Below are 207,430 nucleotides of genomic sequence, written 5' to 3'. Positions count from 1 at the left end.
TAGTCATCTTTTGCCGTAACCTTTAATACATAACTCATGAAAGTAGTGTATACTATGCAGTATTAATCCAAATTTCTCTGGGCTATCCTGCAGCAAAAGGTAGATTCTATACGCGTTACGCACCCGTGCGCCGGTCGTCATCTGTGCAAGCACAATGTTACCCCTCGACTTGCATGTGTTAGGCCTGCCGCTAGCGTTCATCCTGAGCCAGGATCAAACTCTTCATCGTTAAATTTTTAAGTCTTTCGACTATTACTTTTAACAACTAATTAGAATCTCTAATACTCAAAATGGTCTATTCTCTTTGTTAAATTAATCCGTTTCCAAATTAATTTTACGCTGTCAATTCAATATGTTTATGAACTTTTTCTCTTCTTTTCTTAACAAGCTACCTTGCTAAGCGGGTGCAAATATAAAACCCTTTTTTAACTCCCACAACAATTATTTGATTTTTATTTTGAAAAAATTTGAAACCCTTTCTCAACCAAAACCCAATAACCTTCTTATGAACGTCTCGCTAAATTCGTTGCCGTTTTTAGCGGCTGCAAACTTACAACCTTTTCTGAAACTCACAATGTTTTTTAATCCTTTTTTTAAAAGAAATTTAATCCCTTCAAAATCTAAACTAAGCAACCTCTGTATGAACGTTACCGCTTTAAAAATTTTACCTTTTTTAACGGGGTGCAAATATACATGCCTTTTTAGTTCTGACAACCTTTTTATGAAGGTTTTTTAGATTATTATTTACAAATACTTTAATTAATTGATCTTTAATATTTTACAAAACTTCTTTTTTACTAGGTTTTACTATGACTCATATATTTTGCTAAGCAGCTTGGTATATCTTCTTTGATATAGCCACTTTTGTAGTCATTATTCTTTATAGATTTTATTTTTTTCAATCTTTTAAGCTTAAATATTATTTCGTTTTTTTATGTTTTAACTAGATAAATATTGAAATGCCTCAGAAAAAAGGGGTAACATTATTCTTTTTTATTCTTCTATAATATGCAACACATATAATTTAAAGGAAGAGTACTCTTATATATGCCTGTTCTTTTTTAATAACTCTCCCATTATTTCTACTTTAAAGTTTTTATTTCTTACATGTTTAGGTGTTAAATACTGCCACCTCAACAGATTTTAACTTAACTTTTTTAAAAACAGCCTGTCCTGATCTAGCCCCGCGTTAGGGATTGAACGGTATGTTTAAGCTCTTTTTGTGTGGTTGCGCCTATGCAACACAAAAAAGCGAGTAGTGAAAGCCCGACTCTTGATGCACGACTAAAGGTGCAGCAAGAGTAACGCCTAATTTATTCTAAAAGAAATATACCTATATATAATGACTAGGTTTAATATATTTACCGCATGTTTATGAATTCGACTTTTTTAAAACTTAATAAGCAATCATTACTCCTTGCTATTTTGTCTGTTTTGCTCTATTGGGCTTTTGCTTATAATTTGGTACGTACAGATTACTTGAAACTTATAGGTCTTTATGTTACCCTGTTTGCTTTGTTTTACCGTTTGGTATCTACATTTAAAGATGACCTTAAGCTTTTAACTTATTTGGCTTTTGGGTTTAGGTGTGTTTTTATTTTGGCTATACCGAACTTATCTCAAGATTTTTATCGTTTTATTTGGGATGGCCGGATGATTTTTGCTGGTTTTAACCCCTATCTATTTACGCCTGAATCATTTATAAATTCCGAACAATCCCCTATAGCCCAAGCCGAGGCTTTGTACACTGGAATGGGAGTGCTTAACGGGAGTCATTTTACAAATTACCCACCTATTAATCAGCTTTGTTTTTTTATTGCTTCAGTTTTTGCTGGAAAAAGTATTTTGGGTTCGGTTGTTGTTTTTAAGTTTCTTATTATTGCTGCCGATTTTGGTACGTTTTTCTATGGTAGTAAATTACTTAAAAGATTAGATATTCCTGTTTATAATATTTTCTGGTATATATTGAATCCTTTTATAATTATTGAACTCACGGGTAATTTACATTTTGAAGGTGTAATGATATTCTTTTTAATATGGAGTTTATATTTGCTGCATTGTGGAAAATGGAAATTTGCTGCCGTGATTTTAGCATTATCCATTACTGTTAAACTAATTCCTTTAATATTTTTGGCTTTATTTTTTAAGTGGTTTTTATTTAATAAACACAAGACGAACAATGAAAAACCAAATTTATTAGCAGGCTTATGGAAACTTGTTGGTTTTTACAGTATAACTTTACTAACCACACTCCTATTGTTTGCACCCTTTCTGTCTGCGGAATTCTTTAATAATTACGCTAAAACTGTTGGCTTATGGTTTCAGAATTTTGAATTTAACGCAAGTCTTTATTATATAGCCCGAGAAGTTGGCTATACGTTTAGAGGTTATAATGAAATTGGCATTATAGGAAAGGTGACTCCAATTTTGGTTGTTTTATTTATTTTGATTATTACTTTCTTTAGAAAGAATAAAACAATGGTTGAATTAATTTCTGCAATGTTACTCGTTTTGTCTTTCTACTACTTTACAGCAACTACTATACACCCTTGGTATATTGCAACACTTTTAATTTTGAGTGTTTTTACGAAATATAAGTTTCCGTTGGTTTGGAGCTTTGTAATAATACTTAGTTATTTGGCTTATGTTAATATTGATAAAGCAGATAAATCGGAAAACTTATGGGTAATCGCCTTGGAATACGCTGTGGTTTATGCTGTTTTTATTTGGGAAGTGTTTTTAAAGAAAACAGATAAGCGCTTAAGTGTTTCTTCAAAAAAAATATCGACCACCATATAAATGACGATCGATATTGAATATCAATATAAGCTTTACGCTTAGATTTTCTTTATTACTTAAAGAGTTTTGGCTACTGTATTAACTGCTGCGATGGTAAAATCCAAATCCTCATAACTCAATGCTTCTGTAATAAACCAAGTTTCGAAAGCACTTGGCGCTATATAAACACCAGCATTTAGCAATCCATGAAAAAAGGCTTTAAAAGTATCATTGTTTCCGTTTGCCGCTGTTTTAAAATCTACAACTTTAGCCTCATCAAAATGAATAGAAATCATAGACCCTACTCTATTTATAGTATGTGTAATATTATTTTCGGTTAAAACCTTAGCAATTCCTTTATGTAGGTAAGCTGTTTTTTTGGCTAAGCTTGTAAAAATAGTATCGTTATTATTTAATTCTGTTAACATCGCCAAACCCGCAGCCATAGCTAATGGGTTTCCGCTTAATGTTCCCGCTTGATATACTGGACCAATTGGCGCCAAATAATTCATAATTTCATTTCTAGCAGCAAAAGCACCTACAGGCAAACCGCCACCAATTACTTTTCCGAAGCATACAATATCTGCACTTATATTATATAACTCTTGTGCTCCTCCTTTTGCCAAGCGAAACCCCGTCATAACTTCATCAAAAATTAACAGAATATCATTTTCACTACAAACATTTCTCAAGGCTTGTAAAAAACCTTCGGTTGGAGGAATGCACCCCATATTACCAGCCACAGGTTCAATAATAATACAGGCTATTTCGTTTTTATTCGCTTCAATTAATGACTTAACATTTTCAATGTCATTATAAATAGCCAACAACGTATCTTTCGCTGTTCCTTTTGTAACACCAGGACTATTGGGTGTTCCAAATGTACTTGCCCCACTTCCTGCTTGAATTAAAAAAGAATCTGAATGCCCATGGTAACAACCCGCAAATTTTATTATTTTATCTTTATTTGTAAATCCACGAGCCAAGCGCACAGCACTCATACAAGCTTCTGTTCCCGAGTTTACAAAACGTATTTTATCAATATTTGGCACCATAGAAACCGCTAATTCTGCAATTTGTGTTTCTATTTCTGTAGGCATACCAAAAGATGTTCCTTTTTTCGCTTTTTCAATTACGGCATTTACAACGGGTTCGTGAGCATGCCCCAAAATCATTGGTCCCCAAGAATTAATGTAATCGATTAACCGGTTACCATCTTCATCATATAAATAAGCTCCTTTTGCTTCTTTTACAAAAATTGGAGTTCCACCAACACCATTAAACGCTCTAACCGGTGAATTCACACCACCCGGAATCACTTTTTCTGCCTCGGCAAATAAGGCGCTACTTCGTTTATAAATCATATGTTCTATTTTGGACTCACTTGAAGTTCTTGTCCTATTTTAATGTTATTATCCTCTAAATCGTTTATCGCTTTTAACTCTGGGACACTAATATTATGCATTTTAGCAATGTAATACAAGGTATCACCTTTAACAACAACATGTGTTATTACTTTTGGAACATCACGAACGCTAACCACATTAGTCTTCGCATTAATTACAATTTCATCTCTTTGTTTAAAATCTGAATTTGATTTTGATGATTTTCTTCCTCCATCGTATTGATCCAAATTATAACGCTCAATTAAGCTAATTAATTTAGCAGGATATTTAGGATCGGTAGCATAACCAGCAGCTCTTAATCCTCTGGCCCAACTTTTATAATCGGTCTTTTTTAACTTGAATAATCCAGAATATCGATTGCGTTCGGTTAAGAATAATGAGTGGTCACGAAAAGAATTTTTCGCATCATCGTATTTTCTAAAACATTCTTGCGCGGCATCATCATCATGATAAATTCTATCACCATCCCAATCGTGACATTTAATACCAAAATGATTATTAGCCTCTTTAGAAAGTCGTCCATTACCAGAAGCCGATTCCAAAATACCTTGTGCTAAAGTTATACTCGCGGGTATATTATACCGTTCCATTTCTGCAACCGCCACATCTGCATAATTTGCAATATATTCCTCAGTGGCATTTGTATAAGAACTTTTAGTTGCTGTTTTAACTCCCTCAGTTTTTTTTGTAACACGCTCTGTTTTTGTTTTTCGCTTTTTTGTAACTACCGTTTTTTTAGATTTACAACTAAAACTTACAACCACAACACAAAGCAATATTAAAACTCTATTCATTATTTATTCAATTAATGGTAAATTTTTCTTTTTCAAATTAACATTCATTCCATCGATTCCTTGTAAACCTCCTGTATGAATAGCTAATATTTTTGAACCTTTCGGAAACTGATTTTTTTCAATTAAATCGAAAAGCCCAAACATCATTTTCCCTGTATAAATAGGATCTAACGCAATACTATTTTCAGATTTAAACGTATTTATAAAACTGATTAAATCCGCATTTATTTTAGCATAACCACCAAAATGATACTCGGACGTTAATTTCCAATTCATTTTGGTTGCAAATTTACTAATATCTTGTTGTAAAAAGTCGCCTTTTAGAGCAGGAAAACCTAAAATTTGTTGATTTGGGTTCGATCTATTGATTAGTCCGGAAATTGTTCCTCCGGTTCCCACCGAACAACATATATAATCGAAACTTTCATCTTCAATAGTTAAAATCTCCTCACACCCTTTTACGGCAAGTGTATTTGTACCACCTTCTGGAATGGTATAAAAATCTTGAAATTCTTCACTTAAATAATTCAGAAAATCATCAGAAGTTTTATTTCTATAAGCCTCACGCGATACAAACTTAAACTGCATACCGCAATGCTTGGCATAGCTTAAAGTTGGGTTGCCCTCAATTTTATCAACTAATTCTTCCCCTCTAATAACCCCAATAGTATTAAATCCTAGAATTTGGCCAGCCGCAGCAACTGCGACAATATGGTTAGAATAGGCTCCACCAAAAGTAAGCAAGGTTTTAAACCCTAACTTTTCGGCTTCAATAAGGTTGTATTTAAGTTTTCTGTATTTGTTTCCAGAAACAAAACTATGAATAGCATCTTCACGTTTAATGTAAAGTTCTATATCACTATTATTTGGCAAACTTATTCGTTGATTTACGCTATTTTCTAGTTGAAAAATCATGGTTTCAAAGATACTTTAAAAATCTCCAAAACGAACGTTCATTTAAATATTGTAGGTTCCTTTCGTTTAAATACGCTTCTTTTTCAAATGAAATACTCCTATATGCAACATTCCAGTTTTTATGCTGAAAAAAGCGAAACACAAACTCCAAAACATACCATATATAAAAAGGAATAATAAACAGTTCTATTTGTTGTTTTAAATGAATTTTCTCGTGGTTGAGTAATACAATATCCGTTTTTAGCTTTTTACTTTTCAAAAACACAAAGGGATAAAGGGTTATGCCCGAATATCCTTTTGGAACTAAATATTTTGAAATAAAAATCATACTGTATTCTAAACAAAAACCAATCCAATATATGAAAGTTTCAGAAATAAATAATTCCATTTTACGTTATCTTTGTAATCTATGAAAAAAATTATCCCTATTGAAGAAGGCGATTTTTATTGGACACCCGAAGGTTACCGGTGTTTCACGGCGCAATACTTATTAAAACGAGAATATTGTTGCGAAAGCGGATGTCGACATTGCCCATATGGATTTAACAAGAAAAGTAACTCCATTAAATAATAACAAAAGCAGTAGAATCTAAAACTTATAATATGGTACGATTATTGCAGCATTTAAAAAATACAAACCAACTCAAAATCAATTACATGTTGATTAAAAAGTTGTAAATTGAAAAGAAAAACTTAAAAAACGCTTCCTTATGAAAACATTTTTAAAAACACTACCGCTTTTAGCATTGTTGGTTGTAGTAACTTCGTGTAGCTCAGTTAAAGTTGCTGCCGACTACGACAAAGATGCCAATTTTAACAGCTACAAAACATTTGCCTTTTTTAAAACAGGTATTGATAAAGCTGAAATTAGCGATTTAGATAAACGCCGTATTTTACGCGCTATTGAAGCCGAACTAATGGCAAAAGGTTTTACAAAATCTGAAGATCCAGATTTACTAATAAGCCTATTTACCAAAGCAAATCAACGTGTTGATGTTTACAACAACTCTTGGGGCATGGGCTCTTGGGGATGGGGTGGTTTTGGAGGCTATGGCCCTGGATGGGGATGGGGTTGGAATAGCCAGCCAAGTGTATCTACCTCTACACAAGGTGTTTTATATATTGACTTAATTGATGCCAAGAAAAAAGAACTAGTTTGGCAAGGTATGGGTACCGGTTATTTAACTCAAAAAATGGAAAAGAAAGATGAACGTATTAAAGAGTTTGTTTCAGAAATTATGATGAAGTATCCTCCAGGAGCGAATAAATAAACATAAAAAAAGGCGATTATAAATTTATAATCGCCTTTTTTTTTATCTCACTTTTTAATCCCTATTGCAAACTAAGCTTTAAAGCATCATAAGATTCAGAATTAATACCTACTAAACCGTATTTTACCTCACCTTGCTTTATTGTTGATCCCTTTATATCAAAATTTGCTAATTCAGTTTTAAACTTTTTATTAGCCGAACTTGCTGCTATTAAATTTCCTGCTGCTAAACCAGGTCCTAAAATTAATCCTACAGGTGTTGAACTCGTTGTTTCTTGCAACCCATATTCGCTTGTTTTTGTTGTATAAAAATTAACCGGAGTTAATAATAAATAAAATAAATGCGTTGCAGGGCTTTGTTTTAGAGTTTTAAAAGTTTTCTCTTTATCTAAAACATAAATTTCGTTTTCGTTTGCATAAACCAAGTTTAAATCTCTACCGAAAACTAAATCTCCATCAGAATTATTAGAAATTTTTACAGCTACCAATCGTATACCTTTTTTATCTTCTTTCTTAGAGTATTTTTTATCTAGTAAATCGTATTTATACTCTAATGTCACTCCTTTCGTTTCAGTCTTAGACACGTAGTTTATGTTATTTGGCTCAATCACTCGATAACGCGACGCGCAATTAAAAAAAGATAAAACAAAGATAAAGACACAAAGTAGTTTAATAAATTTCATATGGGTTGATTTTTAAGTTTGAGCGAAAATAAAACTATTATTAGTTCACTACCAACATGAATGACAAAAATAAAAGAAGAACATTATTACACATAATACAATCAAAATAAATGAAACAAAACACCATATCAATGATTAATTCGTATTTTCACCTAAGTAAAACCGTTTATATTTATGGATACATCAATAAAACCAAACGTTATTTTAAATTGCTTACCGAGACATCTAAGGCAATTTATTAAGCCACAAAATTATACCGCCTACTCGGCGATAGACCAAGCCGTTTGGCGTTATGTGATGCGCAAAAATGTTGATTTTTTAAAAAAAGTAGCACACAAATCTTATTTAGATGGTTTAAAACTTACAGGAATTTCAATTGATAGCATCCCCAATATGTATGGCATGAATCGTATTTTAAAAGATATTGGTTGGGCAGCTGTAGCAGTAGATGGCTTTATTCCTCCAAATGCTTTTATGGAATTTCAAGCTTATAATGTATTGGTTATTGCAAGCGATATTCGCCAATTGGAACATATTGAGTATACACCGGCTCCAGATATTATCCACGAAGGTGCAGGCCACGCTCCTATAATTGCAAACCCAGAATACGCTGAGTATTTACGTCGTTTTGGAGAAATTGGTTGTAAAGCTATTTCATCGGCTAAAGATTACGAACTCTATAAAGCTGTTAGACATTTGTCTATTATAAAAGAGGCTTCAGATTCAAATAAAGATGCTATCGCTTCCGCGGAAAAAAAGGTAGACCATTTACAACAAAACATGGGGGAGCCAAGTGAAATGTCTTTAATACGGAATTTACATTGGTGGACAGTAGAATATGGTTTAATTGGAACTATTGAAAATCCAAAAATTTATGGTGCCGGATTACTATCCTCAATTGGAGAAAGTGCTTGGTGCATGACGGACATTGTTAAAAAACACCCCTACAATATAAATGCTACATATCAAGATTTTGATATTACAAAACCCCAACCTCAACTTTTTGTAACGCCAGACTTTGCTCATTTAAGTTTAATTTTAGAAGAATTTGCTAATACAATGTCTGTTAGGAAAGGTGGCCTTTTAGGTATTAAAAAATTAATACAGTCGAATGCTTTAGGAACCGTGGAACTAAGTACAGGTCTTCAAATATCTGGAGTTTTCTATGAAGTAAAAGATAACGACGGACAAGTAATTTACATACATACCAAAGGAAAAACGGCCCTAGCCTATCGTGAAAAAGAATTGGTTGGGCATGGTACCAATCATTATTCCAATGGTTTTAGCTCTCCCATCGGGAAATTAAAAGGAATAAACATTGCTATTGAAGATATGAGTCCGCGTGATTTACGCGCCTATAACATATATGAAGAAAAAGAAACCACTTTAGAATTTGAAGGCGGCATTACTGTTTCGGGAGAAATTATTACAGGAAAACGGAATCTTCAAGGAAAAATAATACTCATAAGTTTTAATAACTGCACGGTAAAACATAACGACACAATTCTTTTTAAACCTGAATTTGGGGTTTACGAAATGGCCGTTGGCAAAACCATTGTTTCAGCTTTCTCTGGCCCAGCCGATTTAAATAGTTTCGATTTAATAACACACAAAACTTCATCTAAAACTATTCAGAATAAAAAATCTAAAAAACAATTAGAGTTAGAAAAACTCTACCAACAAATTCGAGACTATCGCCAAGGAATAAACAAAACTATTTCGAGAACTAAAGTTTTAGAAGAATTGATCGAAAATCACCAAAACGATTGGCTCTTACCTATAGAAATTTTCGAATTAGCTTTTATTGAAAATGAAACCAAACTTTGTAAAAGTATTCTAACTCACTTAGAAATAGTAAAACAAAACCAGCCACAAATTGGGAGATTAATTGATGATGGTTTGGGGATTATAAGGAGAAAACAACATACTATCTAAAACGTTTCAACGTGTTTTTCGTGAACGTACTAAGTACAAGTTTTCCACTAATTTTGGCACGTTCACTTAATAAATCGTCCCAGTTATTGGTGCCTTCCCAAAACACCTTTTTCATTTCTTTTAATGCTTTAGGGTTGTAAGTCGCCAATTTTTCAGCGAGTATTTTTACTGCTTCATCTAGTACTTCTGTGCTTTCAAAAACTTCAGAAAACAATCCTTTCTCCTTAGCAAATTCCGAAGAAAAAAAAGTTTCGGCATCTATCGTCATTTGCGACATCGCATTCTTCCCAATCTTCCTAGAAACAGCAGGTTCGATAACAAAGGGACCAATACCTATGCTAAGTTCGCTTAATTTAATAGAAGCGTATTGGGTTGCTAAACAATAATCTGTAGCTGCCGCTAAACCAACGCCGCCACCAACACTTTTACCTTGTACTCTACCAATAATAAGTTTCTGGCATTTCCGCATAGCGTTTATAACTTTTGCAAAACCTGAGAAAAACTGAAAACCAGTTTCCTCGTCCTCAATTGCACTAATTTCGTTAAAACTAGCACCGGCACAAAACGTTCTATCTCCACCACTTTTTAATACAATTACATTTATATCATCATTTATACCAGCAGCCTTAATAGTTTGTGCTAGTAATTCTAAAATATCACTTGGCATAGAGTTTCTATTGGGATGATGAAACTCAATATATCCAACCTTATTTTCTATGTTTAACGTAACGTATGCTTCCATTTATTCGGATAAATTAAAGGTGAAATATACATAAAATTATTAAGTAACAGTAGTTACATGTTTTTAATAAAATATGAAGATATTTGCAGAAATAAATTTAAAAAAATGGGATTACTAAATTTTCTTTTTGGCAATAAAACAAATACAATCACCGATTTTAAAGACAGGGATGCTATTATTCTTGATGTTCGTACAAAAGGCGAATACCAACAAGGGGCTATTGCTGGATCTAAAAATATACCGTTGCAAACTTTAAACACTAAAATTGATTATATAAAAAAGTTAAATAAACCAGTAATTACTTGTTGTGCAAGTGGTATGCGTTCGGCTAATGCTGCTAGTATTTTAAAAAGAAATAATATAGAAGCTACCAACGGTGGTGGCTGGCAAAGTTTACAGAAAAAACTATAATTTTATATCAAGTAATTCTTCGGTTTTAGTAATTGGCGTATTATTATACTGCAATGTCCAACCCAAAGAACTGGTTAGAATATAGAATTTTGAAAGTTCACTGATTAATCTATTTTGAGCATTACTTTTTAAGTCGGAGGCTTCTAGCTTTTTATCTAAAGATTTTTTTACAATAGTCTTTATGTCATTATAATCTTTGGCTTCAAAGGGGTTTAAAAAATCGGCCTGAATATCGTAATACTCAAAATCTGGACTTATTTTTATTTCTTCCTTAGGGATACTTAAAATAGTTAATGTTTTAGTAGCTTCATCTACATGAAATTCTATTTTACTTAAATCGTATGCAATAGTAACATCGGCATTTACAACCACAAGCGCCTTTTTTTCTGAAGTAAAATAATCGCCAAAAATTTCTTTAGAGTTCTTATAATTAAAAACTTCACTAAAGTGTCCTTCGGTAACAACTAGTTTTCCAACATTTTTTATTTGTTCTTGGATAAGCGCAGAACTTTCTTGAAGTACAATTTTATCTTCCTGCTTTTCACCACAGTATTTAAAGGTGAATAACACAACTAAAGTAATAATAACACCAAATAGAATTTTTCGCATATGGCTAAAATAAAAAAACATCAGTTTACTTCGACATATGAAGCCTAAACTAATGTAATTTATGTTAACAATTACTAACGGTACAAATATACAAGGGTTATGCCTTATAGATGTAACATAAAGGTTATCGTTACTTTAAATTAAGATATTTGACTGTATATGGAAGTAATAAAAAAATTATATTTTTGTTTTTTTTTAAATAACAAGCATAAAAAAACACCAACTGCAAAAAAAAATCTACAAACTTGGTGCTTTAAATGAACTGACTAATAGCAATCTAAAATTAATTGAATCTAATTATTTTGTGGTAATTTTTCGACAAAATGTTGTAAAAACTAGTTTAAGAGTTGCAACAAGGTACTAGAAACGGATATATTTAGGCTATGATGAAAATATATTTTTTTAAAAGTTTAATGTTATTTTTATAGATTTAAAATTAAAAGACCATGTTAGGAAACTGAGATTGAAGCGTCTCTTTTTTATTTTCTAATTGCTGAAGAAACTTGAGATGTGCTTCGGAATTTGGATTGAAAGCCTTATGCTTAATACCCTTTTGAACAACATCAACAGCTTGCATTATGTTTAATGCATCATTAGAAATCCAAACCTGTTGAAATTTCTCCCAAATATAATTAATCGCTGTAGCGTTGGGATGAATCATATCTTCTGTATAAAAGCGATAATCTCGAAGTTCGTCCATCATAATTTCATATGAAGGAAAATAAAAAGATTTTTGTGATATTACCTGATGAATAGCGGTTAATAAATGAGATTTACTTTGAGTATTTTCAACAAAACCATCTTTAATATGGCGCACTGGAGATACCGTAAAAATTACAATCGCACTATTATTTAAACTTCGTATTTGAGATAATATATTTTTTAGTGAAGTCGTAATTTCTTCAACTGAAAGCAAGGTTTTATTAAACTGCTTCTGAGGTATTTTATGGCAATTAGCAACAATACTATTGGTTTCAATTAAATTATAAACCCATGCTGTGCCCAACGTAATTACAATATGGGATGCGTTTTTTAATTGATTTTTAGTGGATTCAGCTTGTAGATTAAGTTTATCAACCAATACATCTTTAAACGAATTACTTAATTTTGAATGCGCATCGAAACAATGCCATTGCTCATTATGAAAAAACACATCATCTCCTGAATATACTTTATCCTGAATAGCATTTTCAATTAAATTCTCGATAGCCTTTGGATGAAAAAGAATTCCAAATGGATTCTGACCATTTTCAAACTTAAAATAATCTAACTTTTTGCCAATATTATCTGAAAAACATGAGCCAAATAAAAGTATTTTAGACTTATAATCTATTTGATTATTTTCTTGAGACAAAAATGGTATTTGCGTTTGCAATTTCATATAAGCGTTCTAATTAAATATTTCAAAAGTAAACATTAATCAATAAACCTTAAATGATAGTTCTTTAAAAAAACCTTACATTTGTTTAACATAAACAAAAATACGTTGAACGAAATTAAGAACAAATTCACAATAAAAGATCTTGAAAATATTTCAGGAATTAAGGCACACACCATTCGAATTTGGGAAAAACGGTATAATTTATTAGCACCAAAACGAACTGATACTAATATTAGATACTATACTACAGAAAGTTTAAAAAAACTTTTAAACATTGTATTGCTGAAAGACAATGGTTATAAGATATCTAAAATAGCCGAAATGCCATATGATGTTATACAAGATACGGCTCGAGAACTAGCAAACCAAAACGCAGTAGACCAGCACTCTATTCAGGCATTTAAACTTGCGATGATTCAATTTGACAGCTCATTATTTAACTCAACCTACGCCAAATTATTACAGACAAACGAGTTTAGCGAAATCATTAAAAATACTTTTATTCCGCTACTAAACTTCATTGGATTATTATGGCAAACCAACACATTAATTCCTGCACACGAGCATTTTATTTCAAATTTAATTACCCAAAAAATATTAGTTGAAACAGAAAGATTAACACATTCTAATTTAAATTCATCTACAACTTATGTGCTTTTCTTACCCGAAAATGAAATTCATGAAATAGGTTTACTCTATCTTAACTACGAGCTACTACTAAAAGGACTCAAAACCATATATTTAGGACCAAGCTTACCGGTAGATAATTTATCTTCTTTTTTTAACAGTGAATCAAAAATGTGTTTTATAACCTCCATAACAGTGAGCCCTACTCTAGATTTAATAGAAAGTTACTTTAAAGATTTAGATATCTTGCTATTACCAAAACAACACAAATTATTAGCCGCAGGCGTAAAACTTCAAGATCTTAAGCAAATGGATTTTAAATCGGACATTAAATTATACCCAACTGTAATACCTCTTTTAAAAGATCTTTAACTATTTTCTTATTTTGTTTAACTTATTTAGTATATTTGTTAAACAAAATGAAAAAACAAATACATATTATCGGATCCGGGTTCTCTGCCTTATCGGCGGCGTGCTATCTTGCACAAGCAGGATACAACGTTGAAGTATTAGAAAAAAACGAATTAATTGGAGGTAGAGCACGCCAGTTAAAAAGAGATGGTTTTACATTCGACATGGGACCGACTTGGTACTGGATGCCTGATGTTTTCGAAAAATTCTTTGCTGATTTTGGCAAAAAACCATCAGATTACTACGAATTAGAAAAGCTAGGCCCAGCTTATAAAGCTTACTTTGAAGATGGAGAAGCTCTAACAATTCCAGGAACTCTAAAGGAAATTTATGTACTTTTTGAGCGTGAAGAAGCAGGAAGCTCGAAACACTTAAAAGCTTTTTTAAAATCGGCTAAGTTTAATTACGATGTTTCGATAAACGATTTGGTTTACAAACCAGGCGTTTCTCCTTTAGAATTAGTGACTCCAACAACCATTAGTAAGATTACTCAGTTCTTCTCGAGTATAAGAACTCAGGTAAGAAAAGATATAAAAAGCCCGAAATTAATCGAAATATTAGAATTTCCTGTATTATTTCTTGGTGCTAAGCCAAGTAATACGCCAGCTTTTTATAACTTTATGAATTATGCCGATTTTGGTTTAGGTACTTGGCACCCAAAAGGTGGCATGCATAAAGTAATTGAAGCTATGGAATTACTAGCAAAAAGCTTAGGCGTTTCATTCAAAACAAATGCTAACGTACAATCTATTGAGGTGGATGCATCTAAAAACATAAAAGGACTTACGGTTAATGGCGAGTTTATTCCTTCGACATTAATTTTAAGCGGTGCAGATTACCACCATACGGAAACATTATTACCGCAATCTTACCGTCAATATTCGGAAAAATATTGGGACAAGAAAGTTTTTGCTCCATCGTCTTTATTGTTTTATGTAGGGTTAGATAAAAAATTAAAGAATGTATGTCATCACACTTTATTTTTTGACACCGATTTTGATACCCATGCTAAAACCATTTACGATAACCCGAGTTGGCCAGAAGAACCTCTATTCTATGCAAGTTTTCCATCTATAACAGATGATACTTTTGCTCCGGAACACCAAGAAGCTGCAACATTTTTAATTCCGTTAGCTCCAGATTTAGAAGATACACCAGAATTAAGAGAAAAATATTTCAACATTATAATAAAAAGGTTAGAAAAATTAACCGGCCAAAACGTTACAGATCATATTCTATTTAAAGAAAGTTTCTGTGTTAACGACTTTAAAAAAGATTACAACTCTTATAAAGGAAACGCTTATGGCTTGGCTAACATTTTGACACAAACCGCATTTTTAAGACCAAAAATAAAAAGTAAAAAAGTTAAGAACCTATATTTTACGGGGCAGTTAACAGTTCCTGGACCAGGAGTTCCTCCTGCATTAATATCTGGAAAAATAGCTTCTGATTTAATTTTGAAAAACGATAACTAGAAACAACAACAACAACTATGAAACAACTGTTTGACGAGGTTTCCTACTCTTGTAGTAAGTTGGTAACCCAAAAGTATAGCACTTCGTTTTCGTTAGCTACAAAAATGCTTTCACCAAAAATACGATCGGCTATTTATAATATTTATGGCTTTGTTCGTTTTGCAGACGAAATAGTAGACTCTTTTCATGAATATGATAAAGAACTTCTATTAAATAAATTTGAGGAAGATTATTATGCTTCCAAAGAACAAGGCATTAGCCTTAACCCTATTTTAAATTCTTTTATCCATACAGTGAATGAATATAAAATACCCGATCATTTAACTCAGGCATTTTTAAAAAGTATGCGTGCCGATTTACATAAAACGGAATACTCAACAGACGAAGAATATAAAGCTTACATTTATGGTTCTGCCGATGTTGTTGGTCTTATGTGTTTAAAGGTTTTTGTTAACGGAAACAACGAACAATATGAAGAGTTAAAGGAAGCAGCAAAACGCTTAGGTTCAGCATTTCAAAAAGTAAATTTTCTAAGAGATTTAAAAGATGATATTAACGTTTTAAACCGTTCATATTTTCCGAATATAAATTTAAAAGAGCTAGATGCCATTTCAAAAAACATCATTATACAAGATATTGAATCTGATTTTGAATTTGCCTATAAAAAGGGTATATTAAACCTACCTGTTGAAGCCAAGTTTGGAGTGTATATGGCCTATAGATATTATAGAAAATTACTAAAGAAACTTAAAAATACGCCATCAGAAAAAATTATAAATACACGGATTAGAGTTTCTAACCCAATGAAAATAAACTTACTAGCACGAAGCTACGTTAAGTATAAGCTAAATTTAATGTAATGTACTACTTCTGTGTTTTACTCTTTTTATTTCAGAACTCGACACCAGAACATATTGTTGAGTATCATGATATTAAAAGTAAAGCTCAAGAAATAGAATACATCACAAAATATAAAAAAAGTGATAGTACAGATATTCAAGCCTATGTTATTTCTTTAGAAATGAAACAAGCAGAATATAAAGTATTACCATGGCAAAAACTGAACACCTTTAGCAAAGGAAAAACTAAGCTAGAGCAATTAATAATGAACGAACCAAAAAATGCCAATTTAAGATATGTGCGTTTGGTTATACAAGAACAATTACCCAAGATGTTAAACTACAATACTGATATTGAAAATGATAAACATTTTTTATCAGAACTTTTAAAAACAAAAGACAACAGCGATTATTTGGATACATACATTTTAAATTACACAACCCTATGATCATTTTAACCTACATACTTACAACACTAATCACTTTCGTTATTATGGAAGGTGTTACTTGGTGTACACACAAATATATTATGCATGGGTTTGGTTGGTTTTTACACGAAGACCATCACCAACCGGGATACCCACACGTTTTCGAAAAAAACGATGCCTTCTTTATCATTTTTGCAACGCCTAGTATTCTGTTATTCGTTTTCGGGATTCGTCCGGAGCTTAATTTTTTATTTTTTATTGGGCTAGGTATTTTATTATACGGCTTAGCTTATTTTTTAATACATGATGTATTAATACACAGACGCTTCAGTTGGTTTAAAAATACGCAAAACTGGTACTTACGTGGTTTAAGAAAAGCACATAAAATACACCACAAACACCTGGACAAACCAGACGGTGAGTGCTTCGGGATGCTTTTTGTTCCTTTAAAATACTTTAAAAAAGTACAATAATGCCATACTTATATCTCATATTAACATTAGGGAGTTTAAGTATTCCCCTGCTGTATAGTGTTTTTGAAAAAAAATTTCACTTTATACAATACGCTAAAAGTGCCTTTTTAAGCATTTTATTAGTGGCAATACCTTTTATAATATGGGATGTTCTTTTTACAAAATTTGGCATTTGGGGATTTAACGATTCTTACCATTTACCCATTGCACTTTTAGGTATGCCAATAGAAGAATGGTTGTTTTTCTTTTGTATTCCCTATGCATGTTTGTTTACACACGAGGTTTTATCATATTATTTGCCAAATTTTAAACTCTCGAAAACAGCAACTATTATAAGTGGTGGTTTAACACTAATTTTAGTATTTGTTTTATTGTTATTTCATTTCGGAAAATGGTACACAACTTTAAATTTTATATTCTTTATAGTGCTATTAATTTATGGTTTAAAATTTCATTTGGAAATATTACAACGTTACTTCCTTAGTTTTTTAATCATTTTACTACCCTTTCTTTTAGTAAATGGGATACTAACCGGAAGTTTTATAGACGAACCCGTTGTATGGTATAACGACAACGAAAACTTAGGTTTTAGAATTTTTACGATACCATTTGAAGATATTTTTTACGCCTTCAACTTATTATTTTCAATACAATTAATTTTTAATTCATTTAAACAAAAAGCACATGGAAAATAACAAACTAGTAAGATTTACTATTTTTTTGTGCATAAACATTTTAGCACTTGGTGTTGGTGTTCTATTGATGGATAACGGACAAACATCACCTTGGTACGCCTCACTAAACAAAGCTCCTTGGACACCAGAAGGATGGGTTTTTGGAGCAGCTTGGACCACCGTTATGGCTGCCTTCGCTGTTTACATGGCTGCATTAAGTCTTAATTTCCCATTTGGTTTTAAACCTTTAATGAAACTCTATGCTTTGCAATGGTTTTTAAATGTATCATGGAATTTTTTATTCTTTAATCAGCAACAAACCCTTATAGCTCTAATCTTCATTATCGCTCTTTGGCTACTTATAGGTTATTTCACCTTCAATTATATAAAAACAGTAAAGTATTACACATTATTTATAGCTCCATACTTAATATGGATGACGATTGCAACAAGTCTAAACGCCTACATTGTATTTAACAATTAAAACAGAAACTCATGGCTAGAAAAAAAAATATTACAGCAGAAAAAATAATAGATTTATACATGTCTACTTTATTAATAGACGATAACATTCCTAAAACAGTATATGCATTTGCGCATACCAACAATTTTGAGGAAAACGATTTCTATAAATATTTCAGCAATTTTGAAGTTTTAGAAAAACACATATTTTCGCTTTTTTGCGAAAACACTTTGGCTCTATTAGCAGAAAATGAAGATTATGGGCACTACGCACCAAAAGATAAGTTACTAAGCTTTTATTTCACCTTTTTTGAAATGCTAAACGCGAACAGATCTTATGTTTATTTAAAATTAGCACAAAACAAAAATAAGTTAGAAGCCTTAAAGCTACTATCTAAACTTAGATCAACATTTCTTAAATATATTGAAAGTGAGATTTACACCAATAACGTAGATCTAAAAAACAAAACACTTAATTCTTTAAATAAAAAAGGCAGCAACGAAACCGCTTGGGCTCAATTATTATTTACCATACAGTTTTGGCTAGAAGACACATCTCTAAATTTTGAAAAAACAGATATTTTCATAGAAAAATCGGTACAAGTTAGTTTCGATTTAAAAGAAATAAAACCGCTAGAAAGCGTGTTAGATTTCGCTAAGTTCTTATGGAAAGAAAAAACTATGTCCACATGAAAACAATAGACAAAATACCTACATCAAAAATACAACGTGCCACTAAACTATTGAGTACAGGCCTGAAGGTTGGCGTAAATTATGCCAAATACTATGGTGAAAAAATGGTGAAAACTGAGGCTGAAGCTAAAGATAATTTAAATGAAGCCAATGCTACCGATATATACGATGGTTTAAAAAACCTGAAAGGTTCCGCATTAAAAGTGGCTCAAATGTTAAGCATGGAGAAAAATATTTTGCCCAATGCTTATGTAGAGAAATTTTCGCTCTCGCAATTTTCTGTCCCGCCTTTATCAGCTCCACTTGTTGCTAAAACCTTTAAAAAATATTTCAAAAAAACACCATCGGAAGTTTTCGACACGTTTACAGCAGAATCTGTAAATGCAGCCAGTATTGGTCAAGTACACAAGGCCACAAAAGGAGATAAAAAACTTGCCGTAAAAATTCAATACCCAGGTGTTGCAGATAGTATTTCGTCAGATTTGGCTCTTGTTAAACCTATCGCTTTACGTATGTTCAACATTAAAGGTGAAGGTACCGACGATTATTTTAAAGAAATCGAGAATAAACTTATAGAAGAAACAAACTATACGCTCGAACTTCAACAAAGTATTGAAATATCTAAAGCTTGTAAACATATTCCGAATTTAAAATTTCCGAAATATTACGAAGAATTTTCATCTAACAAAATCTTAACAATGGATTGGATGGACGGACTTCATATTTCAGAATTCACAAAAAAGAATAATGACCCTGAAGTTTCTAATAAACTTGGTCAGGCTTTATGGGATTTTTACATGTTTCAAATGCATATCTTAAAAAAAGTACATGCCGATCCGCATCCTGGTAACTTTTTAGTATCGCCAGATAATGCGTTAATCGCTATAGATTTTGGTTGTATGAAAGAAGTACCGTTAACTTTTTACACACCTTATTTTGAATTAGCTGAAAAAGAAAACATTGAAGACCCAGCATTTTTTGAAAAGAAATTGTACGAATTAGAAATTTTAAAACCAACAGATACACCAGAAGAAATTGTGTTTTTCAAAACCCTGTTTCACGAAATGTTATCGCTTTTCACAACACCTTTACAGCAAGAGGTTTTCGATTTTTCTAATCCCACCTTTTTTAATAAAATAGCAGAGCTAAGCACTAAATACGCACAAAGCACAGAACTTAAAAAAATGAATGGTAATCGTGGCTCGAAACATTTCATATATATTAATAGAACATTTTTCGGATTGTATAATTTAATGCACAATCTACAACCAAACCATATTGTAATAAACAATTATAAAACCTTATAAATGTATTTTAGCCGTAACGATATAGACCAACTCGATCATATTTATAAAATAAATCTGATTAATAGTGTTACGGGCTATAAACCTGCAAATTTAATAGCCACAAAATCAAAATCAGGAATAACAAATGTAGCTGTTTTTAGTTCTGTAGTTCATTACGGTTCTGCTCCACCTATTTTAGGTTTTGTAATGAGACCAACTACGGTAAGGCGCCATACTTTCGATAATATTATAGAAACAGGTTGTTACACAATTAACCATATTAACGAAACTATAGTTGAAGATGCTCATCATACATCTGCCAAATACCCTAAAGATGTTTCAGAGTTTAATAAAACAGGATTAGAGGAAGAATACAATAACGATTTTTATGCACCTTTTGTAAAGCAATCGACAATAAAAATGGGTATGAAATTTTCACAAAAGATAGATATAGAAGCAAATGGTACTATTTTAATTTTAGGTGAAATAACAGATCTATACATTAATGATGATCTAGTAGAACATGATGGTTTTGCAGACTTAATGAAAGCCAATACGGCTGTTATTAATGGCTTAGACACTTACGCCATACCAACTAAAAATAAAAGATTAACCTACCAAAGACCTAAATAAATAATTATGAAAAAACTAGTCATTATTGGTGGCAGTAAAGGTATCGGCCAAGCCATTATAAACGCTTTAAAAGATACATATAGCATTGTAAACATAAGCCGTACGGCTATAGAAACATCTTCTACGATTACGCAACATAGTTTAGATGTTTTAGAAGATGAGTTACCTGAAATAGATAGCATAGACGCTCTAGTGTATTGCCCAGGAAGCATCAACCTAAAAGCACTATCTCGCTTAGAATTAGACGACTTTAAAAACGATTTCAACATTAACGTTTTAGGTGCTATAAAAACTATAAAACATTACGAAAAAGCTTTAATAGAAGGTCATGGTAGCGTGGTTTTATTCAGTAGTGTAGCCACACAAATGGGTATGCCTTTTCACGCTAGTGTTGCAACAAGTAAAGCAGCCTTAGAAGGATTAACAAAATCGTTGGCAGCAGAATACGCTACAAAAATACGTTTCAACATTATTGCTCCAACCATTACAGATACACCTCTGGCTTCTCGATTATTACGTAACGAAAAACAAAGAGAAACCATGAGCGAACGCCACCCATTAAAATCTATTTTAGATCCTAATGAAGTAGCTGCACTAACCAAATACTTGTTATCTAGCGATGCTAAATCAATTTCCGGACAAACATTCCCAATAGATGCGGGAATAACTAGTCTAAAACTCTAAGTTTTTATTATGATTAATATAAAAAAACATTCTGGAATTTACACCTTAGAGGCTACACAAGAAATCGACATTCCGCTACATGAAGCTTGGTCTTTTTTTAGCTCTCCTAATAATCTAGAAAAAATCACTCCTTCAGAAATGGGTTTTAAAATCACATCTGAAGTTGATAAAAAGGCTTATGCCGGACAAATAATAACTTATAAAGTTGGTATTCTACCAGGTATAAATACAAATTGGGTTACAGAAATAACACAAGTTGAAAACGAATCTTTCTTTATAGACGAGCAGCGTTTTGGTCCATACAGAATGTGGCATCATGAACATTGGTTTTACAGCCAACCTGACGGAAAAACATTAATGAAAGATAAAATCTCATACAAAATACCTTTTGGAATTTTAGGTGATTTAGCTCAAACTCTTTTTATAAAAAAACAATTAAAAGGTATTTTCGAATACCGTTTTAAAACCTTAGAAACCTACTTTAATGGAAAATAAAACAACTCTATTTTGGTTTCGACGCGATTTAAGACTAGAAGATAATACGGCTTTACATTATGCTCTAAAATCGAGTAACAATGTATTACCTGTTTTTATTTTTGATGATGATATTTTAGACTCATTACCTAAAGATGATGCTAGGGTTTCCTTTATTCACAACACTTTAGAAAACATAAACAAAGAACTTACCGAGTTTGGATCGAGCCTTGTTGTAAAAAAAGGCTCGACTTTAGAAATTTGGAAAACTCTAATTGAAGAACATAACATTGAGCGTGTTTTTTTTAATAAAGATTACGAGCCTTACGCCATAAAAAGGGACCTTGAAATCTCAGATTTATTAAGTGCTAACGGCATAGAAACAAAGTCCTTCAAAGATCAAGTGATTTTTGAAGAAAACGATATTCTAAAAAACGATAATACACCTTATACGATATACACACCGTTTAAAAATAAGTGGTTAAAAAAATTCGATGAGAAAGCTGATGTATCAAATCATGAGATTGATAACACTCGATTTCATAAAAGCAATTTGGCTTTCCCTTCTATAGCAGACATAGGGTTTACTAAAAGTAAAATACTCGTAAAACCATATAATTTAACGGCTTTAGATCGCTATGATGAAGTCCGAAATTTTCCTGCACAAGATCAAACATCATACCTTTCACCACATTTAAGATTTGGACTCGTTAGTACTAGGAACATGGTGAAACTAGCTTTAAAAACAAATGCAATATTTTTAAGTGAGCTTATTTGGCGTGAATTTTTCATGCAAATCCTCTTTCATTTCCCCAAAGTTGTTACCGAAAATTTTAAACAAAAATACGACGCGATACCTTGGCGGAATAACGAAGCAGACTTTAAAGCTTGGTGCGAAGGAAAAACGGGCTACCCCATGGTTGATGCCGGTATGCGCGAATTAAACAAAACGGGATATATGCATAATCGTGTACGTATGATTACTGCCGGATTTCTATGCAAACACCTTTTAATAGATTGGCGTTGGGGCGAAGCATATTTCGCTGAAAAACTACTAGATTACGAACTCTCTGCAAATAACGGAAATTGGCAATGGGCTGCTGGCACAGGTTGCGATGCCGCACCTTATTTTAGAGTTTTTAATCCTGCCGAGCAGTTGAAAAAATTTGATAAAGATACCATTTACATACGCCGTTGGGTTGAAGATTATGATGAATTAACCTATCCGCAACCTATGGTCGAACATAAATTTGCACGAGAACGTGCTATTTCTACATACAAAAAAGCGCTAAACCCTTAATTAAGGTTTAGCGCTTTTTCATTATTAACAATGAATTAAAACAATTCTGTTTTATCCAATATAGGCTTTTGCCCCATCTAATGCTTTTGTAATACCATCTGGATTTTTACCACCAGCAGTTGCAAAAAATGGTTGCCCGCCGCCGCCGCCTTGAATATGTTTTCCAAGTTCGCGAACTACTTGCCCAGCATTTAAGCCTTTACTTGCAACTAATTCTTTTGAGATATAGCATGATAATAATGCTTTTCCATTTTGTTCGGTTGCAAATAATAAGAATAAATTATCAAACTGAGACCCTAACTCGAAAGCAACATCTTTTAATCCGCCAGCATCTAAATCTAATTTTTTAGCTAAAAACTGAACGCCATTAATTTCTGTTAATTCACTTCTTAATTCACCTTTTATATTTTTAGCTTTATCTTTCAATAAACCTTCAATTTGCTTTTTAAGGCTTGTGTTTTCATCTTGTAAATTCTGAAGTGCCTTTACCGGCTCTTTAGTGTTGTTAAGCAAATCTTTCATTTCGAAAAACGTCTTGTTATTTTCAGAATAAAAATCTTTTACAGCATCGTTAGTAATAGCTTCAATTCGTCTAATTCCCGCCGCAACCGCACCTTCGGAAACTATTTTAAAATACCAGATATCACCTGTGTTTTTCACATGTGTTCCTCCACAAAGCTCAACAGACTGTCCAAAACGAATAGCTCGAACGGTATCTCCATATTTCTCTCCAAATAAACTCATAGCTCCATCTGCAATAGCTTCTTCTTTTGGAACATTTCTTTTTTCAACTAAAGGAAGTTTGCCTTCAATTCTAGAATTCACAAAATTCTCAACATCTTGTAATTCTTCAGTCGTTAATTTAGAAAAATGAGAAAAATCAAAACGTAAATATTTAGAATTTACAGCAGATCCTTTTTGCTCTACATGAGTTCCTAAAACCTCTCTTAAAGCCTGATGTAATAAGTGTGTTGCTGTATGGTTGCTTTCTGTTCTATTACGTTGTTTAACATCTACTACAGCTTTAAAACTTTTGTTGATGTGCTTTGGTAAGTTTTTAGTAAAATGAATAATAACGTTACTTTCCTTTTTAGTATCTAAAATATAAACCACATCGCCATGCGCATCTTCCAAGTAACCTTTATCTCCTACTTGTCCGCCTCCCTCTGCGTAAAATGGTGTGATATTAAATACCAACTGATACATTTCGCCGTCTTTTTTAGAAACTACTTTTCTATATCGCGTTAATTTTACTTGGGCTTCTAAAGTATCATAACCTACAAATTCCTCTACAGCATCATCGCTCAGAATAGCCCAATCATCCATAGACATTTCACTAGCCGCACGAGAACGATTTTTTTGCTTTTGTAATTCTTCATTAAAGCCTTTTTCATCTAACTTTAATCCTTTTTCAGAAAGAATAAGCGCAGTTAAATCTATTGGAAAACCATAAGTATCGTATAATTCGAATGCTTTTTCTCCCGAAACAGTATCACCTTTTGTTGTTTCTACAATTCTATTTAATAATACTAAACCTTGATCTAATGTTCTTAAAAAGGATTGTTCTTCTTCTTTTATAACATTTTCTATAAGTTGTTTTTGAGCTTTTAATTCTGGGAAAGCATCCCCCATTTTTTCACTTAAAACATCTACTAATCTATAAATAAACGGTTCCTTTTTCTCTAAAAATGTAAATCCGTAACGTACGGCACGTCGTAAAATTCTACGAATTACATAACCTGCACCAGTATTACTAGGCAACTGCCCATCGGCAATTGAAAAGGCTACGGCACGAACATGATCGGAAATAACACGTATAGCAACATCTATCTCCTTATCCTTATTATAAACTTTATTTGTGATGGTTTCTATTTCGCGAATAATTGGAGTAAATACATCGGTATCATAATTAGACTGCACACCCTGTAAAACCATACAAAGACGTTCAAACCCCATACCTGTATCGATATGCTTGTCTGGTAAACCCTCAAGGGTTCCGTTAGCTTTTCGGTTGTATTGCATGAAAACTAAGTTCCAAATTTCAACCACTTGCGGATGATCCATGTTTATCAAATCTTTTCCAGGAATTTTAGCTTTTTCTTCCGCAGAACGAATATCTACATGTATTTCACTACATGGCCCACATGGACCTTGATCGCCCATTTCCCAGAAATTATCTTTCTTATTACCTTTTAAAATACGATCTTCAGATATATATTGTTTCCAAAAATCATAAGCCTCGGTATCCATTCCTAAATTATCAGCATCATCACTTCCTTCAAAAACGGTAACATATAATATATCTTTATCTATACCGTAAACATCTACTAGAAGTTCCCAGGCCCAAGCAATAGCCTCCTTTTTGAAATAATCTCCAAAACTCCAGTTACCAAGCATTTCGAACAAAGTATGGTGATAAGTATCATAACCAACCTCCTCTAAATCGTTATGCTTTCCAGAAACACGTAAACACTTTTGCGAATCGCTAATCCTATTATTTTTCGGCTTGGTATTTCCTAAAAAATACTCTTTAAAAGGAGCCATTCCCGAATTCACAAACATTAGGGTTGGATCATCTTTTAAAACCATGGGAGCAGATGGCACAATACTGTGCTTTTTATCTTCAAAAAAACTTAAAAACTTAGCGCGGATGTCTTGAGACTTCATATATAAATTATTCTCTTTTCAGTTATTCTCTATTAATTGCAAAACAATTTTTATCTTTACTTTTCAATTTAAAAACGCCAAGCCAAGGATTTATTATTCTATTAATAATAAATCAGTAGATTTGTCCGTTCTGCTTTTAAAATATAAAGCACAAACAACAAAAATTGTAAAGCGCAAAAATAGCATAAAAATAATAATGAGTAAGGTAAAATATTATTACGATTCCGATTCACTTTCTTACAGGAAGATTGAACGTAAAAAAAGAACAACGTTTAAGTATGCTTTCATGTTTATTTTAGCGGCGGGATTATTTGGTTTTTTATCTGTTTTTATAACAAGCCAATACGTGGCATCCCCTAAAGAACGTACACTTTCTAGAGAATTACACAACATGCAATTGCAATATGAATTGTTGAATAAAAAAATGAACGAAGCAGAAAACGTTTTAGCGAATGTGGCAGATAGAGACAATAATATTTATCGTGTTTATTTTGAAGCTAACCCTATTCCGGAAGCACAACGAAGAGCTGGCTTTGGCGGAATTAACAGATATAAAAATTTAGAAGGTTTTGATAATTCTAAACTAATTATTGAAAGTAACAAACGTTTGGATATTCTGCAGAAGCAAATTGTAGTACAATCGAAATCGCTAGATGAAATTGCAGTTCTTGCAAAAGAAAAAGAAAAATTACTAGCAGCAATTCCTGCCATTCAACCTGTTGCCAATAAGGACCTAAAGCGTATGGCATCTGGTTACGGCATGCGATCGGATCCTTTCACCAAAGTTAGAAAAATGCATTGGGGTATGGACTTTTCAGCACCACGCGGCACCCCAATTTATGCTTCGGGAGATGGTGTTGTGGTTCGAGCAGATTCGGGATCTACTGGTTACGGAAACCATATTAGAATAGATCACGGTTTTGGATATATTAGCTTATATGCCCATTTATATAAATATAATGTACGTAAAAACCAAAAAGTAAAACGTGGTGATTTAATTGGTTTTGTAGGAAGTACAGGACGCTCGCAGGCACCACATTGTCACTATGAAATTTTTAAAGACGGACAACGTATTAACCCAATGAATTTCTACTACGGAAGTTTAACGGCAGAAGAATATAGTAAGCTACTAGAGCATGCCTCTTTAGAAAATCAATCTTTAGATTAATAGTAATGCATATAGATTTACCAGAAAAACGATATTACGCCATTGGAGAAGTAGCCAAAGCTTTTGGTGTAAACACATCGTTAATACGTTTTTGGGAAAAAGAATTTGATGTCCTTAAACCTAAAAAAAATGCGAAGGGCAACCGAAAATTTACTCCTGAAGATGTTAAAAACCTAAAATTTATTTACCATTTAGTAAAGGAGCGTGGATTTACACTCGAAGGCGCCAAAACACATTTAAAGGAAGAAAAAAAAGAAGCTTTAAGTAACTTTCAAATTATTGATACTTTAGAAAACATAAAAACACAACTGATTAAAATAAAAGAGCATTTGTAAACATTTATTACAGACTCTAAAAGATTAAAACTTCCTTTTCTCTCGTAAAAAAGTAACTTTTTAATAAATAATGAGTCTAATATATTAGGAACTAAAATCAATATTCAAATTAATTTATCATGAAAAAATTTTTACCATTAATTATAATTGCAATTCTTGCTATTGGCGCATACTCTTGGGGTAAAGGATTTAATAATACCGCTGTAACTTTAAAAGAAACAGCAACTAAAACTTGGGCAAACGTAGAAAGTAGTTACCAACGTAGAAACGATTTAATTGGCAACTTAGTAAAAACAGTACAAGGAGCAGCCGATTTTGAAAAAGGGACATTAGAAGCCGTTATAGAAGCAAGAGCTAAAGCAACTTCTATCACTATAGATCCAACCAATATTACACCAGAACAATTGGCGAAATTCAACCAAGCACAAGGTGGATTATCTGGAGCTTTAAAAAGTTTATTAGTAACCGTAGAGCGTTACCCTGATTTAAAAGCAAACCAAAACTTTTTAGAATTACAAAGTCAGTTAGAAGGTACAGAAAACAGAATTAACGTTGCTAGAGATCGCTTTAACGGAACCGTAGAGCCATACAATATGCACATTAAAACTTTTCCAAATTCAATATTAGCAGGTTTATTTAATTTTGAACCATTAAGTTATTTTAAAGCCGAAGCCGGAAGTGAAAAAGCTCCAGATGTAGACTTTGAATTCTAAAAAATACATCTATTATATTTAATATTTCACAAAAGTAAATAATACAAACATGTCTAATAAAGTTGAAACATTTTTAACAAGCAAAGAAGAGCAAGACATTGTTGAAGCTATTCGTTTAGCCGAATTAAATACATCTGGTGAAATAAGAATTCATATTGAAAACACTTCTAATGGCGATGCTACAAATCGTGCTTTAGAAGTGTTTCATTATTTAAAAATGGACAATACCAAACTGCAAAACGGCGTGCTTATTTACGTCGCTATAAACGATAAAGCTTTTGTTATTTATGGTGATGAAGGTATAAATAAAGTAGTTCCAAAAAACTTTTGGGATAGCACTAAAGACGTGATGCAATCGCATTTTAAATTGGGTAAATTCAAAGAAGGTATTATTGAGGGCATTCAAAAAGCCGGCGAACAACTCGAATCTTTTTTCTCTTGGGAACATGATGATACCAACGAATTATCTAACGAAATTTCAAAAGGATAGTAAAAAACATGCAGCACTCAGTATTCAGTATTCGGTCGCAGTTTAAGATGAAAAATATTTTTTTTATTGTTTTACTTACTACGCTTTTATGCACTAACTTTTCATTTGCACAATATGAAATCCCTAAAACTCCAGATTTCCAAACTAGTGTTTACGATTACTACAATCTTTTAAGTGCATCACAAAAAAAGAATTTAGAAGATAAACTTGTAAAATATTCCGATACCACTTCTACACAAATTGTAGTGGCTATCATTGCTTCTACCGAAGGTGAAAACATAAACTATTTAGGAGCTAAATGGGGACAAGCTTGGGGAATTGGACAAGAGAAAGAAGATAACGGTGTACTTATTTTATTAGCACGTGATGATAGACGCATCGCCATTAATACAGGTTATGGCGTTGAACACTTGCTAACCGATGCTATGTCTAACAGAATTATTAATCGAGACATTATTCCATACTTTAAAAAAAATGATTATTACGGTGGACTAAACAAAGGTGCTGATGCTATTTTTGAAGTACTAACTGGCGAATATAAAGGTACAAGACAAGCCTCTAATCAAGAAGGTATTCCTATTGGGTTTATTATCATTCTAGTTTTTATTTTTATTATCATTCTCATTTCAATCTCCAAGAATAAACGCGGTGGAGGCGGGAATAACAGCGGAAATCGATCTACAGGTTCAGATATACTCGAAGCTATTATTTTGAGTAATATGGGCCGTGGTAATTACCGAAGAGGATCATCTGGAGGTTTTGGCGGTGGTTTCGGAGGCGGAAGCTCAGGCGGAGGTGGCTTCGGTGGAGGTTTTGGCGGCGGCGGCTTCGGTGGTGGTGGCGCTTCTGGTGGCTGGTAAATTTAGCTCATAAAAAAAAGGAAGAATTAATAATTCCTCCTTTTCATAATTTATTAAAATATTAGAATTTCTTATTAGAATCCTACATTATTGATATAAGCATCTACTTCCATATCGTGACCAACAAAATCGGTAAAGGCTTTGTTTAAATCAACACTATTACCAACAGATAATATATATTTTCTAAAACGCTCTCCATTTTCACGATTCATACCTCCGTGGGCTTTAATCCAATCGTAAGTATTATAATCTAATGTTTTACTCCAAGTATAAGCATAATAACCAGCAGCATAACCACCTCCCCAAATATGAGCAAAATATGGTGTATGATATCTTGGCGGTACTTCTTTTACCAATAATCCATTTTTAGCAAGCGCTTCTTTTTCGAATTCTAAAACCGATTTAAAATCAGCTTCATTCTCTACAGTATGCCACATCATATCGATTACAGATGCTGCTAACAACTCAGTTACATCATAACCTTTATTAAAGGTTTCAGCCTTCATGATTTTATCAATTAAAGCCTGAGGAATAGCTTCTTTTGTTTTGTAATGTATTGCATAATTTTTTAAAACCGCAGGTTCTAAAGCCGCATGCTCATTTATTTGAGAAGGAAATTCAACATAATCTCTAGGTACGCTTGTTCCCGATAAAGACACATATTGTTGATTTGCAAATAAACCGTGCAACGTATGTCCAAACTCATGAAACATAGTTGTTACGTTATCAAAACTAATTAAAGATGGATTTCCTTCTGTAGGTTTTATATAATTAAATACATTTACGATAACTGGCTTTTGTTTTAAATAATGAGACTGACTCACAAAATTATTCATCCAAGCACCTCCGCTTTTAGTATCACGTGTGTAAAAATCTAAATAATAAAGCGCCATGCTTGATCCATCTTTATCAAAAACCTCATAAGTAACGACATCTGGATTATATACAGGTAAATCGTTACGTTTCTTAAAGGTTATGCCATACATGCGCTCTGCAGCATAAAACACACCATTCTCTAAAACTGAATTTAATTCAAAATAAGGTTCTAGTTCTTTTTGATCTAAATCGTATTTTGCCTTTTTAACTTGCTCTGCATAAAAACTCCAATCCCAAGGTTCTAATTTAAAACCACCATTTTGAGCATCAATAATACTTTGAATGTTAGCCGCTTCTTTATTTGCTTTTGCAACGGATGCTTTCCCTAGTTCAGCCAATAAATTTAAAGCACGCTCTGGTGTTTTAGCCATTTGGTTTTGCAAATTCCATTCCGCATAATTCTTCTTACCCATTAATTGAGCCTTTTGCATGCGTAATAAAGCTATATCTTCTATAATTTTTCGGGTATCGGCATCATTATCCTTTTCAGCTCTACTCCAAGAAGCTTCATATAATTTCTTACGTGTTTCTCTATTTTTTAAAACCGCTAATAAAGGCTGTTGTGTAGTATTTGACAAACCTAAAAGATACTTTCCTTCAGCTCCAGCTTCTTCTGCTTTAGCTTTTGCTCTATCAATATCATCTTTACTTAAACCATCTAATTCGATCTCTGTATCGACTAATAAAGCGCCATCTTTACGAGCTTTCAATAACCGACTACTAAACTCGGTACTTAAAATGGACAGCTTTTTATTAATTTCCATCATCTTCTCCTTGTCTGCGCTAGATAGACTAGCACCGGCCATTTCAAACTTCTTCAAGTAATAATCAACCAATTTAAGGTTTTCACCATGTAGAGTAGAAAGATCTAATGCCTTTATACGATTATAAATTTTTGAATTAAGATAGATTTTATCAGAATGCGCTGAAAATATAGGAGCATACTCTTTTTTTATCTTTTGTAATTCAGGATTAGTATTAGCGCTTGTAAGATTATAAAATACACTTTGTGCCCTACCTAATGTTTCACCACTTAACTCAAGAGCTAAGACTGTGTTTTCAAATGTAGGAGTGGCTGTGTTATTGGTAATAACATCAATTTCAACATCGTGCTGTTTTAAACCTTCTTTAAAAGCAGGAATAAAATCTTCATCTTTTATTTTATCGAATGGAGGTGCTTGATATTGTAATGTACTTTTTTGAACTAAAGGATTATCGATTTCATCCATTTTTTCTTTGGTGTTTGAAGTACATGAAAACAAGACAGCATTAACTAGAACTAAACAAATAGCACTGTTCTTGATAAGGCAATTTTTCATAGTATTAGATTAAATTATTAATATATAAAAATACATAACTTAATCTAAAAACACCATTAAAAAAACAACTTATAATCTACTTTTTACGCATATAAACGCTAATAGGAACTCCTTTAAAATCGAACTTTTCACGAAGTTTATTTTCTAGAAAACGTTTGTAAGGTTCTTTTACGTATTGTGGTAAGTTACAGAAAAATGCAAATTGTGGTTGCGGTGTTGGCAACTGCATGATATATTTGATTTTAACGTATTTTGCTTTGTAAGCGGGTGGCGGGTAATTTTCTATAAGTGGTAAAAACACCTCATTAAGCTTACTTGTTTTAATCTTTTTAGATCTGTTATGATAAACCTCAACGGCTGTTTCAATCGCTTTAAAAATACGCTGTTTAGTTAAGACCGAAATAAAAACTACAGGTACATCCGTAAACGGCTCCATTTGCTGCTTAATAACGCGTTCGTATTCTTTCATAGATTTGTGATCTTTCTCTACTAAATCCCACTTATTTACAAGAATAACGATACCCTTTCTATTTCTTTGTGCTAACCAAAAGATATTTTGTACTTGTCCGTCAAAACCACGAGTAGCATCAAGAACTACTAAACATACATCGGCATGCTCAATAGCACGAACAGATCGCATTACAGAATAAAATTCTAAATCTTCCTTCACTTTAGATTTTCTTCTAATTCCAGCGGTATCCACTAAATTAAATTCAAATCCAAAACGGTTATATTTTGTATCAATAGAATCACGAGTTGTTCCTGCAACATCGGTAACAATGTATCTCTCTTCACCAATTAAGGCGTTTATAAAGGATGATTTTCCTGCATTAGGACGGCCAACTACCGCAAAACGAGGTAATACTTGCTCTTCAACTTCTTCTTTTTCTGGTAATGCTAGAACTAAAGCATCTAATAAATCACCTGTTCCACTACCATTTATACTTGCTATAGTGAAGTATTCACCTAAACCTAAAGAATAAAATTCAACAGCATCCGCAGCACGTTTACCGTTATCCACTTTATTTACAACAAGAAAAACAGGTTTATTTACTTTTCTTAGTAACTCAGCAACATCCTCATCCATTCCTGTAACGCCAGCTTCAACATCTACCATAAAAATAATGGCATCGGCTTCATCTATTGCTAATTCTACTTGTTTATCTATTTCTGCTTCAAAAACATCATCACTACCTAGAACGTATCCACCAGTATCAATTAACGAGAATTCTTTCCCATTCCAATCACTTTTCCCGTAATGACGGTCTCTCGTAACACCACTAACAGCATCGACAATAGCCTCGCGACGTTGTATTAAACGATTAAAAAAAGTTGATTTGCCAACATTTGGTCTTCCTACTATTGCTACTATATTACTCATAATTTTTGTTTTTATGCATTACATATCCTGTAAGCGGCTGCAAAGATAGTGTTTAGTTCGATAGAAATGAGTATTTTACTTTCCTAATGAATTTATTATGAACACACCGCTAAATGAAATTGTACTTAGACCACGATTTAAAATTGAATTACCACAAGCAAATACGGCAGTTTTAAAGAAGTTTGAAGATCACAAAACCTTACAGTCTAATTTTATCGTATCTACAATTGACGATCACGTTTTTATAAAACTCCCCAAAGAGAAACAACATTTTTGGTCTCCTCAATTACATTTAGAGATTAATGAAGTGGGCGAAAACAGCAGTATAGTTCGTGGCTTGTTTGGCCCTAGTCCTGCCGTTTGGACCATGTTTATGTTTTTCCACTTCGCAGTTGCTATGCTATTTATTGTTTTTAGCATTTGGGCATATAGCAATTGGGCATTAAAAACAACTTACCAAGCACAAATTATGGGCCTAGTCCTTTTAACCGGAATATGGTTTACGCTTTACTTTGCTGGTAGAGTAAGTAAGTTTTCTAACCAAAAAGAAATGAACGCTTTATACGTTTTTATGACAGGTGTTTTTAAAGCATAAAAAAAAGCTCTAATTGCTACCAACCAAAGCTTTTAAACTAAACTAACTCAAACTATATCCAAAATGTTCTTTTTTTGAATAGCACAAAGATGCTGTTCAAGTTTAAACTAAACGTTACCTAATTAAAAAGATAACGTTAGTTTTTATTGATTGTAACCAAAACGTTTTAATTGCTTTTGGTTACTTCTCCAATTTTTATTCACTTTTACATATAGTTCTAAGTGAATTTGTTTCCCAAAGAATTTCTCTAAATCTTTTCGAGCCTCTACCCCTACACGTTTTAAAGCAGAACCTTTATGGCCGATTATAATTCCTTTTTGTGTTTCGCGCTCTACCATAATTACAGATCGCATTCTAATAATTTTTTCTTCCTCAAAAAACTCCTCTGTTTCGATTTCTACAGCATAAGGAATTTCTTTTTTATAATGAATAAGGATTTTTTCACGAATAGTTTCGTTTATAAAGAAACGTTCTGGCTTATCCGTTAATTGGTCTTTTGGATAAAAGGCTGGTGATTCTGGTAATAATTCTATTATTCTATGAAACACTTCTTTTACCTGAAACCCTTGCAATGCTGAAATTGGAATAATTTCTGCACTTGGCACTTTCTCTGCCCAAAGTTGTACTTGAGTTTCTAGTTGTTCTTGATCTGATATATCAATCTTATTTAAAAGTAATAACACAGGAATTTTAGAAGATTTTATTTTATTGAAAAACGCTTCATCCTTTAAGGCTTGCTCTCCAATTTCCACCATATAAATTAATACATCTGCATCTTCAAAGGCCGATTTCACAAAACCCATCATAGATTCTTGCAACTCATAAGCCGGCTTAATAATTCCTGGCGTATCACTTAATACCACCTGAAAATCTTCGCCATTTACAATACCTAAAATTCTATGGCGCGTAGTCTGTGCCTTAGAAGTAATAATAGATAATTTTTCACCAATAAAGGCATTCATTAGTGTCGATTTTCCAACGTTTGGATTCCCGATAATATTTACAAAACCTGCTTTATGGTTCATAATCTTCAATTTATTAAGCTGCAAAGTTACAACCTTTATTTTTTTGAATTTACTAAAACAAAAAAGACTGTCATTTTCAGACAGTCTTTTCTATATATTTAAACGTTTCAACTTAATTATTGTTTGAGAAACTCTACACAACAAACGAAACGATTGAATTTTAAATTACTTAACAATTTCTAATAATTCAACATCGAATACTAAAACATCGAAAGGTTTAATTTTTCCACCTCTTGGTGTTGCACCATAACCTAATTCTTGTGGTACAAAGAATTTATATTTAGAACCTACATTCATTAACTGTAAACCTTCTGTCCAACCTGGAATAACTTGAGTTACACCAAAAGTAGCCGGAGTTCCACGATCTACAGAACTATCAAAAATAGTTCCATCGGTTAACGTACCATGGTAATGTACTTTTACTTGAGAAGCTGTTGTTGGCTTTTCACCTGTTCCTTCTTCTTCAACAATATATTGTAATCCGCTTGCTGTTACTTGAACACCATCTTTAGATTTATTTTCTTCTAAAAACTTTTCACCAGCTAATTTAACTTCACCAAACTCAGCTTCTGCTTTTTTAGCAGCTTCTTCTTTTTGTTTAGCTACGTCTGCTTGTTGCTTTTTTTGAAAATAAGCTTGTACTACTTTTTGAGCATCTGCTTGCTCTATTAAAACATCTGTAGAATCAATAGCGTTCATAAACCCTTGAATAAACAATTCGTTATCAAATTCTGTAAAGCTAGTTTTTACATTTCTAGCAACATCCATACCGATAGCGTAGCTTACTGAGTCTAATTCTGTTTTTATAGGCTTTTTTGTAACTCCTGTATTATTACAAGATGCCATTAATGCTGTAAGAGCAACTAGGCTTAAAACTTTAATTGTTTTCATTTTTTTGTGTTAAATTAATTTCGAGCCAAATGTAACAAAATTATAATAGGTATAAAATAGGTTTATGTTCTATTTAACAAAAAACATTAAGCAATTAAGTACATTACACTATTAGAAACCAACCTAAAATAGCAGAAAGAACGAATAAGCATAAACCAATTTATTAATTATATTTGATTATCCTAGACCTTTTTAATTTTTAGAACATGAGCCCAATCAATAAATATTTAATTTTTATATCTATTCTAATCATAGGTTCTAGTTGTAAATCTACCAGAATTACAAAACAGATAAACAGAGATTTAGAAACTAATTTTTACAATAATCAATTTACTGGTTTTTTAGTTTATAACCCCAAAACGAAAGACACCATCTATCAACATAATGCACAGAAATATTTTACACCTGCCAGTAACACTAAAATCTTCACGTTATACACGGCATTACAAATGCTACCCGATAGTATTCCCGCATTAAAATACAACGTTAAAAACGATACCTTAACCATAGTTGGCACAGGTAATCCAGCTTTCCTACATACTTATTTTAAGGATAGCACAGCTTTAAACTTAACCAAGAAGTATAAAATAGTTAACATTATAGAAAACAATTTAGCAGACGAAAAGTTTGGTCCTGGCTGGGCTTGGGAAGATTACGACACTTATTTTAATCCCGAACGAAGCGCCTTTCCCGTTTACGGCAATGTCGTTACAATTAGTAATTTAGATAGCTTAATTTGTACACCAGGCATATTCAAAAAAAATATTAGTGATACAATTAGCAAACATAGAAGAAGCTATAATGAAAACATATTTTATTACAACCCAAAACATACCGATTCTGTTGAAATCCCATTGGTTTTAAATCGATTTACATCGGAAGAAATATGGAAAGACTTACTCCCAACTGTTAATTTTACAACTAAAATCCCGTCCCATTTGGAAACCGTTTATAGTATCCCTTCGGATACATTGTATAAACGAATGATGCATGTAAGCGATAATTTTTTAGCTGAACAAATGCTCATTATGGCATCTTCAACTTTATCGGATACATTAAGCTCTAAAAACGCGAGAGAATTTATTCTTGAGAACCATTTAAAAACATTAACCGAAAAACCCCGTTGGGTTGATGGGTCGGGCTTAAGCCGATACAATCTGTTTTCTCCAAAATCTTTTGTAGATGTTCTTTCCAAACTATACAGCAGTATTCCAAAAGCGCGCTTATTTAATTTATTTCCTGCTGGCGGAACATCTGGAACATTAAAAAAATGGTACGCTGGCACAAACCAACCATATATTTATGCAAAATCGGGAACGTTAGGAAACAACTATTCTTTAAGTGGCTATCTAATTACCAACACTGGAGAAACTCTAATTTTTAGTTTTATGAATAACCATTACACCAAACCAACTACTGAAGTAAAACAAAACATGCAAACCATTTTCGAAGACTTAAGAAACACGTATTAATATATTCGAAAACCTTATAAAACAGAAAAGCCTGCTTAAAAGCAGGCTTTTCAAATTAAAGTGGGGAGAGTAGGATTCGAACCTACGAAGACGTAGTCAGCAGATTTACAGTCTGCCCTCGTTGGCCGCTTGAGTATCTCCCCAAAACTGACCGCAAATATATTATTGTTTATTAATTCTACAAACAAAAATCAAATCTTTTTTATAATTCGTATCGAATTCTAAAAGTTAGAAAACGAGGTTGTATATAATATTCGGTTGCACTTACCGATATAGTGCTAACACTACTCCGGTTTTGCGACCTGGTATTTAACAAGTTACTCGCTTTAATTTCATATTCCCATTTGCTGTTTTCATCTTTTCTATACGCTAAAGAAGCATCCCAAAATTCATAAGAATTTATTGTTTTTTCTTCATCTGAAAAATTATTATAAGTATAATCGGTCTTAAAAGTGAAGCTTTTTAAAATTAAAGCATCAAATTTTACCGATGGAGCCTTGGTATAAAACTTTGTTCTCTGTGTACCTTGATCGTTATCTTGGATACTGTAACGATAGCCTAACTCAAAATTTGGAGCCTCTCTAAAATTAGTTCTCAATTCCCCTCTATAACTTTGCGTGTAATTTTCGTTAGTAAAAGGCAAATTATTTACCAACTGGTTGTACTTTGTATAACTTAAATTCCCTGTACCTGTAGCTCTAAATTTCCCTATCGTTTTTTGAACACGTGCATTAATACTAGCACTTTCATCTGCTAAATTAGAATTATACGGCGAACTTACATTTATTACACTTCCTGCTGGTAATTCCGAGCTCGTTCTAATACGATCTATCGTTTTACTATAATTCAATCTGGCCGAAACATTGGTGTAATTAAACATATTAAAACTGAAATAAGATAGATTTAAATTATGAGATAAGGCACTTTCTAATTCCTGAAAACCAGAAAACACCGAACTATAATTATTTAAAACCAAACCTCTTGCTAATTGATTAACATCGGTAAAATCGGTTTCCATACTATAATTGAATATAATTTTTTCGCTCTTTTTTAACTGAATCAACGTATTGAAATCTGGTAGAAGGCGGAAAAAATTATCGGTATAATTCACATTAAATTGATCATTTTTCGCACTATAAGCATGCGCCGAAAAACCAGGAGTAAAAGTGAAAATTCCAGATTTTAAACGGTAATGCGCACCTAAATACACATCGGAAAAGGTATAAGCAATATCATTTACATCTAAACCATCGTTAATAGTTGGAGCTGAATCAAAATTGGAATTATCATCTAAAGTTTGAAATATATTCGAATCGAAATCTTGCTTACTGTAAATGGTTCCTAAAGTAAAATTAATATCACTTTTTTGATTTAGAATATTCCAATAATCAACTTTAGCATCCATTTGATTAGATTTTACACGCTTATCCTGATTGATATCATATTGAACCTGATCTCTATCAAACCCTAAATTACTCGCTATATCATCATAAGCATCGCTAGGATTAAGCGGATCGTTTAAACCATTATCATTATTAGTTGGGTCGTTTTCTAAAATAGCATTGTAAAAAGGATCTTCATCTTGCCATAAATGCTGAGCCTCTAAGGCAAAAATATTTTTTGAATCTAAAGTATAATAATAATTTAAATTTTGATTGATACTAAATGGTGAAGAGCTTTCTAGCTCACTAACATCACCAACCTGAGAAGATAATACAAATTGATCTTGCGACTCTTTAGAAGTTCTAGCAAGTATATCATAATCTAACTGGTTACTTCCGTTTGGTTTATATTTAGCACTAAACTTCAACATACCCATATCGCTACGCTGGCGCGTATTGCTTTCCTTATTTTCATCCCGAGAAGGATCATCTAAAAACTGTACATCACTAATTTCAGTTAAATCTGTACGGTTACTTAATAGAATAGCAAAACCACTTAAATCCAATTTTTTATTAGGTGAATAGCTAAAGTTAGCCGCACCAAACTTTGTGGTTATACTTTTTGCTTTATCATTCTGTAGTGATAAGAATCCTAAATTATTACTTCCCAAGTCAATATTAGTACCACTACTTCTGCTTGGTGATCTAAAACCGCCAGTAAAATTGAAATAATCACGACGCGTAAAAGCTATTTCGCCAATATTATTTAAATCGCCTATAACATTAATACTGTAATCTGGACTGTAATAAAACAATTTTGGCTGCACAACATACAAAGCATCTTTATCGGATGTTCCCCCTCCTGCGGTAACATTTCCAAACCAGAAATTCTTTTTCCCTTCTTTTAACTTTATATTTATAGCAATATTATCTTGGTTGTTGGTAACTCCACTTAACTGCCCAACTTCGGCATAATTTTTAAGCACCTCAACTTTATCAATAGCATTTGCTGGAATATTCTGAGTTGCTAATTTAGAGTCGCCGTCAAAAAACTCCTTGCCCTCTACCATAACTTTACCAACCTTAACGCCTTCTACCTCAATTTCGCCATCATCATTAATTTCAACACCTGGTAGCTTATCTAAAATATCTCCTAATTTTCTTTCGGTTCCAGATTTAAAAGAATCGGCATTATACACAATAGTATCGCCTTTAACGGTTACAGGCATTTCATAAACCAATTCAACTTCATCTAAAGCATTATCTTCAACCAATATAAAGTTTTGAGTAACCGCAACATCGGTAGTAACAACTTCAGCCTGTCCAGTTTTCATACCTATATAACTCACCTGTATATTGTACTTAGAATTTTTTTCTACAGAAAGTTTAAAACGACCATCAGGGTTTGTTATGCCATAAGCATCTAGTTTCTGGGTTTCTTGGTTTATAGCAATTACATTCGCCAACTCCAACGGCATACCAATACTATCTTTTACAACACCTTCCAGTTTCACTTGGGCAAAGGCTGAGCTTGCCGCTAACAGCAGCATAAAGCATATTATATTTTTCACAGGATAATTTTTCTATTAATTAAAGAATAAACAAGACAACTTAAACTAGCGTCTTCCGCCTCCACCACCTCCGCGGTTACCTTGACCTCTTGAAGCTCTCATTTCCGCCATTTTTTTCTTTACAATAGCATCATATTCACTTTGTGTAACTTCTTTTCCTTTAGAAGGTACTTTCATTTCATCTTTTTCCGAAGGGTTTAAAACAATTTTAGAACATAAAATAGTTGTTTTATCAGCACTAATTTCTAAAATTAATCCTGGTAATCCCCAATATGTATCTGGACCTTGATTTACTGGTATTTGTGGCGTATACCAAGCAGTTACCTCTATTTCTCTTGGCTTATCATCCTTTTTGTTCTCAGTGTCTTCATCAGCCTTACCTTCTGGTGGTCGTTTTCCTAAATCACTAAAATCGAATCCTTCTAATGGTTTTACTACTGTTGCCTTAAAACAGGTGTATTGTCCAATGGTTTTAGTTTCCGAACCTAATTCCCATTTTAATTCTCGTAAACTATCTTTTATTAAAAATTGCTTACCAAAAAACTCTTGTTCTTGTAAAAGCTCTTTATTTCGTACGTTTTTATATTGATTGCCACCTGTAGAGATCATTGCTCCAAATCTAAAACCTCGTCCTCCTTGCCCTGGAGCTTCTAAAGCTTCTTCTTCTTTATATAAAGATTCCGATTGATTAAAAGTTAGAATAAATGTTTTTTCTAACATACTTTTCATTCTGCCTGCAATTTCTTTTTTACGCTCCTCACTTAAATTTCCACCACCAAAATTACTCATATCTACGGTAGTCTTAGATTCGTAGTAAGCTTTACCTTGAAAATCTTTTTGAGCAAAAGAGATTACGGTAACCAAAAGCAATACCGCTGTTATTATAGGTTTTAAAGTATTAAATTTCATTCTATAGATATTTTATTAGTTATTAAAATTAATCTTTAATTTTAAATTAGACTCCTTTCGTTATACTAAGTTTAATTACGAAACGTTAAAATATTCTTAAAAAAATTGATTCAATTTTTGTATTTTTCCAATCCAATGAAGCACGGCACAATTATCCTTTTCCTATTTACACTTTCAATGTTCTCTCAAGAAGCTATTGAAACTACTTTAATAAAAAAAACACCATTACATGCAGAAACCCTTGTTTCGGTTAATAATTTCGGCACCGCTTTTTATATCAATAACAATGTTTTTTACAAAAAACAGAACGATATAATTCTAAATTACAACAACTTACAATTGGGTTATTTGGTTAGCGCGAATACATTTAACCCATTAAAAATCAACCTGTTTTATAAAGATTTTAATACAATAATAATTCTAGACAACCGACTAGCCGAGATTTTTAGAACAGATTTCAACACCATCAAAAACTATAAAAACGTATCATATATTTCCACAGGAAATGATAACACCGTTTGGGTTTTTAACCAAAACAACCAAAAATTAGAACTATTCGATTACAAACTAAACAGCTCTCGAGCGCAAACACAACCCATACAAAGTGATGTTTTGGACTTAAAAAGCAACTATAATTACTGCTGGTTACTCACTAAAAACCACCTATATACATACAACTATTTTGGAAGTCTAATAAAGAAAATAGATAACGACGGCTACACAACTATAGCCGTAAACAACGAAAACTTGGTGCTAAAAAAAGATAACACCCTTTTTTATCTCAATAAAAACGACGAACAGCCTATACCTATTAGTCTGCCAAATTTAATAATAAATCAGTTTTTTGTAATCAATGAAACCTTGTATATTTACAGCCAGAAAACTTTACAAGAATTCCATTTAAAAATAAATTAACACTATGCATATTGCTATTGCCGGAAATATAGGTGCTGGAAAAACCACTCTAACAAAACTACTAGCTAAACATTATAATTGGGAAGCACAGTTAGAAGATGTGGTAGATAACCCTTACCTAGACGACTTTTACAACCAAATGGAACGCTGGAGTTTTAACCTGCAAGTGTATTTTTTAAATAGTCGTTTTCGTCAAGTTTTACAAATTCGCGAAAGCGGAAAAGCAATTATACAAGACCGTACCATTTATGAGGATGCACATATTTTTGCACCCAACTTACATGCTATGGGACTTATGACAAATCGTGATTTCGAGAATTACAAATCACTTTTCGAGCTCATGGAATCTCTTGTACAGGGTCCAGATATTCTAATTTACCTACGTAGCACTATCCCTAATTTAGTATCGCAAATACAAAAACGTGGTCGCGATTACGAAAACTCTATAAGTATCGATTATTTAAGCCGATTAAACGAGCGTTACGAAGCTTGGATACATGGTTATGATAAAGGCAAACTTTTAATTATAGATGTAGATCACTTAGATTTTGTTGACAATCCTGAAGATTTAGGAACTGTTATAAATACTATTGATGCTGAAATAAACGGGCTGTTTTAAAAACCTGTTTTGGGCGCCACCACAAGGGTCGGGCTTTCACTACTCGCTCCCTCCTTTGGTCGGGGAGCTTAAACATGCCGTTCAATCCCTAGCGCATTCTTCTGCTAAATTTCTTATTAAAAGCTACAATTATTAATTACTTGCTTAATTTAGTAAGTGATAAAACTGGTGTATCTATTATTTTTATAAATTAGAATACTATACACAATTGACTTTAAAATGATAAAAAAACGAAAAGAAACTTACAAATTAAATTTATCAGATAAGTCGATTACATCCATTACAGAAGACATTCTTAAATACCCCAATCTAAAAGAGCTAGATTTAAGAAATAACCATATTACCGAAATACCAGAATTCTTAACACGTTTAAAATATTTAGAAGTATTACTTCTTCGGAATAATAAAATTATTGTAGCTCCTGAATTATTATTACAATTTAGAGCATTACGCGTTTTAACTTTACCTGAAAATAAAATAACAAAAATTCCGGAAAGCTATAGCGCTTTAACTCAACTCGAAAAGTTCGACATAGGCTCTAACCCACTAACTGAATTTCCAGAATGGTTATGGCGTTTATACAAGCTAAAAGATTTAGGTATATACGATCTTAACTTAGAACATCTACCACAATCGGTAACAAAAATAAGTAGCCTAGAAACCCTATCACTCGATGGAAATAACCTAACAACTCTACCCGATTCTATAGAAAACTTAAGGCAACTTAAATGGTTATGGGCAGAAGGCAATTGTTTTGAAAAGCTACCCGAAAGTTTTGGTAATTTACGATCGTTAAAGATTTTTAATTTATCAGTAAATAAAATAAAAAATCTCCCAGAATCTGTTGCAAACCTGCGAAACCTCGAAGCCATTCATATCGGAGAAAATAAGCTTCAAGCATTACCAAAAAACATTGGTAATCTAAAAAAACTAACAACTCTAGATGTAAGCTACAACCAATTAAAAGAATTACCAGTTTCGTTTAGTAATTTAATTTTAAGCACCTTAGATTTTTGGGTAGAGGGAAATCAATTTAACGACGAAACTATTGCGCGAATAAAAAAACTAATTCCTGATATAGACGAGTCTGATTTTGAGCCGATCGAAACTAAAAAAGAAGACTCTTTAGACACAAAGATAAACCAACCACAGCACATAAAGCAAGCCGAAAACAACGATGTAAAAACAGAAACTATAGACTCCAATAGCTACAACTGGTTTCAGTTTAAAATCTATTCTATTCTTATTCTAGTACTCGCTGCACCCTTCCTTTTGTCCATTATTTTTAAAAAGCAAGATCCCATTGCAAAAGCAATAGAAAAAGCAAATAACGATTACAGTAAGGTATACAATCTTTATCAAGAAAATGAAAACAAAATATTAAAAGAAACAGAATATCTTTATGTTTTCACTAACGATACTAATAATTTAAAAGCTACTATACGCCCAAATATTGATTATTACGTGAACGAGTATGCGATGTCTTACCAAAACCTGCAATGGAGAGCAAATGAATTAAACGATTTTCTTCAAAATAAAAGCAAAGGTTATGATATCTTGCTAAATAACAATAGAGTTCGCTTTTACCAAGGAAAATTATTCGATTCGATAATTCCCGAGAAAGCTCCAAAAAAATATAAACTAGTTGTAGATTATAAACTTACTCAACAGGAACTCGATGCGAAAAAAAGAGCAGAGAAGAAACGTAAATATAGGCTTTATAGCAAAGATAAAGACTCACTACACGATACATATGGCATTGTAATTACAACCGAAGAACTTAAGAACAAAACACTCGAATCGAGCTTAAAAAAGCTGCTTATGCCAAAAATAGATTTAGAAAATAAAAATTTCTTTTTCTATTTCTCTCCTTATGATGGTAGTTTAACAAAACAAGAGTTTATAGCTGCCATAGAAGATTTTAAAATTATGTTTTTAAAAGACAAAAAATTAAACAAAAATTTCACTATTAAAAAATTGAAAATTGAAAAAACAGAATAACTATAACATAATTTACAATACAAACCCGCTTTTTCGAGCATGCTCAATAGCTTGTTCGCTAGTTTCAACCAATAAAACAGGTGTAGTTTTGTAATCCTTGAACAATCCAGAAACACGAAGCATTTTCTTTTTATGCTTTACACTGCGTAAATAAATGGCTGAAATTCTATCGGGAAAAACCTGAGTAATTTCAATATAGATATCAGGATCGTGTTCACCGCAATCACCAATTAAAATAAATTTTAAATCGGGATAGGACTTTAATAAATTTATGATTTCCCTTTGTTTTTCTGGCTTTTCATCTTTAGATTTTCGTTTAAAAACACTCGGAAATTTCCTTAAAATTATAGGACCAGCAGGAAATTTATTTTGCTTTAAAAAATAATCCAAATATCTATAAAGATTCCAAGGACTATGGCTTACGTAAAAAATAGGATTAGCTTCATGTCCCGCCTTTCCTTTATGTAATAACTTATAAAATTCTGCAGCACCTTCTAAAGGCAATCGTTTTCCTGCCGACTTTAAAAACGTGTTAAAAAGCACTCGCCATTTAAACATAGAAACAATACCGGTATGCAAAATAGTATCATCAATATCGCTTATAACACCAAACCGCGTACTACCAGAAGGAATAAGCATATGTGCAGAAAACTTATTCTCAAACTGAATTTCTCGTTTTACAAGTTTATTTTTAAAAGAAAATTCAAATCGAACCCAACCTTCATCATCTTGATACTTACAAATATCATCAACCGTTTCATCTAATAGAAAATAACCTCTTTCGTCTGTTTTAGTGTAAAATAAGCTATCAACGCCAAGTTTAACAACTAGTTCAGCATGTTTTATTTCATCTGTTTCAAAACGTTTCCATGCATTAATGAGTAGTTTTAAAACACTTTTTTGCTCCAAATCAATACTTTCATCTTCTATAGCTCGACCACGTAAATACACACGGCTGCCAGTGCCATAAGTTTTAAATGCTATAATTTGAACGGGATCTTTTTTGAACATACAGATTACAAAAATACAAAAAACCACGCTTACACGTGGTTTTTAAAAATTACTAAAAAAAGAAGTCTAATCTAATTTAAAACATCTTCTTCAACTTTATTCATATCATTTTGTATTTCGATAATTACATCTTTACCATCTTCATTTAAAGCCGCAAGATTTTTCTTTACCTCAGCTTCTGTACCTTCAAAATTCTCATAGGTTGTAGAACCTTCTCCATTTTTTGTCATTACCGTTTTCACAATGGCTTTTACAGTGCCATCGTCATTTTTATGTATTTGAACATTTACTTCTTTTTTAACTTCAACTTGCTCTATACCATCCGTTTTATTAACATAAGCAGCAACATCATTGGAAGATATTGCAATACTTGGAGCGATAACCAAAGCCACAACCGACATTAATTTCAATAGAATATTTAATGAAGGACCAGACGTATCTTTAAATGGATCTCCAACCGTATCTCCTACAACGGCTGCTTTATGAGCATCGGTTCCTTTTCTACCTTGTTCTTCAATAGTTTTCTTAGCATTATCCCAAGCACCACCAGCATTAGACTGAAAGATAGCCATAAGAACACCACAAGTTGTTACTCCAGCTAAAAGCCCACCTAACATTTCGGCACCACCAATAAAACCAACCGCAACAGGTACAGCAATCGCCAATAACCCTGGCAATACCATTTCTCTAATAGATGCTTTTGTAGAAATATCAACACATTTATCGTATTCAGCATAACCATCGGCCGCATCAAAAATAGCACGATCTTCTTTAGTCGCTTTAGACATATCCGAATCGTATTTACGCATTACAGCCAAAGCTGCTTTTAATTGAGGTATATCTCTAAATTGTCTTCGTACTTCTTCTATCATTGCCATAGCAGCACGCCCTACCGCATTCATTGATAATGCAGAAAAAACAAATGGTAACATACCTCCTACTAATAAACCAGCCATAATCTGTGGTTGAGATACATCAATTGCGGTTACGCCAGCTGTTTTCATAAAAGCAGCAAATAAGGCTAATGCCGTTAACGCTGCCGAAGCAATAGCAAATCCTTTACCAACTGCTGCAGTTGTATTACCAACAGCATCTAATTTATCCGTACGCTCACGTACTTCTTTTGGCAATTCTGCCATTTCTGCAATTCCACCAGCATTGTCACAAATTGGTCCATACGCATCAACTGCTAACTGAATCCCTGTATTAGCTAGCATACCAACGGCTGCAATAGCAATACCATATAATCCAGCAAAATAATGAGACACCATAATTGCTGCAGCAATTAATAAAATAGGAATCATTGTAGACATCATACCTACACCTAAGCCTGCTATAATATTTGTAGCAGCGCCTGTTTCCGACTGCTCGACAATAGACATAACGGGTTTTTTACCTGTAGCCGTATAATATTCTGTTATTTTACCAACACCTAAACCTGCAACCAAGCCTGCTATAGTTGCCCAAAACACACCCATAGCACCAAAAGGTAATCCTTCAACAGATTCTGGAATTAATGCTTTAATAATAAAATAAGAAGCCACAACCATTAATCCGGCTGAGCCAAACTCACCTATATTTAATGCTGTTTGTGGATTCCCTCCATCTTTTACTTTTACAAAAAATGTGCCTAGTATAGACATTACAATTCCAACAGCTCCCAGAACTAAAGGAAGATACACAGCTCCTAAACCATTGAAATCTGGAGTTAAAATAAAAGCTCCTAAAACCATGGTACCTATAATAGAACCAACGTAAGACTCGAATAAATCGGCTCCCATACCAGCGACATCTCCAACATTATCACCAACATTATCAGCAATAGTTGCAGGGTTTAAAGGATGGTCTTCAGGAATTCCTGCTTCAACCTTACCAACCAAATCGGCTCCAACATCGGCAGCTTTGGTATAAATACCTCCACCAACACGGGCAAATAAGGCAATAGATGATGCTCCAAGAGAAAAACCAGAAAGCACATTAAGTACTAAAGATAAATTCTCTGGACCAGACCACATGTTTTGATAAAGCATAAATAATCCGCTTAATCCTAAAATACCTAAACCTACAACACCAAGCCCCATAACGGCACCACCTGCAAAAGCAACTTCTAAGGCTTTCCCTAAAGAAGTACGCGCAGCGTTTGTAGTTCTAACATTAGCTTTCGTGGCTACCTTCATACCAATAAATCCAGCTAATGCTGAACAAATAGCGCCAACAATAAAAGATACGGCTACCATACCATGAGAGCCCATTTCGGCATCTCCTTTAAAATATAATAAGATAGCTACAGCTACCACAAAAATTGATAAGATTTTGTATTCTGCTTTAAGAAAAGACATCGCTCCATCGGCAATATTCTTGGCTATTCTAATCATTTTTTCATCGCCTTGATCTTGCTTAGTAACCCAAGCACTTTTTATAAAGACGAACAATAATGCTCCAATTCCGAAAAGAGGTAAAAATTTTATTATTAATTCCATATTAGTTAGATGGTTTTGGGTTAGTTAATTTTTTCCAAAGCTAAAAATAAGGAAATATAATTAATAAAAAAAGCCACCTTTAGTTAAAGATGACTCATTTATTATACGATATTTTAAGAATCTACTAATTAGATAGTAAAAGTACGTTTTTTCTTGTGCTCGCTTTTATCATAACGATCTACACATTCATGATAAATTTTCACAGCTTCCTCTGCATTTCCCCAACCGCCTGTATCAACTTTTTTCTTCTCTAAATCTTTATATACTTGAAAGAAATGTTCTATTTCTTTTAATCTGTGTGGGTTTAAATCAGCAATATCCATTTTATTACTCCAAATAGGATCTGATACTGGTACGCAAATAATTTTTTCATCCGGACCTTTTTCATCAGTCATATAAAAAACACCAATTGGGCGAACTTCCATTACAACCATTGGGAATGTAGGTTGATGACCTAAAACTAATACATCTAAAGGATCTTTATCTAACGCTAATGTTTCGGGAATAAACCCATAATCACCAGGATACATCATTGAAGAAAATAACATACGGTCAAAACGGATTTTGTGTAATGTAAAATCGTATTCGTATTTATTTCTACTTCCTTTTGGTATTTCAATTAAAACATCAAAAGTTAAGGGTTGTGCTTGCTTTTTACTCATATTAAATCTTATTTTATATTTATCCTTTTAAGAAAGGATTTTATTTCTATATCAGAATACAAATGTACTGAACACGAAAGCAGTAAACAAGATAAAATAACTAGTTTTAATACAAAACAGTAAGCTTAATCCAAATTTCACCTTATCCTAATTCATGATTTAAAAGATAATTCTTCTATAATTTCATGTTTTTTTCTTACCAAAAAAAGATCTGTTTTTACAAAAGTCTTACATTAATTATAAAGCTTATCTATAATTAGTATCTTGTATTTTTTAAAATATCAATATATAACCATCACGATATGCGATTACTCCCTATTATAATTTTCACTTTTCTACTTAACTTTAGTTTAAATGCACAAACTAAACCTTGGCAAGGTAAATTTGAACCTATTGATAATTTAATTGCTGCACCAAATACTTACCGCACAGCAAGTGGTGCTCCCGGTAAAGATTATTGGCAACAGCGCGCTAACTATAAAATAAAAGCAACAATAGATGAAAAAACTAACACCCTTACAGGAGAAGAAACTATAACATATTTTAATAATTCTCCAGATGAGTTAACCTATTTATGGCTTCAGTTAGAACAAAATGTAAACAAAAAAGAGAATGAAGATTTTGGTAGTATCAATAATGAGATTAAAGATTTTATTACTACTAGAAAAATGCAATTTCTTACCCGAACTATTGACTTTCCTGCGGGTTACTCTATAAAGCAGATAAAAGACGCTAATAACCAAAACCTAAAAATCATGATAAATAACACCATGATGAAGGTTAAATTGAATGAACCTCTAAAATCTGGTGAACAAATTAGTTTTTCTATCGCATGGTCTTACCCAATAACAGATAGAAGCATGTACACACTATCTAGAGAAGGTTATGAGTATTTCCCTGAAGATGACAACAGTGCGTATTTAATTGCTCATTGGTTTCCTAGAATGGCCGTATACAGCGATACTGAAGGTTGGCAAAACCAACAATTTCAAAAGCTTGGCGAGTTTGCCTTAGAATTTGGAGATTACGATGTTGAGATTACCGTTCCTGCAGATCATATAATTGCTGCAACTGGCACATTAGAAAATAGTGAATCCGTACTTACAAAAACACAGCTTAAACGCTTGAAGGACGCTAAAACCAGTTTCGAAAAACCGATAATGATAATTACTAAAGAAGAAGCTGACCTCAACAAAAAGAATAAATCCACCAATAAAAAAACATGGAAATTTAACGCAAAAAATGTTCGGGATTTTGCATTTGCATCATCTAGAAAATTTATGTGGGATGCTCAAGCTGTAAAATTACCAACTAATACAGTAATAGCTATGTCGTTTTATCCAAAAGAAGGTTTACCCGTTTGGCAGGAAGAATCTACAAGAGCCATTAAAAATGCACTTGAAGTATATTCAAACGCAACTTTCGACTACCCTTACCCCGTTGCTATTTCCGTTAACACGTCTAATATTGGCATGGAATTCCCAATGATTAGTTTTAATGGTGGCCGCCCAAAAAATGGCAAAATAAGCGAAAAAGCTAAAGCAGGTATGATTGGCACCATCATCCATGAAGTAGGACACAACTGGTTCCCAATGATTGTAAGTTCCGACGAACGTAAATGGATGTGGATGGACGAAGGATTAAATACTTTTTTACACCAACGCACATTAAAAGAACGTTACCCAAATTACAGCCACGTTACACCTAAAAAAATTGTCCCGTTTATGACTGGCGACAAAAACATTTTACGCCCAATAATGACAACATCGGATAATGAATTATTCAATCAATTTGGAGCTAATTTTTATATTAAACCAACCGTTGGCTTACAAATGCTGCGTAATTCAATTATAGGTAAAGACTTATTTGATGAAGCTTTTAGAGAATATGCCAACCGATGGAAATACAAACACCCAAATCCAGCAGATTTATTTAGAACCTTAGAAGATGCTACAGCAACCGATTTAGACTGGTTTTACAAAGGTTGGTTTTTTACAACAGATTATGTTGATTTAGAATTAAGCAATATAAAATGGTTTAAAGTACATGAGGAAAACTCCAATTTAGAAGGCAAAAACACAACCTTGAATGCCAAGATAGAAATGAGTGGTCCTCATGGAGAAACAACAGCTAAAGATTTCTCGAATGGGCCAGAAATTATTAATATGATTTCGACTCCCGATAAAGATTACGGACAATTTACTTCACGTTTAGATGAATCTGAAATGCGCAAACAGCTTTCTGGAAAAAACATTTATGAAATTACAGTTAAAAACATTGGAGGTTTAGTAATGCCCGTTATTGTTGAATGGATTTATTCTGATGGTTCTTCGGAAATTGATAGAATTCCGGCTCAAATATGGAGAAGAAACGAATATGAAATCAAGAAAACCTTTATAAAAAGTAAAGAAGTTGTTAAGGTGAATTTGGATCCTAATTTTGAGCTTGCAGATACCGATATGAATAACAATAGCTTTCCTAAAACAGATTCAAAATCGGAGTTTGATAGGTTTAAATCCAAAAAATAGAACTAAGCTTTTTTAAAATTATAAATAAAAAAACCAACTAAATATTTTAGTTGGTTTTTTTATTTGATTAAGATATCACTATTTTTAAGCTTCTTTTTTCTTCTTCTTAAAACTCATAATCACCAAAATAATCATTCCGGTTGTTACCGATAAATCGGCCATATTAAAAATACCTGTTCTAAAAACACCTCCTAAATCAATAAAGAAAAAATCGGTTACAGAACCATAAACTACACGGTCGTAAACATTAGCAATACCACCACCAATAATACTAGCAAAAGCAAAAAGAGATAAATTATCTAAGCTTGTATCTTTTAAAATATGACGCAAAACAAAAGCTAAAACAATAATAGGCAGAATTAATAATAAAATAATTCTAAGTGTTGGGTTTAGATCGCTTCCCATACCTAAAAAAGCACCTGTGTTTTCAACATTCATTAAAATAAAAGCATCCCCAATTAGCGAAATACGTTCTCCAGGATGAAGATCTGTGCGTCCAACAATATTATTTCGAACTAATATTTTAGAAATTTGATCAACAGCAATAGTTAAAACAATAACTAAAATAATGTAAATCGAGCGTTTTGTAATTTTCATTTACTTATTTGTATCTAACGTTGCAGAAGCCGTTTCCGAAGCTCTATTAATTTTTTTAACTAAACCTTGTAAAACTTTACCGGGACCTACTTCAGTAAATAAAGTAGCACCATCGTTTATCATTTGTTGTACAGATTGCGTCCAACGTACAGGCGCAGTAAGTTGCAAAATTAGATTCGCTTTTATTTCCGATTCATCGGTAACCGCACTTGCCGTTACGTTTTGATAAATTGGACAATTTGGTTTACTAAATTTTGTGTTTTCAATAGCTGCCGCTAATTCTTCTCGAGCAGGCTCCATCATTGGTGAGTGGAATGCACCACCAACAGGTAATACTAAAGCACGACGTGCTCCAGCTTCTTTCAAAGCCTCACAAGCTTTATTTATAGCTTCAATTTCTCCCGAAATCACTAATTGACCTGGACAGTTATAATTTGCAGGAACAACAACACCTTCTATGGTTTTACATATTTTTTCTACTACAGCATCTTCTAAACCTAAAACTGCAGCCATAGTACTTGGCTTTAACTCGCAAGCTTTTTGCATCGCAATAGCACGTTGAGAAACCAGTTTTAAACCGTCTTCAAAAGTTAATGCTCCATTGGCAACTAATGCTGAAAATTCACCTAAAGAATGTCCTGCTACCATATCTGGTTTAAAACTTTCGCCTAAAGTTTTCGCTAAAATTACCGAGTGTAAAAATATAGCTGGTTGTGTAACTTTGGTTTGTTTTAAGTCTTCCGCAGAACCTTCAAACATAATGTCGGTAATGTGAAAACCTAATATATCGTTAGCTTTTTCGAATAAACTTTGTGCTAAAGGAGAGTTTTCATAAAGGTCTAAACCCATTCCTGAAAATTGTGCGCCTTGGCCTGGAAAAATATATGCGTTCATAAGTTGATCTATTTTTAGTGCTGCAAAAATAACAATTATTAACTATTATCTATGGATTTAATCATTTTAGCCGGATTTCCTGCAATAAAAACATCATCTAAAAAAATTCTAGTAACCACCGAACCTACACCAAACACTAAATTATATCCAATAACGACACCTAGACAAATAGTAATATTTCAACCAATCCAAATGTTATTACCTGTTTTTATGTTGTAACCATAATCGCAATAAAAAGCGTTTTTATATAAAGTTTTTCTCCTGCATTAGGCATCAACACTTTAAAAACAGCTTCATATTCTATTTTCTCTGTAACACTAAGTGTGTTTATTTTATCTAAATGAATTCGGGTTTCGAAACGTTCTTAAATAAGCGTTTCATCTTCGGTATTGAATAGATTTCCCGCAATCATTTTTTCTTTTTCAGTCATAAAAATGAAGTATAAAGATCCTGGAGACTATAAGTTTTCCGTTGCCGCTTCTGCACAACGCTCACCATCCATAGCAGCCGAAACAATACCGCCTGCATAACCACCACCTTCACCACAAGGAAATAAATTAGAAATTTGAGGGTGCGCCAAATTTTCTTTTCGAGGAATAGAAACTGGAGACGATGTTCTAGATTCCACACCAACAACATTAGCCTCCTCGGTGTAATACCCTTTCATTTTTTGTCCGAAAGCTTCAAACCCTTTTCTTAATCTGCTTCCTATAAATTTTGGTAAAAGCGAATGTAATGGCGCTGAATTTAATCCCGGTTGGTATGAAGTTGGATTTAAACTTGACGATAGATTACCTTTTACAAAATCGGTTAATCTCTGGGCTGGAGCTACTTGACTTCTTCCGCCTGCGGTAAAAGCTAATCGCTCTAAATTCTTTTGATATTCTAAACCTTTTAATGGGCCGAATTGCTCGTATTTAGGTAAATCTTTGTTCACATCAATTTCAACCACAATACCCGAATTGGCAAATAAATTATTCCGCTTCGACGGCGACATACCATTTACTACAACTTCACCATTTGCAGTCGCTGCCGGAACAATAAATCCGCCTGGACACATACAAAATGAATAAACACCACGTTCGTTAACTTGTTGTACTAACCCGTAAGATGCGGCAGGCAAAAGCTCGTGACGATCTCCAGAACAATGGTATTGAATAGAATCGATAATATGTTGCGGGTGCTCAACACGAACACCCATTGCAAATGATTTTGCTTCTAAGGCTATTTCTTTTTTATGAAGTAAATAAAAGATGTCTCTTGCAGAATGACCAGTTGCTAAGATAACTTGATCTACTGGGATTTCTTCTTTATTAAGAAGTTGAATAGCTTTGATGCTATTATCTTTTATAATGAAATCGGTAACTCGTGTTTCAAAATGCACTTCTCCACCATAATTTAAAATGGTTTCACGAATATTCTGTACCACTTTTGGAAGTTTATTTGTTCCTATATGTGGATGTGCATCAACTAAAATTTGATCGGTTGCTCCATGAAAAACTAAATTTTCAAAAATACGGCGTACATCACCACGTTTTAAACTTCGTGTGTAAAGTTTTCCATCACTATAAGTTCCTGCTCCACCTTCTCCAAAACAATAGTTAGAATCTTCGTTTACAAAATGATCTTGGTTTATAGCTTTTAAATCACGACGACGATCTTTAACATTTTTTCCACGTTCTAAAACAATAGGTTTAAAACCTAGTTCTATACAACGCAACGCCGCATACATGCCTGCAGGTCCGAAACCAATAATATGAATGGGCTTAGCTTTTGAAACATCTTTGTAATCGAAAATATAATCGGATTTTTCCGGTAAAGCTTCGCGAATATAAACAGCTACTTTATAGTTGAGAATTATTTTAGGTTTTCTAGCATCTATAGATTTTCGTAAAACTTTTACGCCCGTAATATCTTCACGATCAATATCTAATTTTAAAGCAGACTTTAAAACGAGAATATCACTGCGTTCTTCTTCTTTTAATGAAATACGAAGTTGAAGTTCTTTTACCATAAATATTGAAATTCTGTATAGAAATTAAATGAGAAAATATACTGATTATTTTCTTTCGTAAGTCTGAAAAGTAAATTCGTAATCATGCTTTCCATCTTTACTATGAAACTTATGTGCCGTTTCTTTCCAAATCGACATATCAATTTTCGGGAAGTACGTATCGGCCTCAAAACTTTCATGCACTCTTGTAATCTCAATTTTATCTGCTATAGCCAGTGCTTGTCTATAAATTTCACCACCACCTATAATGTAAGGTTGTAAATCGCTTTTACAAGCTATAACAGCTTCTTCTAAGCTATTTACTAGAATAACGCCCTCAGGTGCTTTATAATCACTTTGGCGCGTAATTACAACATGTGTACGGTTTGGCAAAGGCTTTGGGAAGCTTTCAAACGTTTTACGCCCCATAATAATATGGTGATTGTTCGTTAAGCTTTTAAATCGTTTTAAATCGTCGCTTAAATGCCATATTAGCTTATTACCTTTCCCTATCGCATCGTTTTCCGCTGCAGCGACAATAATAGTGAGTTCCTGTTTATTAGAACTTAACGGTTCTATTGCATTTTGCTCACTCTTAAAGACTTCACTTTTAACAATATGCTTTTCTTCTTTAGCTAAAGTGGTCTTTAGAGTTTCAATACGAGCTTGTTGTTTGGCTACTAGTTTTTCTAATTGTTGTTTCTCCCATGCTTTACCCATAAATTGATGCGTAATAAACACATTTAATAAATGGTATAAAAAGAAAAATGACCAAGCCAAAATAGCATACAAAAACCATTCTTTTCCAAAAAAAGTAATGTCTTTACCAATACCTAAAACGGTATTAGCGATTATTAAAAAAACTGCGCCAAGCAAAAATATAACAAAATGAATATATAATCCTTTCTTTTGCTTAATGCGTTTTTGAGCATTTTCTATAAGCTCTAATTGGTCTTTATCTATTTGTGGAGTGGGTCTTTTTTTTCCGAACATAATATAAAAATAATAGATGTAAAGTTATAACTTTTTAATGATATGCCGAAGTTTATTTAATTTGTTGTATTTTAGAGAAACACTAAGACTTAAACTCTCAAAACTATTTGAAAATCAAGCAAAAAGGCGTTTTTTTCATTGCTGATTTTATAAAAATTTTGCTGATTTTATTATTTACCGTGAATTAATGGGAATGCATATTAATAAATTGATAATTTTTTGATGTTAAGGCTTCTAAATGATAATGCATTTAATAAACTTTTATAAATTTGTAACATAAACAACATTTTTTACTATGGCTATTAAAAAACAATATTTAAAAAGCAAACCTGTTTGTAAAGTAACTTTTACTTTAGAAGCTGAGGCAGCAAAAAAAGTTTCTATTGTTGGAAGCTTTAATGAATGGAATGAAAAAGCAACACCGCTAAAAAAATTAAAAAACGGAACATTTAAAGGTACTGTTGATTTAGATGCTGAAAATTCTTACGAATTTAAATACCTAGTTGACGGAGCTTACGTTAATGATACTGCTGCCGATTCTTATGTTTGGAGTGATTTTGCTTCTGCTGAGAATAGTGTAGTTAGTGTATAATTACATAACTATATTTTATAAAAAAGGGCTTCTAAAATTTTAGAAGCCCTTTTTTATGTACTTTATATTTTAAATAGCAACTTTCCCTTTAATATGTGGATGCGGATTGTAATCCTCTAAAGTAAAATCACTAAAACCGAAATCGAAAATATCTTTAATTTCTGGATTCATTTTCATTTTTGGCAACGGACGAATATCTCTAGATAATTGCAATTCTAATTGCTCGTAATGGTTACTGTATATATGTGCATCTCCAAAGGTATGTATAAATTCACCAGCCTCGTAACCACAAACCTGAGCCATCATCATGGTGAATAATGCATAGGAAGCAATATTGAATGGCACTCCTAAAAAGATATCGGCACTACGTTGATAAAGCTGACATGATAATTTACCATTAGCTACATAAAACTGAAAAAATGCATGACATGGAGGAAGCGCAGCTTTTCCGTTAGCTACATTTTCACTGAACGATTTAGAATTATCTGGTAAAACCGAAGGATTCCATGCAGAGACGAGCATTCTTCGGCTATTTGGATTAGTCTTTAAGCTATGAATAACTTCCTTAATTTGATCTATTTCATCGCCATTCCAATTGCGCCATTGATATCCGTAAACAGGACCAAGATCGCCATTTTCATCTGCCCATTCGTTCCAAATACGAACACCGTTTTCGTTTAAATACTTAGTATTAGTATCTCCTTTTAAAAACCAAAGCAGTTCGTAAATGATAGATTTAAGGTGAAGTTTTTTGGTTGTCACCATTGGAAAACCTTCGCTTAAATCGAAACGCATTTGATAACCAAAAACACTTTTTGTACCAGTACCAGTACGGTCTCCTTTTTCGTTTCCGTTTTCTAAAACGTGTTTTACTAAGTCGTGATATTGTTTCATAATTTTCGCTCCTGCGGAAACAGGGTTCTATTATTTAGTGATTGTTTATTACCATGAAATAACTATAATATAGTTAGTGACAAAATTAGTAAAAACAATTGTTTATTTAATACTACGGTAAAATATTAAGATGTATTCTAAAATTATTATCTGGGTAGGAATTTTTTATCCAATAATCATTCCAGCAATCGTTGCAGAAATTAATGACGCAATAGTACCGCCAATTAGAGCCTTTATCCCAAATTTAGATAAGGTTTTACGTTGCCCAGGAGCTAGAGATCCAATACCTCCAATTTGAATTCCAATAGATGCAAAGTTAGCAAAACCACAAAGCATATAGGTAGCCATAATTATTGATTTCTCGTAACTTAAATGTGTTGCGCTTGCTACATCTTTTAATTCTCTTAATTGAATATACCCAATAAATTCACTTGCGGCCAATTTAATACCTAATAGCTGCCCCATTAAAGCCATATCTTCTTTAGCTACTCCAATAAGCCACATAAGCGGCGCAAAAGCATAACCTAAAATAAGTTCAATAGATAATTTAGTGTATGATGTATTACTAGCAATCCAACCGTTTACAGATGTTACATCTCCAACCCAGCCAAGAATACCATTAAACATAGCTATAAATGCCACAAACACGAGCAACATGGCACCAACATTAACTGCTAGCTTTAAACCTTCGGTAGTTCCGTTTGCAATGGCATCTAAAAAGTTAGATCCTATTTTTTCTTGAGAAACAGAAACATCGGTATTTACATCTTCCGTTTGCGGGTATAATATTTTTGAAATAACAATAGCTCCTGGCGCCGCCATAACAGACGCAGCCAACAAGTGTTTTGCATAAAACAATCTTAATTCAGGATCATCTCCACCTAAAAAACCAATGTATGCCGCTAATACAGCACCTGCAACGGTTGCCATACCACCAATCATAACCAATAGCATTTCAGATTTATTCATTTTCTCCAAATACGCCTTTATTAAAAGCGGTGCTTCAGTTTGACCTAAAAAGATATTTCCAGCAACACTTAAACTTTCGGCTCCAGATATTTTTAAGGTTTTTGAAAGCAGCCAAGCCATAGCTTTTACAACTCTTTGAATAATGCCTAAATAAAATAAGACAGATGTTAATGCAGAAAAGAATATGATAGTTGGAAGGACTTGAAACGCGAATATGAACCCAAAAGTATCCATATCGACTACCAAGCCTTCGAAAAGAAATTTACTTCCTGCCCTTGTGAAATCTAGTACATTAACAAATAAGCTACCTATAAATTCAAAGATTGTTTTTATAAATTCTACTTTTAAAACACCAATAGCAATTAAAAGTTGAAAGGCTAAACCAATAACAACAATTTTCCAATCGATAGCTTTTCGGTTACTACTAAAAAGAAAGGCTACAAAAATTAAAGTAACCATACCTAAAACACCTCGCCATAAACTAGTGATTGTAAATCCTTCACTAGGGATTATGATTGAGGTAGATGATTCTTGTGGTTTGGTAACCGCAGGTTCGGTAATTTGTTCTACTACCTTCAGCTCTGCCGTAATAACCTCTAAGGAATCTTTAGAGGTACCGCCAACTTTTTCTATAGTTTGAGTAACCTCTGTAGTTATTGTTTCGTTTACATTCTGTGCTGCTATTGTTGTTGTAAGAAACAGAAAAAAAGCAACAGTAATCAAAAACAACTTTTTCATATAAAAAACTTTGATGTGGAATTATTCTCTTTTGGAAATTTCGTCACGAATATGTGCGGCCTTTTCGTAATCTTCATTAGAAACCGCTTCTTCTAACAAATTGTTAAGTTCTTCGAGTGATTTGGCTTTATAATTTTCACCAGACTCTTGAGGCTCTAACTCATTTGCCACCAACTCATCCATTAAAATACTGTCTTCGGTTTCTTCATCCTCTTTTTTCGGATTCACTTTTAAGTAAATACCAGCTTTATCAAGAATGTTTTTAAAGGTAAAAATAGGTGCCTGAAAGCGAAGGGCTAAAGCAATAGCATCACTAGTTCGAGCATCTATAATTTCTTCAATTTTATCGCGTTCGCAAATTAAACTTGAATAAAAAACACCATCAACCAACTTGTGGATGATAACCTGCTTTACAACAATATCAAAACGGTCTGCAAAATTTTTAAATAAATCATGGGTTAAAGGTCTTGGAGGACTAATTTCTTTCTCTAAAGCAATAGCAATAGATTGCGCCTCGAAAGCACCAATGACTATAGGGAGTTTACGATCACCATCTACCTCATTTAAAATTAATGCATACGCACCATTTTGGGTTTGACTATAGGAAATCCCCTTTATGTTTAATCTTACTAAACTCATAATTAATAAAAACGCAAAGAACTGTTTAAATTAGGACTTTACCAACTGCATGATGGATAAATTCTAATTTAATCAGTTCTGAATAACATTACAATTTAAAAAAAATAATTTATTGTTGCGCTTTAAAAGCTTTTAATTTCGTGATTAGCTCCGGAATAACCTGAAAAGCATCTCCAACTACACCGTAATCGGCTGCTTTAAAAAACGGTGCTTCCGGGTCGGTATTAACTACAACTTTTACTTTAGAAGCGTTAATACCAGCTAAATGTTGTATCGCTCCAGAAATACCGATGGCAATATATAAGTTAGATGCCACAGGTTTTCCTGTTTGCCCTACATGCTCGCCGTGTGGTCTCCATCCTAAATCTGACACTGGTTTAGAGCAAGCTGTTGCTGCGCCTAAAACTTCTGCCAATTCTTCTATCATCCCCCAATTTTCAGGACCTTTCAATCCACGACCACCAGATACTACAATTTCAGCATCGGCAATGGTTACTTTATCTGTGGCTTTATCTACAGACTCAACTTTTACAGCAAATCCTGGAATGGTAGGCGAAAAATCTTCCGCGGAAGCGCTACCACTAGTTTCAACTAATCCGAAAGCATTATTAGAAACTCCAATAATTTTTACTTCGGTATTAATTTGAATATTTTCGAAAGCTTTATTTGTAAACGCCGGACGTTTTACCGTAAAAGGACTCGTGCCTGATGGTGCTGCCACTACATTAGAAGCATAACCTGCATTTAAACCCACTGCTAAAAGTGGTGCCAAATATTTACTATCTGCACTAGAACTAACAATAATTACTTTTGCGTTTTCGTTTTCGACAGCTTGCTTAATAACACTTGCATAAGCACTAGCGTTAAAACTATTTAATTGATCACTAGCAACATGTAACACTTTATCTACTCCGTAATTACCTAAAACGGATGTGTCGGTAGCGTTTACACTAACGGCTGTAACTGTTGTGCCTAATTGGTCGGCAACGGCTTTTGCGTAAGAAGCAACTTCTAATGCTGCTTTTTTAAAGTGACCTTGTTCTGATTCTGTATATACTAAAACTGACATAATTTTTTTTTAAATTTTTACTTTACGTTAAAAAGATTCCAAACAAAGTTTGGGATAATTTAATTTCCAACTAAATTACTTTAGCTTCATTATGAAGTAAATTAATTAATTCGTCTAAATTATCTGGAGAAACCAAAGTAACGGCACCTTTTGGAGCGGGTTTTTCAAAAGAAACAGAAATTGTTTCAGGAGACGCATTTACAGGCTCTACAACTGTTAAAGGTTTTTTACGCGCCATCATGATACCACGCATATTCGGGATACGCAAATCGCTTTCTTCCACCAGTCCTTTTTGTCCACCAATTACTAATGGTAGTGAAGTAGAAACTGTTTCTTTACCGCCATCAATTTCTCTTATCGCTGTAGCATTTGCACCGTCTATTTCAAGACTAATACAGCTATTAACAAAATTTGCATTGGTTAACCCAGCAATCATACCTGGAACCATTCCTCCATTATAATCAATAGATTCACGACCAGCCATTACTAAATCGTAACCACCATTACTAAAAACATTAGCAATTTGTTTAGCCACAGAAAAAGCATCGGTTGCAACCGTATTAACTCGTATTGCAGCATCTGCTCCAATAGCTAAGGCTTTACGTAACGTAGGTTCGGTTTCAGGACCTCCAACATTTATAACATCTATACTTGCACCTTGTTTTTCTTTAAACCACATGGCACGTGTTAATCCAAATTCATCGTAAGGATTTATCACAAATTGCACGCCATTGGCATCAAATTTAGTATTATCTTCTGTAAAATTAATCTTGGATGTGGTGTCAGGAACGTGACTAATGCACACTAATATTTTCATAATAATCGCTATTTAGTAAGAATATGTTTGTTTGAATTTACGAAGTTAATTATATTTTTTCACAAAAGTACTATGCATGCATAATAAATTTTAATTTCTTTTTAATTGACTTGACCCAATATTTACTAAAGCACAATTTGAAAGTATGCTTTAAAATCGATTTTTCACTAATAATTTGACAAAAAAACAGTCTACTTAGGTATATCTCGAAAATTAACCTAAATCAAAATGTAAAAAACAATATTTTTCTCGTAGAAAATATTTAATTTAGCAACTTGATTTAAAATAGATAGAATGAAGACAATTCAATTTAGAGAAGCTATTTGTGAAGCCATGAGCGAAGAAATGCGTCGTGACGAAAGCATTTACCTAATGGGAGAAGAAGTAGCAGAATATAATGGTGCTTACAAAGCATCAAAAGGAATGCTAGATGAGTTTGGAGCAAAACGTGTTATTGATACACCAATTGCTGAGCTTGGTTTTGCAGGTATAGCCATTGGTTCTACCATGACAGGTAACCGCCCAATTGTGGAATACATGACATTCAACTTCTCCTTAGTTGGAATTGATCAAATTATAAATAACGCAGCAAAAATCAGACAAATGTCTGGTGGGCAATTTAATTGCCCTATTGTTTTTCGTGGACCAACAGGTTCTGCGGGACAATTAGGAGCAACACACTCACAAGCATTTGAAAACTGGTTTGCAAACACTCCAGGTTTAAAAGTTGTTGTACCATCTAACCCTTATGATGCAAAAGGACTTTTAAAAGCAGCTATTCGCGACGATGATCCTGTTATTTTTATGGAAAGTGAGCAAATGTATGGTGATAAAGGAGAAGTTCCAGAAGGCGAATACATTGTTCCAATAGGTGTTGCAGATATTAAACGTGAAGGTACCGATGTTACTATCGTATCTTTCGGTAAAATTATTAAAGAAGCTTATAAAGCAGCAGACGAGTTAGAGAAAGAAGGTATCTCTTGTGAAATTATCGATTTACGTACTGTTCGTCCGTTGGATAGAAAAGCGATTGTAGATTCTGTTAAGAAAACAAACAGATTAGTGATTTTAGAAGAAGCTTGGCCTTTTGGGAATGTAGCTACGGAAATCACTTATTTAGTGCAAAGCGAAGCATTCGATTATTTAGATGCTCCAATTATAAAAATTAACACTGCTGATACGCCAGCACCTTATTCTCCTGTTCTTTTAGCAGAATGGTTACCTAATAAGGATGAGGTTATCAAGGCAGTAAAAAAAGTATTATACAAATAAAACTGCATATTTTACGTTATTAAAACTTCATTAGCATAATTGTTGATGAAGTTTTTTCGTATAATATAATAACCTATTATTATTTTTTGAAAGGAATGTTAATATATACAGACCATTACTTCTTTTTTGAAAACATTATTTAAATACCCCAAATGAAAATAAAATTAATTATCATATTTTTCTTTTTTGGATTAACTTCAATTGTAGCGCAAACTAAAGTAAGCGGTTATATTTTTGACGAATATAAGGAACCCGTATCTTTTGCAAACGTTTTGTTTAAAGGATCTACACAAGGAACAATAACAGATGAAAACGGAAAATTCTATCTAGAATCTGGTGAAACTTGGAGTAACCTAATTGTATCTTTTATAGGCTACGAAACCTTAGATATCCCTTTAAATAAAAAGGTTAATTACAATTTAAACTTTACGCTAAAAGAAGAAGCCTCTGCCCTAGGCCAAGTATTAATTGTTACAGGTAAACAATCTAAGAAAAACAATCCTGCCATAGATTTACTTCGTAAAATTTGGGAAAACAAGAGAAGTAACGGCCTAAAACAATTTAAACAATACGAATACGATAAATACGAAAAAGTAGAATTCGATATTAATACCATTGATAGTGCGCTTATAAAAAGTAAACTATTTAGAGGTATGGAATTCGTTTTTGACCAAGTGGACACCTCAAGTGTTACTGGTAAAACCTACTTACCTATGTTTATAAACGAAGCCGTATCTACCGTTTATGGCGACAATATTATAAACAAAGAAAAAAACGATTTAAAAGGAAATAAAAACTCTGGATTTAGCGACAACCAAATTATAATAGATTTTGTTGATGATTTATACAACGATTTTAACGTGTATGATAATTACTTAAAATTCTTTGACAAGAGTTTTGTAAGTCCGCTATCTAAAACAGGAATTAGCACCTATAACTATGTGCTATCCGATAGCTCGTTTATTGACAACAAATGGTGTTATAATATTATTTATTATCCACGCCGTAAAAATGAATTGACTTTTAAAGGTGATTTTTGGGTTGCCGACAGCACCTATGCTATTAAAGAAATTAATATGCAAGCTTCAAAAAGCGCCAATATAAACTGGGTAAAAGATATTTATATTGAACAAGAATTCGAAGTATTAAACGACTCTCTATTTTTAGTAAAACGTGATTATATGATGAGTGATTTCTCTTTCAGTAAAAAAGAAAAATCGCGAGGTGTTTACGGCAAACGTACTACTTTGTACAATAATTATATGTTTGATGTTGAAAAGGATAAAAAATTCTACGATGTTGAAGTTTATAATTTTGACAAAGACATCTACGATCGTGATGACACCTTTTGGTCGGAAAACAGATTAGAAAACTTAAATAAAGATGAACAAGGCGTTTATAAAATGCTAGATACTTTAAAAACCGTTAAAAAGTTTAAGCGTCTCTATAATTTAGGAAGTATATTAACCTCTGGGTATATCGAATTTAATTCGCTACCACTAGATTATGGACCTATATTTTCAACCTTTGGTTTTAACGATGTTGAAGGTTTACGTTTGCGAGCTGGAGGTAGAACTTATTTTGGAAAAAATGATTTATGGCGTTTAGAAGGTTTTATGGCTTATGGCTTTAAAGATGATAAATTTAAATATGGCATATCTGGAAAATGGCTGATAGATAAAAAAAGTCGATTAATTGTTTCTGGTGGAAACAGAAGAGATGTCGAGCAAATTGGAGCCAGTTTAACAACAAGTTCTGATGTTTTAGGACGAAGTTTAGCATCTTCATCTTTAGTGGGCACTAGCACAAACGATAAGCTAACCTCGATTAACTTAACTAGTTTAGCTGTTGAAGCTGAGCCTTGGCGTAATGTTATATTTAGAATAGGTGGAAATTACAGAACGTTAGAATCGGCATCGCCAACCTTTAGTTTAGACTATAATACTCCAGATGGACTAGAATCGGAAATTAAACAATTTGAATCTTCTTTATCGATATCATATTTTCCAAAACGTAAAATGACAGGTTTTGGCGTTGAGCGTTTAAATGCTAACGACGATTTCGCACGTTTATTCACCCAAATATCACGTGGAGACAAAGGTATTCTTGATGGTGACTTTAATTATACAAAACTTCAATTCTCGTACATTCAGCCTTGGCAAATTGGAGGTTTTGGTCGCTTAACAACAACCGTAGAAGCAGGTAAAACCTTTGGCGAAGTTCCATTAGGCTTGTTAAGTGTTATTCCTGGAAATCAATCGTATTTCTCAATATACAATACGTTTTCTCAGCTTGATTATTACGAGTTTGTTTCTGATACTTATACATCGGTGCATTTAGAGCATAATTTTAACGGACGCCTATTTTCAAGGATTCCATTTTTACGCAAATTAAATCTGAGAGAAATTGTGAGTTTTCGTGGCGTTATTGGCGGGTTATCTGATGAGAATATAGCTTTAAACAACACAGGATTACCAAACAGTATACCACTAAGCGCACCAAACAAAAATCCATATTACGAGTATGGATTTGGTATTGGAAATATTTTTAAAGTATTTAGAATTGACTTTAACTTTAGAGGAAATTATTTAAATGAAACCACTTATCCTGATGCCAGAAAATTTGGAATTACAGGAAGTTTTGGATTTAACTTCTAAGAAGTTTTTTTCATTAACATAAAAAAAAAACGCACAAAAACAGGAGTTGTCTTTGTGCGTTTTTTTTGTGCGATGGCTAGTATATGTAAATAAAAAGCATAAGCTTAAAGCAACTTTTTATTTGAATTAAACCCAGCTACTGCCTTCCTCTTATCGTTAAAACCTTAATTAATTTTACGTTTTTGAAACCAAATACCTTCTAAGCTTAAATTTATTGAAAACAAATGATAGTTTTCCTTTATCAAACCGTTAGAAATTGTGCCTTTATTACCGTAAGAGTAACTAAAATTTATCATAGAGCTCGAATTATGTTTTAAAGGAACTCCTATTCCGAAGTTTAAAGCAGAATTACTAATTCGAGTATTATCAATCTCAATGTTTCCGTTATCATAATTAAATCCGGCGCGATATTCCAATCTATTAAAAAATTTCGATTGATTACTCCTGCTTTTAAATTGCAAACCTGCTCCAAAGAAATCCTGATCTACAAAAGTTCCTATTTGATCGGATTGATTGGTATTATTCCAAAAACTCTTCTTATAGTCTAAACTTACTGTAAAAGCCTCTTTAATTTTTGTTTGTAAACCAAACCCAAGTTCCAACGGTAGCTTAAAATCATCAAGATCAGAATCTGTTTCAATAACTTCATAAACAGAACTGGTACTAACAGTAGTAGTTCCTTCTGCATCTCCTCCAAGAGTAGTTGGTAAATTTATTATCCCACCAATAGAGGTATCGCTCGTAATATCATATTGAAACCCTGCACCCAAACGCACTCCAGAATAACGATTATCTTCCTCTATTAAAATAGAGTTAATACTATTGGTAAGAATATAATTAGTTTCTGTTTCGGTAATTTTACCAAAAAGAGCAGAAAGCGTTAATCCTAATCTAAATTTATTAGTTAAAGCATAACCATAATTTATTTTTAAATCATTGATTCCGCCTTCACCGTCAATAGTTGTGATAAATAAATCACTACTACCTTCAATATAACTTTCTATTCCAGAAATAGTGTAACCCACACTGGTAAATGGGATTAATGTAACTCCGAAACCCGATTTTTCATTAATAGGAAAAGCAATCCCTATATTAGAAAAATTGGCCGTAATATTAGAGTTAGAGCTTCCCCCTTCCGCAGAAGTATTTGTTTCACCTTTAAAACCAAAATCGTAAAAAAAAGAATTCTTAGGTATTGCTCCAAACGATGCTGGATTGGAATTATTTATAAAAGTACTAGATGGTATAGCGATTCCAGATTTCCCTAAACCGTTTATTTTTCCTGTACCAATATCGTTAGTTAAACCTAAACCATATAATGAGTACGGTGAACTTGACAACGCATTTGATTGCGCGTAAACCTTGCTCGAAACAATAAGCAAAAAGGTATAAAGTGTTATATATTTAATCTTCATAAATAGCATAAGTTAATTCTAGTTTCAGCTTTAAATCATCGCTCGGAGTTTCTTCTCCATTTAAAATATAGCGATCCACAGATTGGTTAAAGTCTTGTCCGTATATGGCTAAATACAAGTTGTCTTTATAAGTTGTATCTAACTTTAAGTTTAAAAAGTAAGTAACAGGGATAGAATATGTTAAGGTTTCGAATTCTTCATCACTATCTTCTAAAACAGCATAAACAGTCTCGCTCGAAGTATCTGTAAGCACACCATAAACATCTCCCTTCCTATCAATTAAATACACACTTAAAGAATCTCTAGTAAAAAGGTTTTCTGTAGATGAATTTTGTTTAATAGATATTTTTAAATTAGCATCTAAAATACTTCCGGTTCCAGCAATATCATTTATTCTTTCAACAAAAGGGATATCAATTCTAGTAGCAAGCCCCGTTCCAGATTGAGTAAAAACGTTATCATCGGTATCTGTACTTGCAATCTGTGTTTCTTCACTTTCAAGTGTATCAAAATAAGTACCAGAATAATCGGTAGCAATATTATGAAAACTGTTAGTAGAATTTAAAGAAAATTCTATAATTTCACTTTCTTCGGCTTCGGTTTCATCATCATACGAATAATATAAACGCAAAGAGCTGGTAGTTGAAAACCCTAAAACACTCGTGTTATTTTCATCCGGACTTACTAAAATCCCTTGGTATTGATTTAAAAACTCATCACTTGTAGTAATCTCGTTATCTCTAATTTTTTCATACAATTCTTCACCAAAAACATCACTAATTCTAACATGAATAGAATCTTCTTTTGTTGGGTAAGGTGTAAAAGTTCGGGAACCTATTGATGTTTCACTTACGTCAAAAGTTGTTGTATTATAAAAGTAACCATCATCCGTTTTAATATCATCTAAAACATTAAACACCTCAATACTCTGCGTTTGTGTAGTATCATTATAATAGTAATTATCATAATTTAAAACTAAAGCAATAGAATCGTAAACAGCATCATCACTAATACTAGAAAACGGATATGCCAATTGCATAAAACTTTTAGCTTTTACTTTCCCAAAAACAGGGTCTGTATAAGAGCCAACTAATAAGCGACTGGTATTTGAAACTGAAATAGAATCGAATTTAAAGGTTGAAGACTCCACCGTCATAGAATCGATAAAATAGATTTTCGTGTCTACCTTAATCCAATCTTCTCCTACTGGAACAAGATCTTCATCTTCTTCACAAGAAATTACAACTCCTATACTTAGGAAAAATAATAGAGCAGAAAACAGCTGTTTAATATTCATATAAATTAAAATTTATGCGAACCTAAATAAACACTTCTATTAAATAAAACATGTTATACAAAGTGCATGTTTTAATATGCCAAATCGGTTATTTTCCAGACCAACACTTATTAAACCGGTTGGTCTAGAAAATAACCGTGTTGGTATAGACTAATTGCTAGAATATCAATTATGTTTTTATATCGCGTTAGTAAGAAATACTTTTGGCGAAAGATTAATAAAAGAAGAGATACCAAATTATGAGAAATAAATTAAAAATCCTTTTAGGTTTAAGCGTTTTTGTAGGTCTATTTGCAAGTTGCAGTAGCGACGATGATGACGATGAAAGAGGAAACTGGATAGAACGCTCTATTTTTGATGGCGTACCAAGAAGTAATGCTGCTAGTTTTGTAATAGACGATTTAGGGTACATGGGTACAGGTTATGATGGTGATGATTATTTAAGTGACTTTTGGCAATTTAATATTGAAGGGAACTACTGGTCTCAAAAAGCAAATTTTCCAGGAACAGAAAGAAGTTCTGCTTCCGGAATGAATATTAGCGGAGATGGTTACATTGGTAGTGGTTATGATGGTGTTGATGAATTAAGTGATTTCTGGAAATACGATGTTGCAGCCAACTCATGGTCGCAAATAGCAGATTTTGGCGGAGGCGTTAGGCGAGCTGCTGTTAGTTTTGGAGTTAACGGAACTGGGTATGTAGGTACCGGTTACGATGGTGATAACGATTTAAAAGATTTCTGGAAATATACACCCGGAAATGATACTTGGAGCGAACTTGTTGGCTTTGGAGGAGACAAAAGAAGAGACGCAACAACCTTTACAATAGATGATAAAGTATATTTAGGTACAGGTATTAGTAATGGTTCTTACAAAACTGATTTCTGGGTTTTTGATCCAACAACAGAAGTTTGGACGAGCTTAACTGATTTGGATGATGACGATGATTATAATGTTGTAAGATCTAATGCTGTTGGTTTTAGCATGAATGGGTTAGGATATATCGCAACAGGATACTACGGTGGTAGTATGACATCAATATGGGAATATGATCCATTTAATGACGATTGGGAAGAAATAACAAATTTAGAGGCTACCGCAAGACAAGATGCTACAGCGTTCTCTACCGGAACTCGTGCTTTTGTAACTTTAGGAAAAACAGGTACCTTATATTTAGATGACACATTCGAAGTGTTCCCTCAGGATGATTATGATGATGAAGATTAATAGCATATTCTATTTCATCCTTTAATTAAAAACCAAAGTGTTTATGCGCATTAATTTGTAGCAATCACTTTGGTTTTTTACTTTTAAAAAAATATAAATAATGCTTAAAAGAAAAGTAGTAATAGTTTTAATGGTAATTTTGGTCGCTGCTAGTGCTTTTTATGTTGCTAATTCGGATATGTTTAACAAATCAAACCCATACGAAACTGAAGTTTTTAGTATTGAAAATGGTTATGGATATCAAATAAAGTACAATGCAAAATTATTGATTAAGCAAAATTATATTCCCGCAATTAATCTAAACAAAACATTTTGTACTGCAAAAGATGCAGATCGAGTAGCACATTTGGTTAGCCAAAAACTATATAATAAAGAAAACCCGCAGATAACGCTAGAAAACTTAAATCAATTAAACGTAAACCTCAACTGCAATAATTAAATGGAAACCATGGCCCAGTCTTCCTTTTTTGGAATAAAGAACAGAAAACAAATTATGCTCCACATCTCTATATGGACCATTTTTATTTTTATGCATTTAATTCAAGCCAGGCCAGGGCAAGATTTAATAAATTTTAGTAATAGTTCGCTTTTTGTAATAAATATTATTTTATTTTATCTCAACTATTTAATATTAGTTCCCAAATTACTACTTCAAAAAAAAACAGGCTTATATGTTTTCTGTGCTATTGTGTTTATTGCATTTTTCACATTTTTGTTTAAAGAATTAAGCTTTGAAGTAAATAAAACATTTAATCTTTTCGATAGAAACCTTGAACTAGATAGAGGCCCAAGACCAAGACATTTTTTTTGGGGACTTAAAGGCGCCATGATAGCAATTAATAGTTTTTTAATATTAGCTATTGGCACCATAATAAGAATGTATACCGAATGGAGTAGCAACGAAATAACAAAAAAACAAATTGAAGCACAAAAATCATCATCCGAACTTCATTTTTTAAAAAATCAAATTAGTCCTCACTTTTTATTTAACTCCTTAAATAGCATTTATTCGCTTACCACAAAAAAATCTAATGATGCACCAGAAGCTGTGATTACACTTTCGGAATTATTGCGCTATATGCTGTATCAAACCAATCAAGATTTTGTGTTATTGAGTAACGAACTAGATTATATTCAGAATTATTTAAAGCTTCAACGTTTACGTATTGCCAATAACGAACATGTCACCATAAACATTCACGGAGGCATAAATAGCCAAAAAAATAAGACCCCTACTACTTATTTCCTTTATTGAAAATGCTTTTAAATATGGCACCGATTTTAAAGGCAACACCAAAATAAAAATTGAAATTTATGTTAAAGATGATGAACTTCAATTTACATGTGTTAACTTGATAGGCAGTAGAAAGAACGATAAAGGCAGTTCTGGAATTGGGTTACAAAACACCCGCGATCGTTTAAATTTATTATACCCAAATAGCCATTGGTTAACGGTTAATGAAGTTGAAAATGAATTTGTTGTAAAATTAACATTGAAACTAGAGTAAAACATAAGTGTATGAAATGTATTATTATAGACGATGAACCTCTAGCTATTGACGTTGTAGAATCATACGTTCAGCAAGTTGGTGGTATAGAAATTGTTGCAAAATGCACAAATCCTCTAGAAGCTATTACACTTTTAAATAAGCATCAAGTAGATTTAGTATTTTTAGATATTGAAATGCCTAACCTTACCGGAATAGATTTGGTAAAAGCTATTGATAACATACCACAATTTATTTTCACGACGGCATATCCAGAATACGCTTTAGATGGTTTTAACTTGAATGCTACCGATTATTTGGTTAAACCTATTCCGTTTCATCGGTTTCTGAAAGCGATTTCTCGTGCTAAAGAAAAATACGAGCTAGAAAACAAAGTGATTATAAGCACACCTTTAAAAGAAGGAATGACACCTGTTAATGTTGATAATTTTATTTTTGTAAAATCGGAATACGAAAATATTAAAATAAATATTGACACTATTATTTATCTTCAAGGCTTAAAAGATTATATAAAAATTTACACATCTAATACGCAAAAGCCCGTATTAACTTTATCGAGCTTTAAAGATATACTAGATAAACTGCCAGCTTCAAAATTTATTCGTGTTCATAAATCTTATGTAGTTAGTATTGAACATATAAAAGCCATACAAAAATCTAAAATTCTAGTTGGCGATATCCGAATTCCCGTAGGCGAAACTTATAAGGAAACCGTTATGAAACGCTTGGGCGTATAATCCCTAATTTCACCCTTCTTATTATATAACAACAGAACCTAAATACATGCGTTTAGAGCTTAAATGCAACACCTATACTATATAGTTTTCCAACTATGGCTAATAAAAGTGAAGTTCGCTTATACGACCTCTTTTACAATACGTTAAAAAATAGAATATTTTAAATTTTGTGCATAAAAAAAAGCCTTATCTAATAAAAGATAAGGCTTTTGTACTGAAGACGGGACTTGAACCCGTACGTCCTAATGGACATTGGATTTTAAGTCCAACGTGTCTACCAATTCCACCACTTCAGCATTGGAATATTTTAATCGAAAAATTCTCAGAGCGAAAGACGGGATTTGAACCCGCGACCCCCACCTTGGCAAGGTGATGCTCTACCCCTGAGCTACTTTCGCAGTCTTTTAATGAACGAGCAATATTGCTATTGCGGTTGCAAATTTAAGCCTTTTATTGGATTACCAAAGCCTTTTTCAAAAAAAAATTAAAAAAATTTTTAAGCTTGCTTTTTCTTAACCAACATGCGCTTAATTTCATTAAGTTTCATAAGTGCTTCTACCGGTGTAAGTGTATCAATATCAATATCTAAAATTTCTTCTTTAATATTTTCGAGTAATGGATCGTCTAAATTAAAAAAACTGAGTTGCATATCGTCTTGCATCAATTTTACCTTATTTGTGAGTTCTTCACTAGAATGCGACTTCTCTAATTTTTGTAGAATTTTGTTGGCGCGGTGCAAAACTTGCTGTGGCATACCCGCCATTTTTGCCACATGTATACCAAAACTATGCGCACTTCCTCCTTCAACTAGCTTTCTTAAGAAAAGTACATTGTCTTTTAATTCTTTCACAGAAACATTAAAGTTTTTAATGCGCCCAAAAGTTTCCGTCATTTCATTCAACTCATGATAATGTGTTGCAAACAAGGTTTTCGGTTTTGCTGGATGCTCGTGTAAATATTCACTAATAGCCCAAGCAATAGAAATGCCATCGTATGTACTTGTTCCACGACCAATTTCATCTAGCAACACCAAACTACGCTCTGAGATGTTATTTAGAATAGAAGCCGTCTCATTCATTTCCACCATAAAAGTAGACTCGCCCATCGAAATATTATCACTAGCTCCTACTCTAGTAAATATTTTATCTACCAAACCTATTCTAGCCTCTTTTGCAGGTACAAAACTTCCCATTTGAGCCAAGAGCACAATAAGTGCTGTTTGACGTAAAATAGCCGACTTACCAGACATGTTAGGCCCAGTAATCATGATAAGTTGTTGTGTAGTTCTATCTAAAAACACATCATTGGCAATATAAGCTTCACCAATAGGTAATTGCTTTTCAATTACTGGGTGGCGCCCTTCCTTAATTTCTAAATCGTGAGACTCATCTATCACAGGATAGATGTAACTATTATCTTTTGCCAATTGCGCAAAACCGCATAAGCAATCTATTTGCCCTATTAAATAAGCGTTTTGTTGCACAGCCTTTATATATTGGTTCATCCAACTCACCAAATCAGCAAACAGTTTTTGCTCAATGGCTTGTATTTTATCTTCGGCCCCTAAAATTTTGGCTTCGTATTCTTTTAATTCTTCAGTAATATAACGTTCGGCATTTACCAAAGTTTGTTTTCTAATCCATTCTTCTGGCACTTTATCTTTATGCGTATTTCGAACTTCTATATAGTAACCAAACACATTGTTGGATGCTATTTTAAGCGATGTAATACCTGTACGCTCACTTTCGCGGGCTAACATACCGTTTAAATAATCTTTCCCGGAAGTTGATAGCGCTCGTAACTCATCTAATTCTTTCGAAAAACCTTCAGCAATACTATTCCCTTTTAAAACATTTACTGGGGCTTCTTCATTTAAAGTTTCTATAATTTTAGCACGAAGCACTTCACAACTTTGCAGTGTGTCTCCAATAATTCTCAGAGATTCATTATCGCAATCGGATGCCAACGTTTTTATTGGCACAATAGCTTCTAATGAATTTTTAAGTTGAATAACCTCACGCGGATTCACTTTAGTGGTAGCCACTTTAGAAATTAAACGCTCTAAATCTCCAATTCCTAATATATGGTTTTGAACAGTTTGCAGCGTAACATCTTCTGTTGTTAAAAATTGAACAACCTCATGGCGCTGTTTTATTTTCGCCACATTTTTCAAAGGCAAAGCCAACCAACGCTTTAATAACCTACCACCCATTGGTGAAATAGTTTTATCGATAACGTTTAAAAGGGTTACGGCATTATTATTTGTAGAATTATAAAGTTCGAGGTTACGAATAGTAAATCGATCCATCCAAACATAATCATCTTCTGCAATACGCGAAATAGATGTAATATGCTGTAATTTATGGTGCTGTGTTTCTCCTAAATAATGCAGGATAGAACCAGAAGCAATAATACCTTCGTACAAATCTTCTATTCCAAAACCTTTTAATGTTTTAGTATCAAAGTGCTTTGTTAAGGTTTCGTAGGCATAATCGGTTTGATACACCCAATCTTCTAAATAAAAGGTATGAAAATCGTCTCCAAAGGTTTCATTAAACTTAGCGCGTTTTTGCTTAGAGACTAAAACTTCACTCGGACTAAAATTTTGAAGTAATTTATCGATATACTCGGCATTACCTTGCGATGTTAAAAACTCACCTGTAGAAATATCTAAAAATGAAATACCGATATATTTTTTATCAAAATAAACCGAACATAAAAAATTGTTCGATTTAGACACTAAAACCTCATCGTTTAATGCTACACCAGGTGTTACAAGTTCTGTTACACCACGCTTTACAATATTTTTAGTTTGTTTCGGGTCTTCGAGTTGATCGCAAATAGCCACACGCTCTCCAGCCTTTACCAATTTAGGTAAATAGGTGTTTAATGAATGATGCGGAAAACCAGCCAATTCAATCTCGCTTTCGCTACCTGCACCACGCTTGGTTAAAATAATACCTAAAATCCCTGCCGTTTTTACTGCATCAGAACCAAAGGTTTCGTAAAAATCGCCCACTCTAAACAGCAACAAAGCATCAGGATATTTAGCCTTGATGGCGTTGTACTGTTTCATTAACGGTGTTACTTTTTTACTTTTTGTTGCCAATGGTTTTCTGTTTTAGTAAGTTTGCTAAAGTAACTATTATTCTATTTTTTTTGAAGTTGAAACCATAGAAGTTATTGCTATTTGTTCACAAATTCACGATTATTATTTATTAAACCGAATATTAGAACGGAGTAAGCACACAACAGTGGCGCGTTAGGGATTAAACGGCCTGTTTGAGCTCTTTTTGTGTGGTTGCACCTATGCAACACAAAAAAGCGAGTAGTGCAAGCCCGACCCTTGGGGAACGCCAAAAGAAATAAACACGTTAAATTAGATAGGTTTTCGCTTTCGCGGAAATAAAAAACATATAATGTACCATGCGTAAATTAAAAAATAACGAGCTAGACAGACTGAGTGTTGATGCTTTTAAGGAGGCAAAAAAAACACCTATTATTATTGTTCTCGATAATATTAGAAGTTTAAATAATATTGGTTCTGTATTTAGAACGAGTGATGCGTTTTTGGTTGAGAAAATTTACCTCTGCGGTATTACGGCAACGCCACCACATAAAGACATTCATAAAACTGCGCTTGGAAGCACGGATACTGTAGCTTGGGAACACGTTGAAAACACCATGGATTTGGTTGAAAAACTTAAAGCTGATAAAGTAAAAATCTGTTCTATTGAGCAAGCTGAAAACGCAACGATGCTTAACAATTTTACTCCAGAGGAGAATACGAAATACGCACTTGTTTTTGGTAACGAAGTTAAGGGTGTGGCACAAAATGTGGTTAGCGCTAGCGATGTGGTTATTGAGATTCCGCAGTACGGTACAAAGCACTCTTTAAATATTTCTGTGAGTTGTGGTGTTGTTGTTTGGGATATATTTAGTAAATTGGTAAACCAATTTAAACAATAATGAAAACTAAACTAAAATTATCCTTTTTAGCAGCACTTCTTTTCTCTGCTGCAGCCGTTTACGCGCAAGAAATCCCTATCAAACACCTTGATATGGAATTGCAAGAAGACCAACAAGAACAAAGTAAAAACATTTTAACCAATGAGATTGACGGTGTTACCACCGACCACATTACCATTAATAGTGATATTACCCAAAAAGTAGATATCGATGCAACGCACAAAACCATTTATTTATTTATAACGGGTAATGCAACATTAACTTCTGGCGGTAAAACTTACGAGATTGTTCCGGAAACTATTATGTTACCTAACAATGTAGATGATATTGAATTTAAAGCTAATGAAGATGAAACGCTACATTACCTAAAAATATCGGTTTTACAAACAGAATTAGACCTTGTAGATATTAAAACGTTCCCGAAAGAAAATGTAGATAATATTTATTTTAAACAATTTACAGATTGCGAATCGTACACGGAACCAATTAAGAGTCCGCAAACTACAAGTAGAACCATATTACCTAACAAATACATACCAAGAGTAGCCATGGGAACAGTTAGAACTATTGGTCCAGATAAAGTTGGTGCGCACGTACATGGTATGCTTGAGCAATTGTTTTTAGGTCTTACAGATAACAACAGCGTTGTTTATGCAGATGAAGCTCAGGTTGATTTCCCAGAATATTCATTACTACACATTCCAAGAGGTTCAAGCCACTCAGTGAGTGTAGAAGCTGATAATGAAATGTATTATGTTTGGATGGATTTCTTTGTTGATAAAGACGGAGAAGAGTGGTTAAAAACACATAACAAAGACGACTAGTAAAACAACCTTATTTTACAATAAATATATATTACAAACGGATAGTTTTTGAAATAACATTTAAAATGTTTCAAAAACTATCCGTTTGTTTTTTTTATAAATTGAAAACCTAAAACAGGTGACTAAAAGAATTAAAAAACCATGGCCAACTAAAGACGCCATGCATCAAATTTACAAATTGAATCTTTGGGGTGGCACCGAATTCGATTTCTATTCTGGATCTGGCTCTCACGATCCGGACATTATAAACCCGTATTTAGATGTTTTAACTGCTTTTTTAGAATCGTATAACAGAACTTTAACAGTCTGCGATTTAGGTTGTGGTGATTTTAATATAGGTAAACAGCTTACTCAATTCACAAAAAAATATATTGCCGCAGATATTGTTGAAAGCCTTATTGAGAGAAATAAACAAATATACCAAGCTGATAATTTAGAATTCCATTGTCTAAATATTGCTAAAGACGAACTCCCAACGGGTGACTGTATTATTCTCCGCCAAGTATTACAGCATTTATCTAATGCTGAAATAGAACGTGTAGTAGAAAAACTAGCTAATTATAAATACATTATACTGACAGAACATTTACCGTTAGGCAACTTTACACCTAATAAAGATATTATTTCTGGACAAGGCATTAGATTGAAACAAAACAGCGGCGTTAACCTACTAGAAGCTCCTTTTAATTTAGAAGTTAAAACAGAAACTATACTTGGAGAATATATTTTAGAACACCATAAAGGACGAATTGTAACGAAGTTATATGAGGTTATTTAATTTGAAAGATTTTAATTACTCTCCGTTAATCTCACAAATAATCACTTCTATTTGCAACAGAATAACGACTGGAAATATCAATAATTTTAACATTGAAAATTCTTCTGACTTTTTAGAAGTTCCAAAAATAATCGGAATTGATTTTTATCAAAACACAGCTTCATCAACAAATCCTGTATTTTTTTAAAAAGAAATCAAAAGAATTGTATTAAAACCGCCAATAAAGAAATACTTACAAATCAAGCAACGACTTACTGAAAAAAGTTTTATTTTTATTCAAAACCTAATAAAAACGAAAAGGCATCAAAAATCAACTTTGATATATGCATGATAAGCGTTCTTAATTTATGGTTTCAACTTTATTAATAATTACACCTAGAACTCATGGCTGATAAAAATCCTGAATCAGAACGTTTAGCAACTCCTAATAATTATAAAAACTGGAAAAACTGGGGACCATATTTAGCAGAAAGGCAATGGGGAACCGTTAGAGAGGATTATAGCGAACATGGAGAATCGTGGGAATTTATAGATCATGAAAAAGCTAGGAGTAACGCCTATAGATGGGGAGAAGAAGGTATAGGAGGCTTTTGTGATGCCAAAGAAATTTTATGTTTGGCACCTGCATTTTGGAATGGAAAAGACACCATTTTAAAAGAGCGATTGTTCGGCCTTACTAACAACCAAGGAAACCACGGGGAAGATGTTAAGGAACTTTATTTTCATCAAGTATCTACACCAACACATTCATACAATAAATACCTATATAAATATCCGCATTGTAAATTTCCTTACGGCGATTTGGTAGAAGGAAACAGAAAAGGTCGGGACGAAGACGAATATGAAATATTAGACACAGGTTGTTTTAAAGACAACGCTTATTTTGATTGCTTTATTGAATACGCGAAAGGAGACATCGAAGATATCTTAATGAAAGTTACTGTTGTAAACAGAGGCTCGAAAGCAGCAGATATTCATGTATTACCACACTTATGGTTTCGAAATGTTTGGAAACACAATGATAAGTTCGAGCGCCCAGTTATAAAATCGACCAAAGAAGGCTGCGCACAATCTAACAGCAGCAGAAATGGCGAGTACTATTTCTATCACGAAAACGGGAAACCTTTATATTGTGAAAACGAAACCAATAACGAACTTATTTATAACGTACCTAATGAAGTTCCTTTTGTTAAAGACGGAATCCATGAGCACGTTGTAAATAAAAAAAACACTGTAAACCCAAAGAACACAGGCTCTAAAATGGCCGTTTGGCATAAGTTTAAGCTAAAAGCAGGAGAAGAGAAAAGTATTAAAATACGCCTTAGCAAAAATCAATTAGATAATCCTTGGGAAGCTTTTGATTCTATTTTTGATCTAAGAAAAGCGGAATGCGAAGATTTCTATGCCGACATCATAAAAAAGGATTTACCAGAGGCACAACAAGATCTTGCTAAAAAAGCCTTTTCTGGCTTATTATGGACTAAGCAGTTTTATTATTTCGATGTTTTTAAATGGCTTTTTGGAGGCCCTGGAGAAAACAAACCAAAAAGAACCAACATGAGAAATTATAGTTGGCAACACCTTACCAATAGACATATTATATCTATGCCCGACAAATGGGAATATCCTTGGTATGCAGCTTGGGATTTAGCTTTCCACATGGCCTCGTTTGTAGAAATCGACCCCTATTTCGCTAAAGACCAATTACTATTGGTCTTGCAGGAAAACTACATGCACCCTAACGGTCAAATCCCTGCTTACGAGTGGAATTTTAGCGATGTTAACCCGCCTGTACACAGTTATGCTGTATGGAAAGTTTACGAAAAAGATAAAGAAAAAACAGGAAAAGGAGACCTTCCATTTTTAGAAAAAGCATTCCAAAAACTTATGATTAACTACACATGGTGGGTTAACCAAAAAGACAAAAACGGAACAGATTTATTTGAGGGCGGCTTTTTGGGTTTAGATAATATTGGTGTTTTCGACAGAAACCACATGCCAGAAGGTATCGCCAGAATGCAACAAGCAGATGCGACTAGCTGGATGGCTATGTTCTCTATTAATATGCTGCGCATGTCTCTTGAGCTTGCCAAAAACAATAAAGTTTACGAAGAGCCTGCTGTTAAGTTTTTCAGGCATTTTTTGAACATCGCTTGGGCTATGCACCATATTGGAAAAAAAGATATTTCGCTTTGGGATGATGATGATAATTTCTATTATGATGTTGTTGAGATGAATGACGGAAGAACCGACCGTTTAAGAGTACGTTCTTTGGTAGGTGTTATCCCAATGTTTGCTGTAGAAATTATTAACAAGGATTTATTTAAAGAATTAAAAGAATTTAGAAGAAGAGCAAACAACATTATAAAAACACGACCAGATTTAGCATCACTAATTTCAAATTTAGAAGAAGCCAACAAAGACGGCAACTTTATGTTCTCTATTATGCGTGGTTTTAGATTAGAACACTTATTAAAACGTTTACTGGATGAAGATGAATTTTTGTCTGATTTCGGGATTCGTTCGCTTTCAAAATATCACGAAAAATATCCTTTTGTGTTTCACCATAACGGTCATCATCAAATTCAATATGAACCTGGAGAAAGTCGTTCTAATATGTTTGGAGGCAACTCAAATTGGCGTGGACCGATTTGGATGCCTTTAAATTACATGATTATCCAATCGTTACGTAAATACTATGAATTTTATGGCGATGAATATACTTATGAATTCCCAACAGGTTCCGGAAATAAACTTAATTTAAAGCAAATTGCTAATGAATTAACCAAAAGACTGATAAAGCTTTTTGAACCAAATAAAGATGGCAGATATCAATACCATTCTGATGATCCTGACAAGGTTTTCACAAAAGACGAACATTTTAAAAAGGAACACTTTTTCTATGAATTTTTTGATGGCAATACTGGCAGAGGGCTTGGAGCATCTCACCAAACAGGATGGACATCGCTTATTGCTAATTTAATTATGGAAATGGACAAGGACTAATTTCTGTTTTCTCAATATAATATTAAATCTACTCCATTAGAATTTCATAAAGAACATGAATTCTAATGGAGTTTTTATTTTAAAGTTGTTCGTCACAAATCTCTCCCAAAACCCACAAATAGTCACTCCTATTCGTAACAAAATCGCGATCGGAAATGTCAATAATTTTCACGTTAAAATCAGTTTGACTTTTTAGAAACGCTAAATACCCCGAGTTAATTTTTTCTAAATAATCGTCCGCTATATTTTGCTCGTAATCACGTCCTCGTTTTTTAATATTTTGCTGTAAGCGCTCTGTGTTTTGGTATAAATAAATATATAATTCTGGTTTCGGAATATCTTTATACATTAAGTAAAACAACTTTCTATACAAACCATATTCATCTGTATTTAAGGTTATTTTTGAAAAAATAAGCGATTTAAACACATCATAATCACTTACAACAAACTGCTTAAACAAATCGAGTTGTGCTAAATCTTCCGAAATTTGCTGATAGCGATCTGCCAAAAAAGACATTTCTAACGTAAAGGCATAACGCTGTGCATCGTTATAAAATTTTGGTAAAAATGGATTATCTGCAAAACGCTCCTTAAGCAGTCTTGCATTAAAATCTTGTGCAATTTTATTTGCCAAACTCGTTTTTCCCGCACCAATATTTCCTTCTATAGCAATGTAATTATATTTTGAAAAATCTAGGTTTTCACTAGGGTTCTTTAACAAAATATTTATAGCTTCTAAATCAGAATCATCTCTACAAGCATCTAATAATTCTGAAACTGTTTTACCTAATTTAGCATGTTTCACCTTAGCAGCAATATCGTTAAGCGGCATCAACACAAATTTTCGCTTTTGCATTTCAGGATGTGGTACCTTTAGCGTTTCGGTACTTATTATTTCTTCTTCAGCAAAAACAATATCTAAGTCTATAATTCGTGCTTCGTAAGCGTCTTTTAATTTTCGAGTTCTACCTAATTCAGTTTCAATAGTTAATAATATGTCGAGCACCGTTTGCGGCTCTAAATCACTTTCTAAAACCAAGCAACAATTCAAGAAATCTTCACTTTCAAACCCGAAAGCAGGCGCCTTATACACATTGGAAATCAACTTAATACTACCAATTTTCAGGTAAATAGCATCCACAGCGTTTTGCAAATTTTTAAATTTATCGCCTTTATTACTTCCTAAAGCAATGTGAAATTTTGTTGTTCTCATCATAAGTAAGTGCAAAATAATGAAAACTAAATGGTTTCATTGTATATTTACCCAAGGTATTTATTCACAACTTTATATGACTTTAAAAGACAAACTAGCTGCCCAACGAATTTATATGCTTTTGGGAGCTTTATTTATTACCTCGTTAGTTGTTTCTAACCTTATTTTTCAGAAATTTTTCTATTGGTATCCTTTTGATGTTGAAATTTTTGGATCAAAACTTTTTGAAGTTTCAGTAGGCATTCTCCCCTATCCCATTACTTTTTTAATAACCGATTTAATAAGTGAAATTTATGGAAAAAAGAGAGCCAACCAAATCGTTACAGCAGGAATTTTCGCTTCGTTTTTTTCTCTTTTAATCGTTTATGTTTCCGATTTAGTACCTGCAACACCATGGTCGCCCGTTCAAAACGGCATGTTTAATACCGTATTTGGCAATACTGTTTTGGCTGTTTTCGCGAGTATGATGGCATATTTATTTGCTCAATTTATTGACATTCAAATTTATCATTTCTGGAAACAACTCACCAAAGGCAAGCATCTATGGCTAAGAAATAATTTTTCAACCTTCTTATCTCAGTTTTTAGACACGTTTACCGTAGTTGGTTTACTCTGTATTTTCGAGATTATTGCCTGGGAACGTTTTTTGGGGTTGTTGCTTAGTGGGTTTATATTTAAAATAATTATTGCCCTTTTCGACACACCTTTTTTATATTTAGGTGTATTTTTATTCCGAAAACGATTCAGGCTAAAAGTAAATGAAGAGATTCACTTACTTTAGCATTCCGTTAAAATTAACTTAAACCCGCTACTATTCTCATCCTTTAGTCCGTTTTTTGCGTAAATATCTTACAAACACCTCCTTATGAAGAAAGTTTTAAAAATCACCGGTTTCACCATACTTACCATACTTATTTTATTAATTGTTATTCCATTTGTTTTCCAAGGGAAAATCCAAGGAATGGTAAAACAATTTATAAACGAAAACGTAAACGCTAACGTAGAGTTTAGCGATGTAAGCCTTAGTTTTCTTCGTCGCTTCCCAGAAGCACATGTTAGTATAAATGATTTTGTTATTACCAACTTTGAACCATTTAAAGGTGACACCCTTGTTGCCGCAAAAACAATTGCTTTCACGGTATCTATTCCAGAATTATTTAAAACAGCCGGCGAAGACCCTATTGTTATTAATAGTATTTCTATAGATGAAGCCTTGGTTACTCTAAAAACCAACACCGAAGGACAAACCAACTACGATATTGCAAAAGCAAGCGAAACCGAAACAACAAGTAGCGAGACAGAAAGCAGCAGTTTTGCATTTAGTATAGACAATTACAGCATTGAAAATAGTGCTTTTAACTATATAGATGAAAGTTCTAAAATGATGATGCAAATCTCAGAATTAAACCACACTGGAAGCGGAACATTCTCGGGAGCAACATCGGAACTTGATACGGAAACAGATGCAAACGTCAGCTTTACTATGGATGGCACCAATTACCTTAACCATAATGCTATAAAACTAGATGCTTTAATAGATTTAGACTTAACGAACAGTAAATATACTTTTAAAGAAAACAAAGGTTATATTAATAAACTACCTATAGAATTTAATGGTTTTGTTCAGTTATTAGACGAAGGCCAGAATATTGATTTAACATTTAAAAATCCAGAATCTGACTTTAAAAACTTCTTGGCCTTAATTCCGGAAACATACTCAGGAAGTCTTGATGGTGTTCAAACTAGTGGTGATTTTACAATTAATGGTATTGTAAAAGGCGTAAACTCAGACAAAACTATACCAACGTTCGATATTAACATTGCATCAAATAACGCATCTTTTAAATACCCCGATTTACCAAAAAGCGTAAAAAACATTGTAATTAACACCACGATAAAAAACACAACAGGATTTTTAGATGATACTTTTGTGGATATAAAAACACTGAATTTTAAAATTGATGATGATGTTTTTAAATCGTCTGCCAGCATAAAAAACATCACGAAGAATATGCTTGTAAAAGCAAATTTAGATGGTGTTTTAAACTTAGCAAACATATCTAAAGCTTACCCTGTGAAGCTTGAAAACGAACTTACCGGAATTTTAAAAGCCAAATTAAATACGGCTTTCGATATGAATGCGATTGAAACAAATGCTTTCGAACGCATCAAAAGTAGCGGAACTGCAAGCCTTAGTAATTTTGTTTACGCTTCAGAAGATATGGCAAACCCTATTAATATTTCCGAAGCCGACTTAACCTTTAACTCACAATCGGTAACTCTAAATCATTTTAAAGCTAAAACCGGTGAAAGTGATATAAACGCTAGCGGAACTATAAACAATTTACTTGGTTTTGTACTTAGTGACACGGAACTTAAAGGTAATTTCGATTTAAATTCAAACCTATTTAAAATGAGTGATTTTATGACGGAAAGCGAAACAGCTACTACCGATAATAAAACCACAACTGATGGTGAATCGTTAAAGATTCCAGCATTTTTAGATTGTACAATAAACGCCAATGCTAAAACGGTAATTTATGATAATTTAAAGTTAACCGATGTTAAGGGCAAACTATTAATTAAAGACCAACAAGCTACGTTAAGCAATGTAACTTCTAGTATTTTTGATGGCGCACTTTCCATTTCTGGCGATGTTTCTACTAAAACAGAAACACCAACTTTTAGTTTTAATTTAGATGCTAATAATTTCGATATTTCTAAATCGTTTCAAGGTTTAGAATTATTGCAAAACCTAGCACCTATAGCTAAATTATTACAAGGTAAATTAAACACAAACATTAATTTAGCTGGTAGTTTAGATAAAGAATTCGCTCCAAACTTAAGTACAGTTTCTGGGAATGCATTAGCCGAATTATTAACGACAAATATAGACGAAAACAAAGATGGGTTAATAAGTAAACTAGAAAGCTCAATCAGTTTTATCGATTTTAGTAAACTAGATTTAAAAGATCTAAAAACAAAACTTGAATTTGCTAACGGACAGGTGAGTGTAAAACCTTTCGATTTAAAATATAAAGATATTGCAATCACCGTTTCTGGTTCGCATGGTTTTGATAAAACGCTAAATTACAATGCCGTTTTTAATGTGCCAGCAAAATATTTAGGTAGCGAGGTTACCCAACTTATTAGTAAAATTGATAGCGACGAAGCTAAAAACATTACAATTCCTGTTACTGCAAATATTGGAGGATCTTACACGAGCCCAACCGTGAAAACCGATTTAACAAATGGTGTTACCAACCTAACGAAACAATTGGTTGAAATAGAAAAACAAAAACTACTTAACAAAGGAAAAGACCAAGTTACCGACTTAATTGGTGGTATTATAAGCGGAAACAAAACCAAAACCGATTCTACCAAAACCGAACAAACAAATGCGGTTAAAGATGTTTTAGGTGGTATTCTGGGGAATAAAACAACACAAACAGATTCTACAAAAACGACATCGAATACAACAACTACCAATGCTGTAAAAAATGTACTTGGTGGTTTATTAAAGAAAAAAACAAAGGATACAATTAAATAATTTTAGGACAACAAAATAAACTTTCAATAATTACTGAAAGTTCAGAAATATTATATATCTTTGCTGTATGGATTACCAAGAAGCGAAGGATAAATTTATTAGCACATGGGGGAGTTTAGGCACATTATGGGGCATAAACAAGGCTATGGCACAAATACAATCTTTACTTTTTATTTCTACCAAAGCATTATCTATGGAAGAAATCATGAGAGAACTTAAAATTTCTCGTGGTAATACTAGCATGAATTTACGCCAGTTAATGGATTGGGGGATTGTTACCAAAGAACTTATTCCGGGTGAACGTAAAGAATATTTTTCTACAGAAAAAGACGTCCAAGAACTTGCCAGACACATTGCAAAAGAACGTAGCCGAAGAGAAATTAAACCGGTTATCAAAATTCTTAAAGATGTGTCTTCTATTGAAGATGATGGTACCGAAAAAACCAAAGAACTTATTAAACAAACCAAAGCACTTCACGATTTAGCTGAAACTGCCGATGCGATGATGAATAAAATTGTAAATCAAGAACAAACCTGGATTACCAAATCTTTATTGAAATTGATTAAATAAAAAAATTTAAATAAAACTTTCAGTAATTCCTGAAAGTTTAAAATATTTAGAAAATGAATACGCAAAATTTATTAACCTATTTCTTTGCATTAGTTTGGATAGCAAACGGCCTCTTTTGCAAAGTACTAAATCTTGTACCAAGGCATCAAGACATTGTGGAACGTATTTTAGGGAATACCAACTCAAGATTTATAACAATATTAATTGGAATCTCAGAAATTATAATGGCAATCTGGATTATAAGCCGATATAAAGCAAAACTAAATGCAAATACCCAAATTATTATCATAGCCATAATGAATTTAATTGAGTTGTTATTGGCTCCAGACCTATTACTTTGGGGCCCATTTAATTCGCTATTTGCGATACTATTTATAAGTATAATCTATTACACGAACTTTAAAATCAACAAAGAACATGCTAACTTTTCTTAAAAACCATCCATTTGCAGTTCAATCATTTTTTGAAAGCTCGCTAGTACTCACGTTTTCAGTCCCGAAAGAAGAACTTCAAAATTTAATTCCAGATTGCTTAGAACTTGATGTTTTTAAAAACAAGTATGCTTTTATTGCTGTTGCCATGGTACAAACAAAAGGATTGCGCCCGAAAAGATTTCCGAAGTTTATGGGAAACGACTTCTTTTTGATTGGCTTTCGCATATTCGTGACTTATACAAACAATAAAGGCAAACGCTTACGTGGACTATACATTATAAAATCTGAAACCAATAAGAAAAAAATGGAGTACTTAGGCAATATATTCACCCATTACAACTACACAACAACCGATATAAACCATTACAATAAACATCATACTAAGGAAATTTCATCTGTAAAATCTAATTTTAAAATAGAACTAGATACTTCGGAAAATGATGATATCCCTTTACCCGAAGGTTCTCCATTTAAAAACTGGAAAGAAGCAAGACGTTTTGCCGGACCACTTCCATTTACATTCACATATAATGATAAAACAAAAGAAGTATTAATTATTGAAGGTGTAAGACAGAACTGGAAACCCAAACCAGTAAAAATCAACACATATCATGTAAATTTTTTAGAAACGCTTAAACTTAACAACCTAGTATTAGCAAATGCTTTTATAATTGAAAACATACCGTATTACTGGAAAAAAGGAAGAAAAGAATTATGGAATTAAAAAGAAGAAAATTTCAAGGAGTTTTAAATATTTTGAGTTTCAATAGACATTTTTATGTTTATGGTTTACTTGTTTTAGCTCTAATAATATCGAGTTATGTCATCTTTCAATGGAACGCTATTTTATTTTGGGTAATTATTATCTCCTTTAGCTACGGATTAATAATGCCACTAATTGTTTCAGCTTATGTGTATGACTATTCTGGATATTACGATTTCAATTGGTTAAAAGACTTAAAATTAAATAATTCAAAAACCACTAAAATAGTTAATATTAATGCAGGCTTTGATGAAACAAGTTATATCATTAAAGATAAATTAGCAAAATCTAATTTAGCAGTATTTGATTTTTATAATGCTGAAAAGCATACAGAACCAGCAATTATAAGAGCAAGAAAAGTGAGTTTAACTTATCCAAATACGCAACAAATAAAAACCAACCACATTCCCCTTCACGACAAAAGTGTCGATGTGGTTTTTCTACTTTCGGCAGCACACGAAATACGGTCTCTTGAAGAAAAAATACAATTTTTAAAAGAATGCCAAAGAATATGCAAACCTAACGGGAATGTAATTATGATAGAGCACCTTCGAGATTTCCCTAATTTTCTAGCATTCTCAATCGGCTTTACTCATTTCTTCTCAAGAAAAACTTGGCAACAAGCATTTAAAAGTGCCGGATTCACATCATTTAACGAGGTAAAATTCACGCCTTTCATGTCTATATTTAATTGTTCACATTAACGTTTAATTTATTCAGCACCATGTATATTCATTTAAAAATAATTGGAACGCTATTAATCTTCTTAGCCCTAATACATGTGTTTTTTCCAAAATATTTTAGTTGGAAAAAAGAATTGTCGTCTTTAAGTTTAATAAACCGACAAATGATGACAACACATACATTTTTCATTGCTTTCACCGTTTTTTTAATGGGGCTTCTATGTTTAACCTCTGCATCAGAAATTATTGAAACCGTTTTAGGTAAAAAAATAGCATTAGGCTTAGGTGTATTTTGGATAGTTCGCTTATTTTTCCAATTCTTCATCTACTCAAAACAACTTTGGACAGGAAAAACATTTGAAACCGCAATGCATATTCTATTTTCGCTTTTATGGGGTTACTTTAGCAGCGTATTTTTAGCAATATCCTTCAATTAATAGTTAACACTTTTAATCATTCATTTTTTTACCCTATTTTTGGTGAAAATTGTAACACTATGCCCAAACACGAAATACATCCCGATAAGTGGATAGATTTATATGCAGATTACTTGTTTAATTACACAGTAACCCGTGTAAGCGACCGTGAAATCGCGCAAGATTTGGTGCAGGATACATTTTTAGCTGGCTTAAAATCAATGAAAAACTTTAAAGGAGAAGCAAGTGAGCGTACTTGGTTGATATCTATTTTAAAACGAAAAATCATTGATCATTACCGGAAAATTAATTCTAACAAAGGTAAAGCAGAAGTTAGAATTCAATATAATGATGCAGAATCTGAAGGTGATTGGCTAGAAGAACGTGTTGCCGACCCATTCGATAAAACAGCCGAAGACAGTATGCAGAACAGCGAGTTAGGCGATGCCATACATAATTGTTTAAGCAAATTACCAAAGAAGCAATCCAATGTTTTTAAGATGAAAACCATTCTTAATTATGAAACAGAGGTAATTTGTAATGAACTAAATATCACTGCGTCTAACCTATGGGTAATTATCCACAGAGCACGAACTGCTATGGCCGATTGCTTAAAAGAAAATTGGTTTTAATTATGAGTAAAAAAATAAACATATTCATGCCTTGCGACGAAGCAAATCTGGTATGCGACAAAGCCCAATATAAAGAAGCTTCTTTATGGGAGAAAATAAAACTTAACTTGCATTTAACTTACTGTAAAGCTTGTAGATGCTATTCTAAAAACAACGCAGAGCTAACAAAAACTATCGACAAATCTAACTTAGAATGTTTAGATCTGCAATGTAAAGAAAAGATGAAAAAAGATTTAGATAAAGCGATAACAGAACAAACTAGCTAAGCAAATAAAAGCATTAAAATAAGCCATAAAATAGGTAAAGCTTCCACCCAAAATGAAGCATAGTAAACATTTTGCTTTTTACTAGACAGCAACACCAATACTCCTGTAAGGATTGACAACATAAGCAGTACTAATATTTTTATTTGGTGAGTTTCATCTTTAAAAAATTCTAATACAAAAAAAACAAACAGTAATATAACACCCATTAACTTGGTTCCCTTTACTCCAATTTTTTGTGGCACGGTAGATAACTTCAAACTATCGTATTGCAAATCACGAATTTCAAAAGGCAACATTAAAACGAGTACATAAACATAGCGTTGCAAAGCCGTTATAATTACATCGGTACCCACAGCATATTCATTTTCTATTATAGGAAGACATACGGTTACACCCATCCAAACTAAGCCAATGAGGTAAATTTTAAGACCACCAATACTTCGTAAATTATTCTGCTGATCTAAAAACAATTCTTTTGGTAAAAATGGAATAGCATATAAAAAAGTAACCACCCCAAATCCTGCAATACACATTAGCGTCATTAAGCTTAGTTGTAACCCATAATAACACATCAAAATAAAAGCGAAAAACGAAAAAACTTGAATCGCTTTTAACCAATTCGCCAAGCGGCGATGGTGAAATTTGGCTACTCCAAAATACTTTACAAAATTATATCCGGTAACCGACGCGTAAAAAACAAAATTTAGCACATTTTCCTCATAAGAAAAACCAAACTCCAAAAGTGTTATATAAGTTAAAGCATATACCGATAAGGCCACGTGAATACTGCTATTCAAATAAAAATTTAAAAGTTGTTTTACTAGCTTCATGCTGTAAAAATAAACAAACTGTTGATAACACTTTTAAATGGTTAAAAACTTTCCCGTTTCTTCCATAAAAAATATCAATTATTATTTATTTTTGCGAAATCTATAACAAATCGTAACTATAATGAATACAAACGCTTTCGCTTTGCGTCATATTGGTCCTCGTGCAGACGATCAAAATAAAATGTTAACAACAATTGGTGTCGATTCTTTAGACCAACTCATATACGAAACCGTACCAAATGATATTCGATTAAAAAAAGACCTTGATTTGGATCAACCGATGACGGAGCATGAGTATTTATTGCATATCCATGAGTTATCGAAAAAAAATAAAGCCTACACAACATATATTGGTTTAGGCTACCATCCAACTATTTTACCTGCGGTTATCCAACGTAACATCTTAGAAAACCCGGGTTGGTACACAGCTTACACCCCTTACCAAGCAGAAATTGCACAAGGTAGACTAGAAGCTCTTTTAAATTTCCAAACCATGGTTATCGATTTAACCGGAATGGAAATTGCAAATGCATCGTTACTTGACGAAAGTACTGCTGCAGCTGAAGCAATGAGTCTATTGTTTGCTGTTAGAGAGCGTGATCAGAAAAAAGCAGGAATCAATAAATTTTTTGTTTCTGAAAACATATTGCCACAAACACTGTCTTTACTAAAAACAAGATCAAACCCTATTGGTATAGAATTAGTTGTTGGAAAAGAAGAAGAGTTTAATTTTTCTGAAGAATTTTTCGGTGCTATTTTACAGTACCCTGGCAAAGACGGACAAATTACCGATATAAAATCATTCATTTCAAAAGCTAATAGCAACAGAATAAAAGTTGCAGTTGCTGCCGATATTCTAAGCTTAGTAAAACTAGAAGCACCAGGTAAATTTGGAGCAGATGTAGTTCTTGGAACTACACAACGTTTTGGAATCCCAATGGGCTACGGAGGTCCTCATGCCGCTTACTTTGCTACAAAAGAAGCTTACAAACGTGATCTTCCAGGTCGTATTATTGGTGTTACCAAAGATGCTAACGGTAATCGTGCCTTACGAATGGCATTACAAACACGCGAGCAGCATATTAAGCGAGACAGAGCAACATCAAACATCTGTACAGCACAAGTACTACTTGCTGTTATGGCCAGTATGTATGCTGTTTATCACGGTCCAAAAGGCTTAAAGCATATTGCTAATAAAGTGCACAACAAAACGGTAACTTTAGCTAATGCATTAGAGAAATTAGGATACAAACAAGTAAACTCTTCTTATTTTGATACGCTTCAAATAAAAACAAAAGCTAAAAAAATCAAGAAAGTAGCTACCGAAAAAAAGGTGAATTTTTATTATCCTGATAAAAAAACGGTGACTATTTCAATAAATGAAACCACATCAATTAGAGATATTAATTATTTAATTTCCGTTTTTGCTAAAGCAGCCGATAAAAAAACAATTACAATTTCTGCTATTGAAGCTTTTAATAATATTGAAGAGACTATTCAACGTCAATCGGATTTCTTAACGAATGCTATTTTTAATTCCCATCATTCAGAAACCGAATTGATGCGTTACATAAAATTACTAGAACGTAAGGATTTATCGTTAAATCACTCTATGATTTCTTTAGGATCTTGTACCATGAAACTTAATGCTGCATCGGAAATGTTACCGTTAAGTATTTTTAAATGGGCAAACATCCACCCTTTTGTTCCTGCTAAACAGGCTAAAGGATATTTAACAGTTATCAAAAAACTAGAAGACCAACTTACCGAAATTACTGGTTTTGCAGCAACATCATTACAACCAAACTCTGGAGCTCAAGGTGAGTTTGCTGGTTTAATGGTAATAAAAGCGTATCACGAATCTCGTAAAGATCATCATAGAAATATTTGTTTAATCCCATCTTCCGCACACGGAACAAATCCCGCAAGTGCTGTTATGGCCGGTATGAAAGTGGTGGTTACAAAATCTACCGCAGAAGGTAATATTGATGTTGATGATTTGCGTGAAAAAGCAGAACTACATAAAGATAATTTAGCATGTTTAATGGTTACTTACCCATCTACACACGGGGTTTATGAGTCGGCTATTAAAGAAATTACACAAATTATTCACGATAACGGCGGACAGGTTTATATGGATGGTGCGAATATGAACGCTCAAGTTGGGTTAACAAATCCAGGAAATATTGGAGCCGATGTTTGTCACCTAAACCTACATAAAACCTTCGCAATTCCTCATGGTGGTGGTGGTCCTGGTGTTGGTCCAATTTGCGTAGCCAAACAACTCGTTCCTTTTTTACCAGGAAACCCTGTTATTAAAACAGGAGGAAAAAAAGCAATTACAGCAATTTCTGCCGCACCTTTTGGTTCAGCTTTAGCTTGTTTAATTTCTTATGGTTACATTAAAATGTTAGGAGCAGAAGGTTTAACCGAATCAACTAAAATCGCCATTTTAAACGCCAATTACATAAAACAACGCCTACAGGGTAGTTTCGATACGCTTTATTCTGGAGAACGCGGACGTGCAGCTCACGAAATGATTGTAGATTGCCGTCCTTTTAAAGCTAACGGCATCGAAGTTACCGATATAGCAAAACGTTTAATGGATTATGGTTTTCATGCTCCAACCGTTTCTTTTCCTGTTGCAGGAACATTAATGATTGAACCAACAGAAAGTGAAAGTAAAGCTGAAATTGATCGTTTTTGTGATGCTTTAATTTCAATAAAAACAGAAATAGACAGTGTATCTAAAGAAGATGATAATAACGTTTTAAAAAACGCACCACATACGCTTGATATGATTACAGCAGACGAATGGGTTTTCCCTTATTCTCGTGAAACAGCAGCTTTTCCGCTAGATTACGTTAGAGAAAACAAATTTTGGCCAAGTGTTCGACGTGTTGATGATGCTTATGGAGATCGAAATTTAGTGTGTTCATGTACACCAATTGAGGCTTACATGGAAGCATAAACAAGCCTTGAACATCGTAAAATAAAATAAAAGCATTTCGCCAATTTTTAAGAAGATTCTATATTGCCGGCACATTAACCATATCGGCAATTTTACATCCTTTTTCTTAATTGAATGAGCTTAAAATTAATCGATGTTTTTGGTTATATAAAGTTTTAAAAAAATAGCCTAGCCTTAACTACGGTATTCTTTTAAAGAAATGTAGAGGTAAAGAGGACTCCAATTGCAGTCCTTTTAAATTAAGAAGTAGTACATATGAATATTAAAATCACCGGAACAGGAAGTTATATTCCTGACAATGTTGAAAAAAATGAAAATTTTCACAGTAACCAATTTTTAAATAGCGACGGCACAGTTATAAACGCGCCTAATGAAGTAATTGTTAGAAAATTTAAGGCCATTACTGGCATTGATGAACGTCGTTATGCTAAAAATCACTTAAACACATCTGATTTAGCATCTTTTGCAGCCGAAAAAGCTATTGAAAACGCTAAAATTGATCGAGAAGATTTAGATTATATTATAGTAGCCCATAATTATGGCGATGTACGCCATGATAGTATCCAGAGTGATACCGTGCCAAGTATGGCATCGCGTGTTAAACATTTATTACGTATTAAAAACCCAAGTTGCGTTGCTTACGACCTCCTTTTTGGATGTCCAGGCTGGATACAAGGCGTAATACAAGCCAATGCTTTTATTAAAGCTGGAATAGCAAAAAAATGTCTCGTTATTGGAGCTGAAACATTATCACGTATTTTAGACCCACACGATCGCGATTCTATGATTTATGCTGATGGAGCTGGAGCAGTAGTTGTTGAATCTACAGATAAAGAAGGCGGAATCCTTAATCACAAATCGGCTACTTACGCTTTAGACGAAGCACATTACATTTATTTCGGGGAAACCAATAATCCAACGGTAAAAGAAGATCGCCGTTATATTAAAATGTATGGTCGTAAGATATACGAATTCGCATTAACAAATGTGCCTCTAGCCATGAAATCTTGTATCGATGAAATCGGAGTAGATATAAAGGATGTGAAAAAAATATTGATACATCAGGCAAACGAAAAAATGGATGAGGCTATTGTAAAACGCTTCTATAAACTTTATAATTTAGAAATGCCTAAAGGTATTATGCCAATGTCTATCGGCAAATTAGGAAACTCTAGCGTTGCTACAATCCCCACTTTGTTAGATATCATTTTAAAAGGAGAACTAGAGAATCAAGAGATTAATAAAGGGGATATTATCATTTTCGCAAGTGTTGGTGCCGGCATGAATATTAATGCTATTGCCTATAAACACTAAAAATGTACGAAAATAGTTTTCCTAATAAACGATTCAAACACACCATTGAATTCTTAAAAAAACATGTTTCAAACTCTGAAACCGTTTTAGATTTAGGTGTTGTAAATCCGTTTACAAAAATCATGAAAGACCATGGTTTTATAGTAGAAAACACAAAAGGTGAAGATTTAGATGAAGATACTTCAACCATAAAAAACGCAAATGCAGAAGTTGTTACAGCCTTCGAGATTTTTGAACATTTACTTTCACCTTATACAGTTTTAAAAGCTATTAAAGGCGATAAACTAGTAGCCAGTGTACCTCTTAAATTATGGTTTTCTTCAGCATATAGAAGCAAAACAGATATGCTAGATCGTCATTATCATGAGTTTGAAGATTGGCAATTCGATTGGCTTTTAGAGAAAGCCGGCTGGAAAATTATAGATCGTAAAAAATGGACGAACCCTCCTAAAAAATTAGGAATTCGTCCCATTTTAAGACATTTTACAGCGCGTTATTATATTGTTTATGCTGAAAGAATTTAGGCTATTCCATTATAAATCGGAATAAATAAGTTTAACTTTGAATCTTAAAATTTAAACGGTTGAACATCCACATAATAATCCCAGCGCACAACGAAGAAAGTTCTATCGGACTCACTTTAGAATCTTTGGTAAAGCAAACCCTTTTACCAAAACGCGTGGTGATTGTTAATGATAACTCAACCGATAACACAGAAAACATTGTTAGCGCTTACGCGGAAAAGTATCCGTTTATCACTTTAATAAACAATCAATCTTCCGAAGCACATTTACCAGGCTCGAAAATTATAAATGCTTTTTATAAAGGTTTTGAAGTTTTAGATGAAGATTACGATATCATTTGTAAATTTGATGCCGATTTAATTTTTCCTGAGAACTATTTAGAACAAATTTCTAATCATTTTAAAGCGAATACCAAACTAGGTATGGCAGCCGGTTTTTGCTACATAGAAAAAAACAACGATTGGGTTTTAGAAAACTTAACTAATAAAGATCATATTCGTGGCGCTTTAAAAGCTTATCGAAAATCTTGCTTCTTACAAATAGGAAAACTAAAACCATCTATGGGTTGGGACACCGTCGATGAGTTGCTTGCAAAATATTACGGCTGGGAACTTTTAACTGATGAATCCCTTCATGTAAAACACCTAAAACCCACAGGAATTAGTTATAACAAAGCTTCAAAATATCTACAAGGCGAAGCCATGTACAAAATGCGTTATGGTTTCTCTATCACTTTAATTTCAGCAATAAAACTTGCCTATAAAAAAGGAAGTTTCAGTTTATTCAAAGACTATATGGCCGGGTATTTTAAAGCCAAAAGAGAAAACATAGAACCTTTGGTTTCTAAAAAAGAAGGTGTATTTATTCGTGATTTACGATGGAAAGGTATCCTTAATAAGTTCAAATAAAAACAACTAATAACCAGTAATTGCCTTAGCCACAATAAAACCACTCGTCCAAGCATTCTGGAAATTAAACCCTCCGGTTACAGCATCAATATTTAAAACTTCGCCAGCGAAATAAAGGTTTTCGTGTTTTTTACTTTCAAAATTTTTAAAGTTAACCTCTTTTAAATTTACACCACCTGCCGTTACAAATTCTTCCTTAAAAGTACTTTTTCCATCTACATGAAACGTAGCTGCAGTAAGTTGACCAGCCAAAGCTTCTAATTGCATTTTATTTAAATCTGCCCAACGGGTATCTTCAGTCATTTGAGATGCTAAAACTAATTTATGCCAAAGGCGTTTTGGTAAATCAAACTGTGTAGATTTAAACACGGTTTTTTTAGCTAAATCGAGTTTTAAGACTTTTAAAGCATTCATACAGGTTTCAAAATCCTGACGAATAAAATTAACTTCAATAGCAAACTTATAATCTCTTTTGGCTAATTCTATAGCCCCAAAGGCCGACAACTTTAAAATTGCAGGCGCACTCATACCCCAATGCGTAATAAGCAACGGACCTTCACTCCATAAATCAGTATCTACAACGATTACCTCAACGTTTAAAGCCACAACACCAGGGATATCTGCAATACGTTCGTCTTTAATATTAAACGTAAACAGCGACGGCACAGGCTGTGCAACCGTATGACCTAGACTTTCTAAAAGTTTCCAAATTTTCGGATTACTTCCTGTTGCAACAACAATTTTTTCAGCTGAAAAACCACCTTGAGTTGTTTCTATTTGATATTGAGAATCTAAGTGTTTAATAGATTTTACAGCATGATTCTTTAAAACCTCAACACCATATTTTTCAGCTTCACCCAAAAAACAATCAATTATGGTTTGCGAAGAATTACTTTCTGGAAACATACGCCCATCATCTTCAATTTTAAGAGGTACACCTCTGTTTTCAAACCACTCAATGGTATCTCCCGTCATAAATTGATGAAAAGGCCCTCGTAATTCTTTTTCGCCACGCGGATAGTTTTTCACTAATTCCTGCGGCATAAACTCAGCATGCGTCACATTACAGCGTCCGCCACCAGAAACCTTAACCTTGGTTAGCACTTCGCTACCACGCTCTAAAACAGCAACTTTTAAATCGGGATTTTGTTCCGCAATATTAATAGCACTAAAAAAACCCGCAGCGCCTCCGCCAATAATTATAACATTGTATTCCTTCATAAGTTTAAAAAACTCAGTAAATTTACCATTTAAATTTTAAAGCTCAGATGAACAAACTTATAATATCATTATTAATTCTTAGTGCAGGTTGCCAAAACAAGAATATTAAATTTCTAGCGGAATTGCCAAAATCTTTAGATGAAGTTTCTGGAGCAGAAACCACGGTTAACTCAGACTATATTTGGATGCTTAACGACGGCGGTAATTCCTCAAAACTTTACGGCGTTTCAGCTAAAGGAAATATTAAAGAAGAAATAAAAATAGATGCTAAAAATCACGATTGGGAAGATTTAACTTCAGATGAAGAAGGCAATCTTTACATTGGTGACTTTGGAAACAACGATAGTAAACGTGAAAATTTAGCTATTTTAAAAGTTAAAAAATCGACACTGAATGATAAAGGAAAAGTTGATATCGATCGTATTTCGTTCTCTTATCCTAACCAAGAAAAATTTCCTCCTAAAAACAAAAACTTATATTTTGATTGCGAAGCTTTTTTCTTCCATAACAACAACTTTTACCTATTTACTAAAAGCCGTGTGAAAAACGATTTTGGAAAAACCTCCCTCTATAAAGTCCCTGCTAAAAAAGGAAAACATGTTGCTGAACTTTTAGGAACATTTAATACTTGCAGCGATATTGATTGCTGGATAACATCGGCAGATATTAGTAACGACGGAAAATCTATCGTGTTATTAAGTCCGAAATCAATATGGATATTTACAGACTTTAAAGGCGACGATTTTTTTAACGGAACGTCCAAAGAAATCCCGCTTGACGGTCGCGTATCTCAAAAAGAGAGCATTTGCTTTAAAGACAATAACACGCTATACATTACCGATGAAAAAGCACACGGAAGCGACGGTAACCTCTATGAATTTAGCTTAAATTAATACTTAGAAACCAAAACCAACTTTAAAAGCAAAACGTAAACCATCGTCACTATTAAAGGCCGATAAATTTAACGTCATAATATCGGCAGCATTAGCAAACACACCACCACCAACAGAGGTGTTCCATCTATTAGAATTAAAGGCGGCATTATTTTCTAAAGCTAAATTATTATCAATCCATACACGACCGTAATCAAAACCTCCGTAAACCCCAATATTCATAGGTAATAAGCCTGTACGAAGTTTTGTTAGATTTAAGCGTAAATCTGTACTTTGATAGAATGCATTTTTACCAGAGAATCTTTCATTCCTGTAACCTCTTAATCCATTATCTCCACCTAAACTTGCTGCTTGATAAAATTCAAAATCATCACCAAAAATAAGATGCGCTTTAACTTGAGTCGCTAAAACCAATTGCCCACTAGGGATTAATTTATAATCGAAACCAAGTCCTGGTATTAAATACCCAAAACCTCTGGAAGCCTCTAAATTTGTTTTATAACCCACCTGTAAACTTGTTTGCATACCCATAGTTGGAAAAGCCTCATTATCTTTATTCTGAAAAGTATACAAGGCTTCTAAACCTGCAAATTGTTTATGGTTATCATCTCCATTTTCTACATAAAATGTATTAATAAATCTATCTGTAGATTCTTCTACTTCTATAGCCTCGTAACTTAAACTTACTTTAAAGTGACCTCCCATTTTACCTCGCCAGTTTAAAGACGGCGCAAAAGATAACGTACTATACTTTACACGGTTATAATCTAAACTATACACGTCCTCATTATCTACATTTAAATTTGGTGTGCTATTTCCAAAACCAAAGAAATTGATAGCATAATTTGGACTTGTAACCTTAGCGTTTAAACCTAAATTCCATTTTCCTATTACGTTAGAAAACTCGCCTGTATATTCTAAATCGAAACCACTCGTTGCAAAATAATATGATGCACCAAAAGTATGTTGAGAACTAAACGGATTACTCTCAAAACCATAATTGGTTAGCGTATTTAAAAAGCCAATTTTAAAACCATCATCTGGATTAGCTCCTAAAACAGGTATAAATTGATTGGTGCTTGTTTTAAGTTTAGCGAAATCGTATACATTAGTATCATAATCATCGGTTAATTTATCTCTACCATTATTAACAACAATGGTGTTTTTCTTAGATTTATAATCGTAAAAAACAACTTTTTTTCCGTTTTCTATATTATAGGAATCGTTGTTTTGCCCACCAATTAAACGTACTTTAATTAAGTGATCACCATCTCCAAAAGCATGAAATTCATCTTCATCATCTAAACCATAAATCCAAATTTCTTTAGTATCGTCTTTGGAGTAGGTTTTATCAAAAAACACAATACCCTTGTCTCCATTTTTTATTCTACTAGCAATCAATCTTGTTTCTCCATTAGGCAACCTTTCAATTTCGAATAAATCATCTTTATCGGTACCTGTTACTACAGCATACTCATTAAGCAACTTATAGTATTCTACTCCAAAAGTTGATAAATTTTTAATGCGCTCTAGTAGTACTCTTTTCATTTCTTTAACAGCGTCTCCTTGAACTTCCTTTGGGAAATGAGTAAAAGCATCATCAATAACAGCTTCTGTTAAATTACTTTGAATAAATTTAATTTGAGATTCCCATTGTGCTTTACTTGTTTGGTTTAAGAAAGTCATATCTAAAGAATACGGACTAAAGTTGAAACCTTTTACATTTCGGATATCATCATTAAAACCTTCCATTAATTTTAATGAAGGAATAATTCTGGTGGCAACTTGCATTAATGCGCCATCTCCCATTATAGAAAATGCTTGATCACGATCTCTCGGAATAGGTTTATAAATGACCTCACCTGTTTCTTCATTTTCAAATTCTGCCCAACGCCATTGATCTCTATGCCTATCCCAATCGCCAATAACCATATCGAACAAACGTGCTCTTAAATACGATTCTTCATCTACTTTATACTTTTCGTCCTTTCGAAGTTTTTTCATTAAATCATCGGTACTTTCAATTTTATTCGAAAAACCAAAACTTGCAACATCGCCATGACCGTCGGATACATGCTCTTCAATCATATATAACTCATCACCAAAATCATCATTAAAACCTATTAAAGCTTTTTGCTTAGGCACATAATAAATAGTTGGATTGGTATGAAATAAATTAATAGCATCAGACAATGTCCCTGTTACAAAAGGCGCATAAGGATGCGAACCTGTGTAAAAATCTAAAAGAACACTCTCGGTTACCGTATCTTCAAACTCATCAGCGATATATTGATCTTTAAAAGCCATGGCTTGTAAATAAACCGTAGCACTTTTTCTAAGCGCTCGCATAACGTAGCGTTTCCCAGTTTTATCTTTTAACTGAAGTGATTTAGATTGATGTCCGCCTCCTTTTCTAGAAGGTGTTAATCCACCAAACATAGTATCTAAGTTTACCACAGGTGCTTCTACTTTTGTACCATAAAACTCACGATAACGATCGCCCCAAATGACTTTATGAAAACCACTTTTATCTACCTCTTCAGCACTGTAAATCGATGCTTTTTTAGTTTTTACAAATGAATCTTCGAAGGCAGACTCGTCTAGTTTTTTATCAGGACCATGAACTTCAGTTTGAAAAATAACTCTATTTTCTTCAGCTGAATAAAATCTAACAAACGACGATCCATCTTTAAAAATATCTAACCTCGCATAACCAGGAACACTAGCCGAAAACGCATCTGCTACATTATGTGTTGGAGTAGATTTAGAGCCTGCTCCACTTACAATTTGAGCTAAATTATACTTTTCGAAATACTGTAAATTATGCTCATGACCGGACACTAAAATTACCTTATCATTCTCTTGCGCTAAGGTTACTACGCGTTTTTGTAACTCGTTATATTTTTTGTTTTGAAGATCTTCTGGAGATACACCTGTAGTTTCGCGTAATACATTTTTTAAAGTTCCTAAAACCGGTAAAGGTTTCATGTGCGATTTAAAATCGTACTCGCCTCCATGCAAACCATTAGTAAACATAGGGTGATGCATGGCAATTATAGTCGATTTTCCGCGAGCCTTTTTTATTAAACTTTCTAACTCTTCAAAAAATCGAGATCGTGTTTTTATTTCGCAATCATCATTTATTGTAGGGTGCTTATCCCAATTAGCCAAATACCATTCGGTATCAATAATAATCATTTCAATCTCATCTGAAATCTCTACTTTTTCAATAGGGCAGCCATCTTCTGGTAAAAACGTATTTTTTCCTAAGGCATCTTCCACGTACTTTTCTTGACGCTTTAAACCTTTTAATCCGTTACTATACCAATCGTGATTTCCAGGAATAAAAATAGTTTCACCCTTAAAATCTTTAACGGCTTCCGTTTGAATTTTTAATTGATACTCAGCAAATTCACGACCTTTATCTCCTTTTTTTGGTAATCCTTTAGGGTAAATATTATCGCCCAAAAAGAATACTGTACTTTGTTCGGGAGCTTTATTAATTTCTTCTCTAAATGCTCTTAATCCAGCGGACTCAGAACCTATTGGCGAATTTCCGGCATCTCCTATTAAGTAAAATGAATAACTAATTTCCTTATTAGGAAATTTAGCATCGCTAACATCATTAATTTGAGTTTTATAAGTTGCGCAAGCATTAATAAAAAACACTATGAGGTATAATGTAATGTAGCGTAAAGTTTTAGTCATAACTAATGATATTAATTTCTGCAAAAATAATTGATTACAAAGAAAATCTTCTTGATATTGCTTAAGAAAACCTCTTTTACTTAATTGTAATTAAAAGTGTAATAATTGATATAGGTTTATGTTTTCTATAAGTACTTAATCTTCGATTAACATGGTATTAAAAACAACACCACCAGCCAAAGTTTTATGAACTGGGCAACGCGACGAAATTTCTTTTAATCGTGCCTTTTGCTTTTCATCTAAATCACCAATTAACTTTATTTTTTTAGTGATATGGTCCAAATACCCAGGTTTTTCTTGCTCTAAACCTAAGTCGTCACTATGTTTTTTAGAATGCGTAACGTAAACAAAAACCTCTTGCAGATCCCATTTTTTACGTTCGGCATACATTTTTAATGTCATCGCCGTACAAGCAATTAAACCAGCATTTAAATACTCGTAAGGTGATGGTCCAAAATTATCCCCACCAACAGAAGCAGGCTCATCGGCAATTAGGCTATGGTTTTTAGATTGTATGGTTGTTGTAAAATTATCTTCAACCAAGTTTAAATGCCCAACAAGTTGATCTCCATTTGTTTCCAACATCACGTTTTCTTGAAGTTCAAAATAACGTTGAACCCAAGTACCGATAACATTTCCAGCGTAATTACTATCTCTAGAATTTGTTAGTAAATGGTCGGCATCATCTAAAGTCACAAAACTTTTTGGGTGTTTCGCTTTATGGTAAAGCTCTTCTGCATTCTTAATTCCAACAACGCCATCTGTTGGTGAATGCATTATTAAGAGTGGTTTACGTAAATTCTCCACTACTGAAGGCAAATCGGTTTTACCAAAATCTTCAACAAATTCATTATCAATTTTAAAAGGTCGCCCTCCAATATTTACTTCAACTTCACCTTTTTCTTTAACATTGTCTAAACCATGAGAAAATAAATGAGTAACATGCCCTACCGTAGATGGCGCCCCAATAGTAGCCACAGCTTTTATATTATCTAATTTAGCTGCTGCAGAAAGCACCGCTGCTCCACCTAACGAATGCCCCACTAATAAAGATGGCGCCTGATAATTAGCTGCCATAAATTCACTTACCGCTATTAAATCTTCTACGTTTGCAGAAAAGTGACTATCGGCAAACTCACCTTCACTTCTTCCTAAACCCGTAAAATCAAAACGAAGGACTCCAAAACCATAATTAGTTAAAGCTCTACTAATGTTTTTTACCGCACTTAATGAACTCGTGCAAGTAAAACAGTGAGCAAAAATAGCGTAACGATTCGGTTTTTGGTTTGCAGGCAACTCTAACTGCGCTTGCAATGCCAAACCTTTTTTATTCTGAATTTTTAGTTTAGTACTTTTCATGAATTTATTTTGAATATCAGTCGTTTGAAAATCAAACTCCTTAATTTTTATTTAAGTATTTTGAAAACTTGTTAACCAGTAGTTCTAATTTAGGATTAATAAATTGTTTACAAAACGGTTTTTCAGGATTCTTTTTATAATAATTTTGAATAGCCTCGCGCGACGCTTTAAATTCCGAAAAGGGTAAAACTTCAGTTATAACCTCCTCTTCAAAAGTCTTTTTAACATTATTTAAAACATCAATAGCTTCCTTTTCTTGTACTTCGGAAAAGTAATAAATAGCCGATCGGTACTTATCGCGCATCGAGTGATTGCTTGTACTTTTGTGTGTATATAAATGAATTTCTATCAACACAGGTAACGCTATAACGTCTTCATTAAAATGAATGATTACAGCTTCGGAAAAAGAGGTATTTGCATCTACAGAAGCCACATAACCTTGTTCAACTTTTACAACACCTTTTAAAGCCTGAAAAACAGCCTCGGTACACCAATGGCAGCCACCTCCTAAAGCTATTTTTGCATGTGTATCCATTTAAACTAGTTCCATTGTAAGGCTTTGCGCTCTGCCCAATATTGAGTAGAGTCTACCTTAAAACTGGAAAGTTCCTCTAATTCTAATTGAGATAAAACAAACCCATTCATTTTTAAATTCTCTTGTATTTGTTCTCTATTGCTTGCTCCACTTAAAACCGTGCTCCCAGGAATAGTTTGCGCAGCATACTGTAAACAAATAGCATCTACTCCAACATGATGAACATTTGCCAAACGCTCTAAAGCCGTATACATCGTATTATAATTTGGATAATTTTCATTTCTAAAAATGCGCCCGTTAGCCAAAGCTTCTTTAATAACAACAGTTTTGTTCTCTTTCAATAAAAGGCTAGATACTTCTTTTAAACTTTGATCCAGCAAATTATAAGTTACTTGAAAAACATCAAACAAATTCTCGCCATCTACTTTTACATCCAGAGCTTTTTTGATAACCTCAACTTGGTTAGCTCCTGTTGTGCTTATCCCCATTTTGATATGATGCGTGTTTTTTAAAAAAGCCAAATATTTTAAAACATCTTCATTTTCCAAAACACCAGTTTCTAGCGTTGCCGAATGAATTTGATACACTTTTAAATATGGTAGTAATTGTTTAGAAACCTGCCATTGTTCTTGTAGTTTTTCTAAACTATGCTCCTTTACTTCATGAATTTTAGCATCGGGATTAAAGTTAGCCGTGTATGTATAACCCCATTTCGTGGCTACTTTTATAGTATCATCATTTTTAGTAGCCAACCAATCTATAAGTAACTGCTCTGCTAAACCATAACCTGGTGCGGTATCAAAATACCGAACACCCGATTGATAAGCTTCTTCTAAAACAGAAAAACTGTCTTTTTTAAAAACTTCTAGATCAGACGTGTTTGTAGCATCTTGACGCACATTAATATATTGTGGCCGTCCTAAAGCCGCTGTTCCTAAACCTAATTGCATTTACTTTTGTTTTAATTATATTATGAACTACAAGACAACATAGAACAACCTGCTTTATGGCGCGCCCATTCCGGCCTTTTAGCAAACCATTTTTCGTTTTCCGGTTGTTCTGCGTATGGTTTTTTTAGAAGATTGAATAATTCATCTATTAATTTATAATTGCCTTTATCTGCATCATCTATAGCTAGCTGCGACATATAATTTCGTAAAACATACTTCGGATTTACAGCATTCATTTTAACTTTTCTTTCTTCGGAAGAAACCGTTTCACCTTTTAAACGTTTGGCATAAGCATCAAACCAAGTCTGCCATTTGGTTTCAATAGCACCTTCAACTTCATTTAAATTATAAAAAGCATCTTTCACTATTGAAATGCCTTCGGAAGGATTTTCTTCTGAAAAGTTACTTAAACTTCTGAAGAAAATCGTCATATCCGTTTCTGTTAAATGAAGATTTTCTTCTAATTGCTGAATTAAAATTTTATCATTTTCATCCTCATTTTCAAATCCTAATTTATTGCGCATCATGGCAAAAGATTGTTCATCAAAACCAGTTTGATATCTATCGAGAATAGCTTGCAACGGCTCTACATCTTCAATTAGAAGATAAACCGCATTAGCGAGTTGGTATAAATTCCAAAGTCCCATGTTGGGTTGATTTCCGTAACGATATCTTTTATGTTGGCTATCCGTAGTGTTTGGTGTCCAGCCATAACTAAAATCTTCTAACCAACCGTAAGGCCCGTAATCTATGGTTAAACCAAGGATAGACATATTATCGGTATTCATTACGCCATGTACAAAACCAACACGTTGCCAATCTACAATCATTTTTAAGGTCCGTTGTGCAACCTCATTAAAAAATTCGATATAAGTTTCTTTTGAAGGTTTACCTAACTCAGGAAAAAAGTTAGAGATGGTATAATCTGTAAGTGTCTTTAAAGTTTCAGTATCGCCTCTAGCAGCTAATATTTGAAAACTTCCGAAGCGTAAAAAACTAGGCGCAACACGAGAAACAATAGCTCCTTTTTCGTAAGCCGGATTACCATCATAAAGCATATCTCGCATAACCTGATCGCCAGATAACGCTAAAGACAATGCTCGCGTAGTTGGAACCTCTAAATGAAACATGGCTTCGCTACACAAATACTCCCGAACAGAAGATCTTAGCACTGCTAAACCATCGGCAGTTCTAGAATATGGAGTTTCGCCAGACCCTTTTAATTGTACGGCCCAATGTTTATTATTGTGTTCTACTTCAAATAAATTAATAGCACGGCCATCACCTAATTGACCTGCCCAATTACCAAATTGATGCCCACCATAGCACATAGCAAAAGGCTTTGTGTTTAGGTAGACTTCGTTACCTGTTATTACTTTTAAAAACGTATCGCTTTTAGCATCCGTATCTGTTAACCCTAAACTATCAAGCATTTCGGGAGATACATGTAACAATTCTGGCTTTGCTGTTTGTTTTGGTGTTACAAACGAAAAGCATGCGTTTTCCACCTGTCGTCTTGTGTTTTCTAACTTCGGGTCGGCAGGTAATTGTTCAGTAAACGTATCTTTTATATTCAGTTTCATGGTGTGCTCATTTTAATGCTTAATATAGAATCTATATTTTTCTTCAGTGTGTACTGAAAAGGCATTATTTTTTTAATTTATCGGCGTGTAGACTTCTTAATTTAGCCAATTTAGGAGTAATTACAAAACTGCAATACCCTTGTGTTTCATTATCTCTATAATAATTCTGATGTTCCTTTTCAGCTTCAAAAAATTTAGGCAACTCTGATAATTCGGTAACTATCGGGTTATCAAAATAAGGTTTCATTTCCTTTAAAACCAATTCGGCCAGTTCCTTTTGCTCGTTGTTATGATAATAAATCACCGAACGATACTGCGTACCTTTATCGGCACCTTGCCTGTTTAAAGTTGTAGGATCGTGAGTGGTCATGAAAATGGCTAACAAATCGACATATGAAATCTCATCAGCATTAAAAGTCAACTGAATCACCTCGGCATGCCCTGTTAAACCAGAACAAATTTCTCGATATGTAGGATGCCCAGGCACATTACCGCCAGCATAACCAGAAACGACTTTCTCGACACCTATCACCTCTTGAAAAACAGCTTCTGTACACCAAAAGCAGCCTCCACCAAAAGTGGCTAATTGTATATTTTTATTTTGCATTTTTTTTATTTAAACCTGCTTAGCCAAAAACTAAACAGGTATTTTGTTTTAATTATGCTTTTTCTAATTGCATAGACTCCGAGTTTACGCAATAACGTAAACCACTAGGCTCTGGCCCATCGGGAAATATATGCCCTAAGTGCGCATCGCAAGTATTACACATAACCTCAACGCGAACCATACCATAAGTGGTATCTCGCTCGTATTTAATAGCGTTTTCTTTTATAGGTTGTGTAAAACTCGGCCATCCTGTTCCTGAACTAAACTTTATAGTAGAATCAAAAAGAGGTGTATCACAACACACACAACTATATTTACCAGCATCGTGAGCTGTACAAAGCGCTCCACTATGTGGACTCTCGGTACCTTTTAATCGTGTTACTCTAAATTGCTCAGGTGTTAATTGAGCTTTCCATTCGGTTTCCGTTTTTTCAACACGCTTATCTGGTGTTGGGTTTCCGTTTACCGAAAAACTAATAATATCTTTCCAAGTTAGCATATTCTATTCCTTTCTTTTGTTTAATTAAACTATGCTTTCACACTAAAATGTAGTCGAAAATTAGTCAAAAACCTTACTATTTCCACACATCACTTTAAGATGAAAGTATTCACTAAATTTACGACAAATAATAGCGTTACTATAGTAATTATATTTTGATCTTTTAAAGTTTCGTACTTTTACTAAATAATCTTTTTACACGTTTTACATATGCTTATAGCTAAAGCTGAAAAATTTGTTATTAATCTTCTCAACGAAAAGTTGAACACAGAGTTTACCTACCATAACATTGCGCATACGCAACTTGTTGTAGACAAAGCTACGAAATTGGCCAAACTCGCAAAAATTGATGACAAACAAAAGGAATTACTAATAATCGCCGCATGGTTTCATGATACTGGCTATACAAAAGGTACAGAAAACCATGAAGAAGCTAGTGTATTAATAGCAAAAGAGTTCCTTAAAGCTCAAAAATGTAGTAATGAAGATATTATTACAATCTCCAATATTATTGCAGCAACAAAAATAGGAGTTGTTCCAAGTACGTTATCAGAAAAAATAATAAAAGATGCCGACTGTTCTCATGTTGGTAGTAAAAATTATGCCGATATTTCTGAATTACTTAGAAAAGAATGGGAGCTTACCTGTAACCGCAAGCTATCTGAAAGTGAATGGCTAGAAGAAAACATTACTTTTTTATCAGAAAAACATCGCTTTTTCACCAGCGAAGCATCGTCAAGTTGGGAAAAACGGAAGGGTAAAAATCTTTCAAACTTATTAAGTAGTAAGAAAAAAATTGACCTAAATAAAAGTAAACTAACTCAGAAAAAAGCAGAGTTAAAATTTAAAAAAGAAAAAATAGAATTACCAGAACGCGGCATTGAAACCATGTTTCGTGTTACCTTAAAAAACCATATTACCTTAAGTAATATAGCCGATACCAAAGCCAATATCTTACTATCTGTAAATGCGATTATAGTATCGTTAGTGTTATCAAATTTAGCATCTAAACTCGATAAACCTTCCAACGACTATTTAATTGCGCCAACAATCATTTTTATACTATTTACAGTAGCTTCCATTATTTTATCGATTATGGCAACACGACCAAATGTTACCAGAGGAAAGTTCACAAAAGAAGATGTTGCCAATAAAAAAGTAAATTTATTATTCTTCGGAAATTTCCATAAAATGAGTCTTCAGGATTTTGAATGGGCCATGGGAGAGATGATGCAAGATCGTGATTATCTATATTCTTCAATGAAAAAAGATTTATACTTTTTGGGATTGGTTTTAGATAAAAAATACAAAATACTTAGACTTACATATAGTGTGTTTATGGTTGGTATTATTGTTAGTGTTATAGCCTTTATTATTTCATTTTACTCCGCAGGAATACTAGTGTAGTCCATTTCTTTAACACATTCAAGTAAAACAATACCTTTTAAAAATCTTATTTAGAATTAATACAAATAGCTTGGTTATATTCAACCTAGCATATATATTTGCACGAAAATCTAACTTATTTATATTAAGTCTAAATAAAAACAAATGAAAACATTATTCACTTTAACAACCTTTTTGTTGCTTAGCATTTTCACTTTTGCGCAATCTGGAACTCTAAAAGGAACAGTAACTAACACCTCTTCATCTCCTATATTTGGAGTAAACACCATTATTAAAAACACCATAAAAGGCGCTCAAACTAATGAAGATGGCGCATTCGAAATTTCGAATATTAGCAACGGCAATTACATACTATCCATATCATACTTAGGTTATAAAACTAAAGAAATAGCATTTTCCATATCCAACAACAACACTTTCGACTTAGGAAATATAGCACTCTATGAAGGAAATGAGCTTTTACAAGAAGTTGTTCTCGATACAAAACGTAAAAATAAATTCTCAAGAAAACAAAGCGCCTATGTGTCTAAAATGCCGCTTAAAAACATTGAAAACTCACAAGTTTACAGCACAGTAACCAATCAGTTACTAGTATCTCAGTCTGTTAATAATTTTGAAGATGCATTAAAAAATGCGGTAGGTGTAAACAAACTTTGGTCGTCTACCGGACGAAGTGGAGATGGCGCCGGCTATTATTCTATTCGTGGTTTTTCAGTACAACCACAGTTAGTTAACGGTGTTGCAGGGATTACAAATGGATTTATAAACCCATCGAATGTAGAACGTGTAGAAGTTATTAAAGGGCCATCTGCAACTTTATTTGGAAGTTCTATAACCTCATACGGTGGACTAATAAATATTGTAACAAAAAAGCCTTATAGCGGTACAGGCGGGAGTATTTCTGTTGCAGGAGGCTCTAATGATTTTAGAAAACTAAATGCCGATGTTAATGTAAGCGCAAGCGACAAAGTATCGTTACGTTTTAATGCTGGTTACCAAAAGGATAATAGTTTTCAGGACTATGGCTTTAAAAAATCGGTTTTTGTAGCTCCTTCAATTTCATATAAAGTAAATAATAAACTGACGTTGAATTTTGCTTATGAAGCTTCGGATAACGAACAAACTAATCAAACTTTTTTATTCTTTAACAGAAGCGCACCTTTACTATTTAATACTGTTGAAGAATTAAATTACGACAGAGACAAGTCGTTAACCAATAACGATGTCGTTATTAAAAACATTACACAAAATTATAGAGGTGAAGCCGTTTATAAAATTTCAGACAACTGGTCTTCTCAATCTATTGTAGCCGGTGGCCTTGCTAAATCTAATGGGTTTTACACCTATTTATTTAATTCTGCCAACACAGCTAATTTTGCTTTGTACGCACAAGACACCGATGCAAAAACGAGAACTATGAACCTACAACAAAATTTCACCGGAGATTTTAAAATAGGCGATTTACAAAACAAAATATTAATTGGCATTGATTATTTAGAATCTACTATAATAGATCAAAGTTCGGGTTGGGGATACATGCACAGTGTAAATGCACAAGGTGATTTAATCTATAATGAACCAGAGGTTAATGCCGATAACTTAGATGCTATTCTATCCGGTTTAGATCGCAATAATATTGAAACGAAACAAAACGTATTTGGCGCTTATATTTCTAATATTTTAAACATAACACCTAGCCTTTCTGCCATGGCAAGTTTACGATACGACAGGTTTGAATATAAAGGTGATATAAACGATCCGTCGGATGATCATCAGGCTTATGATGAATCTACATTTTCACCTAAATTCGGAATTGTATTTCAGCCTATATTAAATCAACTTTCTGTATTTGCGAACTACCAGAATAGTTTTTCTTATATCAATCCAGAATTAACAGCTATAGATGATAATGACCCAACAGCTGGAACTCAATTACAATCTTTCGATTTAGAGCAAGCCAATCAATTAGAATTTGGTGTAAAAACCAACTTATTCAACAATAGATTAGAAGCTACCGTAAACTACTATAATATTACAGTAGACGATAAAGTTATGGGCTTTGGTGCTAGCAAACAACAAGATGGCACCGTAAAAAGTAGCGGTATTGAACTAGAGGTAAACGCAAGCCCGGTAAATGGTTTAAACGTACGTGGTGGTTTTAGTTTTAATGATTCTGAAGTTACAAAATCGGCATCAAGATCAGATTTAATAGGCTTACGCCCTGCTGAAGCTGGGGCAGATATATTATATAACTTTTGGGGTGATTACCAATTTACTCAAGGATTTGCTAAAAACCTCGGTTTTGGAGCAGGCTTTAATGGTTCTAGCGATTACAATACCATGAACGATTACACAACCTCTGGCGGATTTACCTTACCAGCATACACGGTTTTTAACGCTTCTATCTATTATGAAAATGATATCTTCAGAATAAGTGTTAAAGGAAACAACATCACAGATGAAGAATACTACTCTGGTTGGAGTACATTAACTCCTCAACAAAACAGAACATTCTTAGCATCTTTCGATTACAAATTTTAACCATACACAAACAAAGGCAACCCTAAAAAGTTGCCTTTTATTAAATAACCATGGCATTTAAAAAAAACATATTAACGTTACATAAAATATTAGGGTTAGCTACCGGCCTAGTTGTTTTTATAGTTTCCATAACTGGTTGCTGCTGGGCATTTAGAACCGAAATTGAAAACCAGTATAACGATTACAAAAAAGTTATACCGCAGAGTCAGGCTTTTTTAACACCTACCGAAGTTAAACACACTGCCGAAAAAGTATTTCCGAATAATACCATTCACGGGAGTGTATTTGGAAAAGCAGATGATGCTATTGAAGTTATTTTTTACGATGCAGAACCTGAATTTTACCAAAGTATATTTCTAAACCCATATTCAGGCGCCATTATTCAAGTAGATAATCACCTTAGTGGTTTCTTTGCATTTATTCTAAAAGGGCACACACGCGTATGGCTCCCAAAAGCCATTGGAGAACAAGTGGTAGGTGCATCCATTTTAATATTTATTTTCATTATTATTTCCGGATTTATACTTTGGATTCCTAAAAAGCGTAAAAATTTAAAACAGCGATTAAAATTCGACTGGAAATCTACAACTCGATGGAAACGTAAAAACTTCGACTTACATACCGTTGTTGGCTTCTACATCTGTTCTTTAGCTCTAGTTTTAGCTTTTACAGGCTCTGTAATGTCTTATAATTGGTTAAAATATGTAGTTTACGTATCTACAGGAGGCGATAAAGTTCCTGCGTTTATAATACCTGAAAATACAAGTGGAATAGCTCGTAACAATGCTGATATATTACCCATTGATCAATTAATGGTGAAGCTCAGAAAAGAATCGCCAAAAGCAGAAAATTTTGAGTTGCATTACCCAAAATCCGATTCTTCTAGTGTTTACGTTGAAGTATCAAACAGTGACGATTTATTTTACGATTCTGATTTTAGATTTTTCGATCAAAATACTTTGGAAGAAATAGAAACACCAGCCATTTTCGGAAAATACGTTGACGCGAAAGTTCCGGATAAAATACTTCGTATGAATTATGATATCCACATAGGTGCTATTGGAGGTATTGTTGGAAAAATAATTGCTTTTATAATAAGTTTACTAACCGCAAGTTTACCCGTTACCGGTGTTCTTTTATGGTATGGCAGACATTATAAAAAGGCAAAAGTTGGTTAAAGATTTATATTTTTTAGGATTATTTCATATTCTTCAAATCGATGTTCTCTAATTGGACGCACATAAGGTTCTGTATTAAAATACAGCACTAAACATGGAGAAATAGCCTTATAAGCTTCAACATATTCCCAACGAATAAGCTCATTATTTGCAATTCGAGATTTAATCTTGTTATGATAGGGATACATTAATGAAAGAGATTAAGCTTTAATCTCCGTCATTAAATCATCGTAAGTATAGAATGCTTTATCCACTTCATTTTTATGATACAACACGCTTACACGAATGGCTTTTAGTCCTGTTACAGCCTGTAAATCTTCAAGCTCCACAATTTCTACATCGGCATCTACATAATGCTTAGCTTGTAGGAATTTAATATACTGCAAATACTCAATTTCATCTTGTTTCTGAGAATATACAATACTAATTTTCCCTTTTTGGGTAACCCGTTCAGAGGTTCCTTTTATATGAGCCTTATCTACACGTTTTTTAACAATTTCGTATCGTGCGTTATAAGTGCCATCTACATCAAATTGCTTTTCATCCATTCTAAAACTAATGGTTAAAGGTTGATTAAACACCAAAACCATAGAGGCCACATCTAAAGCTACCGGAAACTCGGGTTGCATTTGATAAAAATCGTTTTCCATTTCGCACATCACTTGCAATTGCCACAAACGTAAATTGTATAAATAAATTGGATTAAAAGAGTCTTCTTTAGTTATGGATTCACCAATATACATGTTATGCTCTACCCCATCCGTTTTAAAACGCTCAAAATAATGAGGATACATTTTTTGCGCTTCTACTTGCTTTTTATCTAGCAATGCTGCCATGGATTTATTAATCAAAGCAACCGTATCATCATATTGTTTTCTAAAATTGTAAAGCACATCAACCTTGTCATCAATGGAATTGAAATAAGATTCAATTTCTGGTTTCAAATCTTTTAAAACCTTCATATGCTCAAAAGCAGTTTCCATCTCATTTTTGAAAAACGAAGAAATTTGCTGTTCACTATCTACTTGAAATTGGTTTAAACCACTTAAATAATCATCAATTTGATAAATAAATTGTTCATAAATAGGCAGACTTTCAATTTGTAATGCTTTTTCAAAAATAGATTTGGCTACATTTAATTGTAAGCTTAAATCCTTTTTGGTTGCCAAATTTCGAGCTTCCGAAGAACCTTTGATATCCATTTGACCGTAAAGCGGATATACATTTTCGAAGGCTATCTTTTTAAAAGAAGCTTGTTCTCCAAATATATCAGACTTTATAAAGTTCTTGGCTTCTTTAACAAATCGCCAATGCACACTAGAGTGAATGGAAGTACATTCTTTTTGAATAATAGCTTCAATTAAATTTTCTTCCTCTTTTTTAGAACGCTCAACAGCCGAAACAATATACGGCATCACATCTGCCAATTTATTTGCATTAATACTATTAAGTTCTTGGGCTTTAGTTGAAACTATTTCAATGATTCCCATTAAACCATCATCATTAGCAATAGGCGCAAATATGGCGCTTTTAATCCCCTGTTTTTTTAAACTAGTTATATGCGGTGCTTCTCCCATTGAGCACTTAGAATCGGCATCAATATTAGAGATAGAAAATACTTTATTCTCCTTTAACAGACGGTGATAAGAAAAACTACACAGTGCATCAGCACATTTTTTAGTTTCATCTTCACCTAAAAGGTAACTACTCATGCCTTCTCCATAAATACGCTCAAAAACATCATCTTCTTCATTATAAATTGAAAAACCAACTTTCAAATCTTTAATTCCAAAAAGCGAACTAAAAATTCCGTGAAAACTTTCGATTAGTTCAGATTTCATACTTTTCTCATCACTAATCAAGTTCGATTTTATATTGGAAATCGATTGATCATCTGTAACATCAAAAATATTTGAAATAGCAAACCCTTTGAAGGTATAACTATTTGGTGGAAATTTCTTTTTCCAAAGTTCTATGTTTTCAAAATTATCGAGTAGCTCATTGTAATCTTCATTTGTTATTTCCGGAGCATTCTCATTAGGAGTAATTTCGCAAAAATCGGCATTGTACAATATTTTATAATATCGCATAATTCCATTTGCATCGGGAATTTCGTAATAAAACGGACGCTTAAAATTGATATGAAATCCATGACAAAAACTCAAAATAATGGCACATGCCACAATATAAGTATCATCTTCCGCTATGTTTTTTATTTCAAGCTTAAAATCCTCGCCTGCCGTTTTTATAATGTCTTTAAAACGTTCGGAGGCATTAAAAATTAAATCATGAAAAGGCGCCGCGGCTGTTTTAATTTCGTTATTTGTTAATAACGGACTAAATGTATCTTGAAGAATAAAAGCAATTTCTTTTTCACGTTTTTTGATAGTAGAAACATCACTTACGCCATCGCGTAACTCTGGGTATTGTTTGGCTATATCCAAAATACCTTTTGCCTTATTTGCTATAAAAGCATCTTTACTAGATACCAAAGTTTCATATTGTTGTAACAATTTATTGAAACTTATTTTTATATGTAAAGGGGATTCTATGTTATCGTTTATGTCCATTTAATTATAATACTAGCGCTTGCAAAGTTACGAATTAATTGGATTAGTCGCTTCTTTTAGCTATTACTAACGCTAAATAACGTTGTATGGTTAACTCCGCATTGCATTGCCCAAATTTGGACTACAGGTAATTTTTAATAAGAAACGCTTTAACCTTTTTGAAACTTCATTTAAAATGAAAATTCAAAAAAATTAAAGCGTTCTAATTTATTGATATTAAGCTTTTAAATAAAATCTATTTAAAAGTCTCAATTCATTTCGTCTTTAAGACATCGCGATATACACACCTATAACCATAGCTACAACAATAAAGCCTACTGGTTTTAAATATTTCCAGTTTGCAATATCCACTTGTTTCGTATATTCTTGAACATAATCTGTTTCTCTAGGATAAAAGTAACTAACTACGTACATAATGATAATCGTTAACACAAACAAAATCCCCATTAGGTGTAAGAAACTAAGATCTGGTTTAATAACATACAACGTAATTAAATAAGTTACAACACTAAATAGTATAGCGATGTTTGCAGCTTTTCCAGAAACACGTTTAGAAAACACTCCAATAACAACAATTGCTAAAATTGGCACACTGTGGGTACCATTAAGCTGTTGTAAATAGGTGAAAATACCACCTTCTACACCATACAATAATGGTGCAATTCCAATAGAAAATATGGCCAATACAATACCGAATATTTTACCAGCTTTTACAACTTGTAATTCCGTTGCTTCTTTATTAATGTATTCTTTATAAAAATCTAAACCAAAAAGTGTAACCGAACTATTTAATGCACTATTAAAAGAACTTAAAATAGCGCCAAAAAGTACAGCTGCAAAGAAACCAATATAAGCCACTGGTAATACTTTTTTAACTAGCATTGGGTAGGCCTCATCGGCATTTGCTAAATCGCCATTAAAAATATAATATGCAATAATACCAGGCAAAATCACAATAATTGGACCTAATATTTTGACAAAAGCAGCTAATAAAAGTCCTTTTTGACCTTCTTTTAAACTTTTTGCTCCTAAAGCACGTTGAATAATAGCTTGGTTTGTTCCCCAATAGTAGAAGTTTACAATTATCATACCTGTGAACAGTGTCCAAAATGGCACATCGGAATCTGGGCCTCCAATAACATTAAATTTCTCTGGTAATGCTGTGGTTAAAGTATCTAAACCTGTAAGCACATTTCCGTCTCCAATATACATTAATCCAAAAATTGGTATTAACGAACCTCCAACAATTAATCCAACGGCATTAATAGAATCGGATACTGCAACGGCCTTTAATCCACCAAAAATAGCATAGATACTACCAATAACTCCAATAGAAATTACGGTAACCCAAAGCGTAGCTTCTGGCCCCATACCTATCATTTCCGGAATATTAAACATGGTATTTAACGCTAATGCTCCCGAATATAAAACAGTAGGCAACATAGAAATAGCATAACCTAAGAGGAATAAAAGTGAAACAATAGTTTTAGTCGTTTTTCCATATCGGTTTTCTAAAAACTGCGGAATAGTTGCAATACCACTTTTAAGGTATTTAGGTAACAATACGAACGCTGTAAACACCATGGCAATAGCTGCTAGAACTTCGTATGCCATAATAGGTGCTCCGTCTCTAAACGAGACACCATTCATCCCAACAATTTGCTCTGTTGATAGATTAGTTAGTAATAAAGAACCAGCAATAACTGGTCCTGTTAGGCTTCTTCCTCCTAAAAAGTAACCATCTGAAGATGTTTCGTCCGTTTTACGTGTTGACCACCAAGCGATAAGTGCAACCAGTAAAGTAAACCCTGCAAAAGAGATAATACCCATCATAATAAATTTAGTTTGGTTTAGTTAATATTCTATTTCTAGTTAATGTATTTATTATTTTAATTTCAATAAAACAATAGGTGCTACAATGTCATGAAAAATATTGAAACGACTGCACTGATAATCGTTTTTTTATTTAGCTTACTTACCCAAAAACAGGCATATTACCACGTTTTTTTCTAAAAAAAATCTTATAGAGCATGCTTATCGAAATAGACGCGTTTTAAAACATTTTCAGTGTTAATAAGCTATTCAGACTATTTTTGCATATACTAATATATTTCAAATGAGTGTTTCTTGAACACTTATGAAATTTTCAAAAAAAAATCTGTAACTTAATTATTTTAGAAATAATTAAGTTACAGATTAAAATTTTGTTCTTTTTCAAATAAAGCTTCATCAAAACGATATAAAAAAGCACCTCTTCGGGACTCGGTCATATCTTTTTCTTCTAGCCTTACTAAATAATTCATTTGCGACACCTTTCTACGGAAGTTTCGCTTATCTAATTGTTCATCTAAAATACCTTCGTAAAGTGCTTGCAATTGTGGAAGCGTAAATTTTGAAGGCAATAAGTTGAATGCAATTGGAAAGTTCCTAACTCGGCGACGCATTCTTTTTATAGCAATATCAACCATATCGTTATGGTCGAAAATAAGCTCTGGCACTTCGGTTATAGGAAACCATTGCGCATTATATTTACTAATTTTATCTTCGGTATATCGCGACTTTAAAATCATGGCGCTATAGGTTGAAGATATAATACGATCGAAGGAACAACGATCTACTTTTCCGAAGGTTTTAATTTGCTCCATATAAATATCATGCAAACCTGATAAATCGGATAGAATCCTATTGGCGGCTTCGTCTAAATCTTCATCGAAGCTAACAAAACCGCCAATTAGAGACCATTTTCCTTTTTCGGGATCATCTTTCTTTTTAATCAATAACAGTTCTAATTTGTTATCATTAAATCCGAAAATAATACAATCTACCGACACTTTAATGTGCTGAATATCTTTATTCGCTCTGTTCGATTCAATCATTCAGTTAAAAGTGAAATTCAACAAATTAATATGCAGCTCTTATTTATTCCCTTTGTTGTAATCTTCTAAAAACTTAGCTAAACCACTATCTGTTAAAGGATGTTTTAACAATCCTGTAATTGAAGATAAAGGTCCCGTCATAACATCCGATCCTAATTTTGCACAGTTAATTACATGCATAGTATTACGAATAGAAGCTGCTAATATTTGTGTTGGGAAACCGTAGTTATCATAAATAAGTCTAATTTCTTCGATAAGACCTAAACCATCGGTAGAAATATCGTCTAAACGACCTAAAAACGGAGACACATAAGTTGCTCCAGCTTTTGCTGCTAATAAAGCTTGTCCAGCTGAAAACACTAAAGTTACATTGGTTCTAATTCCTTTATCAGAGAAATATTTACAAGCTTTTACACCATCGGCAATCATAGGTAATTTCACTACAATTTGTGGATGTAAAGCTGCTAATGCTTCACCTTCTTTTACCATACCTTCAAAATTGGTAGAAATAACTTCGGCAGAAACATCGCCATCTACTAAATCACATATTTTTTGGTAGTGTGCTAAAATATTTTCAGAACCAGTGATTCCTTCTTTTGCCATTAATGATGGGTTTGTTGTTACGCCATCTAAAACGCCTAAAGCTTGTGCTTCTGCAATATCACCTAGGTTTGCTGTGTCAATAAAAAATTTCATATTGTTCGTTGTTATTGTTTAGTAATTGGTTTATGTAACACCCAAAACATAATTAATTTATAGTTCTGGGCGTTTCATAATTTTAATCTTTTAAACTGTTTTTAAATATTCTAATACTTGGTTGCTTACTTTTTCGCCTGTAAAACCAAATTTTTCATCGAGTACAGATGCTGGTGCAGAATACCCGAAGTGTTCTAAACCAAATACTTTACCATCAGCACCAACTAAACCTTCTAAGTTTACTGGTAAACCTGCTGTTAAACCAAATAATGGTGTGTTTTTAGGAATTACAGAGTTTTGATATGCTTTAGATTGTAATCTGAAAACACCTTCTGAAATTACCGAAGCAATATTCACTTTTAAGTTATTTTTAGATTCTAAAATTTCGGCTGCTGCAAATAATGTAGCAACTTCAGATCCGTTTGCGATTAAAACCACATCTGGATTTTCAACTTCTTTCACTAAATAACCACCTTTTTCCGCTGCTAATGCCTCTTCGTATCTTGAAGATCCTTGAGCCTCGATATCTTTAATACCTTGTCGAGAAAGGATTAATCCTGTTGGTGTGTTTTTATTTTCTAAAGCCATTTTCCAAGCTACGCTAGTTTCTGCAGAATCTGCAGGACGTAATGCTAAGAAACTTGGGTTTCCGCTATGGTTCTTTAATTTTTCTAATAAACGAATTTGAGCTTCTTGTTCTACTGGTTGGTGTGTTGGTCCATCTTCACCTACTCTAAAAGCATCGTGAGTCCAAACATATTTTACACCTAATTCTTGAATTCCACTTAAACGAATAGCCGGTTTCATATAATCTGAAAACACGAAGAATGTAGCTACAACTGGAATAATCCCACCGTGAAGTGCAATACCATTCGCGATACATGACATAGTTAACTCAGCAACACCTGCTTGTAAAAACGATCCTGTAAAATCACCTTTTTTAAGTGCATGTGTTTTCTTTAAGAATCCGTCTGTTTTATCAGAGTTTGATAAATCTGCAGAAGAAACAATCATGTTTTCTACATGGTCAGCTAAATAGCCTAAAACACCAGAAGATGCTGCTCTAGTTGCTAAACCTGCTTTATGTTCTATTGAAGCGAAATCTAATTCCGGTAATTCGCCAGATAAGAAGAAATCTAGTTTTGTAGCTAAAGCTTCGTTTGCTTTTCTCCAAGTAGAAATTACAGCTTTCTTTTCTGCTGCTTGCGCAGTTTTTTCAGCGATAAGATTTTTATAAAATTCTTGAACGTCATCGAAAATATCGAAAGGACTTTCAGGATTTGCTCCTAAATTGATTAACGTTTTTGTGTAATCTGCTCCAGTTGCTCCAATTGGTTGTCCGTGTAATTCACAGTGACCTTCAAACATGCTACCATCTGCAGTAACACAACCTTTACCCATTATTGTTTTACCAATAATTAACGTTGGTTTTTCGGTTTGGTTATTAGCATTTGCCAAAGCTTTTCTTATCTCATCGTGGTTATGCCCATCGATAGTTACTACGTTCCAACCCCAAGCTTCGTACTTCATGGCAGTATCTTCTGTAGTTACCTCATCTGTTGGTGTAGATAATTGAATATCGTTAGAATCGAAAAACATAATAAAGTTACTCAATCCTAAATGCCCAGCAATACGCCCAGCACCTTGAGAAATTTCTTCTTGAACACCTCCATCAGAAATAAAACCATATATTTTATGATTCATCCAATCACCAAAACGAGCTTCTAAAAACTTCGCTGCAATTGCTGCTCCCACACCCATAGTGTGCCCTTGACCTAATGGTCCAGACGTATTTTCAATACCGCGTTTTACATCAACTTCTGGGTGACCTGGAGTATTAGAACCCCATTGTCTAAAATTAGCAACATCATCCTTTGCATAGTTTCCTAAAAGGTAATACTGTGCATACATTAAGGTTGATAAGTGACCAGCATCCATGAAAAAACGATCTCTAAACGCCCATTCCATATCCGTTGGATCATAATTAAAGAACTCTGAGTATAAGATGTGCATAAAATCGCCACCACCCATTGGACCACCTGGATGACCTGATTTTGCTTTTTCTACCATGGCTACAGCTAATGCTCTGATATTATCTGCCGCTTGTTGATCAATTTGTTTGTTCATTTTTAATTTATGGTTAAATTTTAATAACTATAACTTGAATGGAATTTTAAATTCGGAAACCACCCAAAAGAAAAGCTTCTTAAATTATTTTAAAATTCACTTCTGCAAATATAGTAATATAAAAACAAATTAGTGTCATTGAAACACTTATTTTTAAAATACATAATTTTGCGCCGTAAAAATACATCTAATAAAACGATAGGCACAATAAAAATGTAACGTTTTATACAACAAAACCGAGGTATTTGTTAATAGTATTCTTTTTAATTTGAATAATTAAAACGTATTTTACGTGGCTGTTTTTATTTCACGCACGATCCCTATTTCTTTTTATACATCAAACACTTGCATTAAAAAAACGCAATACTATAGATGAAAGATATGAAACTCTATATTTAGATTAAACGCAATAGCTCTATTAAACCAACTTCACCAACGCAACCCTAAATTGCAATGATATACCTAGCAGTATTTTATCTTGAAAATTTGAATAGATGAAAAAAGAAACTTTTAAACACAAAAAAGCCGACTTAAAATAAGTCGGCTTTTTTTGTTACTGTGCGGGCGGGGAGACTCGAACTCCCACACCGTGAGGCACTAGATCCTAAGTCTAGCGTGTCTACCAATTCCACCACGCCCGCTTAAGGATTGCAAATATAAACAACATTTTCAAATTGCAAACTTCTTTCGTCAAAAAAACATTCTTTTTTTAATACTTTTGATAAAATAAAGAAAAACAACCTCATGAATAACATTCAAAATTACATATCCGAACACAAAAACAGGTTCTTGGACGAACTTATTGAGCTACTTAAAATACCATCTATAAGTGCAGACTCTGCATATAAAAACGATGTGTTAAAAACAGCCAAAGCCGTAAAAACCAGATTAGAACAAGCAGGATGCGATACGGTAGAGATTTGCGAAACCGACGGCTACCCTATTGTTTACGGACAAAAAACAATCGATAAAAATTTACCAACCATACTTGTTTACGGTCATTATGATGTGCAACCGCCAGATCCAATAAATCTTTGGGACTCGCCACCATTCGAGCCTGTAATAAAAACAACTGAAAAACATCCCGATGGTGCTATTTTTGCCCGTGGAGCCTGCGATGATAAAGGTCAAATGTACATGCATGTTAAAGCCATGGAATTAATGACGGCAACAAACCAACTACCATGTAACGTGAAATTCATGATAGAAGGTGAGGAAGAAGTTGGCAGTGCCAACCTAGCTACTTTCGTAAAAAACAACCACGATAAACTTAAAAACGACGTCATTTTAATTTCCGATACAGGAATGATTGCTAACGATGTGCCATCCATAACCACAGGTTTACGTGGCTTAAGTTATGTAGAAGTAGAAGTTACAGGTCCAAATCGCGATTTACATTCTGGACTTTACGGTGGAGCAGTAGCCAACCCAATAAACGTGCTAACAAAAATGATAGCATCCCTTCACGACGAAGACAATCACATTACAATTCCTGGGTTTTACGATAACGTAGAAGACTTATCAACCGAAGAGCGTGCTCAAATGGCAAAAGCCCCCTTCAGTTTAGAAAACTATAAAAAAGCCTTAGATATCAATGCTGTTTATGGTGAAACTGGATACACTACAAACGAGCGCAACGCCATACGTCCAACACTAGATGTAAACGGAATATGGGGAGGCTACACAGGCGAAGGTGCAAAAACCGTAATCGCGAGCAAAGCCTATGCAAAAATATCTATGCGTTTAGTGCCAAATCAAGATTGGGAAACCGTAACTCAATTATTCAAAACCCATTTTGAAAGCATCGCACCACAAGGTGTAACCGTAAAAGTAACACCACATCACGGCGGCCAAGGTTACGTAACACCAATAGACAGTATTGGCTACAAAGCGGCCAGCCACGCCTACCAAGATACTTTCGGAAAAACCCCAATACCACAACGTAGCGGCGGTAGTATTCCAATCGTTGCCCTATTCGAGCAAGAATTAAAAAGTAAAACCATACTCATGGGCTTTGGTTTAGACAGCGATGCCATCCACTCGCCAAACGAACATTTTGGTGTTTGGAACTACTTAAAAGGCATTGAAACCATTCCATTATTTTATAAATATTTTACCAAATTTTCAAAATAAACAATTTGGGCGTTACCTTAACCTCGCTTTCATGGCGAGGTTAAGGTCGGGCTTTCGGCAGTCGCTTTTTTGTGCGCAATATCTTTCAACGTTTAGTTAATATATAGGCAACAACTTAATTATTAATAAAAATTAAAGCTCACACAAAAAGAGCTCCAACAAAGCCTCAATCCCTAACGCAGCCCAACCCGAAAACACCAAGAACCAACCCAAAGTAGGAAGCATATTTGCAATAAATTATAATGAAAAACCAACATAGCAATCATTTATTTCTACTCGCTTTAGCCACATTACTTATTAGCACATCGGGAGCACTTGGTAAATTTATAGACCTGCCAACACCCGTAATTATTTGGGGTCGCAGTGCAATAGCAGCAGTATTTCTGTTTGCTTACTGCAGATTTAAAAAATTCAGTATTAAAATAAAATCAAAGAAAGATGCTCCAACCATTATACTAGGGGCAGCACTTTTAGCAACACATTGGGTTACTTATTTTTATGCTTTAAAACTATCTAACGTGGCCATTGGTATGCTCGCCATGTTTACCTTTCCGGTAATAACGGCTTTGCTAGAGCCTTTTTTTACTAAAACAAAATTAAACCCAATTCATATCTTTTTAGCGCTTATCGTGTTATTAGGTATTTACATACTTGCACCAGATTTAAATCTAGAAAACACACATCTAGAAGGGGTACTATTCGGTGTGTTTTCAGCCTTATGCTACGCGTTAAGAAATTTAATTCTAAAAGGACATGTAAATAATTACAACGGCACAGTATTGATGACGCAGCAAGCCATAATAGTCGCCATAATACTTATTCCCGTTATGTTTACAATGGATATTAGTAATATCTCTACACAATTCCCCTACCTCATCATTTTAGGTTTAGTAACTACAGCAATTGGTCATTCATTATTTATTGGCAGTTTAAAATATTTTTCGGTAAGTACAGCTAGCATCATTGGTAGCGCCCAGCCTATCTGTGGTATTATAATCGCCTATTTCTTTTTAAAAGAGATTCCAACAATAAACACTTTTATCGGTGGCGCTTTAATTCTAGCCACGGTTGTTATAGAAAGCGTACGATCTAGAAAAGCTAATTCTTAATTAAAATAAAGTTGCTTCATCAAGCTTATTAGAAACAGACTTAAACTACATCACAAAAAAATAATTGCAACGTCATAATATTAAACCATTCCCTCTAAACTTTGAAAGCCTCGTTAATTCGAGGCTTTTTTTTATACAATTTTGTAACAAAACACCTGCTTTAACGTTCTAATAGTCAATCAATCAAAAATCAATCACATTATGCTAAAGCAATTCTTCATCATTTGCTCTGGCGCCGACACCGATATTCTAGAGCAATGCTCTAAAGGTGAACAAAATAAATACGCGGGCATTGGCGCAACCGTTTTCTTTACTGCACTTATGGCTTTTATAGCTGCTAGCTATGCACTCTACACTGTTTTCGACAATTACTTTGCAGCTATTGGGTTTGGTTTTATTTGGGGTTTATTAATTTTTAATTTAGACCGTTATATAGTTTCTACCATTAAAAAAACAGGTCGTTTTCTTGATGAGCTTTTACAGGCAACACCTAGAATTATGCTAGCCGTAATTATTGCTATAGTAATCTCTAAACCTTTAGAATTAAAGATTTTTGAGAAAGAAATTAATCAGGTTTTATTAGAGCAGAAAAACGATTTAACGTTAGCGAATCAAAATCAAATATTAGAGCAATTTAATCCAAACATAACAGCTCTAGAAACAGACATAGCCACGTTACAAAATGAAGTTAACACTAAAGAAGCTGAAGTAAACACGCTTTACAACACCTATATCGCAGAAGCCGAAGGCACAGCAGGAACCAACAAACTTGGCAAAGGGCCTGTCTATAAAGAAAAACGTGATAAACATGATGGCTTACTTACCGAGCTTCAGGAATTAAAATTAGAAAACAAAGTAAAAATAACCGCCTTAGAGCTGCAAATAGCTTCACTAAAAACTGATTACCAATTACAAGTTGATAGCACACAACCTATAATTAATAATTTTGATGGACTAATGGCTCGCATAAATGCTTTAGGAAAATTATCTTGGATGCCTTCCTTCTTTATATTTCTGTTATTTTTAGCCATAGAAACCTCGCCTATATTAGCAAAATTATTATCACCAAAAGGACCTTACGATTTTAAATTAGAAGATCTAGAAACGGCTATTAAAACCCATGTTCTTCAAAATAAAAGTCAAAGAGAAGCTTTACTAAAAACGGATAATGCAATTAACGATCGTGTATATGCCGACATAAAAACCGAAGACGAACTTTACACCTATAAACGCAAAAAAACGAGAGAACTTATGCAGTTACAGGCCGATGCTTTTTTTAAACACCAAAAGAACATTCTATAATTTGTACGCAAACTTTAACAATTACGCAGCCGTATTTGCTTTAAAATAATTATATAAATCTTTGCTTCCAAAACCAATAATAGCCATGCTTTTATTTTTTGCTATAGCTTCGTTATGTAATTCTGTCAACGCTTTTACACCGTGACGATCCATACTTTTAATATCTTCAACACTAATAGTAAGTTTACTTACACGATTAAAAATGTCTTGAAATTCGTTTTGAAAAATTGATAAACTTTTTTTATTTAGTTCCCCTTTAATTCTGAAAAAATTGTTGCAATTTGTAATACGTAAATCCATAATAAGTTAATTTTTTTATAATTAAACAATAGACCTGAGGGAGTATAAACATTTGATTATGAGTTAAAAATACATCTTCAAGAAGTTAAATAAACAATTTTTTCGATTAAAAGAATTTATACTTGGACGAAAAATGACTACACGTCAATTTAATCGTTGAATAACCTTTTTTAAGTTTTATTGTTGACTTTACCTCATTCTAACTATTTCTCATCATAAAAAATTCACTACTTGATACTTGATTTTCCGTTTACTATATAATTTCGGCATAGATTTGGTATCAAATTTTTATATAAATTGCAAAATGAAAAAACTCGTTCTACTCATCTGTCTTATTTCAGCTTTTAATAGTTATTCTCAAAATGAAGAAAAAGATATAAAAGCCATTCATAAAGTTTTAAAAGCTCAACGTATAGCTTGGTCTAAAAACAACTTAGAAGGTTATATGGAAGGCTACTGGAAAAGTGATTCTTTAAAGTTTTACGGTAAAAACGGTATCACTTACGGTTGGGAAGACACCTTTGATCGTTACGAGAAAAGTTATCCAACCAAAGAACACACAGGTACTTTAAGCTTCAAAATAAACGATATTACTAAAATAAGTGAGGATGCATATTATGTGCTAGGAGAATTTCACTTAAAACGTGAAGTCGGGAATGCAGATGGTATTTTTATGCTAATTTTTAAGCGTATTAACGGCGAATGGAAAATTATTGTGGATACCTCACGCTAAATTGGCCTCTAAAAAGCATAGCCATTGTAAGCCTTTTAGAGAATTCTAATATCTCAAAATATAAGAGATTATAAAATTATACGTATTGCTCAATGATATCTATAAGCGTATTGGCATCTTGCTGCCCGCTGTGGCGCCATTTCATTTCGCCATCTTTATAAACAATTAATGTTGGCAGACCTTTAACACTCAATGCTTCGGTAAGTTCTTGGTTTTTTTCGACATCAATTTTTATTACCTTAGCTTTATTACCAATCGCTGCCGCTACATCGCGTAAAACGACGTGCATGGCTTTAGATTCTTCATTATCTTCTGTAAAAAAGTCTAATAATACTGGAATATCAACATCGATAAGTTCCCCAAATTTTGACATACTATAAGGTTTTAAGTCTATTTAATAGTTTTCTAATTGGATAGAAAATAGTGATTATAGATTTTGTTTGATAATTATAAATATAAACAATTTCACAGAAACAGCAATACTAAAGGGTGTTTATACCGTTTTTGTGCCTTTTTTTAATTCAATTACTGTAATTTCTGGCCAAATACCAACACGACCGGGAAAAGCTAGATAACCAAAACCACGGTTTACGTTAATATATTGTCCCATTTCTTGATAAATACCAGCCCAATATTTGTAACGCCATTTTACCGGACTCCATTTAAACCAACCTGGAATTTCTATACCAAACTGCATACCATGCGTATGCCCACTTAGGGTTAAATGATAATGATACTCATCATCAATCACTTTTTTCTCCCAGTGCGATGGATCGTGACTCATCAAAATTTTAAAATCGTTTTTATCAATTTTTTCAGCAGCTTTATGCAAATCGCCAGCCGTTTTAAAACCACCAGCACCCCAGTTTTCAACACCAACTAAAGCTATACGTTCACCATTTTTCTCAAGATATGTACTTTCATTTAAAAGTAAATTAAATCCTATTTCTTTTTGAAGTGCCTTTAAATCTTCTAAATTCTGCTGTTTTTCAGCATCGGAATCCCAGTTTATATAATCGCCATAATCATGATTTCCAAGTATAGAATATAAGCCATCTTTAGCTTTCAATTTATTAAAAACCGTTTTGTAAGGCACCAATTCTTCACACTTATTATTTACAATATCGCCAGTAAAAAGAATAACATCACTTTCCTGTTCGTTAATTAAATCTACGGCATATTTTACCTTTTCCATATTGTCAAAACTTCCAGAATGGATATCACTAATTTGTGTTACTTTATAACCATCAAAAGCTGCCGGTAAATCTTCAAAATGCAACGTGTATTTTAAAACTTTATAATTGTATTTTCCTTTATAAATTCCGTAAATTATAGAAGCCAACGGGATAGCTGCTAACCCCAAAGCAATTCTACTTACAAACTGCCTGCGTGAAGGAAAGTAGTTTCCTTTAGCAGTTTCTCCCACTGTAAAATAACGATAAATAGCTTGCGGAACACGAAATACATCTTCAAAAAACACACCTAAAACAAGCACCATTTTTGGCACCAAAAGCGCGATAAACAAACCAATAGCGTAAGAGTGCGCATGCGAAAAACCATTACGACGGCTAAACCCATAAAATTGATACACAAAATTCCCTAAAATTAAAGCGGTAATTACCCAATATAAAATATGAATCCAATGGTTTTTTGTAACGGTTTTAAAAGCCTGAAAGGCATAATAATCGGCAATTAGGAAAGCGCCTATAAATATAATCCAACGTAGCATTTGCTCTTTTTTTGCCAAAGATAAAGGTATTAACGATTAATGTTTACCATAGCAAATGGATTTAACGAATTGTTAAGAGTATCTATTTAAAACAAACACCCTTATTTTATAGGCAAAGGGCCGTATTATCATCAAGAATTCCATAATAATTTCTGAAGTTTTTATTAAAATGAAATCGGGAAGTTTCGACTAAAACATTTTAACACGTTTAGAGCATTCAAACCTTAAATTATAACCATAACTTTTTGTAGTTTTGAAATTCTATCAAAATTTACAACATGTCCGATAACAAACGCGTATTTCTAGTTGATGCTTTTGCATTAATTTTCCGTGGCTACTATGCCTTTATAAAGAACCCAAGAATAAACTCTAAAGGCACAGATACCTCAGCTATATTAGGATTTATGAACTCACTTTTAGACGTAATAAAACGTGAACGACCAGATCATTTAGCCGTTTGTTTCGATAAAGGTGGCAGTGCCGATCGTGTAGAAATGTTTGAAGCCTACAAAGCCAACAGAGATGAAACACCCGAAGCCATAAAAATTGCTGTACCTATTATCCAAGAGATTTTAAAGGCCATGCACATCCCAATTATGGTAAAAGCAGGTTTCGAGGCCGATGATGTTATTGGAACCCTTGCTAAACAAGCCGAAAAAGAAGGTTACCAAACCTTTATGGTAACGCCAGATAAAGATTTCGCGCAATTAGTAAGCGAAAATATATTTATGTACAGACCCATGTTTGGTGGCGGATACGAAACTTGGGGCATTCCCGAAGTTCAGAAAAAGTTTGAAGTTACCGATCCCTTACAAGTTATCGATTTCCTTGGTATGATGGGTGATGCCAGTGATAATATCCCAGGATTACCTGGCGTTGGCGAAAAAACAGCCAAAAAATTCTTAGCCGCTTATGGCAGTATGGAAAACCTTTTAGCCAATACTCACGAGCTTAAAGGTAAAATGAAAGAAAAAATTGAAGCCAATAAAGAACTCGGTTTATTATCTAAAAAACTAGCAACCATAATGTTGGATGTTCCGGTGGAATTCCATGCGAAAGACTTCCAATTAGATCAACCCGATATCCCGAAGGTTACAGAGATTTTCGAAGAGTTAGAATTTAGACGCTTAATAGATAATTTCACCAAAACTTTTGCGATTCAAGCCACAGCGACTTCAACTGAAACTACTGAAAAAAGTACAGAAGAAAAAGCTACACCAAAGGAAACCGCTTCGGCAGGTGCTGGACAATTTTCACTTTTTGGTGGCGATCCTTCTAGTACAGCTAAAGAAGAAACCATAACCGAACATACTAGAAAAACAAACGAAAATACATCGCATTTTTACCAAAGTATTGCTCCAGGAATGGGAACCAAACTGTTTCTTAAAAACCTAATGAGTCAAACTTCGGTATGTTTCGATACTGAAACTACGGGATTAAACCCGTTGATTGCCGAGTTGGTTGGTATTTCATTTTCATGGGAAGTTGGCAAAGGCTTTTACTTACCATTTCCAGAAAACAAAAACGAAGCACAAGAACTTATCGAGCAATTACGTCCGTTTTTTGAAAGTGAAACCATCGAAAAAGTGGGCCAGAATTTAAAATACGACATCAAAGTATTAGCAAAATACAATGTAGACGTAAAGGGTAAATTGTTCGATACCATGTTAGCGCATTACCTTATTAATCCAGATATGCGCCACAATATGGACGTATTGGCCGAAACCTATTTAAATTACACACCAATTTCTATTATAGAACTTATTGGTAAAAAAGGTAAAAACCAATTATCAATGCGCGATGTGCCGTTAGAAAAGCAAACCGAATATGCAGTTGAAGATGCCGATATTACCTTACAACTAAAAGAACATTTCTCTAAAGAATTAGGTGATGCCAATACTCAAAAATTATTCGATGAGATTGAAATCCCTTTACTTCGTGTGCTTGCAGCCATGGAACTAGAAGGTATTAATTTAGATAAAGATTTCCTACTTTCTCTAGCTGAAGCCTTAAACAACGATATTTCAACTTTAGAAAAAAGTATTTATGATGCCGCTGGCGAAGAATTTAATATTGGTTCTCCAAAACAATTGGGAATCATTCTTTTTGAAAAACTAAAACTGGTTGATAAACCTAAAAAAACCAAAACTGGGCAGTATGCAACAGGCGAAGAAATTTTAAGTTATTTAGCCAAAGACCACGAAATTATTCAACATATTTTAGAATATCGTGGTTTAGCCAAATTAAAAAGCACCTATGTGGATGCCTTACCGCTACAAGTGGAAGAAGCCACAGGTCGCGTACATACAGATTATATGCAAACCGTTGCAGCTACGGGACGTTTAAGTAGCAACAACCCCAACTTACAGAATATCCCAATTCGTACAGAACGTGGTCGTCAAGTACGTAAAGCCTTTGTGCCAAGAAGTGAAGAATACACACTGTTAGCTGCCGATTATAGCCAGATAGAATTGCGTATTATTGCCGCGTTAAGTAAGGAAGAAACCATGATTGAAGCCTTTAAAAATGGCGAAGATATTCACGCCTCTACCGCTTCTAAAGTATTTAATGTACCTTTAGATGAAGTAACTCGTGAACAACGTAGCAATGCAAAAACGGTAAACTTCGGAATTATTTATGGTGTATCTGCCTTTGGCTTAAGTAACCAAACCGATTTATCTCGTGGTGAAGCTAAAGAACTAATTGATACCTATTACGAAACGTACCCGAAACTTAGAAAATATATTAGCGAGCAAGTCGATTTTGCTCGCGACCATGGTTATGTGCAAACCGTTTTAGGGCGTCGTCGTTATTTAAAAGATATCAATTCCCGAAACGCCGTAGTTCGTGGTGCCGCAGAACGTAATGCCGTAAACGCACCTATACAAGGTAGCGCTGCCGATATTATCAAAATTGCCATGATTAATATTTATAACAAGCTTGAAACTGGCGATTTTAAAACTAAAATGCTCCTACAAGTGCATGATGAATTGGTTTTCGATGTCTTTAAACCAGAATTAGAAAGCATTAAAACTTTAGTTAAAACCGAAATGGAAAACGCTTATAAACTAGAAGTACCATTAGATGTTGAAATTGATACTGGACTGAATTGGTTGGAGGCACATTAATTAAATATATAATTTTAGTTTAAAATGAGGAAAACCGTAAAATAAATTAATAAATAAAATTTACATTTGAAAGTAAGGAGTTGCATTCAAAGCTTCATAGTTTTTAGAATAAAATGAAAAACAAAAGGTTAAAATTTATAGACTTATTTGCTGGCTTAGGAGGTTTTCATGTAGCACTTGAAAGTCTTGGACATGAGTGCGTTTTCGCCAGCGAAAAAAAAGAACATTTAGCAAAGTTATATGAGAAAAATTTCAACACCCCTGTTAATCGTGATATAACGAAAGTTGAAATATGTGATATTCCAAAATTCGATATTCTTTGCGCCGGTTTTCCCTGCCAACCATTTTCTAAGGCCGGTGATCAATTAGGACTTAAAGATGAGAAAAACGGAAATCTTTTTGATAAGTTAGTTGAAATCATTGAATATCACAAACCAAAATATTTTATTTTAGAAAATGTAAGAAACCTCAAAAGTCATGATAATTTCAACACTTGGAAATATATAAAAGATAAACTTGAAAACCAACTCAATTATTTCATTGACGATAAAATACTATCACCACATAACTATGGAATTCCACAACACAGAGAAAGAATTTTCATAGTTGGATCTAGAGATAACATAGAATATTTTAATTGGCCAGATTCTTTAAATGCTACAGATTCTATTTTAAACTTTTTAGACACGAATCCTATTGAAGCCACAAAACTTGAAGACGATAAAATTAAAGTTATCCAACTATGGCAAGAGTTTATTGACAAAATACCTATTGAAGATAAATTACCTGGGTTTCCCATATGGAGTATGGAATTCGGAGCGACTTACCCCTTTGAGATTGAAATACCATTTAGAATACCCACAAATGTTTTAGGAAAATATAAAGGAAAATATGGAGTACCACTTAAAGGGATGAGCAGAGAATTAAAAATCAACAACTTACCTAATTACGCACAAAAAAACCAATTACATAAAGATACAGATAAACCTATTCCTTTTCCTAACTGGAAAAAAAATTATATAAGAAAAAACAGAGCCTTTTACGAGAAGTATAAAGTAGAATTAGAACCTGTTGTAAAAAAATTAAAGGAATTAAATGTGTCTAGTTGGCAAAAACTTGAATGGAATGTACAAGGTGGAGAAAGAGACATATCTAAATATGTTATACAATTTAGAGGTTCTGGTGTTAGAATTAAGAAAACTGATTTTTTTCCTTCATTAGTTACAGTAAGTACCCAAATACCTATTATTGGTTGGGAAAAGAGATATATAACTCCATCTGAAGGTGCTCGTATTCAATCTCTAAATGGCATAGAGTTACCCGAAAATTTAGGAACTTGTTTTTCGGCATTAGGGAATGCTGTAAATGGGACCGTTGTCAAATTGATTGCAGAAAAACTGATTAAAGAGGAACACAAAACCATTAAACTTAATGACAAATCAAAACAGGAAATTAGATCAAATGAACTAGATTATGAAAGAATTAAATAACGTAAACATCCGCCCAGGTGTTACAATTCTTTCTGTTTTAAAACACCTTAACTATAAGCCTTACTACGCTTTAGCTGAGTTTGTTGATAATGCAATAGATAGCTATTTAAAAAACGAAAAAGAGTTAAAAAGAGTTGAAGGTGTTAATTATAAGTTGAGAGTTGATATTGAATTTGACACAAACAATCAAAAAATAACAATTAAAGATAACGCAGCTGGCATCCATACTAATGACTATCAAAGAGCTTTTAGAACTGCGGAATTACCACCAGACAATACTCGTTTGTCCGAATTTGGAATGGGTATGAAATCCGCAGCTTGTTGGTTTTCTAATAAATGGCAAGCTAAAACAACAGCTCTTAACGAAAATGTAGAACGTAAAGTATCTTTTGATATATCAAAAATAGTAGAAGATAAAATTCAAGAGCTACAAATTGAAAATAAAGATGCAAAGACAAACTCCCACTATACTTTAATTACCTTATTCGGAATAGAAGAAAAAATGCCAATTCGCAGAGGACTTGGAAAAGTAAAAAGACATTTGGCGAGTATTTATAGAGATTTTTTCAGAAAGGACATTTTAGACTTATATATAAATGGTGAAAAACTAAGCTACAAAACACCAAAAATTTTAAATACTGCTTATTTTGAAACTCCCAACTCAGAAAATGTGACTTGGAAGCAAGAAGTTGATTTTGATTTTGGAGACGATCACAATGGTGGCAGATTGAGAGCTAAAGGTTTTGTTGCAATTATGGAAACAATGTCAGTCAAAGATAGTGGGTTTGCACTATTTAGAAGAGGAAGAGTAATCGAAGGAAGTGCAGATAATGATGAAGGTTTTAGACCTCCTGCTCTATCTGGCTCATTAGGTAGTCATAGATACAAAAGACTTTTTGGAGAACTACATCTTGAAGGTTTTGATGTAAGTCACACTAAGGATGGTTTTCAGTGGGATGATAATATGGAAACCTTTTTAGAGTTATTAAAAGACGAACTTGAAGGCGAAAATTCAATACCTATTTTAAAACAAGCCGATAAGTATAGAGTTCGTGAAAGTGCTAAGAATTATCAAAAAGTATCTAAGAAAGTAGTTGATAATACAACTGATAAAATTCAAGATAAGATTGCAAAAGATGTTCAAACTGTCGTTGGAAAGCCTACTACAAACATTATTGAGGAACCTCAATTAAAGGAAATTGAAAAATCCTACCATAAGAAATTCCCCTTAAATATTTCCAATATTGATTATATGGTTCATATTGAATTGTCTTATGATGAGTCAATTGATGAATTAATTCAAGTTGGTGACCATTTAATCCCTGAGAAAGATATGTTTCATAAAAACATAGGAGTTAGACTATCTCTTACTCATCCATTTATGGTTGAATTTGCTGGTGATGACCACAAAGTAATCGAACCAGTATTACGTTTAGTTGTAGCACTAGGCCTATCTGAAATTATTGTGAAAAAGTCAGGAGCTCCAGTAACAGAATTAAGAAATAATATCAATGACCTTTTACTCGGCTCTCTTTCAAAATTATAACTTATGTCAAAAACTGAAAATATAAAGATCATGCTTAGCACCTTAAATGACGAAAGTTGGATACCTGAATACGGTGAAGAATCTGAAAAGTTATTGAATAAGATTTTCGGTAATGACACAGATGCCAAAGAAAAAGTAAAAGAGGAAACATATCACATTATGAAATTATGTGGTAATCCAAGTGAAGAAACGAATGGCGATACTGGATTAGTTTTTGGTTATGTTCAAAGTGGAAAAACACTATCTTTTACTACGCTAACTGCGTTAGCAAGAGACAATAATTATCAAATAGTAATAGTACTAGCGGGTATTTCTACAAACCTTGTAAATCAGTCTTTCAATAGGTTACAAAATGATTTAGACATAAATCAAGGATTTCATAGAAAATGGGTAATGCTTAACAATCCAAAAGACCCTACCAGAAATCCGCAAGATAAAAACACTATCCAAAGAGAACTTCAAAATTGGAAAAAGCCCAATACACCTGATGACTTCAAAAAAACATTACTGATTACGGTAATGAAAAACACAAGTCATTTAAAAAATTTACTTGCTCTATTAAAAAAACTTGATTTATCAAATGTCCCTACTTTAATCATTGATGATGAAGGAGACCAAGCAAGTATGAATACAAAAGCTAGTTCAAATGCTCGAAGAGAGCGTAATGGAGAGGTACTTACTGAAATTCAAATGAGTACTATTTATCGTAGAATTAGAGATTTAAAAAACATTCTACCACATCATACTTTCATACAATATACAGCTACTCCACAAGCTCCGTTATTCATTAATATTTTAGACAATCTTTCTCCTAATTTTATTCAACTTTTAACTCCTGGAGAAAAATATACCGGAGGACGTGCCTTTTGTCAAGAAAACCATTTCATCATAAGAAAAATACCTTATTCTGAAATTTATGGTGATGATAATATATTTCAAGAAGCACCTGACACACTCCAAGAAGCAATGCGTATTTTCTTTTTAAGTGTTACTTCTGGTTATTTATTGGGTAATAAAAAGGGAAATCCCAAAAATCGCTCAATGATGGTCCATCCATCACGATTAGTCGAAGAACACGACATATATTATGATTGGGTAACACATATCAAAAATCTCTGGGAAAAAGTCTTATTAGAACGTAATGATAATGATGAAACTAAACAACAAATCATTTCTGAATTTAAAGAAGCCTATAAGGACTTAAAAGCAAATGCTCCTGAAATACAACCTTTTGAAGTTCTTTTAGGAACTTTAGGCCATAACATCAGTAATACAGCTGTTGAGCAACTAAATTCAAGAGCAGGAAGTTCGGTTGATTGGAATAGTAACTATTCGTTTATACTTGTTGGTGGTCAGGCAATGGACAGGGGTTTTACTGTTGAAGGGTTGACAATAACATATATGCCAAGAAGTATGGGTGTTGGAAATGCGGACACTATTCAGCAACGAGCTCGATTCTTTGGATATAAAAAAGACTTTTTAGGACATTGTAGAGTGTATCTTGATGCCGAGAATATCCACCTATTCAGCGAATACGTTAATCACGAAGAAGACATACGCAGAAAACTACTTGAACATAAATTATCTGGTCAACATTTAAATGAAATGGAGAGACGGTTTGTCTTAGACGAAATGTTTAGATTAACAAGAACCAATGTGCTATCTGAGGATTTGACAAGAACCACTTTTGGGAATAAATGGGTTAGAATTAGGGCTCCACACGATAGCGAAATTATTATCGAAAGTAATAGGGCCATAGTTGATAAATTTAAGAGTAAATACAAGCAACAATTTATAGAAGATAAAGGCCATAAAGACAGAACAGATGAACAAAAACATCTTGTTGCTAAAATCCCTTTGAGGGATTTATTTACTGACTTGCTTAATGAATTGAAGTTTACTAGACAAACTGATTCTACAACTTACACCAATTTAAAATCTGTTATCGACTTATACACGGACGAATTTCCACCAGAAGATAGTTTTGTTTATTTAATTGCAAAAGGTAATCAAAGAAAAAGACGATTAAAAAAGGATGAAATACAGCAGTTATTCCAAGGTAAAAACCCAAGAACTGGAGAAATTATTTATCCTGGAGACGAAAAAATAAAATCGAAAGATTCTGTAACTGTTCAAATACACAAACTCGATTTTAGAGATACAGAATACGAAAATATAGTTACCATTGCTGTATGGATTCCAGCGCGTTTATCTCAATCCTTAATATCCAAAATTAATGGTTGATTTAAAAGAAATATATGATGTGTTGCCATTGCCTACAAATCAGAATTCAAACTCTTATTCGGCAAAGGCTATTAAAGGCTTTAAAAACCATAGAATAGCTAAAAACTATGCAAATAACCCAAGTCTTTTAATATTCATTTCAGAACAAAACCAAGATTTTCTTATTGCAAATCAAAATTTGTTTAGTATTAAAATTTCTCACAACCTAAAATGCGAAATAGAATCAGATAAAAAATCAACTTGTAACAATTTTTCTGTCGTTTCTTATATTGGCCAAAACGATGAAATAAAAAATATTTTTCTAAGCACTTGCCAAGTTTTAATAAAATCACTCGGTCAAAATCCTTCAAATAAAAAAATAAAAACCATTGTTAGCAAGTTCATTGAGTTATTTAAATCGATAAAAGAGCCTCCAAGAAAATCTATACAAGGTCTTTGGGCTGAATTATTACTAATAGAGCAATCAAATTCACCGATAAATTTAATTAACGCATGGCATTGTGTTCCTGAAGAAAAATTTGATTTTAGTTTCGATCAATTACGCATAGAAGTAAAAAGTTCTGGATCAGATACTCGAACACATCATTTCACCATAGGCCAACTAAAATCAATCAATAATACAGAAATTTTCATCGCCTCTATATTGATGAAAACAAATACGGGAGGTTTAAGTATATCCGATTTATTAAATAATATAAACAACAAATTAACAGATTTCCAAAAACAGAAAGAAAAACTTCATCTTCTGGTATATGCAACTTTAGGTATGGATATAGATAAAGTAAGCCTAGTCAAATTTGATTATGAATTAGCAAAAGGCTCTTTACAGTTTTACAATTCAAAAGAAATACCTAAGATTGAAAGTGAACTTATCCCCAAAGAAGTTTCTAATGTTAAATTCACAAGTAATTTAATTAATTCTAAATTTTCAAATTTTCAAATTGACGAATTAATAAAACCTTTTATATAAATACTTATGGCAATAATAGGGAAAGCAAGGAAAAATAAACACTAGAGATGGAAAGGTTCTATGTGCTATCCTAAAAAATAAAGAATACTTTCAAATTCGCACCTATGCAATGGGAGATTTAGACAGAAAAAATGGATCAAAACAAAATATTCAGCTAACTAAAGAAAAAGCAATTCAGATAAGAAAATATCTTGATGACTTCATTAATCAATAAATAATTAATATCAACTACCTTCCCTCAGAATATGCCTTACACTTAATCGCAAATCTCTTTTTCGATTAAGTGTAAGGCATTAGCAAAACCTTTCAATCAAGTCAAAATAAATATTTATCAAGTCATTCATCAATGAACTTTATCCATAATTTGTTCTTAAAAAGATAAATTATGATAATTACAAAAGTATTAGGACTTACAAGTACATTAACAAAAAGCTAAAATTGCCATTCTACTTATAGAAGTCGCTGTGTTGGCGCATGCTGTAGCAACAAGAAAAGGAAAAACTCAGAAAAAAAATAAAAAAGTAGAACGTTAGTCTTTAGTTTTTCCTAGCTTCTAAAAACTCCTTACACTTTATCGCCGGATTTGTTTTTCTGTTAATAAACGCATGCGTAGAGCTACTTATAATTAAAATAGCAGCAGCAACTAATGCAGTATAAGCCACAACATTGTTTACATCGCTATTAGCAACATAAATGGCAATTAAAGCCCAAGCGCCAACAAGGGCAAATTCACGCATGTTTCGTTTCCAAGTAATTGTTAGATTTATTATGACTGCGATAACGATAAGCAAAACCGTCCAAAATGTTGGAGATAAACCAAAACCAGCCCAATTATATTTTACTAAAACAGCCGATACGTTTGCTATACTAGCAACAGTAACCCAACCACTATAAATTACAAATGGCCACCATAGGAACACAATAACAGATATAGGTTCGTCTACCAATTCCATGCTGTTTTTAAGCACAATTTGGATTAATGAGAATAGTAGTGTAAAAATAAATATGGAAGACCATAAGGTATAGCCATAAATCCAAGCTACAATCCATAAACAATTGGCTATACAGGATACTAAAAACCACCAACCGGTTTTTAATATAAAAGCATCGTCTCTTACTTTTACAAACAGACTTCTGCCTTGATAGATAACAAACCCTAATACGAGTAAATAGATAATTCCCCAAATTGAAAACGCATAACCTGCTGGTGTAAATAGGGTGTTATATTCTCTAGAAACTTCTCCAATAGTGGTATTGTTTAACAAACCGGTATTAGATAAATAGTTCATGACTATAACACACACAAACGCAACGCCATTAATTATTTGCAGTAGTTTTTTCATCGTATTCATTTTATGGAAGTAAAATTTACTTAAAATTATCTACATAAAAAAACATTAGGTTCACCTTTTAGGTTTTATCAAACGTGGTTTCTTCTTTCTTTTAAATTAGCTTTAATATTGTTTATTAAAAAGAATAACATTCCGTTAAAGTTAACCCTAAGCATGCACCAATTCCCAAAGTTCAACTTCTTCGTCTGCTCGCCAATTTTGATTGCGCTTTGTTTTATCCGATGCTGCTTTTACTGGCTTCTTTAAACAGTTTACTAATTTAAAGCGTCCGCCTTCGGCAAGTTCCTTTTCTATAGGGTGTTCTTTTGTAACATCGGTAATTTGTGCCATATTAGAGAATAGGACAACAAGCTTACCTTCTGGCAATAATCGTTTTTTAGCTTCAGTAAAAAAATCTAAAAACAAGTTTTCGTTGTAATAAATAGCTTCGTCATTGGTATCCATATCTTGAGGTGCTGGCAACCAAGGCGGATTAAAAACAATAAGTTCGGTTTGCTTTTCAATAGTTCCAAAAAGTGGTGCAAATTCGAGTTCTATTTTTCGAGACATTTTGGTATCTCCCATAGACTCTGTTAATCCAACAATTGCATTGGGGTTTGTATCGGTTCCAAATACCTTCTGAAAACCATGCTTTACCATCTGAAAAGACAACACGCCACTACCAATACCCACATCTATGGCCGATTTTTTTGGTCCTTCGTAACGTTTTAGCCAATTATCGAACAGTATTAAATGATCGAAACGTGTTGGGAAATACACCCCATAATATGGATGTATTTTGTTTCGTAACACCGGAAGCATCATGCCATTTTGATACCATTGCCAAGCACTATTAAGGCCTTGTACTTTGGTAAATGGTAATAGAAAATTATTTTCGTCTGGATAAAGTTTCTCTAACCAACCAATAGATGGTGCTTTTTTTACGGTTAGTTTATGATCTACAATTTTTATATAAATAAGACTAGACAATGCTCTAAATGCGGAACGATTGGCACGTTGCTCATCGAAAGTAAGACCAGGAAATTTAACTCTAAGATGCATTTGCAACTCTTTAAGCAACTGCAAACCGTTACTATAAAATTCGGTTATCATTATAGGCTTACCAGCTTCTAACCCTCTAATGGTACGCGCAACATTTATTGAGCGATTAAATTGTGGTAAGGGTTGTTCTGAAAAAAAAGGCTCAGGTTTGTTTACATTTATATCTGTAATCATCGTTATTCTAAATTGAAACGGATTGCAGAGTAATGACGTTAGCAAGGCGTAGATTAATATCACTATAAATAGTTACCAACTAGTAATCAGGCATTAAGTTGGCCACTAGTGTTTAAATTAATCAAAATAGCACCTTTAAAAGGTAGCCTATAACATCGCCAAAGTGGGGACTAAAAAATAATTAATATCAACAGATAAATAATATCTAGCGCCAAAGATACTTTATTAAATCTCACAATTAAGAATAATACTAAAGTATTACATTTTGGTGTGTAAAGAAGGAAAGTTACAATAGGTTAAACATATTGTTTTAAAACACCCCTACGGTCCCCTCAAGGGGACAAACCTATTCATGAAATATTTGGATGTAATTTGTAAATTAAGAGTTTAAAATAAAGTAGTGAAAATTCGAAAAACAAAACAATAAAACTGAGCCAATATCCCCTTGAGGGGATTATAGGGGTGTTTACAAAAGACTTTTTTAACTTACTCTTATCTAAAAAACACCCCTAAGGTCCCCTCAAGGGGACATCCCTATTCATGAAATATTTGGATGCAATTTGTAAATTAGGAGTTCAAAATAAAGTAGTAAAAACCCGGAAAACAAAACAATAAGACTGAGCTAATATCCCCTCAAGGGGATTATAGGGGTGTTTACAAAAGACTTCTTACAACTTAATCTTATCTAAAAAACACCCCTAAGGTCCCCTCAAGGGGACAAACCTATTCATGAAATATTTGGATGTAATTTATGTATTAGGAGTTCAAAATAAAGTAGTAAGAATCCGAAAAACAAAATAATAAGACCGAACCAATATCCCCTCGAGGGGATTATAGGGGTGTTTACAAAAGACTTTTTTAACTTACTCTTATCTAAAAAACACCCCTAAGGTCCCCTCAAGGGGACAACCCTACTCATGAAATATTTGGATGTAATTTGTAAATTAAGAGTTTAAAATAAAGTAGTAAGAGTTCGAAAAACAAAACAATAATACTGAGTCAATATCCCCTTGAGGGGATTATAGCGGTGTTTACAAAAGACTTTTTTAACTTACTCTTATCTAAAAAAACACCCCTACGGTCCCCTCAAGGGGACAAACTTATTCATGAAATATTTGGATGCAATTTATGTATTTGGAGTTCAAAATAAAGTAGTAAGAGTTCGGAAAACAAAACAATAAAACTGAGCCAATATCCCCTCGAAAGGATTATAGGGGTGTTTACATAAGACTTTTTTAACTTACTCTTATCTAAAAAAACACCCCTAAGGTCCCCTCAAGGGGACAAACCTATTCATGAAATATTTAGATGCAATTTGTAAATTAGGAGTTCAAAATAAAGTAGTAAGAGTTCGAAAAACAAAACAATAAGACTAAGCCAATATGCTCTCGAGGGGATTATAGGGGTGTTTACAAAAGACTTTTTTAACTTACTCTTATCTAAAAAACACCCCTACGGTCCCCTCAAGGGGACAGCCCTATTCATGAAATATTTGGATGTAATTTGTAAATTAAGAGTTTAAAATAAAGTAGTGAAAATTCGAAAAACAAAACAATAAGACTAAGCCAATATACCCTTGAGGGAATTATAGGGGTGTCTTCAATTTAATCAATCAACCCTTTAACAGTTTCTTCAATAATCAACAAAACACTTAACATATTCTTTTTAACCTCTTCATTTGAAAACCTTAAAAAGGTAACACCATAAGCCTCCAATTCACCTTGCCACTTGGCATCATATAAAAAACTGTGGTCGTGGCTAGAACCATCTATTTCAATGGCTAAACCTATTTCGTGACAATAAAAATCTGTAATATAATTTAGCATAGGAACTTGCCTATGAAACTGAACACCGTAAGCACGTTGCTTTATCTTCTGCCAAAGTAAAACTTCGGGTAAAGTACTGTTTTTTCGTAATTGTCTAGCGAGTAGTTTTAGTTTAGGGTGGTATGGAATTATTTTATTTCTCATAAATACAACGTTTACACCCCTACGGTCCCCTCGAGGGGACAACCTGTTTCATGACTTATTTAGATGCCATTTGTAAATTAGAAGTTCGAATTGCTCTAGAATCATTCGAAAAATAAAACAGTTAAGACCCAGCCAATATCCCCTCGATGAGATATTAGTAGTATTAACGCGTCCGCTTCTTCTTCCCTTTATACCTCACCTTGTTCTTCCTTTTATTAAAAGGAACAGCATCATTAAATGTATTCTTGGCATCACCATCCGGTGTGTTTTTACGCCATTTCTCTTCTTTTTCAGGAAGTAACACTTTAAGTAAATCTTGACGCCCTAATTTGTTTAAAGTCTTTTTAATCCAGTCTTTATTTTCATCCTTATACCAAAAGAAAAAACGATGTTGTTCATCCTTTTCCTTTCTAGTAATAGGCGTATTTACTTTTTTAAGTGTGTATGGATGATAACCAGAGTAATAAATTACGGTAGCCACCGTCATTGGTGTTGGTGTAAAACCTTGTACTTGCTCTAACTGAAACCCCATATCTTTAGTTTCGGCAGCAAGATTAGCCATATCTTCCACTTCACAAGCTGGATGATTGGATATAAAGTATGGTATTAATTGTAATTTTAATCCTTTAGCGATATTTATCTTATCGAAACGTTCCTTAAATTTATGGAAATACGAAAACGATGGTTTACGCATCAATTTTAAAACCGGATCACTAGTATGCTCTGGTGCTACTTTAAGTCGGCCAGAAACATGCTTCGTCATCACCTCTTCCGTGTAAGCGTCTAACTCTTTAGGATCGGCGTTTTTATTAAATTCCGGCACCAACATATCATGGCGAATTCCCGAACCAATAAACGATTTCTTCACTTTTGGATGACTATCAACCGCCTGATATAATTCCGTTAGCGGTTTGTGCGATGTATCCAAATTGCTACAAATAACAGGCGAAATACAACTCGGCGAAATACACTTATCGCAAATAGATTGTATTTTCCCTTTCATTTGGTACATGTTAGCACTTGGCCCACCAATATCACTTAAATACCCTTTAAAATCGGGCATATTTGCCACAGTATCCACTTCTTTTAAAATAGACTCTTTACTACGTGATGCAATAAATTTCCCTTGATGTGCAGATATGGTACAAAAGCTACAACCACCAAAACACCCACGGTGAATGTTAATGGAAAACTTAATCATTTCGAAGGCCGGAATAGGCCCACGTTTATTATATTTTGGGTGCGGTAATCGTGTATATGGATAATCGAAAGAAGCATCAATTTCAGCTTCCGTCATGGTTGGATATGGCGGATTAATCATTAAAGTTTTATCTCCAATTTTCTGAAAAATACGTCGCGCAGCCAATTTATTACTCTCCTGCTCTATCACTTTAAAGTTAGATGCGTATTTTTTCTTATCCTTTAAACATACCTCATGCGATGCGACTTCAACATCTTCCCAATTACTGTTTTTCGGAATACTTTCATCTTCATTCAAAAGTACAGCCGTTTGCAACACCGTATTTATACTTCTAAAAGGCACCCCTTTTTCTAGCAAACGCACCACTTCACGCAAGGGTTGCTCACCCATACCGTAAACTAGCATATCGGCCTTCGAGGTTTCTAAAATAGAAGGCATAAGCTTATCGCTCCAATAATCGTAATGTGTTACACGGCGCAGTGATGCCTCGATACCACCAATTAAAACAGGCGTATCTGGCCATTTCTCTTTTAAAATTTTAGAATAAACCGTTGTTGCGTAATCCGGACGAAATCCAATATCACCATTAGGCGTATATGCATCCTTATCACGACGCTTTTTATTAGCATTATAATTACTAATCATAGGGTCCATACATCCACCAGTAACACCAAAAAATAATTTGGGAGCACCAAGCTTAACAAAATCCTGAAGATTATCGGTAACACTAGGCTGTGGTACTATGGCAACACGCAAACCAAAACTCTCAAGCATACGCCCAATAACGGCAGGCCCAAACGTGGGATGATCCACATAAGCGTCGCCACTAAATAGAATAACGTCTAGCGCTTCCCATCCACGTATTTTCACCTCTTTATTTGTGGTAGGTAACCAATCTGAAAGTTTTAATTCTTGCATATCGTGCAAAAATAGTTAAAAATTAATGGTTCAGCATTATAATAAATTCAATCAACAAAGTGAAAGCTAATTATTTGGGCGTTACCACAAGGGTCGGGCTTTACGTTGCAAGTCCTCACGCCCTAAAAACTTCGTGGGCGCTGTGGGCTTTTCACTGCAATCCCTAACGCGGGCATATCTACAATTAATAGTAATAAACTAATGTTAGTTTATACACTTGTAAGGTTGGAAGACATAATTTTAATTGTAAGAAACATACAATTCTTTTTTTCGATTATTTTAATCTCCTGTAAATTAAAACAGGCCTTGACTTTGTAAAAAAAAATCAACTAACTTAGCTTAACACAAGATATAAAACATTAAAACGATTTCATATCTTATTAAACGTTAGCTTTAATGCTAGAGAAACGTCAGAACTAAAAATTAAAAAAAAGAAAAAATGATATATTTAGGAATGATTGGAGCTTGGCAACTAATTCTGATATTAGTAGTATTATTTCTTGGGGTTTTACCAACAATAATTGCTCTTGTAGATATTTTAAAAAGCGAATTCAAAGGGAATAATAAAATTGTTTGGATTTTAGTCGTTTTATTCGCTAATTTTTTTGGTGCGATTTTGTATTTTTTAATAGGTAGAGAACAAAAAATAACGATTGAAAAAACATAAAAAGGATTTTGAGCAAGTTTGCGGAATCGAAAACTCAATTAGATACTCGGAATATCACTCAATCGGAATTTAGCAAGTTGCGGAATTTGAGCAAGTTTTCGGAATGAAAATCGAGCTGAATAAAACATAAAATATTAACAAAAAAGTAAACGGAAATAAAAGCACTAAAAGCTAACAACGTTTATAATTAATTATAAATTTGTCTAAACTTTTGGGTGCACTCTATTTTCTATTCGGTTTTTATTTGCTAAATTAGTTACTTAAACACGCCACTAATCATACAAGAGACCGCTAAACGAACATACTCTTCAAAACAAAACAGATCCAATTTAAAAATAAAGTAAGCGGATACGTGCGTTAGGGATTGAGGCATTTGTTGAAGCTCTTTTTGTGTTGTTGCACCTATGCAACACAAAAAAGCGACTGCCGAAAGCCCGACCCCTTTTCGGGGTAACGCCCAAAACAAATTAACCGACAAAACAATTTTAAGTCTACAAATCTATCGCCTTTAAACTTTCAATTCTATTTCTAACTAAGAAATCGTCAATGGTTTCAAAATGCTCAATAACACGTTTTTCTTTAAATTCAAAAACCTTGTTAGATAGACCTTGAAGAAAATCCCTATCGTGAGATACCAAAATTAGCGTACCATCAAAATCAAGCAACGCTTCTTTTAAAACATCTTTCGATTTTAAATCTAAATGATTTGTAGGTTCATCGAGAATAAGCAAGTTTACAGGTTCTAATAAAAGTTTCACCATAGCTAGTCTCGTTTTTTCACCACCAGAAAGCACACTTACTTTTTTATCGATATCGTCGCCTTTAAACATAAAACGACCTAAAATATTTTTAATCTGTGTACGCACATCGCCTTTAGCAACCTCGTCTACGGTTTGGAAAATAGTTAAATCTTCATCCAACAAAGCGGCTTGGTTTTGAGCAAAATACCCAACCTTTACATTATGCCCTAAACTGCACTCGCCTTCTACATCAATTTCACCTAAAACAGCTTTTATCATTGTAGATTTGCCTTCTCCATTTCTACCAACAAAACACACTTTCTCGCCTCTAGCGATAGACATATTCGCATTATTAAATACCACATGCTCACCGTATAATTTAGAAACATCTTTTACACTAACAGGATAGTCTCCAGAACGTTGTGTTTTAGGAAAACGTAATTTTAATGCAGATGTATCTATATCATCAATTTCAATAATTTCTAACTTTTCAAGCATACGCTCTCTCGATGACACTTGATTGGTTTTAGAAAATGTGCCTTTAAAACGATCAATAAATGCTTGGTTATCTGCAATATATCTTTGCTGTTCTTGATACGCTTTTACTTGGTGTGCACGCCTATCTTCACGCAGTTGCAAATAATGTGTGTAATTTGCCTTGTAATCGTAAATTTTCCCCATAGTAACTTCTATGGTTCGGTTTGTAATGTTATCTATAAAGGCTTTATCATGAGAAATCACGACTACGGCATTTGCTTTATTCAATAGAAAATCTTCCAACCAAATAACCGATTCTATATCTATATGATTAGTAGGCTCATCTAATAGTATAAGGTCTGGCTTTTGTAAAAGGATTTTAGCCAATTCTATCCGCATACGCCATCCACCGCTAAATTCGTTGGTGTTTCTTATAAAATCTTCCTGCTTAAACCCTAGACCTTTTAATGCTTTTTCAACTTCAGCATCGTAATTTACATCCTCTAACGCATAATATTTTTCACCTAAATCGGAAACACGTTCAATAATTTTCATGTATTCGTCAGATTCGTAATCCGTTCGCGTTTCCAACTGCTTATTCAAATCTTCCATTTCGTTACGCATATCAAACACGTGACTAAAGGCTTTAGATGCTTCCTCGAAAACAGTAGTATCATCTTCAGTTAATAAATGCTGTGGTAAATAGGCTATTATAGCTTCTTTGGGGTAACGCACATGGCCTCGCGTTGCATTTTGCACACCAGCAATAATCTTCATCATTGTGGATTTTCCTGCACCATTTTTTCCCATTAAGGCTATTTTATCGTTTTCATTAATAGTAAACGATACATCGCTAAACAAGGTGTGTCCGCTAAACTCTACGGCTAAATTATCAACTGAAATCATATTATATGTATAAGAAAGCGCAAAACTAACAAAAGAGATGCATTACAAAACATAATAATTTTAAAAAAATATAATTTCCAAATAGAGAATCTAACTATATAGTATTAAGCACTTCAGCGTTTAAAAAAACAACTTGACCGGCAATCATAAATTAAACTTAACATTTCTTTTGTAATAAGTAGCTATTATCATCGTCCAAATGCACTTAATAAAAAAAACAATTATGAGATCTAAATTATTTTTAACATTGATTACTGTATTAGCTTTCGCTGGACAAAAAGCACAAGCACAAATTAGTCCAGATGGATTTTTCAACAAAAAAGGAGAAGCCAACATTGCCGTTTCTTACACTTTCTCTACCTATGAAAAATTTTATTTAGGCTTAGATGAACTAGATGCAGTTCCCGCTCACAACGAAATTGATCAAAACATATACAACGTATATGCAAACTATGGTATTACAGATAACCTTACGGTAATTGCAAACCTACCTTATATTGAAGCTGAAGGAAAAGGTGCTGCAGATCCAGTTAACGGCAGTACAGAGCAATCTAACATTCAAGATTTAAGCTTATTGGTAAAATGGGCTCCATTTGTAACAAAACATAAAAATGGTACAACTACCGTTGTTGTGGCTGCAGGAGGCTCTTATGCTTTCGATTACGAGCCAACAGGAATTCTTTCTCTTGGTAACGGTGCATCTTCTATAGATACAAAATTAGGGCTACAATATAACAACAACTCTGGTTTCTTCGGAAATGTGTTTGTTGGACATTCTATAAGAGGAGAAGCTGATAATAACTTAGGCTTAGGTGATGGTACTAAATTTGACGTTCCAAACAGCGTAAATGCACAAATAAAATTAGGATACGCAGGAAAAGCTTTTTATGCAGATGCGTGGTTCGATGCTCAAAAAAGTAATGGAGGATTAGATATTAACTCTGCAAACTTTGCTGGTAATTTCCCTGAAACTAAAGTAAACTACTCTAGAGTTGGTTTAAACTTCTATGTTCCGGTTACAAAAATAATTGGTCTTAGTGCTGGTACAGGTACAATAGTTAGCGGTAGAAATATTGGTAAAGGCACTTACTATTCTGGTGGGCTTGTTATAGGCTTAGGCAAATAAAACCACGCATTACTTAAAATAAAAAGGCGAGATAAACTTAATTTATCTCGCCTTTTTATTTCATCAATATTACAACTGCTTAAAACCTTAAATATCAATACTTTTAATTTTATTTAAAGAATATAAGCACACTATTTGGTAATCAAATATATAATCGTAAATTTGCAAACTCTTTTTAAGAGAGGAATGTTTAATAAAAATAATTTAAAAACGTGGACACAATAAGCTACAAAACGATTTCAGCCAACAAAGCAACTGTTAATAAGCAGTGGGTTTTAGTTGACGCTGACGGTCAAGCACTTGGTCGTTTAGCTTCTAAAGTTGCAAAACTTTTAAGAGGTAAACACAAGCCAAACTTCACACCTCACGTTGATTGTGGTGATAACGTAATTGTTATCAACGCAGAAAAAATCAGTTTATCTGGTAACAAATGGAACGATAAAACGTACATTCGTCACACTGGATATCCAGGAGGTCAAAGAAGTTTAACTGCTACAGAATTGTTTGGAAAAGATCCAGCAAGAGTAGTAGAAAAATCAGTTAAAGGAATGCTACCTAAAAACAAATTAGGTGCTGAGTTATTCCGTAATCTTACAGTTGTTGTTGGAACAGCTCATAAACATGAAGCTCAAAAACCAGCCGTAATTAATCTAGAAGAATTTAAATAACATGGAAGTAATTCACAAAATTGGCCGTAGAAAGACGGCTGTTGCTCGTGCTTATGTTTCTACAGGAACAGGAAACATTACGATTAATAAAAAAGACTTAACTAACTATTTCCCTACAGCGACTTTACAGTACAAGGTAAATCAGCCATTAGTTTTGACTAACAATGACAGCAACTTTGATATTACAGTAAATGTATATGGAGGTGGTATTACTGGACAAGCTGAAGCTGTTCGTTTAGCAATTTCTCGCGCAATGTGTGAGTTAGATGCAGAGAACAGACTAATACTTAAGCCAGAAGGTTTATTAACAAGAGATCCAAGAATGGTTGAACGTAAGAAATTCGGTCAGAAGAAAGCTCGTAAGAAATTTCAATTCTCAAAACGTTAATATCCTGGACGTGGTTCAGGATCTGTTTTACAGATGTCTTTATCATTTCAAACAAAATAAAAAAACAAGTTATTGTTGTCCTACCTTTATTAACAAGTTAGGATTTAGTTTAGCATCTAAATGAAGCCAAAGGTTAAAAGCTTAACGCTTAGAGCCAAATGGAACATTGCTAATTCAACAGAACGTAAACTATTATTACAAAATGGCAGTAGAAGTAAAAGAATTACTTGAAGCAGGTGTACATTTCGGACACCTTACACGTAAGTGGGATCCAAATATGGCTCCTTACGTATATATGGAACGTAACGGTATCCATATTATCAACTTATACAAAACAGCAGCTAAAATTGATGAAGCTGGAGAAGCATTAGCAAAAATCGCTAACTCTGGTCGTAAAATTTTATTTGTTGCAACAAAGAAACAAGCTAAAGATATCGTTGCTGAAAAAGCAGGATCTATTAACATGCCTTACATCACAGAAAGATGGCCAGGCGGAATGTTAACTAACTTTGTTACTATTAGAAAAGCTGTTAAAAAAATGGCTACTATTGATAGAATGAAGAAAGATGGTACGTTTTTAACGTTATCTAAAAAAGAGCGTTTACAAGTTGATCGTTTAAGAGCTAAGTTAGAAAAAAACTTAGGTTCTATTACCGATATGACGCGTTTACCTGGAGCTTTATTTGTTGTAGACATTAAACGTGAGCATATCGCGATTAAAGAAGCACAAAAATTAAACATTCCAATTTTTGCAATGGTTGATACCAATTCAGATCCACGCCAAGTGGATTATGTTATCCCTGCAAATGATGATGCATCTAAATCGATTGATAAAATTTTATCTCACGTAACTTCTGCAATATCTGAAGGACTAGCTGAGCGTAAAGCTGATAAAGATGCTGCGGCATCTGCTAAAGAGGAAGCTCCTAAAGCAAAAGCTGCACCAGCACCAAAAGCAGCTGCTGAAGAAGAAGAATAAAATAACATTAACAAAACACAAATAAGTCGTTTAGTACTTTTCTTTGTTGAAAATATATTGAACGACTTTTTTTAAATAATAATAACTATGAGTACTACAGTAAAAGTTACAGCCGCTGAAGTAAACAAATTAAGACAAGCTACTGGCGCAGGAATGATGGACTGCAAAAAAGCTTTAGTTGAAGCGGGAGGCGATTTCGATAAAGCAATCGATGTTTTACGTAAAAAAGGACAAAAAGTAGCTGAAAAAAGAGCCGATAGAGATTCTTCTGAAGGCGCTGCTGTTTCTAAAATTAATGCAGACCAAACTGAAGGTGTTGCTATTGTTTTAGGTTGTGAAACTGATTTTGTTGGTAAAAATGAAAACTTTTTAGCTTTAACAAATCAATTAGGTGATATTGCATTAAACTGTGAATCTAAAGAAGCTTTTTTAGCTGCTGATTTTGGTGGAATGACTGTTGCTGAAAAATTAATTGAGCAAACTGGTGTAATTGGTGAAAAACTAGACATTACTAGTTTTGAAAAATTAAAAGCACCATTTGTTGGAACTTACGTTCACATCAACAAAATTGCTGCTTTAGTTGGTTTATCTGCAAAAGTTGATAACGTTGATACTTTAGTTAAAGATGTAGCTATGCAAGTAGCATCAATGGGAGCAACTACATTATCTTACAAAGATTTTGATCCTGCTTTTGTAGCATCGGAAACTGAAGCAAGAATTGCTGTTATTGAAAAAGATAATATCGAGTTAGGTCGTTTAGGTAAAACACTTAAAAACGTTCCTCAATATATTTCTATGTCACAATTATCTGATGAGGTTATAGCTAAAGCTGAAGAAGCTGCGAAAGCAGAATTAAAAGCTGAAGGTAAACCAGAGCAAATCTGGGATAGAATCTTACCTGGTAAAATGGAGCGTTTCATTTCTGATAACACAACATTAGACCAAGAAAAATGTTTATTAGATCAAAATTTCATTAAAGACGAAAAATCTAACGTAGCAAAATACGTTGCATCTTACGGCGAAGTTGAAATTACAGGTTTCAAACGTGTATCTGTTGGATAATTAATATTGTTTTTAAATTTTCGTTTACACGAAAATCAAACATATTTAAAACCACTACTCTTTTTTAAGATGTAGTGGTTTTTTTATGCAAAATTCTAATTTCATATAAATTCAAAAAAATAAAAATTTTATGTAGCTTTGCTAAACTTTTGTTTTCGCATAAGCGAACATCTCATAATCCATAAAATGAAATATAAAAGAATACTTCTAAAACTATCTGGCGAAGCCTTAATGGGTGAACGTCAATACGGTATAGATCCAGACCGTTTAGCCGAATATGCACAAGACATTAAAACCATCACAGATCAAGGCGTAGAAGTTGCGATAGTAATTGGTGGTGGAAACATTTTTAGAGGTGTTGCTGGCGCTAGTAAAGGTATGGATCGCGTTCAAGGCGATTACATGGGTATGCTTGCTACCGTAATTAATGGCTTAGCATTACAAGGTGCTTTGGAAGATGCCGATATACCAACCCGTTTGCAAACAGCTATTAAAATAAACGAAGTTGCAGAGCCTTTTATTAGAAGAAAAGCCATGCGTCACTTAGAAAAAGGGCGTGTTGTTATTTTTGGAGGTGGAACAGGAAACCCTTATTTTACAACAGATTCTGCTGCAGTTCTAAGAGCTATTGAAATAGAAGCAGATGTTATTTTAAAAGGTACACGTGTAGATGGAATTTACAACGTAGATCCTGAAAAAGATTCTAAAGCAATAAAATTTGATAATATTTCTTTTGATGATGTATTACAAAAAGGTCTGAAAGTAATGGACACCACAGCATTCACCTTAAGTCAAGAAAACAAATTACCAATTATTGTTTTCGATATGAATAAAATAGGTAATTTACTTAAAGTAGTTGCTGGAGAAAAAATAGGCACAGAAGTAAACGTTTAAAACTTGGCGTAATTTTTGGATATAGCTAAACCTCATAAAAGTTAAACACAATGAACGAAGACATTCAATTTATATTAGACAGCACAAGAGAGTCGATGGATAATGCCATTAAGCATCTTATAAAACAATTTGTAAATATTAGAGCTGGTAAAGCTAGCCCTGCAATGCTTGGGAGCGTAATGGTAAATTATTACGGTTCGCAAACTCCAATTGGCCAAGTTGCTAATATAAATACACCAGATGGTAGAACTATTACCGTACAGCCATGGGAAAAAAACATGCTCCAAGAAATTGAGCGTGGTATTGCATATGCAAACTTAGGTTTTAACCCTATGAACAATGGAGATACTATTATTATCAATGTACCACCATTAACAGAAGAACGTCGTATAGATTTAGCAAAACAAGCTAAAGCGGCAGCGGAAGACGCTAAAGTAAGTATACGTGCGGCTAGAAAAGATGCCAATAATGATATTAAGAAAAATGAAGATGTATCGGAAGATATAAAAAAGAATACAGAAATAGATGTACAACATATAACGGATAAACACGTTAAAAAAGTAGATGAACTTTTCGATATAAAAGAGAAGGAAATCATGACTGTTTAAGTCCAATTTTTATTTCAGTTAAAAAATATAAAGCGGCAAATTTGTCGCTTTTTTTATCATTTTATTCCTTTTATTTTAGATGAAACATTTTGTGTTGTTTTTATTTATTTTATTCTCTATCGCTTTAAGCGCACAAATAGAAAATGAAGGTACAACGGAACCTGCGCAAGATTCTATTAAAAAGAAAGCCTTTATAAAACAACTTGGAAATGGTTTTTTTCCTACAAATTATTTTAATTTCGATTTAAGGTATTTAATAAAATACAATCAATACGAAGGAATAAGAACTGGTTTAGGCGCCGAAACAAACAAAGCTTTTTCCGAAAAATATCGAGTTAACACCTATTTAGTTTACGGTTTTAGAGATCATAGATTTAAATACAGTTTAGGAGGTGGTTTTCGTTTGGCCGAAGCTTCGGATACCTGGATAAACTTATCTTATACTGATGATTTACAAGAAACAGGAAGCACCAAATTTTTAACTGATAATCGATTCTTCCAATTTTTCGAGCCTCGATTACTTAATATTGATTTGTTTCATAAACACATCACAAAATCGATAGGTATAGAGCACCAATTTTCATCACATATTTTAACTGAAACCCAATTTTCTGCTAGTAAAATATCTCCAACCTATAGTTACGGGTTTAATCTTAATGGAAATGTATTTACCAATTTCAATATCAGTACCGCTAAAACCGCATTGCAATGGAGCCCATTTAGTAAATTCGAAGCCACGGAGGATGGTATAAAAGAAACTAAAGACGGTTTTCCTAAATTCACATTTCAATACACTAAAAGTTTCAAAAATATTATAAAAGGTGATTTTAATTTTTCGAAATTCGATTTTAGAACTATATATCAAATTGGTGATCCTAAAAGAGCCTATTCTAGAATAACATTAGTTTCAGGATTTTCTAGAGGTGATACTCCTTTAACACATTTATATCACGCTTATCCAAACAACATTAATAAAGAAACCATTTTACAGCGGTTCTCGGTAGCTGGTTTAAATAGTTTTGAAACCATGTTCTTTAACGAATTCTTTTCAGATAGGTTCGCTACTTTTCAGTTTAAGCATTACTTAACACCTTTCAATATTTCCGAGCGTTACAAACCTCAAATGGTTTTGATAACACGATATGCTATTGGAGACATTAATAATCCTGAACGTCACCAAAACGTTACTTTTGGTTCATTAGAAAAAGGTTATACCGAATCGGGTTTTGAACTTAACAAACTCCTTTTTGGTTTTGGTTTAAGCTTCACTTACCGTTATGGCGCCTATCACTTGCCGGAAATTGGTGACAATGTTGCTTTTAAGTTTACATTTAACGTCACTTTATGAAGTAATCCGTTCCTTTTTTCTACCTTTGCGCTTCTTTTAAATAGAGCATGTTTAAACTTTTTACTAAGAACTTCTGGGACATAATTGCGAGATTAATTTTACGCAATAAAATCATTATACTTGTTGTTATTCTTGCAACAACAATTTTCTTTAGCCAGCAGTGGGATAAAATGCGGTTTACCTACACCGAAGCTAATTTATTACCCGATAATCACGAGGTTAATATTGTATACAAAGATTTTCTAAAAGTATTTGGGGAAGAAGGTAATCTAATTGTGCTTGGCGTAAAAGATTCAACACTTTTTACTGTTGAAAAGCTAAATGCTTGGAACAATCTATCTGAAAGTTTTAACAATTCATCTGATGCAGTTGAATCTGTAATTTCAATAAAAGAACTTCAAAAACTTGTAAAAGACACCAAAAACGAGAGATTTAATTTAGAGCCTTTTATTAAAGATTCTATTTCGTCGATGGCTGAAATTGAAACGTTAGAAAACGATCTTTTCAAAAAATATCCATTTTACGATAATTTCTTATTTAATAAAGACACAAAAACAATTCGCTCGGCTATTTACATGAATAAAGCCATTGTAAATACATCTGCTAGAAAAGATTTTGTGATGGATGTTTTAATTCCAAGAGTTAAAGCATTTGAAGACAAATACGATTTAGATGTGCATATTTCGGGTATGCCCTATATCCGGACTTTGAACTCTACCAATATTGTTGACGAAATAGGCCTTTTTATTGGAGCTGCCTTATTAGTTACTTCTATTATATTCTTTTTCTTCTTTAGATCGTTCCGTGCAACACTTATATCAATTGTTGTGGTCTGTATTGGTGTCATGTGGACGCTAGGAATTATTGGTTTATTAAACTACGAAATCACAGTTTTAACAGCATTAATTCCTCCATTAATTATTGTTATTGGTATTCCAAATTGTATTTTTCTGATTAATAAATATCAGCATGAAGTAAAATCACATGGTAACAAAATAAAATCTCTACAGCGGGTAATTACAAAAATTGGTAATGCCACGTTAATGACGAATGTAACTACAGCATGTGGTTTTGCTACATTCATTCTTACTGAAAGCAAACTTTTAAAAGAGTTTGGTTTAGTAGCTTCATTAAGTATTTTTTCCATTTTTATATTATGCATTCTTATTATTCCAATAATATATTCCTTTTTACCTTATCCAAAAGACCGCCATTTAGAGCATCTAAACAAACGTTGGATTGGAGGTTTTGTAAACTGGATGGAGCTTATGGTAAGAAAAAAACGTATTGCTATCTATATTACATCTATAGTTTTGCTTGCGTTAAGTATAATTGGAATTTTTCAAATAAAAATTTCGGGCAGTTTAATAGAAGATATGCCTCAGGAATCGGAATTTGTTCATGATATTCGTTTTTTTGAACAAGAGTTCAACGGTATAATGCCTTTGGAAATTATGATAGATACTAAACGCAAAAAAGGCGTCATGAAACTATCGACTTTAAAACGGATGGACGAGCTTGAAGAACTTATTGTAGAAACTCCAGAACTTTCAAAACCTATATCAGTAGTCGGTTTAGTGAAATACTCCAAACAAGCCTACTATAACGGAAATACTAAATTTTATCAACTGCCAACTTCACAAGAAAATAGTTTTATTTTATCATACGCTAAAAACTCTACAACTAATAGTGATTTACTTAGTGATTTTGTTGATAAAACTGGACAGTATGCACGTATTACCACCTTTATAAAAGACTGTGGGACGGATAGAATGGAACGTATTCAGGAAAACCTTCAAGATAAAATTGATAAAGTTTTCTCTAAAGACCGTTACAATGTTACCATGACTGGTAAAGCATTGGTTTTTCTAAAAGGAACAAAGTATTTGGTTAAAAACTTAGCCATTTCACTATCCTTAGCAATTTTCTTAATTGCTCTTTTTATGGCATACATGTTCCGTTCAATACGGATGATAGTTATTTCATTAATCCCAAACCTACTACCTTTATTAATAACGGCAGGTTTAATGGGCTATTTAGGTGTACCAATAAAACCATCAACCATTTTAGTTTTCAGTATTGCTTTTGGTATTTCTGTAGATGATACTATTCACTTCTTAGCAAAATACCGCCAAGAACTGCAAGCCAATAACTGGAAAATCAAGGTTTCAGTTTATGGAGCTTTACGCGAAACAGGCGTTAGTATGTTTTATACATCTATTGTCTTATTTTTCGGTTTCTCTGTATTTACCATTTCAAGTTTTGGTGGTACAGTGGCTCTTGGTGCTTTAGTGTCCGCTACCCTACTTTTCGCAATGCTTTCAAATTTATTATTGCTACCATCCTTATTGCTGTCTTTAGAGCGCAGTATTGCTAATAAAGAAGTATTACGTAAACCGTCTATTAACATTATTCCTGAAGAAGACGAGCAAACAGATGAAAATTAGTTGTTTTAATTACACTTTAGAACAACATTTAGCCGATTAAATCAAAAATTTCATAATTTTTCGAATTTATTATTTGAATTTTCAGTACTGAAACCATTATATTTACAGTTCAAAACTCGTTTATATGCAATCACCTACAGTTTCAGAATTATTATCACAAAACACATCTTTACTTGAAGTTGATATAAAAGGCTGGGTTAGAACCTTTAGAGCTAATCGATTTATCGCTTTAAATGATGGTTCGACAATAAATAACATTCAATGTGTTGTAGATTTCGAGAATTTTGATGAAGTCCTTTTAAAACGAGTAACAACAGGTGCAGCGATACATATAAAAGGTCAATTAGTAGAAAGTCAAGGTAAGGGCCAAAAAGTTGAAATTAAAGTCGCCCATTTAGAAGTTCTTGGAGATTCCGATCCTGAAACTTATCCTATTCAACCTAAAAAACATTCTTTTGAATTTTTAAGAGAAAATGCACATTTGCGCACCAGAACAAATACGTTTAGTGCCGTAATGCGATTACGTTCAGCGCTTTCTTTTGCTGTACACAAATATTTTAACGAAAACGGCTTTTACTACATGCACGCTCCAATTATTACAGGAAGTGATGCGGAAGGTGCTGGAGAAATGTTTAAAGTTTCAAGTTTAGACAATAAAAAATTACCTTTAGATGAAGAAGGAAAAGTAGATTATACTAAAGATTTCTTCGGAAAGGAAACAAACTTAACCGTTTCTGGCCAGTTAGAAGCTGAAACTTACGCCATGTCGTTAGGGAAAGTATATACTTTTGGCCCTACTTTTAGAGCTGAGAACTCAAATACATCAAGGCATTTAGCCGAATTCTGGATGATAGAACCTGAAGTGGCTTTCATGGATCTATCAGGAAATATGGACTTAGCCGAAGATTTCCTTAAATCGGTAGTTACCCATATACTAGCAAATAATCGTGAAGATTTAGAATTTTTAGAAAAGCGTTTATTAGACGAAGAAAAAACAAAACCACAGGCTGAACGTAGTGAAATGAGTTTAATTGAAAAATTAAATTTTATTACAGAAAACAACTTCAAACGCGTAAGCTATACCGAAGCCATAGATATCTTAAGAAACTGCAAACCCAATAAAAAGAAGAAATTCAAATATCTAATTGATGAATGGGGAACAGATTTACAAAGTGAGCATGAGCGTTTCTTAGTAGAAAAGCACTTTAAATGTCCTGTAATCTTGTTCGATTATCCTGCAGATATTAAAGCCTTTTACATGCGCTTAAATGAAGATGGAAAAACCGTTCGTGCAATGGATATTCTATTTCCAGGTATTGGAGAAATTGTTGGAGGAGCGCAACGTGAAGAACGTTTAGATGTTTTAAAACAAAGAATGGCAGCCATTGATATTCCAGAAGAAGATCTATGGTGGTACTTAGATTTACGTAAATATGGAACAGCAGTTCACTCTGGTTTTGGTCTAGGTTTTGAGCGTTTAGTAATGTTCGCTACTGGTATGAGCAATATTAGAGACGTTATTCCATTCCCTAGAACACCACAAAACGCAGAATTTTAATAAAATTTAACCTGATAATTAAGGTTATACTTGGCTATTAGCAATGCTTTTATTTATCTTTGATTGGTACTAATTAAACCTAATCTTTGATTTATTTATTCCTAATCATTATATTTAGTTGGCCATTCAACCTTAATTCAAATCATGCTTAAGCAATATCTACAATTTAAACTATCGCAAAAACTGTCGCCGCAGCAAATTCAGTTAATGAAACTGATCCAGTTACCTACGCAGGCTTTTGAACAACGTTTAAAACAAGAATTAGAAGAAAACCCAGCATTAGAAGGCGGTAAAGAAGAAAACGACAGTGATTACGATTCTGATTTAGACAATTCAGACGATCTTGGAGATAGCGAAACAATAAATACTGAAGACATTAATGTTGATGAGTATTTAAGTGACGATGAAATTCCAGATTACCGGATGCAAGCTAATAATTATAGCGCTGATGATGAAGAAAAAACGATGCCTTACGCAGCGGGAACATCATTTACACAGCATTTAATAACTCAATTAAACACTTACAGGCTATCGGAAGAAGAGCGAGATATCGCAGAATTTCTAGTAGGAAGTGTTGATGAAAGTGGATATATACGTCGTGAGCTAAGCGATATTATGGACGATTTAGCCTTTACTCAAAACGTATATACAGAAGAAGAACGTATCGAAAAGGTTTTAAAAATTGTGCATCAATTAGATCCAGCAGGTGTTGGAGCTCGTAACCTTCAAGAATGTTTAAGCATTCAATTACATAGAAAAAACAAAACAGCCGATACTCAATTGGCTATAGATATTATAGATTCGGCTTTCGATCAATTCACAAAAAAGCACTACAAAAAGTTGCTTCAAAAATTTAGCATTTCCGAAGATCAACTTAAAGATGCTATAAAAGAAATTGAACACTTAAATCCAAAACCAGGTGGTTCCTATGCAGGGAACAACCGAATTGTTGAGCACGTAGTTCCAGATTTTGCTATAAAAATTGTAGATGGCGAATTAGAATTAACCCTAAATGGCCGTAATGCTCCAGAACTACATGTTTCTAGAGAGTATAACAACATGCTAAAAGGCTACAAGGAAGCTACCGATAAATCAAAATCCCAAAAAGATGCCGTTGTTTTTATTAAACAAAAATTAGATGCAGCCAAATGGTTTATTGAAGCGATAAAACAACGCCAACAAACCTTATTTGTAACGATGAGTTCAATTATGCATTACCAAAGTGAATACTTTTTAACAGGTGATGAGCGTAATTTAAAACCGATGATTCTTAAAGACATCGCCGATGAGATTTCGATGGATGTTTCTACGGTTTCTCGTGTGGCAAACAGTAAATATGTCGATACGCCTTATGGTACAAAATTGATTAAAGAATTCTTTTCTGAATCAATGAAAAACGATCAAGGTGAAGATGTTTCTACTAGAGAAATAAAGAAAATTTTAGAAACGGTTATTGAAGAAGAAAATAAGAAAAAACCGTTAACAGATGAAACTTTAGCTTCAATTTTAAAAGAAAAAGGTTATCCAATTGCACGCAGAACAGTTGCTAAATATAGAGAGCAACTTGATATTCCTGTAGCTAGATTACGTAAAAAAATATAATGGATAAACTGCTTAGAAGTATTTCATATATCTTCCACCCTTTATTAATACCAATAGCTGGTGTATCGTTCTATTATTATATTTCACCGCGCTTTGTGGCTGAAGAAATTGTTCAAGCCAAGCTAATTTCATTATTTATCCTTACGGTAATATTGCCCATTTTAACATTTTTCTTATTAAAAACATTAGGCAAAACACATACTATCCATTTAAAAACCACTAGAGAGCGCGTATATCCATTGGCATTAAATTGCTTCATACTTATTCTGGTTATAAAACGTATAATAACAGCGTCTCAATCTCTAGAATTGTATTACTTTTTTATCGGAATATTAATCTCTAATATGGTGTGTTTAACGCTAGCTATTTTTAAATTCAAAGTAAGTATACACATGATCGCTATATCTGGCTTATTTATGTTCTTTATAGCCCTTGGCGTACAGTTTAGTATAAATATTTCTGGAACACTCGCCTTTATGGCTTTCGCAATGGGTGCGGTGGCAACATCTAGATTACATTTAAATGCTCACACCTCTCGAGAATTAATTTTCGGATTCTTTGTTGGATTAATTCCGCAGTTAGTTTTGGTTAATTTTTGGATGTAACTTTCTTTACAAAGCATCTTTCCATGGAATTACGAAAAAACCTGCTAGTTTTCCGTCAGTATCTAAAACCGTCCTCACTTCCACATCAGAACCAAGTTTAAAACCTCCTTTAAACCTATATATTTCATATCTTCCATTTGTATCCTTGATCAACATAGAATGAAATTTCAAAGATTCATAATGCCCTAAAAGGCCTTTAATTTGCAGATAAGTTTCTTTTTGAAGCTTTTCATCAAGTGCACTTATCATTTTAGGACTTGCTTCATCTGTTGATAACGGATAGAAACCACCAGATTTTTGAGATTTTAAAATATTATCCGATAAACGCTCAACAAACTCTAATGTATCCGGATCAACATTCAAAACATTGTTTTTAGCCGCTTTATCTTGGCAATTAAGCATTAGAATAATTCATGAAATAGCGATAAAAGAATTAAGCTTCTTCATATGGGTTTCTTAAAGAATTATAAAATGTAAAACATTAACCCAACCCTAATAGCATGCATATCCATACTTTCTCCACTAAGCTTAGCATCTTTAGAAAAAACAGGATTTAAGGCATAATACAAATGTAAATTCCAAGTGTTATAACCTGCACTTATGGTTAAACCATATTGCAACTTGTTAAAATCTGCAATATTAGTGTATTTAAAGTTCCCTAAGTCACCATCGTACTTTGTAGTGTTCGCTAACATGTAACTGAACTTAAAACCCGCATAAATACGCCAAAACTCATAACTGGTAGCTGTAGATGTTCTCCATCTAAACTCCAAAGGTATTTCTACAAAGTGTCGTGAAAATTTATTTTTTGTATACGTATCAGAATCAAGAACACTATAGCTAATTAATCCATCATCATCTTTTTGAATCAATAAATTTTGAACGTAAGAATTTACAGAAAGACCAATTCCAAAACCTATAGCCTTATTTCTTGCCGTATTAATTGGCATATCTTTTATAAACCCCAAATGAATACCACTAGAAAACCCACTTTGTGATACATCATCTGGTCTTAAACCAAGTAAGTTATAAGTTACTCCTAAATAGAACTGATCTTCTCTATAATTATTATCTACATCAATAGTAGGATTATCACCTTCTTGTGAAAAACAAAGATAAGCGTTAGAACAAAACAGCAGAACAAGTAGTAGTCTTATTTTTATCATTCTAGATAACGTTTAGTATTTTATTATAAATCAAAAACAAATAATTTATAAAATAGTAAAAGGCGTTTTGATTACATCAAAACGCCTTTTACTATAAAATTAAGAGTGTAATATTAATTTCTTCCAACAACACTACCCTTTTTAGTGGTATAGTTTATTTTAAGAGCATTAACTTTACGTAATTCTTGTTTAATATCACCAATTAATCCCATATTAGCATTACTATCAACTTTTAAAGCTGTAGTTAAAAATGGAATTAACTCCTCTCTTTTAGAGGCGCGCTCTGCATTAATAAACGCAGCGATCTCAGAAACATCAGCAAACTTGTCGTTCAATTGAATTCTCGACTCATTTCCATATTGCTTGTAGTTTTCACTTGGTTTACCTGCATAAATGTACATTACCAAATCCTTTTTATCAAGTTTTTCAACCTGATCAGCAAAAGGTAAATTATTTTCAATCATTAAGGTGTTTTGCCTCATTACTGTGGCTACCATGAAAAAGAATAATAACATAAATACAATATCTGGTAAAGACGCCGTATTAACTGCTGGCATATCGCCACTTTTTTTCTTTTTAAATTTAGACATATTTAATGAATGTTAAATTATTTTTGTACTTCTGAGAGTTTTTGAGGATACTCAGCTTTAATCTGATCTATCTTCTTTTTTAACTCTGTTTTATTCCCAGGCCAATTAACATCCTTTGAATTGGCTTCCAATTCAACGAAAGACATACCGAATAGGCCTTGGGCTCTCTTGTTTCTTAAATCGTTATAAGCTGCTACTAATTCATTCTGTACAGCAATATACGTTTTGTAAGTGGTCTCTCTATCATTTGCTAAAGAAATGATGGCTTTATCAGGATTATCAGATGAATCAGGATCTTTTTTTCCTGTACAATAATCACAAGATTTGTCACCGCCATTATCTAAAAAAGCAATGGCTGCTTTACGCAAATCTTTAAGCTTCATTGGTTCATCTTCAACCAATAAATCATCATTCTTATTTACAATAACTGTAAAAATATTTTTTTGCTTAATAACAGGTGGATCTGTTTGTTCTTCCATTGGAGGCAGTTTTCTGTTAATACCAGAATCTGTTTCAATAGTTGTTGTTACTAAGAAAAATATTAATAATAAGAAAGCAATGTCGGCCATTGAGCCTGCATTAACTTCTGGTGCTGCTCTTTTTGCCATAATTTATTTATTAAATATTTTTTTTACACCACCGTATAGCATTGATCCAATTGCTATAACTGCTAAAACGTAAAAAGCATATAAACCTGCCCCTACATTTTTAGAAATACTTTCGGTAATACCAAGACCTTTATCATTAAATGGTTGTAAGTCTAAATCGGTACCCGATGACATGGCATAAGTTATAAAAATAACTGCTAAAAAGGCTCCTACAGTCATCAAAGTTTTTTTGATATCTCCTGTAACTAATCCTTTCAAAACAAATATTAAAACTAACGCTATTACTAATCCTAGTACAGCGTACGTAACATATAGTATGTTATCAATCATAGCGTCTGACCCCGTCATGATCATCAGCGCAAAGATAGAGCCAAGAATCGCGAGAGCAAAAGCTACGATTTTTATTATTTTGTGAGTATTCATAATTTTTTCAGATTTTAAATTATTACTTTTTGTGTCTAATCAATAGATCCATTAACGTGATAGAAGCATCTTCCATGTCGTTAACAATACTATCAATTTTAGCAATAATATAATTGTAAAAAATTTGAAGAATAATAGCTACTACAAGACCAAATACTGTTGTTAAAAGTGCTACTTTAATACCACCTGCAACAAGAGAAGGTTGCATATCACCAGCTGCTTCAATTTTATCAAAGGCTTGAATCATACCAATTACCGTACCCATGAAACCAAGCATTGGTGCAAGAGCGATAAATAATGAAATCCAAGAAACATTTTTCTCTAATTGTCCCATTTGAACACCACCGTAAGCTACAACAGCTTTTTCAACAGCTTCAATACCTTCATCATTTCTATCTAAACCTTGATAGTAAATAGATGCGATAGGCCCTTTAGTGTTTCTACAAACTTCTTTTGCAGCATCAACACCACCAGAGGTAAGTGCATCTTCAACAGATTGCGTTAATTTTTTTGTGTTTGTAGTTGATAAGTTTAAAAAGATAATTCTCTCAATAGCGATTGCTAATCCAAGAATTAGACATAATAGTACAATACCCATAAAACCTGGACCACCTTCAATAAAACGTTTTTTCAAATCTTGATGAAATCCAACATCTGCTACAGGAGCTTCATCATCTTGAGTTAAAGTAGTAGTAGTTACAGTCGTTACAGCTGTACTTGTGTTTGCAATTGTTGTTGCATTTGCAGTTCCGAATGCCATCATTACTGTAATGGCAAGGATAGAAAATAATCTTTTCATGTTCTAAATCTTAATTTTATTAGTTAAAGTGTTAAAGATATAAAAAAAAAGCAATTAAAAATAAAAAAATTTAAGCAGAGAGGAAGGGATTCGAACCCTCGATACCCTTTTGAGGTATACACACTTTCCAGGCGTGCGCCTTCGACCACTCGGCCACCTCTCTTTTTTTAACAGCTTTTATTCTAGGGCTCAAATAACAAAAAAAACTCCGAACGCTAAAATTTTAACAGTTAATTTTAAGTCAATTCTCCTATTAAAGATGTTTCATAGGTGGTTTTGAAGCTTTTAGCCTCAATGTTTTTCCCTAATAAATACATTAACTTGGCTATTGCAGCCTCTGTTGTTATGTCTTTCCCGGAGATTACACCTACTTTTTTTAACATATCACTGGTCTCATAGTGCCCCATCATGACACTTCCGCCAGAACATTGCGTAATATTGATGATATGTATGCCTTTTTCAATGGTTTCTTTTAGCATATTTATGAACCACATTTCGGTAGTACAATTTCCAGAACCATAGGTTTCCAAAATAACCGCTTTTAAATTTGGAGTGTTAAAAATATTTTTTAATACAACTTTAGAAATACCTGGATAAAGTTTAATAAGAGCAATATCTTCATCTAATTTTTTATGAACATGAAGTTTTTTACTTCCGTTAGGTTTAAATAAATATTTATGCTTTATTTTTAAATGAACACCAGATTCTGCTAAATCTGGATAATTGAATGAAGCAAACGCCTGAAAATGCTCTGCATTAATCTTCGTTGTCCTATTGGCGCGATATAATTTATATTCAAAATACAAACAAACTTCTTGCACCACTGGTTTTCCTTCGTCTTGTAAAGACGCCACTTGGATTGATGTAATTAAATTTTCTTTAGCATCGGTTCGTAAATCTCCAATTGGTAATTGCGAGCCTGTAAATATTACTGGTTTTGCTAGATTCTCGAGCATAAAACTTAAAGCAGATGCTGTATAGCTCATAGTATCACTACCATGAAGCACAACAAAACCATCAAAATCATTATACTTTTCCTCAATAACCTCAACCATTTGCACCCAATATTTGGGATCCATGTTACTAGAATCAATGGGCTTTTTAAATGAAAAAGTTTCAATATTACAATCCAACAACTGTAATTCTGGAATTCGTTTTATAATATTTTTAAAATTGAACACTTTTAGCGCTCCCGTTTTAAAATCTTTCACCATACCAATGGTACCGCCAGTATATATAAGGAGTATTTTTGGTTTCATATATTAAATTTTAAAAATAGCTTTTGAATTTGCTGTTGTGATTTCGGCTAGTTTTTCTTCGGAAACATTATATATACCAGATAGTTTTTCTAACACCTTTAATATATAAGCACTTTCATTACGTTTTCCACGGAATGGTACTGGTGCTAAATAAGGCGCATCGGTTTCCAAAACAATGTGTTTTAAATCTATTTCATTTAAAAATTGATCTATTTTTCCGTTCTTAAAAGTTGATACCCCACCAATACCTAATTTCATATTATAAGAAATCGCTTGGTGAGCTTGCTCTAAACTTCCGGTAAAACAATGGAAAACTCCAAATAAATCATCCCCTTTTTCACTTTCTAAAACCTCGAAAACTTCACCGAAAGCTTCTCTACAATGAATAACTATGGGTAGTTTATATTTTTTTGCCAACTGTATCTGATGTTTAAATGCAGCTTTTTGAATCTCTAATGTTGATTTATCCCAATATAAATCGATACCAATTTCGCCAACAGCATAAAATTTATGATTAGCGAGCATATGTTCTACATGCTCTAGCTCGTCTTTATAATTATCTTTTACATGTGTTGGATGCAAACCAGACATTAAAAACATATTTTCGGGATAATCTTTTTCTAATTGAAGCATAGCTTCCGTGTATGTAGAATCTATCGCTGGAATAAAAAAACGAGTAACACCTTGCTCAATGGCTCGAGAAATCATTTCGTCTCTATCTTCATCAAAGGCTTCACTATATAAATGAGTGTGTGTATCTGTAATAATCATTCGGTAAAAATAATGAAGTATTTAAATTTGTCGAGGTATTTAGCAATTAGATTAATAAAAAAGACCTGCAAAGCAATAAACTTAACAGGTCTTTATTTCTATAATTTACTTTTTTAGCGTTATTGTTAATCCAATTTATTTAATAATTTCTGTGCACGCTCATAATCATCAGCTTCTTCGGGAACCGTTTTCAAGATATCAACACAGGCCAATTCATCATTTTGTTTCAGTTTACTTAAAGCTAAATACCAAATAGCTTTGTTTTTATATACTGAATTTCCGTTGGCTATATCCGTTAATAAATCGTCTGCTTTTTCATAATTATCCAACTCTATATTGCTAATAGCACTGTAAAGATTAAACTCTACATTATTTTGATCTATTTGAATTAATTGAGCGAAAGCCATTTCCGCGGAAGCGAAATCTCTAGAATTAAATGCGCTTTCGGCTGTTTTTAAAAGGTCATCATTCTCCCCTCTAACCGTTAAACTTACGGCATCGTAATTATTAAAATCACTGTACGATGGACTCGAAAACTGGCTAAAAGTAAAAACACCAAACATTAAAATCACGCAAGCTGCAATAGCATATTTATAAAATGTAAAGGATTTTTCGTTACTTTTCTCTTCCGTAACAACCATTTTTTCTTTAAAATATTTACTTGAAATAGTATTTAAATTTTCTTTAAAAGCTACCGATTCGGTTTCGTTCCCATATTTATCACTTAAATAATGAGATAGATTTTTATAAGTCTGGAACGCTTCCGCGAAAGCGCTATTGGTATTTAATTTATTTTCAAAAACTTTGGCTTCTGTTTCCGTAAGGTTTCCGAAAAGGTAATCTTCAAATTGAATATAATCTTGCTCTTCCATGATGGTTAATTTTTAAATTGGTTAAATTTAGGCGACTCGCGAACCAACTCGGTTAGTTTGCCAATACACAGTGATTTCTTTTTGCGTGCATAAGCATAGGTTACATTTAAACTTGCAGCAACTTCTTCCATTGATTTTATTTTGAAAGTTGCTTTCAACAAATCTTGACATGCGTTACCTAATTTTTCGAACATTTCGGCAAATAAAGCTTGTTTTTCACCAAATACCGAAGTTTCGAACGCTAGTTCTTGAGCCTCATCTCCTTTAGATAACACTTCCTCATTAATTGTTACCTCCTTATTGGAAGATTTTTTTAAAACATTCAACCACTTTCTTTTACATAACAAGAAGAAGTAAGCATCGAAAGGGCAGGTTAATTGCAAATTCTTTTCGCTTGCTTGGTTGTAAATGGTTATTAGAGTGTCTTGTATAACATCCTGAGCTTGGTCACTATTACCACTATTCTGTTTAATGTAATTAATCACTTTCGGCACAAACTTATCATAGATGGCTTGTATAATAAAACTATTGTTTTTTAATAAACCATCGATATATTTCTGGTCTTCGTGTATTTTTTTTTCACCCATTAACCCTTGTATTTGCAACTAATGTAAAAAAACTTTCAAATAAAAGGGTAACAAATTTAAAATGGTTTTGATATAAGGGTGTAACAGTCAAAATGGCAAACAAATTTAAAACAGAAATTAACAACAATAAATTATGAAAAATTTAAAACACATTTTAGGAACTCTATTTGTAACGGCAATTCTTTTTACAAGTTGTGATGAAAAAAATGACGACGTAGATATTATTGTTCGTGCAACAGCCGATGAGTATAATAATTTACAAGATGAAGCTATAGAAGGCTTAACACAAAATTTCCTGTTTAACGCGGAAGATGGATGGGTTACATTAACCTCCGAAAACGGCGTATCTATATCGCTTAACGGAGATTGCTTAACTTTAAATGGAAACGCTATTACTGGCCAAGTCGATTTAGAGTTCGTAGAACTTTTTGATAAAGGAAACATGCTTGTAACAAACAAACCCACCATGGGCTTTACACCAGATGGAGATAAAGCATTGCTTTTAACGGGCGGTGAGTTTTTTATAAATGCAACACAAAATGGCATTAATTTAGAACTGGGATGCAATATGCAATTAGGAATCCCTACCAATTTAACTGGTGGAGCTGATAACGATATGACTCTATGGGAAGGCACTATTGACGAAAATGGAAATCTTGCATGGGAAGAAGACGACAAAGATAACCCTGCCCAACGTGGTGTTTTTGCAGAAGGTAACGAATATTATGCTTTTTTAGGTGATTTTGGATGGTCTAACGTAGATCGTTTTTACAATGATCCTCGTGAAAAAACAACTATTTTAGTTGGTGTTCCGGAAGGTTACGACAAAACAAACTGTTCCGTGTTTTTATCTTACGATGGTGAAGACTCTGGCTTAGCAAACTTAGATACTTATAATGTAGATTCAGGTTTATTTAGCGAGCATTACGGTCAAATCCCAATAGGATTAGAATGTCATGTAATTTTTGTAACCGAAGAAGCTGGCGATTGGAAATACGCTGTACAAGCTGCAACTATAGTAGAAAACGGCATAATTACAATTACAGATAACGAAACATCTATTGTTACCCAAGCACAACTTACATCAATAATAAACGCATTACCATAAACCTTTTTTTGCCCCACTTTTCTCTCCTAAAATTTAAAGCGAGTTCAGTTTAACCTAAATTTTAACCCAGAAACTTTTTGTTTCTGGGTTTTTAATTTCAAAAAAAATTTAAAAAACAGGGTAACAAAATGTATTCCAGGTTGATATATTAATATGAAGAAGAACGTGTTTTTAAAAATATTAATCGTTTGCATTATAGTAATACTATGGGCAAATCTAGCCATAATATATATGCACTTTTTTAAATAAACGAAAAACATGGCAATTAATTAGTAGACCTCACACAGAATTGAAGCATCAAAATATTTTTTCGTCTTAAAAACATTCTCTTTTGTATATTTATAAACTAACTAAACGGTTCTATGAAAAAATACCTCACCCTTTTTCTAACTTTAACTTTACCTTTATTTATTTTTGGACAAGCACCAATTAACGATACCATTACTAGAGCCGCAACAATTAAAACAAACATAGTAGGTAATTCGGTTTTGTTAACTCCAGAAACACCAGCTTTAAATCAAATAGCAGGTGCACCCAAAGCATTTTACACCCATTACTGGGAAATGGGAGACGGCAGCTATAGCAAAGAAGCAACACCAAAGCATACTTACAAACAGAAAGGTGAATATGAAATAAAATTATGGGCAACCAATAATTACGACACCGGTAAACCACCAACTACTCGCCCTAAAAAAATAAAGATTAATTCAGTTACCGATGATTATCTAGATGAAGCATCTATGGAAGACGATTTCACTCTTAAACGAAATCGCGAACCTGTTCCAGAAGAAGAAATTGTAACCATTTTAAGTTACAAAAACATTAAAAACTACACGACCAACGGGAAAATCTATCTGTTTTTTAATGAATTGAAATATAAAGCCAATAATTTTGAATTAACAGATACTAGATTCCATCACAATGAAAAAAGCGTTTTAACCGGTGCTTTTGCTTCAACCCAAAACATTGAAAACAACAATACGTATTTAGCGTCCTTAAATGATGAAGCCACAAATTTCAGGAATATATCACAAGATACTACCATAAAAACAAATTTACCTTTAACCCTATCCCAAGCCCAAGCGGTGTACAAAAACTGGCGCGTTTTAGAGTTCGACAACATGGAACCTGAAGAAGAACGTAATATTTTTTTCAGTTTAAAAACCACTCCAGAAATGGTTAAAGATACTAGTGCCATAATTTCTGTTCGTGGTATTTATGTGCCAGATGCCAATTACGATAACCACAAAGTAAAAGATATGGAAATGGAAATTGTAACCTCGCACGATCCTAATAAAATGTCGTCTAACGGGACATTTATGAATTATCGCCTTGTCCGTTTTAAAACTTTAAAGTATAAAATTAAGTTTCAAAACAACGGTGAAGGCCCTGCAAATACCATCCGTTTAGAAACCGATATTCCAGAAATGTTAGATAAATCGACTTTAAAAGTTGTCGATATGTATCCTAAATGCGACATATGCCCCAAACGAGATGTTCTCTATAGTTGTCTAGATACAACATTCACCAAAACCCAAGCTATTTTCACCTTTAAAAACATCTATTTACCTGGCAGCGAACAGAAAAACGTAAAAGAATACGATTCCACAAAAGGTTTTGTAAAATACAGCGTAAAGTTTGCTAAAGATTTTCATAAAGTAAAAACCAAAAGTAGAACCGCAATTATTTTTGATAAAAACGACCCGATAATTACTAATTATTCTACAACTCGATTTTTACCAGGGATTTCTATTGGAGCAAAAATGGGTTATAACTCATTTTCCGATTTACGAAATTCCGAAAGTTATTTTATTGGAGCTACTCTATCTCCATATAAATCGTATAGATTATATTGGCAGATTGAACTTATGAGTAATTTTCATAATTATGATAGCAACATAGATGTGATTGAAGAATTTGTAGATGATGCCGCACAAGGTTTTAGGTATTTACAACGTACAACTACCCAAACCACATACAAAAACATAGATTGGGATGTTCCCGTTTTATTACGCTATAATTTAAATAACTTTATAGGTATAGGAGCAGGTTTACAAAACACTATCTCTTTAAGTGAAAAAAGTACACAAAATACATTTACAGAACAGTTTGAAGGCGACGCAATAGAAAAAAATCTTTTTAATTCTTTTGAAGAAAGCAGCAGCACCAGCGAATCCTTCACCAATTTACGCACTGGGTTGTTATTTGAAGCTACAGCTGGTTTTGCCAGAATAGGCCCTAGTTTAGGCGCAAGATACATCATGAATTTTGAAGAAGACTTCAACTATTGGCAATTTTATGCTATTTGGAAATTTTAAGTTTAATAATCCATAAAATCTATTAGGTTCTAAATTATTGTTGTAAAACATAACATGAAAAAACATTACTTTCTTCTTTTTTTTATCACCGCATTTAGTTTCGCCCAAAACTTAGAAGAAACTATTTATTTGGCCGCGGAATCTTTTATTGGAAATCAAAACAGCACCTCGCTTCAGGTTTTAGACAAAAAAGAAAGTGCTTTTAAAATTGAAGTAACATCTAAAGATGAGCAGCTCGCTTTGGTGTTTCTACAAACACATAAAGCCTTTTATTTATTCGAACAATCTAAATTAACAAAAGCGATTAACACTTATGAAGATGCTCTAATCCGTTTTAATGATAACCAGCTTTCAAAAATTTCAGATTTCGATATTATAGAAAATTGTTTAAACCCGCTAGGTACTTTATACACAAAAACAGGCGATTTTACCAATGCGCTAAACACTATAAATCAATATATATATTTAGCTGAAAAAACTAAAAACACAGCACATCAAGTAAGTGGTGTTATTAATCTAGCTAAATTATATTTCACTTTAGGAAGGCATAAAACGGCAATAGAAACTATAGATGACGGTTTAAAAATTAAAAATATTTCTGAAATTCAAAAAGTACATTTACTTCAAATAAAAACAGAAAACCTAACCGTTTTAAATCAATTCAACCAGACCTCAAACTCTAAAAACATAAGAAGTAATTATTTATTTCATTTAAAAAACAAAGATTTTCCAAAAGCCTTAGACTCTTTTTATTCCTATAAAAATATTCAATTAAAAAATAACATTACAAAACGTGAAGAAGCCCAACTCTATATTGAAGAGGCTCAACTTTATTTTCTTTTGAAACAACAGAAAAAAGCTTTATCGTTTTTACAATCGGCAATAAAAACGTTATTACCACAATTTAAAAACAGCGGATTGCCAAGTAAAAATGAACTATACGCCGACAATAAATTTATGGATATTTTCGATTTGTATGCCGAAATAGAAACGAACCCTGAATTAGCATTACGGAGCTTGGATCTTAGTTTTTACGTTTCTAATTTATTACAAAGTAGCTGGACCTCTCAAGAAACCAAAATTTTAAACGAAACGAATAACAGAATACGAAGTGAAAAATGTATCGATATTCTTTTTGATACTTATCGTGAAACTCAAAATAAATCGGTTTTAAAAACGGCGCTTCAATATGCAGAAAACAGTAAATCTTCAGTTTTAAAAACCTTATTTTCAAAAAAAACACGCTTACAACGTTTCCCAAACAATAGTTTACTAATTAAAGAATTCAGCCTCTTAAAAAAACAAGAACAACTCACTAGTTTATTGATTAAAGAAGGTTTGGGTTCTTCTAAAATTAATACTTTAAGCATACAACTTAGCGCAATTAGTATGCAACTGAAAGCCTTAAAAAAAAGGATTTCTAAAAAATTTCCAGACAAGGAATCTTCCATTAATTACAATATTCTCAACGCAAAATTATTAAAAGATGATACTGTTTTAACCGAATATTTTTATGGCAAAAAAAGTATTTACCAATTTATTGTTTCAAGTCAAGACATAAGCATCAACCGAATTGATTTTACTTCAGAAATAAAAAGACAAATTTCAGATTTTATTAATCTTTTTAATGCGCCTTCAACCATTAATAATGATATATCAAATTATACAGAACAGGGTTTTAGAATTTATGAATTATTAGGTTTTAATATGCTTTCATCTTTTAAAAATGTCATCATTATTCCCGATGGTTTACTGAGTTTTATACCTTTTGAAGCTTTACTAACGGAAGAAACAAAAACAGCATCTTACGCCAAAATGCCTTTTGTTATCAAAAAGCATAACATTATTTATAATACCAGTATTGCTCTATATTTAAATGAAACTAAAAAGAGAAGTAACAACAATGTTTTAGGTTTTTTTCCTGTTTTTGAAAACACAAATCAAACTTTAACGTATTCCGTTAACGAGGCTAAAGCGATTGAGAAACATATGCCCTCAAAACTTTTTATGCGAGCAGAAGCTACCAAAAACAACTTTTTTAAAAATGCTTCAAAATATGATATTATTCATTTATCAACCCATGCTAGCAGTGGCGATTTTGTAAAACCATCAAACCTATCATTTTTTGATAATACACTGTTTTTAAATGAACTCTATAGCCTAGATTTGAGTCCAAAACTAGTTGTTTTAAGCGCCTGCGAAACGGGCGTTGGTAAATTGTACAGAGGCGAAGGCGCTATGAGCGTAGCGCGAGGGTTTCAATATGCTGGCGCACAAAACATATTGTTTTCACTTTGGCAAATTAACGATTTATCGACTGCACAAATCATGGAATCATTTTACGAAAGCTACAACACATCCCAATCGGCTAATATCGCCAATCATGCTTCTAAGATAAGTTATATTGAAAATGAATCGATTAGCAATTCTAAAAAATCGCCTTACTACTGGAGCGCTTTTGTTTACTATGGAGAACTTACGGAACCGAAAACAAAAAACTTAGTAATTTATATTTGCATTGGGATACTAATTGCGCTGTTTATAGTATTTTTAGCATTGAAATTAAAAACTAAATGACAACAAACCTTCAAGAGTTCCTAATAAACAAGGGTTACACCAAAGTAAAGCTTCATTTAACAAAAACAAATCATTTTGAAATAAAAGCTACTATTAATGGAAAAAAAGGTTTGTTTATTTTAGATACAGGAGCATCTAGTTCTTGCGTTGGGTTTGAAGGGATTGAAACGTTTAATCTCAATGCCGAAGATTCTTTAATAAAAGCTGCTGGTGCTGGAGCCACAGATATGGACACCAAAATGTCTAAAAAAAATAAAGTCAAAATTGGAAAATGGAGTCACAATAAAGTAGTGCTCGTTTTATTTAATTTATCTCATGTAAACACAGCCCTTATAAACCATAACTCAAAGCCTGTAGATGGTATAATTGGTGCCGACATTTTGAAAAAAGCTAAGGGCATTATTGATTATGAAAAGAAATACTTGTATTTGAAGCTATAATCGTTTAAATTAGACGCAATAGCAATTAATACCTTCCTAGCAACTAGTCAATGAATACAACTATAGTAATAGCTGATGATCATCCGTTAATGCTACGCGGTCTTACCGATTTTTTAACATCCAAAGGGTTTAATATCATTGGAAGTGCTGAAGATGGCAACGCTGCCTATAACTTAATTGTAAAATTAGAACCCGAAATTGCTATTCTAGATATTAGAATGCCACATAAAACAGGTTTAGAAATTGCTGAGACTTGTAAAAAGCACCGTTTACCAACAAAAATAATACTTATTACTTTTGATAAAGAAGAAGAAGTTTACGACCAAGCCATTGAAGCTGGGGTTTACGGGTACATTTTAAAGGAATTTGCTGTTGAAGAAATAGAAAATTGTATTGAACATGTGTTAGAGGGAAAACCTTATTTTAGCGAAGAGATTGCATCGTATCTAGATCATAATAACAATACAAAACCGAAAAACTTAGAGCTATTAACAAAATCTGAATTCAAAATAGTGCGTCTTATTTCAGAAAGTAAAACTAGCCATACCATTGCCAAAGAATTATCTATTTCCGTTAGAACTGTAGATAAACACCGTAGTAACATAGTTTCTAAATTAAATTTAGATAAAAAACCAACTTCTCTAGCCATCTGGGCTACCGTAAATAAAGCATTTTTATAAATATAAGTAGAAGTGCGTATTTTTTCTTACGGGAATAAACTATATCTTTACAGTGCTATTAATTAGTTCTTAGGGAGAATTAAAAAAGACTCTAAATTGTAATGATTTAGAGTCTTTTACATTTTAAAATTACACTATTCACTTATAAAACATGTAAATCACAAATTTTTATAAAGCGAAATAATTTTTACTCTACCATATCAAAATATATTTGGCTCTAGATAATAATAATTTAGATACGAATGATTCTGTTTCATAACTAAAAAAACAGCTCGATTATAAAAATACGTACATAAACTTATTTTTTTAAAACTACAAGCAACATACCTTTACAATGCTATTATTTAGCAAAGCCACATAAGTTAAACTACTAAAAATTTAAACAAATGCTAAAAGAACAAATCATGGAAGAGAAGAGGAATCCTTTGAATAAATTTGTATTAATTGTTGTTTTTATTTTAGTTATCGTAATGATATCCTTTAACTTATATATAATGTTTTAGGCTCTCTCATTATACGTCTAAACCAAAAAAAAGGGTGTTTCATAAATTATGAAACACCCTTTTTTTACTACTATATTAAATATTACTTAAAGTTCTAAAGCTTTTCTAACATCGTTATTCATTAATAATTCTATCGGGTTTTCTAAAGCCTCTTTTACAGCAACTAAGAACCCTACACTTTCTTTACCATCAATAATTCTATGATCATAAGATAATGCTACATACATTATTGGACGAATTACAACCTGACCATCAATAGCAACCGGACGCTCTACAATGTTGTGCATTCCTAAAATCCCACTTTGTGGTGGATTAATAATTGGCGTAGATAACATACTACCAAAAACACCTCCGTTTGTTATAGTGAATGTTCCACCCGTCATTTCATCAACAGTAATTTGACCATCTCTTGCGCGAAGTGCCAAACGTTTTACTTCCGACTCTACACCTCTAAAAGATAAGTTTTCAGCATTACGAATTACTGGTACCATTAATCCTTTTGGACCCGATACAGCAATACTAATATCACAAAAATCGTATGATAACATTTCTTTACCATCCATCATTGAATTCACTGATGGATACATTTCTAGCGCTCTAACAACTGCTAAAGTAAAGAAACTCATAAACCCTAAACCAACACCATGTTTAGTTTTAAAGGTCTCTTTATATTCTGAACGTAACGCAAAAATAGGCGACATATCAACCTCATTAAATGTGGTTAACATCGCTGTTGTATTTTTCACCTCAACTAAACGTTCGGCTACTTTTCTACGTAACATAGACATTTTACTTCTGGAAGTACCACGGCTACCACCAGTTGGAGTTCCCATAGAAGGTACTGCTTTTACGGCATCGTCTTTAGTAATTCGGCCTGCTTTACCCGTACCTGAAATAGATGAGGCAGCAATTCCTTTTTCAGCTAAAACTTTTTTAGCGGCAGGACTTGCAGAACCTGTAGCATACGTTTTTGCTTCAGCTACTTTTGGCGCTTCTGCTTTTGGTGCTTCCACTTTAACTTCTGCTTTTGGCGCTTCTCCACCTGCTGGTTTTTCTGCACTTGTATCAATTAAACAAACTACAGCTCCAACTTCAACAGCATCACCTTCTTCCGCTTTAAGCGTAATAATACCACTTGCTTCTGCTGGTAATTCTAAGGTTGCTTTATCACTATCAACTTCGGCAATAGCTTGGTCTTTTTCAACGTAATCGCCATCTTCAACTAACCAAGTCGCTATTTCTACTTCTGTGATAGATTCGCCTGGTGAAGGCACTTTCATTTCTAAAATCATTCTTTATAATTTTAATTGTATATGAATTTTATTCTTTTTATTTAATTTGCAAAAACCTCATCGATTACACGACGTTGTCTGCGTTTATCTCTAGTATTAGATCCTGGTGCTGGTACAGAATTGTAAGGACGTGCTGCTACTTCTAACTTCACTAAATCCATACGTTGTGCCATGTGCATCCAAGCCCCCATGTTTTTAGGTTCTTCTTGCGCCCAAGTGTAACTTTCAACATTTGGATATTTATCAATAACACTTTGTATTTTTTCTAAATGAAGCGGGAATAACTGTTCTATTCGCACTAATGCAACATCCTCTCTTCCTAGTTCTTCTCTTTCAGCTAATAAATCGTAATAAAATTTACCTGTACAGAATACTAATTTCTTAACATTTGTTGGGTTAATAGTATCGTCGATAACTTCTTGAAATTCTCCTGATGCTAAATCTTTTATACTAGAAACTGCTTTTGGATGACGTAATAAACTTTTTGGAGTGAAAACAATTAAGGGTTTTCTATAATTACGTTTCATTTGGCGACGTAACAAGTGGAACATGTTCCCTGGTGTTGTACAATCGGCAACCGTCATATTATCTTCACCACATAATTGTAGGTAACGTTCTATTCTTGCTGATGAATGCTCGGAACCTTGCCCCTCATATCCATGAGGTAATAAAACTACAATTCCATTTTGAGATTTCCATTTATCTTCAGCTGCCGATAAATATTGATCGAATATAATTTGAGCTCCATTACTAAAATCTCCAAATTGCGCTTCCCAAATGGTTAATGTATTTGGGTTTGCCATGGCATAACCATAATCGAAACCAAGTACACCATATTCTGATAAAAAGGAATTATAAATATCCATTTTACCTTTACTCTCTGGATTGATATTTAATAAATTAATACGTTCTTCTGAAATTTCGTCACGTAAAATAGCATGACGGTGGCTAAATGTTCCACGCTCAACGTCTTGCCCAGAGATACGCACATTAAAACCTTCTTCAAGCAAACTTCCGTATGCTAGCGTTTCTCCCATTCCCCAATCGAGTGTATCGGTTTCAAAAACCATTTTTTCTCGACCTTTAAGAATTTTTTCTGCTTTGCGTAAAAACTTAACACCTGCTGGAACTGTAGAAACTACTTTAGAAATACTTTCTAATTTATTTTTTGGATAAGATGTATCTTCTGTTTGCATCATAGACTCTAAGCCTTGACGCTCAAAATCTGTCCAACGTTCTTGCATAAACTCACGAACTATAGACGACTTGGCTTTTTTAGCCTTAGAATACTCACCTTCTAAAGTCTCTTTAAATTCCGAAATAATATCATCAACATATGCTTGATCAACAGTTTTTTCAGCTATTAATTTATCAGCATAAATTTTAAATGGATTAGAATGCTTCGCTATTTCTTTATATAATTTTGGCTGCGTAAATCGTGGCTCATCACCTTCATTATGCCCATATTTTCTATAACCTAATAAATCGATGTATACATCTTTTTTGTATCGCATTCTGTATTCCAATGCCATTTCAACGGCATGAACTACAGCCTCTGCATCATCTGCATTTACGTGTAACACCGGTGACAATGTCACTTTAGCCACATCTGTACAATACGTACTAGATCGTGCATCTAAATAATTGGTTGTAAATCCTATTTGGTTATTTACAACAATATGTACAGTTCCGCCTGTTTTATATCCAGCTAACTGGCTCATTTGTGCAACCTCATAAACTATACCTTGACCTGCGATTGCAGCATCCCCATGTACTATTATAGGTAATATTTTAGAATCGTCACCATCATAATCCGCATCAATTTTTGCTCGTGTAATCCCTTCGGCTACAGGTGCAACAGTTTCTAAATGCGATGGATTCGGAACCAAGTTCATCTTAAGGGTTTTACCGTTTTGATAAGTTTTATCAAGCGTTAAACCCAAGTGATATTTAACATCACCATCAATATCCATATCTTCAAAATCTTTACCATCAAACTCGCTAAAAAGTTCATGCAAAGGTTTTCTAAAAATATTGATAAGTGTATTTAAACGACCACGGTGTGCCATACCTAATACACATTCTTTAACGCCGTATTTTTTAACAGCATAAAAAAGCACATTACTCAAGGCAGGAATTAAAGACTCTCCTCCTTCTAAAGAAAAACGTTTTTGCCCAACATATTTAGTTTGCAAAAAGTTTTCGAAAGTAACCGCATGATTTAATTTTGAAAGAATATATTTTTTAGTATCAGCAGAAAAATTTGGCTGATTATCATTTGCATTAAGTTGTTCTTGCCACCAAGCAATAACTTCTGGGTTACGCAAATACATATATTCGACACCAATAGAATGACAATATATTTTATCGAGGTGTACAATAATTTCGCGAAGCGTTTTTGTACCAATACCCAAAATTTCTCCTGCAGTAAAAACGGTATCTAAATCGTTTGCGCTAAGTCCGAAATTAGAGATTTCTAATGTTGGTGAATATGTACGACGATCACGTACCGGATTTGTTTTGGTAAACAAGTGTCCTCGCATTCTGTAGCCATCAATAAGCCTTACAATTTGAAATTCTTTTTGTAACTGTTCTGGCACTTCTGCAGAAATATTTTCTACACTATCACCTTCTAATCCATAGTTTTCACTACCGAAATCATAGCCTTGAAAAAAGGCTCTCCAACTCGGCTCCACCGAATCTGGGTTTTGTAAATATTGATCGTATAAGTCAGCAAAATATGCTGTGTGTGCTGTATTTAAAAATGAAAATTTATCCATTGCTATTCTTAATCCCTTTGTAGGTTAGTCAAAATATTCCTCAAAAATACAACTTTTAGTAAAATTAGAGGTTTCTTTAACTATATTTATGCAAATAATGTACATTTCACGAATATACCCGTCATTACTGTTAAATTACTAATCATTTCTTATTCTTATGAAACTTTTTTTCCCAATAAACAAAGCACTTACTGTTTTTTTAATCTTTTTTATTTCTATGATTAACCAATCCTATTCTCAAAATTTTAAAAGTGATTTCTGGGAACATGTAAGATATGGTGGTGGTATTGGTTTAAATTTTGGTGACGAATTCTTTAGTGGCACTTTAGCTCCAAATGCAGTTTATGAATTTAACAAATCATTTTCATTAGGCTTAGGGATTAATGGTACATACAACAGTCAGAAAAATATTTATAAATCAACTATTTTAGGAGGAAGTTTAATTGGTTACTATAATCCAATAAACGAAATTCAAATATCAGCCGAATTTGAAGAACTCAACGTAAATCGCCGATATAACGGAAACTTAAATCTACCGAACGACAACTACTGGATTCCTGCTTTATATTTTGGTGCGGGTTATCGTAATGGCAATGTTACTTTTGGTATTCGCTATGATGTGTTATATGATACGGACAAAAGCATATATTCCCAAGCCTGGGCGCCCTTTGTTCGGTTTTACTTCTAAATACAGCACACATAACACTAGAAAACAGTCGTTTAATTATAAAACTGATTTTTGTCATATTTTATAATTACGGTTAGCATTATTTTTGAAATCTTAATTAGGATAAAATTGTCTTAATTAATGAAAACTAATTAAAATCACTACAAACTAATGAGACAATCACACTTATTATGCAGCTTAACATTTTTAAGCACCTTATTATTAACATCTTGCTTTGATTCTAAAGAAAAGGAATACCAAAGCACTGCAGACATTCCTGTAAGCAGAGAAATGATGGCAGAATTAACATCTCCACCAAATGTACCAACTCCTATCGGGCGACGTAAAGCAAAAAAACTTATCGTAAAAATGGAGATTCTTGAAAAAGAAGGAGAAATGACAGATGGTGTAAAATACATGTACTGGACATTTGGAGGAACTGTCCCTGGTAGTTTTATAAGAACTAGAGTTGGTGATGAAGTGGAATTTCACTTACAAAACCACCCAGACAACAAACTACCCCACAATATAGATATGCATGCAGTAACGGGACCTGGTGGAGGAGCAGAATCTTCTTTTGTTGCTCCTGGACACGAAAAAACATTCAGTTTTAAAACGTTAAACCCTGGCTTATATGTTTACCACTGTGCTACTGCTCCTGTTGGAATGCATATTGCGAATGGTATGTATGGTTTAATTCTAGTAGAGCCAGAAGGTGGTTTACCTCCCGTAGATAAAGAATATTACATTATGCAAGGTGATTTTTACACCAAAGGTGCCAACGGTGAACGTGGTTTACAACCTTTTGACATGCAAAAAGCAGTAAATGAAACAGCCGATTATGTTGTTTTTAACGGAAAAGTAGGCGCACTAACAGGCGACAATGCATTAACAGCCAAAGTGGGCGAAACGGTAAGACTTTTTGTTGGAAATGGTGGTCCAGGATTAGTATCTTCTTTTCATGTTATTGGTGAAATATTCGACAGAGTACATATTGAAGGAGGCGAACAAATAAACAAAAATGTACAAACTACCTTAATTCCAGCCGGTGGAGCCGCCATGGTAGAACTTAAAGTAGAAGTACCTGGAACTTTTATTATTGTTGATCACTCTATTTTTAGAGCATTCAACAAAGGAGCCTTAGGGATGCTTAAAGTTGAAGGCGAACTCAACAAGAAGATTTACTCTGGAGAAATACGTGATGATATTTATTTACCAGAAGGCCCTGGAATTCAAAACATGCCAACAACAGATGAAATTGTAGCTTCTGAAGTTCCAGCAAAATCTTTCGACGAACAAATGGAATTTGGCAAACAAGCCTATATGCAAACCTGCTTTGCTTGTCACCAAGCAGAAGGTCAAGGTATTCCAAATGCGTTTCCTCCTTTAGCAAAATCCGATTATTTAAACGCCGATGTAGATCGCGCTATCGGTATTGTACTTCATGGTAAAACAGGAGAACTTACAGTTAATGGTGAAAAATATAACAGCGTAATGACACGCCAAATGTTATCTTCAGATGAAATTGCAAATGTGTTAACCTACGTATATAACAGCTGGGGCAACTCTAAAAAAGTAATTACAAAAGCCATGGTAGAAAAAGTAAAAAACAGTAACTAATAAGTAATATTATGAAAAACCTAGCCTTTAGATTATTGTTTGTTTTGTTGGTTACCCAAACATGTGCTTTTAGCCAATCTAAAGGTATGGTTTATATTGAAGGCAGTAGATACCTTCCTTTATATGGTAGAGATTCAACTGTTGTAGAAGTTAAAGATTTCGAAATGGACGTTTACCCTGTTACCAACGCAGAATATCTTAATTTTATAAAAGAACATCCAAAATGGCAAAAATCTAAAATTCTAAAATTATTTTCAGATAAAAGTTATTTAGCGAATTGGAAATCGGATTTAGAATTAAAACCATCTGAAAACCTAAATAGCCCGGCAACTTATATTTCATGGTACGCCGCCAAAGCCTATTGTGAATGCCAAGACAAACGATTACCCACCATAGATGAATGGGAATACGCAGCCATGGCAGACGAAACCACAAAGGATGCTCGCGTTAAACCATCCTTCAATAAAAAAATACTAGCTTGGTATGAAGCGCCACACTCCAATGAAAACACCATTGGATTACGCCCTAAAAACGTATGGGGCATTTACGACCTACATGGCTTAGTTTGGGAATGGACATTAGATTTTAATTCCGTTTTAATTTCTGGTGAATCGCGAAAAGACGGAGACAAAGATTCCAATTTATTCTGTGGAAGCGCCTCTTTAAATGCAACCGACTTAATGAACTATGCTGCATTTATGCGTTACGCTATACGCGGAAGTTTAAAAGCTAAATACTCAATGAAAAACTTAGGATTTCGTTGCGTAAAACCTATAAAAAAATAAACTTATATGAAACCTTTAAAATACATCCTTATATTATTTGTTTCAGGTTTGCTGTTACAAAACTGTAATTCTGATAAAAAGAAAAACACTGAAACATCACAAGTTTTTCAATGCCCAATGAAATGCGAAGGCAACAAAACTTATAACGCTCCAGGAAATTGTACTGTTTGTAAAATGGATTTAATATCCATTAATGCAACACCAGAAAAACTTTTAAGTGATAATGAAATTTCCGATACATCGATATTCAATTTAACCTCACTTTGGCAAACTGAAGAAAACAAAACGATTGAATTGAAAGAATTAAAAGGAAAAACTTTAGTTATGGTAATGATTTACACCTCATGTAAAGCAGCTTGCCCTAGACTAGTTGCCGATATGCGAAATATTGAAGCACAAATTCCTGATGAAAAAATAAAAGATATTCAATTTGTTTTAATAAGTATAGACCCATTAACCGACACACCAAAACGTTTAAAATCTTTTGCCATAGAAAATGTTATGGACGGCGAACAGTGGATGTTTCTTCAAGGAACAGAAAGTGGCGTTCGTGAATTTGCGAATGTACTATCTATGAAATACAAAGAAATTTCTCCTATAGATTTTTCTCACTCCAATATTATAAGTGTATTTAATCCAGCAGGCGAATTAATACACCAACAAGAAGGTTTAGGTGTTGACAATAAAGAAACTATTGAAACCATTTTAAAAACGGTTAAATAACAAGGACTCAATTTTTACCTGAAATTGATTTTAAGCAACCTTATTCTTTATTAAATTAAACAGGATTAAAGCAATACCGAAAGGTAATAAAATACTACATAAAAAAAGTAACAGGTAATAATTTGGCAACATCCCGCTTCCAACAAAAAACTTATAACCTTGAATAAGCAACATAATTTCAGTTAAAATAAATCCGCTTAAAAAGCTATATAGTCCAACATAAGCTATTTTGGAGTAGGTTAATAAATTATTTTTCAGAATAAAAGAAAACAGAAATCCAGAAATTACACCAAGCATTAACAAATGAATAAAACCAATAACAAAATTACGATGTGTGTAAACCACGTTTGAAAATTCCGGAAAAATAGAAGATGCTTGGAAAACAGTTTTTAAAACAAAGCAAAGAACAGCAAAACGGTATAAGTTAATCACAATACTTTTATCTTTATTGAGTTTCTGGTAAGCTTTAAACTTAATAAGTTTTATAAACAAAACAAGTGCCACAAGCTGCAAAACAACTCCAAACCCATTAATCCAAGGCAATAAGCCATGTGGAGCAAACCATTGAACAGGAAGTGCAAAAGTAAAAATGGTCGATGCTATTAACACCCAGTAAAAAAGCCTGAATACTTTTGTGTTTTCAACTTTAAATAGATGAAAAAACACTGCAAAAACGGCAATTAAAAACCATCCATTAAACTGAAAGTGTAAAAAGAATTGAATTGCTATTTGGTAAAATGCAGAAGCTTGCCCCAACATAGACACCGCAGGTCCTAAACACCAAACTCCTGCTGTAGACACAACCATAAAAACGAGCGCTGTTTTTAATAACCTACTAGTAACTATAGATTCTGTTTTATGATGTTTCCAAACGAGGTAAACAAAATAATAACTACAAAAAATATGCAAGGTTGAAAAGGATATAGAAACAACCGCATAGCCTTGAAAGGGAAAACTTAATACCATCCCGATAACGGCAAATTCCGTAAACCAAAATAACTTCGTGAAAACTGGTTTGTTTTCGGGTACAAAATAATGCACAATGCATACGTAAAGCATTAAATACACCCAACCCAACATAGCTACATGAGAATGTGCATGCGTTAAAAACCTATAATTTAACCCTACCGAATCTAAAAATGAATAGCGCAAAGCCAAACCCATTAAGGCTGCAATTAGAAAATTAAATAAACAGACTACTACTAATTTTTTAGGCATTATCAGGTTTTATGGAATACTAAATATAGCAAACCTATTTAATTATCTACAAATATAATTAAGCGAGTAATACAAGTATAGACATTGGTGCTTTTTATAAAAATTTAGTATTTATTTTAAAAAATTAATCTTCTAAAAAACTAACTATAGACTCATTCTCCCTTAAACCATCATCAAAATTATAAAGATCACAACAAGAAATAAAATATCCGCATATTAACTATGATTTTTATCATGTTTTAAACCTAGAATAGTCTTTAATTTTGAGTAGTAAAATTCGTAGAACATGAAACGAGCACTAAAATTAATGGCTGTATTATTTGTAACACTACTAATAAGTTGTGGAAGCAAAGACGAAAAGAAGAAAGAAGGCTTCTCATACCAAAAAACAGCACCAACTGAAAAAGCCACTACCCAAAAAGCAGAACAAGTTCCTGCATCTAAAAAGATAGATTTAGCCAATAAAGGTATTGGACCAATCAAATCTGTAACGCTCGCTGCAGAAGTAGATCAAAAAATGGCTACACATGGAGCCGATGTATATAAAAAAATGTGCACCGCATGCCATAGAGCCGATAAAAAATTTATAGGTCCTGCTCCAACTGGTGTTTTAGAACGAAGAACTCCAGAATGGGTTATGAATATGATATTAAATCCTGAGCAAATGGTAAAAGAAGATCCATTAGCGAAAGATTTATTAAAAGAATTTAATGGAGCTCCAATGGCAAACCAACACCTTACAGAAGAAGATGCAAGAGCTATTTTAGAGTACTTTAGAACTCTAAAATAAGCACACTTTTTTTGGGCATTCTTACATTTTACGTAATAGTAAACCTCTATTTTAATTTTAAATAAAAATTATTTTGTTTGGTTGAAATTAAAAGCCCGGTGATTAGCCATGTAACACAAGCATAGGTTTTGGTATTTTAGAAATATTAATCTTAGTATTTCCTTTTGAAAATAAATGCTCTAGAAAGCCTTTGTTTTTTACAAATAAAGAAATAAAATCTATAGTGTTTGTTTTCAAATAACTTAGCACAGCAAAATCTATTGGGACATTATTTACAACTTGATATTTACATTTTAAAATGGATAGATTAGATACATCTTGTTTCTCTATTTCTGCATTTTCTTTATTAGGATTAACTCTCAAAACATTTAGATTTAATTGATAGGTTTCCATAAACTCTAATAAGTCCGTAAACTGTTTTCCATCAATAACATCTCGAGGATCTAATGGCAACAATAATTCTTTAATTGGCGTAAATCTGTAATCTTCGGGAATAACTAAAGTTTTACAGTTCACTTTTCTAATCACATTAATAGTATTGCTACCCAAAAAAATTTCCTTAGCACTTGTAGCACCATTTGTTCCAATAATGATAAAGTCTATTTTTTTGTTTTTTACCGCCTGATTAATTGCATCTATAAATACATCAAAATCTATATGAATTTCAAATTGATGATTAAGGTTTTTATAAGTTTCCTTTAAATCTTCCTTTATGCTATTTAACTTCTCTCGAGGTTCTCGCGTAATGGATTCGTAAATACTTTCTTTTGGAGAATGCATTAAATCATCGGATGTATAACTACCTGTTTTATGCACATGCATTAGATGAAATATACATTTTTGATTTTTAAAAAAACGCATAGCATAGTGTATGGCATTTTTCGAATTAGTAGAAAAATCAGAAAGTAAGAGTATGTTTTTCATAGCGTTACCGATTAATTCTTAAAGTTATTCAAAAAAAAGGCAAATAAACATGATTAAAATCAGCTAAACATTTTCAGTTACTTGCTTGTTTTGACGGCATTTAAATCTCTAACAGATTATCAACAAAAAAAGTGAAACACATATAATTATATGTGTTAACAACAAAAATCCCAGAACATTTTTAAAATTAATGCTCCAGGATTTCTTAATTAAAATACTAATTAATATTTAATATTAACTAAACTGTTTCTCCAATTTTACAGCCTCAGGAAATAAAATATTATTTTCTAAATGTATGTGTAAATGCAAGTCTTTTTCAAATTCTTCTAGCATAGCATATGTTACCTTGTAAGTGTTACAAGCATCTGCCGGAGGCGTATAATTATCAGTAAGTTCAGCAATCTGTCTAAAACGTCCGCCTTCGGTATCATGCTCTTCCATCATCATAGCGATAGGGTTTTCAACAGTTCCAAAATGTGGAGCTTGAACAGCACTTTTATCTAAAGTGGCTTTTACCATTTTTTTTATGAAAGGAAAAAGCACAAGTTCTTCTTTTTTCAAGTGAGCCGATAATTCTCCTGCCGAAGCTGTAAATAATTCATTAATTTTAAAAAGCTCGGGATGACGCTCACCATGCACTTTACAAAGTTTATCCAAAAACTGACGTAATACCGGAATCTTCTCTTCCACATATCTGTGGTGTTTTTTCTCAATATATTCTGCAAGCAAATCTAAAGGCCAAGATTTATAATCTATAGATTGACCTGTAGACGTATTTAATACAGCCTCTAGCTCTTCCAGCAATCTATTACTATCAATTCCTTTTTTTTCGCAAGCTTCTTCAATAGATCGGTTTCCATTGCAGCAAAAATCTATTTTGTGTTTAGAAAAAACAGCCGCAGTTCTAAAATCTTCGGCAACAAATTGTCCTATTTGTTTTTGTGTATCTGTATGTAATGTTTCCATAATTATTTTATTTCGGATAAATTTATCCTATTTATATTTAAATTTTTTTTAGACTCTTAAAAATGATGTTCCAGATTTAATATTAAGCGCTAATTCTTCTAGAGTTGTGTTTTCTAGCATGTTTTGAAGCTCATCCCTAACAATTTTAAATTTGTCGTGTGCAGGACACGGATGGTTTTCATCACATTTTTCTAAACCTAATCCACAACCCATATAAATGCTATCGCCATCAATAGCCTTTACAATTTCGGCTAATTTAATCTGGCTAATTCTATCTTTTTGTATTTCAAAACCACCATGCGCTCCTTTTATAGAGTTTACAATATCATGATGTACTAAAGATTGTAAAATTTTTGCAGTAAACGCTTGAGGAGAATCAATTTTTTCGGCTATTTCTTTGGGACTAACACGCAAATCTTCGTAGGATTTTATAGCAATAAAAATAACTGCTTTAATTCCGTATTCACAAGCTTTAGAAAACATAATATTAATTTTACACTACAAATATATGAAGATATTTTAAATAGGACAAAATTATCTTCATTAAATTATGAATACTTGTTTTTAAACCAAACCTTCTGCCATTCGCGTTTCAAAATTAAAAAAGTAACAGCTTCAGATAATTCTAAAATATCATCACCATTCAAAGCCTTTACTTCCTTTTCAGAAACATCAATAATGTAAAGTAAATTTAAATACTCGTTAAATTTTTCTTGAATAAGCCTGTAAACCGTTTCGTGTAGAAGTAATTTTAAACTAGATGGTAAAACCTCTACATGAAAATCCAAATCTACATTTGCCAACAAAAAATCTTTGTTTAGTTGTAAAATTAGTTTTTCATATAAATTCAAAGCATTTGCTTCTTCAATTAAATGATCAAAATTAGTTGGTAATTTCATAATTGAGGTTTACACGTCCTTGGAAAAAAATAAATATTTAAACCGTACGGTTCATTAAATTACTACCAAACGTTTTAAGAGTGGCTTTTTTATCATCCGGAATATTTAAAGACTCCAACACTGCAAAGGCTTTTAAGGTATAATCCTCTATCGCTTTTTTAGTAGCTTCAGCCGATCCTGAATTCACAAAAAACTGTTTTGCCATTTCTATTTTCGAGCTAACATCTTCTGGATTCGATGCAAACAATTGACTTAACGTAGCACAATCTTCATCATTAGAAAACTCTAACGCTTTCAAATATAAATACGTTTTTTTATTTTCAATAATATCACCACCAACCTGTTTTCCAAACGTTTTTGGATCTCCAAAGGCATCCAAATAATCGTCTTGTAATTGAAATGCGATACCTAAATAACGCCCAAAATTATAAATATTATCTTGATCTTCTTTTGAAGCTTTTGCAACAATAGCTCCCATTTTCATGGCAGCAGCAACCAAAACAGCCGTTTTATATTCAATCATAATTAAATATTCAGGAATACTCACATCGGTTCTAGTTTCAAAATCAACATCGTATTGCTGACCTTCACAAACCTCTAAAGCCGTTTTACTAAACAGCTTAGCTAGTTCAAGAAAAATAGGTGCTTCGTAGTTTTCAAAAAGTTGATATGCCATAATAAGCATAGCATCCCCAGAAAGAATCCCTGTATTTATATCCCATTTTTCGTGCACGGTTTCATGTCCACGTCTTAATGGCGCATCGTCCATAATATCATCATGAACCAAAGAAAAATTATGAAACACCTCTATACTTAATGCTGCATTTAACGCCCCTTTGTAGTTACTCCCAAATATATCGGCAGCCATTAAAGTTAAAACAGGCCGTAATCTTTTTCCTCCTAACTCTAAAATATACTGAATAGGTTCGTAAAGGTTTTTAGGTTCTTTTACTGTTGAGTATTTCTCTAAATAAGAGACAAATTCGTTTTGGTATTTTTCTATTGAAAGCATCGGACAAAAATAAAGGAATTCACCATATTAAAAACCCTCAAAGTAAATTTAATATTAAAAAATCATTAAAACTCAGGAAACTATTTTTGTTTTTAAAGTTTCCCGTTGTACATTTGCCCCGAATTATGAGAGAAAAAATAGTAAAAAAAGCCACCGATCTATTTTTAAACCTAGGGTTTAAAAGTGTTACAATGGACGATATTGCTCACGAAATGGGCATATCGAAGAAAACCATTTATGTACATTTCGCCAATAAAACTAAATTAGTAGAAGCGGTTTCGTTTTCTGTTTTCGATCTTATTTGTAATGGGATAGACAACATTTGCAGTAATTCGATAAACCCAATTGAGGAATTGTACGATATAAAAATGTTTGTAATGAACCATCTAGAGAGTGAAAAATCATCACCTCAATTTCAGCTTAAAAAATATTACCCTCAAATATATGCGTCTCTACATTTAAAACAATTTGAAAAAATGCACGATTCCGTTAGTGATAGTCTTCAAAAAGGAATAGACACAGAATTGTTTCGTGCCAATATAGATATCGGTTTTATTTCTAGAATGTATTTTAATGGAATGACAGGCATTAAAGATGGCACCATTTTTCCAACGGAGTTATTCTCTATGGATTACTTAATGGAAAGTTACTTAGAATACCACTTAAGAGCCATTGTTACCGAAAAAGGATTTGAAACTTTAAATAAATTTATAACAAAAACTCAATCATAAAATGAAAAACAAACTAATTATATTTTTTAGTTTATTAGTTTCTATAACAGCTATTTCGCAAGAAAATAATCAAAGCTTTTCTTTAGAGGATGCTATTAATTTTGCGTTAGAAAATAATAGAACAGCCAAAAATGCAGGCAGAGACATTGAAGCTGCAAAAAAGCAAAAATGGGAAACCACAGCAACAGGGTTGCCTCAACTTAATGCTACTGTAGATTATCAAAACTGGCTAAAACAGCAAGTTTCTCTAGCAGATTTTGATGGAGATGGTACAAATGAAGCTTTTGCTTTTGGCTTAAAACATTCATTAGATGCTTCAGCCACTTTATCTCAATTATTGTTTGATGGTTCTTATATTGTTGGACTGCAATCTGCTAAGGTTTATTTAGAAATCTCAAAACACGCCAAAATCAAAACCGATTTAGAGGTAAGAAAAGCCGTTGTTAATGCATACGGAAATGTGTTATTAACAGAAGAAAGTGTTGCCATCTTAGAACGTAATAAAATAACTCTTCAAAAAAATCTAGATGAAATTACTCAAATTTATGAAAACGGTTTAGAAGAAGAAGAAAGCGTAGAGCAGCTAAAAATTACGTTATCAAGTATTAACAGCAACTTAAACAACAGCATTAGACTAAAAAAAGTAGCTTACCAAATGCTAAACATCAATCTAGGTATAGACATTGAAAGCAAAACCGTACTTACTGATAACTTAGAAACACTTGCGGCTAAAAACATGGATTTAAGCTTTATAAACAATCCTTTCTCTGTAGAAAACACCATAGATTACAAAATAGCAAAAAATGATAAAACATCTAAAGAGCTATTATTAAAACTAGAAAAAGCTAAAAACTTACCAACACTTAGCACCTTTTTATCTGGAGGTTATATTGCTTACAGTGACGATTTCGATTTATTCCAAAATAAAACAAAATATTATGGGTATGGTCTGTTTGGTGTTAACTTAAGCGTTCCAATCTTTAGTTCGGGAGGTACCAAAGCTAAAACCCAACGCGCCCGTATTAATTTTGAAAAAGCAAAAGACGATTTAACAGAAACCGAACAACGTTTAAAACTAGAAATTGCATCGGCAAAAAGTGATTATCAATTTGCTATTGAAGAATACTCTAATAAAAAAGAAAACTTAAACCTTGCGGAACGTATAGAGAAAAAAAATCAAACTAAATTTTTTGAAGGTATTGCTTCTAGTTTCGATTTAAGACAAGCACAAACACAACTTTACACAGCACAACAAGAGTTTTTACAAGCCATGCTAAATGTAATAAACAACAAAGTAGCACTGGAAACCATTACAAATCAAGAAGATTAAAACGCAATCAAAAAAATATACTAATCACTATATAATTTAATAAACTCAACAATACAATGAAATATATATATTCACTATTACTCACAACCCTAGTGCTTTCATCATGTGGTGGCAAAAAAAACAAATCTGTTGAAGCTATTATTGAGACTAATAATTTGGAATTAATAAGAGAAAAGAAGGCCGAATTAGATGTTTCTTCTCAAGAAATTGCAGATCAATTAAAACAACTAGATGCAAAAATAAAAACATTAGATCCACAAACTAAAATACCTTTAATTACAACCTTTACAGCTAAAGAAATTGTTTTTACTCACTACCTAGAGTTACAAGGTAGTGTAGATACAAAGCAAAATTTAATTGTTTTTCCTGAGTATTCAGGCATCTTATCACGGGTTTATGTAAAAGAAGGTCAACACGTAAGTAAAGGCCAAATGTTAGCGAAAATTGACGATGGTGGCTTAACACAACAATTAGCACAAATAAAAATACAAACTAATTTAGCTAAAACAACTTTTGAACGCCAAGACCGTTTATGGAGCCAAAAAATAGGTAGTGAAATTCAATATTTACAAGCTAAATCTAATTTTGAAGCACAACAAGAAGCTGTTAACCAATTACAGCAACAAGTAGGGAAAACCATTGTTCGCGCTCCGTTTTCTGGTACTATAGACGATGTAATAACAGACCAAGGTAGTGTTGTAGCTCCTGGACAATCACAATTATTTAGAATTGTAAACCTAGATAACATGTATATTGAAACTGAAGTTCCTGAGCGCTACATTTCTGAAGTAACAAAAGGAAAAGAGGTTAAAGTAAACTTTCCTGTTTTAGGAAAAGAAATAGACGCAAAAATACGCCAAGCAGGAAACTTTATTAATCCAGCAAACAGAACATTTAGAGTGGAAATTGCAATTTCAAATAAAGAGAGACAAATAAAACCAAACCTTACGGCAAAGCTTAAAATTAACGATTACACCAACAATAAAGCGTTTTTAATTCCGCAAAGTATTATATCGGAAAATGCAGAAGGTCAACAGTACATTTATACCATTACAGACAAAAAAGACAATTTAGCCAAAGCAAAACGTGTTATTGTAGAAACAGGAAAAACTCAAGGCGATTTTATTGAAATTTTATCGGGTATTGAACACAATGAAGAAATTATTGTTGAAGGTGCGCGTAGCGTTAAAGAAGGACAAGATGTAAGAATTCTTGTTAACAAAGACGCTAAATAATTTTAAAGACCAAAAAATGACTGATAAAAAGAAAAGCGTAGATAAAGAGTTTTGGTTATCCACTTGGGCTATTAACAATAAAACAACCATGTATGTTTTAATTGCAACCATACTGTTTTTAGGTACTGGAGCATATTTTAGCATGCCGAGAGAGAATTTTCCTGAGATAAAAGAAACTAAAATTTATATAAGTTCGATTTACCCGGGGAATACCGCCGAAGATATTGAAAAACTTATTACAGACCCTATTGAAGACCAAATTAAAACAATAAGTAATATTGTTGAAATCACCTCAACCTCACAAGAAGATTACTCCATTGTTATTGTTGAATTTGATGAAAGCATATCCGTTGAGGCTGCAAAATCTAAGATTAAAGACGAAATAGATTCTAAAACAGCTAGTGAAGACTGGCCTTCATTTAATGGAGCCAAAGTTGAACCAGATGTTTTCGATTTAAGCATATCTGAAGAAACACCAATTGTAAACATTAATATCTCTGGAGATTACCCAACAGATAAACTTAAAGAGTTTGGAGAATATCTTCAAGATGAAATTGAAAGTCTTCAAGAAATTAAAAAAGTAGATATTCGTGGTGCTCAAGACAAAGAAGTTGAAGTTGCGGTAGATATCTATAAAATGATGGCTGCACAAGTGAGTTTTTCAGATATTATTAACACCATAAACAGCGAAAACTTAACCATGTCTGCAGGTAATTTAATTACTAGCGGACAACGACGTACCATACGTATACTCGGTGAAATTGAAGATCCGAAAGAGCTTGAGAGTTTTGTTGTAAAATCTGAAGGTTACAATCCCATTTACTTAAAAGATGTTGCCTCGGTAACCTTTAAAGATGAAGATAGAACAACATACGCCAGAGAATTTGGGCATCCCGTAGTTATGCTAGATGTGAAAAAACGTGCTGGTAAAAATATGGTGGCTGCGGCAGAACAAATTCAAATTATTGTTGATGATGCTATAGCAAACGTTTTTCCTCCAGATCTAACAGTAAGTATTGCAAACGATCAATCTTCCAAAACCATTGGTCAAGTAGACGATTTAGTGAACAATATTATATTTGGTATCATATTAGTTGTTACCGTTTTAATGTTCTTTATGGGCTTTAAAAGTGCGCTATTCGTGGGCTTTGCAATCCCAATGTCTATGTTTATGTCTTTAATGATATTAGAACTTTTAGGCTACACCATGAACACCATGATCCTTTTCGGGTTAATTATGGGCTTAGGTATGCTGGTCGATAACGGTATTGTTGTTGTAGAAAACGTACACCGACTAATGAGTGATGAAGGCATGACCCGTATAGAAGCGGCTAAAAAAGGTATTGGAGAAATTGCTTTTCCTATTATCATATCAACAGCTACAACGGTTGCAGCATTTATTCCTTTAGGTTTATGGCCAGGTGTTATGGGGCAATTCATGATATACTTTCCAATAACGTTATCCGTTGTTTTAGGATCATCTTTATTTGTTGCGATATTTTTTAACTCGGTAATTGTCTCTCAATTTATGACTATTGAAGATGTAGATATGCCATTAAAACAAATTTTTAGAATAACTATAATCCTAAGTGTATTAGGTGTTTTGATTTTCATCTTTGGTGGAAGCTATAAAGGTTTAGGAACACTTATGATTATCACAGTAATTTTACTTTGGATATTCAGACTGTTTTTAAGAAAATGGACCAATAGTTTTCAAAATAATCTTTTACCTATTTGGGAACGCACATATGAAAAATCATTACGCTTCGCCTTAAGTGGTAAAAAACCAATTTTTATAACTATTGCCACCGTCATTTTACTATTTATTGCGTTTATGGGCTTTGGGTCGTCAGTTAGTAATCAGCGTACCAAAGTAGAGTTTTTTCCAGCCAATACGCCTAACCAAATTATTGTTTACATAGAATATCCTGAAGGTACCGATATTAAAAAAACAAATACCATCACGAAAGATATAGAACAACGTGTTTACAAAATCATTAACGATCCTATTTACAAAGATGGAGACTACAATTTCTTAACCGAAAGTGCTGTATCTCAAGTTGGTGAAGGCGCCGGAAACCCACAAACCGATGGTGGTTCTGCAGCCGAAATGCCACATCGTGCTAAAATTACAGCATCGATGCGTGAGTTTAAGTTTAGACGCGGCCAAGATAGTAACGAGTTACTAAAAAAGGTACAAGCAGACTTGAAAGATATTTACCCAGGTGTTGCTATCTCCGTTGAAAAAGATGCCGTTGGACCTCCTGCAGGATACCCAATAAATATAGAATTAGAAGGTGAAGATTATACTGAATTGATAAACACCGCCGAAAAAATGCGCGATTTTATTAATTCAAAAAATATTCAAGGTATTGATGAGTTAAAAATTGATGTTAACAAGTCTAAGCCATCCATGCAAGTGGTTGTTGATAGAAAAAAAGCAGGAGAATTAGGCGTAACTGCAAGCCAAGTTGGCCAACAACTTCGTAACTCTATTTTTGGTGCAAAAGCGGGCATTTATAAAAAAGATGGAGATGACTATGATATCTATGTGCGCTTTAATGAAGAAAACAGATACAACACAAGCGCAATTTTTAATCAAAAAATAACGTTTAGAGATATGGCTTCTGGTCAAATAAAAGAAATACCTGTTTCTACGGTTGCTAAACAAAAAAACAACTCAGGCTTTAGTGCCATTAAACATCGAGATGTAAAACGTGTAGTAACTCTTTATTCAGCCTTAGCTCCAGGATTTACAGATGCAGGTGCTATTGTTTCAAAAATTAGAAATGAAATGAGAGGATTCACCGCAAAGCCAGACCAAGTTAAAATTGATTATACGGGACAAATTGAAGAACAAAACAAACAAATGGCTTTTTTACTTGGTGCATTTTTCACCGGTTTAGGTTTAATTTTCTTCATTCTAATATTTCAATTTAACTCGGTTTCAAAACCAGCTATTATCATGTTAGCAATCTTCCTTAGTTTAATAGGGGTATTTGGTGGTATTGTAATTACTGGAAGTTCTTTTGTTATTATGATGACCATGATGGGAATTATATCTCTAGCAGGAATTGTGGTAAATAACGGTGTGGTACTTTTAGATTACACACAGCTTTTAATTGATAGAAAAAAGATTGAACACGATTTAGAAGAAGATCAATACATTGAAAACAGTGAACTTCTAGAAGCCATAGTTAAAGGTGGAAAAGCACGTTTACGTCCAGTTTTATTAACCGCAATAACAACAATACTAGGTTTAATTCCATTGGCAACAGGTTTAAATATTAACTTCTTTACATTTCTTAGCGATTTTGATGCTAACGTTTATGTAGGTGGAGATAACGTTATATTCTGGGGACCATTAGCATGGACGGTTATATATGGGCTTTTTGTAGCCACCTTTTTAACTCTAATTATTGTACCAATTCTGTTTTATTTAGTAACACAATTTAAAATGTGGCTATTTAAAAACAGAGCTGCTAAATATAAAAATGTCGATAAAATTGGCACAAATATAGATTAATTTAATTGTGTGACTAACTCGATTAATAGCGAAAACCCAGACTTTCTTAATTGAAACGTCTGGGTTTTTAATTAATATTGTTTTAGTTGAAGTGTAAATGAATACGATATTTACTTTAGACAAAAACGAGCTTTAGCACAGCTTGAAAAAGTTAATAACTATAACCAAACGAAATACTATTTCTTAATTTTACAATAAGCTATTATTCATATTAAACCCCTTGCTTTAAAACTATACCTCAACAAAAAAGCCTCGTAAATCTATAGATTTACGAGGCTTTTAATAATATTAATAAATACTTTTTATTATTTTAAAGTAAACGTTAATCTACCAAAAACATAACGTCCATTAAAACCAAATTGAGAAGTTCTACGAGAGAAAATAAATTGATCTCCGTATTGAGAACCTTCAAAAGGAACTTCGTCTGGATAAACGTCCAACAGGTTATTTGCACCTGCTGTAAGTTTTAAATTATCCGAGAAATTATATGTTAAAGATAAATCGGTAATAATTTTTTCGCCATATGTAACTGGAGTAGCGGATCCTCTAAAATCCGGATCGTTTACAGAACCAAAATACACATTACGCAACATAAAATTCCAATCACCATTCGAATAATTATTTGTCAAATTCACTTTAGCTCTAGGCATAGCATCTTCAATATACCCTTTAAGGGTTTCATCTAAAATTTCTGTTCCAAGAATAGATTTAACATTCTTCACTTCAGTTTTAGAAAATGTTCCAGATAATATATTATTTAAAGTCCCATTTGTACCAATACTAGTTTTATGATCTATTACAATATCTAGCCCTCTAGACTCCGTATCATAACCATTGGTAAAAAATTTAGCAGCACCAGCAGCCGCAGCATCAAAAATTGCTTGTTGCTCCGTTGTGGATGGTGTATAACTTCTTGTTATACCTACTCTATCATCAACATTTACAATATAACCGTCGATAGTAATTTTTAAACCAGCACTCGGTATTTTTGCAGTAAACCCTAAACTTGCATTAAATGAAGTTTCCTCTTCCAACTCAGGTATTAACAACAAATCAGCCAATCTACTATTGTTTGCAAAAGTCCCTTGCTCAATTGGAATACCTCCAACAAATTGTGTTGCTGTAGCATTAAAATAAATTTGATGTAAATCTGGAGCTCTAAATCCAGTACTTATTGCTGCACGAATTGCCGTATTCTCAGATAATTTATATCTAGAAGACAACTTCCAGTTAAAGGTTTTTCCAAAATCATTAAAATTCTCGTAACGCAATGCTGCACTCAATAAAAAAGCTTCTGTAAAATCTGCTTCTAAATCAACATAAGCAGCAAAACTATTTCTATTTTGATCTACTTCATTTTCTGGTCTATATCCAGGAAAAACCTGAGCTCCACCAGGAACACCTTCACCAAAATAACTGGTTACAAGATTACTCGGGTCTGTGTAGTTTGTAACAATTTCTCCATTTGTATCATATTTTGAATACGAAGCCTCTTCACCAGCAACTAATTGATAATTTTCAAGCCTATATTCAGCACCAAAAGCTACATTTAAACCTTCAAAAGTATCTTCATAAAAATTTGACAAATCAAAATTTGTAGTGTTTTGCGCAAATGAAAAGCCACCAGCTTCAAATTCTGTTGGAGAAGAAGCTCCTAAAGTTGCATTAACCGTGTTTTTAATGGTGAAATCGAAACTATTCACACCATAAGTGTTAGAGAAATCTATATCCCAATCACCTATTTTACCTTTAATACCAGCAGCTATAGATTTATCTATAACACGGGAAGCTATATGCGGTAAAAACCCATTCGGAAAAGCTTCAGTATTAGCTCTACCATCTGTATAAGCTGGTCTTCTATAAAAACCTGCCGCCGAACCATCTCTAAAGCTCATGCCTCCAAAAGAATAAATAGCAGAGCCATTATCATCTAAAGGAATCTCCATATTCATCATAAATTGTCCACTTCTTAATTTAGATTGTCCAACTTTCATTCTAAAATCATCACGTGTTAAACCACGTTGCGCTAATTCGTAATCTGAAATTGGAGCTGCATTTGATGTATCACCAATAAAAGTTGCAGAATCCGAACTAATAATATCTAAAAAAGAATCGCCCGCAATAACACCGCTATCATAAACAGCTTGTAATGTTGGATCTAATCCAGCCACGTAATTAGCTAAATCACTAGGATCCATAGCATAAGCCGCATCATATCCTAATGTTCTTGTTGCAATATCAAACATAGTATAAATAGGCTGTCCCATTGAATCACTTCTATTGGTTGCTCCTCTTGTACTTAAAGACCCCGTAAAATTAATATAACCTCCATTATCTCCTAAGTCTAAACCATAGTTAGCATCTAACTGGAATTTTTCTCCATCTGTACCTCCATCATTATACTGATTAGAATGCTTACTCATATTTGCACCCGAGTTAACATTTAAGGTTAATTCATTCGTTGCTTTTTTAAGAACAAGGTTAATAACACCAGCAATGGCATCAGATCCATATTGAGCTGCTGCGCCATCTCTTAAAACTTCTATTCTTTCTATTGAAGCAGTAGGAATTGAGTTCATATCTGTTCCAACAGTACCCGTTCCAACAGTACCATTTACATTTACTAATGAAGATTTGTGTCTTCTTTTTCCATTAATTAGAACTAAAACTTGATCTGGCCCTAAACCTCTTAATGACGCCGGATCCACATGATCTGTTCCATCTGAAACAGTTTGAGTTGTTGATGTAAACGACGGAGCAACATAATTTAAAATTTCAGTTATTGTTGTTTGAGGTCCAGATGTAGCAATCTCAGACATATCAATAACATCCACCGGTACTGGGGTATCAATTGAAGTTCTAGACTTATTTCTAGAACCAATTAAAACAACCTCATTTAATGCTACACCAGATTGCATGGTTGCGTTCACGACATGTCCATGAACTTTTTTATCTTGTGTTTCATAACCAACGTATGAAAACACCAAAATAGCGCCTTTACTCGCACTTATAGTGTACTTTCCGTCAAAATCTGTGGTTGTACCTGTTGAGGTACCTTTTACAATTACAGAAACTCCTGGTAAGGCACCAGAATCATCCGTTACAGTTCCTGAAACTTCTTGGGCTATTGCCTCTCCTGATAAACCTATAAAAAATAGAAACATCAGACATTTTAAATGTAGAATTTTAATCATAGTTATAATTTATTTTGAATTAGTTCTAGCTAATATATGCATATTATCTTACAAACTAGCTACTTAGCGAAATAATATAACACCGATAAATTCTATTTTAATAACAAAAGACCCGTAATTGCAATAATATTTTTAACACTTTATTAAATTTACTGAGAATTCATCAATATTCATAACTAAATGAACTACAATGACATAACGAAATAAAAAAACTATAAATTAAACAAAAAAAGCGTTAAATAGACGTTTATTTTTATTCTAAAGAATTATTTAAACTTTTAAAAAAATCTACTATAATATATAGAAAGCCCCATAATTTAGAATAAACTCCAAATTATGGGGCTTTCTATATAAAAAAATTCAATTAAATACTTTGCCTACAAAACTAATTACAAGCAGATTATATTTGCTCTAAAACTTAAACGCTATACTCGCATTTAAAACCGTTCCATTAAATCCAAATTGATTTACTTCCCAAGGATATTTAAAACGCCCACCAAGATCCGTAACAAAATCACCTTTTGTATCTATTTCATCTGGATAAACATTAAGTAAGTTATTTACCGAAATATTAGCCGAAACCTTTTCGCTAAACTCATAACCAATAATTAAATCTGTAATTACTTTACCAGCAAAAGTTTGATCGTAAGCAGCATCATCTAAAGGCAATGGTCCATCTCCAAAATCTGCTCCATTTAAACCATTGTTAGAATGTTGCCAGCTAACCTCTCCAAAATAAGTATTGTTCAATATAAAATTCCATTTACTTATATTATAATCCAAACCTAATAACACTTTAGACTTAGGTCTAGATGAAGTAATTCTAGATTGCTCCTTTCTATTAAAAATATCATAACCGTTTGCAGCAAATATAGGAGGTGTATCAATCTCTCCTTCAATTGTAGTTTCGTTAAAATTAGCAGCTAAAGCTGCATTCAAAATACCTTTACCTAATTCGATATTAGTATAGTTAACAACTAAATCAACACCTGAGGTATTTGTATTTACTGCATTCACGAAAAACTTTAAACTAGTAATAGAATTAGCAATTAATACAGTTTCCACAGGGTTTATTGATGAGGCATCCCCGTCGAAACCAATTTCTCCTGTAAACAAAACACGATCGTCTACTTTTACATTATAGAAATCTGCCGAAACCGATAAATTAGGCTTAATTTTATAAGTAATACCGGCTGAAATATTTTTAGATGTTTCCGCAGTAAGCTGAGGCACACCTAAATCTTCTCTAATAATAGGATCTACATTATTAAATGTTCCTTGGTTTGAAATACTACCTCCAGAAACCAAAGTTTGCACATTACTTAAATATATTTGATGTAACGATGGTGCTCTAAACCCTGTACTATAAGAAGCTCTTAACGCCCCTTTATCTCCTAAAGAATAACGCCCACTAACCTTCCATGAAACATTATCTCCAAAATCACTAAAATCTTCGTAACGAATAGCGCCACCAATCAATAAAGCATCGGTTGGTTCCCATTCTAAATCTCCATAAACACCATAATTATGTCTATCGGCGCGCACAGCATTAGAAGGTTGTAAACCAGGAAAAGATTGTGCATTACCATTTCCTGTAGGGTTATAATAAGACGCTGGGTCTCCTGCTCTTGCAGAAAAATTTTCTTGTTTAATTTCTGCTCCAAAAGCAATATTAAGTTGCCCTAAACTTCTTGAAAAATCTAGATTAGCCAACGAGTTACTAAACGTATATCCTCCAACACCAAACTCAGTTGGACTGTTTGCTCCTAAATCTGGATTTAACGTGTTGTTCACATCGTAATCAATTCTGTTTCTCCCGTAAGTTCCACTAAAATCAACATCAAAATTAAATAGTTTCCATTTTACTCCGGCTGTTAAGTTATTATCCAAAATATCTGTTTCAAAAGTTGGTTGAAAACCATTATAATCCGAACCAGATTCATGCAATAAATTATATGGATCCCCAACCCAGTAAGGTGCTCTGTATAACGCAAAACTTTTTCCTTGTCTAGAGGTTACTCCACCAAACGTATAAAACTCACCCGAATCATTTTTAAAAGGAATTCCCGCATTAAAAAACAAATCAAGTGTTTTTTGTTCTGGTTGCCCAACATTCATACCTAAATCTGGATTATCAGCTAACCACGATCCCCATGTTGGATCATCGGCCCCCACACCTATTAAAACATCTGTGCCAGGACTTCCTGGTCTATTTGTTTTTTTTTGTTCATAATACCCAGCAGTCACATTTAAATAACCACCGTTTTCACCCGACAACCCTGTATTTAAATCAATTCCATAATTAAAACCATCACCTTCCGTAGTTACACCCGATTTTACATTTACCGTAGTGTATTCTACATTCTTTTTTAGCACCATGTTAATCACACCTGCTATCGCATCCGATCCGTACTGAGCAGAAGCACCATCACGTAAAACCTCAATACGTTCAATAGCTGCGGCAGGAATACTTTTTAAATCTACACCTACCTCACCTTTTCCCGGCGTATCGTTTATATAAACTAAGGCACTTTGGTTTTTACGCTTTCCATTTACCAAAACCAACGTTCTACTTGGTCCTAAACCACGTAAATCTGCTGGATCAAAATGAGCTGTTGCATCAGATATGGTTTGAGTTGTAGAGTTAAATGATGGTACTTTGTAAGTCAACATTTTATCTATTGTAGGTTGTCCTGTTTTTCTCATTTCCTCTAACCCAATATTATCTATAGGCACAGGAGAATCTAATATTGTTCTTGGCTTCGCCCTGTTTCCTGTTAAAACCACAGCATCTAAGGCAACTCCCGATTGCATGGTTACATTCATTTTATTTCCGGTAACGGCATTTTCTTGAGTTTCATATCCCACATAAGAAAATACTAAAACAGCACCTTTACCAGCATTAATAGCATACTTTCCATCAAAATCTGTTGTGGTTCCTGTAGCAGTCCCCTGCACAACAACGGATACGCCCGGCAATGTGCCAGAGTCATCCCTAACAACACCTGATACTTGCTGTGCAAGTATAGAAAAAGGGGCTCCTAAAAACAATAGCAACATCAACCATTTTGTGTTTAAAATTCTACTCATAATGTTAATTAATTTAAAGTTAGTTGCCACTAATATATGCATATTATCATTTTGTTAACATAAATTTAGTAAAATATTACTCACGTATATGTTTTTTTAGCAATGTTAATTACAAAAAACCATGATATTCCCAAGGTTTAGATAAAAAACTTATCAATTTATCATTTCCAAACAAACTTCATAGAGATTATAGCGATTCAATTTTATCTCTTCATTTAATCAAAAAAACAATTATAAAAATTTATACTCCGCCCTATTTCATTAAATTTGCACCTCAATTTTACAACACATGTACAGAAGTCATAATTGCGGCGAATTAACAGCCACACATATTAATACAGAAGTAACCCTATCTGGTTGGGTTCAAAAATCTAGAGATAAAGGTTTTATTGTTTGGGTCGATTTACGCGACCGTTACGGTATTACTCAATTGGTTTTTGATGAAGAACGCACCAGTAAAGACTTAATAGAACAAGCTCAAAACTTAGGCCGCGAGTTTGTAATCCAAGTTAAAGGAACGGTTATTGAACGCGCTTCAAAAAACTCAAAAATACCAACAGGAGATATAGAAATATTAGTTTCCGAACTAAAAATTCTAAACGAATCAATATTACCTCCATTTACTATTGAAGATAAAACTGATGGTGGTGAGGATATTAGAATGAAATATCGCTATTTAGATATTCGTCGTAATCCGGTAAAAAATAGTTTAATTTTTAGATCGAAAGTTTCTCAAGAAGTTAGAAATTATCTTTCTAAAGAAGGTTTTATCGAAGTTGAAACGCCTTATTTAATAAAGTCAACTCCAGAAGGCGCGAGAGATTTTGTAGTACCTTCTCGTATGAATGCCGGTGAATTTTACGCCCTTCCACAATCGCCTCAAACCTTTAAGCAATTGCTTATGGTTGGTGGTATGGATAAGTATTTTCAAATTGTAAAATGCTTTAGAGATGAAGATTTACGTGCCGACCGTCAGCCAGAATTTACACAAATAGATTGTGAAATGGCCTTTGTTGACCAAGAAGATATTTTAAATGTTTTTGAAGGTTTAACCCGTCATTTATTAAAAGAAGTGAACGGTGTAGATGTTGAAAAATTCCCAAGAATGCTTTACGATGATGCCATGCGTTTATACGGAAACGATAAACCAGACATCCGTTTTGGGATGGAATTTGGTGAATTAAACGCGGTAACACAACATAAAGAATTTGGTGTTTTTAATAATGCAGAATTGGTTGTGGGTATTGCAGTGCCAGGTGGAAATAGCTACACAAGAAAAGAAATTGATAAACTAATAGATTGGATTAAGCGTCCTCAAGTTGGTGCTTTAGGCATGATTTACTCACGTTGTAATGACGATGGAAGCTTCAAATCTTCAGTAGATAAATTTTACGATCAAGACGATTTAGCAAAATGGGCAGAAGTTACGGGTGCCAAACCAGGCGACTTAGTTTGTGTGCTTTCTGGAGATAAAAACAAAGTACGCGCGCAATTAAGTGCTTTGCGTATGGAATTAGCAGAGCGTTTAGGATTGCGTGATCCGAAGGTATTTGCTCCACTTTGGGTTATCGACTTCCCTCTTTTAGAATTAGATGAAGAAACCGGACATTACCACGCCATGCATCATCCTTTTACATCACCAAAACCAGGGCAAATAGAATTATTAGATTCTAACCCAGGTGAAGTAAAAGCCAATGCATACGATTTAGTTTTAAACGGAAACGAAATTGGAGGCGGTTCTATTCGTATTCACGATAAAGAAACCCAAGCCATTATGTTTAAACATTTAGGTTTTTCTGAAGAAGAAGCAAAAGCACAATTTGGCTTTTTAATGGATGCCTTTCAATACGGAGCGCCACCTCACGGCGGTTTAGCTTTTGGATTAGACAGATTGGTTGCCATATTAGGAGGCCAAGAAACTATTCGAGATTTTATTGCATTTCCAAAAAACAATTCAGGACGCGATGTTATGATTGATGCTCCTGCTCCTATTGACGATAAACAATTAACAGAGTTAAGCTTAAAACTTAACTTAAAATCATAATTTTAAAATCCTGCATAAGCAGGATTTTTTAGTTCCATAGCCATGCCTAAACAAACCATTTTAAAACAAATACTTATTTGGAGAGCCAAACATATTTCCAAAAAGCAATTTGTAATGCTATTAAGTATTATTATTGGTTTCATCGCTGGGATGGGTGCAGTAGTTCTAAAGAATTTAACTCACTTTATCCAACATTTATTAGAAACTAAACTAGTAAAAGAATACCATCATGCCTTTTATTTTTTGTTTCCAATTTTGGGTTTAAGCCTAGTATATTTAAGTATAAAATATATTATAAGGCATAAGGTGAGTCACGGTATACCATCTACACTTTACGCCATTTCTAAACGTAAAGCGATTATGAAACCCTTTCAAATGTTTGGTTCTATTTTAACAGCACCTTTAACCGTTGGTTTTGGTGGTTCGGTTGGATTAGAGGGACCAACCGTTGCTACAGGTGCCGCATTAGGTTCAAACATTGCTAGAATGTTTCACATGAACCAAACCACGAGAACTTTACTTGTTGGTTGTGCTGCTGCTGGAGCCATGAGTTCTATTTTTAAAGCACCCATAGCCGCTATTATTTTTGCTATTGAAGTCTTTAGTTTAGATTTAACCATAGCTTCTATGCTTCCATTATTACTCGCTTCGCTTTCGGCTATTTTAACATCCCAGTTTTTCTTTGGAGACGATGTATTACTCCCTTTTAGAATTGAAGATAAATTCTATCTTGCCGATGCACCTTTCTATATTCTTTTAGGAATTATTGCAGCATTTATATCTATATATTTTACCGAAGTTTACGATCGTATTCATAAGTTTTTCCACACTCTAGATTCTCCTATTAAAAAACTATTAGTTGGTGGTGTAGGTATTGGTTTATTGGTATATTTAATTCCGCCCTTATACGGTGAAGGTTTCGACGTTATTAATAATCTAATTGCCGGGAATCCCGAAAAAGCTTTAGAAAACAACATATTCAACTTAGACTTATCAAATATTTGGAATGTAGTTTTGCTTCTTCTAGCGCTCATGCTCTTTAAAATTATTGCTAGCTCGCTTACTTTTGGAGCTGGTGGTGTTGGTGGTATTTTTGCCCCAACCCTATTTATGGGTAGTATCATGGGGTTTTGCATGTCTAAAATTATAAATTATAGTGGCTTATTAAATACACAACTTTCCGAAAGTAATTTTACATTAGTTGGTATGGCAGGGCTTTTAGCAGGTGTACTACATGCGCCATTAACAGCTATTTTCCTAATTGCCGAACTTACTGGTGGCTACGAACTTTTTGTTCCGCTTATGCTTACTTCAACTATTTCATTTAGCATTACAAAATACTTTAAACCACATTCTGTTTATAACATGGAATTAGGACGAAAAGGCGAATTAATAACCCACGATAAAGATCATGCCGTTTTAACACTAATGGATATTGATAGAGTTATTGAAACCAACTTTACTATTTTATATCCAAAAATGACTTTAGAAGAAATTATTCAAAAAGCCGTTATAAAATCTAAACGAAACATTTATCCTGTAATTAATAAAGAAAGTCAAAGGTTAGAAGGTATTATATTATTAGATGATTTGCGCTCAATCATGTTCGATCGCTCTTTATATAAAGAAATAACAGCGTCAGATTTAATGCAAAAACCTCCTGAAGTTATTAATCTAGACAAAGATAAAATGACCGATATTATGAAAAAATTTCAAGATAGTAGCGCCTGGAATTTACCCGTAAAAAAAGAAGGAAAATACTATGGTTTCATTACAAAATCTAAATTATTAACATCGTATAGACGCCAATTAATTAACTTGCAAAGGGAATCTTAAAACTAAAATTATCTTCAAACACTAAAAGATTTGTGCAATTATATCATGTAATGCCAAAAAAATTATTGAAATTCGTGTATTAGTGATAAAAACATAAAAGTGTAAGACGCTATAAATAAGCGACAAAGACGTTTCAGTAATTTTAAACCATGCCTTCAAACACTAAAAAACTATTAAGAAGATTCTTAATTTGGAAATACAAACATATTTCCGAACTTCAGTTTGTATATCTACTTAGTATTTTAGTAGGCTTTTTAGCAGGAATGGGCACCGTTGTTCTCAAAAACCTAACACATTACATTCGTTTACTTTTTGAATTTGAAACGTTTAGAGATCATCATCATGCTCTTTATTTTATTTTCCCAATAATTGGTTTGTTATTAGTTTACATCATAAAACAAACGTGGTTAAAAAAACATATTGGTCACGGTATTTCATCAACATTACATGCTATTTCAAAATTAAACGGCATCATTCCAAGATATAATATCTATGCATCCTTAATAACAGCACCATTAACAGCCGGTTTTGGTGGTTCTGTTGGTTTACAAGGCCCAGCGGTGAGTGTTGGTGCTGCATTGGGTTCTAATGCCGCACGCCTATTCAACATGAGCACAAAAACACGCCTACTCTTAATAGGTTGCGCCGCAACTGGAGCCATGGCCTCCATGTTTAAAGCCCCTATTGCAGCCATTGTTTTTGCCGTAGAAATTTTCAGTTTAGATATTGCCTTCACATCATTAGTCCCATTACTATTAGCCTCTGTTTCGGCAGTAGTAACCTCTTATATGTTTTTAGGAACTGATCTTTTATTACGTTTTGAACTAACAGATAAGTTTGAAGTAAACGACATTGGTTTCTACCTTCTTTTAGGATTAGTAACCGCCGTAGCATCGGTCTATTTTTCCAAAGTATTTTTCGCAATCACCAACTTTTTTAAACAATTTGAAAGTCGTGCAGTCCGTTTGGCAATTGGTGGTTTAGCCATCGGCACCATACTCTATTTTATTCCGCCATTATACGGTGAAGGATATGGTATCATGAATAACTTATTAAAAGGTGACCACTTAGCAGCCATTGGCAAAACACCATTCAATTTAGATTTATCTAACATTTGGATTGTTATTGCTCTTTTACTTGGCATTGCTATTTTTAAAGCTATCGCCATGACTACAACTTTTGGAGCTGGTGGTGTAGGCGGCATATTTATCCCAACACTTGTTATGGGCAGTGCTTTAGGTAATGCCTTCGCTAAAATTATCAATAATATCGGATTAGGATTTCATGTTTCCGAATCCAATTTCACATTAATAGGAATGACGGGCTTAATGGCCGGTGTACTTCACGCACCACTCACAGCTATTTTCTTAATTGCCGAAATAACTAGCGGTTACGAACTATTTGTACCATTAATGATAGTTTCAGCCATATCATTTGCCATTACAAAATACTATATTTCGCATTCTATTTACACATTAAAACTGGCCGAACGTGGTGAACTCATGACCCACGATAAAGACCAAAACGTACTCATGGTTTTAGACATCGATAAGGTTATAGAAACCAATTTCATCATCCTAAACCCAGAAATGAAACTCGGAGATATCCTTAATAATGCGGTAGCAAAGTCTTCTAGAAATCATTTCCCGGTGGTTAATGATCAACATGAATTCCTTGGAGTTATTCGCCTAGACGATGTTCGACATATTATGTTTAACGTCGATTTATACCAAACCGTAACCGCGCAAAGCCTCATGCATGCCGACGCCGGTATTATAGATTACGACGCCGATAACATGAACACCATAATGGAAAAATTTAAAACCAGTGGCGCATGGAATTTACCAGTAATTAAAAACGGCAAATACTACGGTTATATTTCAAAATCGAAACTATTAACCGCATACAGACAACAACTTATAAAATTTACCAAATAGCGCTTTAATCATATTTAAATATAAAAATGAAATACTTTATCGTAATATTAGCTATTGCAGCATTTACAAGCATCCTTTTGGGATTCTTTTTAGAAGTCAATTATTCAGAAAAACTCATCGGTTTCGGTGTCACTGGGCTGTTTTTAGTTGTTTTTCCAATATTTTCATACTATCGATGGAAAGATAAAGACCCTAAAGATTATATGCTAACTAAAGAAAATTTAGACAAAATGAAAGACTCTCAACGCCCTAAAAAATCTTAAAATCTGGGCGTTACCACAAGGGTCGGGTTTTCTCTACTCGCTCCCTCCCAAAAGGTCGGGGAGCTCAAACAAACCGTTCAATCCCTAACGCATAAAAAACGTTAAAACTTTCAATGTATTTACACGTTTTTTATATTTGATCTCCAATTTAAAAATACCCTCAAAAAAATAACATGAAATATACAACACTCCCAAATACAGATATAAAAATTAGTAAAATATGTTTAGGCTCCATGACTTGGGGAAACCAAAACAGCGAAACAGAAGGACATGCTCAACTAGATTACGCACTAGAACAAGGCGTAAATTTTATTGACACTGCAGAGCTATACCCAACACCAGCAACAGCCGAAACACAAGGTAAAACAAGTGAAATTATTGGCACATGGTTAAACAAAACAGGGAATAGAGATAAAATTGTTTTAGCTTCTAAAATTGCAGGAACAGGCGATTACACAGCACATATTCGTAAAACGGGTTTTAGTCCAGA

The 207,430-nt window shown here is 33.2% G+C and carries 174 protein-coding genes, 5 tRNA genes and 1 rRNA gene (2 of these 180 running past the window's edge); 100 read left to right on the top strand and 80 right to left on the bottom strand.

Features of this window, described 5'->3' with window-relative positions; genetic code table 11:
* A 16S ribosomal RNA gene (locus GQR97_RS08265) occupies window positions 1-229 on the bottom strand (it extends 1,289 nt beyond the left edge of the window).
* A 1,139-nt stretch (window positions 230-1,368) separates the two neighbouring features.
* Between GQR97_RS08265 and GQR97_RS08260 the strand changes: the two genes are divergently transcribed.
* Window positions 1,369-2,799 (top strand): mannosyltransferase, encoded by a 1,431-nt coding sequence (locus tag GQR97_RS08260; RefSeq protein ID WP_158847331.1) that lies wholly within the window; start codon window positions 1,369-1,371, stop codon window positions 2,797-2,799.
* Between the two features lie 56 nt (window positions 2,800-2,855).
* Here GQR97_RS08260 and hemL read toward each other — a convergent pair whose 3' ends face one another.
* From hemL to GQR97_RS08240, 4 genes are read right to left on the bottom strand one after another with little or no spacing between them, the layout of a single operon-like run.
* Complete coding sequence (gene hemL / locus GQR97_RS08255) at window positions 2,856-4,142, bottom strand: glutamate-1-semialdehyde 2,1-aminomutase (protein WP_158847329.1); 1,287 nt, start codon at window positions 4,140-4,142, stop codon at window positions 2,856-2,858.
* A gap of 5 nt (window positions 4,143-4,147) precedes the next feature.
* Complete coding sequence (locus tag GQR97_RS08250; RefSeq protein WP_158847327.1) at window positions 4,148-4,978, bottom strand: glucosaminidase domain-containing protein; 831 nt, start codon at window positions 4,976-4,978, stop codon at window positions 4,148-4,150.
* Between the two features lie 3 nt (window positions 4,979-4,981).
* Window positions 4,982-5,893 (bottom strand): 1-aminocyclopropane-1-carboxylate deaminase/D-cysteine desulfhydrase, encoded by a 912-nt coding sequence (locus tag GQR97_RS08245; protein WP_158847325.1) that lies wholly within the window; start codon window positions 5,891-5,893, stop codon window positions 4,982-4,984.
* Between the two features lie 4 nt (window positions 5,894-5,897).
* Window positions 5,898-6,221 (bottom strand): hypothetical protein, encoded by a 324-nt coding sequence (locus GQR97_RS08240; protein ID WP_158851675.1) that lies wholly within the window; start codon window positions 6,219-6,221, stop codon window positions 5,898-5,900.
* A gap of 81 nt (window positions 6,222-6,302) precedes the next feature.
* Between GQR97_RS08240 and GQR97_RS08235 the strand changes: the two genes are divergently transcribed.
* Complete coding sequence (locus GQR97_RS08235; protein WP_158847323.1) at window positions 6,303-6,464, top strand: DUF5522 domain-containing protein; 162 nt, start codon at window positions 6,303-6,305, stop codon at window positions 6,462-6,464.
* 139 nt (window positions 6,465-6,603) lie between these two features.
* Window positions 6,604-7,164, top strand: coding sequence for a DUF4136 domain-containing protein (locus GQR97_RS08230; RefSeq protein WP_158847321.1), 561 nt, complete (start codon window positions 6,604-6,606; stop codon window positions 7,162-7,164).
* Window positions 7,165-7,225: 61 nt separating this feature from the next.
* On the opposite strand, the gene GQR97_RS08225 is transcribed toward GQR97_RS08230, so the two are convergent.
* Window positions 7,226-7,846, bottom strand: a complete 621-nt coding sequence (locus GQR97_RS08225) for a hypothetical protein (RefSeq protein WP_158847319.1) — start codon at window positions 7,844-7,846, stop codon at window positions 7,226-7,228.
* A 174-nt stretch (window positions 7,847-8,020) separates the two neighbouring features.
* Here GQR97_RS08225 and GQR97_RS08220 point away from each other — a divergent pair, with 174 nt between their 5' ends.
* Window positions 8,021-9,781 carry an aromatic amino acid hydroxylase gene (locus GQR97_RS08220; protein ID WP_158847317.1) on the top strand — a complete coding sequence of 587 codons (1,761 nt, stop codon included), beginning with the start codon at window positions 8,021-8,023 and terminating at the stop codon, window positions 9,779-9,781.
* On the opposite strand, the gene GQR97_RS08215 is transcribed toward GQR97_RS08220, so the two are convergent.
* The gene (locus GQR97_RS08215; RefSeq protein ID WP_158847315.1) at window positions 9,774-10,523 is read right to left on the bottom strand and encodes an enoyl-CoA hydratase/isomerase family protein; all 750 of its coding nucleotides are present in this window, start codon (window positions 10,521-10,523) and stop codon (window positions 9,774-9,776) included. The two genes, GQR97_RS08220 and GQR97_RS08215, sit on opposite strands and share 8 nt — an antisense overlap.
* 105 nt (window positions 10,524-10,628) lie before the next feature.
* On the opposite strand from GQR97_RS08215, the gene GQR97_RS08210 reads away from it, so the two are divergent.
* Window positions 10,629-10,934, top strand: a complete 306-nt coding sequence (locus tag GQR97_RS08210) for a rhodanese-like domain-containing protein (RefSeq protein ID WP_158847313.1) — start codon at window positions 10,629-10,631, stop codon at window positions 10,932-10,934.
* Here GQR97_RS08210 and GQR97_RS08205 read toward each other — a convergent pair.
* Together GQR97_RS08205 and GQR97_RS08200 are read right to left on the bottom strand one after the other, a co-directional pair.
* A complete protein-coding gene (locus tag GQR97_RS08205; RefSeq protein WP_158847311.1) occupies window positions 10,929-11,543 on the bottom strand; it encodes a DUF4230 domain-containing protein in 615 nt (204 codons plus the stop codon). The two genes, GQR97_RS08210 and GQR97_RS08205, sit on opposite strands and share 6 nt — an antisense overlap.
* Window positions 11,544-11,979: 436 nt before the next feature.
* On the bottom strand, window positions 11,980-12,924 hold the full coding sequence (locus GQR97_RS08200) for a GSCFA domain-containing protein (protein WP_158847309.1): 945 nt from the start codon (window positions 12,922-12,924) through the stop codon (window positions 11,980-11,982).
* A gap of 105 nt (window positions 12,925-13,029) precedes the next feature.
* On the opposite strand from GQR97_RS08200, the gene GQR97_RS08195 reads away from it, so the two are divergent.
* Genes GQR97_RS08195 through GQR97_RS08135 form a run of 13 tightly spaced genes read left to right on the top strand, consistent with a single transcriptional unit; the run spans window position 13,030 to window position 23,383 of the window.
* On the top strand, window positions 13,030-13,923 hold the full coding sequence (locus GQR97_RS08195; protein WP_158847307.1) for a MerR family transcriptional regulator: 894 nt from the start codon (window positions 13,030-13,032) through the stop codon (window positions 13,921-13,923).
* Window positions 13,924-13,970: 47 nt separating this feature from the next.
* Complete coding sequence (locus tag GQR97_RS08190) at window positions 13,971-15,437, top strand: phytoene desaturase family protein (protein WP_158847305.1); 1,467 nt, start codon at window positions 13,971-13,973, stop codon at window positions 15,435-15,437.
* Window positions 15,438-15,454: 17 nt separating this feature from the next.
* Entirely contained in the window at window positions 15,455-16,297 is an 843-nt protein-coding gene (locus tag GQR97_RS08185; protein ID WP_158847303.1) for a phytoene/squalene synthase family protein, read from the top strand.
* Window positions 16,297-16,725 carry a hypothetical protein gene (locus GQR97_RS08180; RefSeq protein ID WP_158847300.1) on the top strand — a complete coding sequence of 143 codons (429 nt, stop codon included), beginning with the start codon at window positions 16,297-16,299 and terminating at the stop codon, window positions 16,723-16,725. Before GQR97_RS08185 ends, GQR97_RS08180 begins: the two co-directional genes overlap by 1 nt.
* Window positions 16,722-17,177, top strand: coding sequence for a sterol desaturase family protein (locus GQR97_RS08175; protein ID WP_158847298.1), 456 nt, complete (start codon window positions 16,722-16,724; stop codon window positions 17,175-17,177). The genes GQR97_RS08180 and GQR97_RS08175 overlap by 4 nt, the downstream gene beginning before the upstream one ends.
* Complete coding sequence (locus tag GQR97_RS08170; protein ID WP_158847296.1) at window positions 17,177-17,872, top strand: lycopene cyclase domain-containing protein; 696 nt, start codon at window positions 17,177-17,179, stop codon at window positions 17,870-17,872. The genes GQR97_RS08175 and GQR97_RS08170 overlap by 1 nt, the downstream gene beginning before the upstream one ends.
* Window positions 17,862-18,335, top strand: coding sequence for a TspO/MBR family protein (locus tag GQR97_RS08165; protein ID WP_158847295.1), 474 nt, complete (start codon window positions 17,862-17,864; stop codon window positions 18,333-18,335). The genes GQR97_RS08170 and GQR97_RS08165 overlap by 11 nt, the downstream gene beginning before the upstream one ends.
* Window positions 18,336-18,346: 11 nt before the next feature.
* Window positions 18,347-19,006: a TetR family transcriptional regulator C-terminal domain-containing protein gene (locus GQR97_RS08160; RefSeq protein WP_158847292.1), complete on the top strand. Its 660-nt coding sequence runs from the start codon at window positions 18,347-18,349 to the stop codon at window positions 19,004-19,006.
* Window positions 19,003-20,313, top strand: a complete 1,311-nt coding sequence (locus GQR97_RS08155) for an ABC1 kinase family protein (RefSeq protein WP_158847290.1) — start codon at window positions 19,003-19,005, stop codon at window positions 20,311-20,313. The genes GQR97_RS08160 and GQR97_RS08155 overlap by 4 nt, the downstream gene beginning before the upstream one ends.
* Entirely contained in the window at window positions 20,314-20,925 is a 612-nt protein-coding gene (locus GQR97_RS08150; RefSeq protein ID WP_158847288.1) for a flavin reductase family protein, read from the top strand. It abuts the gene before it with no gap.
* Window positions 20,926-20,931: 6 nt separating this feature from the next.
* Window positions 20,932-21,609 carry an SDR family NAD(P)-dependent oxidoreductase gene (locus GQR97_RS08145; RefSeq protein WP_158847286.1) on the top strand — a complete coding sequence of 226 codons (678 nt, stop codon included), beginning with the start codon at window positions 20,932-20,934 and terminating at the stop codon, window positions 21,607-21,609.
* A 9-nt stretch (window positions 21,610-21,618) separates the two neighbouring features.
* On the top strand, window positions 21,619-22,104 hold the full coding sequence (locus GQR97_RS08140; RefSeq protein ID WP_158847284.1) for an SRPBCC family protein: 486 nt from the start codon (window positions 21,619-21,621) through the stop codon (window positions 22,102-22,104).
* Window positions 22,094-23,383 (top strand): cryptochrome/photolyase family protein, encoded by a 1,290-nt coding sequence (locus GQR97_RS08135; RefSeq protein WP_158847282.1) that lies wholly within the window; start codon window positions 22,094-22,096, stop codon window positions 23,381-23,383. The genes GQR97_RS08140 and GQR97_RS08135 overlap by 11 nt, the downstream gene beginning before the upstream one ends.
* Before the next feature lie 51 nt (window positions 23,384-23,434).
* Here the strand turns inward: GQR97_RS08135 and alaS are convergent, their stop codons facing one another.
* A complete protein-coding gene (alaS, locus tag GQR97_RS08130) occupies window positions 23,435-26,050 on the bottom strand; it encodes an alanine--tRNA ligase (RefSeq protein ID WP_158847280.1) in 2,616 nt (871 codons plus the stop codon).
* 196 nt (window positions 26,051-26,246) lie between these two features.
* On the opposite strand from alaS, the gene GQR97_RS08125 reads away from it, so the two are divergent.
* From GQR97_RS08125 to GQR97_RS08105, 5 genes are all read left to right on the top strand, one after another.
* On the top strand, window positions 26,247-27,218 hold the full coding sequence (locus GQR97_RS08125) for a M23 family metallopeptidase (RefSeq protein WP_158847278.1): 972 nt from the start codon (window positions 26,247-26,249) through the stop codon (window positions 27,216-27,218).
* A 5-nt stretch (window positions 27,219-27,223) separates the two neighbouring features.
* Window positions 27,224-27,553 carry a MerR family transcriptional regulator gene (locus tag GQR97_RS08120; RefSeq protein WP_158847276.1) on the top strand — a complete coding sequence of 110 codons (330 nt, stop codon included), beginning with the start codon at window positions 27,224-27,226 and terminating at the stop codon, window positions 27,551-27,553.
* 119 nt (window positions 27,554-27,672) lie between these two features.
* Entirely contained in the window at window positions 27,673-28,266 is a 594-nt protein-coding gene (locus tag GQR97_RS08115) for a LemA family protein (RefSeq protein ID WP_158847274.1), read from the top strand.
* Between the two features lie 49 nt (window positions 28,267-28,315).
* Entirely contained in the window at window positions 28,316-28,756 is a 441-nt protein-coding gene (locus tag GQR97_RS08110) for a TPM domain-containing protein (protein WP_158847273.1), read from the top strand.
* An 8-nt stretch (window positions 28,757-28,764) separates the two neighbouring features.
* On the top strand, window positions 28,765-29,616 hold the full coding sequence (locus tag GQR97_RS08105; RefSeq protein ID WP_410488940.1) for a TPM domain-containing protein: 852 nt from the start codon (window positions 28,765-28,767) through the stop codon (window positions 29,614-29,616).
* Window positions 29,617-29,690: 74 nt separating this feature from the next.
* Here GQR97_RS08105 and GQR97_RS08100 read toward each other — a convergent pair whose 3' ends face one another.
* Window positions 29,691-31,811: a M3 family metallopeptidase gene (locus GQR97_RS08100; protein ID WP_158847271.1), complete on the bottom strand. Its 2,121-nt coding sequence runs from the start codon at window positions 31,809-31,811 to the stop codon at window positions 29,691-29,693.
* Window positions 31,812-31,887: 76 nt separating this feature from the next.
* Window positions 31,888-33,192 (bottom strand): ribosome biogenesis GTPase Der, encoded by a 1,305-nt coding sequence (gene der / locus GQR97_RS08095; protein WP_158847269.1) that lies wholly within the window; start codon window positions 33,190-33,192, stop codon window positions 31,888-31,890.
* A gap of 97 nt (window positions 33,193-33,289) precedes the next feature.
* On the opposite strand from der, the gene GQR97_RS08090 reads away from it, so the two are divergent.
* Window positions 33,290-33,787, top strand: coding sequence for a GTP-binding protein (locus GQR97_RS08090; protein ID WP_158847268.1), 498 nt, complete (start codon window positions 33,290-33,292; stop codon window positions 33,785-33,787).
* Between the two features lie 143 nt (window positions 33,788-33,930).
* On the opposite strand, the gene era is transcribed toward GQR97_RS08090, so the two are convergent.
* Both era and GQR97_RS08080 read right to left on the bottom strand, forming a co-directional pair.
* Window positions 33,931-34,812 (bottom strand): GTPase Era, encoded by an 882-nt coding sequence (era, locus tag GQR97_RS08085; protein WP_158847266.1) that lies wholly within the window; start codon window positions 34,810-34,812, stop codon window positions 33,931-33,933.
* Window positions 34,813-34,977: 165 nt separating this feature from the next.
* Complete coding sequence (locus GQR97_RS08080) at window positions 34,978-35,703, bottom strand: FKBP-type peptidyl-prolyl cis-trans isomerase (RefSeq protein WP_158847264.1); 726 nt, start codon at window positions 35,701-35,703, stop codon at window positions 34,978-34,980.
* A gap of 206 nt (window positions 35,704-35,909) precedes the next feature.
* On the opposite strand from GQR97_RS08080, the gene GQR97_RS08075 reads away from it, so the two are divergent.
* Window positions 35,910-37,175, top strand: a complete 1,266-nt coding sequence (locus tag GQR97_RS08075) for a D-alanyl-D-alanine carboxypeptidase/D-alanyl-D-alanine-endopeptidase (protein ID WP_158847262.1) — start codon at window positions 35,910-35,912, stop codon at window positions 37,173-37,175.
* Window positions 37,176-37,236: 61 nt separating this feature from the next.
* Here GQR97_RS08075 and GQR97_RS08070 read toward each other — a convergent pair.
* The 3 genes from GQR97_RS08070 to GQR97_RS08060 form a co-directional block, all read right to left on the bottom strand.
* Window positions 37,237-37,318 (bottom strand) — tRNA-Tyr (locus tag GQR97_RS08070).
* A 59-nt stretch (window positions 37,319-37,377) separates the two neighbouring features.
* On the bottom strand, window positions 37,378-40,128 hold the full coding sequence (locus GQR97_RS08065) for a TonB-dependent receptor (protein ID WP_158847260.1): 2,751 nt from the start codon (window positions 40,126-40,128) through the stop codon (window positions 37,378-37,380).
* A gap of 45 nt (window positions 40,129-40,173) precedes the next feature.
* On the bottom strand, window positions 40,174-41,037 hold the full coding sequence (locus GQR97_RS08060; protein ID WP_158847258.1) for a GLPGLI family protein: 864 nt from the start codon (window positions 41,035-41,037) through the stop codon (window positions 40,174-40,176).
* Between the two features lie 135 nt (window positions 41,038-41,172).
* Between GQR97_RS08060 and GQR97_RS08055 the strand changes: the two genes are divergently transcribed.
* The 3 genes from GQR97_RS08055 to GQR97_RS08045 all read left to right on the top strand — a co-directional run bounded on the left by GQR97_RS08055 (window position 41,173) and on the right by GQR97_RS08045 (window position 44,572).
* Complete coding sequence (locus GQR97_RS08055) at window positions 41,173-41,952, top strand: hypothetical protein (RefSeq protein WP_158847256.1); 780 nt, start codon at window positions 41,173-41,175, stop codon at window positions 41,950-41,952.
* A 4-nt stretch (window positions 41,953-41,956) separates the two neighbouring features.
* Entirely contained in the window at window positions 41,957-42,571 is a 615-nt protein-coding gene (locus GQR97_RS08050; protein ID WP_158847254.1) for a deoxynucleoside kinase, read from the top strand.
* A 219-nt stretch (window positions 42,572-42,790) separates the two neighbouring features.
* Entirely contained in the window at window positions 42,791-44,572 is a 1,782-nt protein-coding gene (locus GQR97_RS08045) for a leucine-rich repeat domain-containing protein (protein WP_158847251.1), read from the top strand.
* Between the two features lie 12 nt (window positions 44,573-44,584).
* On the opposite strand, the gene GQR97_RS08040 is transcribed toward GQR97_RS08045, so the two are convergent.
* The 3 genes from GQR97_RS08040 to GQR97_RS08030 all read right to left on the bottom strand — a co-directional run bounded on the left by GQR97_RS08040 (window position 44,585) and on the right by GQR97_RS08030 (window position 48,725).
* On the bottom strand, window positions 44,585-45,583 hold the full coding sequence (locus GQR97_RS08040; protein WP_158847248.1) for an App1 family protein: 999 nt from the start codon (window positions 45,581-45,583) through the stop codon (window positions 44,585-44,587).
* Between the two features lie 71 nt (window positions 45,584-45,654).
* Window positions 45,655-48,063: a sodium-translocating pyrophosphatase gene (locus GQR97_RS08035; RefSeq protein ID WP_158847246.1), complete on the bottom strand. Its 2,409-nt coding sequence runs from the start codon at window positions 48,061-48,063 to the stop codon at window positions 45,655-45,657.
* Window positions 48,064-48,191: 128 nt separating this feature from the next.
* The gene (locus tag GQR97_RS08030) at window positions 48,192-48,725 is read right to left on the bottom strand and encodes an inorganic diphosphatase (RefSeq protein WP_158847244.1); all 534 of its coding nucleotides are present in this window, start codon (window positions 48,723-48,725) and stop codon (window positions 48,192-48,194) included.
* 302 nt (window positions 48,726-49,027) lie between these two features.
* On the opposite strand from GQR97_RS08030, the gene GQR97_RS08025 reads away from it, so the two are divergent.
* Window positions 49,028-51,253 carry a M1 family metallopeptidase gene (locus GQR97_RS08025; RefSeq protein WP_158847242.1) on the top strand — a complete coding sequence of 742 codons (2,226 nt, stop codon included), beginning with the start codon at window positions 49,028-49,030 and terminating at the stop codon, window positions 51,251-51,253.
* An 84-nt stretch (window positions 51,254-51,337) separates the two neighbouring features.
* On the opposite strand, the gene lspA is transcribed toward GQR97_RS08025, so the two are convergent.
* On the bottom strand, window positions 51,338-51,850 hold the full coding sequence (lspA, locus tag GQR97_RS08020; protein ID WP_158847240.1) for a signal peptidase II: 513 nt from the start codon (window positions 51,848-51,850) through the stop codon (window positions 51,338-51,340).
* Window positions 51,851-52,744, bottom strand: a complete 894-nt coding sequence (gene fabD / locus GQR97_RS08015) for an ACP S-malonyltransferase (protein ID WP_158847238.1) — start codon at window positions 52,742-52,744, stop codon at window positions 51,851-51,853.
* 51 nt (window positions 52,745-52,795) lie between these two features.
* Between fabD and GQR97_RS08010 the strand changes: the two genes are divergently transcribed.
* Entirely contained in the window at window positions 52,796-52,963 is a 168-nt protein-coding gene (locus tag GQR97_RS08010; protein ID WP_158847236.1) for a hypothetical protein, read from the top strand.
* 238 nt (window positions 52,964-53,201) lie between these two features.
* Here GQR97_RS08010 and GQR97_RS08005 read toward each other — a convergent pair whose 3' ends face one another.
* Both GQR97_RS08005 and GQR97_RS08000 read right to left on the bottom strand, forming a co-directional pair.
* Complete coding sequence (locus GQR97_RS08005; protein ID WP_158847234.1) at window positions 53,202-54,758, bottom strand: NAD(P)/FAD-dependent oxidoreductase; 1,557 nt, start codon at window positions 54,756-54,758, stop codon at window positions 53,202-53,204.
* 45 nt (window positions 54,759-54,803) lie between these two features.
* Window positions 54,804-55,730 carry a dihydrofolate reductase gene (locus GQR97_RS08000; protein ID WP_158847232.1) on the bottom strand — a complete coding sequence of 309 codons (927 nt, stop codon included), beginning with the start codon at window positions 55,728-55,730 and terminating at the stop codon, window positions 54,804-54,806.
* 295 nt (window positions 55,731-56,025) lie between these two features.
* Here GQR97_RS08000 and GQR97_RS07995 point away from each other — a divergent pair, with 295 nt between their 5' ends.
* Entirely contained in the window at window positions 56,026-56,322 is a 297-nt protein-coding gene (locus GQR97_RS07995; RefSeq protein WP_158847230.1) for an isoamylase early set domain-containing protein, read from the top strand.
* Between the two features lie 69 nt (window positions 56,323-56,391).
* Here the strand turns inward: GQR97_RS07995 and GQR97_RS07990 are convergent, their stop codons facing one another.
* The 5 genes from GQR97_RS07990 to GQR97_RS07970 all read right to left on the bottom strand — a co-directional run bounded on the left by GQR97_RS07990 (window position 56,392) and on the right by GQR97_RS07970 (window position 61,448).
* Entirely contained in the window at window positions 56,392-57,216 is an 825-nt protein-coding gene (locus GQR97_RS07990) for a thymidylate synthase (protein WP_158847228.1), read from the bottom strand.
* Window positions 57,217-57,381: 165 nt separating this feature from the next.
* Window positions 57,382-58,923 carry a NupC/NupG family nucleoside CNT transporter gene (locus GQR97_RS07985; RefSeq protein WP_233267628.1) on the bottom strand — a complete coding sequence of 514 codons (1,542 nt, stop codon included), beginning with the start codon at window positions 58,921-58,923 and terminating at the stop codon, window positions 57,382-57,384.
* Between the two features lie 21 nt (window positions 58,924-58,944).
* Window positions 58,945-59,562 (bottom strand): bifunctional nuclease family protein, encoded by a 618-nt coding sequence (locus tag GQR97_RS07980; RefSeq protein WP_158847226.1) that lies wholly within the window; start codon window positions 59,560-59,562, stop codon window positions 58,945-58,947.
* 109 nt (window positions 59,563-59,671) lie between these two features.
* Window positions 59,672-60,631 carry an electron transfer flavoprotein subunit alpha/FixB family protein gene (locus GQR97_RS07975; protein ID WP_158847224.1) on the bottom strand — a complete coding sequence of 320 codons (960 nt, stop codon included), beginning with the start codon at window positions 60,629-60,631 and terminating at the stop codon, window positions 59,672-59,674.
* Between the two features lie 70 nt (window positions 60,632-60,701).
* Window positions 60,702-61,448, bottom strand: coding sequence for an electron transfer flavoprotein subunit beta/FixA family protein (locus GQR97_RS07970; RefSeq protein ID WP_158847222.1), 747 nt, complete (start codon window positions 61,446-61,448; stop codon window positions 60,702-60,704).
* A gap of 294 nt (window positions 61,449-61,742) precedes the next feature.
* On the opposite strand from GQR97_RS07970, the gene GQR97_RS07965 reads away from it, so the two are divergent.
* A complete protein-coding gene (locus GQR97_RS07965) occupies window positions 61,743-62,720 on the top strand; it encodes a pyruvate dehydrogenase complex E1 component subunit beta (protein WP_158847220.1) in 978 nt (325 codons plus the stop codon).
* A gap of 152 nt (window positions 62,721-62,872) precedes the next feature.
* The gene (locus GQR97_RS07960) at window positions 62,873-65,377 is read left to right on the top strand and encodes a DUF5686 and carboxypeptidase-like regulatory domain-containing protein (RefSeq protein WP_158847218.1); all 2,505 of its coding nucleotides are present in this window, start codon (window positions 62,873-62,875) and stop codon (window positions 65,375-65,377) included.
* Between the two features lie 164 nt (window positions 65,378-65,541).
* On the opposite strand, the gene GQR97_RS07955 is transcribed toward GQR97_RS07960, so the two are convergent.
* Window positions 65,542-66,792 (bottom strand): OmpP1/FadL family transporter, encoded by a 1,251-nt coding sequence (locus GQR97_RS07955; RefSeq protein ID WP_158847216.1) that lies wholly within the window; start codon window positions 66,790-66,792, stop codon window positions 65,542-65,544.
* Complete coding sequence (locus tag GQR97_RS07950) at window positions 66,782-68,089, bottom strand: DUF4270 family protein (protein ID WP_158847214.1); 1,308 nt, start codon at window positions 68,087-68,089, stop codon at window positions 66,782-66,784. The genes GQR97_RS07955 and GQR97_RS07950 overlap by 11 nt, the downstream gene beginning before the upstream one ends.
* 239 nt (window positions 68,090-68,328) lie before the next feature.
* Between GQR97_RS07950 and GQR97_RS07945 the strand changes: the two genes are divergently transcribed.
* From GQR97_RS07945 to GQR97_RS07925, 5 genes are all read left to right on the top strand, one after another.
* On the top strand, window positions 68,329-69,315 hold the full coding sequence (locus GQR97_RS07945) for a Kelch repeat-containing protein (protein WP_158847212.1): 987 nt from the start codon (window positions 68,329-68,331) through the stop codon (window positions 69,313-69,315).
* A gap of 100 nt (window positions 69,316-69,415) precedes the next feature.
* Window positions 69,416-69,754, top strand: coding sequence for a DUF4907 domain-containing protein (locus GQR97_RS07940; protein WP_158847210.1), 339 nt, complete (start codon window positions 69,416-69,418; stop codon window positions 69,752-69,754).
* Window positions 69,755-70,570, top strand: a complete 816-nt coding sequence (locus tag GQR97_RS07935; protein ID WP_158847208.1) for a sensor histidine kinase — start codon at window positions 69,755-69,757, stop codon at window positions 70,568-70,570.
* A 97-nt stretch (window positions 70,571-70,667) separates the two neighbouring features.
* A complete protein-coding gene (locus tag GQR97_RS07930; RefSeq protein WP_158847206.1) occupies window positions 70,668-70,823 on the top strand; it encodes a hypothetical protein in 156 nt (51 codons plus the stop codon).
* Between the two features lie 11 nt (window positions 70,824-70,834).
* Window positions 70,835-71,560, top strand: coding sequence for a LytR/AlgR family response regulator transcription factor (locus tag GQR97_RS07925; protein WP_158847204.1), 726 nt, complete (start codon window positions 70,835-70,837; stop codon window positions 71,558-71,560).
* A 212-nt stretch (window positions 71,561-71,772) separates the two neighbouring features.
* On the opposite strand, the gene GQR97_RS07920 is transcribed toward GQR97_RS07925, so the two are convergent.
* The 3 genes from GQR97_RS07920 to mutS form a co-directional block, all read right to left on the bottom strand.
* A tRNA-Leu gene (locus GQR97_RS07920) sits at window positions 71,773-71,856 on the bottom strand.
* A gap of 30 nt (window positions 71,857-71,886) precedes the next feature.
* Window positions 71,887-71,958, bottom strand: a tRNA-Gly gene (locus tag GQR97_RS07915).
* Between the two features lie 98 nt (window positions 71,959-72,056).
* Window positions 72,057-74,669, bottom strand: a complete 2,613-nt coding sequence (mutS, locus tag GQR97_RS07910; protein ID WP_158847202.1) for a DNA mismatch repair protein MutS — start codon at window positions 74,667-74,669, stop codon at window positions 72,057-72,059.
* 317 nt (window positions 74,670-74,986) lie between these two features.
* Here mutS and GQR97_RS07905 point away from each other — a divergent pair, with 317 nt between their 5' ends.
* The 4 genes from GQR97_RS07905 (at window position 74,987) to GQR97_RS07890 (ending at window position 80,137) form a co-directional block, all read left to right on the top strand.
* Window positions 74,987-75,529: an RNA methyltransferase gene (locus GQR97_RS07905; RefSeq protein WP_158847200.1), complete on the top strand. Its 543-nt coding sequence runs from the start codon at window positions 74,987-74,989 to the stop codon at window positions 75,527-75,529.
* Window positions 75,529-76,353, top strand: a complete 825-nt coding sequence (locus tag GQR97_RS07900) for a cupin domain-containing protein (protein WP_158847198.1) — start codon at window positions 75,529-75,531, stop codon at window positions 76,351-76,353. Before GQR97_RS07905 ends, GQR97_RS07900 begins: the two co-directional genes overlap by 1 nt.
* A gap of 160 nt (window positions 76,354-76,513) precedes the next feature.
* Window positions 76,514-77,131 carry a class I SAM-dependent methyltransferase gene (locus GQR97_RS07895; protein WP_158851669.1) on the top strand — a complete coding sequence of 206 codons (618 nt, stop codon included), beginning with the start codon at window positions 76,514-76,516 and terminating at the stop codon, window positions 77,129-77,131.
* 384 nt (window positions 77,132-77,515) lie between these two features.
* Window positions 77,516-80,137 carry an MGH1-like glycoside hydrolase domain-containing protein gene (locus tag GQR97_RS07890; protein ID WP_158847196.1) on the top strand — a complete coding sequence of 874 codons (2,622 nt, stop codon included), beginning with the start codon at window positions 77,516-77,518 and terminating at the stop codon, window positions 80,135-80,137.
* 79 nt (window positions 80,138-80,216) lie between these two features.
* Here GQR97_RS07890 and folK read toward each other — a convergent pair whose 3' ends face one another.
* On the bottom strand, window positions 80,217-81,353 hold the full coding sequence (gene folK, locus GQR97_RS07885) for a 2-amino-4-hydroxy-6-hydroxymethyldihydropteridine diphosphokinase (protein ID WP_410488939.1): 1,137 nt from the start codon (window positions 81,351-81,353) through the stop codon (window positions 80,217-80,219).
* A gap of 73 nt (window positions 81,354-81,426) precedes the next feature.
* Between folK and GQR97_RS07880 the strand changes: the two genes are divergently transcribed.
* The 9 genes from GQR97_RS07880 (at window position 81,427) to GQR97_RS07840 (ending at window position 88,665) form a co-directional block, all read left to right on the top strand.
* A complete protein-coding gene (locus tag GQR97_RS07880; RefSeq protein ID WP_158851665.1) occupies window positions 81,427-82,131 on the top strand; it encodes a queuosine precursor transporter in 705 nt (234 codons plus the stop codon).
* An 84-nt stretch (window positions 82,132-82,215) separates the two neighbouring features.
* A complete protein-coding gene (locus GQR97_RS07875; RefSeq protein WP_158847194.1) occupies window positions 82,216-84,900 on the top strand; it encodes an AsmA-like C-terminal region-containing protein in 2,685 nt (894 codons plus the stop codon).
* Between the two features lie 67 nt (window positions 84,901-84,967).
* Entirely contained in the window at window positions 84,968-85,471 is a 504-nt protein-coding gene (locus tag GQR97_RS07870; RefSeq protein ID WP_158847192.1) for a GbsR/MarR family transcriptional regulator, read from the top strand.
* 53 nt (window positions 85,472-85,524) lie between these two features.
* A complete protein-coding gene (locus tag GQR97_RS07865; RefSeq protein WP_158847190.1) occupies window positions 85,525-85,905 on the top strand; it encodes a DoxX-like family protein in 381 nt (126 codons plus the stop codon).
* A complete protein-coding gene (locus tag GQR97_RS07860) occupies window positions 85,889-86,629 on the top strand; it encodes a DUF2071 domain-containing protein (RefSeq protein WP_158847188.1) in 741 nt (246 codons plus the stop codon). Before GQR97_RS07865 ends, GQR97_RS07860 begins: the two co-directional genes overlap by 17 nt.
* On the top strand, window positions 86,620-87,372 hold the full coding sequence (locus GQR97_RS07855; protein WP_158847186.1) for a class I SAM-dependent methyltransferase: 753 nt from the start codon (window positions 86,620-86,622) through the stop codon (window positions 87,370-87,372). Before GQR97_RS07860 ends, GQR97_RS07855 begins: the two co-directional genes overlap by 10 nt.
* Before the next feature lie 143 nt (window positions 87,373-87,515).
* Entirely contained in the window at window positions 87,516-87,788 is a 273-nt protein-coding gene (locus tag GQR97_RS07850; protein ID WP_306799982.1) for a hypothetical protein, read from the top strand.
* 59 nt (window positions 87,789-87,847) lie between these two features.
* Window positions 87,848-88,399: a sigma-70 family RNA polymerase sigma factor gene (locus GQR97_RS07845; protein WP_158847182.1), complete on the top strand. Its 552-nt coding sequence runs from the start codon at window positions 87,848-87,850 to the stop codon at window positions 88,397-88,399.
* A gap of 2 nt (window positions 88,400-88,401) precedes the next feature.
* Window positions 88,402-88,665, top strand: coding sequence for a hypothetical protein (locus tag GQR97_RS07840; RefSeq protein ID WP_233267626.1), 264 nt, complete (start codon window positions 88,402-88,404; stop codon window positions 88,663-88,665).
* Here the strand turns inward: GQR97_RS07840 and GQR97_RS07835 are convergent.
* Window positions 88,662-89,495 (bottom strand): hypothetical protein, encoded by an 834-nt coding sequence (locus GQR97_RS07835; protein WP_158847178.1) that lies wholly within the window; start codon window positions 89,493-89,495, stop codon window positions 88,662-88,664. The two genes, GQR97_RS07840 and GQR97_RS07835, sit on opposite strands and share 4 nt — an antisense overlap.
* Window positions 89,496-89,616: 121 nt before the next feature.
* Here GQR97_RS07835 and gcvP point away from each other — a divergent pair, with 121 nt between their 5' ends.
* The 4 genes from gcvP (at window position 89,617) to GQR97_RS07815 (ending at window position 95,212) form a co-directional block, all read left to right on the top strand.
* Window positions 89,617-92,466 carry an aminomethyl-transferring glycine dehydrogenase gene (gene gcvP, locus GQR97_RS07830; RefSeq protein WP_158847176.1) on the top strand — a complete coding sequence of 950 codons (2,850 nt, stop codon included), beginning with the start codon at window positions 89,617-89,619 and terminating at the stop codon, window positions 92,464-92,466.
* A 255-nt stretch (window positions 92,467-92,721) separates the two neighbouring features.
* Entirely contained in the window at window positions 92,722-93,780 is a 1,059-nt protein-coding gene (locus tag GQR97_RS07825) for a 3-oxoacyl-ACP synthase III family protein (RefSeq protein ID WP_158847174.1), read from the top strand.
* A gap of 2 nt (window positions 93,781-93,782) precedes the next feature.
* A complete protein-coding gene (locus GQR97_RS07820; RefSeq protein ID WP_158847172.1) occupies window positions 93,783-94,304 on the top strand; it encodes a methyltransferase in 522 nt (173 codons plus the stop codon).
* A 59-nt stretch (window positions 94,305-94,363) separates the two neighbouring features.
* Entirely contained in the window at window positions 94,364-95,212 is an 849-nt protein-coding gene (locus GQR97_RS07815) for a glycosyltransferase family 2 protein (protein WP_158847170.1), read from the top strand.
* Between the two features lie 6 nt (window positions 95,213-95,218).
* Here the strand turns inward: GQR97_RS07815 and GQR97_RS07810 are convergent, their stop codons facing one another.
* A complete protein-coding gene (locus GQR97_RS07810; RefSeq protein ID WP_158847168.1) occupies window positions 95,219-96,433 on the bottom strand; it encodes an NAD(P)/FAD-dependent oxidoreductase in 1,215 nt (404 codons plus the stop codon).
* Window positions 96,434-96,480: 47 nt separating this feature from the next.
* Between GQR97_RS07810 and GQR97_RS07805 the strand changes: the two genes are divergently transcribed.
* Window positions 96,481-97,326: a hypothetical protein gene (locus tag GQR97_RS07805; protein ID WP_233267625.1), complete on the top strand. Its 846-nt coding sequence runs from the start codon at window positions 96,481-96,483 to the stop codon at window positions 97,324-97,326.
* 3 nt (window positions 97,327-97,329) lie between these two features.
* Here the strand turns inward: GQR97_RS07805 and GQR97_RS07800 are convergent, their stop codons facing one another.
* From GQR97_RS07800 to msrB, 7 genes are all read right to left on the bottom strand, one after another.
* Window positions 97,330-101,034 carry a metallophosphoesterase gene (locus GQR97_RS07800; protein ID WP_158847166.1) on the bottom strand — a complete coding sequence of 1,235 codons (3,705 nt, stop codon included), beginning with the start codon at window positions 101,032-101,034 and terminating at the stop codon, window positions 97,330-97,332.
* A gap of 135 nt (window positions 101,035-101,169) precedes the next feature.
* Window positions 101,170-102,393, bottom strand: coding sequence for a bifunctional alpha/beta hydrolase/OsmC family protein (locus GQR97_RS07795; RefSeq protein ID WP_158847164.1), 1,224 nt, complete (start codon window positions 102,391-102,393; stop codon window positions 101,170-101,172).
* A gap of 40 nt (window positions 102,394-102,433) precedes the next feature.
* Window positions 102,434-102,928, bottom strand: coding sequence for a peptide-methionine (S)-S-oxide reductase (locus GQR97_RS07790; protein ID WP_158847162.1), 495 nt, complete (start codon window positions 102,926-102,928; stop codon window positions 102,434-102,436).
* A gap of 5 nt (window positions 102,929-102,933) precedes the next feature.
* Window positions 102,934-103,878 (bottom strand): aldo/keto reductase, encoded by a 945-nt coding sequence (locus tag GQR97_RS07785; RefSeq protein ID WP_158847159.1) that lies wholly within the window; start codon window positions 103,876-103,878, stop codon window positions 102,934-102,936.
* Between the two features lie 20 nt (window positions 103,879-103,898).
* Entirely contained in the window at window positions 103,899-105,461 is a 1,563-nt protein-coding gene (locus tag GQR97_RS07780) for a protein adenylyltransferase SelO (RefSeq protein WP_158847157.1), read from the bottom strand.
* Between the two features lie 64 nt (window positions 105,462-105,525).
* Complete coding sequence (msrA, locus tag GQR97_RS07775; protein WP_158847155.1) at window positions 105,526-106,068, bottom strand: peptide-methionine (S)-S-oxide reductase MsrA; 543 nt, start codon at window positions 106,066-106,068, stop codon at window positions 105,526-105,528.
* A 52-nt stretch (window positions 106,069-106,120) separates the two neighbouring features.
* Entirely contained in the window at window positions 106,121-106,567 is a 447-nt protein-coding gene (gene msrB / locus GQR97_RS07770) for a peptide-methionine (R)-S-oxide reductase MsrB (protein ID WP_158847153.1), read from the bottom strand.
* A gap of 210 nt (window positions 106,568-106,777) precedes the next feature.
* On the opposite strand from msrB, the gene GQR97_RS07765 reads away from it, so the two are divergent.
* The 3 genes from GQR97_RS07765 to GQR97_RS07755 all read left to right on the top strand — a co-directional run bounded on the left by GQR97_RS07765 (window position 106,778) and on the right by GQR97_RS07755 (window position 111,693).
* Window positions 106,778-107,974, top strand: coding sequence for a Pycsar system effector family protein (locus GQR97_RS07765; protein ID WP_158847151.1), 1,197 nt, complete (start codon window positions 106,778-106,780; stop codon window positions 107,972-107,974).
* A 144-nt stretch (window positions 107,975-108,118) separates the two neighbouring features.
* Complete coding sequence (locus GQR97_RS07760; RefSeq protein WP_158847149.1) at window positions 108,119-110,515, top strand: TonB-dependent receptor; 2,397 nt, start codon at window positions 108,119-108,121, stop codon at window positions 110,513-110,515.
* Window positions 110,516-110,565: 50 nt separating this feature from the next.
* Window positions 110,566-111,693: a PepSY-associated TM helix domain-containing protein gene (locus GQR97_RS07755; RefSeq protein ID WP_158847147.1), complete on the top strand. Its 1,128-nt coding sequence runs from the start codon at window positions 110,566-110,568 to the stop codon at window positions 111,691-111,693.
* On the opposite strand, the gene GQR97_RS07750 is transcribed toward GQR97_RS07755, so the two are convergent.
* From GQR97_RS07750 to GQR97_RS07720, 7 genes are all read right to left on the bottom strand, one after another.
* Window positions 111,690-111,881 carry a hypothetical protein gene (locus GQR97_RS07750; RefSeq protein ID WP_158847145.1) on the bottom strand — a complete coding sequence of 64 codons (192 nt, stop codon included), beginning with the start codon at window positions 111,879-111,881 and terminating at the stop codon, window positions 111,690-111,692. The two genes, GQR97_RS07755 and GQR97_RS07750, sit on opposite strands and share 4 nt — an antisense overlap.
* Window positions 111,882-111,893: 12 nt before the next feature.
* A complete protein-coding gene (locus tag GQR97_RS07745; protein WP_158847143.1) occupies window positions 111,894-114,263 on the bottom strand; it encodes a GAF domain-containing protein in 2,370 nt (789 codons plus the stop codon).
* Between the two features lie 264 nt (window positions 114,264-114,527).
* Complete coding sequence (locus GQR97_RS07740) at window positions 114,528-116,093, bottom strand: solute:sodium symporter family transporter (protein WP_158851661.1); 1,566 nt, start codon at window positions 116,091-116,093, stop codon at window positions 114,528-114,530.
* A 359-nt stretch (window positions 116,094-116,452) separates the two neighbouring features.
* Window positions 116,453-117,139 carry an NUDIX hydrolase gene (locus GQR97_RS07735; protein WP_158847141.1) on the bottom strand — a complete coding sequence of 229 codons (687 nt, stop codon included), beginning with the start codon at window positions 117,137-117,139 and terminating at the stop codon, window positions 116,453-116,455.
* A gap of 39 nt (window positions 117,140-117,178) precedes the next feature.
* Window positions 117,179-117,835 carry a fructose-6-phosphate aldolase gene (gene fsa, locus GQR97_RS07730; RefSeq protein WP_158847139.1) on the bottom strand — a complete coding sequence of 219 codons (657 nt, stop codon included), beginning with the start codon at window positions 117,833-117,835 and terminating at the stop codon, window positions 117,179-117,181.
* A gap of 90 nt (window positions 117,836-117,925) precedes the next feature.
* Complete coding sequence (locus GQR97_RS07725) at window positions 117,926-119,962, bottom strand: transketolase family protein (protein ID WP_158847137.1); 2,037 nt, start codon at window positions 119,960-119,962, stop codon at window positions 117,926-117,928.
* A gap of 559 nt (window positions 119,963-120,521) precedes the next feature.
* A tRNA-Leu gene (locus GQR97_RS07720) sits at window positions 120,522-120,603 on the bottom strand.
* 103 nt (window positions 120,604-120,706) lie between these two features.
* Here GQR97_RS07720 and GQR97_RS07715 point away from each other — a divergent pair.
* The 3 genes from GQR97_RS07715 to GQR97_RS07705 all read left to right on the top strand — a co-directional run bounded on the left by GQR97_RS07715 (window position 120,707) and on the right by GQR97_RS07705 (window position 124,506).
* On the top strand, window positions 120,707-122,095 hold the full coding sequence (locus GQR97_RS07715) for a dipeptidase (RefSeq protein ID WP_158847135.1): 1,389 nt from the start codon (window positions 120,707-120,709) through the stop codon (window positions 122,093-122,095).
* A gap of 242 nt (window positions 122,096-122,337) precedes the next feature.
* Window positions 122,338-123,204 carry a DMT family transporter gene (locus GQR97_RS07710; protein ID WP_158847133.1) on the top strand — a complete coding sequence of 289 codons (867 nt, stop codon included), beginning with the start codon at window positions 122,338-122,340 and terminating at the stop codon, window positions 123,202-123,204.
* A 201-nt stretch (window positions 123,205-123,405) separates the two neighbouring features.
* On the top strand, window positions 123,406-124,506 hold the full coding sequence (locus tag GQR97_RS07705) for a DUF4407 domain-containing protein (protein ID WP_158847131.1): 1,101 nt from the start codon (window positions 123,406-123,408) through the stop codon (window positions 124,504-124,506).
* A 21-nt stretch (window positions 124,507-124,527) separates the two neighbouring features.
* On the opposite strand, the gene GQR97_RS07700 is transcribed toward GQR97_RS07705, so the two are convergent.
* Window positions 124,528-124,806: a hypothetical protein gene (locus GQR97_RS07700; protein ID WP_158847129.1), complete on the bottom strand. Its 279-nt coding sequence runs from the start codon at window positions 124,804-124,806 to the stop codon at window positions 124,528-124,530.
* A gap of 304 nt (window positions 124,807-125,110) precedes the next feature.
* On the opposite strand from GQR97_RS07700, the gene GQR97_RS07695 reads away from it, so the two are divergent.
* Window positions 125,111-125,539: a YybH family protein gene (locus GQR97_RS07695; protein ID WP_158847127.1), complete on the top strand. Its 429-nt coding sequence runs from the start codon at window positions 125,111-125,113 to the stop codon at window positions 125,537-125,539.
* A 76-nt stretch (window positions 125,540-125,615) separates the two neighbouring features.
* Here the strand turns inward: GQR97_RS07695 and GQR97_RS07690 are convergent, their stop codons facing one another.
* A complete protein-coding gene (locus tag GQR97_RS07690; RefSeq protein WP_158847125.1) occupies window positions 125,616-125,912 on the bottom strand; it encodes a thioredoxin family protein in 297 nt (98 codons plus the stop codon).
* Between the two features lie 120 nt (window positions 125,913-126,032).
* Window positions 126,033-127,268: a metallophosphoesterase gene (locus GQR97_RS07685; RefSeq protein ID WP_158847123.1), complete on the bottom strand. Its 1,236-nt coding sequence runs from the start codon at window positions 127,266-127,268 to the stop codon at window positions 126,033-126,035.
* A gap of 278 nt (window positions 127,269-127,546) precedes the next feature.
* On the opposite strand from GQR97_RS07685, the gene polA reads away from it, so the two are divergent.
* The 5 genes from polA to GQR97_RS07660 all read left to right on the top strand — a co-directional run bounded on the left by polA (window position 127,547) and on the right by GQR97_RS07660 (window position 136,646).
* A complete protein-coding gene (gene polA, locus GQR97_RS07680) occupies window positions 127,547-130,396 on the top strand; it encodes a DNA polymerase I (protein WP_158847121.1) in 2,850 nt (949 codons plus the stop codon).
* A 113-nt stretch (window positions 130,397-130,509) separates the two neighbouring features.
* The gene (locus GQR97_RS07675; RefSeq protein ID WP_158847119.1) at window positions 130,510-131,886 is read left to right on the top strand and encodes a DNA cytosine methyltransferase; all 1,377 of its coding nucleotides are present in this window, start codon (window positions 130,510-130,512) and stop codon (window positions 131,884-131,886) included.
* A complete protein-coding gene (locus tag GQR97_RS07670; RefSeq protein WP_158847117.1) occupies window positions 131,870-133,432 on the top strand; it encodes an ATP-binding protein in 1,563 nt (520 codons plus the stop codon). Before GQR97_RS07675 ends, GQR97_RS07670 begins: the two co-directional genes overlap by 17 nt.
* A gap of 3 nt (window positions 133,433-133,435) precedes the next feature.
* Window positions 133,436-135,676 (top strand): Z1 domain-containing protein, encoded by a 2,241-nt coding sequence (locus GQR97_RS07665; protein ID WP_158847115.1) that lies wholly within the window; start codon window positions 133,436-133,438, stop codon window positions 135,674-135,676.
* A complete protein-coding gene (locus GQR97_RS07660) occupies window positions 135,669-136,646 on the top strand; it encodes a PD-(D/E)XK motif protein (RefSeq protein ID WP_158847113.1) in 978 nt (325 codons plus the stop codon). The genes GQR97_RS07665 and GQR97_RS07660 overlap by 8 nt, the downstream gene beginning before the upstream one ends.
* A gap of 536 nt (window positions 136,647-137,182) precedes the next feature.
* Here GQR97_RS07660 and GQR97_RS07655 read toward each other — a convergent pair.
* The 4 genes from GQR97_RS07655 to GQR97_RS07640 form a co-directional block, all read right to left on the bottom strand.
* Window positions 137,183-137,989 (bottom strand): tryptophan-rich sensory protein, encoded by an 807-nt coding sequence (locus GQR97_RS07655; RefSeq protein ID WP_158847111.1) that lies wholly within the window; start codon window positions 137,987-137,989, stop codon window positions 137,183-137,185.
* A 156-nt stretch (window positions 137,990-138,145) separates the two neighbouring features.
* Window positions 138,146-139,213: a methyltransferase gene (locus GQR97_RS07650; protein WP_158847109.1), complete on the bottom strand. Its 1,068-nt coding sequence runs from the start codon at window positions 139,211-139,213 to the stop codon at window positions 138,146-138,148.
* Window positions 139,214-140,817: 1,604 nt separating this feature from the next.
* Complete coding sequence (locus GQR97_RS07645; RefSeq protein WP_158847107.1) at window positions 140,818-141,183, bottom strand: endonuclease domain-containing protein; 366 nt, start codon at window positions 141,181-141,183, stop codon at window positions 140,818-140,820.
* A 163-nt stretch (window positions 141,184-141,346) separates the two neighbouring features.
* Window positions 141,347-143,302 (bottom strand): YgiQ family radical SAM protein, encoded by a 1,956-nt coding sequence (locus GQR97_RS07640; RefSeq protein ID WP_158847105.1) that lies wholly within the window; start codon window positions 143,300-143,302, stop codon window positions 141,347-141,349.
* A 439-nt stretch (window positions 143,303-143,741) separates the two neighbouring features.
* Between GQR97_RS07640 and GQR97_RS07635 the strand changes: the two genes are divergently transcribed.
* Window positions 143,742-143,969: a PLD nuclease N-terminal domain-containing protein gene (locus tag GQR97_RS07635; RefSeq protein ID WP_158847103.1), complete on the top strand. Its 228-nt coding sequence runs from the start codon at window positions 143,742-143,744 to the stop codon at window positions 143,967-143,969.
* A gap of 491 nt (window positions 143,970-144,460) precedes the next feature.
* Here GQR97_RS07635 and GQR97_RS07630 read toward each other — a convergent pair whose 3' ends face one another.
* Window positions 144,461-146,092: an ABC-F family ATP-binding cassette domain-containing protein gene (locus tag GQR97_RS07630; protein WP_158847101.1), complete on the bottom strand. Its 1,632-nt coding sequence runs from the start codon at window positions 146,090-146,092 to the stop codon at window positions 144,461-144,463.
* A gap of 223 nt (window positions 146,093-146,315) precedes the next feature.
* Between GQR97_RS07630 and GQR97_RS07625 the strand changes: the two genes are divergently transcribed.
* The 12 genes from GQR97_RS07625 (at window position 146,316) to GQR97_RS07570 (ending at window position 159,377) form a co-directional block, all read left to right on the top strand.
* Window positions 146,316-147,218 carry a hypothetical protein gene (locus GQR97_RS07625; protein ID WP_158847099.1) on the top strand — a complete coding sequence of 301 codons (903 nt, stop codon included), beginning with the start codon at window positions 146,316-146,318 and terminating at the stop codon, window positions 147,216-147,218.
* 212 nt (window positions 147,219-147,430) lie between these two features.
* On the top strand, window positions 147,431-147,886 hold the full coding sequence (gene rplM, locus GQR97_RS07620; protein WP_158847097.1) for a 50S ribosomal protein L13: 456 nt from the start codon (window positions 147,431-147,433) through the stop codon (window positions 147,884-147,886).
* Between the two features lies 1 nt (window position 147,887).
* A complete protein-coding gene (rpsI, locus tag GQR97_RS07615) occupies window positions 147,888-148,274 on the top strand; it encodes a 30S ribosomal protein S9 (RefSeq protein WP_042496568.1) in 387 nt (128 codons plus the stop codon).
* A 202-nt stretch (window positions 148,275-148,476) separates the two neighbouring features.
* Entirely contained in the window at window positions 148,477-149,253 is a 777-nt protein-coding gene (gene rpsB, locus GQR97_RS07610; RefSeq protein WP_158847095.1) for a 30S ribosomal protein S2, read from the top strand.
* A gap of 87 nt (window positions 149,254-149,340) precedes the next feature.
* A complete protein-coding gene (gene tsf, locus GQR97_RS07605; protein ID WP_158847093.1) occupies window positions 149,341-150,315 on the top strand; it encodes a translation elongation factor Ts in 975 nt (324 codons plus the stop codon).
* 186 nt (window positions 150,316-150,501) lie between these two features.
* On the top strand, window positions 150,502-151,209 hold the full coding sequence (gene pyrH, locus GQR97_RS07600; RefSeq protein WP_158847091.1) for a UMP kinase: 708 nt from the start codon (window positions 150,502-150,504) through the stop codon (window positions 151,207-151,209).
* 50 nt (window positions 151,210-151,259) lie between these two features.
* On the top strand, window positions 151,260-151,817 hold the full coding sequence (gene frr, locus GQR97_RS07595; RefSeq protein ID WP_158847089.1) for a ribosome recycling factor: 558 nt from the start codon (window positions 151,260-151,262) through the stop codon (window positions 151,815-151,817).
* Between the two features lie 79 nt (window positions 151,818-151,896).
* A complete protein-coding gene (locus GQR97_RS07590) occupies window positions 151,897-153,165 on the top strand; it encodes a hypothetical protein (RefSeq protein WP_158847087.1) in 1,269 nt (422 codons plus the stop codon).
* A gap of 47 nt (window positions 153,166-153,212) precedes the next feature.
* Entirely contained in the window at window positions 153,213-155,612 is a 2,400-nt protein-coding gene (locus GQR97_RS07585; RefSeq protein WP_158847085.1) for an efflux RND transporter permease subunit, read from the top strand.
* A gap of 124 nt (window positions 155,613-155,736) precedes the next feature.
* Window positions 155,737-157,170 carry an asparagine--tRNA ligase gene (asnS, locus tag GQR97_RS07580; RefSeq protein WP_158847083.1) on the top strand — a complete coding sequence of 478 codons (1,434 nt, stop codon included), beginning with the start codon at window positions 155,737-155,739 and terminating at the stop codon, window positions 157,168-157,170.
* A 144-nt stretch (window positions 157,171-157,314) separates the two neighbouring features.
* Window positions 157,315-158,772 carry an RNA polymerase factor sigma-54 gene (gene rpoN / locus GQR97_RS07575; protein WP_158847081.1) on the top strand — a complete coding sequence of 486 codons (1,458 nt, stop codon included), beginning with the start codon at window positions 157,315-157,317 and terminating at the stop codon, window positions 158,770-158,772.
* Window positions 158,772-159,377, top strand: coding sequence for a hypothetical protein (locus GQR97_RS07570; RefSeq protein ID WP_158847079.1), 606 nt, complete (start codon window positions 158,772-158,774; stop codon window positions 159,375-159,377). Before rpoN ends, GQR97_RS07570 begins: the two co-directional genes overlap by 1 nt.
* A 6-nt stretch (window positions 159,378-159,383) precedes the next feature.
* On the opposite strand, the gene GQR97_RS07565 is transcribed toward GQR97_RS07570, so the two are convergent.
* From GQR97_RS07565 to GQR97_RS07515, 11 genes are all read right to left on the bottom strand, one after another.
* Window positions 159,384-159,779: a hypothetical protein gene (locus GQR97_RS07565; RefSeq protein ID WP_158847077.1), complete on the bottom strand. Its 396-nt coding sequence runs from the start codon at window positions 159,777-159,779 to the stop codon at window positions 159,384-159,386.
* A gap of 62 nt (window positions 159,780-159,841) precedes the next feature.
* Complete coding sequence (locus GQR97_RS07560; RefSeq protein WP_158847075.1) at window positions 159,842-160,543, bottom strand: porin family protein; 702 nt, start codon at window positions 160,541-160,543, stop codon at window positions 159,842-159,844.
* Window positions 160,544-160,656: 113 nt separating this feature from the next.
* Window positions 160,657-161,133 carry an ExbD/TolR family protein gene (locus GQR97_RS07555; protein ID WP_158847073.1) on the bottom strand — a complete coding sequence of 159 codons (477 nt, stop codon included), beginning with the start codon at window positions 161,131-161,133 and terminating at the stop codon, window positions 160,657-160,659.
* Between the two features lie 17 nt (window positions 161,134-161,150).
* Complete coding sequence (locus GQR97_RS07550) at window positions 161,151-161,741, bottom strand: ExbD/TolR family protein (protein ID WP_158847071.1); 591 nt, start codon at window positions 161,739-161,741, stop codon at window positions 161,151-161,153.
* 3 nt (window positions 161,742-161,744) lie between these two features.
* Window positions 161,745-162,164, bottom strand: a complete 420-nt coding sequence (locus tag GQR97_RS07545; RefSeq protein ID WP_158847069.1) for a hypothetical protein — start codon at window positions 162,162-162,164, stop codon at window positions 161,745-161,747.
* 22 nt (window positions 162,165-162,186) lie between these two features.
* Window positions 162,187-162,963 (bottom strand): MotA/TolQ/ExbB proton channel family protein, encoded by a 777-nt coding sequence (locus tag GQR97_RS07540; protein ID WP_158847067.1) that lies wholly within the window; start codon window positions 162,961-162,963, stop codon window positions 162,187-162,189.
* Between the two features lie 75 nt (window positions 162,964-163,038).
* A tRNA-Ser gene (locus GQR97_RS07535) sits at window positions 163,039-163,126 on the bottom strand.
* A gap of 73 nt (window positions 163,127-163,199) precedes the next feature.
* A complete protein-coding gene (locus tag GQR97_RS07530) occupies window positions 163,200-164,222 on the bottom strand; it encodes an asparaginase (protein ID WP_158847065.1) in 1,023 nt (340 codons plus the stop codon).
* Window positions 164,223-164,225: 3 nt separating this feature from the next.
* Window positions 164,226-164,993 carry a TatD family hydrolase gene (locus GQR97_RS07525; RefSeq protein WP_158847063.1) on the bottom strand — a complete coding sequence of 256 codons (768 nt, stop codon included), beginning with the start codon at window positions 164,991-164,993 and terminating at the stop codon, window positions 164,226-164,228.
* A gap of 125 nt (window positions 164,994-165,118) precedes the next feature.
* On the bottom strand, window positions 165,119-165,865 hold the full coding sequence (locus tag GQR97_RS07520) for a hypothetical protein (RefSeq protein ID WP_158847061.1): 747 nt from the start codon (window positions 165,863-165,865) through the stop codon (window positions 165,119-165,121).
* Between the two features lie 5 nt (window positions 165,866-165,870).
* Complete coding sequence (locus GQR97_RS07515; RefSeq protein WP_158847059.1) at window positions 165,871-166,452, bottom strand: RNA polymerase sigma factor; 582 nt, start codon at window positions 166,450-166,452, stop codon at window positions 165,871-165,873.
* Between the two features lie 133 nt (window positions 166,453-166,585).
* Between GQR97_RS07515 and GQR97_RS07510 the strand changes: the two genes are divergently transcribed.
* From GQR97_RS07510 to GQR97_RS07490, 5 genes are all read left to right on the top strand, one after another.
* Window positions 166,586-167,560, top strand: coding sequence for a hypothetical protein (locus tag GQR97_RS07510; protein WP_158847057.1), 975 nt, complete (start codon window positions 166,586-166,588; stop codon window positions 167,558-167,560).
* 362 nt (window positions 167,561-167,922) lie between these two features.
* Window positions 167,923-169,878: a PKD domain-containing protein gene (locus GQR97_RS07505; RefSeq protein ID WP_158847055.1), complete on the top strand. Its 1,956-nt coding sequence runs from the start codon at window positions 167,923-167,925 to the stop codon at window positions 169,876-169,878.
* 54 nt (window positions 169,879-169,932) lie between these two features.
* On the top strand, window positions 169,933-172,455 hold the full coding sequence (locus GQR97_RS07500) for a CHAT domain-containing protein (protein WP_158847053.1): 2,523 nt from the start codon (window positions 169,933-169,935) through the stop codon (window positions 172,453-172,455).
* Window positions 172,452-172,895, top strand: a complete 444-nt coding sequence (locus GQR97_RS07495) for a TIGR02281 family clan AA aspartic protease (RefSeq protein WP_158847038.1) — start codon at window positions 172,452-172,454, stop codon at window positions 172,893-172,895. The genes GQR97_RS07500 and GQR97_RS07495 overlap by 4 nt, the downstream gene beginning before the upstream one ends.
* 50 nt (window positions 172,896-172,945) lie before the next feature.
* Window positions 172,946-173,575 carry a response regulator gene (locus tag GQR97_RS07490; RefSeq protein ID WP_158847036.1) on the top strand — a complete coding sequence of 210 codons (630 nt, stop codon included), beginning with the start codon at window positions 172,946-172,948 and terminating at the stop codon, window positions 173,573-173,575.
* A 589-nt stretch (window positions 173,576-174,164) separates the two neighbouring features.
* On the opposite strand, the gene odhB is transcribed toward GQR97_RS07490, so the two are convergent.
* A complete protein-coding gene (odhB, locus tag GQR97_RS07485; RefSeq protein ID WP_158847034.1) occupies window positions 174,165-175,370 on the bottom strand; it encodes a 2-oxoglutarate dehydrogenase complex dihydrolipoyllysine-residue succinyltransferase in 1,206 nt (401 codons plus the stop codon).
* Between the two features lie 41 nt (window positions 175,371-175,411).
* Window positions 175,412-178,150, bottom strand: coding sequence for a 2-oxoglutarate dehydrogenase E1 component (locus GQR97_RS07480; protein WP_158847032.1), 2,739 nt, complete (start codon window positions 178,148-178,150; stop codon window positions 175,412-175,414).
* A 157-nt stretch (window positions 178,151-178,307) separates the two neighbouring features.
* Between GQR97_RS07480 and GQR97_RS07475 the strand changes: the two genes are divergently transcribed.
* The 4 genes from GQR97_RS07475 (at window position 178,308) to GQR97_RS07460 (ending at window position 181,945) form a co-directional block, all read left to right on the top strand.
* Window positions 178,308-178,838: an alpha-ketoglutarate decarboxylase gene (locus GQR97_RS07475; RefSeq protein WP_233267624.1), complete on the top strand. Its 531-nt coding sequence runs from the start codon at window positions 178,308-178,310 to the stop codon at window positions 178,836-178,838.
* 150 nt (window positions 178,839-178,988) lie between these two features.
* Window positions 178,989-180,437, top strand: coding sequence for a copper-containing nitrite reductase (gene nirK / locus GQR97_RS07470; RefSeq protein ID WP_158847030.1), 1,449 nt, complete (start codon window positions 178,989-178,991; stop codon window positions 180,435-180,437).
* A gap of 11 nt (window positions 180,438-180,448) precedes the next feature.
* Window positions 180,449-181,222 (top strand): formylglycine-generating enzyme family protein, encoded by a 774-nt coding sequence (locus GQR97_RS07465; protein ID WP_158847028.1) that lies wholly within the window; start codon window positions 180,449-180,451, stop codon window positions 181,220-181,222.
* A 6-nt stretch (window positions 181,223-181,228) separates the two neighbouring features.
* Entirely contained in the window at window positions 181,229-181,945 is a 717-nt protein-coding gene (locus tag GQR97_RS07460) for an SCO family protein (RefSeq protein WP_158847019.1), read from the top strand.
* 30 nt (window positions 181,946-181,975) lie between these two features.
* On the opposite strand, the gene GQR97_RS07455 is transcribed toward GQR97_RS07460, so the two are convergent.
* Window positions 181,976-183,163, bottom strand: a complete 1,188-nt coding sequence (locus tag GQR97_RS07455; protein ID WP_158847017.1) for a hypothetical protein — start codon at window positions 183,161-183,163, stop codon at window positions 181,976-181,978.
* A 286-nt stretch (window positions 183,164-183,449) separates the two neighbouring features.
* Between GQR97_RS07455 and GQR97_RS07450 the strand changes: the two genes are divergently transcribed.
* Window positions 183,450-183,953 carry a c-type cytochrome gene (locus tag GQR97_RS07450; RefSeq protein WP_158847015.1) on the top strand — a complete coding sequence of 168 codons (504 nt, stop codon included), beginning with the start codon at window positions 183,450-183,452 and terminating at the stop codon, window positions 183,951-183,953.
* A gap of 102 nt (window positions 183,954-184,055) precedes the next feature.
* Here GQR97_RS07450 and GQR97_RS07445 read toward each other — a convergent pair whose 3' ends face one another.
* The 5 genes from GQR97_RS07445 to GQR97_RS07425 form a co-directional block, all read right to left on the bottom strand.
* Window positions 184,056-184,877: a universal stress protein gene (locus tag GQR97_RS07445; protein WP_158847013.1), complete on the bottom strand. Its 822-nt coding sequence runs from the start codon at window positions 184,875-184,877 to the stop codon at window positions 184,056-184,058.
* Between the two features lie 234 nt (window positions 184,878-185,111).
* Window positions 185,112-185,843: an iron-sulfur cluster repair di-iron protein gene (gene ric, locus GQR97_RS07440; protein WP_158847011.1), complete on the bottom strand. Its 732-nt coding sequence runs from the start codon at window positions 185,841-185,843 to the stop codon at window positions 185,112-185,114.
* 48 nt (window positions 185,844-185,891) lie between these two features.
* Window positions 185,892-186,326: an RrF2 family transcriptional regulator gene (locus GQR97_RS07435; protein WP_158847009.1), complete on the bottom strand. Its 435-nt coding sequence runs from the start codon at window positions 186,324-186,326 to the stop codon at window positions 185,892-185,894.
* Window positions 186,327-186,391: 65 nt separating this feature from the next.
* On the bottom strand, window positions 186,392-186,742 hold the full coding sequence (locus GQR97_RS07430; RefSeq protein WP_158847007.1) for a hypothetical protein: 351 nt from the start codon (window positions 186,740-186,742) through the stop codon (window positions 186,392-186,394).
* 37 nt (window positions 186,743-186,779) lie between these two features.
* Window positions 186,780-187,754 (bottom strand): polyprenyl synthetase family protein, encoded by a 975-nt coding sequence (locus tag GQR97_RS07425; protein WP_158847005.1) that lies wholly within the window; start codon window positions 187,752-187,754, stop codon window positions 186,780-186,782.
* 125 nt (window positions 187,755-187,879) lie between these two features.
* Here GQR97_RS07425 and GQR97_RS07420 point away from each other — a divergent pair, with 125 nt between their 5' ends.
* The 4 genes from GQR97_RS07420 to GQR97_RS07405 are packed head-to-tail and all read left to right on the top strand — an operon-like array spanning window position 187,880 to window position 194,576.
* Entirely contained in the window at window positions 187,880-188,485 is a 606-nt protein-coding gene (locus GQR97_RS07420) for a TetR/AcrR family transcriptional regulator (RefSeq protein ID WP_158847003.1), read from the top strand.
* A gap of 1 nt (window position 188,486) precedes the next feature.
* Complete coding sequence (locus GQR97_RS07415) at window positions 188,487-189,815, top strand: TolC family protein (protein WP_158847001.1); 1,329 nt, start codon at window positions 188,487-188,489, stop codon at window positions 189,813-189,815.
* Window positions 189,816-189,871: 56 nt separating this feature from the next.
* A complete protein-coding gene (locus GQR97_RS07410; protein WP_158846999.1) occupies window positions 189,872-191,050 on the top strand; it encodes an efflux RND transporter periplasmic adaptor subunit in 1,179 nt (392 codons plus the stop codon).
* A gap of 16 nt (window positions 191,051-191,066) precedes the next feature.
* Window positions 191,067-194,576 carry an efflux RND transporter permease subunit gene (locus tag GQR97_RS07405; protein WP_158846997.1) on the top strand — a complete coding sequence of 1,170 codons (3,510 nt, stop codon included), beginning with the start codon at window positions 191,067-191,069 and terminating at the stop codon, window positions 194,574-194,576.
* A gap of 305 nt (window positions 194,577-194,881) precedes the next feature.
* Here the strand turns inward: GQR97_RS07405 and GQR97_RS07400 are convergent, their stop codons facing one another.
* Both GQR97_RS07400 and GQR97_RS07395 read right to left on the bottom strand, forming a co-directional pair.
* The gene (locus tag GQR97_RS07400; protein WP_158846995.1) at window positions 194,882-197,770 is read right to left on the bottom strand and encodes a TonB-dependent receptor; all 2,889 of its coding nucleotides are present in this window, start codon (window positions 197,768-197,770) and stop codon (window positions 194,882-194,884) included.
* Window positions 197,771-198,181: 411 nt separating this feature from the next.
* Complete coding sequence (locus GQR97_RS07395) at window positions 198,182-200,860, bottom strand: TonB-dependent receptor (RefSeq protein WP_158846993.1); 2,679 nt, start codon at window positions 200,858-200,860, stop codon at window positions 198,182-198,184.
* Between the two features lie 289 nt (window positions 200,861-201,149).
* Here GQR97_RS07395 and aspS point away from each other — a divergent pair, with 289 nt between their 5' ends.
* From aspS to GQR97_RS07370, 5 genes are all read left to right on the top strand, one after another.
* Window positions 201,150-202,904 carry an aspartate--tRNA ligase gene (gene aspS, locus GQR97_RS07390; RefSeq protein ID WP_158846991.1) on the top strand — a complete coding sequence of 585 codons (1,755 nt, stop codon included), beginning with the start codon at window positions 201,150-201,152 and terminating at the stop codon, window positions 202,902-202,904.
* Window positions 202,905-202,946: 42 nt separating this feature from the next.
* Window positions 202,947-204,740 carry a chloride channel protein gene (locus tag GQR97_RS07385; protein WP_158846989.1) on the top strand — a complete coding sequence of 598 codons (1,794 nt, stop codon included), beginning with the start codon at window positions 202,947-202,949 and terminating at the stop codon, window positions 204,738-204,740.
* A 149-nt stretch (window positions 204,741-204,889) separates the two neighbouring features.
* Entirely contained in the window at window positions 204,890-206,677 is a 1,788-nt protein-coding gene (locus tag GQR97_RS07380) for a chloride channel protein (protein ID WP_158846986.1), read from the top strand.
* Window positions 206,678-206,703: 26 nt separating this feature from the next.
* A complete protein-coding gene (locus GQR97_RS07375) occupies window positions 206,704-206,940 on the top strand; it encodes a hypothetical protein (RefSeq protein WP_158846977.1) in 237 nt (78 codons plus the stop codon).
* A gap of 173 nt (window positions 206,941-207,113) precedes the next feature.
* Window positions 207,114-207,430 carry the beginning of an aldo/keto reductase gene (locus GQR97_RS07370; RefSeq protein WP_158846975.1) on the top strand. It continues 721 nt past the right edge of the window, so 317 of the gene's 1,038 nt are visible here — the first part of the coding sequence; the start codon lies at window positions 207,114-207,116; its stop codon lies off the right edge, out of view.

The organism is Algibacter sp. L1A34 (assembly GCF_009796805.1).
Lineage (GTDB): Bacteria > Bacteroidota > Bacteroidia > Flavobacteriales > Flavobacteriaceae > Algibacter.
This window is presented reverse-complemented; position numbering and strand designations above follow the sequence as displayed.

Coding starts and splice junctions, on each gene's coding strand:
- GQR97_RS07960 (WP_158847218.1), top strand. CDS start 62,873: ATGAAAATAAAATTAATTATCATATTTTTCTTTTTTGGATTAACTTCA.
- GQR97_RS07735 (WP_158847141.1), bottom strand. CDS start 117,139: ATGATTGAATCGAACAGAGCGAATAAAGATATTCAGCACATTAAAGTG.
- GQR97_RS07665 (WP_158847115.1), top strand. CDS start 133,436: ATGTCAAAAACTGAAAATATAAAGATCATGCTTAGCACCTTAAATGAC.
- rpoN (WP_158847081.1), top strand. CDS start 157,315: ATGCTTAAGCAATATCTACAATTTAAACTATCGCAAAAACTGTCGCCG.
- GQR97_RS07430 (WP_158847007.1), bottom strand. CDS start 186,742: ATGAAATTACCAACTAATTTTGATCATTTAATTGAAGAAGCAAATGCT.
- GQR97_RS07850 (WP_306799982.1), top strand. CDS start 87,516: ATGATGACAACACATACATTTTTCATTGCTTTCACCGTTTTTTTAATG.
- GQR97_RS08180 (WP_158847300.1), top strand. CDS start 16,297: ATGTACTACTTCTGTGTTTTACTCTTTTTATTTCAGAACTCGACACCA.
- GQR97_RS07865 (WP_158847190.1), top strand. CDS start 85,525: ATGAATACGCAAAATTTATTAACCTATTTCTTTGCATTAGTTTGGATA.
- GQR97_RS07835 (WP_158847178.1), bottom strand. CDS start 89,495: ATGAAGCTAGTAAAACAACTTTTAAATTTTTATTTGAATAGCAGTATT.
- GQR97_RS08110 (WP_158847273.1), top strand. CDS start 28,316: ATGTCTAATAAAGTTGAAACATTTTTAACAAGCAAAGAAGAGCAAGAC.
- GQR97_RS07840 (WP_233267626.1), top strand. CDS start 88,402: ATGAGTAAAAAAATAAACATATTCATGCCTTGCGACGAAGCAAATCTG.
- GQR97_RS08155 (WP_158847290.1), top strand. CDS start 19,003: ATGAAAACAATAGACAAAATACCTACATCAAAAATACAACGTGCCACT.
- GQR97_RS07845 (WP_158847182.1), top strand. CDS start 87,848: ATGCCCAAACACGAAATACATCCCGATAAGTGGATAGATTTATATGCA.
- GQR97_RS07855 (WP_158847186.1), top strand. CDS start 86,620: ATGGAATTAAAAAGAAGAAAATTTCAAGGAGTTTTAAATATTTTGAGT.
- GQR97_RS07480 (WP_158847032.1), bottom strand. CDS start 178,150: ATGGATAAATTTTCATTTTTAAATACAGCACACACAGCATATTTTGCT.
- GQR97_RS08190 (WP_158847305.1), top strand. CDS start 13,971: ATGAAAAAACAAATACATATTATCGGATCCGGGTTCTCTGCCTTATCG.
- GQR97_RS08140 (WP_158847284.1), top strand. CDS start 21,619: ATGATTAATATAAAAAAACATTCTGGAATTTACACCTTAGAGGCTACA.
- GQR97_RS07555 (WP_158847073.1), bottom strand. CDS start 161,133: ATGTCTAAATTTAAAAAGAAAAAAAGTGGCGATATGCCAGCAGTTAAT.
- GQR97_RS08135 (WP_158847282.1), top strand. CDS start 22,094: ATGGAAAATAAAACAACTCTATTTTGGTTTCGACGCGATTTAAGACTA.
- GQR97_RS07650 (WP_158847109.1), bottom strand. CDS start 139,213: ATGATTACAGATATAAATGTAAACAAACCTGAGCCTTTTTTTTCAGAA.
- GQR97_RS07670 (WP_158847117.1), top strand. CDS start 131,870: ATGAAAGAATTAAATAACGTAAACATCCGCCCAGGTGTTACAATTCTT.
- GQR97_RS08030 (WP_158847244.1), bottom strand. CDS start 48,725: ATGAGTAAAAAGCAAGCACAACCCTTAACTTTTGATGTTTTAATTGAA.
- GQR97_RS08115 (WP_158847274.1), top strand. CDS start 27,673: ATGAAAAAATTTTTACCATTAATTATAATTGCAATTCTTGCTATTGGC.
- GQR97_RS07380 (WP_158846986.1), top strand. CDS start 204,890: ATGCCTTCAAACACTAAAAAACTATTAAGAAGATTCTTAATTTGGAAA.
- GQR97_RS08185 (WP_158847303.1), top strand. CDS start 15,455: ATGAAACAACTGTTTGACGAGGTTTCCTACTCTTGTAGTAAGTTGGTA.
- GQR97_RS08170 (WP_158847296.1), top strand. CDS start 17,177: ATGCCATACTTATATCTCATATTAACATTAGGGAGTTTAAGTATTCCC.
- GQR97_RS08010 (WP_158847236.1), top strand. CDS start 52,796: ATGGATTTAATCATTTTAGCCGGATTTCCTGCAATAAAAACATCATCT.
- GQR97_RS07415 (WP_158847001.1), top strand. CDS start 188,487: ATGAAAAACAAACTAATTATATTTTTTAGTTTATTAGTTTCTATAACA.
- polA (WP_158847121.1), top strand. CDS start 127,547: ATGTCCGATAACAAACGCGTATTTCTAGTTGATGCTTTTGCATTAATT.
- GQR97_RS08150 (WP_158847288.1), top strand. CDS start 20,314: ATGTATTTTAGCCGTAACGATATAGACCAACTCGATCATATTTATAAA.
- GQR97_RS07935 (WP_158847208.1), top strand. CDS start 69,755: ATGGAAACCATGGCCCAGTCTTCCTTTTTTGGAATAAAGAACAGAAAA.
- GQR97_RS08000 (WP_158847232.1), bottom strand. CDS start 55,730: ATGTTCGGAAAAAAAAGACCCACTCCACAAATAGATAAAGACCAATTA.
- GQR97_RS08035 (WP_158847246.1), bottom strand. CDS start 48,063: ATGGAATTAATAATAAAATTTTTACCTCTTTTCGGAATTGGAGCATTA.
- GQR97_RS07890 (WP_158847196.1), top strand. CDS start 77,516: ATGGCTGATAAAAATCCTGAATCAGAACGTTTAGCAACTCCTAATAAT.
- GQR97_RS07795 (WP_158847164.1), bottom strand. CDS start 102,393: ATGAAAAGTACTAAACTAAAAATTCAGAATAAAAAAGGTTTGGCATTG.
- asnS (WP_158847083.1), top strand. CDS start 155,737: ATGCAATCACCTACAGTTTCAGAATTATTATCACAAAACACATCTTTA.
- GQR97_RS07445 (WP_158847013.1), bottom strand. CDS start 184,877: ATGAAAAACATACTCTTACTTTCTGATTTTTCTACTAATTCGAAAAAT.
- GQR97_RS07640 (WP_158847105.1), bottom strand. CDS start 143,302: ATGCAAGAATTAAAACTTTCAGATTGGTTACCTACCACAAATAAAGAG.
- GQR97_RS07635 (WP_158847103.1), top strand. CDS start 143,742: ATGATATATTTAGGAATGATTGGAGCTTGGCAACTAATTCTGATATTA.
- GQR97_RS08045 (WP_158847251.1), top strand. CDS start 42,791: ATGATAAAAAAACGAAAAGAAACTTACAAATTAAATTTATCAGATAAG.
- nirK (WP_158847030.1), top strand. CDS start 178,989: ATGAGACAATCACACTTATTATGCAGCTTAACATTTTTAAGCACCTTA.
- GQR97_RS07785 (WP_158847159.1), bottom strand. CDS start 103,878: ATGCAATTAGGTTTAGGAACAGCGGCTTTAGGACGGCCACAATATATT.
- ric (WP_158847011.1), bottom strand. CDS start 185,843: ATGGAAACATTACATACAGATACACAAAAACAAATAGGACAATTTGTT.
- GQR97_RS07465 (WP_158847028.1), top strand. CDS start 180,449: ATGAAAAACCTAGCCTTTAGATTATTGTTTGTTTTGTTGGTTACCCAA.
- GQR97_RS07690 (WP_158847125.1), bottom strand. CDS start 125,912: ATGTCAAAATTTGGGGAACTTATCGATGTTGATATTCCAGTATTATTA.
- GQR97_RS08075 (WP_158847262.1), top strand. CDS start 35,910: ATGAGCCCAATCAATAAATATTTAATTTTTATATCTATTCTAATCATA.
- GQR97_RS08105 (WP_410488940.1), top strand. CDS start 28,765: ATGCAGCACTCAGTATTCAGTATTCGGTCGCAGTTTAAGATGAAAAAT.
- pyrH (WP_158847091.1), top strand. CDS start 150,502: ATGAAATATAAAAGAATACTTCTAAAACTATCTGGCGAAGCCTTAATG.
- GQR97_RS07900 (WP_158847198.1), top strand. CDS start 75,529: ATGAAAACTAAACTAAAATTATCCTTTTTAGCAGCACTTCTTTTCTCT.
- GQR97_RS07565 (WP_158847077.1), bottom strand. CDS start 159,779: ATGCTTAATTGCCAAGATAAAGCGGCTAAAAACAATGTTTTGAATGTT.
- GQR97_RS08005 (WP_158847234.1), bottom strand. CDS start 54,758: ATGGTAAAAGAACTTCAACTTCGTATTTCATTAAAAGAAGAAGAACGC.
- GQR97_RS08225 (WP_158847319.1), bottom strand. CDS start 7,846: ATGAAATTTATTAAACTACTTTGTGTCTTTATCTTTGTTTTATCTTTT.
- GQR97_RS07525 (WP_158847063.1), bottom strand. CDS start 164,993: ATGATTATTACAGATACACACACTCATTTATATAGTGAAGCCTTTGAT.
- GQR97_RS07560 (WP_158847075.1), bottom strand. CDS start 160,543: ATGATAAAAATAAGACTACTACTTGTTCTGCTGTTTTGTTCTAACGCT.
- lspA (WP_158847240.1), bottom strand. CDS start 51,850: ATGAAAATTACAAAACGCTCGATTTACATTATTTTAGTTATTGTTTTA.
- GQR97_RS07905 (WP_158847200.1), top strand. CDS start 74,987: ATGCGTAAATTAAAAAATAACGAGCTAGACAGACTGAGTGTTGATGCT.
- GQR97_RS07745 (WP_158847143.1), bottom strand. CDS start 114,263: ATGGACATAAACGATAACATAGAATCCCCTTTACATATAAAAATAAGT.
- GQR97_RS08090 (WP_158847268.1), top strand. CDS start 33,290: ATGAACACACCGCTAAATGAAATTGTACTTAGACCACGATTTAAAATT.
- GQR97_RS07545 (WP_158847069.1), bottom strand. CDS start 162,164: ATGAATACTCACAAAATAATAAAAATCGTAGCTTTTGCTCTCGCGATT.
- GQR97_RS07750 (WP_158847145.1), bottom strand. CDS start 111,881: ATGTATCCCTATCATAACAAGATTAAATCTCGAATTGCAAATAATGAG.
- alaS (WP_158847280.1), bottom strand. CDS start 26,050: ATGAAGTCTCAAGACATCCGCGCTAAGTTTTTAAGTTTTTTTGAAGAT.
- GQR97_RS07870 (WP_158847192.1), top strand. CDS start 84,968: ATGGATTACCAAGAAGCGAAGGATAAATTTATTAGCACATGGGGGAGT.
- GQR97_RS07400 (WP_158846995.1), bottom strand. CDS start 197,770: ATGATTAAAATTCTACATTTAAAATGTCTGATGTTTCTATTTTTTATA.
- tsf (WP_158847093.1), top strand. CDS start 149,341: ATGAGTACTACAGTAAAAGTTACAGCCGCTGAAGTAAACAAATTAAGA.
- GQR97_RS08260 (WP_158847331.1), top strand. CDS start 1,369: ATGTTTATGAATTCGACTTTTTTAAAACTTAATAAGCAATCATTACTC.
- GQR97_RS07825 (WP_158847174.1), top strand. CDS start 92,722: ATGAATATTAAAATCACCGGAACAGGAAGTTATATTCCTGACAATGTT.
- GQR97_RS07460 (WP_158847019.1), top strand. CDS start 181,229: ATGAAACCTTTAAAATACATCCTTATATTATTTGTTTCAGGTTTGCTG.
- GQR97_RS07655 (WP_158847111.1), bottom strand. CDS start 137,989: ATGAAAAAACTACTGCAAATAATTAATGGCGTTGCGTTTGTGTGTGTT.
- GQR97_RS07965 (WP_158847220.1), top strand. CDS start 61,743: ATGAAGACAATTCAATTTAGAGAAGCTATTTGTGAAGCCATGAGCGAA.
- GQR97_RS08210 (WP_158847313.1), top strand. CDS start 10,629: ATGGGATTACTAAATTTTCTTTTTGGCAATAAAACAAATACAATCACC.
- GQR97_RS07385 (WP_158846989.1), top strand. CDS start 202,947: ATGCCTAAACAAACCATTTTAAAACAAATACTTATTTGGAGAGCCAAA.
- GQR97_RS07950 (WP_158847214.1), bottom strand. CDS start 68,089: ATGAATATTAAACAGCTGTTTTCTGCTCTATTATTTTTCCTAAGTATA.
- GQR97_RS07695 (WP_158847127.1), top strand. CDS start 125,111: ATGAAAAAACTCGTTCTACTCATCTGTCTTATTTCAGCTTTTAATAGT.
- GQR97_RS08125 (WP_158847278.1), top strand. CDS start 26,247: ATGAGTAAGGTAAAATATTATTACGATTCCGATTCACTTTCTTACAGG.
- GQR97_RS07425 (WP_158847005.1), bottom strand. CDS start 187,754: ATGCTTTCAATAGAAAAATACCAAAACGAATTTGTCTCTTATTTAGAG.
- GQR97_RS07880 (WP_158851665.1), top strand. CDS start 81,427: ATGACTTTAAAAGACAAACTAGCTGCCCAACGAATTTATATGCTTTTG.
- GQR97_RS07515 (WP_158847059.1), bottom strand. CDS start 166,452: ATGGGTGAAAAAAAAATACACGAAGACCAGAAATATATCGATGGTTTA.
- GQR97_RS07510 (WP_158847057.1), top strand. CDS start 166,586: ATGAAAAATTTAAAACACATTTTAGGAACTCTATTTGTAACGGCAATT.
- rpsB (WP_158847095.1), top strand. CDS start 148,477: ATGGCAGTAGAAGTAAAAGAATTACTTGAAGCAGGTGTACATTTCGGA.
- GQR97_RS08200 (WP_158847309.1), bottom strand. CDS start 12,924: ATGAAATTGCAAACGCAAATACCATTTTTGTCTCAAGAAAATAATCAA.
- GQR97_RS07805 (WP_233267625.1), top strand. CDS start 96,481: ATGAACAAACTTATAATATCATTATTAATTCTTAGTGCAGGTTGCCAA.
- GQR97_RS07800 (WP_158847166.1), bottom strand. CDS start 101,034: ATGACTAAAACTTTACGCTACATTACATTATACCTCATAGTGTTTTTT.
- aspS (WP_158846991.1), top strand. CDS start 201,150: ATGTACAGAAGTCATAATTGCGGCGAATTAACAGCCACACATATTAAT.
- GQR97_RS08205 (WP_158847311.1), bottom strand. CDS start 11,543: ATGCGAAAAATTCTATTTGGTGTTATTATTACTTTAGTTGTGTTATTC.
- GQR97_RS07585 (WP_158847085.1), top strand. CDS start 153,213: ATGTTTAAACTTTTTACTAAGAACTTCTGGGACATAATTGCGAGATTA.
- GQR97_RS07940 (WP_158847210.1), top strand. CDS start 69,416: ATGCTTAAAAGAAAAGTAGTAATAGTTTTAATGGTAATTTTGGTCGCT.
- GQR97_RS07980 (WP_158847226.1), bottom strand. CDS start 59,562: ATGAGTTTAGTAAGATTAAACATAAAGGGGATTTCCTATAGTCAAACC.
- GQR97_RS08040 (WP_158847248.1), bottom strand. CDS start 45,583: ATGTTCAAAAAAGATCCCGTTCAAATTATAGCATTTAAAACTTATGGC.
- GQR97_RS07955 (WP_158847216.1), bottom strand. CDS start 66,792: ATGAAGATTAAATATATAACACTTTATACCTTTTTGCTTATTGTTTCG.
- GQR97_RS07685 (WP_158847123.1), bottom strand. CDS start 127,268: ATGCTACGTTGGATTATATTTATAGGCGCTTTCCTAATTGCCGATTAT.
- GQR97_RS08060 (WP_158847258.1), bottom strand. CDS start 41,037: ATGAAATTTAATACTTTAAAACCTATAATAACAGCGGTATTGCTTTTG.
- GQR97_RS07765 (WP_158847151.1), top strand. CDS start 106,778: ATGCTTATAGCTAAAGCTGAAAAATTTGTTATTAATCTTCTCAACGAA.
- GQR97_RS07895 (WP_158851669.1), top strand. CDS start 76,514: ATGCATCAAATTTACAAATTGAATCTTTGGGGTGGCACCGAATTCGAT.
- GQR97_RS07780 (WP_158847157.1), bottom strand. CDS start 105,461: ATGAAACTGAATATAAAAGATACGTTTACTGAACAATTACCTGCCGAC.
- GQR97_RS08145 (WP_158847286.1), top strand. CDS start 20,932: ATGAAAAAACTAGTCATTATTGGTGGCAGTAAAGGTATCGGCCAAGCC.
- GQR97_RS07925 (WP_158847204.1), top strand. CDS start 70,835: ATGAAATGTATTATTATAGACGATGAACCTCTAGCTATTGACGTTGTA.
- GQR97_RS07625 (WP_158847099.1), top strand. CDS start 146,316: ATGAGATCTAAATTATTTTTAACATTGATTACTGTATTAGCTTTCGCT.
- GQR97_RS07985 (WP_233267628.1), bottom strand. CDS start 58,923: ATGAAAAAGTTGTTTTTGATTACTGTTGCTTTTTTTCTGTTTCTTACA.
- GQR97_RS07975 (WP_158847224.1), bottom strand. CDS start 60,631: ATGTCAGTTTTAGTATATACAGAATCAGAACAAGGTCACTTTAAAAAA.
- GQR97_RS07990 (WP_158847228.1), bottom strand. CDS start 57,216: ATGAAACAATATCACGACTTAGTAAAACACGTTTTAGAAAACGGAAAC.
- GQR97_RS08120 (WP_158847276.1), top strand. CDS start 27,224: ATGCATATAGATTTACCAGAAAAACGATATTACGCCATTGGAGAAGTA.
- GQR97_RS08165 (WP_158847295.1), top strand. CDS start 17,862: ATGGAAAATAACAAACTAGTAAGATTTACTATTTTTTTGTGCATAAAC.
- GQR97_RS07675 (WP_158847119.1), top strand. CDS start 130,510: ATGAAAAACAAAAGGTTAAAATTTATAGACTTATTTGCTGGCTTAGGA.
- GQR97_RS07875 (WP_158847194.1), top strand. CDS start 82,216: ATGAAGAAAGTTTTAAAAATCACCGGTTTCACCATACTTACCATACTT.
- GQR97_RS07405 (WP_158846997.1), top strand. CDS start 191,067: ATGACTGATAAAAAGAAAAGCGTAGATAAAGAGTTTTGGTTATCCACT.
- GQR97_RS07520 (WP_158847061.1), bottom strand. CDS start 165,865: ATGGAAGAGCAAGATTATATTCAATTTGAAGATTACCTTTTCGGAAAC.
- GQR97_RS07450 (WP_158847015.1), top strand. CDS start 183,450: ATGAAACGAGCACTAAAATTAATGGCTGTATTATTTGTAACACTACTA.
- rpsI (WP_042496568.1), top strand. CDS start 147,888: ATGGAAGTAATTCACAAAATTGGCCGTAGAAAGACGGCTGTTGCTCGT.
- GQR97_RS07945 (WP_158847212.1), top strand. CDS start 68,329: ATGAGAAATAAATTAAAAATCCTTTTAGGTTTAAGCGTTTTTGTAGGT.
- odhB (WP_158847034.1), bottom strand. CDS start 175,370: ATGATTTTAGAAATGAAAGTGCCTTCACCAGGCGAATCTATCACAGAA.
- hemL (WP_158847329.1), bottom strand. CDS start 4,142: ATGATTTATAAACGAAGTAGCGCCTTATTTGCCGAGGCAGAAAAAGTG.
- GQR97_RS07435 (WP_158847009.1), bottom strand. CDS start 186,326: ATGTTTTCTAAAGCTTGTGAATACGGAATTAAAGCAGTTATTTTTATT.
- folK (WP_410488939.1), bottom strand. CDS start 81,353: ATGATGAGAACAACAAAATTTCACATTGCTTTAGGAAGTAATAAAGGC.
- GQR97_RS07475 (WP_233267624.1), top strand. CDS start 178,308: ATGAAACTTTTTTTCCCAATAAACAAAGCACTTACTGTTTTTTTAATC.
- GQR97_RS08215 (WP_158847315.1), bottom strand. CDS start 10,523: ATGGAAGCATACGTTACGTTAAACATAGAAAATAAGGTTGGATATATT.
- GQR97_RS08050 (WP_158847254.1), top strand. CDS start 41,957: ATGCATATTGCTATTGCCGGAAATATAGGTGCTGGAAAAACCACTCTA.
- GQR97_RS08220 (WP_158847317.1), top strand. CDS start 8,021: ATGGATACATCAATAAAACCAAACGTTATTTTAAATTGCTTACCGAGA.
- GQR97_RS08250 (WP_158847327.1), bottom strand. CDS start 4,978: ATGAATAGAGTTTTAATATTGCTTTGTGTTGTGGTTGTAAGTTTTAGT.
- GQR97_RS07375 (WP_158846977.1), top strand. CDS start 206,704: ATGAAATACTTTATCGTAATATTAGCTATTGCAGCATTTACAAGCATC.
- GQR97_RS07410 (WP_158846999.1), top strand. CDS start 189,872: ATGAAATATATATATTCACTATTACTCACAACCCTAGTGCTTTCATCA.
- GQR97_RS08245 (WP_158847325.1), bottom strand. CDS start 5,893: ATGATTTTTCAACTAGAAAATAGCGTAAATCAACGAATAAGTTTGCCA.
- GQR97_RS07660 (WP_158847113.1), top strand. CDS start 135,669: ATGGTTGATTTAAAAGAAATATATGATGTGTTGCCATTGCCTACAAAT.
- GQR97_RS07740 (WP_158851661.1), bottom strand. CDS start 116,093: ATGGGTATTATCTCTTTTGCAGGGTTTACTTTACTGGTTGCACTTATC.
- GQR97_RS07505 (WP_158847055.1), top strand. CDS start 167,923: ATGAAAAAATACCTCACCCTTTTTCTAACTTTAACTTTACCTTTATTT.
- GQR97_RS07495 (WP_158847038.1), top strand. CDS start 172,452: ATGACAACAAACCTTCAAGAGTTCCTAATAAACAAGGGTTACACCAAA.
- GQR97_RS07590 (WP_158847087.1), top strand. CDS start 151,897: ATGAAACATTTTGTGTTGTTTTTATTTATTTTATTCTCTATCGCTTTA.
- GQR97_RS07995 (WP_158847230.1), top strand. CDS start 56,026: ATGGCTATTAAAAAACAATATTTAAAAAGCAAACCTGTTTGTAAAGTA.
- GQR97_RS07570 (WP_158847079.1), top strand. CDS start 158,772: ATGGATAAACTGCTTAGAAGTATTTCATATATCTTCCACCCTTTATTA.
- GQR97_RS08055 (WP_158847256.1), top strand. CDS start 41,173: ATGAAGCACGGCACAATTATCCTTTTCCTATTTACACTTTCAATGTTC.
- GQR97_RS07550 (WP_158847071.1), bottom strand. CDS start 161,741: ATGGCAAAAAGAGCAGCACCAGAAGTTAATGCAGGCTCAATGGCCGAC.
- GQR97_RS07645 (WP_158847107.1), bottom strand. CDS start 141,183: ATGAGAAATAAAATAATTCCATACCACCCTAAACTAAAACTACTCGCT.
- GQR97_RS07810 (WP_158847168.1), bottom strand. CDS start 96,433: ATGAAGGAATACAATGTTATAATTATTGGCGGAGGCGCTGCGGGTTTT.
- GQR97_RS08080 (WP_158847264.1), bottom strand. CDS start 35,703: ATGAAAACAATTAAAGTTTTAAGCCTAGTTGCTCTTACAGCATTAATG.
- GQR97_RS07715 (WP_158847135.1), top strand. CDS start 120,707: ATGAATAACATTCAAAATTACATATCCGAACACAAAAACAGGTTCTTG.
- GQR97_RS07700 (WP_158847129.1), bottom strand. CDS start 124,806: ATGGATTTACGTATTACAAATTGCAACAATTTTTTCAGAATTAAAGGG.
- GQR97_RS07455 (WP_158847017.1), bottom strand. CDS start 183,163: ATGCCTAAAAAATTAGTAGTAGTCTGTTTATTTAATTTTCTAATTGCA.
- gcvP (WP_158847176.1), top strand. CDS start 89,617: ATGAATACAAACGCTTTCGCTTTGCGTCATATTGGTCCTCGTGCAGAC.
- GQR97_RS08175 (WP_158847298.1), top strand. CDS start 16,722: ATGATCATTTTAACCTACATACTTACAACACTAATCACTTTCGTTATT.
- GQR97_RS07500 (WP_158847053.1), top strand. CDS start 169,933: ATGAAAAAACATTACTTTCTTCTTTTTTTTATCACCGCATTTAGTTTC.
- GQR97_RS07705 (WP_158847131.1), top strand. CDS start 123,406: ATGCTAAAGCAATTCTTCATCATTTGCTCTGGCGCCGACACCGATATT.
- GQR97_RS07530 (WP_158847065.1), bottom strand. CDS start 164,222: ATGAAACCAAAAATACTCCTTATATATACTGGCGGTACCATTGGTATG.
- fabD (WP_158847238.1), bottom strand. CDS start 52,744: ATGAACGCATATATTTTTCCAGGCCAAGGCGCACAATTTTCAGGAATG.
- frr (WP_158847089.1), top strand. CDS start 151,260: ATGAACGAAGACATTCAATTTATATTAGACAGCACAAGAGAGTCGATG.
- GQR97_RS07420 (WP_158847003.1), top strand. CDS start 187,880: ATGAGAGAAAAAATAGTAAAAAAAGCCACCGATCTATTTTTAAACCTA.
- GQR97_RS07755 (WP_158847147.1), top strand. CDS start 110,566: ATGGCATTTAAAAAAAACATATTAACGTTACATAAAATATTAGGGTTA.
- GQR97_RS07630 (WP_158847101.1), bottom strand. CDS start 146,092: ATGATTTCAGTTGATAATTTAGCCGTAGAGTTTAGCGGACACACCTTG.
- era (WP_158847266.1), bottom strand. CDS start 34,812: ATGAACCATAAAGCAGGTTTTGTAAATATTATCGGGAATCCAAACGTT.
- GQR97_RS07710 (WP_158847133.1), top strand. CDS start 122,338: ATGAAAAACCAACATAGCAATCATTTATTTCTACTCGCTTTAGCCACA.
- msrA (WP_158847155.1), bottom strand. CDS start 106,068: ATGCAAAATAAAAATATACAATTAGCCACTTTTGGTGGAGGCTGCTTT.
- GQR97_RS07860 (WP_158847188.1), top strand. CDS start 85,889: ATGCTAACTTTTCTTAAAAACCATCCATTTGCAGTTCAATCATTTTTT.
- GQR97_RS07490 (WP_158847036.1), top strand. CDS start 172,946: ATGAATACAACTATAGTAATAGCTGATGATCATCCGTTAATGCTACGC.
- GQR97_RS07970 (WP_158847222.1), bottom strand. CDS start 61,448: ATGAAAATATTAGTGTGCATTAGTCACGTTCCTGACACCACATCCAAG.
- GQR97_RS08100 (WP_158847271.1), bottom strand. CDS start 31,811: ATGAAAAATTGCCTTATCAAGAACAGTGCTATTTGTTTAGTTCTAGTT.
- GQR97_RS08230 (WP_158847321.1), top strand. CDS start 6,604: ATGAAAACATTTTTAAAAACACTACCGCTTTTAGCATTGTTGGTTGTA.
- der (WP_158847269.1), bottom strand. CDS start 33,192: ATGAGTAATATAGTAGCAATAGTAGGAAGACCAAATGTTGGCAAATCA.
- fsa (WP_158847139.1), bottom strand. CDS start 117,835: ATGAAATTTTTTATTGACACAGCAAACCTAGGTGATATTGCAGAAGCA.
- GQR97_RS07540 (WP_158847067.1), bottom strand. CDS start 162,963: ATGAAAAGATTATTTTCTATCCTTGCCATTACAGTAATGATGGCATTC.
- GQR97_RS07820 (WP_158847172.1), top strand. CDS start 93,783: ATGTACGAAAATAGTTTTCCTAATAAACGATTCAAACACACCATTGAA.
- GQR97_RS08240 (WP_158851675.1), bottom strand. CDS start 6,221: ATGATTTTTATTTCAAAATATTTAGTTCCAAAAGGATATTCGGGCATA.
- GQR97_RS07760 (WP_158847149.1), top strand. CDS start 108,119: ATGAAAACATTATTCACTTTAACAACCTTTTTGTTGCTTAGCATTTTC.
- GQR97_RS08025 (WP_158847242.1), top strand. CDS start 49,028: ATGCGATTACTCCCTATTATAATTTTCACTTTTCTACTTAACTTTAGT.
- GQR97_RS07395 (WP_158846993.1), bottom strand. CDS start 200,860: ATGAGTAGAATTTTAAACACAAAATGGTTGATGTTGCTATTGTTTTTA.
- GQR97_RS08235 (WP_158847323.1), top strand. CDS start 6,303: ATGAAAAAAATTATCCCTATTGAAGAAGGCGATTTTTATTGGACACCC.
- msrB (WP_158847153.1), bottom strand. CDS start 106,567: ATGCTAACTTGGAAAGATATTATTAGTTTTTCGGTAAACGGAAACCCA.
- GQR97_RS08160 (WP_158847292.1), top strand. CDS start 18,347: ATGGCTAGAAAAAAAAATATTACAGCAGAAAAAATAATAGATTTATAC.
- GQR97_RS07790 (WP_158847162.1), bottom strand. CDS start 102,928: ATGGATACACATGCAAAAATAGCTTTAGGAGGTGGCTGCCATTGGTGT.
- GQR97_RS07725 (WP_158847137.1), bottom strand. CDS start 119,962: ATGAACAAACAAATTGATCAACAAGCGGCAGATAATATCAGAGCATTA.